216 protein-coding genes and 2 tRNA genes (1 of these 218 only partly in view) are annotated in these 223,296 nt (G+C 68.7%); 132 read left to right on the plus strand and 86 right to left on the minus strand.

Going from position 1 to position 223,296, the window contains the following annotated elements:
* Both ASF44_RS17185 and ASF44_RS17190 read right to left on the minus strand, forming a co-directional pair.
* The coding region (locus ASF44_RS17185; protein WP_056900460.1) for a hypothetical protein at positions 1-304 on the minus strand (304 nt) is incomplete at its 3' end.
* Positions 305-757: 453 nt separating this feature from the next.
* Entirely contained in the window at positions 758-1,126 is a 369-nt protein-coding gene (locus ASF44_RS17190) for a helix-turn-helix domain-containing protein (RefSeq protein ID WP_082524857.1), read from the minus strand.
* Between the two features lie 79 nt (positions 1,127-1,205).
* Here ASF44_RS17190 and ASF44_RS31180 point away from each other — a divergent pair, with 79 nt between their 5' ends.
* Positions 1,206-1,487, plus strand: coding sequence for a YdaS family helix-turn-helix protein (locus ASF44_RS31180; RefSeq protein WP_082524858.1), 282 nt, complete (start codon positions 1,206-1,208; stop codon positions 1,485-1,487).
* Positions 1,488-1,594: 107 nt separating this feature from the next.
* Here ASF44_RS31180 and ASF44_RS17195 read toward each other — a convergent pair whose 3' ends face one another.
* Complete coding sequence (locus ASF44_RS17195) at positions 1,595-1,864, minus strand: hypothetical protein (protein ID WP_082524859.1); 270 nt, start codon at positions 1,862-1,864, stop codon at positions 1,595-1,597.
* Positions 1,865-2,113: 249 nt separating this feature from the next.
* Between ASF44_RS17195 and ASF44_RS17200 the strand changes: the two genes are divergently transcribed.
* The 9 genes from ASF44_RS17200 to ASF44_RS17240 all read left to right on the plus strand — a co-directional run bounded on the left by ASF44_RS17200 (position 2,114) and on the right by ASF44_RS17240 (position 11,410).
* Entirely contained in the window at positions 2,114-2,599 is a 486-nt protein-coding gene (locus ASF44_RS17200) for a phage regulatory CII family protein (RefSeq protein ID WP_056900462.1), read from the plus strand.
* Positions 2,600-2,743: 144 nt separating this feature from the next.
* The gene (locus tag ASF44_RS17205; RefSeq protein WP_156374565.1) at positions 2,744-3,676 is read left to right on the plus strand and encodes a hypothetical protein; all 933 of its coding nucleotides are present in this window, start codon (positions 2,744-2,746) and stop codon (positions 3,674-3,676) included.
* Positions 3,673-4,461 carry a hypothetical protein gene (locus ASF44_RS17210; RefSeq protein ID WP_156374566.1) on the plus strand — a complete coding sequence of 263 codons (789 nt, stop codon included), beginning with the start codon at positions 3,673-3,675 and terminating at the stop codon, positions 4,459-4,461. The genes ASF44_RS17205 and ASF44_RS17210 overlap by 4 nt, the downstream gene beginning before the upstream one ends.
* 145 nt (positions 4,462-4,606) lie before the next feature.
* Positions 4,607-5,149 carry a hypothetical protein gene (locus ASF44_RS17215; protein ID WP_235579254.1) on the plus strand — a complete coding sequence of 181 codons (543 nt, stop codon included), beginning with the start codon at positions 4,607-4,609 and terminating at the stop codon, positions 5,147-5,149.
* Positions 5,106-7,172, plus strand: a complete 2,067-nt coding sequence (locus tag ASF44_RS17220; protein WP_235579255.1) for a phage terminase large subunit family protein — start codon at positions 5,106-5,108, stop codon at positions 7,170-7,172. The genes ASF44_RS17215 and ASF44_RS17220 overlap by 44 nt, the downstream gene beginning before the upstream one ends.
* Positions 7,173-7,250: 78 nt before the next feature.
* Entirely contained in the window at positions 7,251-7,511 is a 261-nt protein-coding gene (locus ASF44_RS17225; protein ID WP_056900466.1) for a hypothetical protein, read from the plus strand.
* A 79-nt stretch (positions 7,512-7,590) separates the two neighbouring features.
* Entirely contained in the window at positions 7,591-8,148 is a 558-nt protein-coding gene (locus ASF44_RS17230; protein WP_056900467.1) for a hypothetical protein, read from the plus strand.
* Between the two features lie 122 nt (positions 8,149-8,270).
* The gene (locus tag ASF44_RS17235) at positions 8,271-9,776 is read left to right on the plus strand and encodes a phage portal protein (RefSeq protein WP_082524893.1); all 1,506 of its coding nucleotides are present in this window, start codon (positions 8,271-8,273) and stop codon (positions 9,774-9,776) included.
* Complete coding sequence (locus tag ASF44_RS17240) at positions 9,773-11,410, plus strand: hypothetical protein (protein ID WP_156374568.1); 1,638 nt, start codon at positions 9,773-9,775, stop codon at positions 11,408-11,410. The genes ASF44_RS17235 and ASF44_RS17240 overlap by 4 nt, the downstream gene beginning before the upstream one ends.
* 79 nt (positions 11,411-11,489) lie before the next feature.
* Here the strand turns inward: ASF44_RS17240 and ASF44_RS31940 are convergent, their stop codons facing one another.
* The gene (locus ASF44_RS31940) at positions 11,490-11,681 is read right to left on the minus strand and encodes a hypothetical protein (protein ID WP_156374569.1); all 192 of its coding nucleotides are present in this window, start codon (positions 11,679-11,681) and stop codon (positions 11,490-11,492) included.
* A 111-nt stretch (positions 11,682-11,792) separates the two neighbouring features.
* Here ASF44_RS31940 and ASF44_RS17245 point away from each other — a divergent pair, with 111 nt between their 5' ends.
* The 16 genes from ASF44_RS17245 to ASF44_RS17320 all read left to right on the plus strand — a co-directional run bounded on the left by ASF44_RS17245 (position 11,793) and on the right by ASF44_RS17320 (position 26,790).
* On the plus strand, positions 11,793-13,010 hold the full coding sequence (locus ASF44_RS17245) for a tyrosine-type recombinase/integrase (RefSeq protein WP_082524860.1): 1,218 nt from the start codon (positions 11,793-11,795) through the stop codon (positions 13,008-13,010).
* Positions 13,011-13,080: 70 nt separating this feature from the next.
* Positions 13,081-14,991: a phage major capsid protein gene (locus ASF44_RS17250; protein ID WP_156374570.1), complete on the plus strand. Its 1,911-nt coding sequence runs from the start codon at positions 13,081-13,083 to the stop codon at positions 14,989-14,991.
* Between the two features lie 13 nt (positions 14,992-15,004).
* Entirely contained in the window at positions 15,005-15,379 is a 375-nt protein-coding gene (locus tag ASF44_RS17255; RefSeq protein ID WP_156374571.1) for a hypothetical protein, read from the plus strand.
* 8 nt (positions 15,380-15,387) lie between these two features.
* On the plus strand, positions 15,388-15,669 hold the full coding sequence (locus ASF44_RS17260) for a hypothetical protein (protein WP_056900472.1): 282 nt from the start codon (positions 15,388-15,390) through the stop codon (positions 15,667-15,669).
* 2 nt (positions 15,670-15,671) lie between these two features.
* Positions 15,672-16,133: a hypothetical protein gene (locus tag ASF44_RS17265; protein WP_056900473.1), complete on the plus strand. Its 462-nt coding sequence runs from the start codon at positions 15,672-15,674 to the stop codon at positions 16,131-16,133.
* A gap of 41 nt (positions 16,134-16,174) precedes the next feature.
* Complete coding sequence (locus ASF44_RS17270) at positions 16,175-16,828, plus strand: phage tail tube protein (RefSeq protein ID WP_056900474.1); 654 nt, start codon at positions 16,175-16,177, stop codon at positions 16,826-16,828.
* Between the two features lie 95 nt (positions 16,829-16,923).
* Positions 16,924-17,415, plus strand: coding sequence for a phage tail assembly chaperone (locus ASF44_RS17275; RefSeq protein WP_056900475.1), 492 nt, complete (start codon positions 16,924-16,926; stop codon positions 17,413-17,415).
* Between the two features lie 23 nt (positions 17,416-17,438).
* On the plus strand, positions 17,439-17,738 hold the full coding sequence (locus ASF44_RS32910) for a DUF1799 domain-containing protein (RefSeq protein ID WP_255358207.1): 300 nt from the start codon (positions 17,439-17,441) through the stop codon (positions 17,736-17,738).
* 3 nt (positions 17,739-17,741) lie between these two features.
* Positions 17,742-22,244, plus strand: a complete 4,503-nt coding sequence (locus ASF44_RS17285; RefSeq protein WP_056900477.1) for a hypothetical protein — start codon at positions 17,742-17,744, stop codon at positions 22,242-22,244.
* On the plus strand, positions 22,241-23,152 hold the full coding sequence (locus ASF44_RS17290; protein WP_056900478.1) for a hypothetical protein: 912 nt from the start codon (positions 22,241-22,243) through the stop codon (positions 23,150-23,152). The genes ASF44_RS17285 and ASF44_RS17290 overlap by 4 nt, the downstream gene beginning before the upstream one ends.
* The gene (locus ASF44_RS32915; RefSeq protein ID WP_056900479.1) at positions 23,149-24,483 is read left to right on the plus strand and encodes a phage tail protein; all 1,335 of its coding nucleotides are present in this window, start codon (positions 23,149-23,151) and stop codon (positions 24,481-24,483) included. The genes ASF44_RS17290 and ASF44_RS32915 overlap by 4 nt, the downstream gene beginning before the upstream one ends.
* 7 nt (positions 24,484-24,490) lie before the next feature.
* The gene (locus ASF44_RS17300; RefSeq protein WP_056900480.1) at positions 24,491-25,027 is read left to right on the plus strand and encodes a hypothetical protein; all 537 of its coding nucleotides are present in this window, start codon (positions 24,491-24,493) and stop codon (positions 25,025-25,027) included.
* Positions 25,027-25,446, plus strand: coding sequence for a phage holin family protein (locus tag ASF44_RS17305; RefSeq protein WP_056900800.1), 420 nt, complete (start codon positions 25,027-25,029; stop codon positions 25,444-25,446). Before ASF44_RS17300 ends, ASF44_RS17305 begins: the two co-directional genes overlap by 1 nt.
* Complete coding sequence (locus ASF44_RS17310; RefSeq protein WP_056900481.1) at positions 25,446-25,931, plus strand: glycoside hydrolase family 108 protein; 486 nt, start codon at positions 25,446-25,448, stop codon at positions 25,929-25,931. Before ASF44_RS17305 ends, ASF44_RS17310 begins: the two co-directional genes overlap by 1 nt.
* A 2-nt stretch (positions 25,932-25,933) precedes the next feature.
* Positions 25,934-26,497, plus strand: coding sequence for a hypothetical protein (locus tag ASF44_RS17315; RefSeq protein WP_056900482.1), 564 nt, complete (start codon positions 25,934-25,936; stop codon positions 26,495-26,497).
* A 5-nt stretch (positions 26,498-26,502) separates the two neighbouring features.
* Positions 26,503-26,790: a hypothetical protein gene (locus tag ASF44_RS17320; protein WP_156374572.1), complete on the plus strand. Its 288-nt coding sequence runs from the start codon at positions 26,503-26,505 to the stop codon at positions 26,788-26,790.
* 58 nt (positions 26,791-26,848) lie between these two features.
* Here the strand turns inward: ASF44_RS17320 and ASF44_RS17325 are convergent, their stop codons facing one another.
* From ASF44_RS17325 to ASF44_RS17350, 6 genes are all read right to left on the minus strand, one after another.
* Positions 26,849-27,205: a hypothetical protein gene (locus tag ASF44_RS17325; protein ID WP_056900484.1), complete on the minus strand. Its 357-nt coding sequence runs from the start codon at positions 27,203-27,205 to the stop codon at positions 26,849-26,851.
* Positions 27,206-27,209: 4 nt separating this feature from the next.
* On the minus strand, positions 27,210-27,716 hold the full coding sequence (locus ASF44_RS17330) for a Panacea domain-containing protein (RefSeq protein WP_056900801.1): 507 nt from the start codon (positions 27,714-27,716) through the stop codon (positions 27,210-27,212).
* A gap of 257 nt (positions 27,717-27,973) precedes the next feature.
* The gene (locus tag ASF44_RS17335) at positions 27,974-32,068 is read right to left on the minus strand and encodes a translocation/assembly module TamB domain-containing protein (RefSeq protein WP_056900485.1); all 4,095 of its coding nucleotides are present in this window, start codon (positions 32,066-32,068) and stop codon (positions 27,974-27,976) included.
* Positions 32,068-34,017, minus strand: coding sequence for an autotransporter assembly complex family protein (locus ASF44_RS17340; RefSeq protein WP_056900486.1), 1,950 nt, complete (start codon positions 34,015-34,017; stop codon positions 32,068-32,070). The genes ASF44_RS17335 and ASF44_RS17340 overlap by 1 nt, the downstream gene beginning before the upstream one ends.
* A gap of 4 nt (positions 34,018-34,021) precedes the next feature.
* A complete protein-coding gene (locus ASF44_RS17345; RefSeq protein ID WP_056900487.1) occupies positions 34,022-35,215 on the minus strand; it encodes a VWA domain-containing protein in 1,194 nt (397 codons plus the stop codon).
* A gap of 31 nt (positions 35,216-35,246) precedes the next feature.
* Positions 35,247-36,089, minus strand: a complete 843-nt coding sequence (locus tag ASF44_RS17350) for a MoxR family ATPase (RefSeq protein ID WP_056900488.1) — start codon at positions 36,087-36,089, stop codon at positions 35,247-35,249.
* 88 nt (positions 36,090-36,177) lie between these two features.
* Here ASF44_RS17350 and ASF44_RS17355 point away from each other — a divergent pair, with 88 nt between their 5' ends.
* Positions 36,178-36,864: a cytochrome c gene (locus tag ASF44_RS17355; protein WP_056900489.1), complete on the plus strand. Its 687-nt coding sequence runs from the start codon at positions 36,178-36,180 to the stop codon at positions 36,862-36,864.
* Positions 36,865-36,922: 58 nt separating this feature from the next.
* On the opposite strand, the gene ASF44_RS17360 is transcribed toward ASF44_RS17355, so the two are convergent.
* The gene (locus tag ASF44_RS17360; protein ID WP_056900490.1) at positions 36,923-37,357 is read right to left on the minus strand and encodes a DUF1841 family protein; all 435 of its coding nucleotides are present in this window, start codon (positions 37,355-37,357) and stop codon (positions 36,923-36,925) included.
* A gap of 81 nt (positions 37,358-37,438) precedes the next feature.
* Here ASF44_RS17360 and pcaF point away from each other — a divergent pair, with 81 nt between their 5' ends.
* Complete coding sequence (gene pcaF, locus ASF44_RS17365) at positions 37,439-38,644, plus strand: 3-oxoadipyl-CoA thiolase (RefSeq protein WP_056900491.1); 1,206 nt, start codon at positions 37,439-37,441, stop codon at positions 38,642-38,644.
* A gap of 22 nt (positions 38,645-38,666) precedes the next feature.
* Positions 38,667-39,992: an amidohydrolase gene (locus ASF44_RS17370; RefSeq protein WP_056900492.1), complete on the plus strand. Its 1,326-nt coding sequence runs from the start codon at positions 38,667-38,669 to the stop codon at positions 39,990-39,992.
* A gap of 39 nt (positions 39,993-40,031) precedes the next feature.
* On the opposite strand, the gene ASF44_RS17375 is transcribed toward ASF44_RS17370, so the two are convergent.
* Positions 40,032-40,604: a surface-adhesin E family protein gene (locus tag ASF44_RS17375; protein ID WP_056900493.1), complete on the minus strand. Its 573-nt coding sequence runs from the start codon at positions 40,602-40,604 to the stop codon at positions 40,032-40,034.
* Positions 40,605-40,642: 38 nt separating this feature from the next.
* A complete protein-coding gene (locus ASF44_RS17380; protein WP_056900494.1) occupies positions 40,643-41,932 on the minus strand; it encodes a hydroxymethylglutaryl-CoA reductase, degradative in 1,290 nt (429 codons plus the stop codon).
* Positions 41,933-42,022: 90 nt separating this feature from the next.
* Between ASF44_RS17380 and ASF44_RS17385 the strand changes: the two genes are divergently transcribed.
* Together ASF44_RS17385 and ASF44_RS17390 are read left to right on the plus strand one after the other, a co-directional pair.
* Positions 42,023-43,414, plus strand: a complete 1,392-nt coding sequence (locus tag ASF44_RS17385; RefSeq protein ID WP_056900495.1) for a PLP-dependent aminotransferase family protein — start codon at positions 42,023-42,025, stop codon at positions 43,412-43,414.
* The gene (locus ASF44_RS17390) at positions 43,404-44,192 is read left to right on the plus strand and encodes an IclR family transcriptional regulator (RefSeq protein ID WP_056900496.1); all 789 of its coding nucleotides are present in this window, start codon (positions 43,404-43,406) and stop codon (positions 44,190-44,192) included. Before ASF44_RS17385 ends, ASF44_RS17390 begins: the two co-directional genes overlap by 11 nt.
* Here ASF44_RS17390 and ASF44_RS17395 read toward each other — a convergent pair.
* From ASF44_RS17395 to ASF44_RS17435, 9 genes are all read right to left on the minus strand, one after another.
* Positions 44,177-44,788, minus strand: coding sequence for a 2-hydroxychromene-2-carboxylate isomerase (locus tag ASF44_RS17395; protein ID WP_056900497.1), 612 nt, complete (start codon positions 44,786-44,788; stop codon positions 44,177-44,179). The genes ASF44_RS17390 and ASF44_RS17395 overlap by 16 nt on opposite strands.
* The gene (locus ASF44_RS17400) at positions 44,789-45,517 is read right to left on the minus strand and encodes an SDR family oxidoreductase (protein WP_056900498.1); all 729 of its coding nucleotides are present in this window, start codon (positions 45,515-45,517) and stop codon (positions 44,789-44,791) included.
* 119 nt (positions 45,518-45,636) lie between these two features.
* Positions 45,637-47,271, minus strand: a complete 1,635-nt coding sequence (locus tag ASF44_RS17405) for an AMP-binding protein (protein WP_056900499.1) — start codon at positions 47,269-47,271, stop codon at positions 45,637-45,639.
* Entirely contained in the window at positions 47,268-48,893 is a 1,626-nt protein-coding gene (locus ASF44_RS17410; RefSeq protein ID WP_056900500.1) for a GMC family oxidoreductase, read from the minus strand. Before ASF44_RS17410 ends, ASF44_RS17405 begins: the two co-directional genes overlap by 4 nt.
* A gap of 317 nt (positions 48,894-49,210) precedes the next feature.
* A complete protein-coding gene (locus tag ASF44_RS17415; protein ID WP_056900501.1) occupies positions 49,211-49,933 on the minus strand; it encodes an ABC transporter ATP-binding protein in 723 nt (240 codons plus the stop codon).
* The gene (locus ASF44_RS17420; RefSeq protein WP_056900502.1) at positions 49,926-51,740 is read right to left on the minus strand and encodes an ATP-binding cassette domain-containing protein; all 1,815 of its coding nucleotides are present in this window, start codon (positions 51,738-51,740) and stop codon (positions 49,926-49,928) included. Before ASF44_RS17420 ends, ASF44_RS17415 begins: the two co-directional genes overlap by 8 nt.
* A complete protein-coding gene (locus ASF44_RS17425; protein ID WP_056900503.1) occupies positions 51,740-52,660 on the minus strand; it encodes a branched-chain amino acid ABC transporter permease in 921 nt (306 codons plus the stop codon). Before ASF44_RS17425 ends, ASF44_RS17420 begins: the two co-directional genes overlap by 1 nt.
* 71 nt (positions 52,661-52,731) lie before the next feature.
* Positions 52,732-53,934, minus strand: a complete 1,203-nt coding sequence (locus tag ASF44_RS17430) for an ABC transporter substrate-binding protein (protein WP_056900504.1) — start codon at positions 53,932-53,934, stop codon at positions 52,732-52,734.
* A gap of 152 nt (positions 53,935-54,086) precedes the next feature.
* Positions 54,087-55,700 (minus strand): GMC family oxidoreductase, encoded by a 1,614-nt coding sequence (locus tag ASF44_RS17435; RefSeq protein ID WP_056900505.1) that lies wholly within the window; start codon positions 55,698-55,700, stop codon positions 54,087-54,089.
* Between the two features lie 70 nt (positions 55,701-55,770).
* On the opposite strand from ASF44_RS17435, the gene ASF44_RS17440 reads away from it, so the two are divergent.
* Positions 55,771-56,526 carry a sulfite exporter TauE/SafE family protein gene (locus tag ASF44_RS17440; RefSeq protein WP_056900506.1) on the plus strand — a complete coding sequence of 252 codons (756 nt, stop codon included), beginning with the start codon at positions 55,771-55,773 and terminating at the stop codon, positions 56,524-56,526.
* A gap of 3 nt (positions 56,527-56,529) precedes the next feature.
* Here the strand turns inward: ASF44_RS17440 and ASF44_RS17445 are convergent, their stop codons facing one another.
* Positions 56,530-57,228, minus strand: coding sequence for a GntR family transcriptional regulator (locus ASF44_RS17445; RefSeq protein WP_082524862.1), 699 nt, complete (start codon positions 57,226-57,228; stop codon positions 56,530-56,532).
* Positions 57,229-57,408: 180 nt separating this feature from the next.
* Here ASF44_RS17445 and ASF44_RS17450 point away from each other — a divergent pair, with 180 nt between their 5' ends.
* Genes ASF44_RS17450 through ASF44_RS17475 form a run of 6 tightly spaced genes read left to right on the plus strand, consistent with a single transcriptional unit; the run spans position 57,409 to position 62,056 of the window.
* Positions 57,409-58,269, plus strand: coding sequence for a fumarylacetoacetate hydrolase family protein (locus ASF44_RS17450; RefSeq protein WP_056900507.1), 861 nt, complete (start codon positions 57,409-57,411; stop codon positions 58,267-58,269).
* 50 nt (positions 58,270-58,319) lie between these two features.
* Positions 58,320-59,288, plus strand: coding sequence for a tripartite tricarboxylate transporter substrate binding protein (locus ASF44_RS17455; RefSeq protein ID WP_056900508.1), 969 nt, complete (start codon positions 58,320-58,322; stop codon positions 59,286-59,288).
* A 19-nt stretch (positions 59,289-59,307) separates the two neighbouring features.
* Positions 59,308-59,886, plus strand: a complete 579-nt coding sequence (locus ASF44_RS17460) for an amino acid synthesis family protein (RefSeq protein WP_056900509.1) — start codon at positions 59,308-59,310, stop codon at positions 59,884-59,886.
* On the plus strand, positions 59,886-60,875 hold the full coding sequence (locus tag ASF44_RS17465; protein ID WP_056900510.1) for a zinc-dependent alcohol dehydrogenase family protein: 990 nt from the start codon (positions 59,886-59,888) through the stop codon (positions 60,873-60,875). The genes ASF44_RS17460 and ASF44_RS17465 overlap by 1 nt, the downstream gene beginning before the upstream one ends.
* A 17-nt stretch (positions 60,876-60,892) precedes the next feature.
* On the plus strand, positions 60,893-61,456 hold the full coding sequence (locus tag ASF44_RS17470; RefSeq protein WP_056900511.1) for a VOC family protein: 564 nt from the start codon (positions 60,893-60,895) through the stop codon (positions 61,454-61,456).
* 18 nt (positions 61,457-61,474) lie between these two features.
* Positions 61,475-62,056 carry a malonic semialdehyde reductase gene (locus tag ASF44_RS17475; protein ID WP_056900512.1) on the plus strand — a complete coding sequence of 194 codons (582 nt, stop codon included), beginning with the start codon at positions 61,475-61,477 and terminating at the stop codon, positions 62,054-62,056.
* A 1-nt stretch (position 62,057) separates the two neighbouring features.
* Here ASF44_RS17475 and kefC read toward each other — a convergent pair whose 3' ends face one another.
* Together kefC and ASF44_RS17485 are read right to left on the minus strand one after the other, a co-directional pair.
* Positions 62,058-63,875 carry a glutathione-regulated potassium-efflux system protein KefC gene (gene kefC, locus ASF44_RS17480; protein WP_056900513.1) on the minus strand — a complete coding sequence of 606 codons (1,818 nt, stop codon included), beginning with the start codon at positions 63,873-63,875 and terminating at the stop codon, positions 62,058-62,060.
* Positions 63,876-63,882: 7 nt separating this feature from the next.
* Entirely contained in the window at positions 63,883-64,485 is a 603-nt protein-coding gene (locus ASF44_RS17485) for an NAD(P)H-dependent oxidoreductase (RefSeq protein WP_056900514.1), read from the minus strand.
* A gap of 78 nt (positions 64,486-64,563) precedes the next feature.
* Between ASF44_RS17485 and ASF44_RS17490 the strand changes: the two genes are divergently transcribed.
* Complete coding sequence (locus ASF44_RS17490) at positions 64,564-65,184, plus strand: ParA family protein (protein WP_056900515.1); 621 nt, start codon at positions 64,564-64,566, stop codon at positions 65,182-65,184.
* A 29-nt stretch (positions 65,185-65,213) separates the two neighbouring features.
* Positions 65,214-65,669 carry a MaoC family dehydratase gene (locus tag ASF44_RS17495; protein WP_056900516.1) on the plus strand — a complete coding sequence of 152 codons (456 nt, stop codon included), beginning with the start codon at positions 65,214-65,216 and terminating at the stop codon, positions 65,667-65,669.
* Here ASF44_RS17495 and ASF44_RS17500 read toward each other — a convergent pair.
* Positions 65,660-66,139, minus strand: a complete 480-nt coding sequence (locus tag ASF44_RS17500; protein WP_056900517.1) for a tRNA (cytidine(34)-2'-O)-methyltransferase — start codon at positions 66,137-66,139, stop codon at positions 65,660-65,662. The two genes, ASF44_RS17495 and ASF44_RS17500, sit on opposite strands and share 10 nt — an antisense overlap.
* 16 nt (positions 66,140-66,155) lie before the next feature.
* Positions 66,156-66,860 (minus strand): ComF family protein, encoded by a 705-nt coding sequence (locus ASF44_RS17505; protein ID WP_056900518.1) that lies wholly within the window; start codon positions 66,858-66,860, stop codon positions 66,156-66,158.
* Between the two features lie 32 nt (positions 66,861-66,892).
* On the opposite strand from ASF44_RS17505, the gene ASF44_RS17510 reads away from it, so the two are divergent.
* The 7 genes from ASF44_RS17510 to ASF44_RS17535 all read left to right on the plus strand — a co-directional run bounded on the left by ASF44_RS17510 (position 66,893) and on the right by ASF44_RS17535 (position 72,935).
* Positions 66,893-67,798 carry a trans-aconitate 2-methyltransferase gene (locus ASF44_RS17510; protein ID WP_056900519.1) on the plus strand — a complete coding sequence of 302 codons (906 nt, stop codon included), beginning with the start codon at positions 66,893-66,895 and terminating at the stop codon, positions 67,796-67,798.
* Positions 67,799-67,958: 160 nt separating this feature from the next.
* Positions 67,959-68,435 carry a DUF2244 domain-containing protein gene (locus tag ASF44_RS17515; protein ID WP_056900520.1) on the plus strand — a complete coding sequence of 159 codons (477 nt, stop codon included), beginning with the start codon at positions 67,959-67,961 and terminating at the stop codon, positions 68,433-68,435.
* 37 nt (positions 68,436-68,472) lie between these two features.
* Positions 68,473-69,660: a cytochrome c oxidase subunit II gene (gene coxB / locus ASF44_RS17520; protein WP_056900521.1), complete on the plus strand. Its 1,188-nt coding sequence runs from the start codon at positions 68,473-68,475 to the stop codon at positions 69,658-69,660.
* A gap of 39 nt (positions 69,661-69,699) precedes the next feature.
* Positions 69,700-71,325 (plus strand): cytochrome c oxidase subunit I, encoded by a 1,626-nt coding sequence (ctaD, locus tag ASF44_RS17525; protein WP_056900522.1) that lies wholly within the window; start codon positions 69,700-69,702, stop codon positions 71,323-71,325.
* Between the two features lie 11 nt (positions 71,326-71,336).
* A complete protein-coding gene (locus ASF44_RS32920; RefSeq protein WP_235579257.1) occupies positions 71,337-71,450 on the plus strand; it encodes a cytochrome oxidase small assembly protein in 114 nt (37 codons plus the stop codon).
* On the plus strand, positions 71,447-72,052 hold the full coding sequence (locus ASF44_RS17530; protein ID WP_056900523.1) for a cytochrome c oxidase assembly protein: 606 nt from the start codon (positions 71,447-71,449) through the stop codon (positions 72,050-72,052). The genes ASF44_RS32920 and ASF44_RS17530 overlap by 4 nt, the downstream gene beginning before the upstream one ends.
* A gap of 1 nt (position 72,053) precedes the next feature.
* A complete protein-coding gene (locus tag ASF44_RS17535; protein ID WP_056900524.1) occupies positions 72,054-72,935 on the plus strand; it encodes a cytochrome c oxidase subunit 3 in 882 nt (293 codons plus the stop codon).
* A gap of 60 nt (positions 72,936-72,995) precedes the next feature.
* Here the strand turns inward: ASF44_RS17535 and ASF44_RS17540 are convergent, their stop codons facing one another.
* Complete coding sequence (locus tag ASF44_RS17540) at positions 72,996-73,223, minus strand: twin transmembrane helix small protein (protein ID WP_056900803.1); 228 nt, start codon at positions 73,221-73,223, stop codon at positions 72,996-72,998.
* Between ASF44_RS17540 and ASF44_RS17545 the strand changes: the two genes are divergently transcribed.
* The 6 genes from ASF44_RS17545 to ASF44_RS17570 are packed head-to-tail and all read left to right on the plus strand — an operon-like array spanning position 73,208 to position 78,746.
* Positions 73,208-73,972, plus strand: coding sequence for an SURF1 family protein (locus ASF44_RS17545; protein WP_082524863.1), 765 nt, complete (start codon positions 73,208-73,210; stop codon positions 73,970-73,972). The genes ASF44_RS17540 and ASF44_RS17545 overlap by 16 nt on opposite strands.
* Complete coding sequence (locus ASF44_RS32925; protein WP_056900525.1) at positions 73,965-74,642, plus strand: hypothetical protein; 678 nt, start codon at positions 73,965-73,967, stop codon at positions 74,640-74,642. The genes ASF44_RS17545 and ASF44_RS32925 overlap by 8 nt, the downstream gene beginning before the upstream one ends.
* Positions 74,639-75,808: a heme A synthase gene (locus tag ASF44_RS17555; RefSeq protein ID WP_056900526.1), complete on the plus strand. Its 1,170-nt coding sequence runs from the start codon at positions 74,639-74,641 to the stop codon at positions 75,806-75,808. Before ASF44_RS32925 ends, ASF44_RS17555 begins: the two co-directional genes overlap by 4 nt.
* Positions 75,805-76,716 carry a heme o synthase gene (gene cyoE, locus ASF44_RS17560; RefSeq protein ID WP_056900527.1) on the plus strand — a complete coding sequence of 304 codons (912 nt, stop codon included), beginning with the start codon at positions 75,805-75,807 and terminating at the stop codon, positions 76,714-76,716. The genes ASF44_RS17555 and cyoE overlap by 4 nt, the downstream gene beginning before the upstream one ends.
* 2 nt (positions 76,717-76,718) lie before the next feature.
* Positions 76,719-77,309, plus strand: coding sequence for an SCO family protein (locus tag ASF44_RS17565; protein ID WP_056900528.1), 591 nt, complete (start codon positions 76,719-76,721; stop codon positions 77,307-77,309).
* A 9-nt stretch (positions 77,310-77,318) separates the two neighbouring features.
* Positions 77,319-78,746 (plus strand): hypothetical protein, encoded by a 1,428-nt coding sequence (locus ASF44_RS17570; RefSeq protein ID WP_156374574.1) that lies wholly within the window; start codon positions 77,319-77,321, stop codon positions 78,744-78,746.
* Here the strand turns inward: ASF44_RS17570 and ASF44_RS17575 are convergent.
* From ASF44_RS17575 to ASF44_RS17585, 3 genes are all read right to left on the minus strand, one after another.
* Complete coding sequence (locus ASF44_RS17575) at positions 78,733-79,713, minus strand: tripartite tricarboxylate transporter substrate binding protein (protein ID WP_056900530.1); 981 nt, start codon at positions 79,711-79,713, stop codon at positions 78,733-78,735. The genes ASF44_RS17570 and ASF44_RS17575 overlap by 14 nt on opposite strands.
* A 91-nt stretch (positions 79,714-79,804) precedes the next feature.
* Entirely contained in the window at positions 79,805-80,740 is a 936-nt protein-coding gene (gene rpoH / locus ASF44_RS17580; RefSeq protein ID WP_056900531.1) for an RNA polymerase sigma factor RpoH, read from the minus strand.
* Between the two features lie 155 nt (positions 80,741-80,895).
* A complete protein-coding gene (locus tag ASF44_RS17585; protein ID WP_056900532.1) occupies positions 80,896-81,954 on the minus strand; it encodes an MBL fold metallo-hydrolase in 1,059 nt (352 codons plus the stop codon).
* Between the two features lie 107 nt (positions 81,955-82,061).
* Between ASF44_RS17585 and ASF44_RS17590 the strand changes: the two genes are divergently transcribed.
* The 10 genes from ASF44_RS17590 to ASF44_RS17635 all read left to right on the plus strand — a co-directional run bounded on the left by ASF44_RS17590 (position 82,062) and on the right by ASF44_RS17635 (position 89,595).
* Positions 82,062-82,496 carry a MerR family DNA-binding transcriptional regulator gene (locus tag ASF44_RS17590; protein WP_369820937.1) on the plus strand — a complete coding sequence of 145 codons (435 nt, stop codon included), beginning with the start codon at positions 82,062-82,064 and terminating at the stop codon, positions 82,494-82,496.
* A 60-nt stretch (positions 82,497-82,556) separates the two neighbouring features.
* Entirely contained in the window at positions 82,557-83,018 is a 462-nt protein-coding gene (locus ASF44_RS17595; RefSeq protein ID WP_056900534.1) for a PaaI family thioesterase, read from the plus strand.
* Positions 83,019-83,112: 94 nt separating this feature from the next.
* Positions 83,113-83,805, plus strand: a complete 693-nt coding sequence (gene can, locus ASF44_RS17600) for a carbonate dehydratase (RefSeq protein WP_056900535.1) — start codon at positions 83,113-83,115, stop codon at positions 83,803-83,805.
* Between the two features lie 46 nt (positions 83,806-83,851).
* On the plus strand, positions 83,852-85,045 hold the full coding sequence (locus ASF44_RS17605) for an acetyl-CoA C-acyltransferase (protein WP_056900536.1): 1,194 nt from the start codon (positions 83,852-83,854) through the stop codon (positions 85,043-85,045).
* Entirely contained in the window at positions 85,045-85,716 is a 672-nt protein-coding gene (locus ASF44_RS17610; protein ID WP_056900537.1) for an SDR family oxidoreductase, read from the plus strand. Before ASF44_RS17605 ends, ASF44_RS17610 begins: the two co-directional genes overlap by 1 nt.
* Positions 85,716-86,345 (plus strand): pyridoxamine 5'-phosphate oxidase family protein, encoded by a 630-nt coding sequence (locus ASF44_RS17615; protein ID WP_056900538.1) that lies wholly within the window; start codon positions 85,716-85,718, stop codon positions 86,343-86,345. The genes ASF44_RS17610 and ASF44_RS17615 overlap by 1 nt, the downstream gene beginning before the upstream one ends.
* A gap of 239 nt (positions 86,346-86,584) precedes the next feature.
* Positions 86,585-87,715, plus strand: coding sequence for an acyl-CoA dehydrogenase family protein (locus ASF44_RS17620; protein ID WP_056900539.1), 1,131 nt, complete (start codon positions 86,585-86,587; stop codon positions 87,713-87,715).
* Positions 87,712-88,110 (plus strand): YchJ family protein, encoded by a 399-nt coding sequence (locus ASF44_RS17625; RefSeq protein ID WP_056900540.1) that lies wholly within the window; start codon positions 87,712-87,714, stop codon positions 88,108-88,110. Before ASF44_RS17620 ends, ASF44_RS17625 begins: the two co-directional genes overlap by 4 nt.
* A gap of 17 nt (positions 88,111-88,127) precedes the next feature.
* A complete protein-coding gene (locus ASF44_RS17630; RefSeq protein ID WP_056900541.1) occupies positions 88,128-88,799 on the plus strand; it encodes an HAD family phosphatase in 672 nt (223 codons plus the stop codon).
* A gap of 37 nt (positions 88,800-88,836) precedes the next feature.
* Entirely contained in the window at positions 88,837-89,595 is a 759-nt protein-coding gene (locus ASF44_RS17635; RefSeq protein WP_056900805.1) for a YoaK family protein, read from the plus strand.
* Positions 89,596-89,609: 14 nt separating this feature from the next.
* Here the strand turns inward: ASF44_RS17635 and serA are convergent, their stop codons facing one another.
* Positions 89,610-90,842, minus strand: coding sequence for a phosphoglycerate dehydrogenase (serA, locus tag ASF44_RS17640; RefSeq protein ID WP_056900542.1), 1,233 nt, complete (start codon positions 90,840-90,842; stop codon positions 89,610-89,612).
* Between the two features lie 256 nt (positions 90,843-91,098).
* Here serA and ASF44_RS17645 point away from each other — a divergent pair, with 256 nt between their 5' ends.
* From ASF44_RS17645 to ASF44_RS17660, 4 genes are read left to right on the plus strand one after another with little or no spacing between them, the layout of a single operon-like run.
* Positions 91,099-91,545 carry an ABC transporter permease gene (locus tag ASF44_RS17645; protein ID WP_156374575.1) on the plus strand — a complete coding sequence of 149 codons (447 nt, stop codon included), beginning with the start codon at positions 91,099-91,101 and terminating at the stop codon, positions 91,543-91,545.
* The gene (locus tag ASF44_RS17650) at positions 91,545-92,189 is read left to right on the plus strand and encodes an energy-coupling factor ABC transporter permease (protein WP_056900544.1); all 645 of its coding nucleotides are present in this window, start codon (positions 91,545-91,547) and stop codon (positions 92,187-92,189) included. The genes ASF44_RS17645 and ASF44_RS17650 overlap by 1 nt, the downstream gene beginning before the upstream one ends.
* Positions 92,186-92,746: a hypothetical protein gene (locus tag ASF44_RS17655; protein ID WP_056900545.1), complete on the plus strand. Its 561-nt coding sequence runs from the start codon at positions 92,186-92,188 to the stop codon at positions 92,744-92,746. Before ASF44_RS17650 ends, ASF44_RS17655 begins: the two co-directional genes overlap by 4 nt.
* Complete coding sequence (locus tag ASF44_RS17660) at positions 92,739-93,449, plus strand: energy-coupling factor ABC transporter ATP-binding protein (protein ID WP_056900546.1); 711 nt, start codon at positions 92,739-92,741, stop codon at positions 93,447-93,449. The genes ASF44_RS17655 and ASF44_RS17660 overlap by 8 nt, the downstream gene beginning before the upstream one ends.
* On the opposite strand, the gene ASF44_RS17665 is transcribed toward ASF44_RS17660, so the two are convergent.
* A complete protein-coding gene (locus tag ASF44_RS17665) occupies positions 93,446-93,751 on the minus strand; it encodes a DciA family protein (RefSeq protein ID WP_056900547.1) in 306 nt (101 codons plus the stop codon). The two genes, ASF44_RS17660 and ASF44_RS17665, sit on opposite strands and share 4 nt — an antisense overlap.
* A 182-nt stretch (positions 93,752-93,933) precedes the next feature.
* Here ASF44_RS17665 and secA point away from each other — a divergent pair, with 182 nt between their 5' ends.
* Genes secA through ASF44_RS17685 form a run of 4 tightly spaced genes read left to right on the plus strand, consistent with a single transcriptional unit; the run spans position 93,934 to position 99,291 of the window.
* Positions 93,934-96,696, plus strand: coding sequence for a preprotein translocase subunit SecA (gene secA, locus ASF44_RS17670; RefSeq protein WP_056900548.1), 2,763 nt, complete (start codon positions 93,934-93,936; stop codon positions 96,694-96,696).
* 21 nt (positions 96,697-96,717) lie between these two features.
* Positions 96,718-97,947: a bifunctional glutamate N-acetyltransferase/amino-acid acetyltransferase ArgJ gene (argJ, locus tag ASF44_RS17675; RefSeq protein ID WP_056900549.1), complete on the plus strand. Its 1,230-nt coding sequence runs from the start codon at positions 96,718-96,720 to the stop codon at positions 97,945-97,947.
* 4 nt (positions 97,948-97,951) lie between these two features.
* The gene (locus ASF44_RS17680) at positions 97,952-98,827 is read left to right on the plus strand and encodes an ATP-binding protein (protein WP_056900550.1); all 876 of its coding nucleotides are present in this window, start codon (positions 97,952-97,954) and stop codon (positions 98,825-98,827) included.
* Complete coding sequence (locus tag ASF44_RS17685; RefSeq protein ID WP_056900551.1) at positions 98,824-99,291, plus strand: NUDIX domain-containing protein; 468 nt, start codon at positions 98,824-98,826, stop codon at positions 99,289-99,291. Before ASF44_RS17680 ends, ASF44_RS17685 begins: the two co-directional genes overlap by 4 nt.
* 2 nt (positions 99,292-99,293) lie before the next feature.
* Here ASF44_RS17685 and ASF44_RS17690 read toward each other — a convergent pair whose 3' ends face one another.
* Genes ASF44_RS17690 through pilB form a run of 6 tightly spaced genes read right to left on the minus strand, consistent with a single transcriptional unit; the run spans position 99,294 to position 104,821 of the window.
* Positions 99,294-99,497: a DNA gyrase inhibitor YacG gene (locus ASF44_RS17690; RefSeq protein WP_056900552.1), complete on the minus strand. Its 204-nt coding sequence runs from the start codon at positions 99,495-99,497 to the stop codon at positions 99,294-99,296.
* Between the two features lie 4 nt (positions 99,498-99,501).
* Positions 99,502-100,257, minus strand: coding sequence for a cell division protein ZapD (gene zapD, locus ASF44_RS17695; RefSeq protein WP_056900553.1), 756 nt, complete (start codon positions 100,255-100,257; stop codon positions 99,502-99,504).
* A gap of 25 nt (positions 100,258-100,282) precedes the next feature.
* Positions 100,283-100,882: a dephospho-CoA kinase gene (gene coaE, locus ASF44_RS17700; RefSeq protein ID WP_056900554.1), complete on the minus strand. Its 600-nt coding sequence runs from the start codon at positions 100,880-100,882 to the stop codon at positions 100,283-100,285.
* 1 nt (position 100,883) lies between these two features.
* Complete coding sequence (locus ASF44_RS17705; protein ID WP_056900555.1) at positions 100,884-101,846, minus strand: A24 family peptidase; 963 nt, start codon at positions 101,844-101,846, stop codon at positions 100,884-100,886.
* Positions 101,846-103,063 (minus strand): type II secretion system F family protein, encoded by a 1,218-nt coding sequence (locus ASF44_RS17710; RefSeq protein ID WP_056900556.1) that lies wholly within the window; start codon positions 103,061-103,063, stop codon positions 101,846-101,848. Before ASF44_RS17710 ends, ASF44_RS17705 begins: the two co-directional genes overlap by 1 nt.
* Before the next feature lie 24 nt (positions 103,064-103,087).
* Entirely contained in the window at positions 103,088-104,821 is a 1,734-nt protein-coding gene (gene pilB / locus ASF44_RS17715) for a type IV-A pilus assembly ATPase PilB (RefSeq protein ID WP_056900557.1), read from the minus strand.
* A gap of 195 nt (positions 104,822-105,016) precedes the next feature.
* Between pilB and ASF44_RS17720 the strand changes: the two genes are divergently transcribed.
* From ASF44_RS17720 to ASF44_RS17805, 18 genes are all read left to right on the plus strand, one after another.
* Positions 105,017-105,763, plus strand: coding sequence for a PEP-CTERM/exosortase system-associated acyltransferase (locus tag ASF44_RS17720; protein WP_056900558.1), 747 nt, complete (start codon positions 105,017-105,019; stop codon positions 105,761-105,763).
* Positions 105,760-106,767, plus strand: coding sequence for an NAD-dependent epimerase (locus ASF44_RS17725; RefSeq protein ID WP_056900559.1), 1,008 nt, complete (start codon positions 105,760-105,762; stop codon positions 106,765-106,767). Before ASF44_RS17720 ends, ASF44_RS17725 begins: the two co-directional genes overlap by 4 nt.
* Positions 106,768-107,015: 248 nt before the next feature.
* The gene (locus ASF44_RS17730; RefSeq protein WP_056900806.1) at positions 107,016-107,612 is read left to right on the plus strand and encodes an XrtA/PEP-CTERM system exopolysaccharide export protein; all 597 of its coding nucleotides are present in this window, start codon (positions 107,016-107,018) and stop codon (positions 107,610-107,612) included.
* Between the two features lie 3 nt (positions 107,613-107,615).
* The gene (locus ASF44_RS17735) at positions 107,616-109,181 is read left to right on the plus strand and encodes an XrtA system polysaccharide chain length determinant (RefSeq protein WP_056900560.1); all 1,566 of its coding nucleotides are present in this window, start codon (positions 107,616-107,618) and stop codon (positions 109,179-109,181) included.
* Between the two features lie 7 nt (positions 109,182-109,188).
* On the plus strand, positions 109,189-110,121 hold the full coding sequence (locus ASF44_RS17740; protein ID WP_056900561.1) for an XrtA-associated tyrosine autokinase: 933 nt from the start codon (positions 109,189-109,191) through the stop codon (positions 110,119-110,121).
* 10 nt (positions 110,122-110,131) lie between these two features.
* Complete coding sequence (locus ASF44_RS17745) at positions 110,132-111,763, plus strand: TIGR03016 family PEP-CTERM system-associated outer membrane protein (protein ID WP_162243833.1); 1,632 nt, start codon at positions 110,132-110,134, stop codon at positions 111,761-111,763.
* A gap of 3 nt (positions 111,764-111,766) precedes the next feature.
* Positions 111,767-112,846: an XrtA/PEP-CTERM system-associated ATPase gene (locus ASF44_RS17750; protein WP_056900563.1), complete on the plus strand. Its 1,080-nt coding sequence runs from the start codon at positions 111,767-111,769 to the stop codon at positions 112,844-112,846.
* The gene (locus ASF44_RS17755) at positions 112,843-113,700 is read left to right on the plus strand and encodes an XrtA system polysaccharide deacetylase (protein WP_056900564.1); all 858 of its coding nucleotides are present in this window, start codon (positions 112,843-112,845) and stop codon (positions 113,698-113,700) included. The genes ASF44_RS17750 and ASF44_RS17755 overlap by 4 nt, the downstream gene beginning before the upstream one ends.
* A gap of 7 nt (positions 113,701-113,707) precedes the next feature.
* Entirely contained in the window at positions 113,708-114,745 is a 1,038-nt protein-coding gene (locus tag ASF44_RS17760; RefSeq protein WP_056900565.1) for a FemAB family XrtA/PEP-CTERM system-associated protein, read from the plus strand.
* A gap of 6 nt (positions 114,746-114,751) precedes the next feature.
* Positions 114,752-115,969 (plus strand): TIGR03087 family PEP-CTERM/XrtA system glycosyltransferase, encoded by a 1,218-nt coding sequence (locus ASF44_RS17765; protein WP_056900566.1) that lies wholly within the window; start codon positions 114,752-114,754, stop codon positions 115,967-115,969.
* Complete coding sequence (xrtA, locus tag ASF44_RS17770) at positions 115,966-117,525, plus strand: exosortase A (protein WP_056900567.1); 1,560 nt, start codon at positions 115,966-115,968, stop codon at positions 117,523-117,525. The genes ASF44_RS17765 and xrtA overlap by 4 nt, the downstream gene beginning before the upstream one ends.
* A 15-nt stretch (positions 117,526-117,540) precedes the next feature.
* The gene (locus ASF44_RS17775; protein WP_056900568.1) at positions 117,541-119,469 is read left to right on the plus strand and encodes an XrtA/PEP-CTERM system amidotransferase; all 1,929 of its coding nucleotides are present in this window, start codon (positions 117,541-117,543) and stop codon (positions 119,467-119,469) included.
* Positions 119,466-120,632: a glycosyltransferase family 4 protein gene (locus tag ASF44_RS17780; RefSeq protein WP_056900569.1), complete on the plus strand. Its 1,167-nt coding sequence runs from the start codon at positions 119,466-119,468 to the stop codon at positions 120,630-120,632. The genes ASF44_RS17775 and ASF44_RS17780 overlap by 4 nt, the downstream gene beginning before the upstream one ends.
* 64 nt (positions 120,633-120,696) lie before the next feature.
* Positions 120,697-121,911, plus strand: a complete 1,215-nt coding sequence (locus ASF44_RS17785) for a glycosyltransferase family 4 protein (protein WP_056900570.1) — start codon at positions 120,697-120,699, stop codon at positions 121,909-121,911.
* Positions 121,904-123,043, plus strand: a complete 1,140-nt coding sequence (locus ASF44_RS17790) for a TIGR03088 family PEP-CTERM/XrtA system glycosyltransferase (RefSeq protein WP_056900571.1) — start codon at positions 121,904-121,906, stop codon at positions 123,041-123,043. The genes ASF44_RS17785 and ASF44_RS17790 overlap by 8 nt, the downstream gene beginning before the upstream one ends.
* A 24-nt stretch (positions 123,044-123,067) precedes the next feature.
* Entirely contained in the window at positions 123,068-123,247 is a 180-nt protein-coding gene (locus ASF44_RS17795; protein WP_056900572.1) for a hypothetical protein, read from the plus strand.
* Positions 123,240-124,556, plus strand: a complete 1,317-nt coding sequence (locus ASF44_RS17800) for a putative O-glycosylation ligase, exosortase A system-associated (protein ID WP_056900573.1) — start codon at positions 123,240-123,242, stop codon at positions 124,554-124,556. The genes ASF44_RS17795 and ASF44_RS17800 overlap by 8 nt, the downstream gene beginning before the upstream one ends.
* 31 nt (positions 124,557-124,587) lie before the next feature.
* Entirely contained in the window at positions 124,588-125,682 is a 1,095-nt protein-coding gene (locus ASF44_RS17805) for a GNAT family N-acetyltransferase (protein WP_235579259.1), read from the plus strand.
* Between the two features lie 15 nt (positions 125,683-125,697).
* Here ASF44_RS17805 and ASF44_RS17810 read toward each other — a convergent pair whose 3' ends face one another.
* Genes ASF44_RS17810 through ASF44_RS17820 form a run of 3 tightly spaced genes read right to left on the minus strand, consistent with a single transcriptional unit; the run spans position 125,698 to position 127,684 of the window.
* Positions 125,698-126,558: a hydrolase 1, exosortase A system-associated gene (locus ASF44_RS17810; RefSeq protein WP_056900574.1), complete on the minus strand. Its 861-nt coding sequence runs from the start codon at positions 126,556-126,558 to the stop codon at positions 125,698-125,700.
* Entirely contained in the window at positions 126,555-127,427 is an 873-nt protein-coding gene (locus ASF44_RS17815; RefSeq protein ID WP_235579260.1) for a hydrolase 2, exosortase A system-associated, read from the minus strand. Before ASF44_RS17815 ends, ASF44_RS17810 begins: the two co-directional genes overlap by 4 nt.
* Positions 127,427-127,684 carry an acyl carrier protein gene (locus ASF44_RS17820; RefSeq protein WP_056900576.1) on the minus strand — a complete coding sequence of 86 codons (258 nt, stop codon included), beginning with the start codon at positions 127,682-127,684 and terminating at the stop codon, positions 127,427-127,429. Before ASF44_RS17820 ends, ASF44_RS17815 begins: the two co-directional genes overlap by 1 nt.
* Positions 127,685-127,744: 60 nt before the next feature.
* Between ASF44_RS17820 and ASF44_RS17825 the strand changes: the two genes are divergently transcribed.
* The 5 genes from ASF44_RS17825 to ASF44_RS17845 all read left to right on the plus strand — a co-directional run bounded on the left by ASF44_RS17825 (position 127,745) and on the right by ASF44_RS17845 (position 134,359).
* A complete protein-coding gene (locus ASF44_RS17825) occupies positions 127,745-129,334 on the plus strand; it encodes an acyl-CoA ligase (AMP-forming), exosortase A system-associated (RefSeq protein ID WP_056900577.1) in 1,590 nt (529 codons plus the stop codon).
* Positions 129,324-130,586, plus strand: coding sequence for a pyridoxal-dependent decarboxylase, exosortase A system-associated (locus tag ASF44_RS17830; RefSeq protein ID WP_082524865.1), 1,263 nt, complete (start codon positions 129,324-129,326; stop codon positions 130,584-130,586). The genes ASF44_RS17825 and ASF44_RS17830 overlap by 11 nt, the downstream gene beginning before the upstream one ends.
* 171 nt (positions 130,587-130,757) lie before the next feature.
* Positions 130,758-132,215: an oligosaccharide flippase family protein gene (locus ASF44_RS17835; protein WP_056900578.1), complete on the plus strand. Its 1,458-nt coding sequence runs from the start codon at positions 130,758-130,760 to the stop codon at positions 132,213-132,215.
* 62 nt (positions 132,216-132,277) lie between these two features.
* On the plus strand, positions 132,278-133,393 hold the full coding sequence (locus tag ASF44_RS17840; protein ID WP_056900579.1) for a glycosyltransferase family 4 protein: 1,116 nt from the start codon (positions 132,278-132,280) through the stop codon (positions 133,391-133,393).
* 69 nt (positions 133,394-133,462) lie between these two features.
* A complete protein-coding gene (locus ASF44_RS17845) occupies positions 133,463-134,359 on the plus strand; it encodes an FkbM family methyltransferase (RefSeq protein WP_162243834.1) in 897 nt (298 codons plus the stop codon).
* A 63-nt stretch (positions 134,360-134,422) separates the two neighbouring features.
* Here ASF44_RS17845 and ASF44_RS17850 read toward each other — a convergent pair whose 3' ends face one another.
* The 9 genes from ASF44_RS17850 to ASF44_RS17890 are packed head-to-tail and all read right to left on the minus strand — an operon-like array spanning position 134,423 to position 144,089.
* Entirely contained in the window at positions 134,423-135,337 is a 915-nt protein-coding gene (locus tag ASF44_RS17850) for a hypothetical protein (protein ID WP_056900581.1), read from the minus strand.
* A gap of 30 nt (positions 135,338-135,367) precedes the next feature.
* The gene (locus ASF44_RS17855) at positions 135,368-136,312 is read right to left on the minus strand and encodes a glycosyltransferase family 2 protein (protein WP_056900582.1); all 945 of its coding nucleotides are present in this window, start codon (positions 136,310-136,312) and stop codon (positions 135,368-135,370) included.
* A gap of 7 nt (positions 136,313-136,319) precedes the next feature.
* A complete protein-coding gene (locus tag ASF44_RS17860; protein ID WP_056900583.1) occupies positions 136,320-137,195 on the minus strand; it encodes a glycosyltransferase family 2 protein in 876 nt (291 codons plus the stop codon).
* Positions 137,196-137,241: 46 nt separating this feature from the next.
* Positions 137,242-138,252, minus strand: coding sequence for a polysaccharide deacetylase family protein (locus tag ASF44_RS17865; protein ID WP_056900584.1), 1,011 nt, complete (start codon positions 138,250-138,252; stop codon positions 137,242-137,244).
* Positions 138,245-139,930: a hypothetical protein gene (locus tag ASF44_RS17870; RefSeq protein ID WP_156374577.1), complete on the minus strand. Its 1,686-nt coding sequence runs from the start codon at positions 139,928-139,930 to the stop codon at positions 138,245-138,247. The genes ASF44_RS17865 and ASF44_RS17870 overlap by 8 nt, the downstream gene beginning before the upstream one ends.
* Positions 139,927-141,078, minus strand: a complete 1,152-nt coding sequence (locus ASF44_RS31185; protein WP_162243835.1) for a glycosyltransferase family A protein — start codon at positions 141,076-141,078, stop codon at positions 139,927-139,929. Before ASF44_RS31185 ends, ASF44_RS17870 begins: the two co-directional genes overlap by 4 nt.
* The gene (locus ASF44_RS32380) at positions 140,978-142,513 is read right to left on the minus strand and encodes a hypothetical protein (protein WP_056900587.1); all 1,536 of its coding nucleotides are present in this window, start codon (positions 142,511-142,513) and stop codon (positions 140,978-140,980) included. The genes ASF44_RS31185 and ASF44_RS32380 overlap by 101 nt, the downstream gene beginning before the upstream one ends.
* A complete protein-coding gene (locus tag ASF44_RS17885) occupies positions 142,510-142,761 on the minus strand; it encodes a hypothetical protein (RefSeq protein WP_056900588.1) in 252 nt (83 codons plus the stop codon). Before ASF44_RS17885 ends, ASF44_RS32380 begins: the two co-directional genes overlap by 4 nt.
* 8 nt (positions 142,762-142,769) lie before the next feature.
* On the minus strand, positions 142,770-144,089 hold the full coding sequence (locus tag ASF44_RS17890) for a UDP-glucose/GDP-mannose dehydrogenase family protein (protein ID WP_056900589.1): 1,320 nt from the start codon (positions 144,087-144,089) through the stop codon (positions 142,770-142,772).
* 160 nt (positions 144,090-144,249) lie between these two features.
* On the opposite strand from ASF44_RS17890, the gene ASF44_RS17895 reads away from it, so the two are divergent.
* Positions 144,250-146,208, plus strand: a complete 1,959-nt coding sequence (locus ASF44_RS17895) for a hypothetical protein (RefSeq protein WP_156374578.1) — start codon at positions 144,250-144,252, stop codon at positions 146,206-146,208.
* A 41-nt stretch (positions 146,209-146,249) separates the two neighbouring features.
* On the opposite strand, the gene ASF44_RS17900 is transcribed toward ASF44_RS17895, so the two are convergent.
* The 10 genes from ASF44_RS17900 to ASF44_RS17945 form a co-directional block, all read right to left on the minus strand.
* Positions 146,250-149,795: a molybdopterin cofactor-binding domain-containing protein gene (locus ASF44_RS17900; protein ID WP_369820938.1), complete on the minus strand. Its 3,546-nt coding sequence runs from the start codon at positions 149,793-149,795 to the stop codon at positions 146,250-146,252.
* Positions 149,792-150,289, minus strand: a complete 498-nt coding sequence (locus tag ASF44_RS17905; protein ID WP_082524869.1) for a (2Fe-2S)-binding protein — start codon at positions 150,287-150,289, stop codon at positions 149,792-149,794. Before ASF44_RS17905 ends, ASF44_RS17900 begins: the two co-directional genes overlap by 4 nt.
* On the minus strand, positions 150,286-150,999 hold the full coding sequence (gene pncA, locus ASF44_RS17910) for a bifunctional nicotinamidase/pyrazinamidase (RefSeq protein WP_056900810.1): 714 nt from the start codon (positions 150,997-150,999) through the stop codon (positions 150,286-150,288). The genes ASF44_RS17905 and pncA overlap by 4 nt, the downstream gene beginning before the upstream one ends.
* Positions 151,000-151,030: 31 nt before the next feature.
* Positions 151,031-151,771: an ABC transporter ATP-binding protein gene (locus tag ASF44_RS17915; RefSeq protein WP_056900592.1), complete on the minus strand. Its 741-nt coding sequence runs from the start codon at positions 151,769-151,771 to the stop codon at positions 151,031-151,033.
* A complete protein-coding gene (locus ASF44_RS17920) occupies positions 151,768-152,538 on the minus strand; it encodes an ABC transporter ATP-binding protein (RefSeq protein WP_056900593.1) in 771 nt (256 codons plus the stop codon). Before ASF44_RS17920 ends, ASF44_RS17915 begins: the two co-directional genes overlap by 4 nt.
* Entirely contained in the window at positions 152,535-154,418 is a 1,884-nt protein-coding gene (locus ASF44_RS17925; protein WP_056900594.1) for an ABC transporter permease, read from the minus strand. The genes ASF44_RS17920 and ASF44_RS17925 overlap by 4 nt, the downstream gene beginning before the upstream one ends.
* A gap of 89 nt (positions 154,419-154,507) precedes the next feature.
* Positions 154,508-155,716 (minus strand): ABC transporter substrate-binding protein, encoded by a 1,209-nt coding sequence (locus ASF44_RS17930; protein WP_056900595.1) that lies wholly within the window; start codon positions 155,714-155,716, stop codon positions 154,508-154,510.
* 64 nt (positions 155,717-155,780) lie between these two features.
* Entirely contained in the window at positions 155,781-156,365 is a 585-nt protein-coding gene (locus ASF44_RS17935) for an amino acid synthesis family protein (RefSeq protein ID WP_056900596.1), read from the minus strand.
* Positions 156,366-156,444: 79 nt separating this feature from the next.
* Positions 156,445-157,317 (minus strand): UPF0280 family protein, encoded by an 873-nt coding sequence (locus tag ASF44_RS17940; RefSeq protein WP_056900811.1) that lies wholly within the window; start codon positions 157,315-157,317, stop codon positions 156,445-156,447.
* Positions 157,318-157,330: 13 nt separating this feature from the next.
* The gene (locus ASF44_RS17945; protein ID WP_056900812.1) at positions 157,331-158,917 is read right to left on the minus strand and encodes a hypothetical protein; all 1,587 of its coding nucleotides are present in this window, start codon (positions 158,915-158,917) and stop codon (positions 157,331-157,333) included.
* A gap of 220 nt (positions 158,918-159,137) precedes the next feature.
* Between ASF44_RS17945 and ASF44_RS17950 the strand changes: the two genes are divergently transcribed.
* From ASF44_RS17950 to greB, 7 genes are all read left to right on the plus strand, one after another.
* Positions 159,138-159,914 carry a ferredoxin--NADP reductase gene (locus ASF44_RS17950; protein WP_056900597.1) on the plus strand — a complete coding sequence of 259 codons (777 nt, stop codon included), beginning with the start codon at positions 159,138-159,140 and terminating at the stop codon, positions 159,912-159,914.
* Positions 159,915-159,929: 15 nt separating this feature from the next.
* Positions 159,930-160,700: a TetR/AcrR family transcriptional regulator gene (locus ASF44_RS17955; protein ID WP_056900598.1), complete on the plus strand. Its 771-nt coding sequence runs from the start codon at positions 159,930-159,932 to the stop codon at positions 160,698-160,700.
* Complete coding sequence (locus tag ASF44_RS17960; RefSeq protein WP_056900599.1) at positions 160,640-161,839, plus strand: amidohydrolase family protein; 1,200 nt, start codon at positions 160,640-160,642, stop codon at positions 161,837-161,839. Before ASF44_RS17955 ends, ASF44_RS17960 begins: the two co-directional genes overlap by 61 nt.
* Before the next feature lie 44 nt (positions 161,840-161,883).
* Positions 161,884-161,960 (plus strand) — tRNA-Arg (locus ASF44_RS17965).
* Positions 161,961-162,072: 112 nt separating this feature from the next.
* Positions 162,073-162,149: transfer RNA gene (locus ASF44_RS17970), tRNA-Arg, on the plus strand.
* 401 nt (positions 162,150-162,550) lie between these two features.
* The gene (locus ASF44_RS17980) at positions 162,551-162,898 is read left to right on the plus strand and encodes a hypothetical protein (protein WP_156374579.1); all 348 of its coding nucleotides are present in this window, start codon (positions 162,551-162,553) and stop codon (positions 162,896-162,898) included.
* 38 nt (positions 162,899-162,936) lie between these two features.
* A complete protein-coding gene (gene greB / locus ASF44_RS17985) occupies positions 162,937-163,500 on the plus strand; it encodes a transcription elongation factor GreB (RefSeq protein ID WP_056900602.1) in 564 nt (187 codons plus the stop codon).
* Here the strand turns inward: greB and ASF44_RS17990 are convergent.
* The 4 genes from ASF44_RS17990 to ASF44_RS18005 form a co-directional block, all read right to left on the minus strand.
* Positions 163,476-165,764: a bifunctional (p)ppGpp synthetase/guanosine-3',5'-bis(diphosphate) 3'-pyrophosphohydrolase gene (locus tag ASF44_RS17990; RefSeq protein ID WP_056900603.1), complete on the minus strand. Its 2,289-nt coding sequence runs from the start codon at positions 165,762-165,764 to the stop codon at positions 163,476-163,478. The two genes, greB and ASF44_RS17990, sit on opposite strands and share 25 nt — an antisense overlap.
* Before the next feature lie 91 nt (positions 165,765-165,855).
* Positions 165,856-166,059, minus strand: a complete 204-nt coding sequence (gene rpoZ, locus ASF44_RS17995; RefSeq protein ID WP_056900604.1) for a DNA-directed RNA polymerase subunit omega — start codon at positions 166,057-166,059, stop codon at positions 165,856-165,858.
* 17 nt (positions 166,060-166,076) lie between these two features.
* Complete coding sequence (gmk, locus tag ASF44_RS18000; protein WP_056900605.1) at positions 166,077-166,697, minus strand: guanylate kinase; 621 nt, start codon at positions 166,695-166,697, stop codon at positions 166,077-166,079.
* Between the two features lie 43 nt (positions 166,698-166,740).
* Complete coding sequence (locus ASF44_RS18005; protein WP_056900606.1) at positions 166,741-167,028, minus strand: 2Fe-2S iron-sulfur cluster-binding protein; 288 nt, start codon at positions 167,026-167,028, stop codon at positions 166,741-166,743.
* Between the two features lie 66 nt (positions 167,029-167,094).
* On the opposite strand from ASF44_RS18005, the gene ASF44_RS18010 reads away from it, so the two are divergent.
* Positions 167,095-167,613, plus strand: a complete 519-nt coding sequence (locus tag ASF44_RS18010; protein WP_056900607.1) for a GNAT family N-acetyltransferase — start codon at positions 167,095-167,097, stop codon at positions 167,611-167,613.
* 3 nt (positions 167,614-167,616) lie between these two features.
* Here ASF44_RS18010 and ASF44_RS18015 read toward each other — a convergent pair whose 3' ends face one another.
* Complete coding sequence (locus tag ASF44_RS18015; protein ID WP_056900608.1) at positions 167,617-169,524, minus strand: PhoX family phosphatase; 1,908 nt, start codon at positions 169,522-169,524, stop codon at positions 167,617-167,619.
* 73 nt (positions 169,525-169,597) lie between these two features.
* Between ASF44_RS18015 and ASF44_RS18020 the strand changes: the two genes are divergently transcribed.
* The 3 genes from ASF44_RS18020 to ASF44_RS18030 all read left to right on the plus strand — a co-directional run bounded on the left by ASF44_RS18020 (position 169,598) and on the right by ASF44_RS18030 (position 173,413).
* Complete coding sequence (locus tag ASF44_RS18020; protein WP_156374580.1) at positions 169,598-170,989, plus strand: DUF2868 domain-containing protein; 1,392 nt, start codon at positions 169,598-169,600, stop codon at positions 170,987-170,989.
* 8 nt (positions 170,990-170,997) lie between these two features.
* Complete coding sequence (locus ASF44_RS18025) at positions 170,998-172,425, plus strand: GTPase/DUF3482 domain-containing protein (protein WP_082524894.1); 1,428 nt, start codon at positions 170,998-171,000, stop codon at positions 172,423-172,425.
* A 73-nt stretch (positions 172,426-172,498) separates the two neighbouring features.
* Entirely contained in the window at positions 172,499-173,413 is a 915-nt protein-coding gene (locus ASF44_RS18030; RefSeq protein WP_056900610.1) for a DUF808 domain-containing protein, read from the plus strand.
* Here ASF44_RS18030 and ASF44_RS18035 read toward each other — a convergent pair.
* Entirely contained in the window at positions 173,385-174,839 is a 1,455-nt protein-coding gene (locus tag ASF44_RS18035) for a PLP-dependent aminotransferase family protein (protein ID WP_056900611.1), read from the minus strand. The two genes, ASF44_RS18030 and ASF44_RS18035, sit on opposite strands and share 29 nt — an antisense overlap.
* A 107-nt stretch (positions 174,840-174,946) precedes the next feature.
* Between ASF44_RS18035 and ASF44_RS18040 the strand changes: the two genes are divergently transcribed.
* The 3 genes from ASF44_RS18040 to ASF44_RS18050 all read left to right on the plus strand — a co-directional run bounded on the left by ASF44_RS18040 (position 174,947) and on the right by ASF44_RS18050 (position 176,256).
* Positions 174,947-175,294, plus strand: a complete 348-nt coding sequence (locus tag ASF44_RS18040) for a CidA/LrgA family protein (RefSeq protein ID WP_056900612.1) — start codon at positions 174,947-174,949, stop codon at positions 175,292-175,294.
* Positions 175,291-175,998: an LrgB family protein gene (locus ASF44_RS18045; RefSeq protein WP_156374581.1), complete on the plus strand. Its 708-nt coding sequence runs from the start codon at positions 175,291-175,293 to the stop codon at positions 175,996-175,998. The genes ASF44_RS18040 and ASF44_RS18045 overlap by 4 nt, the downstream gene beginning before the upstream one ends.
* A gap of 69 nt (positions 175,999-176,067) precedes the next feature.
* A complete protein-coding gene (locus ASF44_RS18050) occupies positions 176,068-176,256 on the plus strand; it encodes a DUF2970 domain-containing protein (protein WP_056900614.1) in 189 nt (62 codons plus the stop codon).
* A 4-nt stretch (positions 176,257-176,260) separates the two neighbouring features.
* Here the strand turns inward: ASF44_RS18050 and ASF44_RS18055 are convergent, their stop codons facing one another.
* Entirely contained in the window at positions 176,261-177,505 is a 1,245-nt protein-coding gene (locus ASF44_RS18055; protein ID WP_056900615.1) for a DUF2325 domain-containing protein, read from the minus strand.
* Positions 177,506-177,620: 115 nt separating this feature from the next.
* Here ASF44_RS18055 and ASF44_RS18060 point away from each other — a divergent pair, with 115 nt between their 5' ends.
* Entirely contained in the window at positions 177,621-177,941 is a 321-nt protein-coding gene (locus ASF44_RS18060; RefSeq protein ID WP_082524870.1) for a helix-turn-helix transcriptional regulator, read from the plus strand.
* A gap of 4 nt (positions 177,942-177,945) precedes the next feature.
* Here ASF44_RS18060 and ASF44_RS18065 read toward each other — a convergent pair whose 3' ends face one another.
* A complete protein-coding gene (locus ASF44_RS18065; RefSeq protein WP_056900616.1) occupies positions 177,946-178,920 on the minus strand; it encodes a molybdopterin-binding oxidoreductase in 975 nt (324 codons plus the stop codon).
* Between the two features lie 60 nt (positions 178,921-178,980).
* On the opposite strand from ASF44_RS18065, the gene ASF44_RS31945 reads away from it, so the two are divergent.
* Both ASF44_RS31945 and modA read left to right on the plus strand, forming a co-directional pair.
* Positions 178,981-179,130: a hypothetical protein gene (locus ASF44_RS31945; protein ID WP_156374582.1), complete on the plus strand. Its 150-nt coding sequence runs from the start codon at positions 178,981-178,983 to the stop codon at positions 179,128-179,130.
* 74 nt (positions 179,131-179,204) lie between these two features.
* Positions 179,205-179,954, plus strand: coding sequence for a molybdate ABC transporter substrate-binding protein (modA, locus tag ASF44_RS18070; protein ID WP_056900617.1), 750 nt, complete (start codon positions 179,205-179,207; stop codon positions 179,952-179,954).
* Positions 179,955-179,964: 10 nt separating this feature from the next.
* Here the strand turns inward: modA and ASF44_RS18075 are convergent, their stop codons facing one another.
* The 6 genes from ASF44_RS18075 to ASF44_RS18100 all read right to left on the minus strand — a co-directional run bounded on the left by ASF44_RS18075 (position 179,965) and on the right by ASF44_RS18100 (position 186,688).
* Complete coding sequence (locus ASF44_RS18075; RefSeq protein WP_056900618.1) at positions 179,965-181,062, minus strand: SMP-30/gluconolactonase/LRE family protein; 1,098 nt, start codon at positions 181,060-181,062, stop codon at positions 179,965-179,967.
* A gap of 29 nt (positions 181,063-181,091) precedes the next feature.
* A complete protein-coding gene (locus tag ASF44_RS18080) occupies positions 181,092-181,889 on the minus strand; it encodes an HpcH/HpaI aldolase/citrate lyase family protein (protein ID WP_056900619.1) in 798 nt (265 codons plus the stop codon).
* Positions 181,890-181,929: 40 nt separating this feature from the next.
* A complete protein-coding gene (locus ASF44_RS18085; protein ID WP_056900620.1) occupies positions 181,930-182,814 on the minus strand; it encodes a 2-hydroxy-3-oxopropionate reductase in 885 nt (294 codons plus the stop codon).
* A 19-nt stretch (positions 182,815-182,833) separates the two neighbouring features.
* Positions 182,834-184,414 carry a galactarate dehydratase gene (gene garD, locus ASF44_RS18090; RefSeq protein WP_056900621.1) on the minus strand — a complete coding sequence of 527 codons (1,581 nt, stop codon included), beginning with the start codon at positions 184,412-184,414 and terminating at the stop codon, positions 182,834-182,836.
* A gap of 26 nt (positions 184,415-184,440) precedes the next feature.
* The gene (locus tag ASF44_RS18095) at positions 184,441-185,571 is read right to left on the minus strand and encodes a mandelate racemase/muconate lactonizing enzyme family protein (protein ID WP_056900622.1); all 1,131 of its coding nucleotides are present in this window, start codon (positions 185,569-185,571) and stop codon (positions 184,441-184,443) included.
* A 160-nt stretch (positions 185,572-185,731) separates the two neighbouring features.
* The gene (locus ASF44_RS18100) at positions 185,732-186,688 is read right to left on the minus strand and encodes a tripartite tricarboxylate transporter substrate binding protein (protein WP_056900623.1); all 957 of its coding nucleotides are present in this window, start codon (positions 186,686-186,688) and stop codon (positions 185,732-185,734) included.
* 177 nt (positions 186,689-186,865) lie between these two features.
* Between ASF44_RS18100 and ASF44_RS18105 the strand changes: the two genes are divergently transcribed.
* The gene (locus ASF44_RS18105) at positions 186,866-187,867 is read left to right on the plus strand and encodes a LacI family DNA-binding transcriptional regulator (protein ID WP_056900624.1); all 1,002 of its coding nucleotides are present in this window, start codon (positions 186,866-186,868) and stop codon (positions 187,865-187,867) included.
* A gap of 19 nt (positions 187,868-187,886) precedes the next feature.
* On the opposite strand, the gene ASF44_RS18110 is transcribed toward ASF44_RS18105, so the two are convergent.
* Complete coding sequence (locus ASF44_RS18110) at positions 187,887-188,627, minus strand: GntR family transcriptional regulator (RefSeq protein WP_056900814.1); 741 nt, start codon at positions 188,625-188,627, stop codon at positions 187,887-187,889.
* A 107-nt stretch (positions 188,628-188,734) separates the two neighbouring features.
* On the opposite strand from ASF44_RS18110, the gene ASF44_RS18115 reads away from it, so the two are divergent.
* The 10 genes from ASF44_RS18115 to ASF44_RS18160 all read left to right on the plus strand — a co-directional run bounded on the left by ASF44_RS18115 (position 188,735) and on the right by ASF44_RS18160 (position 200,045).
* Positions 188,735-190,111: an adenylosuccinate lyase family protein gene (locus tag ASF44_RS18115; RefSeq protein WP_056900625.1), complete on the plus strand. Its 1,377-nt coding sequence runs from the start codon at positions 188,735-188,737 to the stop codon at positions 190,109-190,111.
* A 38-nt stretch (positions 190,112-190,149) separates the two neighbouring features.
* Positions 190,150-191,124, plus strand: coding sequence for a tripartite tricarboxylate transporter substrate-binding protein (locus ASF44_RS18120; RefSeq protein ID WP_056900626.1), 975 nt, complete (start codon positions 190,150-190,152; stop codon positions 191,122-191,124).
* Between the two features lie 131 nt (positions 191,125-191,255).
* A complete protein-coding gene (gene pgm, locus ASF44_RS18125) occupies positions 191,256-192,917 on the plus strand; it encodes a phosphoglucomutase (alpha-D-glucose-1,6-bisphosphate-dependent) (RefSeq protein ID WP_056900627.1) in 1,662 nt (553 codons plus the stop codon).
* A 96-nt stretch (positions 192,918-193,013) separates the two neighbouring features.
* A complete protein-coding gene (locus ASF44_RS18130; protein WP_056900628.1) occupies positions 193,014-193,523 on the plus strand; it encodes a pyridoxamine 5'-phosphate oxidase family protein in 510 nt (169 codons plus the stop codon).
* Positions 193,524-193,683: 160 nt separating this feature from the next.
* Positions 193,684-194,766 (plus strand): CaiB/BaiF CoA-transferase family protein, encoded by a 1,083-nt coding sequence (locus ASF44_RS18135; RefSeq protein ID WP_056900629.1) that lies wholly within the window; start codon positions 193,684-193,686, stop codon positions 194,764-194,766.
* 26 nt (positions 194,767-194,792) lie between these two features.
* On the plus strand, positions 194,793-196,349 hold the full coding sequence (locus ASF44_RS18140) for a long-chain-fatty-acid--CoA ligase (RefSeq protein ID WP_056900630.1): 1,557 nt from the start codon (positions 194,793-194,795) through the stop codon (positions 196,347-196,349).
* Positions 196,350-196,366: 17 nt separating this feature from the next.
* Positions 196,367-197,515 (plus strand): acyl-CoA dehydrogenase family protein, encoded by a 1,149-nt coding sequence (locus ASF44_RS18145; RefSeq protein WP_056900631.1) that lies wholly within the window; start codon positions 196,367-196,369, stop codon positions 197,513-197,515.
* A complete protein-coding gene (locus ASF44_RS18150) occupies positions 197,512-198,312 on the plus strand; it encodes an enoyl-CoA hydratase/isomerase family protein (protein ID WP_082524871.1) in 801 nt (266 codons plus the stop codon). The genes ASF44_RS18145 and ASF44_RS18150 overlap by 4 nt, the downstream gene beginning before the upstream one ends.
* A gap of 13 nt (positions 198,313-198,325) precedes the next feature.
* The gene (locus ASF44_RS18155) at positions 198,326-199,225 is read left to right on the plus strand and encodes an SDR family oxidoreductase (RefSeq protein ID WP_056900632.1); all 900 of its coding nucleotides are present in this window, start codon (positions 198,326-198,328) and stop codon (positions 199,223-199,225) included.
* Between the two features lie 7 nt (positions 199,226-199,232).
* Entirely contained in the window at positions 199,233-200,045 is an 813-nt protein-coding gene (locus tag ASF44_RS18160; RefSeq protein WP_235579274.1) for a crotonase/enoyl-CoA hydratase family protein, read from the plus strand.
* Here ASF44_RS18160 and ASF44_RS18165 read toward each other — a convergent pair whose 3' ends face one another.
* Positions 200,046-202,724, minus strand: coding sequence for a LuxR C-terminal-related transcriptional regulator (locus ASF44_RS18165; RefSeq protein ID WP_056900634.1), 2,679 nt, complete (start codon positions 202,722-202,724; stop codon positions 200,046-200,048).
* A 287-nt stretch (positions 202,725-203,011) separates the two neighbouring features.
* Between ASF44_RS18165 and ASF44_RS18170 the strand changes: the two genes are divergently transcribed.
* From ASF44_RS18170 to ASF44_RS18205, 8 genes are all read left to right on the plus strand, one after another.
* Positions 203,012-203,983, plus strand: a complete 972-nt coding sequence (locus ASF44_RS18170; protein ID WP_056900816.1) for a nitronate monooxygenase family protein — start codon at positions 203,012-203,014, stop codon at positions 203,981-203,983.
* A gap of 165 nt (positions 203,984-204,148) precedes the next feature.
* The gene (locus ASF44_RS18175; protein ID WP_056900635.1) at positions 204,149-204,979 is read left to right on the plus strand and encodes an acyl-CoA thioesterase II; all 831 of its coding nucleotides are present in this window, start codon (positions 204,149-204,151) and stop codon (positions 204,977-204,979) included.
* 103 nt (positions 204,980-205,082) lie between these two features.
* Positions 205,083-205,811, plus strand: a complete 729-nt coding sequence (locus ASF44_RS18180) for a TerC family protein (RefSeq protein ID WP_056900636.1) — start codon at positions 205,083-205,085, stop codon at positions 205,809-205,811.
* A gap of 266 nt (positions 205,812-206,077) precedes the next feature.
* Positions 206,078-207,043 carry a tripartite tricarboxylate transporter substrate binding protein gene (locus ASF44_RS18185; RefSeq protein ID WP_056900637.1) on the plus strand — a complete coding sequence of 322 codons (966 nt, stop codon included), beginning with the start codon at positions 206,078-206,080 and terminating at the stop codon, positions 207,041-207,043.
* Between the two features lie 116 nt (positions 207,044-207,159).
* A complete protein-coding gene (gene fadB, locus ASF44_RS18190) occupies positions 207,160-209,331 on the plus strand; it encodes a fatty acid oxidation complex subunit alpha FadB (RefSeq protein ID WP_056900638.1) in 2,172 nt (723 codons plus the stop codon).
* Positions 209,332-209,363: 32 nt separating this feature from the next.
* A complete protein-coding gene (locus ASF44_RS18195) occupies positions 209,364-210,158 on the plus strand; it encodes an SDR family NAD(P)-dependent oxidoreductase (RefSeq protein WP_056900639.1) in 795 nt (264 codons plus the stop codon).
* 101 nt (positions 210,159-210,259) lie between these two features.
* On the plus strand, positions 210,260-211,246 hold the full coding sequence (locus tag ASF44_RS18200; protein ID WP_082524872.1) for a tripartite tricarboxylate transporter substrate binding protein: 987 nt from the start codon (positions 210,260-210,262) through the stop codon (positions 211,244-211,246).
* A gap of 165 nt (positions 211,247-211,411) precedes the next feature.
* A complete protein-coding gene (locus ASF44_RS18205) occupies positions 211,412-212,605 on the plus strand; it encodes a diguanylate cyclase (RefSeq protein WP_056900640.1) in 1,194 nt (397 codons plus the stop codon).
* Here ASF44_RS18205 and ASF44_RS18210 read toward each other — a convergent pair.
* The 9 genes from ASF44_RS18210 to ASF44_RS18250 all read right to left on the minus strand — a co-directional run bounded on the left by ASF44_RS18210 (position 212,602) and on the right by ASF44_RS18250 (position 222,241).
* Positions 212,602-213,555 carry an alpha/beta hydrolase gene (locus ASF44_RS18210; RefSeq protein WP_056900641.1) on the minus strand — a complete coding sequence of 318 codons (954 nt, stop codon included), beginning with the start codon at positions 213,553-213,555 and terminating at the stop codon, positions 212,602-212,604. The two genes, ASF44_RS18205 and ASF44_RS18210, sit on opposite strands and share 4 nt — an antisense overlap.
* 19 nt (positions 213,556-213,574) lie before the next feature.
* On the minus strand, positions 213,575-215,065 hold the full coding sequence (locus ASF44_RS18215; RefSeq protein WP_056900642.1) for an NAD(P)/FAD-dependent oxidoreductase: 1,491 nt from the start codon (positions 215,063-215,065) through the stop codon (positions 213,575-213,577).
* 89 nt (positions 215,066-215,154) lie between these two features.
* On the minus strand, positions 215,155-216,699 hold the full coding sequence (locus tag ASF44_RS18220) for an AMP-binding protein (RefSeq protein ID WP_056900643.1): 1,545 nt from the start codon (positions 216,697-216,699) through the stop codon (positions 215,155-215,157).
* Positions 216,700-216,709: 10 nt separating this feature from the next.
* Complete coding sequence (locus ASF44_RS18225) at positions 216,710-217,924, minus strand: ABC transporter substrate-binding protein (protein ID WP_056900644.1); 1,215 nt, start codon at positions 217,922-217,924, stop codon at positions 216,710-216,712.
* Positions 217,925-217,999: 75 nt separating this feature from the next.
* Positions 218,000-219,238: an acetyl-CoA C-acetyltransferase gene (locus ASF44_RS18230; protein ID WP_056900645.1), complete on the minus strand. Its 1,239-nt coding sequence runs from the start codon at positions 219,236-219,238 to the stop codon at positions 218,000-218,002.
* An 85-nt stretch (positions 219,239-219,323) separates the two neighbouring features.
* A complete protein-coding gene (locus ASF44_RS18235) occupies positions 219,324-220,097 on the minus strand; it encodes an enoyl-CoA hydratase (RefSeq protein ID WP_056900646.1) in 774 nt (257 codons plus the stop codon).
* Positions 220,094-220,699: a 2-hydroxychromene-2-carboxylate isomerase gene (locus ASF44_RS18240; RefSeq protein WP_056900647.1), complete on the minus strand. Its 606-nt coding sequence runs from the start codon at positions 220,697-220,699 to the stop codon at positions 220,094-220,096. The genes ASF44_RS18235 and ASF44_RS18240 overlap by 4 nt, the downstream gene beginning before the upstream one ends.
* A gap of 5 nt (positions 220,700-220,704) precedes the next feature.
* Positions 220,705-221,421, minus strand: a complete 717-nt coding sequence (locus ASF44_RS18245; RefSeq protein ID WP_056900648.1) for a glutathione S-transferase N-terminal domain-containing protein — start codon at positions 221,419-221,421, stop codon at positions 220,705-220,707.
* 100 nt (positions 221,422-221,521) lie between these two features.
* Positions 221,522-222,241: a helix-turn-helix transcriptional regulator gene (locus ASF44_RS18250; RefSeq protein WP_056900818.1), complete on the minus strand. Its 720-nt coding sequence runs from the start codon at positions 222,239-222,241 to the stop codon at positions 221,522-221,524.
* A gap of 127 nt (positions 222,242-222,368) precedes the next feature.
* Between ASF44_RS18250 and ASF44_RS18255 the strand changes: the two genes are divergently transcribed.
* A protein-coding gene (locus ASF44_RS18255) for an MFS transporter (protein ID WP_235579261.1) crosses the window boundary here: on the plus strand, positions 222,369-223,296 show its 5' portion. It continues 482 nt past the right edge of the window; the window shows 928 of its 1,410 coding nt (coding positions 1-928); the start codon lies at positions 222,369-222,371; its stop codon lies off the right edge, out of view.

Below are 223,296 nucleotides of genomic sequence, written 5' to 3' on the forward strand. Positions count from 1 at the left end.
GGCGGCGGCACACGAGGTGGCCCTCGGGTGTGGTGAACATCACGGCATCGGTGCCGCGCGCGGCCCGGCAGGCGCGCTGCGCATCGCGCAAGGCCTCTTCGCGTTCGCGGTCGGCCTGTTGGGCCAACAGCATGGCGTGCTGCAGACGCGCGGCCGGCTCGGCGTCTGTGGTCGGGCGGGCCGGCGCTGCGTCGAGGCGGTAGACGCTGCCCAGGGCGATGCCGAAGATGGCCGCCAGGATGTAGCGCGCGACCTGGGCCAGCGCGCCGCGCCCACCAACTGGGAGGGTGGGGCTGCGCGTCATGCTGCGCCTCCTGCGCCGACCGCAATCGGCTGGCCGTAGGTGCGCAGGAAGCCCTGCGCCTAGATAGAAGTGCGCAAGCTGCTTGTCGAGGGTGCCGAGGGGCCGCGAAGCGCTGGCGGTCTTCGCTGGTTCACTGGCGCCTGCGGGCAGCGTGAGAGGGTGGGGTTCCGGCTTGACGCTAGCCGGTGCGGTAGTTGCTGACATTCGGCCCTCCGTTGTGGATGGACCGAAGTCTAAGAAACTTAGACTATCTCGTCAAATAATTTTAGACTGCACTTGTCTCAATGCCGGCCGGACGGCCATCCCGCAACCCATTCGCTGCGCAGCGCTATGCACCCATGTGGGCGTCTGCGGTGGGCCTACATGACTTCGGGCGCATGGAAAGCGGTCATATTCACGAGCTTGCAAATTGTTACGTTTGCCGCTTGAACTGGTAAATTTTGGCGCCTGAACCTACAGCGAGGCCTGTTTGCTCTGCATGTTCACAACATCCAGTTGGATGGTCGCGGCGGCTAGCAATATAGCCGTCTCCAAGCGCACCTTGTCGGCCTGATCCAGGCGCTGGATCTTCGCAAGGCTGACCCCAGCAAGTGGCCAATCTGACTCGCCGGTCACGACTTCATCCAGCGTCATGCCGTAGAGGCGTGCAAGCGTCTTGAGCTTGAAGATGTCGGGTGTCGCATGACCCGACTCCCAGTGGTAGAAGGCTTTCGGCTTCATGCCAACCGCCATCGCGGCTTCTGCGGGCGATATTCCAGCGCGGCTTCTTGCGGTCTTCAGCCGAATAGCGAGCTGGGCTTTCTCAAATGAAACTTCGGCCATGCGGCAAACCTACCCGAGCGATTCGAGGGTGGTCTAAGGATCTTTGACTGGGTAGTCTAAAAATATTAGACTCCGCCAGATGGATCACCATGCTGAGGCTCGGCGCCACGCCATCCACGAGGCTGCCACGTTGTTGGGCGGACAGGCCGGATTGGCGCGCGTCCTGCGATACAAGGACCGTCGGAACGTCCACCCTTGGATGTCGGGCGAGCGCCCGCTCCCGCCCGAGCACTGCGTGCGTGTTGAGCAGGAAACGGGTGGCGCGGTAGGCCGTAAGCGCCTGCGGCCCGATGACTGGTTTGACATCTGGCCCGAGCTGAAAGACGCCGCAGCCCCTGTGTCGGAGGGCGCTCATGTCTGAGTTCGACCCGCACTCGTTCCTTGGCATGCGCGCGGAAGTAGCGCGCTGCGAGGCGGTGGAGCTCGCTTTCCAGGCCGAGCGTTCCCGCCTTGTAGGGCGCCTGGACGTCAGCGCGCTGCTGTCGGCAAGGTCCAACCTTGCATTTCTTCGTGCAGCGCCAGCCGCAAGTCGTCCTCTGTCATCGAGCGGACGTCCCGCGGAAGCCAGTGGTGCTTGTTGATCAGATGAAGGTGCACCGCGTCCATGCCGTCGATGTCTTGCCACCCTGCACGCTTGGCAAGTTCGAAGCCGAACACCTCCAGAAGGTAGTTGAGGTTTCCACGTGTGGTGTGCAGCGCTTTGAGTCCAGCAAAACGTTGCTTCTCGTCCAGTTTCATGGGTGTTCCTTTCCGGGTTGGTGGTGACGTGGAAATCCCATTTTCCCCGGGCTGCGAACACCCGCCCATTCCACCTCCGCGCCGCAACTTGCGGTGCTGTCGTTCCTTCTCCTCCCCGTCTCCATCCGTCGAGCGCAGGCAAGCGCTCGGCCTTGGCGGCGCCGTGGTGCGGAGGTGCCTTTCTTTGCATGTGCGCAGTGTGCCGACCGGTCTCTTGCGCGTCTTTCATTTCGAAACAGGAGATCGGTGATGCCTCAGTGCGTCCTTGACGCCGCGTACAACGTGGTGTCCGACTACCCGGGCGGCGCGGCATCGCTTGCGCCACGTGTTGACAAAGCGCCTGCCACGCTGAGCCAGGAGGTCAACGGCACGACGCAAGCCAAGCTGGGCCTGGCCACTGCCGTCAAGATCACCCAGCGCACGGGAGACATGCGCATCCTGCTCGCGTTTGCGGGCGCTTGCGGTCAGATGCTGCTGCCGCTGCCAGAGGGGCTGGATGTCGATGGTGACGATTGCATGCGCGCCGCCACGGTGGCCGCGCAGGAGTTCGGCGAGCTGATGGGCGAGGTCATGGCTGCGCGTGCAGATGGCCGCACGACCGACAACGAGCTGGACCGGGTCACACGCAGCACAGGGGAGCTGATGCGTGCGCTGCACGCCCTGAATGCGGCATTCGTGGCCAGCAACATGGCGGCCAAGCCGGAAGCGCTGCGCCCCCTTCAGGGCGTGCGTTGAAATGGGCGCCGCGGAACTGGCTTCGCGCGGGCAATGCGCAGACCGCATTCCTCCCACCATCTCGCATATTGACGGGTCGCAAGTAAGCGATGGTGTAGGAATGTGTCTCGTCCGGGTGTCCGGCGGACGAAGGGAGGGTGGCGCATGAAACCGCGTCAACTCAGCTTCACGCTGGCGTGCTTGCCGGTGCCCATCGTCGGCGCGGCCAAGGCGGTGCTGATGGTCATGGCTTGCCGCGCGAACAACGACACAGGGCGATGCTGGTCGAGCGTGCCTGACCTGGTGCTGGGCTCGGGCTGGCGTCGGACCGCGGTGCTGGACGCCATCCAGGAGTTGGAGGGCCTGGGGCTCATTGCGGTCGTGCGCCGGCCCGGCCGGGCGTCCACCTACTTGCTGCGGCGCGCAGCCATCGAGGCGATGTGCCCGCCGTGCAGCCCCGACGACGACCTGGGGGACGACGATGGCGATGCGCCAGAGGCGGGGCCCGACCAGTCCGCCACACGGACCAGTCCGCCACACGGACCGGTCCGCCACACGGACGGGGGTAGTCCGCCCGGCGGACCGCACCAGTCCGCCGGGCGGACCCGAACTCTCTTGAACTTACAAGAACTTGATAAGACCCCCCTACCCCCGCAAGCGGGGGAGGGCGTGGTCGATGACTTTCAGCAATTCTGGGATGCCTACCCACGTCGCGAGGCCCGGGGTTCGGCAGAGAGGGCATGGCGAAGGCTCAACCCGTCGCCGGCGGCGGCTGCGAACATCCTCGCGGCGCTTGCGCTGCAACGGCAGAGCGCGGCATGGCAGCGCGAAGGGGGGCGGTTTGTGCCGATGCCTGCGAAGTGGCTGCGCAACCGCCGCTGGGCCGATGGGGCGCAGTCCGCCCAGCCGCGCGCGGCACTGCCTGAAGGGTGGCAGGACGATCCGGCCCAGGTGAAAGCCGTGGGCGCGAGCATCGGGCAGCCGTTCAGCTTGGCAGGGTTGGGCAACGGGTGGACCGACGACGAGCGCATCGGCCACTACCGGCGCTACCGTGCGCAGGTCATCGCTGCGGTGCAGGCCAGGGAGGCCACGGCATGAGGATCGGTGTGTCCCACAACATCGACGAGCAGATTGCCAGGCTGGGTGATCGGCTGTCCGATATCGCCGACGTGACGGCGCAGGCACTCAACGACACCGGCTTCGCTGTGCGTGCAGCCGAGCAGCAGTTGCTGGGCGAAGCGTTCGACCGGGTCACGCCGTACATCAGCAAGAGCGTGTTGGTCGAGCAGGCCACGCCGGACAGGCTGGAGGTTGGCGTCGCGGCGCAGTACCTCGGCGGCAAGGGCGGGGATCCCGACCGAATCCTGGCGCCGCACATAGACGGCGGCCGTCGAGGCGACAAGGCATCGGAGCGCGCGCTGCAACGTGCGGGCATCCTGCCCCAGGGCTACCAGATCGTGCCAGGCGCAGGGGCGCCGCTCGACCCCTACGGCAACGTGCAGCGTGGCTTCATCGTCAAGATCATGTCCTGGTTCCAGGCGTTCGGACAGCAGGGCTACAGCGCCAACATGACGCCTGCCACGCGCAAGCGCCGCGAGAAGCTGGGCCGCACGGCCAGCGGCTACCGCACCATCCAGGGTACTTCGTACTTCGTGGCGTATGGCAGCCTGCGTGGCAGCCCGCGCGACAGCCATCTGGCCCCTGGCATCTACAGCAAGACTGGCATCCACGGCGTGGACATCAAGCCGCTGCTGCTGTTCGTGCAGCGCGGTCAGTACAGCCGGACCCTGGACTGGGGCGGCGTCGCCCAGCGGACGGTGTCCGAGGCGTTCCCTCGCCGCTTCCGCTATCGGTACCGCACGAAGCTGGAGGCCCAGGCGTGATGGCGCTTCATCTCATGCCCCATGCGCCCGGGTGGGGCACCCCCCCGGGGTTCATGGGTCCTTCCGGCGAGCCCCCAAGCACGGGTAATTCGAACCGCGTTCGCGGACTGTTCAGTGGTCTTCCTAAGGGGGTTGTGTTGTGAGGATGGTTGACCTCGACGCAGCCGGAACGCAGCTCATGCTCGGCTCGATGGTCGGCGTTTCGCAGCAGGCCGTCAGTGCGCTCATGCGAGAGGGAAAGATTCCAGCCCAGGGCACTGTGGGCGATCTGCTTCTGGCCTACTGCGAGCGCATGCGCGCCGTGGCGGCGGCACGTGCGAGCGAGGAGGGCGGCGTCGACCTGGTGCAGGAGCGGGCGCTGCTGGCGCGCGAGCAGCGCATCGGCCAGGCGCACAAGAACGCGGTGGCCCGCGGGGAGTACGCACCCATCGGAGTGCTGGCCGATGTGCTGGCCGAGGCATCGTCGGCCGTGGTCGACCGCTTCGACCAGCTCGACGGCATGATCAGCAAGGCATGTCCGGACTTGCCCGATGAGGTGCGGACCCTGCTGCAGAAGCTCATCGCCAGCGCGCGCAACGAGTGGATCCGCGCCACGGACAAGAAGGTGCTGGACCGTGTCGACGCCATGGTCCAGGCCGGCGAAGATGACGCTGGCGACGAAGGCGACTTCGACGATGCTGCACCCTGAAACGGCGGCCGCGCTCAAGGCCGCCGTCCACGCTGGCATGGACGGCTTTCGGGCGGAGACGCCGCAGCGATTGGGCGACTGGGCCAAGGCCAACTTCATGCTGGCCGGCGAGAGCAGCCACCAGAAAGGGGGCTGGGAGGCCTGGTCCCTGCAGGTCGGTGTGCTTGACTTCATGTCCGACGACCGCATCAAGGACTTCGTCGTCAGGAAGTCCAAGCGGGTCGGCTACACCAAGATGTTGACCGCCTTCGTCGTCTACAACATCGCGCACCGGCGCCGCAAGCAGGCAATCTGGCAGCCAACCGACGACGACCGGGACAGCTACGTCAAGTCGGAGATCGATCCGGTGCTTGACCCTGAGACCGGGGTGAAGGCGGTCAACGCTGTGCGCAAGAAGGGCAAGGGCTCCGAGGACACGATGAAACTGAAGATGTTCCTCGGGTCCGCGCTGCACCTGCTCGGCGGCAAGGCGGCCCGCGCCTTTCGGCGCATCACGGTCGCCGTGTCCATTCTCGATGAGTGGTCCAAGTTCGACCAGTCCGTTGAGAAGGCTGGCGATCCGGGCGGCCTGGCCAAGGGGCGTCTGGAGGGAGCGCCGTACCCAAAGTTCGTCGGCGGCAGCACACCGCTGCTCAAGGGGCTGTGCCACGTCGAGCGCGCTTGCGAGAACACCGAAGGGATGGTGCGCTTTCACATCGACTGCCCGCGATGCGGCGTTGAGCACCCGCTGACCTGGGGCGGCAAGAAGTTCGCCCACGGTTTCAAGTGGGAGCGGGGCAAGCCTGAGACCGTGCGGCACGTCTGCCCGCACTGCCACGAGTCGATCACGCAGGCCGACTATCTGAGCGCGGGCGGCCTGCCGGCGCCTGGCGTCTGGGTGTGCGAGCGGACCGGCAAGCGATATGGCATGGACCGTGTCTGGCGCGACTCGGCCGGCATGCCATGTGCGCCGCCGCGCACGCTCGGCCTGCACGTGTGGGCGGCCTACAGCCCGCAGCGCGATTGGCCATCCATCGTCACGGAGTTCGAGGAGGCGCTGGTGGAGCTGGAGAAGGGCGAAGCAGGCCCGATGCAGCTATTCGTCAACGAGACGCTGGGCGAGACCTGGGAGTTGCAGGGCCAGCGGTCCGACGAGCACGCGCTGCAAGCGCGCGCCGAGCCTTACAAGCTCACCGTCGTGCCTAAGGGCGGCCTGGTTCTCACGGCCGGTGTCGACGTGCAGCGCAACCGTTGGGAGATCACGGTCTGGGCATGGGGCCGCGGCATGGAGTCTTGGGTCGTGGATGTGATCGTGCTCGAAGGCAACCCGGCGGTGGACGACGACTGGGAGCAGGTGACCGCGCACCTGCAGCGCCGCTACAAGCAGGAGTGGCACGGCGGATCCATGGGGTTGTCTGCCATCAGCATCGACTCGTCCGACCAGACGCAGGCCGTCTACAACTGGGTGCGCACCGCCCAGCACATCCTGCCGCGGCTGAGCGCGATCAAAGGCGATGGCGCTGAGACCGTCAACATCCTGGGCGCCAGCAGCCTGCAGGAAGTGAACTGGCGCGGGCAGAAGGTGCCCAAGGGCATCAAGCTCTGGCGCGTCGGTGTCGATGCGGCCAAGGACTTGCTGCTGGGCCAGTTGGAGATCGACAAGCCCGGCGCTGGCTGCGTCCACTTCAGTGACGAGTTGCCGCGCGAGTTCTATGAGCAGCTGACGGCCGAGCAGCGCGTGCTGTCGAAGGTCAATGGCCGCGACGCCTACAGGTGGATCAAGCGGCGCCCACGCAACGAGCAGCTCGACAACCGCAACTACGCGTTGCACGCGGCCTACCGGCTCGGCCTGCACAAGTTCACCGACAAGGATTGGGCCAAGGTCGAGGCTGCGGTGCAGCCGCCCGCGGACCTGTTCTCCAGCCCAGTGCCGGAGGCAGCGCCCGAGCCAGTGCCTGCGCCTGCGCCGGTCGCGGCGCCCCCGGCAGTGCGCCGCATGGCGCCGCTTTCCCGGGCTGGCGGGGGGTTCGCAAAGAGCTGGTGACACCTCTTGCAACTTGACAGGCAAAAAGCGACAATCAGCCTGTCGCGCTTGAAAATCACCTCTGCACAAGATCTCCAAATGGCTGACATCGTCGATGACTTCCTGACACGCCTGGTGCAGCATGTGCCCGAGTTGCCGACCGATACGCGTGTCCGGCTGGAGTCAGACCTGCGTGGGCAGTGGGGCGGCTCGAAGCCCTACGTCGCCAAGCAAATGAACCGCGTCACACGAACCACCCTGCTGGCGTGCGGGCTGCGCAGCCAGTTGCCCATGCGAGAGGTTTTCGCGCGTGCGGGCGTCAGCCCCCGGACCGGGTATCGGCTCCTGGGCGGGAAGTAGCGCCCAGCGCCAGGTCCGCTTGGCGCTGTGCCAAATTGGGCCTTAACTCTTCTCGGGCGGGCTCGCACCATGCGAGCCCATGAGCGCGACCCCTGAACCATCCTGCATCGTCGCGGGCGATACCGTTGCCTGGCGCAAGGTGCTGCCGGCCTACCCTGCAAGCGAAGGCTGGGTCCTTGCCTATGCGCTGATCAACGCTGCGCGCCGGATCGACATCACCAGCTCGGCGGCTGGCGCCGACCACCAAGTCAACCTGCAGCCCTCGACCACGGCCGGCTATGTGGCCGACGCCTACGAGTGGGTGGCGGTGGTCACGCGGGCTGGCGAGCGACATACCGTTGGTCGCGGCCAAATGCGCGTGCAGCCTGACCTGATGGCAGCCAGCGCCCACGATGGCCGCACCAGTGCGCGCAAGGCGTTGGACGCGGTCAATGCGGCGATGGAGACCTACGGCAACAAGGCGTACCTCCAGTCCTACCAGATCGCTGGCCGCAGCCAGTCATTCCGCTCGCCATCCGAGTTCATGGCGTTCCGCAGCCAGCTGATGGCGGAAGTGCGCCGCGAGGAGATGGCTGGCCGCCTGGCTGCCGGAATGGGTGGCGCCAACATGGTCGGCGTGCGGTTCAACACCCGATGAGTTCCGCCGCCGTCCCTTGGTACAACGAGCGCGCGGTGTCGCAGAAGCGCAGCGTGGTGCTCACAAAGTGGCTGCAGCAGCGCCCCGGCGCCATTGGGCGCAGTGGCATTGAGCCTGTGCGCATGCTGCAGGCGCCGGCCCGCCGCGCCTACGCTGCGGCGCAGGTCAACCGGCTCACCCAGGGCTGGAGCACGACCAGCGCCAGTGCCAACACCGACATCCATCGTGCGCTCGACGCGGTGCGCGCGCGCTCGCGCAGCCTCTCGCAGAACGACGAGTACGTGCGCAAGTGGCTGGCGCTGGTCGACACCAACGTCGTCGGCCCCGATGGCTTCCGGCTACAGGGGCGTGTCTACGGGGCCGACCGTCAGCCCGACCGCCTGGCGAACGATGCCATCGAGGCCGGAATCGCGCGGTGGTCCGAGGCGGGCGTGTGCGATGTCACTGGCCGCCATAGCCGCACGGACCTGGAGCACATCGGCATCAAGCAGGTCGCCCGCGATGGCGAGTACCTGTTCCGCTGGATCCGAGGGGCCGAGGCCGGCAATGCATTCGGCCTGGCGCTGCAGGCGCTGGACGTGGACCGGCTGGACACGAACCTGAACCGGCCTGCCGACCAGGGGCGCAATGCCATCCGCATGGGCGTCGAGCTCAACCGCTATGGCCGGCCCGTGGCGTACCACCTGCGCAGCGCTCACCCAGGCGACCTGTACCAGCAGGCGCAGGGTGGCCAGGTCGGCGTTGTTGAGCGCGTGCCAGCCGAAGACATCCTGCACGACTTCATTGCGGACCGCCCCGAGCAGGTCCGCGGCATGCCATGGGCTCACGCGGCCATGCCGCGGCTGAACAACATTGGCGGGTACGAGGAGGCTGCTGTCATCGCTGCGCGCGTTGGCGCCAGCAAGATGGGGTTCTTCACCACCCCCGAGGGTGACAACGCGCCGGTCGTGACCGGAACCGAGGTCGATGGGGCGGGCAATGCTGTTCCCGTCATGGACGCTGACCCGGGAACGTTCCAGACGCTGCCCCAAGGCGTGGAATTCACGCCGTTCAATCCCGACTATCCGGCGGCGATGTACGCCGACTTCGTGAAAGCGAACCTGCGCGGCGTGGCCAGTGGCCTGCTGGTGGCCTACCACTCCCTCGCCAACGACCTGGAGGGCGTGAGTTTTTCGAGCATCCGGTCGGGCACGCTGGAAGACCGTGACATGTGGATGCTGATCCAACGCTGGTTCTCCCAGTCGTTCCTGCGCCGCGTGCACGCCGAGGTGCTGCGCGTCGGCCTGGCCTTCGGCTTGTTCGTGATGCCCAACGGCAGTGCGCTTCCGCTGGCCAAGATCGACAAGTTCCGGCCGCACACGTGGCAGGGCCGGCGATGGGAGTGGGTCGACCCGCGCGCCGACATCGAGGCCGATGTCGCTGCCATCGACGCGGGCCTCAAGAGCCCGCAGAGCGTGGCCGCGAAGCTGGGCATGGACTACGAGGACCTGCTGCAAGAGATCAAGCAGGCCGAGGACATGCGCAAGGCCGCTGGCGTGGTGTTGCCCGACCGGCACGCCAAGGCCCAGCTGCAGCAGCCCGCGGCGCCGGCCGCCAAACCCAAATCGAAGTCTGAGGACGAAACATGACGATGCGAATCACGATGACCCAGGCACGCCTGGGCGAGGCTGGGGCGGTGCTGGCCCTTGGGCAGACCTACACGGTCTCCGACGCGTTCGGCGCGGAGATGGTCGGCAAGCGCTTTGCTTCCGACACCGACGGGGTGCTGCTGCCTCCGCAGACCGCCAACCCGGTGTCTTCCGACCCTCAGCGCGGGCTTGTTGTCGGAAGCGGTTCCTCGGTGTCAGGGGGTGGCGGCACGCCTATCGTCGTCACCGGCACGCCAGGCGTGGGCAACGTGCTCACGGCGAGCTTTCCGATGGGCACGGGTGCGGTCAAGTGGCAGCGGCTGATCGGTTCCACCTGGACGGACATCGCTGGCGAGACGGCGCTGACGTACACCCAGGTGGTCGCTGACGCGCCGGGCGTGCGGCCGGTGGCCACCGCCTACACGCCGTTCGGCGCTGCGACGACGTTCCCCGGCCCGTCCGTCTACCTCGGCAACTTTGCGGGCCAGGTGCTGACGATGACCGACCGTGCCGGCTCTGGATCCGGCACGCAGTCCATGAGCCGGTCGCGGCACCGCGCCCGTGCCGCCGTATCGTTCGTGCAGATCGCCATCCCGAATTGGGTCGTTTTGCACAGCAATTTCACCGAGACGGCGGGCAACGGACCGGCCACCGTGGAGGCGGCCATCGAGTACCCCATCGGGACGACGAGCACGCGCTTCAAGTGGTCGACAGCCAACTCCACGGTGATCCCGGCGGGAGAAACCTCCGCGCTCTCCGACAAGCTCGCCATCGCGCTGCCGAAAAACGCCGAATTCATGATTCGGATCTACTGGACGTGCCCGAACGGCCTGATCTGGCAGTCCAGCCCGTCCGGCGGCTTCTACCCACTGGTCAATGACACTGCCCGCGGAGAGGGCTACGTCTACGCCGTCAGCGGCCTGGCCAACACGGTCACGGGCGTTGGCGCGGTGTCGGGCGGCACCTCGGGCGGGGACGGCATCCGCTTTGGACCCTGCGCCATCGTTTCTGACATTGTGGAGCCAACGATCGGGATCATCGGGGACAGCCGCACCACCGGCGCATCTGACAGCTATGGGGATGCCACTGGCGACCTGGGTGTCGTGGCGCGGTCCATCGGCCCGAACTTTGGATACATCCACGTTGGCAAACACAGCGACGGCGCCGACAAATTCATTGCGTCCAGCACTCGACGCCGTGAGCTGATGCAGTACGTGTCGCACATCATCTGCGAGTACGGCATCAACGACGTTGTGGGCGCCGGGCGCACCTGGACTCAGCTCCAGGCATCGCTCAACACCATCCACGGTTACTTCCCGGACAAGCCCGTGTGGCAGACCACGCTGAACCCGTGGACGACCAGCAGCGATTCCTGGGCCACGACTGCGGGGCAGACCAAGGGCGCATGGGCCACGCGCTACGACGAGGTCAACGCCGGCATCCGTGCTGGCGGCGTGGGTGCTGGCCGGGTGTTCGACATCGCCAGCATCGCGGAGTCCGCAATCGGGAGTGGCTTGTGGCGCGTGAACGGGACTGCCAATTACGCCACCAACGATGGCGCCCACGAGACCTTTGCCATGAACATCCTGATCAAGAACAGCGGGATCATCCCGGCGTCTGCCTTCACGCGCTGATTCCCACCCTCTTGCCGGGCGGATCCATCCACTTGCTGGTGCAGACTTGACCATCTGAAGGCTCGCCATGCGAGCCTTGTCACTTCTTGACCGACTCGGCTGGCGGCTTCCAGTCCTTGGGCGGTGTGCCCTTTGCTACCCGCTCGCGCATCCAGTCGTAGCCGTAGAGGTCAACTCGCTCCCAGGCTGCAGCATTCATGCTGATGGTCCTTGGGATGAGCCGCTCGTCGTCGGAGAGGCGCGGCCTGCCTCCTTTGTTCTTGGTCGTCATGCGTGAATTCTGTCACGGTTTCGTTGGTTGATAAACGTAAGTTTACCTACTAGGTAAACAAGGGCTCTGCTACAGTTTTTCTAATAGAAAAACTCTTTGCAAAGGGCCGTCATGCTGCCACCGATATCTGCCAACATCACGCTCCAGGTCGATGCGAATGTTCTCGCAGAGCTGGTAATTTCACGGTTTCGCGAAGCGATTTATTCCGGGCTGGCGCCGGGTGTCGCTGCGATGCCTGTCCAGGCGGCTTCGGTTGATGGGGGTGTTCTAGCCTCTGCGGTGGCTGTTGTGCCACCGCATGCAGTTCCTCCGCACGTGCAGGTGCCGCCGGCGCCGGCGCCCGCTCCGCCGCCAGTGCCTGTCGTCGCGGCTTCGGTTGCCCAGTCCGAGCCGGAGCCCCAACTGCCATCGGTAGACGAGCCTGCGGGTCGGACGGTGCGTGAGTGGCTGGCGATCTACCGCGACATCGTTGCGCGCAAAAGCATCAAGGCCAACACGCGCACGAACACCGAGTCCAATCTCCGGCATATCGACCGCCTCTGGGGCGAGCTGCCGATCCGTAGCCTCAAGCCTCGCCTGATCAAGGCTGCGCTGCAGGACGGGTTGGAGAGCGACAGTCTGCGCGGCCGCGTGCTGGCGCTCATGAAGGACGTGCTGAAGGAGGCGGTGATGGATGAATGGGTGGAGGCCAATGCCGCCCTGCCCGTCGACCCGATCTCCGCCAAAGTGCAGCGCAAGCGCATGAGCCTGGAGACGCTGGCCGGCGTGCGCGATGCGGCGGCAGCGCATGCGCAGGCGTGGGTCACGCCGATGGTCTTGCTCGGGGTGGCCACCGGCCAGCGCCGCGCTGATCTTGCAAAGATGAAGTTCTCCGACGTGGTCGATGGGTGCCTGCAGGTGGTCCAGCAAAAGGAGGCCGGCAAGGGCTACGGCTCGCGGCTGGCCATCCCGCTGGATCTGCGGCTGGATGCAATCGGCATGTCGGTCGGCGAGGTGATCGAGTCCTGCCGCGAATACGCGCCACCTGGCGATTTCCTGATCCGGCAGAAGAGCGGCAAGCCGCTGGAAAAATCGAATCTCAGCGCGCGCTTCACCGAGATCATGCGCACTGCGTTCCCCGGCGCCTACGGTGAGGGCGAGTGGCCCTCGTTGCACGAGCTGCGATCTCTGTCTGAGCGCCTGTACCGCAAGCAGGGCATCGACACGCAGACGCTGCTCGGCCACGCCGACATCGCAATGACCAACCGCTACAACGACGACCGCGGTTTGACTGCCAAGGAGTTCAAGCGCGTCGGGTTCAAGAAGCCCGAGCCGCCCGCGGCCGAGTAGTTGCCTCGCGTGGCGGCTGTGCCAAATTGGGCCTTAACCGGGCAGCGTGTTCTGCGGACCATCGCTGCCCATGAGCCAAGCCCCTGCAGCCCCCGCGCCCGAAGCCGCACAGAAGCGCTCCGTCGCGCCTGGCACGCGCATGGAGCGTGCATTCGGCGTTGCGCGTAGCGCGGTCGACACCGAGGCCCGCACGGTGGAGCTGGCGCTGGCCAGCGAGACCGTGGTGGACCGTGGCTGGTTCCGAGAAATTCTGTCGTGCGACCCGGGCGCCATTCGCCTGGCGCGCATGCGCGATGGTGCGCCGCTCTTGTGCGGTCACGATCACGACGATCACGTAGGCGTAGTCGAGTCTGTCCAGATTGGCGCTGACCGGGTGGTCCGCGCCAAGGTGCGCTTTGGCCGAAGCGCAAGGGCCGAGGAAGTGTTCGCCGATGTGGTCGACGGCATCCGCCGTCATGTCAGCGTGGGCTATGTGATCCACCAAGCCGTTGCCACGGAAGTGCGCGACAGCGGGGTCGACACCTACACCGCCACCGATTGGGAGCCCTTGGAGGTCTCTCTGGTGAGCGTGCCCGCCGATGCCTCCGTCGGCGTGGGCCGCAGCGCACAGCTGCCCGTGCCCGTTGCCGCCGTTCCTCTTTCTGTCCCATCAAAGGAGTCCCGCGTGACCCCCGATACCACCACGGCCGCGCCTGCCGCTGCCCCCGCCCCCGTCGCCGCCCCGGCCATTGCTGCCGCACCCGCAGCGCCGGCGATCACCAGTGACGACGTGCGCCAGCATGTCGCCAACGAGCGTGCCCGTGTGCGCGAACTCGGCGCCATCGGCGAAACCTTCGCCCGCTTCGGTGGTGTGGCGCTCGCGCGCACCGCCGTCGAAAAGGGCGAGACCGTCGAGCAGCTGCGGGCGCACATCATGAACGCCATGACGGCATCGCAGGCCGCGCCCGTCACCATGCTCGACATGGAGCCGAAGCAGGCCAAGCGCTTCAGCGTCTTCAAGGCCATCCGCGCACTGACCGACAAGAGCTGGAAGGGCGCTGAGTTCGAGCTGGAGTGTCACACCGAGATCCTCAAGCGCACCGGTCTGCAGGAGGCGGTGCACGGCGGCTTTTACCTGCCGATGGACATCCAGAAGCGTGACCTGACGGTGGCTGCGCCCACGGGTGGTGGCAACCTGGTTGCCACGAACCTCGACGCGGCCAATTTCATCGACCTGCTGCGCGCCCGCAGCCGCCTGGTGGCACTTGGCGCCACGCTGTTGCCTGGCCTGGTCGGCAATGTGGCCGTGCCCAAGCAGACCGGCGCCGCCACCGCCTACTGGCTGGTGAATGAAGCCGCGCCGATCACCGAGAGCCAGCAGACCGTTGGCCAGTTGCCCTTGTCGCCCAAGACGCTGGGCGCGTACACCGAGCTGAGCCGCCTGCTCATGCTGCAAAGCACCCCGGCCGCCGAGTCCATGGTCATGGCTGACCTCGCGAAGGTGCTCAGCCTGGGCATCGACCTGGCTGGTTTCGAGGGCAGCGGCACGGGCGGGCAGCCCACCGGCATCGCCAACACCGCCGGCATCGGCTCCGTGGTCGGTACGGGGCTGGCCTACCCGGGCATCATCGAGTTCCAGACCGACCTGGCTTCCAGCAACGCGCTGGCCGATGGCTGCGCCTACGCCACCACCCCCGCCGTCGCTGGCCTGCTGATGCAGCGTCAGCGCTTCAGCGGCACGGACACGCCGCTGTGGACTGGCACGGTGCTGGATGGCCAGGTGGGCGGCTACCAGGCCACCACCACCACGCAGCTTACCGCCGGCAGCATGATCTTCGGCGACTACAGCCAGGTCGTGATTGGCGAGTGGGGCATGCTGGAGATCGCGCTCAACCCGTACGCCAACTTCACTGCTGCGATCACGGGTATCCGCGCCATCCAGAGCGTGGATGTGGGTGTTCGCCAAGTGGCCGCGTTCTCGCGCGCCACCAGCATCACCTGAGGTGCGGCGCAGCATGGCCCCCGCAGTCAAAGTAAGCCCTGCCGACCCGCAGCCGTACACCGTGCTGCGCGCCATCAGCATCGATGGCGGGCGGGTCGAGCCAGGTGCCACTGTGCACCTGACGCTCGTGCAGTACACCGAGCTGGCCACGGCCGGCAAGGTGGGGCCGCACGACCCTAAGGCCGAGGCCCGCGCGGCCAAGGCTGCCAAGGCTGCTGCAGCTGAGAGGGCAAAGGCCGAGGAGGCCGCTGCGGCAGCCGCGCGAGAGGCGCAGGCGAACGCACAGGCCGAAGCCGAGGCCGAAGCGCTGCAGAAGCAGCAGGACGAGCAGCGCGAGCAGGCGGGCCCGTCCGATCTGCTGGGTGACGCTGTCGAGTCGCAAGGCTGAGCGAGGCCATGTTCACCGAAGACCTGGGCGCCTTCTTCGACGTGGCCAGCGGCTTTGCCGTGGTGGCCACGGCGGGCGGAGCCTCGTTCCCGGTGATCTATGACGCGCACCCGGAGGCGGTGGGCGGCTTCGTCGAGACCGTGGGCCCGGAGTGCCGGGCGCGCAGCAGCGATGTGGCCGCGCTCGACCACGGCAGCCAGATCTCGGTGCAGGGCGAAGGCTTGTTTGCCGTCACCGGCAAGCAGCCGGATGGCACTGGCATCACCGTGCTGCAACTGCGCAGGGCCTGACCATGCACGTGAAGCGCCAGATCCTCCATGCGCTGCGCGTCGCGCTCGCCGAGGCGTTCGCGTCCGCGCTCGTCGACCTGGACCGGCTCGACCCGGTGCCGGCTGGCCGCTGCCCCGCCATCCTGCTGCGCGAAAGCGACAGCGGCGAAGGCATCACGAAGGTCACGGCCGAAGGCATCCAGCGGCGCGATCTGCCGGTCAGCGTGTCGATGTGCGTGGCCCGCGCCACGGGCTACGGCGACGAGGCTGATGCCTTGGGCCTGCAGGTCGAGCAGCTGCTGGCCGGCGGCTCTCAGCCCGACCTGACGACGGACCTGGAGGGGCTGTGCTGCTTCGGCATCGCCCTGCGCGGTTCGCGGCTGTTCATGAGCGGCGAGGGCGAGACCGCCATCGCAGTGCTCATGCACACCTGGATTTTTTCCTACGCGGTGGATCCGGCCCAGCCGGATGTCGCCATCACCTGATTCCATCGCCCGCGAGGGCAACACCTGAAGGGACCAACCCCATGCGCACTCCCACCGGCACCATCACTTCCGTGGCCACCGAGCTGGCCCCCGCCGTTGCCGTCACGGCGATCACCAACGCTGTCGAGGCGGTGCTCACCGCGGCCGGCCACGGTTGCTCGGTCGGTGACATCGTCGTCGCCTTCTCCGGCTGGGGCCGCATCAACTACAAGGCCTTCCAGGTCAAGACCGTTGCTGGCGACCTGATCACGCTGAAGAAATGCAACACCTTCGACCAGACGCTGTTCGCGCCCGGTGGCGGCGTGGGCACGGTTCGCCGCGTGGTGCCGGCGAAGTGGGTAGACCTGGACCGCACCATGGGCCACACGTCCACCGGTGGCGACGCCAAGACCATCAACGTGAAGTTCACCGAGTACGAGAACGAGTTCATCCTGAACGACGGGTTCACCGCGGTGAGTCGCAGCTTCGAGATGGATGCCGACCTGATCGGCACGCCGGGCTACGAGGCCATGGTGCAGTTGTCGCAGACGCAGCAGCCCACCGTGGTGCGGCGCCGCGCCAAGACGGGGGCTTTCACGCTCATCCCCGGCACCGTGTCCTTCAACGAGGAGGAGATCGAGGCCGAAGGTCAGATCGTCCGCGTGAAGGGGACGATCAACGGCCAGAACTCCAGCACGCGCTACGCCGCGGCCTGAAGGTCTGACCACACTGCGCACCGACCTGGCTCCGTTCGTCCTCTCGCAGGGACGGCGGAGCCGGGCACGGGCTCCACTCCCTGCGAAAGAAACCCATGTCGGACACCACCAAGCTCAAGTCCATCCCGGCCGCGCGGCTCAAGTCGCTCGGCACCCAGGCGCCGCAGTTCGATCTGCCGATCACGGTCACCAAGCTCGACGGCACTGTCGCCGAGTTGCTGCTGCGCTGCAATGCCATGCGCAAGACGGAGTGGTCCAAGCTGCGCGACGACCGCCACCGCGAGGCGGTGGAGGCCACGCTGAAGCCCGCGGAGGCCGAGGTCGTGCAGGTGCAGCGCATCGAAGATGCCGAGCCCACGCTCATCACCGGGCTGCTGGCCCGCGGCTACGAGACCATCGTGCGCGAGGGTCTGCGCCGCGATGCCGACACGGTGCTGCTCTTCGCCACCGGCTGGGACCTGGATGACGCGTTCACGGCCGATGCGCTCATGGCGCTGGAGGATGAGTTCGCTGGCAGCCTGATCGCCATCCTCAACGCCTACGACCTCGCGATCTACCAGGGCCGCTTGGGAAACTCCAGGCCATAGCCCGTGCGCTCCACGAGCCAGACATCACCGAGTACGAGGCGCGCTATGAAGGCTTCGAGCTCGAAGACTACGAGACCGAGGAAATCGAAGTCTGGCCCGACAACGAGCGCGCCCTGGCCTTGTTCCAGCGGGTGGGCACCCGCTGGGCATACCCCACGATGGGTGCCGTCCCCCTGGGCTTGCGCTGGGAGGCGATCTACCCCCTCATGGACCGACTCGGGCTGTGCAATGCCGAGTGGGACGACCTGCACAGCTGCCTGATGGCCATGGAGCAGTCGGCGCTGAAAACGATGCGCGATTTCGCACCCAAACCCAAACCGTGATCCATGGCTGACGACCTGCACACCCAGATCAAGATCTCCGCCAACGCCGACGGCGTGGAGACCGGGGTCACGCGCGCCAAGCGCAGCCTGTCGTCGCTGGGTCAGTCGGCGGAGCAAGTGGGCGAGCAGGCTGCGCGCGGCCTGGGCAAGTTGGGCGGCAGTGGTGAGGCGGTCACGCAGGGCATGGACCGCGTCACCAGGAACATCGAGGCCGGCATGCGGCGGCAGATTGCTGCATGGGAGGCTGGTGGCACAGCCAATCGCCAGTACCAGGAAGGCCTGGCCCGCATGCGTGGCGCCGACATGGCGGCGCTCAAGCCAACGCTCGATGCGTACGAGGCGGCCAAGAACCGCGCCGAGGCTGCGGCCCGTGCGCAAGGCACCCTGATCGACCGGCTCGGCGCGGTGGGGCCTGTGGCCTCCATCGCGGCCGGCCAGATCGCGGCCTTGGCAAGCAGCTTCACGCTGGGTGCGGTGGTCGCGTTCGTGAAGAACGTCAATGATGGCGTCGACGCGCTCAACGACATCAAGGACGCCACCGGCGCCACCATCGAGAGCATCAGCGCGCTGGAGGATGTGGCCCGCCGCTCCGGCGCGTCGCTCGATCTTGTCGGTTCGGTGCTTGTGAAGTTCAACGACCTTTTGAGCAAGGCCACGCCAGAGAGCAACACCGCCCGGCAGCTCAAAGCCATCGGGCTGAGCGTGGCAGAGCTGCGCAAGTTGGACCCTGCCGAGGCTGTGCGTGTGACCGCTGTGGCCCTGTCTGGCTACGCCGATGACATGAACAAGGGCCGGCTGATGACGGACCTGTTTGGCAAGTCTGTCAAGGAACTCGCGCCGTTCATGGCCAACGTTGCCGAGCAGGGGGCGCTGGTCGGCAAAGTCACCGCGCAGCAGGCCGAGGAGGCTGAGAAGCTCAACAAGGCGCTGTTCGGGCTTCAGGCTAACGCCAGCGACCTGAGCCGCGAATTTGCGCGGCGCATGGTGCCCGGGCTAACCCAAATTGCGGGGGCGATGGCGGCCGGCGCGAAGGAGGGCGGCGTCCTGCTCGGCGTCCTGCGAGGGCTGAAGGAATTCGGCGCTATGGCGCTGGGTGTTGATCCGCTGGGCCAGGCGACAAGCCGCGCAGAGCGTGCACAGGCGGAGATCAAGCGGCTGCAGGGCATGCTGCAGGGGCCTGAGCTGATCCAGGCGCGCGATCCCGCCAACGACACCAACAATCGCCGCATCGCGCAGCTGCGTGCCCAGATCGTGACCGTGCAAAAGGAGGCGCTGGCTGCCACTGATGCATTGAAGGCGATGGTCGGTGTGAACGCATCGGGCGCTGGCGAATCGAAGGATAGCGTCGGTGACCTGAGCGACAAAGGGGACGCGCAGGCCGCCGCCAAGGATGCGGTGGAGGCGCGGCTCGCGGAGATCCGCCGCGGCTTGGCGGTCGAGGCGTCGCTCACCAAGGCCACGCTTGATGAGATCGGCAGCATGCGTCGCATGCAGGCCCTGTCAGACCGCGAAGCGATTGACGTGGTGGCGGCGGCGGAAGTGGGTCAGCTCGAACGCCAGCGCGCCGCGCTGCAGGCCGAGTTGGCGATCCAGTCGCAACAGAAGAACGCGCTTAAGGAAGTGTCCAATCTCAAGGGCCAGATCGACCTGGTGGACACCGAGATCAGCGAGCGGCGTAAAAAGCAGCTGCGCGAGATCAATGAGCTCACGTTCCGCCAGGCCGCCGCGGCCAGCGCCGTGATCACGGCGCAGAAACAGCAGGATGGCGAGGACTGGGATGCCTACAACCGCCAGCGGCAGGACGCCTGGAATGCGGCGCTGACCGCGTCCTATGAGTACGGCCGCAACATCGACGAAGCCAACGAGGCGGTGCAGTTCGAGTTGGGGTTGATGGGGCAGGGCGAGCGCGCCCGCGCCATTGCCATCGCGCAGTACCAGGTGCAGGTGCGGCTGAAAGAGCGTCTCCGCGAGATTGAGGGGCGGCGTCTGGATGCCGAGCAGGAGCAGGCCCTCAGGGCTATCGAGGAAGCCACTGCTGCGCGGCAGATGGCCAACGTCGAGCAGCAGGTGATGCGCGACGAGTGGAACAAGACCACCGAGGAGGTGAACCGCAGCCTCACAGACGCGCTGCTGCGCGGCTTCGAGGAGGGCAAGACGGCTGCCGAGAACCTGCGCGACACCACCGTCAATATGTTCAAGACGATGGTGCTGCGGCCCACCATCAGCGCCATCCTGCAGCCGGTCAGCGGCGCGGTTTCCAGTGCGATTGGTGACGGCACTGCGTCGGGTGGCGGCGTGTTGGGCATGATCAAGGATGCCAAGTCGCTGTATGACTGGGGTAGCAAGGCGTACAGCTGGTTCACCGGCGCCAGCTCGGCCAGCGGGGTGACCAGCAGCCTGGGTGCGGCCTTCTATACCGCCCCGGCGCTGTACGCTGGCGCTTCGGCAATCGGCGGGGCGTCGGCTGCACTCGCTGGCGGCACGCTGGGGTCTGGCACCTTCCTGGGTACGGCGGGGGTGCTGGGATCGTCTGGCGGTGCGCTGGGGACGGGCACTGCGCTGTTGGGGGAGGCGGCCACCTCGTACGCAATTTCGGCTGGCACGGCCGCAGGCGCCACGGCCGGTGCGGCGGCCGGCACGGCGGCCGCTGCGGGCGGCGGCACCAGCGCCGCCGGCGCCGCGGCATCGCTGGGCCCATATGGCTGGATCGCCGCTGCGGCCATCCTGGCCATCATGGCCTTCGCGGGCAAAGGCGAGGAGCGCTACGGCGGGCACTACGGCATCAACTTCCAGGGCGACCAGGTGCTGGACTACCGCCGCGGCGGCTACATCGACAGCAAGCAGGGTGAGGTGACGTTCGTGGTCGGTCCCGGCGGCGGCGAGTTCGCCAAGGACTATGTGTCCGAGCTGATGACCGGTACCACCAAGGGCATCAACGCGCTGCTGGGTGACCTCGGTTCCAGCCTGGCGCTCACCAGCTTCCAGGCGGGCCTGGAAACGTCGGGCAAAGGCCGTGGCGGTGTCTTCTCCGGCGGCACGCTGACGGGTGGTGTCACCTTCGGCGAGTCGGGCCTGGGCAGTGGCCGGCCGTGGGAGTCCACTAGCAGCCGCAGCCCGAATGCGGAGGAGGCGGTCAAGAACTTCGCCACCGACATGCTGCAGGTGACCGTGCAGGCCCTGCAGGCCGCCACCGACCTGCCCAAGGTCATCACGGCGCAGCTCAAGGGCATCGATGCCGAGAAGCTCACGGACGAAGCCGCGGCCGAGCTGCTCAACAGCATCCAGGCGCAGATCGACTTCGTGCGCAGCTTCCGCGATGCCATCAACCAGCTGCCGTTCCAGAACCTGCGCAACCTGTCGTTCGATGCGGCCACCGGCCTCATTGCTGCGGCCGGCGGCCTGGAGGCGCTAAATCAGAACCTCACGGGCTACTTCGAGAACTACTTCACCGCCGAAGAGCAGCGTGCCGCCGCGATCCGCCGCACGCAGGATGCATTCGAGGGCCTGGGCCTGGTCATGCCGGATGTGGCCGGCAACGCGGCCGATGCGCGCGCTGCCTTCCGCGCCTTGGCGCAGAGCATCGACGTGGGCACCGAGAAGGGCCAGCAGCAGTACGCGGGCTTGATCGCGCTGCAGGGTGCCTTCGCCGACTTGACGCCCATCATCGACAACACCGCCGAAGCCGCGCGCGCAGCGCAGGCCTCGCTGCAGCAGCGCCAGCAGCTGGAGATGCAGCTGCTGCAGCTGCAGGGCGACACGGGCGAGATCCGCCGGCGCCAGATGGCCGAGTTGCTCACCGACGAGAACCGGGCCATCCAGCAGGCCATCTTCGACCTGCAGGACAAGCAGGCCGCGGACGCCACCGCCAAGGCGGCGCAGGACGCCGCCGACCGCGTCAAGGCCGCCTGGCAGTCTGTTGGCGACACACTGGTCGACGAGGTCAAGCGCATTCGCGGCGAAATCGCCGGGGCCGGCCTGGGCGGCTTCGCGTACACGCAGGGCCAGTTCGCGCTGGCCACCGCCCAGGCGCGTGCCGGAGATCAGGCGGCGGCTGCTTCGCTGCCAGAGCTGAGCCGTTCGGTGGTCGAGCTGGCACGCCAGAACGCGTCCAGCGCGGCCGATTTCAAGGCGTTCCAGGCGCAGATCGCGGCCAGCTTGCTGGAGACCACCCGCGCCATTGCTGCTGGCCAGGGCATCACGGTGCCGGCCTTCGCCAACGGCGGCGCCCATGCCGGTGGGTGGGCCATGGTCGGCGAGCGCGGCCCCGAGCTGGCCTATCTGCCGCCGGCGCAAGTGTTCACTGCGGGTGCAAGCGCAGGGGCGTTGGGCGACTTCGCGGCCATGCTGGCCGAGATGCGCGCGCAGCGTGAAGATGAGCGCAGCCGGGCGGCGACCCAGGTCAGCCTGCAGCTGCGCGCCACGCGCGCAGCGGAGGCAACCCAGCGCTTGTGGGAGGATGTCACCGAAGGCGGGTCGGCCATGCGTGCGCGGGAGGTGCAGTCATGACGCCAAGCACGATGCGTGTGGTGCGCCCGCTGTCGATCACGCCGGCGATGCTGGTCAGCACCAACATTTCCGAGGCTGACTACGCTGAATGGCTTGCTGGCGCAGGCTACGCCAAAGGTGCGCGCGTCATTGCGACGTCGCAGCACAAGGTCTACGAGAGCCTCGTCGACAGCAATGTGGGGCATGCGCCCGCGGGCTCGCCTGACCAATGGGTCGAGGTTGGGCCGACCAACCGCTGGAAGGCCTTCGACCAGAGCAACAGCACGCAAACGCGCGCGCAGAACTTCCTGACCTACACCCTGAAGCCGGGCAAGGCGGTGCACACCATTGCTGCGTTGAACCTGGTCGATGCCACGGCGATGCGGGTTCGTGTCACGGATCCATCGCTGGGCTTGATCTACGACAAGACGGTCAACCTCGCGGGGCAGCTGCTTGTCTCGACCTGGTGGGACTGGTTCCTTGGGCCGCGCACGTCGCCGAAGCAGTGCATCTACGCCGACCTGCCGAGCGCGCCTGCGGCCGACATCACCATCGACATCGCGGGCAACGTGGGGTTGGCCGTCGGCGTGATTCTGTTGGGCCAGATGCGCACCTTCTCCATGGGTGTGCAGATGGGCGCGCGCATCGGCATCACCGACTACTCGCGCAAAGAGCGCAACGAGTTCGGCGACACGATCCTGGTGGAGCGGCCATTCGCACGACGTGCCAATTGGTCGCCCGTGCTGCGCGCTGCGGAGGTCGACGCGTTTGTCGACTTCCTGGCCGATGTGCGGGCTCAGCCCTGCCTGTGGATCGGCTCCGGCCGATATGAGGCCATGACGGTCTACGGCATCTACAAAAGCTTCGAAGTGCTGATTGCCTACTTCGACTACTCCACCTGCGAACTTGAACTTGAGGGCCTGACGTGACCGACATCGTGATTCCTCCCACCATTGCGCTGATGCCGCCCGCGCCGCAACTGACGGACACGCAGGCGGACTTCAATACCAAGGCCTTCGCTACGGTGGGCGCATACCCCACGTTCATTGCGCAGACAAATGCTGCTGCTGCGGCGGCGCGTCAGAACGCTGTCGCTGCGGAGGAGCGGGCGACCGGGGCACAGAGCAGCGCAGCGGCAGCCGTGACAGCGCGTGACGTGGCACTCGCCGCGCGTGATCAGGCTGCGGCTGCCGCTACATCTGCCGCCAACGCACCTGGCACCAGCGGAAGCAGCGTGTCCACGGTGGCCATGGGTCTTGGGACCAAATCGTTGACAACCCAGACCGGCAAGGCTTGGACGGCCGGCCAGAGCATCGTCGTGGCGCTTTCCGGTGATCCGGTAGGCCGGCGGATGTTGGGGGTGATCGCCTCCTACGACATCAACACCGGCGCCATGTCGTTCATCGTAGGGGCCGGCGGCGTGGTCGGTTCGGGCACCTATGCGGGCTGGCTCATTTCCTTGACCGCAGCGCGCGACAACCTGGTGCTGATGGGGCAAGGGCCTGGCCAGGGAGCGCAGGTGCTGTCCATCGGATGGGGGGCCGGAGCCGAGGGAATCGTGCGCCCGCTGGTGTCTGTGGATGGCGGGCACTGGGGCGGACTGGCCGGCGACTGGGAAGTGCAGGAGGCGGCGCCGCCCGGCAAGCGCGGCGAGTTCTACATGAACGCGCCGCCGGCTGGATGGCTGAAGGCAAATGGGGCTGCGGTTTCGCGCACGACTTATGTGCGGCTATTCCAGCGGATTGGCACGCTCTACGGCGCCGGGGACGGGGTGACGACCTTCAACCTGCCGAATGACTATGGCTTGTTTGCGCGGTCATGGGACGAGAGCGGCGCCGTCGACCCGGGCCGCGCCTTCGCATCCGTCCAAGCGTCCGCAAACCTGATCCACGCCCACGGCGGATCCACCGTTTCTGCGGGCGGGCACACCCCGACGGGTTCGGCGAACTCCGGCGGCGGCTACACGCCTACGGGCTCGGTGGGCAACGGTGGGGGCCATACCAACACCGCGCCTCAAACCCGCGTCGCTGGCGGTGGTGGGGCTGCAGCTTCGTTCAAGTCAGAGGACACGGCGGGGGTTGCGATGACCACAAACACGGTTCCCAACCACGACCACCCACTGACCATGAATGCCGTCCCTCCTCACGTGCATGGCGTGACCATGGACGCTGTTCCGCCGCATGCGCACGTCATCGGAGCGGAAGGTGCGTCCGAGTCGCGTCCCGCCAACCGCGCTGTGATGGTCTGCATCAAGTACTGAGGTCCTCATGGAAGACATGCCCGTCATCGATCCCAAGATCGTCTTTGCTTTCCACCCCTTCACCCGCCGCTACGTGGGGCCGTTCGAACTTGCCTTCGAGCGCGGCGACATGGACCCGCTGGAGCCGGGCCGCTGGCTCATTCCGGGCAGTTGCCTGGAGGTCGAGCCGCCGGAGCCTGGCCCTGGCCAGTACGTGGCCGAAGAGGCGGGTGCCTGGGTGCTGCGCGACATACCAGTGGAGCCTGATCCGCCGCAGCCTGAGCCGCCAACCGTCGAGCAGCGCATTGCTTTGCTGCTGCGCCACGTGGATGCGCACCTCAACGCAGGGGCGGCGCTACGCCGGTACGACAGCATCATCACGGCGTCGCTGCGTGCGGGCTACCCCGGCCCATTCCACGACGAGGGCGTGGTGTATGCCACCTGGATGGATGCCACCTACGCGCGCTGCTACGAGATCCTGGCGCAGTGGGAGGCCGGCGAGATTGCGGAGCCCACCGCTGCCGAGTTGCTTGCCATGCTGCCGCCGCTGGAGCTGCCGGCATGATGCGCATCGTCATCGCCGTGGTGCTGGCGCTGCAGCTGCTCCAGCCGTCTCTGGCCATGGCCACCACGACGATCAAGTCGCCGCTGAGCTACAGCCTGCAGGAGTACGGCGTGGTGCTCGGCATCTCGATGATGGGCGGCTTGGTCCGCTTCATCATGGCCCTGCGTCGCGGGACGATGCTCAGCCTGTCGATGCTGATCGGCGAGCTGGCCACCAGTGCTTTCGTCGGCTTCCTGACCTTCTGGGCCTGCGAGGCGATGGAGATGAACCCGCTGCTCACGGCTTGCGCCGTCGGGATGATGGGGCACATCGGCGCCAAGACCCTGGCATGGGCGGAGGTCGCCGGGCGCCGCTTCATCGAGCACAAGTTCGGCATGAAGCTGGAAGACACGATGCCAGCACCGCTGGGAGACCGCTGATGGAATTCGATCAAGCATTCGGCCGGCTGCTCGGCCATGAAGGCGATTTCGTGGACCACCCTGCGGATCCGGGTGGCGCCACGCGATGGGGCATCACCCAGCGCGTGGCCCGCGAGTACGGCTACATGGGCGACATGCGCACCTTGCCGCAGGAGACAGCGAAAGCGATCGCGCGCAAGGCCTATTGGGATGCCGTCCAGGCGGACAGCCTGCCGCCGTCGCTGCGCTTCGATGTATTCGATGCGGCCTACAACTCCGGCGTGCGCCAGGCCATTCGATGGCTTCAGCGCGCGGTGTTCGTCACGGATGACGGCATCTTCGGCCCCAAGACCATGATGGCTGCGCAGGGCTACAACGGCAACGCGATTGCGGCCAGGTTCAACGGTCACCGGCTGAACATGCTGGCTGATCTCGTGACTTGGAAGGACTTCGGCAAGGGATGGGCGCGGCGCGTGGCGGCCAACCTCATCGCGGCGAAGGGGTGACCATGGCCGACTTCGACTGGCGCAAGTTCGTGAGCGGCGTGGCGCCCGCGTTGGGGACGGCCTTGGGTGGCCCGCTGGCTGGCGCTGCGATCAAGGTGCTGGCCGGCGCCGTGCTCGGCGACGAGAACGCGAGTGAGGCGGATGTGGCGGCGGCCATCTCCAGCGGCCAGTTGACCGGCGAGCAGATCGTGTCGATCAAGGCGGCCGAGCAGGCGTTTGCGGTGCGCATGCGGGAACTGGACATCGACGTGGAGAAGTTGAACCAGGCGGCGGACGAGGCGGTCATGCGTGATGTACAGGATGCACGCGCGCGGCAGACGGCCACCAAGGACTGGATGCCGCAAGTCATTTTCTTCATGCTGGCCGCGGCCTGGGCGGGTACGCTGGCCCTGTTCTACTTCGCGCCGCTGCCGGTGGACGAATTCCTGCGCGCGCTGATCGTGCGGGCCTATGCCACGGTGGAGACAGGCCTGACCGGCGCCATCGCCTACTTCATTGGCAGCAGCAGGGGCAGCAAGGCGAGCGGGGACGCCGTGCGCAAGATCGCCGAGCAGGCGGGGAGGTAGGGGCTATGTCCTGGCATCTTGAGGTCACGTCGATGACGGCCCGGCGCTACCTGCCGGGCGAGAGCTTCGAGCTTCGGAGCAAGTTCGCCAGCACGGTGCATGTGCAGATGCTGGACTGCGGCCAGCGCGCATTCTTGAGTGCGGCCACGAACAACGATGCGCGGGGCAAGATCACAAAGCGCGACTGGCTGGAACTGCGCGAGATGCTGCACGGCATCGGTGTGGAGCTGATCGAGTCGAGCCGGCACGGTGAAGCCAAGGACTACGACACCGGCCCGGCCCCGCTCAGCTGAACTTGTCCTCGTTGTTCGAGGGTGGGCGAGTTCGGCGGCCTGTGAGTGCCGCTCGGACTCACTTCGAATTCGAGCCGAAGATGTACGCGAGCGAGGTGCTGATGATGGTGAAAAGGCCGCTACGTAGCTGGCTCGCGTCCTGAACATCCACCCAGAAGGTGATCAGCAGCATGCCGGTCGCTGCGACCGCCACGGTTGCGGCGACGTGGACCGGCGTCTGTGGGTTCGCCCCGAAGAATCGGCCCAGATAGCCTAGGTTCAGGCGATTCGTCTCTCGGTCGTGCTCCAGCTTGGAGGCGTGAAAAAACGCCGACTCGTCCCGTGGGGTGACGGGTGCCGGCGCTTGAGAAATTGTTTCGGCGCTGGGATCGATGACGGCTTTTGCGATGCCGTTCTTCGCGTCTTGCTCCGCCATCGGCTCAGGCTGTTGCCCTGGCGGTAGACCGCCTTACGGCGTCCCCGAAATGCTCCTGGATCTCCGAGAAGGGGATGTCCACGCCGCGCATGCCGGGGTTGTTCTGCCAGGTGCGGGCCCATGGACTGTCCGCTGCGTGTGTCATCTCGGAGAGCTTCGTGGCAGTGAAGCCCTTGTAGCTATTCCAGACATTCGCCAGGAACGCGCGCACTGACCCGTCGGCGGGCGGTGGGACCACCGTGCTCTGCAGCGATGCGAAGTCAAGCTCGGTCGCCTTGCCATGAATGGGGCCAGAGCCGAATCGCTTGAACTCGTGGTACAGCGAGGGGATGACCGGGCCGAATTGCCAAGCCTCGACGGCCTCGTTGATCAATGGGGTGCCGGTATAGCCGGTGTACCACCCATGGGCGTAGTAAACGAGCTTCTGCAACTTCATGGGCGAAATCGCGGCCCGCTCTTCTGCTGCGCAGTCGAGGAAGAAGTTGGCGATCTGTTTGGCGCTGAAGGGCATGCAGTCCTCCTGCAGTAATGTATGGATGTACAGCCTATTGGGCAATTAAGCCATGCTTCCGCCTCCGCTGCATTGGCTTGCAGCGAAAGCCCGCTACTGTTTGGGGGCGGAGGCTACTACAAGTGGTGTCATTAAGCGATTTTCCCACATCCCTTGGCGACATGCTGTGAGTCGAAAGTGAGTCGCTGACGCCGGTCTCTCCTCCTGAAACTCCCATTGAACTACGAGGAGGCGCGGGCGCGCATTGTAGGGGGCCGCTAGTCGTAGCTCAGCGTGTAGATGAGGTCCACGCCGCTCTTGAGACCGGCCTGGCCGCGCAGCGCAAGGTTGCGCGTGAGGTCGTAGAAGATGTACAGCGTGCCCAGGCTGCCGGCCAGACTGGCTTCGTAGGTCACGTAGATCTGGTCGGTCAGGCGCTTGCCCAGCGTCAGTGCCGACTTGCTGGCGTCTTCGCCGGTGGTCGGGCCCTTGAAGCCGATCTCGTCCAGGCCGAAGCGGCTGGCGAAGTTGCCGCCGCCGCCCTTGGGGCCGAAGCCGCCCAGCAGCGCCAGCGCGGCCTGCTGCATGACCGCCGCCTCGGCGCCGCCACCGGCCGTGGAGCGGCCCAGCAGCATCCAGGACAGCGTCTCGGCATCGGTCAGTTGCGGCGATGAGTACAGCGCCACGCGCGGCGACTGCGCCGTGCCCGTGATCTGCACGCCCGCCTTCTGCTCCAGGTTCGGCCGGATCGCCAGGATGTCCAGCGAAGGGTTGTCGTAGGGGCCGTTGAAGCGCGCCACGCCCGATTCCACGTCCAGCTGCTGGCCATAGGCGCGGTAGCGGCCCTGCACCGTCTGGATCTCGCCCGTGACGCGCGGCTGTCCGCCGCTGTTGGCGTTGGCCGTGATGTCGATCCTTCCGCCCAGGCGGGTGGTCAGGCCGTGGCCCTGCACCGCGAAGTCGCGGCCCATGTCCAGGCTCACGGCGATGTCCGGCGGCTTCGCGGGCTGGGCCTTGGCCTGCTTGGCCGCGGCGGCGTCGGCGCTGGCCTTCTCGCGCAGCTGGCGCGCGCGCGCCTCGGCGTCGATCGCGGCCGAGCGGACCGTGATGTCGCTGCCCAGCGTGGGCGCGGTCTCGTCGGGCAGGATGATCACGCCACGGTCGGTCGTCAGCGCGCCGCGCACGCGGATCTGGCCCTGCTCCATGCCGGCCTGCAACTGACCGGAGACGGTGACCTGGCGGTCGCTGCGTACCAGCACGCGCAGGCTGCGCAGCTGGGCGTTCATGTCCATGGCGATGCCGGACTGGTCGGCGGCCGCGGCGTTCCATTGCACGTTGCCGGACAGCCGCAGCTCGCCGCCATCGCGCGCGGCCTCGCTGCTCACGGTGCTGAGGTTGCCGGCCGGCCCGGCGATGCGGGCGCGGCTGGCGCTGCCGCCCTTGAGCGTCAGTTCGTCCAGCGTCAGCCGGTTGCCCTGCAGCCGCGCGCGCATGCGCCCGTCCTTGAGTTCGATGCCTTCGACGGCCGCGCGCACGGCCAGGCCGTCGGCCGACAGCGTGCCGTTCCACTGGGGCGCGGTGCGCGTGCCGGCCAATGCCGCGTCGGCCGCCAGCGTGCCGTCGATGCGCCAGGCCGGCGGCGCAAACATGGACCACACGCCCACGTTGGGCACGCGGGCCGTGATCCGGCCCGACAGCGGCGCATCCGCCGGCCACGCGAAGCTGCCGCCCCCCGCATCGATGCGCGTGCGCACGTCGGCCTGGGCTTCGCCGGCGCGCGTGCTGTTCCAGGCCAGCTGCGCGCGCACGTCCTCGCCTTGCGCGTCGACCGTGAGCTCGGCCCGCTGGATGCCGGCCGGCGTGGCGGGTGCGTCGGCTGGCTTGCCGTTGTCGATGGTGGTCTCGCGCACCGTGCCCGTGCCTTCGGTGTGGATGCGCCGCACCAGCGCACCCTCGCCGGCGCGCACGAGCAGGTCGCCGCTGCGCCGCGCCAGCTTGGCCGAGGCGCGCAGCGGGCCGGTGGTGTCGATCGCCCAGTCGCCGTCGAACACCAGGTTGCCGCTGATGCCGCTTTGCGCCATCTGGGGCGCCAGTGCCTCGGCCCAGGCCATGGACAGGCCGAGCACGCGGCCGCTGCCGCGCACCTGCCAGGCCGGCGTGGGGCCGGCCGCCGTCTGCGCCAGCAGCAAGGGCTGCCACTGCAGCTGCAGCGCGTCCGGGCCCGGGCCCTGCAGGCTGGCACTGCCGGCCGAGGCATCGAGCTGCCAGAGCGGGGACTGGCCGCGGCGCAGCGTGGCCGACACCGGCTGCTGCAGCGCCAGCTGCCAGGGCTGTTTCTCGGTGCCGCCGACCGCGCCGCTGGCCAGGCCGCTGGCCACGGCCTGCAACTCGCCGATGGTCAGGCGCCACTGGTCGCTGCCCGCGATGCCGCCGCTGGCGCGCGTGCGCAGGCGGAATTGCTGCGCACCCATGGCGGCACGCCCGTCCACGGCCAGCTGCGCATCGGCCGGGTTGCCGGACAGCCGCGCGGTGATCTCGCGTAGGGCGATGGACTGGGGTGTGGCGGGGTCGGCGCCTGGCAGCTGCAGGTCCAGCCGCGGCGCGTTGAGGGCCAGCTCGACAGCCAGGCCGCGCTGCACGGTGGAGGGCTGCGCCAGTTGCTGCTGCAGCTGCGCCCAGCCGCCCTGCCAGCGCAGGTCCAGCTGCGCGCTGCCGGCCACCGACGTGCCGGCGAACGCCTTCTCCAGGCCGGGCAGGCTGGACAGCCAGCGTTGCAGGCTGGCCGCATCGCGCAGGTTCACACGGGCCTGGGCCTGGCCGCGTGCGGCGGCGATGTCGCCTTCCAGCTGCGCCTGCAGGCCGGGGGCCTGCAGGTCGAGCTTGCCCGCGCCGGCCCGGGTGTCGAGCTGTGCGCGCAGCTGGCCTGCGATGCGCGCCGGGCCGGCGTCGATGCGCAAGGCGTCCAGTTCCAGCTGCTGGGTGGCGGTGCGGTACAGGCCGCGCGCCTGCAGCAGGTCCAGCCGCGGCGCGGCAGGCAAACCGGCGCGCGCGGCCGCGGCCTGCAGGCCGGCGTCGAAGCGGATCACGGCGTCCTGCTGGTCGGCCTTGGCCGTGCCCGAGACCGGTGTGGCGTCCAGCGTGGAATACAGCAGCGCCGGCTGGATGCGCTCGATGCGCGCCTCGGCCTGCCAGCGCAGCGGCATGGGGCCGTAGCTGGCCTGCAGCGCGATGCGGCCGTTGCCGAGCTCGAGTTCGGCCTGCGGCACCGTCCAGTCCTGGCCGTCCAGGCGGGCCGTGGCCTGCACACCGGCCAGAGGCAGGCGTTGCTTGTCCCAGGGGCCGGGCAGCGCGTTGCGGGCCTGCAGTTCGGCCTGCCAGGCCGTGGCCGCGCCGGGTGTGGCCGGCGCCGCGGGGCCGGCGCGCAGCGTGCCCGACAGGTCGGTGCGCGGTGCGCCAGGCACGAAGCGCGCGGCATCGATGCGCTGGAAATCCGCCAGCGCGCGCAGCACCGGCTGGGTTTGCCAGGGCGCGATGTCGGCGTCCAGCGTGGCGCGCATGCCTTCGTCGCCGGTGGCGGGTGCGACCCGGCCCGTGATCTTGAGCTGGCCGTCCGGCTGCGCGAGCTGGCCGCGCACCATGGCTTCGGCCTGCACGGTCAGCGGTGCGCTGCCTTCGACCATGGGGGCGCGCACTTCGCCGCGCAACTGGGCATCCAGGGCCATGGGCGCGGCACCCTGCAGCGCCACCTGGCCCTGGTAGCGCCCGTCGGCCACCTCAACCCCGTCGAGCCGCAGCTGGTGACTGCCTTGCGCGTAGCGGTAGTGACCGGCCAGCGCCTGCACCGTGAGCGCGGGGGCGGCAGGGTCGGGTCCGTAGACGATCTCGCGCACATCGAACGGCAGTTCGACCTCGACCGGCAGCGTCAGCTGCTGCAGCGGCTCTGCGGGTGGCTGGTCCGGTTGCGGCGCGCCAGGCGTGAGCTGCAGCTTGCCGACCTGGAACTGGTCGATCTGCACGCGGCGCGACAGCAGTGGCCGCAGTTGCCAGCGCAACTGCAGGTCGGTCACTTCGACGGCCATGGCCGGGCTCTGCCAGCGCAGCCAGGCGATGGTGGCGCCATGGCGCAGCGCGCCCTGTGCGTCGCGCGTCTGCAGGCTCTGGCCCGCCGGCAGGTAGCGGCTGGCGAACGACAGCGCGGTCGGCAGCGACTGGGGCTGGCCGCTCCACCACCAGCCGTAGGCGCCCAGTGCGACCAGGGCCGTGCCCAGGCCGGCCGCGCTCCAGCCGATGGCGCGCAGCAGGCGCCGGCGTGGCCTGCGCGGGGCGGGCGTTGCGGACGGGGAGGGCGGGGTGGGGGGCGTGGAGGAATCCATCAGAACGTGAACCCCAGCCGCAGGTGGATGCTGATGCCGCCCTCGCCGAAGCCGTGGGCGATGTCGGCCTGCACCAGGCCGACGGGGCTGTACCAGCGCATGCCGCCGCCGGCACCCACCTTGTATTGGAAGTCGGCCGCGCGGTCGGCCACGGAACCCGTGTCGACGAAGGCCACGGCCTCGAAGTCCGTCAGCGCGCCATTCCACACAACGGGGTGCTGCAGCTCCATGCTGCCCACCGCCATGTAGCGGCCGGCCACGGTCGTGTCGTTCACGTAGCTCGCGCCGATCTTGCGGTAGCCGAAGCCGCGCACCGTGGTGTCGCCGCCGGTCAGGAACAGCTGGGTCGACGGGATCTGCGCCGCGTCGGGCGCGACCACCGCGCCGGCCTCGGCACGCAGCTGCAGGCGTGCCCGGCGCGCGCGCGTATCGGTGCCGGTGTCCGTGCCGCTGCTGGCGCGCACCTGGTACAGCGGCACGTAGCCGAGCCAGCGCGCCACCGTGCGCGTGTAGGGGTACTGGCCGCCCAGCAGCGTGGTGCCCACGCCGACTTCCAGCTGCAGGCCCTGGCCGCGCCGCGGCCGGCTGTTGTTGTCGAAGTAGCGGCCGGTCCAGCCCCAGTTCATGCTCACCGTGGAGGCGGGCGGCGGTGCATCGGCGCCCGAGCTGCGCGCGTAGTCGTACTGCGCAAACCAGCTGCGGTCGATGTGGTCGGTCGACTTGCTGCGGCCGTAGCGCAGGCTGCCGGAGAGCACATCGAAGCTGCCCGAGCGCTCGCGCTGCACCAGGCCGCTGCCGAACCAGCGCCACAGCCGCTCGTCCAGCAGGCCGAACAGCGAGGTGCCCAGCGACTTGTTCTCGTTGTCCAGCGACAAACGCGACACCGCGCGCCAGTCCAGCAGCGGGATCTTGTTGTGGATGTGGTCCACCGACAGGCGCGGGCCGGCGTCGGTGGTGTAGCCCACGCCGAACACGAGCTTTTGCAGCGGTGCCTCGCGCACCTGCGCGATCACGGGCACGTTCTGTGGATCGGTGCCCTCGGTGTCCAGCGTCAGGAACACCGATTCGTAGAAGCCGCTGGAGGCCAGCCGCTGCTGCGTGTCCAGCAGCTTCTGCTGGTCGTATTCCTGGCCCGTGGGCAGCTGGGCGATGCGCACGGCATTGAGCGGGCTGTAGCGCTCGCTGCCGCGGATCTGCAGGTCGCCGAAGCGGTAGGCGGGGCCCGAATCGAATTGCACGCCCAGGTCGGCGAGCTGCCGGTCGGCGTCGATCTGCGCGCGGCTGTCGGCGATGCGGCCCAGCGGGTAGCGCCGCGCTGTCAACTGGCGCTGGGCGGCGCTCTTGGCGCCGTCCCAGCCCGACTGGGTGAACTCGGCGCCGCTGCGCAGCGACCAGTTGCGCTCGAGGGCGTTGCGCCGGCGTTCGGCCTGTGGGTTCTCGGCCGCGATGGCGCCGCTGAAGCCCAGCTTCACCTCGCCCACGCGCGTGCGGGGACCGGGCTCCACGGTGACGACCACGGCATGGTCCGCGCGCTCGCCGCCCGGGGTGTCCAGCAGTTCCAGGGTCAGCGTCGGCGTGAAGTAGCCCAGCGTGCCCAGGAGCTGCCGCGCATTGGGCTCGGCCGCGGCCATCAGGCGCGAGATCTCGGCCACGGAGAGGTCGTCCAACCGGCGGTAGCGCTGCAGGTCCAGGTGCTGGTCCAGCAGTTCGCGCGCGGGGTCGGGGCCGCGCACCTCCACGGTGAAGGTGTCGCGCGTGCTGGCGGGCTTGCCTTCCTGCTTGGCGACGGCCTCGCTGGGCATCACCTGGGTGCCATCGGCACCGCTGGCATTGGCGGGTGCCGGCTCCTGGGCGGGGCGCAGCAACCCGCATCCCGGAAGGACAAGAGCCACCACCAACAAAAACGCCGGCCACGAGGCCGGCGCACGCTTCACAACCGTCGGGAACATCGATTCATTTTGACAGCAGGCGCATGGCGTCCTCGAGCCCTTTCAGCGTCAAGGGAAACATCCTGTTGCTCATGAGCTGCTGGATCAGGCCGATGCTCTGGCGGTACTGCCACACGCCTTGCGGTTCGGGGTTGATCCATGCGAACTTGGGAAAGGCGTGCGTGAGGCGCTGCAGCCACTCGGCGCCGGGCTCCTCGTTGTTGTATTCCACGCTGCCGCCAGGTTGCAAGATTTCGTAAGGGCTCATCGTCGCGTCGCCCACGAAGATCAGCTTGTAGTCCTTGTTGTACTTGCGCAGGATGTCCCAGGTGGCGAACTTCTCGGAGAAGCGCCGCCGGTTGTTCTTCCACATGAAGTCATAGACGCAGTTGTGGAAGTAGTAGAACTCCATGTGCTTGAACTCGGTCTTGGTGGCCGAGAACAGCTCCTCCACGCGGGCGATGTGCTCGTCCATGGTGCCGCCCACGTCCATCAGCAGCAGCACCTTCACGTTGTTGTGGCGCTCGGGCACCATCTTGATGTCCAGCCAGCCGGCGTTGGCGGCGGTGGAGCGGATGGTGTCGTCCAGGTCGAGCTCTTCCTCGTGGCCCTCGCGCGCGAACTTGCGCAGCCGGCGCAGCGCCACCTTGATGTTGCGCGTGCCCAGTTCCTGGCTGTCGTCGTAATCCTTGTACGCGCGCTGGTCCCAGACCTTCACGGCGCTCTTGTTGCGGCCCTTCTCCTGGCCGATGCGGATGCCCTGCGGGTTGAAGCCGTTGGCGCCGAAGGGCGAGGTGCCGCCCGTGCCGATCCACTTGCTGCCGCCTTCATGGCGTTCCTTCTGCTCCTCGAAGCGCTTCTTGAGCGTCTCCATGAGCTCGTCCCAGCCCATCTTCTCGATCTTGGCCTTCTCCTCGGGGCTGAGTTCCAGCTCGAGGTTCTTGCGCAGCCACTCGAGCGGGATGTCCTTGGTGAAGTCGGCCACCATCTCCACGCCCTTGAAGTAGGCGGCGAAGGCGCGGTCGAACTTGTCGTAGTGCTTCTCGTCCTTCACCAGCGCCGTGCGGGAGAGGTAGTAGAAGTCGTCGATCGCGTAGGCGCCGTCGGGGCTGGCCGGGCCCACCACGCCCTGCTTGACCGCGTCGAGCAGCATCAGGTATTCCTTGACCGACACCGGCAGCTTGGCCGAGCGCAGGGTGTAGAAGAAGTCGATCAGCATGCCTTGGCTCCTGGCGCGGGGTGGAGGGCGCTCAGCGGTTGTTCCGCTGCATGAACACCAGCTTCTCGAACAGCGTCACGTCCTGTTCGTTCTTGAGCAGCGCGCCGACCAGCGGCGGCACCGCCACCTTGTCGTCCTTGCTCTGCAGCGCCTCGGCCGGGATGTCTTCGGCCACCAGCAGCTTGAGCCAGTCCAGCAGTTCGGAGGTGGACGGCTTCTTCTTGAGGCCGGGCAGGTTGCGCACGTCGTAGAAGGTCTTCATCGCCGCCGTCAGCAGCTCCTTCTTGAGGCCCGGGAAATGCACGTCCACGATCTGCTGCATGGTCGCTGCATCGGGGAACTTGATGTAGTGGAAAAAGCAGCGGCGCAAAAACGCGTCGGGCAACTCCTTTTCGTTGTTCGATGTGATGAATACCAGCGGCCGGTGCTTGGCGCGGATCAGCTCGCGGGTTTCATAGCAATAGAACTCCATGCGGTCGAGTTCGCGCAGCAGGTCGTTCGGGAACTCGATGTCGGCCTTGTCGATTTCGTCGATCAGCAAAGCCACCGGTTCCTCGGCCGTGAAGGCCTGCCACAGCACGCCCTTGACGATGTAGTTGTGGATGTCCTTGACGCGCTCGTCGCCCAGCTGCGAATCGCGCAGCCGGCTCACCGCGTCGTACTCGTACAGGCCTTGCTGCGCCTTGGTCGTGGACTTGATGTGCCACTGCAGCAGCGGCAGGTCGAGCGCGCTGGCGACCTCTTCGGCCAGCATGGTCTTGCCCGTGCCGGGCTCGCCCTTGACCAGCAATGGCCGCTTGAGCGTGGCGGATGCGTTCACCGCCAGCATCAGATCTTGCGTGGCAACGTAATTGTTCGAGCCTTGGAATTTCATGGAGTCTGGAGGAGGGGAATTGAGAGGCGTGCCGGCTATACTCAAACGCTGCTTCCGGCCTGATTTCAATAGAGATTGTGCGCGCAAAATGAATAAATTAATGACCACGGTGTTTGCTTTGGCTGTCGCATCGGTGACGGCGTTGGCCGTTCCAGCAATGGCCCAGCAAATCAAGGGAGACCCCCAAGCCGGCCAGGGCAAGGCCGACATGTGCATCGGCTGCCACGGCATCGTCGGCTACCAGACCGCGTTTCCCGAGGTCTACAAGGTGCCGAAGATTTCGGGCCAGGGCGCGCCCTACATCGCGGCCGCGCTCAATGCCTACAAGACGGGCGACCGCCGGCACCCGTCGATGCGCGGCATCGCGGAGTCGCTGACCGACCAGGACATCGCCGACCTCGCGGCGTTCTACAGCACGCACGTCGACGGTGCGCCGACGCCGCCCGAACAGCTGGGCCGGCAGCCCGATGCGCAGGTCGCCGCGCTGCTGCAAAAGGGCGCCTGCGTGTCCTGCCACGGTGCGAACTTCGCCAAGCCGATCGACGCGAGCTACCCCAAGATCGCGGGCCAGCATGCCGACTACCTGTTCGTGGCGCTGAAGGCCTACAAGACCGGTGCCAACACGGGCCTGGTCGGCCGCTCCAATGGCGTGATGGCGCCACTCGCCAAGCAGTTCTCGAACGCCGAACTCAAGGCCATCGCCAACTACCTGGCCAGCCTGGAAGGCGGCCTGCAGGTCGTGCCGGAATCGCGTTTCCGGACCTCGCAGAAGTAAGGCCGTCGCCTGCTGCAACCGAGCCCGCCGCGTGCGGGCTTTTTCTTGCCTGCTTCTTTCAGTCCTGCGTGGCGCGGCGCTGCACGCAGTCGATGTAGGCCTGGCCATCGGGCGGTCGGCCGGCGCGCTGGCTCTCCCACATCATGCGGCCCAGGCATTCCATGACCTCATGGTGGGCGTCGTGCAGCGACTGGCGGCGGCGCTCCAGCAGCTCCACGGCCTGGCGGATGCCGCGTGGCTGGTCGATGGAGCATTGCTCGCTGATCGACAGGTGCATGGACAGGTGCAGGAACGGGTTCTGCTGGCCGTCCGCACCGTCGTAGACGCGGGCCACTGCGGCATCGGCATCGGCCATGTCGGCGTGGTACTCGGGGTGCTCGGCGATCCACTGGCTGGCCAGTGTTTCGATGGCCTCCATGGGTTGGCCCGCCAGGGCCTTGGCGTGTGCACCGCAGAAGAAGCGGCGCACGTCCGCCTGGGAAGGATTGAACATGATGGAGCGAGCCTAGCACGCTGATTCGGGGGCGTGGCCGCGTGCCTAGAATGCCCCGAGCCCCCCACCGAGGAGACACCCATGAGCCACCAGGCCTTCATCTGCGACGCGGTCCGCACACCCTTCGGCCGCTATGGCGGCGCGCTGGCCGGCGTGCGCACCGACGACCTCGGCGCGGTGCCGATCAAGGCGCTGATGGTGCGCAACCCCAAGGTCGATTGGCACGCGCTGGCCGACGTGCTGTATGGCTGCGCCAACCAGGCCGGCGAGGACAACCGCAACGTCGCGCGCATGTCGGCGCTGCTGGCCGGCCTGCCCATCGAGGTGCCCGGCGCGACCATCAACCGCTTGTGCGGCTCGGGCCTGGATGCGGTGGGCAGCGCGGCGCGCGCGATCCGCGCCGGCGAGGCCGGCCTGATGCTCGCCGGCGGCGTCGAGAGCATGAGCCGCGCGCCCTTCGTGATGCCGAAGGCAGAGACGGCCTTCGCGCGCGGCAACGCGGTCTACGACACCACCATCGGCTGGCGCTTCGTCAACAAGCGCATGAAGGAGTTGTATGGCGTCGACTCCATGCCCGAGACGGCAGAGAACGTGGCCGTGGAGCACAAGATCGCCCGCGAGGCGCAGGACCGCATGGCGCTGGCCAGCCAGCTGAAGGCCGTGGCCGCGCAGAAGTCGGGCTTCTTCGACGCCGAACTCACGCCCGTGCTGATCCCGCAGAAGAAGGGCGACGCCATCGTCGTCAACAAGGACGAGCACCCGCGCGAAACCAGCCTGGAGTCGCTGGCCAAGCTCAAGGGCGTGGTGCGGCCCGATGGGACGGTGACGGCCGGCAACGCCAGCGGCGTCAACGACGGTGCCTGCGCGCTGCTGCTGGCCGACGAGAAGAGCGCCGCCGCCCATGGCCTCACGCCCAGGGCCCGCGTGGTCGGCATGGCCACGGCGGGCGTGGCGCCACGCGTGATGGGGATCGGCCCCGCGCCGGCCACGCAGAAGGTGCTGGCGCTGACCGGCATCTCGCTCGCGCAGCTCGACGTGATCGAACTCAACGAAGCCTTCGCGGCCCAGGGCCTGGCGGTGCTGCGCGCGCTGGGCATCGCCGACGACGACCCGCGCGTGAACCCCAACGGCGGCGCCATCGCGCTGGGCCACCCCCTGGGTGCCAGCGGCGCCCGCCTGGCGACCACCGCAGTCAACCAGCTGCACAGGACCGGCGGCCGCTACGCGCTGTGCACCATGTGCATCGGCGTGGGCCAGGGCATCGCCATCGTGCTCGAACGTGTTTGACAACTGAAGAAGGAACAACAACATGCCCCAACCCTCCCTCCGTCTGAGCGTGCTGGCCAGCCTGCTGGGCCTGGCCGCCGCCTGCGCCACGGCGCAAACGCAGACGCAGACCCAGCAGCAGGTCGCCCCGCTCGTCAACGGCATGTACGGCGCGCTCGAGGCGCTCTACAAGGACCTGCATGCCCATCCCGAGCTGGCCTTCCAGGAAGTGCGCACGGCCGCCCGGATGGCCGAGGAGATGCGCAAGCTCGGCTTCGAGGTGACCGAGAAGGTCGGCGGCACCGGCGTGGTGGCGCTGCTGCGCAACGGTGCCGGCCCCACGGTGCTCGTGCGCACCGAGCTCGACGCGCTGCCCATGGAAGAGAAGACCGGCCTGCCGTACGCGAGCAAGGTGAAGGCGCAGTACGCCGGCCGCGAAACCTTCGTGGCCCACAGCTGCGCGCACGACCTGCACATGGCCAGCTGGGTCGGTGCGGCACGCACGCTGGTGGCGCTCAAGGGCCAGTGGAAGGGCACGCTGATGTTCGTCGCCCAGCCGGCCGAGGAGACCGTCTCGGGCGCCAAGGCCATGCTGGCCGACGGCCTGTTCACGCGCTTTCCCAAGCCCGATTTCGCGTTTGCGCTGCACAGCTCGCCCTCGCCCTACGGCTTCGTGGGCTACCGGGCCGGGCCCACCAGCTCGAACTCCGACGCGCTGGAGATCACCTTCAAGGGCCGCGGCGGCCATGGCTCGGCGCCCGACAAGACCATCGACCCGATCACGATCGCGGCGCGCTTCGTCACCGACGTGCAGACCGTGGTCAGCCGCGAGAAAGACCCGGCCGAGTTCGGCGTGGTGACCATCGGCGCCATCCAGGGCGGCACGGTGGGCAACATCATTCCCGACACCGTGGTGCTGCGCGGCACCATCCGCTCCTACCAGCCGCAGGTGCGCGAGAAGCTGCTGGCCGGCATCCGCCGCACGGCGATGGCGGCCGCGGCCATGGGCGGCGCGCCCGAGCCGCAGGTCGAACTGGTGCCCGGCGGTGCGGCCATCGTCAACGATGCGGCCGTGGTCGAGCGCACCACCGCCGCGCTCAAGGCCGCGCTGCCCGGCGCGCAGATCGCCCAGGTGCCGCCGATCACGGCCAGCGAGGACTTCTCGGAGTTCCTCAACGCGGGCGTGCCCGGCATGATGTTCTTCGTCGGCGTGTCCGCGCCCGAGGACGTTGCAGCGTCCATGAAGCCGGGCGGCAAGGCGCTGCCGTTCAACCACTCGCCGTTCTTCGCGCCCGTGCCCGAGCCCTCGATCAAGACCAGCGTGCAGGCCATGAGCGTGGCCGTGCTGACCGCACTGGGCGCGCAGTAGGAGCGTGGGCGGCAGAAGTCCGGCCCCGCTCCTAACCGCTCATCGCGTGGGCTGCATCGGGTCCAGCGGGGTGTAGATGGGCTGGGCCTGCGCGGCGGGCTCGGTTGCCGCAGCCGGGGCAGCTGGCGCAATAGGGGCAGGGGCGGGCGCCGCCATCGGTGCGGCCGCCACGGCCGCTGCCGCCTCTTCTTCCTTCTTGAGGTAGGCGCAGGCCGCCTGGTGCATGGCCTCTTCCGGGTCGCCGGGCACGATGGACACGAAGCTTGGCGACTCGCGCTCGCTGACGAGCAGCCGCCCCTGGCCCATCTGGCCTTCGTAGTACAGCCGCGCCATCACGCGCATGCTGAAGTTCTTGCAGTCGAACTCCAGCCACTGCTTGAACGAGCGAACCTCGTACAGCCGCCAGCGGTGCGGTACCGCATAGTCCACCAGGAACCACGACTGCCGCGGGTTGGGCAGGATGTAGCCGATGACCTTGTGGTGGCGCGAGCGCTCGGTGCCGGGCTCCTGGTAGACCGTCACGCCGCTGCTCGCGGGCAGCGGCAATTCGGTCCATTCGGCCGCGCCGGCGGAGGCGGCGGCCAGGAGCAGGGGAAGCAGCAGAAGGCGCATGGTCCCTGCGTTATCGGCGCGCGGCGCGCGTTCTTGAATCAGGCGCCGCCGCCCAGCTCCTTGAGCAGCGCCGCGGCGCGGTCCACGCGCACGTCGCCCTCGGCCACCATGCGCGCGGCAATGGTGTCCACCTGGGCGCGCGTGGCGCCGGCCACCAGCGCGATGTTGCGCGCGTGCAGCGCCATGTGGCCGCGCTGGATGCCTTCGGTGGCCAGCGCGCGCAGCGCACCCAGGTTCTGTGCCAGGCCGACGGCCACGGTGACCTCGGCCAGCTCCTGGGCCGACCGCACGCCCATGATCTTGAGCGCCAGCCGCGCCAGCGGGTGCGTCTTGGTGGCGCCGCCCACCAGGCCCAGCGGCATCGGCATCTCGATGCTGCCGACCAGGCGGCCGGCGGCGTCCTTCTCCCAGCAGGTCAGCGAGGTGTAGCGGCCGCTGCGGCTGGCGTAGGCATGGGCGCCGGCCTCCACCGCGCGCCAGTCGTTGCCGGTGGCCACGACCACCGGGTCGATGCCGTTCATGATGCCCTTGTTGTGCGTGGCCGCGCGGTAGGGGTCCACGGCCGCGAACACGTAGGCGTCCAGCACGCCCTCGACGATGTCCTCGCCGCGCCGCTCGGGCGTGGCCAGCGTCTCGGGCGTCAGCACCACGCGGGCGCGCGCCAGCCGCAGGTCGGCCAGGTTGGACAGGATGCGCAGCCGCACGCGCCCGCCCGTGATCTGTTCCACCAGCGGCGCCACCGCCTCGGCCATGGTGTTGACGGTGTTGGCGCCCATCGCGTCGCGCACGTCCACGACCAGGTGCAGCACCAGCATCGGGCCGCGCGGCGTCTCGGGGAACACCTGGACCTCGATGTTGCGGCAGCCGCCGCCCAGGCCGATCAACACCGCGTCGCGCGCGTTGGCGATGGCCAGGATCTCGCCCTGCCTTCGCAGCAGCGCCTGCCGCGCGCCCTGTGGATCGGACAGGCCCAGCACCTGCACCTGCGCGCGCATCAGCGGCAGGCTGCTGGAGGTCTCGAAACCGCCGCCCTCGCGCGCCAGCTTGGCCATGAACGAGGCCGCGGCCACCACGGAGGGCTCCTCGACCACCATCGGCACCAGCACGTCGCGGCCGTTGACCTGGAAGTTGCCGGCCACGGCCAGCGGCAGCTCGAAGCGGCCGATCACGTTCTCGATCATGCCGTCGGCCAGGTCGAGCCGGAGCGCGCCGGGCTGCTCCAGCAGCGCGCGCTCCGCGGCGTCCAGGCCCACGGCCTGGGCGATGTGGTCCAGCCGCTGCGCCGGGCTCAGTGCGCGGAAGTTCGGAAGGCGCGAATCGCTGGCCATGGGTCGTCTTTCGATGGTGTTGGGGTCGCGGCATTCTGGGGCGGCTGTACCTGCGCGCACAGGTACAGTTCGGCGGAACAGCAGACCGCCATGCCAGCCAGCGAACCCATCTTCGTCCAGCTCGCCGACACGCTGGAGCGCCAGATCCTGGAGGGCGCCTTCCGCGCCGGCGACAAGCTGCCCTCGCTGCGCGAGCTGGCCGGCCAGCGCAACTACGGCAAGAACACCGTGGTGGCCGCCTTCGAGCTGCTGGTCGCGCGCGGCCTGGTCGAGCCGCGCCGCGGCGCCGGCTTCTTCGTCAAGGCGCAGGCGCGCGCGGCCCCGGCGGACGACGATGCCGGCTCGCTCGGCCGCGCCATGGGCATCGTCTGGCTTATGCGCAACCAGCTGCGCGAGGAGCCAGGCCAGCTCAACGTGGGCGACGGCTTTCCGCCCGTCGAGTGGCTGGCCGGCGCGCGGCTGGACCGGCACCACCACAAGGTGGCGCGCGGCGGCCTGGGCACGTTGTTCCGCTATGGCAACCGCTTCGGCTACGAGCCGCTGCGCCAGCGCCTGGTGCGGCGGCTGGCGGACTTCGGCGTGCAGGCCGGCACGCGGCAGATCGTGCTGACGCACGGCGCGAACGAGGCCATGGACATCATCGTGCGCTACTTCGTGCCGCCCGGCGCCGTGGTGCTGGCCGACGACCCGGGCTACTACCCGCTGTTCGGCAAGCTGCACCTGGCCGGCGCGCGCACCGTGGGCGTGCCGCGCAGGGCCGACGGCCCCGATCCGCAGGCGCTGGAGCAACTGCTGCTGCGCCACCGGCCGCGCGTGTTCTTCACGCAGTCGCTGGCGCACAACCCCACCGGCTCGGACCTCGCACCCGCGGTGGCGCAGCGCGTGCTGGCGCTGGCGCGGCAGCACAACCTGCTCATCGTCGAGAACGATCCGCTGGCCGACTTCCGGCCACCGCAGTCCACGCGGCTCGCCGCCCTGGACGGGCTGGAACGCACGCTCTACGTGGGCAGCTTCTCCAAGTCGCTCTCGGCGGCGCTGCGCGTGGGTTTCATCGCGTGCAGCGCCGACCTGGCCAGCGACCTGGCGGACCTCAAGGCGCTGGTGCACGTCAGCAGTTCGGAGTATTGCGAGCGCACGGTCGAGACGCTGCTGGGCGAGCGCCAGTACCTGGCCCACCTGGCGCACCTGCGCCGGCGCGTGGGCGAGGCCACGGCGCGCGCGCAGGGGCTGCTGCAGGGCTTCGGCGCCGAACTGTTCGCGCAGACACCGGCCTCGCTCTTCCTGTGGGCGCGCCTTCCGGGCGTGCCGGACGCGCTGGCCCTGGCCGAAGCCCTGCGGGAACGCCAGGTCATGATGGCCCCGGGCCGCATCTTCAGCGTCGACCCCGAGGCGGTCTCGCCCTGGTCGCGCTTCAACGTCGGCGCCGTGCTCGACCCGCGCTTCGCGCCGGCCCTGCAGTCCGTGCTGCGCAGTGGAGACTGACATCGCCGCCAAGGACGACCGCCAGTTCGTCACCGCGCTCGCGCGCGGCCTGGAGCTGCTGCGCGCCTTCGCCTCCGGCGAGGAGCGGCTCAGCAACCAGGAATTGGCCGAGCGCTGCGGCCTGCCCAAGTCCACCGTCACGCGGCTGAGCTACACGCTGACCCGGCTCGGCTATCTCGTGCACGTGCCCGAGAGCGGCCGCTACCGCCTGGGCCTGCAGACGCTGGCGCTGGGCGGCACCACGCTGTCGCGGCTGGACGTGCGCGAGGCCAGCCACGCGCGGCTGCAGCAGCTGGCCGACGCCACGCAGACCATGGTCGCGCTCGCCATCCGCGACGACCTGGCCATGCTCTACATCGACAACTGCGTCAGCGAGCAGGCCATCCTCACGCTGCGGCTGAGCCTGGGCTCGCGCATGCCGCTGGCCACCTCGGCCGTGGGCCGGGGCTACCTGGCGGGCGCCACGCCCGAGGTCCGCCAGATGCTGGTGGCGCGGCTGCTGGCGCTGGACCCGCCCGGCGGCGATGCGCTGCAGGCCATGGTGGCGCAGGCCGTCGCCGACCTGGCGGAACTGGGCTGCGTGCGCTCCTTCGGCGCCTGGCGGCGCGAGGTCAACGCCATCGCCGTGCCCATGCGCCTGGGTGCCAGCCAGCCGCTCATGGTGGTGAACGCGGCGGCTGCAGCCTCCGCCGTGCCTGCCGAGGTCTTCCTGCGCGAGGTGAGGCCGCGCCTGGTCGACACCGTGCGCGCGATCGAGGCGCGCTACCGCGCCGCCTGAGCCGCGATCTCGTCCTCCACATCGCGCAGCTTGTCCTTGCCGAAGAACATCTGCGTGCCGACGAAGAAGGTCGGCGAGCCGAACGCGCCGCGGCCATGGGCCTCCTGCGTGTTGGCCAGCAGCTGCTGCTTGACCTCGGCATCCTGGCTCGCGGCGACCAGCGCCTGCGCATCCAGCCCGGCGGCGGACAGCTCGGCCGCGATCACGGCGGGGTCGGCCATGTTGCAGCCGCGCTCCCACATGCTGGCGTAGACCGTGTCGACGTAGCGTTCGAAGCAGCCCAGCCGTTGCGCCGCCACCGCGCCGCGCATGATGTGCAGCGTGTTGACCGGGAAATGCGGGTTCATGCGGAAGGCCGTGAGGCCGTGGCGCGCGATGAAGCGCTGCATCTCCATGCGCTCGTAGGCCAGCTTGAGCGGGATCTCGGCATAGGCCTCGACGGGCGAGCGGTTGTTGGCCAGCTTGAACAGGCCGCCCAGCAGCACGGGCTGGTAGGCGAAGCGCACACCGGTGCGCGCCTCGATCTGCGGAATGATCTTGTGCGAGAGATAGGCATTGGGGCTGCCGAAGTCGAACAGGAACTGTGCTTGCGTCATTTACCAGGTCTCCATCCAGGGTCGGATCTCGGTCTCGTGGGTCCAGGCGTCGCGCGGCTGTTGGTGCAACTGCCAGTACACCTCGGCGATGCTGTCGGGGCTCACGATACCGCCTTGCTCGCGCAGCGCGTAGCGCTCGGGAAAGTTGCTGCGGATGAACTCGGTGTCGATGGCGCCGTCCACGATGGGGTGGGCCACGTGGATGCCCTGGGGCCAGAGCTCGCGCGCCATGCTCTGCGCCAGCGCGCGCAGGCCGTGCTTGGCGCCGGCGAAGGCGGCGAAGCCCTCGCGCCCGCGCAGGCTGGCCGTGGCGCCGGTGAACAGGATGGTGCCGCGGCCGCGCGGCAGCATGGCCTTGGCGGCTTCGCGGCCCATCAGGAAGCCCGCGAAGCAGGCCATCTCCCAGACCTTGAAGTACACGCGCGCCGTGGTCTCGGTGATGGAAAAGCGCACGTTGGCGCCGATGTTGAACACCGCCACCTCGATCGGCGCGATCTCGGTCTCGATCCGTTGCACCAGCGCGGCCATCTCGTCCTCCTTGCGCGCGTCGCTGCCGAAGCCATGGGCCTGGCCGCCCTCGGCGCGGATCTGCTCGACGAGGGGCGCGAGCTTGTCGGCGCTGCGCCGCGTGACGCAGGCGATGTAGCCCTCGCGCGCGAAACGCCGGGCGATGGCGCCGCCGGTCGCGTCGCCGGCGCCGATGACGAGGATGGCCTTCTTGTCTTGCATGGTCTCGGTGGTGGTGGGGATGGGGCGGCCAGTCTAGGCCGCAACCCCCGTGCTGGCGCCCGTCGCAGGCACAGAAGAAAACCGCAGTGCAGAACGCCGCGGCCGCGACGGCGCGGGGTTCAGCGGCGCTTCTTCAGGCTGCGCAGGTCCAGCATGCCCGGCAGGGCCCGCGGATCGGTGCCGGCCGCGAACAGGCTGTGCTTCTGGATCTTCTGCGTGGCCGTGGTCGGGATCGCGTCGGCGAACCAGACCCAGCCGGGCGCCTTGTAGTAGGCCAGCTGGGCGTTGCAGTGCTCGAACAGCGCGCGCGCCGTGGCCTCGCACTTGCCCTCTGGCGCCGCGCCGGGCTGGAGCACCACGCAGGCCAGCACCTCTTCCTCGCGCACCTCGTCGGGCAGGGCCATCACGGCGGCCTGTTCGACCCAGGGGTGCGCCAGCAGCACGGCCTCGACCTCGGCCGCGGCGATGTTCTCGCCCGAGCGGCGCACGATGTTCTTGCGCCGGTCCACGAAGTGCAGCATGCCGGTGGCGTCGCGCCACACGATGTCGCCGGTGTGGAACCAGCCGCCGCGCCAGGCGGCTTCGGTGGCCTGCGGATCGTCCAGGTAGCCCGAGAAGAAATCCTGCCGCGGTGTCGCTTCGCTGTGGCGGATCACCATCTCGCCGGGCGCCTGGCCGGCCACGTCGCGGTCGGCGTCGTCGACCACGCGCACCTCGATGCCGGGCAGCGCGCGGCCGAAGGCGCGCGTGCCGACCTGGCGCGGCGCGTGGTTGTCGGTCAGGATGCGCACCATCTCGGTCATGCCCCAGAGCTCGATCAGCGGGAAGCCGAAACGCGCCTCGAAGGCCGCGTGCAGTGGCGGCTCGACACCGGCGCCGTACGCGAAGCGCACGGCATGGTCGCGGTCCTGCGGGCCCGGCGGCTGCGCCCACAGCATCTGCACGACCACGCCCAGGTAGTGCACGACGGTGGCGCGGCTCTCGCGCACCTCGGTCCACCAGCGCGTGGGCTGGAAGCGGTCGGCCTGCACCTGGCAGTTGCCCTTCAGCAGCGCGCCCGGGAACGAGACCACCGAGGCGTTGACATGGAACAGCGGCAGCGGGTTGTAGATGCGGTCCGTGCCTTCGCCGAAGGTGGCCAGGCCGCCGCGCGTGGCGTAGGCGTGGCCCGATGCCAGCTCGTAGCGGTGCGACAGGATGCAGCCCTTGGGCCGCCCGGTCGTGCCCGAGGTGTAGAGGATGCTGGCCGGCGTGTCGCCCTGCACCTGGCCGGGCAGCGGGTCGCGTGGCGCGCGCGGCAGCGTGGACGCGAAGCCGTCGAGCGTGGCGAAGGCCGGCTGGTGGGCGGACTCGGCCAGCGCGGCGCGCAGCGCATCGACACGGCAGTCCAGCACCACCACCAGGTCCACGCGCGCGTGCCCGATCAGGTAGGCCAGTTCGCGCGGGCGGTAGTCGGGGTTCACGGGAACGCAGCAGGCGCCCAGGCTGTTGAGCGCGAGCTTGTGCAGCAGGTGCGCGGGCCGGTTCTCCAGGAACAGCGCCACGCGGTGGCCATGGCCGTAGCCGGCGGCGGCGTAATGCGCGGCCAGTGCGGCGACGCCCTGGGCCATCTGCGCGTAGCTCAGTTCCAGGCCATCGGGCAGGTAGCCGCGCTGTGGGTTGGCCGGGATGGCCAGCAGGGTATGGGGGCCGTAGGCCTGGGCGGCGGCGTTCAGCGCCTGGTGCAGCGTGGGATGCTGTTCGATGTCGATCATGGCGTGGCAGGATGGGCGCGGACCAGGTCGGCCGCCTTCTCGCCGATCATCATCGACGCGGCGCAGGTGTTGGCCGAGGGAATCTCCGGCATGACCGAGGCGTCGGCCACGCGCAGGCCGGCCACGCCATGCACGCGCAGCTGCGCATCGACCACCGCCATCGCGTCGCTGGCCGGCCCCATGCGCGCCGTGCCGTTGAGGTGGTAGGACGAGACACCGTAGCGGCGCACGTAGTCCAGCAACTCGTCGTCGCGCTGCACGTCGGGGCCGGGCAGGGTCTCGGCCTGCACGTAGGGCGCCAGCGCGCGCGTCTGCAGCAGCTGGCGTGCCAGCCGCACGCCGTCCAGCAGCACGCGGCGGTCGTCTTCGTGGGCGAGGTAGTTGGGCTGCACGAGCGGGTCGGCGAACGGGTCGCCCGATGCCAGCCGCACCCAGCCGCTGCTCTGCGGCCGGTGCTGCCAGACGCCGCAGGTCATGCCGGGGTAGTCGTCGAGCATGCCGACGTAGCCCGCGCGGTAGCTGGCCGGCGCGAACACGCCTTGCAGGTCGGGCCGCGCGAGGCCGGGCCGCGACTGCCAGAAGAAGTGCGCGAGCGAGGGGCTCAGCGCGAGGATACTGGGTTGCCCGGCCAGCCAGCGCGCGGCCTGGCTCCACAGCCGGGGTGCACGCGCCAGCTCGTTGATGGTGACGGTGTTCTTGGCCCGCGCGACCAGGCGCACCGAGAAGTGGTCTTTCAGATGCTGGCCCACGCCGGGCAGCGCATGGCGCACGGGGATGCCCGCGCGTTGCAGCCACTCGGCCGGACCGATGCCGGAGAGCTGCAGCAGCTTCGGGCTGTTGACGGCGCCGGCGCAGACGATCACCTCGCGCCGCGCACGCACCGTTTGCGACGGGCCATTCGGGCCGCCGCGCCGGTAGCGCACGCCGGTGGCGCGCCGGCCGTCGAACACGATGCCGGTGGCGTGCGCGTTGCTGCGCAGCGCCACGTTGCCGCGCTTCAGGGCCGGCGTCAGGAACGTGGGCGCCGTGCCCTGGCGCAGCCCGTGGCGGATGGTGCGCTGGAAGTAGCCCACGCCAGCCTGCGTCGCGCCGTTGTAGTCGGGGTTGCGCGGCAGGCCCAGTTCCCCGGCACCGTCGAGGAAGGCCTCGCAGACCGGGTGCCGCCAGTCGATGTCGGTCACGGGCACAGGGCCGCGGCGCCCGCGCAGCGCGTCGTCGCCGGGGCCGATGCGCCGTTCGCTGCGCATGAAGTAAGGCAGCAGTTCCGCGTGGCTCCAGCCCGGGTTGCCCTGGGCGGCCCAACCGTCGTAGTCCTCGGCCTGGCCGCGGTTGTAGACCAGGCCGTTGATGGCGGTGGAGCCGCCGGCCGTGCGCCCCTGCGGCAGCGGCACGCGGCGCCCGCCCGTCCAGTCCGTCGGCTCGGAGCTGAACTGCCAGGTGAAGTCGGGGTTGAACAGCACCTTGATGAAGCCGGCCGGCAGGTGCAGGTACGGATGCCAGTCGCGCGGGCCGGCTTCCAGCACGCAGATGCTGAGGGTCGGGTCTTCGCCGAGCCGGGCCGCGAGGATGGCACCGGCTGCGCCGCTTCCGACGATCACGTAGTCGAAGGTGTCAGTGGACATGGCGGTTCGGTGCAGTTGCTGGCGGACATGGGCGTGGCGCGCGGGCCGAGGCCACCGGGTGGCCTCTTCCGTTCATGTCCCCCGCCTTCGGCTCCTCCTTTACTTCGCTGCAGAGGCCACCCGATGTCCTCGGCCCGGGACACGTCGCGTCGTGCCGGCGCGTGCGACGCGACGCGGATGGACCGCGACGATGGCGTGCTCCACGCAGCGAAATAAAGGAGGAGCCCTGGGCCGCCTGCGGCCCTGGGCGGGGGACATTCGCGGAGTGGGGTACGCCGTCGGCGTGGTCCTGGGCCAGACCGTGGTATCGCTTCATCTCAATGCTTCCCGAGGTACGCGGCCCGCACCTGCGGATCGCGCCGCAGCGCCCGGCCCCCGCCCTGCAGCGTGATGCGCCCGGTCTCCAGCACATAGCCGCGCTCGGCCACGGCCAGCGCCTGGTTGGCCATCTGCTCGACCAGCAGGATGGTGACGCCCTGGGTCTTGAGTCCGCGGATGATGCCGAAGATCTCCTTCACGATCAGCGGCGCCAGGCCCAGCGAGGGCTCGTCCAGCAACAGCAGCTTGGGCCGGGCCATCAGCGCGCGGGCGATGGCCAGCATCTGCTGCTCGCCGCCCGACATGGTGCCGGCCATCTGGTCCTGGCGTTCGCGCAGACGCGGGAAGGCGTCGAACTGGGCCTCGATGTCGGCCTCGATCTCGGCCGTCGACGCCTTGCGGTGGTAGGCGCCCAGCAGCAGGTTGTCGCGCACGCTCTGGTCGGAGAACACCTGCCGGCCCTCGGGCGACTGCGCAATGCCCAGTGCCACGCGCTGGTGGCCCGGCACGCGCGTGATGTCCTGGCCGGCGAAGCGGATGGTTCCGGCAAAAGCCGGCTCCAGGCCCGAGACCGCTTTCATGAGCGTGCTCTTGCCGGCGCCATTGCCGCCGATGATGGTCACCACCTCGCCGGCATGCACCTCGAGCGAGATGCCCTTGAGCGCCTCGATGGCGCCGTAGCGCACTTCGAGCGCGTGGATCTGGAGCAGTGGCTCAGCCATGGCGGGCCTCCAGTTCCAGGTCGTCTTCGTCGGGCTCGTCGGTGCCCAGGTAGGCGGCGATCACGCGCGGGTTGTTCTGCACCTCCAGGGGCTTGCCTTCGGCGATCTTCTCGCCGTAGTCGAGCACAATCACGTGGTCCGAGATGGCCATGACCAGGTCCATGTGGTGTTCGATCAGCAGCACGGTGATGCCGAGGTCGCGGACCCTGGCGATCACGCCGACCAGGTCCTGCGTCTCCTGCGGGTTCAGGCCCGCGGCCGGCTCGTCCAGCAGCAGCAGGCGCGGGTGGGTGGCCAGTGCGCGGGCCAGCTCCAGCCGGCGCTGCAGGCCGTAGGGCAGGCTGCCGGCGACTTCATCGGCCTTGTCCAGCAAGCCCAGGAAGTCGAGGATCTGCAGCGCTTCGTCGCGCGCTGCCAGTTCTTCGCGCTGGGCCGCTGGCAAACCCAGCAGGCAGCTCCAGAAGCCGGCGCGCATGTGGCGGTGCAGGCCCACCTTCACGTTGTCCAGCACCGACATGTCGGTGAACAGCTTGAGGTTCTGGAAGGTGCGGCCCAGGCCGATCGCGCAGATGCGGTTGGGCACCATGTGCACGATGCTCTGGCCCGCGAACTCGATGCTGCCGCGGTCGGGCGGATTGACGCCCGACAGGATGTTGAGCAGCGTGGTCTTGCCCGCGCCGTTCGGCCCGATCAGCGAATGGATGTGGCCGGTCTTGATGTCCATGTCGATGTTGTTGGTGGGCACCACCCCGCCGTAGGCCTTGTAGACGGCGCGGGTCTGCAACAGCGGCTTGTCGGCCGCCGTCCGCTCGGCGGCGCGCAGCTTCCAGCCGGCGGTCGGCGCGGGCAGCACGGGCTTGCGGGCCAGGGCTGGCACCAGCTTCTTCGCCAGCCGGCCGAGTGCACCCGACAGCCCGTCGGGCATGGCGTACAGCGCGAACAGCAGCAGCGCGCCATAGGTGAAGTGCTGGGCCGTGGGCCAGCGCGCGAGGAACGCGTCCAGCAGCGTCAGCACCACGGCGCCCACCAGCGGCCCATAGACCGAGCTGCCGCCGAACAGCACGATCAAGAGGAAGAAGATCGACAGGCTGAAGTTGATGAAGTCCGAGTTGATGTACTGGTTCTGCTGCGCGATCAGCGCGCCCGCCAGCCCGCAGGTCACGGCGCTGACCACGAAGGCCAGCACCTTGAACTTGTAGACCGACACGCCCACGCTCTCGGCCGCCACCTCGGCCGTGTTGACGGCCATGAAGGCGCGGCCGTACTTGCCGTGCAGCAGCGCGCGGATCGTCAGGTGCGCCACGATGGCCAGCACACCGACGAACCAGACCCACTGGCTGTCGTTGAGTGCGCTCCCGGCGATGGAGGGCGGCACCACGCCGTAAATGCCGGCCTGGCCGCCGAACACGTTCTGCCATTCCGAGACCACCTTCTCGACCACGATGCCGAAGCCGATGGTGACCATGGCCAGCGCCGGCCCGCGCACACGCAGCGCGGGCAGCGCGATCAGCACGCCGAACAGCCCGGCCATGGCGCCCGCGGCGACGAAGGCGAGCCAGGGGTTCCAGCCCAGCCGCGCCGTCAGCAGCGCGGCCGTGTAGGCGCCCACCGCGAACAGCCCCGCATGGCCCAGCGATTTCTGGCCGGTGTGGCCGACCAGCACGTTGAGCCCGGCCGCGGCCAGGTAGTTCACGCCGATCAGGAACAGCACCTTGAGGTAGAAGCCGTTGGTGATGAGCACCGGGGCCAGCGCGATGGCGGCGGCGGCCAGCGCCACGCCGATGGCATGTCCTTTGCCGAACTGCATCAGACCTTCTCCACCACGCGGCGGCCCAGCAGGCCTTCGGGCTTCAACACCAGCACCAGGATGATCAGCAGGAAGATGCTGATCTCGCGCAGCTCGGCCTGCCACAGCCCGACCAGGGCCTCGATCAGCCCGAGCAGGAAGCCGCCCAGCATGCAGCCGCGCGCGTTGTTGAGGCCGCCCACGATGGCGGCCGAGAAGGCCTTGAGCGCCAGCGTGAGGCCCATGAAGACGGAGGCCGTGGTGATGGGCGCGATCAGCAGCCCCGCCAGCCCGGCCAGCGCCGAGCTGATGACGAAGGCCAGCACCACGATGGCCGAGACGTTGATGCCCATCAGCGTGGCGGCCGGCCCGCTGTGCGCGACCGCGCGCACCGCCTTGCCGATCCTGGTCTTGCGCATCACGAAGTCCAGGCAGACCATGACCAGGATGCTGGAGACCAGCACCAGGATCTCTTGCGGCAGCACGCCGGCGCCGCCGATGCGGATCACCTCGTTGCCCAGCGGCGAAGGCATGACCAGCGGGGCCGGGCCCCAGATCGCGAGTGCCGTGTTCTGGATGATGATGCCGAAGCCGATGGTGCTCATGACCCAGGCCAGCCCGCCCTGGCCCACGAAGGGCTTGACGGCCGCGTGGTACAGCAGCACGCCGAGAGCGCCCAGCACCACGATGGAGATGGCCAGGGCCGCGAGGTAGCGGCCCGGCGTGACCTCGACGGCGCTGAGTGCGCCCGTGATGGGCTTGCCGGCCAGCAGCAGCACTGCGGAGACCGCCACATAGGCGCCGGCCACCAGGAACTCGCCCTGGCCGAAGTTGAACGTCCTGGTCGTGTTGTGGGTGATGTTGAAACCCAGCGCGACCAGCGCATAGATGCTGCCCAGCGCCAGGCCGCTGAAGACCGCCTGCAGGAGTGACGCGCCCATGTCTTCCCTTTGAAACCACGCGAGAAACGGGGCCCACGCCGCAGGGCGTGGGCATGGCCGGCAAGAAGGGCTTACTTCTTGAGGTCGGCCGGCGTCAGCGACTTGGTGAACTGGTCTTCATAGCGCACCGGTGCGCCGTTCTTCCAGCGCGCCAGGTAGAAGTCGGCCACCGACAGGCCCTCGTGCGCGGTCTTGGTGAAGGGCTTGTTGTAGGTCTTGATCACGCCTTCCACGCCGGTCACGTTCTCGAGCGCGGCGGCGACCTTCTCGCCGTCGGTGCTGTTGGCCAGCTTCATCGCGGCGGCCAGCAGCATGACCGAGTCGTACGCCTGGGCCGAGCATGGGAAGGTGGTCAGCGTCGGGAAGTTCTTGCGCACGCGCTCGCCCAGGGCCTTGGTCTTGGCGTTGGTGTCCTCGGTGGTGGACGCGGCCAGGATCAGGTGCTCGGACAGCTTCTCGCCGGCCATCTTGGGCAGCAGCGAGGACAGGTTGCCCCAGGTGCCCAGCGTCACCGGCATGTAGTTGATCTTCTCCATGCTGCGCAGCACCTGGGCCGTGCCGTCGGCGATGCCGTAGATGATCACGGTGTCGGCGCCGGCTGCCTTGATCTTGGACAGCTGCGAGGTGATGTCGGTGTCCTTGGGGCCGTACTTCTCGGTCGCCACCGGCGTCACGCCGTGCAGCGCCAGGATGTCGGTGGCGTCCTTGATGCCGCCCTGGCCGTAGCCGGTGGAATCGGCCAGGATGGCGATCTTCTTGTCCTTGGAAGCCTTGACGGCATAGGCGCCCAGCAGCGCCACCTGCTCGCGGTCGACCATGGACACACGGAACAGGTAGTTCTGCGGCTCCTTGGCATAGCGGTTGGTGATCTCGGTGGCGGTGCCGATGGGCACGACCACGGGGATCTTCTTCTGCTGCGGCAGGTGCAGCCAGGCCAGCGCATTGCCCGAGTTGGCCGGGCCGACCACGGCCTGCACCTTCTCGTTGTCGATCAGCTCGGTCATGTTCTGGATGGCCTTGGGCGGCGTGCCCTGGTCGTCGCGGATGACGCCGACCACCTTGCGGCCCATGATGCCGCCGGCCTTGTTGAGGTCCTCGATGGCGGCCTCGAAGCCCCAGCGGCCCGCGATGCCCAGTTCGGCCACGCCGCTGGCGGACTGGTCGGCGGTGTAGCCGATCTTGATGTCCTGGGCGTAGGCGGCGGCACCGGCCCACAGGGACCCGGCGATGGCGCCGGCGACGGCGAGCTTGGCGAAACGGTGGACCGATGGCATGGGTTTGTCTCCTTGGGATGAACGGGGGGATGGATGGCCCGGCGCTTCTGCTGGCCCGGTGCTGCGGCCCCACTGTAGGGGAACTGTATCCGTCGAAATAGGTACAGTTTGCCGGGACAGCGGTGGCTGGCGAGCGGGGGAACCCTGATGCTTCAGGCGTCTGCGCGCACCAGTTCGGCGGCCTTTTCGGCAATGGCCATGGTCGGCGCGCCGGTGTTGCCCGAGGGCATGGACGGCATGACCGAGGCATCGGCCACGCGCAGGCCTGCAAGCCCGTGCACGCGCAGCCGCGCATCGACCACGGCGCCGGGATCGCCGGCCGGCCCCATGCGGCAGGTGCCCATGAAGTGCCAGGCCGTGCCGCCGCGCTGGCGGGCATGCTCGAGCAGCGTCTCGTCGCTGGTGGCGTCCGCGGCGGGCGCCTCGTCGGCCTGCACGTAGGGCGCCAACTGGGGGCTGTGCAGCAGCCGGCGTGCCAGCCGCAGCGCATCCACCAGCACCTGGCGGTCGCGCGGGTCGTCCAGGTAGTTGGGCTGGATCTCGGGCGGCGCGAACGCATCGTTTGAGCGCGCATGCACGAAGCCGCGGCTGTGCGGGCGCAGCTGGTACACGCCCAGCGTCATGCCGGGGAAGCTGTCGAGCCGGCCAGCGATGCCGGAGGCGTAGCTGCCGGGCGAGAAGTGGAACTGCAGGTCTTCGCTCGCCACCCCGGGCCGCGAGCGCGCGAACGCATAGGCCACGGAGGGGCTGATGGCCAGCACGCTGGGCCGGCCCAGCGCCCAGCGCGCGATCTGGCCCAGCAAGGGCAGGCCGCGCGCCGTGCGGTTGATGGTGTCCACGCCCTGCACGCGCACGGTGGAGCGCACCATGAAGTGGTCCTGCAGGGCCTCGCCGACACCGGGCAGCGCATGCCGCAGCGGGATGCCCAGCGTCTGCAGCAGGGCCGGTGCGCCCACGCCCGAGAGTTCCAGCAGCTTGGGGCTGTTGAGCGCACCCGCGCACAGCAGCACCTCGCGCGTGGCGCGCACCGTCTGCTCGGGCGCGCCGGGGCCCGCGCGCCAGCGCACGCCCACGGCACGTTTGTTCTCGAACACGATGGATTGCGCGTGCGCGTCGGTGCGCACCGTGAGGTTGGGCCGCCCGCGCGCCGGCCGCAGGAAGGCCTTGGCCGCGCTCACGCGCCAGCCCTTGTGGATCCAGCGCTGGTAGTAGCCCGCGCCGCCCTGCTGGCCGCAGTTGTAGTCGTGCTGGCGCGGCACGTTCAGCAGGGCAGCCGCGCCGTCGATGAATGCATCGCACAGCGGGTGGCGCCAATCGCAGTCGGTGATGGGCAGCGGGCCGTCGCCACCGCGCCAGCGCGGATCGAAGTTGCCGATGCGGCGCTCGGTGCGCTTGAACAGCGGCAGCAGCGCGGCGTGGTCCCAACCCGGGTTGCCGGCCGCGGCCCAGGCGTCGTAGTCGGCCGGCACGCCGCGCGTGTAGTTGAAGCCGTTGATGGCGCTGGAGCCGCCCAGCGTGCGGCCGACCTGCACCGTGACTTCTCGCCCGGCCGTCCAGTGCGTGGGCGCCGTCTTGAAGGGCCAGGTGTAGCGCGGGTCGTAGCCCACCTTGATGAAGCCGGCCGGGATGTGGATGAAGGGGTTGCGGTCGGGCGGGCCGGCCTCCAGCAGGCAGACGCTGTGGCGGCCGTCCGCGCTCAGGCGGTTGGCCAGCAGGCAGCCGGCCGCGCCGGCGCCCACGATCACGTAGTCGTAGCTTTCTTGCATCTGCGCGGGTCTCCTGGCCGGCCTACACTGCGCCGGCTTTTTTTGTGTCCGAAGACCATACCACCGCGCGATGGACCTGCCTTTGATCACCGGCTGGGCGTTCTACGCCACGGCCATTCCGGCCGTGCTGCTGCTGGGCCTGTCCAAGAGCGGCTTTGGCGCCGGCCTGGGCTCGCTGGCGGTGCCGCTGATGGCGCTGGCCATCCCCGTGCCGCAGGCCGCAGCGCTGCTGATGCCCGTGCTGCTGCTGTGCGACATCCTGAGCGTGGCCGCCTTCCGGCGCGACCTCGACAAGGCCCTGCTGTGGCTGCTGATCCCGTTCGGCCTGCTCGGCACCGTGGTCGGCACGGCGCTGTTCCGCGTGCTTGACGGGCATACCGTGTCCACGCTGGTGGGCGCATTCACGCTGCTGTTCCTGGCGCAGCGCTGGCTCTTTCCGCCGCGCGCCGACAGCCCACCGCCGCCGCGCTGGGCCGGCCGGCTGCTGGCCACGGTGTCCGGTTTCACGAGCTTCGTCTCGCACACCGGCGGCCCGCCGATCAACGCCTACGTGATCCCGCTGCGGCTCGCGCCCGTGCAGTTCGCGGCCACGATGGCCGTGTTCTTCTTCTGCATCAACCTGTCCAAGTGGGTGCCGTACACCTGGCTCGGGCTGTTCGATGCGCGAAACATCGCCACCTCGCTGGTGCTGCTGCCGTTCGCGCCGGTCGGCGTCTGGGCGGGCGTGCGTTTTGCGCGGCGCGTGTCGCCGGCGCTGTTCTACCGGCTCATCAACATCGGCATGCTGCTGACGGGCCTCAAGCTGCTCTGGGACGGGCTGCGCTGAGGCTCAGGCGGTCGTACTGCGCCGCAGCGCGCTCTCCACGTTGCGCTGGGTGCTGCGGATGTGCTCGGCCAGCAGCGCGCAGGCGGTGTCGGCGTCGCGCTTGAGCGTGGCGTCCATCATGCGCCGGTGTTCGCTGGACTTGCGGCGCGCGCTCTGGCGGTTCCGGGCCGAGAAGCGGCGGTAGCGCTCGGCCTGGTCGAACAGGCTGGCGCTCCAGCGGCGCTGGCGCTCGGACGGGCAGGCCGCCAGCAGTGCCATGTGGAAGGCGCGGTGCACCTCGCTCCATTCCTCGTCCAGCACCTGCGGGCCGTCCGTCAGCCGCGACTCCACCTTCTCCAGCCGGTGGAAGGCCGAGACGATGGCCGCCTCCCAGGCGTCGTCGCCGGCCGCGATGGCGCCGCGCAGCGCCTCCACGTCCAGCATCAGCCGCATGTGCGTGATGTCGTCCAGGTCGGCCTCGGACAGCGCCGCCACGCGGAAGCCCCGGCGCTCGTCTGCGCGCACCAGGCCCTCCTGCGCCAGCCGGCTCAGCGCCTCGCGCAGCGGGCTGCTGGAGTAGCCGTAGTGGCGTTGCAGTTCATCGAGCTTGAGCTTGTTGCCCGGCGCAAAGGTGCCGGCCAGCACATCGTGGCGCAGGCTGCGGAAGGCCTGCTCGGTGAGCGGGGCACCGGCGTCTGGCGTGGAAATGGTGGCGGTGTTCACGCCGGAATTCTATGCACGTGCCTGCCGTTCCGTGCACGGAGCGCCAAAACTGCTGGATCAGGGTAAACGAGCACAAAACTACGACTATGCTTAAAAATAGTTTTGTGCATAAAATTTGACGCATGCCGATGGCGTACTGCCGACGGCATCTCCCTCATCCACACGTCCAAGGACCTTCCCATGAAACTCCTGTCCTACCACCTCGCCGGCCGCGACACCTGGGGCGTCGTGCTCGGCGGCGGCGTTGCCGAACTGGCGCAGCGCACCGGCCACGCCAGCCTGGCCGACTTCATCGCCAGCCCCGATTTCGCGCGGCGCGACACACTGGTCGCGGGCCTGAAGGCCGATGCGCAGCTGGGCGATATCCGCTTCCTGCCGGTCATTCCGAAGCCCGAGAAGATCGTCTGCGCGGTGCGCAACTACATGGACCACCACCAGGAGGTGCTGGCCGCCGGCATGCAGCGCGAGCTGTCGGAAGAGCCGCCGATCTTCCTGCGCGTGTGGCGCTCGCAGACGCCGCACAACGGCCCCATCGTGCGCCCGCGCGTGTCCGAGTCGCTGGACTGGGAGGGCGAGCTGGCCGTCGTCATCGGCCAGGGCGGCCGCGACATCGCCGAGGCCGATGCGTTCCAGCACGTGGCCGGCTACAGCGTCTACAACGACGCCAGCGTGCGCGAATGGCAGTTCCACGCCAAGCAGATCGCCTCGGGCAAGAACTTCGAGTCCACCGGTGGCTTTGGCCCCTGGATGGTGACGGCCGACGAGATCGAACCGGGCCGCGAACTGAAGCTCGTCACGCGGCTGAACGGCGAGACCGTGCAGTCCAGCCACACGGGCCACATGATCTTCAGCATCCCCAAGCTGATCGCCTACGCCTCGACCATCTTCACGCTGGTGCCGGGCGACGTGATCGCCACCGGCACGCCGGCCGGTGTGGGCTGGAGCCGCAAGCCGCAGTGGTTCATGAAGCCGGGCGACGTGGTCGAGGTGGAGATCGAGGCCATCGGCACGCTGCGCAACCCGGTCGTCGCGCAGGACTGAACCCTTCCACCACAGGACGGCCCGCACGACGGGACGCCGCGGAGACACGCATGCACCGACGCCACCTTCTCGCCCTGGGCGCCGCCTTAAGCGCCAGCGCAGCCCTGCCGGCCCTGGCCCAGGCCTGGCCCGAGCGGCCCATCAAGATCTACCAGGGCTTCGCCCCGGGCGGCAACGCCGATGCCATCGCCCGTGCCGTCGGCGTTGAGCTCGGCAAGACGCTGGGCCAGCCCGTCGTGGTGGAGTCGCAGGCCGGTGCCGGCGGCACCATCGCGGCCGGCAGCGTGGCGCGCGCCAAGCCCGACGGCTACACGCTGCTGCTGGCCACGGGCGGCCACGCGGTGGCGGGCGCGCTGTACCAGCACCTGCCCTACAGGACGGTGGCCGACTTCGAGGCCATCTGCACCGTCACCTTCTTCCCGTTCCTGGTGGTGGTGCGCGCCGACGCACGCTACCGCAGCTTCGGCGACGTGCTGGAGGCCGCGCGCGCCAGGCCGGACGCGGTGTCGTACGGCTCGGCCGGCATTGGCTCCACCCACCACCTGGCCGGCGAGCTGCTGACCAAGATGGCCAAGGTGCCCATGCTGCACGTGCCGTATCGCGGCGACGCGGCGGCCGTCACCGCGCTGCTGTCGGGCGACGTGCCCTTCATCATCGCGCCGCCCACGGCCGTGATGTCCAACATCCAGGCCGGCAAGCTGCGCGCGCTGGCCACCACCGGCCCGCAGCGCTGGCCCGGCCTGCCGAACGTACCCACCGTGGCCGAGCAGGGCGTGCCGGGCTACGACGTGCGTTCCTGGGCCGGCCTGCTGGCGCCGGCCGGCACGCCGCGCCCCATCGTCGACCGGCTGAACGCCGACACGCACAAGGCCCTGCAGGCCGCAGCCGTGCGCCAGCGGCTGGAAGACATGGGCGGCGAGGCACGCGGCAGCACGCCCGACGAGATGAAGACCATGGTGGCCCGCGAGCTCGAGAAGTGGACCATGGTGGTGGCCGAATCCCAAATCCCCAAGCAATGACGCAACCCAAGGTTTCCGCATGTCCCTGATCGCCATCCGCAAACGCAGCCTGACCGTCGAGACGGTGTTCCACGAGGGCGGCCCGCCGCCGGCCGTGCCCTTGAAGCTGGCCGCGGCTTGCGCCGTGATCCGCAACCCTTACGCGGGCCGGTACGAACCCGACCTGCTGCCCTTCATGGCCGAGCTGCGCAGCCTCGGCACGCTGCTCGCGCAGGAACTGGTCGACACGCTGGGCCGCGACCGGGTGGAGGTCTACAGCAAGGCCGCCATCGTCGGCGTCAACGGCGAGATGGAGCACGGTGCCGTCTGGCACGAGGCGGGCGGCTGGGCCATGCGCGCGGTGCTGGGCGAGCCCAAGGCCATGGTGCCGGCGGCCAAGGCCGTGGCGGCCACGGGCTACCGGCTCATGGTGCCGCTGCACCACATCCACGCGTCGTATGTGCGCAGCCACTACAACAGCATGGAGATCGGCATCCAGGACGCGCCGCGGCCCGACGAGATCCTGTTCGCGCTGGTCATGGGCACGGGCGGGCGCGTGCATGCGCGCCTCGGCGGCTTGTCGCAGGACAAGATCGCCGTGCACGACGGGCAACGCTGATGCGCGCGGTCCAACTGCAGGCCCCGGGCGGGCCCGAGGTGCTGGAACTGGTGACGCTGGCCTGGCCCGAGCCCGGCCCCGGCCAGGTGCGCGTGCGCGCGGCGGCCATCGGCGCGGGCGGCCCCGACGTGCTGATCCGCAACGGCACCTACAAGTGGATGCCAAGCATGCCGGCCATTCCCGGCAACGAGATGGCCGGCACGGTGGACGCTGTCGGCCCCGGCGTGGACGCTGCGCGCATCGGCCAGCGCGTGCTGGTGAGCGCGCGTGAGCTGCCGCAGCGCGGCGGCTGCTACGCCGAGGCCATCTGCGTGCCGGCCGAGGCCCCGTTCGACTTGCCCGACAGCATCGCCTTCGACGACGCGGTCAGCCTCGGAAACTTCCAGCTCGCCATCGCGCTGCTGGCCAGCAACGGCAATGCGCCGGCCCAGGCCGTGCTGGTGCCGGGTGCGGCCGGCGGTGTGGCCACGGCCCTGGTGCAGGTGGCGCGCGGGCGCGGCCTGCGCGTGATTGGCACGGCATCGACGCCCGAGAAGCAGGCCTTCGCGCTGGCCAACGGCGTGGACGTGCTGGTGGATGCCGACCCCGCGCGCATCGCCGGGCAGGTGATGGCGCAGACCGCCGGCCGTGGCGTGGACCTGGCCTTCGACCACCTGGGCGGCGCGTTGTTCACGGCCTGCCTGCATGCGCTGGCGCCGTCGGGCATGCTGGTCTCCTACAACATCGTGAACGGCCCGCCGAGTGCCGACGTGTTCGACACGCTGCGCCAGCTGCTGGGCCGCAGCCTGGCGGTGCGCACCTTCTCGATCCACGCGGTGGATGCCGACCGCGCATTGCGCCGCGGCCTCATGGAGCAGGCCATCGCGCTGATGGCCGCAGGCCGCGTGCGCGCACCGATGGCCAGCCGCTTCCCGCTGGCGCAGGCGCGCCAGGTGCACGAGCTGCTGGACCAGGGCGGCACGTTGGGCAAGATCGTGCTGCACCCCTGAACAACGCCGGAGACACCATGGACCCCAGCTACCAGCCCAACCTGTCGCACTGCGGCATCTTCTGCCGCGACATCGAGGCCATGACGCGCTTTTACTGCGGCGTGTTCGACATGCAGGAGACCGACCGCGGCGTGGGCTTCACCTTCCCGTTCACCATCGTGTTCCTGAGCGGGCGCAACGACCAGCACCACCAGCTGGCACTGGCCTCCAGCCGCGGGCTCGACAGCCCCAGCACGGTGATGCAGCTGTCGTTCAAGGTGCAGACCATCGACCACCTGCGCGAGGCGCGCCAGCGTGCGCTGGCCCTGGGCGCCACCAGGATGCGCGGCCTCAACCACGGCAACGCGCTGTCGATCTACTGCCTGGACCCGGAAGACAACACGGTGGAGGTCTACCTGGACACGCCCTGGTACGTGAGCCAGCCGCACGGCGACCCGCTGGACATCGACCTGGACGACGCGGCGATCTGGCGTGAGACCGAGCGCATCGTGCGCAGCGACCCGAGCTTCATGCCCGTGGAGGAATGGAGCCGCCGCTTCGCCGCGCGCAATACAGTCGCCCAGGCCGCGCTGCGCGGCTGAACCCTTCCATTGCCCGACATGACCACCCCGATTTCGCTCGAACAGATCTTCCTCGACGCCCGAACCGCCAACGGCTTCACCGACCAGCCCGTGCCGCCGGCCCTGCTGCAGCAGGTCTACGAACTGGCCCGCATGGGCCCGACCTCGATGAACACGCAGCCCACGCGCTACGTGTTCCTGACCACGCCGGCCGCGCGCGAGCGGCTGCGCCCGGCGCTGTCGGAGGGCAACCTCGACAAGACCATGTCGGCGCCCGTCACCGTGATCGTGGCCACCGACACGCGCTTCTACGAGTTCATGTCCGAGGTCTGGCACCGCGAGGGCGCACGCGAGATGTTCGCGGGCAACGCCGCGATGGCCCAGGCCACGGCCACGCGCAACGGCACGCTGGGCGGGGCCTACTTCATGGTCGCGGCGCGTGCGCTGGGGCTGGACTGCGGGCCCATGAGCGGCTTCGACATCGCCAAGGTCAATGCAGAGTTCTTCCCGGACGGCCGCTGGCAGGCCAACTTCCTGGTCAACCTGGGCTACGGCGACGACAGCCTGCTGTTCCCGCGCAACGCCCGCCTGTCGTTCGACCAGGCCTGCCAGGTGCTGTAGCTCAGTCGCGCCAGCCGGGCGGGCGGCGTTGCGCGCGTTCCTCGCGCTCGCGCGCCAGCTGCTCCTCCAGCTCGCGCCGGCCCTCTCGCGCCACCGCGATGCTGCGCGCGCGGTCCCGGTGGTGCGGGTGCATGCGCTCGAACAGCGCAAGGTTGTGGTCGCGGAAACGCAGCACATCGTGGCGCGCCTCGTGCGGCGGCGCACCCAGCACCTCCAGCACGCTGCGCGCGCTGCGCAGGCTGGACTCGAACAGCTCGCGCTCCACGCGCTGCACGCCCAGGTCGCGCAGCGCGTTCCAGTGCGGTACGTCGCGCGCCCGCGCCACGATCTCCAGCTGCGGGAAGTGCTCGCGCACGAGTTCTGCGATGCGCAGGCTCTGCGCCATGTCGTCCACCGCCAGCACCAGCACGCGGGCCTGCCCGGCGCCGGCCACGCGCAGCACGTCCAGCCGCGTGGCGTCGCCGTAGAACACGCGGAAGCCGAGCGGGCGGATGGCCTCGATCATGTCGGCGTCGTGCTCGAGCACCGTGCAGTGCAGGCCCTGGGCGAACAGCGCGCGGCCGACGATCTGGCCGTAGCGGCCGAAGCCCGCGATGATGATGGGCGCGGCCTGCGGCTCGGCGATGGTCTCGGCCTTGGCCGTGCTGCCGCGGTTGAAGCGCGGCAGCCAGTAGCGGTCGGCACCCACCAGCAGCAGCGGGCTCAGCAGCATGGACAGCGCCACGGCGCCGGTCAGCAGCGAGGCCGTGTCGGGCGCCAGCACACGCGCGCCCACGCCGGCCTGGAACACCACGAAGGCGAACTCGCCGCCCTGCGCCAGCAGCAGCGTGAACACGGGCCGCTCGGGCACGGGCAGGCGCATGGCGGCCGACAGGGCGTAGATCACGATCAGCTTGATGGACAGGAAGCCCAGCACGATCAGTGCCATGGTGCCGGGCGCGCGCCACAGCACGCCGAAATCGATGCTCATGCCCACGGCGATGAAGAACAGGCCCAGCAGCAGGCCCTTGAACGGCTCGATGTCGGCTTCGAGCTCGCGCCGGTACTCGCTCTCGGCCAGCAGCACGCCGGCCAGGAAGGCGCCCAGCGCCATCGACAGGCCCACGCTGTGCATCAGGTAGGCGATGCCGACCACCAGCAGCAGCGCCGCGGCGGTGAAGATCTCGGCCGTGCGGCTGCGCGCGATCCAGCGCAGCACGGGGCGCAGCAGCAGCCGGCCGCCGAGCACGATGCCGGCGATCACGGCCACGGTCTTGGCGGCCTGCAGGGCCGCGTGGCCGCTGTCGGCGTCGGCGGTGGCCGCGCCCAGCAGCGGCAGCAGGGCCAGGATGGGGATGGCGGCCACGTCCTGGAACAGCAGGATGGAAAACCCGGCCTGGCCACTGCGCGTGCCGAGCAGGTTGCGCTCGCCCAGCACCTGCAGCGCAATCGCCGTGGACGACAGCGCCAGGCCCAGCGCGGCGACGAGCGCGGTCTTCCAGGCGATGCCGCAGGCCAGGGCCACGCCGTAGATCGCCAGTGCGCAGACCAGCACCTGGGCCGTGCCGCCGCCGAAGATCGGCCGGCGCAGGCTCCAGAGCCGGCGCGGCTCCAGTTCCAGCCCGACCAGGAACAGCATCAGCACCACGCCGAACTCGGCGAAGTGCAGCACGTCCTGCACGTTGGGCACCAGGGCCAGGCCCCAGGGGCCGATGGCCATGCCGGCCGCCAGGTAGCCCAGGATGGCGCCCAGGCCGAGCGCGCGCGAGATCGGCACGGCCAGCACGGCCGCGGCGAGGTAGATGAAGCTGTTGGACAGCCAGGCGGGTGCGTGGTCCATGGCGGCCTCAGGCGGGCGTGTCGGCCCAGCGCGGGTAGTCGCGCAGGCGCTGGGCGAAGGTCTCGGCGTGGGCGTCGATGTCCTGCCGGCTCGCGCCGTGCGCGCCGTGCAGCACCAGCGGCGGCACGAAGCGCATGCCGCACAGCGCGGCGGTCTGGCGGTAGGGCGGCAGGTAGGTTTCGAACGGATGGCCGTTGTAGCTCTCGGCGCTGTACGACTCGGCGGGGCCGCCCGTGGTGGCGACGAGCCAGAAGTCCTTGCCGCGCAGTGCCGTGCCGGGCGTGCCGGCGGGGGCCTGCTCGTGCGAGCCGGCTTCGGCCGAGGCCGGCCCGAAAGCCCAGCCGTAGGTCAGCACCTCGTCGAACCACAGCTTCTGCAGCGCCGGCATGCTGTACCAGTGGATCGGGTGCAGCAGCACCAACAGCCGTGCGCGGTCCACGCGGGCCTGTTCGGCCGCGACATCGATGTGGTAGTCGGGGTAGCTGCCGTACAGGTCCTGGATGTCCAGCGGCAGTGCGCCGACCAGGGACTGTGCGGTCTCCAGCAGGCGGCTGTTCACGCGCGATTCGCGCCAGGCCGGGTGGGCGGCGATCAGGTAGATGCCTTGCATGTTGTGAAAGTCTTGCGCAAGTCGGGCCGCTAACATACCCGAGCGGAGACCCATCCGCGGACACAAGGAGGAGCGCGCATGCCGGTCGTGGTCGTTGCCAATCCCAAGGGCGGCGTCGGGAAGTCGACGCTGGCCACCAACATCGCAGGCTATTTCGCATCGCAGGGCCATGCCGTGATGCTGGGCGACGCCGACCGCCAGCAGTCCTCGCGCCTGTGGCTGGGCCTGCGGCCCGAGGCGGCACGGCCCATCGGCACCTGGGAGATGACGTCCGACATGATCGTGCGGCCGCCCAAGGGCACGACGCACGTGGTGCTGGACACGCCGGGCGGCCTGCATGGCTGGCGCTTCAGCGACGTGATGAAGATGGCCGACAAGCTGGTCGTGCCGTTGCAGCCCAGCGTGTTCGACATCTTCGCCACGCGCGATTTCCTGGACAAGGTGGCCGAGAACCGGCATGCCGGCAAGCTGGCCATCGGCCTCGTGGGCATGCGCGTGGACGCGCGCACGCTGGCGGCCGACAAGCTGCGCGCGTACATCGCCAGCCTCAACATGCCGGTGCTGGGCGAATTGCGCAACACGCAGAATTACGTGCACCTGGCAGCGCGCGGGCTCACCTTGTTCGACGTGGCGCCGCAGCGCGTCGAGAAGGACCTGGAGCAGTGGCAGGAACTGTGCCGCTGGCTGGACGCCCCCTGAATTTCAACCAAAGAGGAAGACAAGAGAGCATGAAGACCTTCAGCACCCTGGACGAACTGACCGCCCTGGTCGGGCAGGACATCGCCACCAGCGAGTGGACCACCGTCACGCAAAAGCAGATCGACCTGTTCGCCGAGGCCACGGGCGACCACCAGTGGATCCACGTCGATCCGGAGCGGGCCAAGTCCGGCCCGTTCGGCGCACCCATCGCACACGGCTACCTGACGCTGTCGCTGCTGCCGCTGTTGTTTGCGAGTGCCGTGAAGGTGGAGGGCACGCGCATGGGCGTGAACTACGGGCTCAACAAGGTGCGTTTCATCACGCCGGTGCCGGCGGGCAGCCGCGTGCGTGGGCACCTGAAACTGGTCAGCAGCGAGCCGGTCTCGGGCGGCGGCGTGCAGCAGGTCTGGGAGGTGACGGTGGAGCTCGAAGGCGCCAGCAAGCCGGCCTGCGTGGCCGAGTCCATCGTGCGCCGCTACGTCTGATCGGCGGCGCCGGCGAAGCCGCACTGGCGCCAGGCCTCGAACACCGTCACCGCCACGGCGTTCGACAGGTTGAGACTGCGCTGGCCGGCGCGCATCGGCAGGCGCAGGCGCTGCTCGGGCGGAAAGCCGTCGCGCAGCGCAGGCGGCAGGCCGCTGGTCTCCGAACCGAACACGAACCAGTCGCCGCTGCGGAACGCCAGCGTGTGGGCACTGCGCGAGCCGCGCGTGGTCATCGCGAACATGCGCTCAAGGGGCGGCTGCTCGCGCGCGAGCAGCGCGGCCCAGTCCGCGTGCACGCGCAGCTCGGCGTACTCGTGGTAGTCCAGCCCGGCGCGGCGCATGTGCTTGTCGTCCATCGAGAAGCCCAGCGGTTCCACCAGGTGCAGCGTGCATCCGGTGTTGGCCGCCAGCCGGATGACGTTGCCCGTGTTGGGCGGGATTTCGGGGGCGACCAGGACGATGTGGAACATGGGTGGATTGTCCCTGCTACGCAGGCGCGGGCGTGCGCGCCAGCACCAGGGCGCTGACGCGCGCCGCGCCGGCCGCGCGCAGCACCTCGGCCGCGGCGAACAGCGAGGCGCCGCTGGTCATCACGTCGTCCACGAGCACGGCATCGGTGCCGCGGATACGGTCTGCCCCCAGCGGCTCCAGCGCGAAAGCGCCGCGCACGTTGCGCCGGCGCTCGGCCGCGCTCAGCGCCACTTGCGGTGCCGTGTCGCGGATGCGCAGCAGCAGGCCGGCTTCGGTCTTGTGCGGGGCGAGCCGGCGCGCGAGCTCCAGCGCCTGGTTGAAGCCGCGCTGGCGCAACCGCGCGTTGGACAAGGGCATCGGCAGCACGACCGCGCAGCGCTCCAGCGCCGGTTCCACCCAGGGCGTGTGCCGCAGCAGGTCGGCCAGCGCCCCGGCCCAGCCCGGCTGCTGGCGGTATTTGAACTGGGCGATGCAGCCCGTCCACGGATAGACGTAGTCCACGGCGCAAAGGCAGGTGTCCAGCGGGGGCGGATGCTGCAGGCAGCTGCCGCACTGCGCAGCGCCGCCCGCCAAGGGCATGGCACAGGTGCGGCAGCGTGGCTGCGGCTGGGCGAAGCGCTGGATGCAGGACTCACACAGTGGCTGGTCCTGCCAGCTGCGGCACACCGCGCACTGGCTCGGCAGGCGTGCAAGCGTTGACACGAGCCAGCGGCGCAGCATGGTGCGGCTCAATATACTCGGCGCGCCTTCCCATGAGCCAGCACCGCCCCCCCACCATCGCCCCCGTGGCTGCCGCGCGTTGGGCGCAGCAGCCGGTCCAGGCCGCGCCCTGGCTGCACGACGAAGTGGCGCGCCGCATGGCGGAGCGGCTGCAGTGGATCAAGCGCAGCCCCACGTCCTGGGCCAACTGGCAGCCGCTGCGCGGCGGCATGGACGCCCATGCCGAACTGCGCAAGCGCTACCCCGGCGCCGAGACCTGGGTGGTGGAGTCGTCGCCTGCCCTGGAGCGGCAGGTGCTCGACGCCAGCACCGAGGCCTGGTGGAAGCCCGGCCGCTGGAGCGCCGCGGCCCAGCACGCCGGCATGCCGCCGCCTGGCGGCGTGCAGATGGTGTGGTCCAACATGCTGCTGCACCAGGTGGCCGACCCGCAGGCGCTAATCGCCGACTGGCACCGCGCGCTGGCCGTGGATGGCTTCCTGATGTTCTCGTGCCTGGGCCCCGACTCGTTGCTCGAGCTGCGCCGGGTCTACGCCGCGCTGGGCTGGCCGCCACCCGGCCATGCCTTCACCGACATGCACGACTGGGGCGACATGCTGGTGCAGGCCGGTTTCGCCGAACCCATCATGGACATGGAGCGCATCCGCCTGACCTATGCGACGCCCGACAAGCTGCTGGAAGACCTGCGTGGCCTGGGGCGCAACCTGCACCCCGAACGCTTCGGCGCGCTGCGAGGGCGGCGCTGGCATGCACAGTTGCGTGCCGAGCTGGCGCAGCGCCTGGCCGACGTGGCCGAGCAAGGACGCCTGACGCTGACCTTCGAGATCGTCTACGGCCATGCGTTCCGGCCCGCAGCGCGGGTGCCGGTGGCGCCGCAGAGCGCGGTCTCGCTGCAGGACATGCGTGGCCTGTTGCGCCATGGCAAAGGTGAGGGCCGGTGAAGGTTTTTGGGCTGTCCGACAACGGACATTCGTGCAATATTCACGGGCTACAATGAAGGGTTTTTAACGTATTTCGGGCTTCCCCACGAATGAACCAGGCGTTGTTCCGGCGGGTGTGAATCACCCGCGGCGCGCGCCGCATTGATGTTGAACGTTGTCTGTGTCGAAACTGGTCTATCGCTTCGCCACCGTCTCGGGCCAAGGCATCCATTGGCTGCTGAAGCGCAACTGTTCCATCACGCCGGGCCAGTTGGGCGGCCTGTATGCGTCGATCTGCGTGGTGTCGCTCGGAATCGGGACATTCTTCTGGTTGCAGGGTGCCAAGCTGGTCCTGCCGTTCGCATGGCTGGAGGTGGTTCTGGTGGGCGTGGCCTTCCTGGCGTACTCCCGCCACGCGACCGACGGTGAGCGCATCTCCCTGCAGGACGGCCGGCTGGTCGTCGAGCTCGAGAACGCGGGCCGCCTGGAGCGGGCCGAGTTCCGCAGGGAATGGGTCCGTGTCGAACCCAAGACCAGCGACCACTCGCTGATCGAGGTGTCGGGGCAGGGGCGGTGCGTCGAGGTGGGGCGTTACGTTCGCCCGGATTTGCGGCCTGTGCTGGCGCGCGAGATCCGGATGGCGTTGCGCGGGGCCTGAGCAGGGTGGTTCATACAAGGTTGAAGAAGTAGAGACGATGAAAATGATCTGGAACAAGCTGACTTCCCTGCTATCTCGCACCGCGCTCTTCTCGGGGGCATGGCTCGCGACAGCGGCCCACGCCGTCAACGACCTTCCAGGCGGCCCGGCCGTGCGCCAGCTCAACCTCGCTCCACCCGTCACCAAGATCGCCGAAGAGCAGCAATGGCTGCACTGGTTCATGCTGATCCTGTGCTCGGTGATCTTCATCGCCGTGTTCGCGGTGATGTTCTATTCCATCTGGAAGCACCGCAAGTCGGTGGGCCACAAGGCCGCCAACTTCCATGAATCGGTGGTGGTCGAGGTCATCTGGACCATCGTGCCCTTCGTCATCGTGATCCTGATGGCGCTGCCGGCGACCAAGGTGGTGGTCGCGCTCAAGGACACCAGCAACGCCGACCTCACCATCAAGACCACCGGCATGCAGTGGAAGTGGGGCTACGACTACATCAAGGGCGAGGGCGAGGGCATCTCCTTCGTCTCCACGCTGGACAGCTCGCACCGCGCCATGTCCAACGCCGGCGGCCCGCCCAAGGGCCAGGCGGTGGACGACTACCTGCTCAAGGTCGACAACCCGCTGGTGGTGCCGGTCAACAAGAAGGTCCGCATCATCACCACGGCCAACGACGTGATCCACGCCTTCATGGTGCCGGCCTTCGGCATCAAGCAGGACGCGATCCCCGGCTTCGTGCGCGACACCTGGTTCCGCGCCGAGAAGACCGGCGACTTCTACGGCCAGTGCGCCGAGCTGTGCGGCAAGGAACACGCCTACATGCCCATCCACGTGAAGGTGGTGACGGCCGAGCAGTACACGGCCTGGGTCGACGGCGAGCGCAAGAAGGCCGCCGCCAAGCTGGACGACCCGACCAAGGTCTGGACGCTGGAGGACATCGTCAAGCGCGGCGAGCGTGTCTATGCCGCCAATTGCGCGGCCTGCCACCAGGCCAACGGCAAGGGCGCCGGCCCGATCAAGCCGCTGGACGGCTCGGCCATCGTGCTCGACACCGACCACGCCAAGCAGCTGACCATCCTGCTCAACGGCGCTGGGAACGGGGCCATGCCCTCGTGGAAGCAATTGAGCGACACCGACCTCGCGGCGGTGGCCAGCTACACCAAGAACAACTGGTCCAACAAGACCGGGCAGATCGTCCAGCCCTCCGAAGTCGTCGCGCTGCGCGCGAAGTAAACCGAACACCGGCGCATTCCCGCACAGAAGGAAACAGAGATGAGCGCAGTACTGCATCCCCACGACGACCACGGCCACGCCCATGACGAACACCACCATGCCCCGCATGGCTGGCGCCGTTGGCTGTTCGCCACCAACCACAAGGACATCGGCACGCTGTACCTGCTGTTCAGCTTCACGATGCTGATGGTGGGCGGCGTGCTGGCGCTGCTGATCCGCGCCGAGCTGTTCCAGCCCGGCCTGCAACTGGTCAACCCCGAGCTGTTCAACTCGCTGACCACCATGCACGGGCTGATCATGGTGTTCGGCGCGATCATGCCGGGCTTCGTGGGCTTCGCGAACTGGATGATCCCGCTGCAGATCGGCGCGTCCGACATGGCGTTCGCGCGCATGAACAACTTCAGCTTCTGGCTGATGATCCCGGCCGCGCTGATGCTGGTCGGCTCGTTCTTCATGCCCGGTGGCGCGCCCGCCGCCGGCTGGACGCTGTACGCGCCGCTGACGCTGCAGATGGGCCCCTCCATGGACGCCGGCATCTTCGCGATGCACATCCTGGGCGCGTCGTCCATCATGGGCTCGATCAACATCATCGTGACCATCCTCAACATGCGCGCCCCCGGCATGACGCTCATGAAGATGCCGATGTTCTGCTGGACCTGGCTGATCACGGCCTACCTGCTGATCGCCGTGATGCCCGTGCTGGCCGGCGCCATCACGATGACGCTGACCGACCGCCATTTCGGCACCAGCTTCTTCAACCCGGCCGGCGGCGGCGACCCGGTGATGTACCAGCACATCTTCTGGTTCTTCGGCCACCCCGAGGTCTACATCATGATCTTGCCGGCCTTCGGCATCGTGAGCCAGATCGTGCCGGCGTTCGCGCGCAAGAAGCTGTTCGGCTATGCCTCCATGGTGTATGCCACCTCGTCGATCGCCATCCTGTCGTTCATCGTCTGGGCGCACCACATGTTCACGACCGGCATGCCGGTCACGGGCCAGCTGTTCTTCATGTACGCGACCATGCTGATCGCCGTGCCCACGGCCGTGAAGATCTTCAACTGGATCGCCACGATGTGGCAGGGCTCGATGACCTTCGAGACGCCCATGCTGTTCGCCGTCGGCTTCATCTTCGTGTTCACGATGGGGGGCTTCACCGGCCTGATCCTGGCCATGGCGCCGATCGACATCCAGCTGCAGGACACCTATTACGTGGTGGCCCACTTCCACTACGTGCTGGTCGCCGGTTCGCTGTACGCCATGTTCGCCGGCGTCTATTACTGGCTGCCCAAGTGGACGGGCGTCATGTACAACGAGACGCGCGGCAAGGTGCACTTCTGGTGGTCGCTGATCGCGTTCAACGTGACCTTCTTCCCGATGCACTTCCTGGGCCTGGCCGGCATGCCGCGCCGGTACGCCGACTACCCGATGCAGTTTGCCGACTTCAACGCGATCGCCACCGTGGGCGCGTTCTTCTTCGGCGTTGCCCAGGTCTACTTCTTCCTCGCCGTCGTGCTGCCCTGCATGCTGGGCAAGGGCGAGAAGGCTCCGCAGAAGCCATGGGAAGCGGCCGAAGGGTTGGAGTGGGAAGTGCCTTCGCCGGCGCCGTTCCACACCTTCGAGAACCCGCCCAAGCTCGACGCCACCGCCACCCGCGTGGTCGGCTGAGGATTGTGCCGATGACGCCCGACAAGAAGAAGCAGAACCTGCGGACCGGCCTGATCCTGCTGTCCGTGGCGCTGGCCTTCTTCGTCGGCTTCATGGTCAAGATGGTCTATCTGGGCCGGTCGTGAGCATCCGCCGCGCCAACATCCGCATGGTGGGCAAGCTGGCCGTGGTGGCGGCCGGCATGTTCGCGTTCGGCTATGCGCTGGTGCCGCTGTACAACGCCATCTGCGAGATGACGGGCATCAACATCCTGTCGGTGTCCGAGCGCCAGGTGCCCGGTGTGGTCTCCAAGGTCACGCCCGAGAACACGCAGGTCGACCGCAGCCGCACGATCACGGTGGAGTTCGATGCCAACTCGCGCGGCCCTTGGGAATTCAAGCCGGCGATGCGGTCGATGCAGGTGCATCCAGGCGAACTGGCCACCGTGGTGTACGAATTCCAGAACGTGCAGAACCGGCGCATGGCCGCCCAGGCCATCCCGAGCTATGCGCCGCGGCAGGCCGCCGCGCATTTCAACAAGCTGGAGTGCTTCTGCTTCACGCAGTACACGCTGGACGCAGGCGAGAAGAAGGAATGGCCGGTGGCCTTCATCATCGACCCCAAGCTGTCCAGGGATGTGACCACGATCACGCTGTCGTACACCTTCTTCGAGGTGGGCGGCAAGACGCCACCGGCACCCGCCAGTGCCGACGCGGCCGAGAAGACGAATAAAGACATCAGGAGCTGAGATGAGTGCAACCACCCACGGATCCACGCCGTACTACTTCGTGCCCGGGCCCTCGCGGCATCCGATCATGGCCGCCATCGGCCTGTTCTTCGTGATCCTGGGCGCCGGCCAGTGGATCAACGGGCACGATTGGGGCAAGTGGTCGCTGGCCTTCGGCCTGCTGTTCTGGTGGGTGGTGCTGTACCAGTGGTTCCGCGACGCCGTGGCCGAGAGCGAAGGAGGCCTGTACGGGCGCAAGATCGACCTCTCGTACCGCTGGAGCATGAGCTGGTTCATCTTCTCCGAGGTGATGTTCTTCGGCGCGTTCTTCACGGCCCTGTGGTGGATGCGCGCGCACTCGGTGCCGACCCTGGGCAGCCTGGACAACGCGCTGCTGTGGCCCGACTTCAAGGCCGTGTGGCCCAGCATGGCGGCCGGTGTGACGGGATCGCCCGCCAACATCGTCGAGCCGTTCCAGGCCATGACGCCGTTCTGGCTGCCGACCATCAACACCGCGCTGCTGCTGACCTCGGGCGTGACGCTGACCATCGCCCACCACGCGCTGCAGCATGGCGAGCGGGCGAAAACCATCCTGTGGATGTGGGCCACCGTGGTCCTGGGCATCGTGTTCCTGTTCGTGCAGGGCTACGAGTACGTGCACGCCTACCGCGACCTGAACCTCAAGCTCAACTCCGGCCCGTACGGCTCCACCTTCTTCATGCTGACCGGCTTCCACGGCTTCCATGTGCTGGTGGGCATGCTGATGCTGCTGTTCATCACGCTGCGCCTCATGAAGGGCCACTTCACCAAGGAGCGCCACTTCGGCTTCGAAGGTGCGGCGTGGTACTGGCACTTCGTGGACGTGGTCTGGCTGGGCCTGTACGTGCTGGTGTATTGGCTTTGAGGCGGCAAGGCCTCGTACCGAAAGGGCCGCGCAGCGGCCCTTTTCCTTTTTCTTCTTCTCTTACTTGCCGGCGGGAATGCCGGTCGGATGCAGATAGCCCAGCTTCCAGCCGATGAGGATGCACAGGAACAGCAGGATGGACAGTCCCACGCGCACGGCGAGCGCGCGCGCCATGTGGTTGGGCCGGGTTTTGCCCTCGGCATCCTGCCCGCCGCGCAGCATGAAGTACAGGGCTGCACCAAGGCTGCCGATGATGGCGATGAAGGCAACCAGTGCAAAGTAGCTCATGGGCTGATTATCCGGCGCGCCGCTTCGGTCTGCGCTTCTGGCTGGTGACGCTGGCGGCACTGGTGGGCATCGCGGTCACGGCTTCGCTGGGGCGTTGGCAGCTGTCGCGCGCGGCCGAGAAGGAATCCCTGCAGGCCGCCATCGACGCCCAGGGGCGCCTGCCTGCGCTCGATGCGCAGGCCCTGCTGGGCGCGGCCGACCCGGTCGCGCTGTTGCACCGGCCCGTGCATCTGCGCGGGCTGTGGCTGGCCGAGCGCACCGTGTTCCTGGACAACCGCCAGATGCGCGGCCAACCGGGCTTCTACGTGCTGACACCGCTGGCGCTGGAGAACAGCTCAACGGTGGTGATGGTGCAGCGCGGCTGGGTGCAGCGCAATTTCGTCGACCGCACGGCGCTGCCCAGGATCCCCACGCCGGCCGGCCTCGTGGACATCCAGGGCCTGGTCGTCCCTGCGCCGTCCAGGCTTTACGAGTTCGCGGGCGAGGACAAAGGCACGATCCGGCAGAATCTCGACCTCGGCGCGTTCGCCCAGGAAACCGGCCTGCCCCTGTGGCAGCAGTCGGTGCAGCAGACCGGCGACGACGGGGCAGGGCTGTTGCGCGAATGGCCGGTGCCCAAGACCGGCGTCGAGAAGCACTACGGTTATGCGTTCCAGTGGTTCGGGCTCTGCGCCTTGCTGACAGGTCTTTATGTCTGGTTCCAATTTGTCCGACGTCCCGCCGTTCGGCGCTTCCCGCGCCATGGCTGAGGCCGACCAGCCGCTGGGCCTGACGGTCCACTCACTGCCGTCGCCGGCCGAGGCCGCAAGCGGCGCGGTGCAGCGAACACGCAGTGGCCGCCTGAAGATGCTGCTGGTGGTGCTGATCTGCGCCGCGCCGGTGGTCGCCTCGTACTTCACCTACTACGTGCTCCGGCCCGAGGGCCGCAGCGTGTTCGGCGAACTGATCGATCCGCAGCGTCCGCTGCCGGACCTGGTGGCGCAGGGCCTGGACGGCCAGCCTGTCCGCCTGCCCAGCCTGAAGGGCCAGTGGCTGCTCGTCAGTGTGGCCGGCGGCGAGTGCGACGCAGCCTGCGAACGCAACCTGTACCTGCAGCGCCAGCTGCGCGAGAGCCTGGGCAAGGAGAAGGACCGCGTCGACTGGGTCTGGCTCGTCAACGACGGCGTGCCCGTGCGCGAGGCGCTGCGCCCGGCCCTGCAGAGCGCGGCCGTGCTGCGTGTCGATCCGGCCGGCCTGGCGCAATGGCTGGCCCCGGCTGCGGGCCAGCCGCTGTCGGCGCACCTGTACATCGTCGACCCCATGGGCAACTGGATGATGCGGCTGCCGCCTGCACTGGATGCGGCCGGCGCAGCCAAGGCCAAGCGCGACATCGAGCGCCTGTTGCGCGCTTCGAGCTCCTGGGACAACGCGGGCCGATGACGATGGATGTGGCTTCGTACGACTGGTCGCCGATCGCCCGCATGATGCTGATGGGCGTGGTGCTTGCGCTGGGGCCGCTGGCCTGGGTGGCCTTGCGCAACCGGGGCGCCTCGCCCGCCAGGCGCCGCCGGGCGCTGACCTTGCTCACCTTGTTCCTGACGTTCGACCTGGTGCTGTTCGGCGCGTTCACGCGCCTGACCGATTCCGGCCTGGGCTGCCCGGACTGGCCTGGCTGCTACGGCAAGGCCAGCCCCATCGGCGCGCATGCCGAGATCTCCGCGGCGCAGGCCGCGATGCCGACCGGCCCCGTGACCCACACCAAGGCCTGGATCGAGATGGTGCACCGCTACCTTGCCACTGCCGTCGGCGTGCTGATCCTGGCGCTGGCCGCCGTCAGCTGGGCGGCGTGGCGGCAGCGCCCGCGCGACCCCCATGCCATCCATCCGGGCTGGCCCACGCTGACCTTGGTCTGGGTCTGCCTGCAGGGCGCCTTCGGGGCGTGGACGGTCACGCTCAAGCTGTTCCCGGCCATCGTCGTGCTGCACCTGCTGGGCGGCCTTGCGCTGCTGGCGCTGCTGTGCGCGCAGGTCGTGCGCGACGCGCGCCGAACCGGCGCCCTGCAGCCGGTGGTCCTGTCCCCCGGGCTGCGCCGCCTGCTCTGGACCACGGCCGCGCTGGTGCTGCTGCAGATCGCATTGGGCGGCTGGGTCAGCACGAACTATGCGGTGCTGGCCTGCAGCGATTTCCCGACCTGCCAGGGCAGCTGGTGGCCGCCGATGAACTTTGAGCAGGCCTTCCAGGTCTGGCGGCCGCTGGGCCGGCTGGCCGACGGCAGCCACATCGCGTTCCCCGCCCTCACGGCCATCCACTACGTGCACCGCCTCGCGGCCTACGCCGTGCTCGCGGCGCTGGCCTGCCTGGCCTGGCGTATGTGGCGCATGCCGGGGCTGCATCGCCCGGCGCGCTGGCTGGCGGCGCTCGCCGCCTGGCAATTTGGGACCGGGCTGTCGAACGTGGTGCTGGACTGGCCTCTGGTGGCCGCCGTGTCGCACACCGGCGGTGCGGCAGGCCTGGTCGTGGCGCTGACCTGGCTGCTCTGCGCGACCGACCCGGCCCGGGCAACCGTGGCGTCGCCGCGGCGGGGCGGCCTGGAGGTGGCCCGATGAGCGCCCTCCATCCCCGCGCCGCCACGGCGGCCCCTGCCATGTCGCGCTTCCAGCAGTTCTACGTGCTGACCAAGCCGCGCGTGGTGCAACTCATCGTGTTTTGCGCGCTGATCGGCATGGTGCTGGCCGTACCAGGCCTGCCGTCCTGGGCCGAACTGCGCCAGATGCTGCTGGCCTGCCTGGGCATCTGGCTGGTGGCCGGCGCGGCCGCGGCCTTCAACTGCCTGGTCGAGAAGGGCATCGACGCGCGCATGAAACGCACCGCCTGGCGCCCCACCGCCAAGAACGAGCTGGGCGACGGCCAGACGCTGCTGTTCTCCGCGCTGCTGTGCATCGCCGGTTCGGTGCTGCTTTATCTGAGCGTCAACGCGCTGACCATGTGGCTCACGCTGGCCACCTTCGTCGGCTATGCGGTGGTCTACACCGTCATCCTCAAGCCGCTGACGCCGCAGAACATCGTGATCGGCGGCGCCTCGGGCGCCATGCCGCCGGTGCTGGGCTGGGCGGCGATGACGGGCGATGTCGGCCCCGAGGCCATGATCCTGTTCCTGATCATCTTCCTGTGGACACCGCCGCATTTCTGGGCCCTGGCGCTGTACCGCGTGGAGGACTACCGCAAGTCGGGCCTGCCCATGCTGCCCGTGACGCACGGCAACGAATTCACGCGCCTGCAGGTGTGGCTCTACACGCTGATCCTGTTCGCGGCCTGCCTGCTGCCCTTCGTCTACGGCATGAGCTCCTGGCTCTATCTGGCCGTGGCGGTGGTGCTCAGCATCGGCTTTTGCGCGTACGGCTTCCGGCTGTGGCGCTCCTACTCCGATGCGCTGGCGCGCAAGACTTTCCGCTTCTCGCTGATCCACCTGAGTGCCTTGTTCGCGGCGCTGCTGCTGGACCATTACCTGCTGTGAACATGCTCCAAAGACGCACCTTGATGGCCCTGGCCGCCGGCATCGCCCTGGCCGCCTGCACCGACACCAAGCCCAGCTTCACGGCGGTGGACATCACGGGCGCCGACTATGCCAAGGACTTTCGCCTGACCGACCACAACGGCAAGGAACGCAGCCTGCAGGACTTCCGCGGCAAGGTGGTCGTGGTGTTCTTCGGCTTCGCCCAGTGCCCCGACGTCTGCCCGACTTCCATGGCCGAGTTGGCGCAGGTCAAGCAGTCGCTGGGGGCGGACGGCGACAAGCTGCAGGGCCTGTTCGTGACGGTGGACCCGGAGCGCGACACGCCCGAGGTGCTCAAGGCCTACATGGAGAACTTCGACCCGAGCTTCCTGGCCCTGCGCACCTCTCCAGAAGGCCTGGCCGCGCTGGCCAAGGACTTCAAGGTGTACTACAAGAAGGTCGAAGGCAAGACACCCACCAGCTACACCATGGACCATTCGGCCGGCAGCTACGTGTACGACCCGCAGGGGCGCTTGCGCCTTTACGTGCGCTACGGCTCGGGCGCCGAGGCGCTGCTGGCCGATGTGCGGCTGCTGTTGAAGCAGGCTGGCTGAGTTCGCCCCATGCGTGCGCGGTCCGGCTCCAAACCCAGGGCGGCGCGGCGCGGCCGTCGCTGGTTGCGCGTGCTCGGCCTGCTGCTGCTGTTCGGTGCCGTCGCTGGGATGGCCGGCGCGTGGTGGGCGTACGACCGCATCGGCCGTACGCCGGGCGAACTCATGGATTACGCGCAGCGTCGCCTGTATGGCCACAACAAGCTTGAAGCCGTGGCCCTCCCGGTCATGGACTTGCTGCGTGACTGGCTGGATGCGCCGTCCATTGCTGAGCGCAGCCGCATCCCGTTCACCATCCCGCCGGCCCCTGAGGGCACGCCTGTCGCATCCAGTGCGGCCACGTCGTTGCCCATGGCCAAGGTGTGGCGCGTCGGCCCCCGGGAGTCGCTGCCCACGATCGCCGATGCGGCAAGGCTGGCGCAGAGCGGCGACATCGTGGAAGTGCAGGCCGGTACCTACCGCGGCGACGTCGCGGTGTGGCACCAGAAGACGCTCACGATCCGCAGCGTGGGGGGGCGGGCGCGGTTGATCGCCGATGGGCGCAGCGCGGAAGGCAAGGCGATCTGGGTCATCCGCAGCGGCGACTTCGACATCTCCGGGTTCGATTTCATCGGTGCGCGCGTCGATGACCGCAACGGTGCGGGCATCCGCTTCGAAGGGGGGCGGCTGCGGGTTGCGCACTGCCTGTTCTGGGGCAACGAAAACGGCATCCTGACGATTGGCGATGAGATGTCGTCCGAACTGGAGGTCGTCTCCAGTGAGTTCGGCTACAACGGCGCGGACGACGGGCGCAGCCACAACATCTACGTCGGCCAGATCGGCAAATTCAGCATCAGCGGCAGCTACCTCCACCATGCCGACACGGGCCATCTGCTCAAGAGCCGGGCGGCGGTGAACGAGGTCGCCTACAACCGGCTGACGGACGAAGAGGGGGGGCGCGCCAGTTACGAAATGGACTTCCCCAATGGCGGAGAAGTGCGGGTGGTCGGCAACGTGGTCCAGCAAGGCAGACGCACGGAGAACTCCGTCATGGTCAGCTATGGTGCCGAGGGCCTGAAGCACCAGCACAATACCCTGCAGTTCGCCAGCAACACCGTCGTGAACGACCATCCCCACGGGGGCACCTTTGTGCGCGTGGCGGCTGGCACCCAATCTGTGGTGCTGGCCAACAACTTGCTGGTTGGCCGCGGCGGACTGCAGATTCCGGTCGCACACACGGCCATCAACAATCCGCGTGTCGACTGGAGCGTCTTCGTGCAGCCGGCACGTTACGACTACCGGCTGAACGACCGAAGCGCATCGCTGCCCTACCAGGCGGCATTGGCGGACGTTGCCGTGCCGTCGAACCAGTATGTGCACCCACTGCAGGTGCTGCGCTTGAGTGGCCCCCCGATGGTCGCGGGCGCGCTCCAGCCGGAGTCGCTGCTCACTCGGCCTTGATGCCCTGCGCCTGGATCACGCCGCCGAGCAGCGCCGTGTCCAAGCGCATGCGGTTGGCCAGGCCTTCGGGCGCGGTGCCGGCCACCTGCCAGCCTTGTTGGAACAGGCGCTCGCGCATCTCCGGCGCGCGCACGATGTCGCTGACCAGCGCCGACAGCCGGGCCACGATGGGGCGCGGCATCGAGGCGGGGGCGGCCACGGCATTCCAGATCTCCAGCTGGAAACCGGGCACGCCGGCTTCGGCGAGGCTGGGCAGTTCGGGCACCAGCGGGCTGCGGCCGGTCGAGGTCACGCCGACAGCCTGCAGCTTGCCCGCGCGCACCTGGGCCATGGCCAGCGCCGGCGGCAGCAGCGCCATCTGCACCTGTCCGCTGATCATGGCCGTGATGACCTGGGGGTTGCCGGGGTAGGGCACGTGCACCGGTGCGATGCCGCTCCTGGACTTGAGCAGTTCGGTGCCGATGTGCGCGACGGTGCCCACGCCGGGCGTGCCGTAGTTCCACTGGCTGCCGCCGGCTCGCGCCGCAGTGAGAAATTCGGTGACGGAGCGGGCCGGCACATCCGGCGCGGCGGCCAGTACCAGCGGTGCCGTGCCCAACAGGCTGACCGGCGCCAGGTCGCGCGCGGGGTCGTACGGCGTCTTCGGATTCAGCAGCCTGGCAATGGTCAGGTTGCCGTTGATCATGAGGCCGATGGTGTGTTCGTCCGTGGCCTTGGCCACGAGGTCGGCCGCGATGTTGCCGCCTGCGCCTGCGCGGTTGTCGACGATGACCGGCTGACCCAGTGCCCGCGACAGCGGCTCCGCCAGCGCACGCGCGGTCAGGTCGGGCGATGAGCCACCCGGAAAGCCCACCAGGATGCGCACGGGCCTGGTTGGCCAGGTGTTGCCCTGGGCGCTGGCCCAGATCGGCGTCAGGCTGGCCACCGCGCTGGCGAGCACGGTGCGGCGGGGCAGGCGGTGGGGCATGTCGTCCTCTTCACGTCGTCTTCTTCACGGTTGCCCCGCACAGCAAAACGCCAGCGCGTGCGCTGGCGTTTTGCGGGAGAAGGGCGGGGGGTCAGGCGTAGTATGCCAGCGCCTTCTTCATCTTCTTCATGGCGGACGATTCGATCTGGCGGATGCGCTCGGCGCTCACCCCGTAGTCGGCCGCCAGCTCATGCAGCGTCATGCCGCCCGAACCGTCGTCGTTGACCTTGAGCCAACGCTCCTCGACGATGCGCCGGCTGCGCGGGTCCAGTTCGGCCAAGGCCGTGCTGATGCCGTCGCTGGCCAGCCGGTCGCGCTGGCGCGACTCGATCAGGGCCGTCGGCTCCTGCTTGGCGTCGGCCAGGTAGGCGATCGGGCCGTAGCTGTCCTCGCCGTCGTCGGACGGGCCAGGATCGAGCATCACGTCACCGCCAGACAGGCGGGCCTCCATCTCGATCACTTCCTCGCGCTTCACGTTGAGCTGCTCGGCCATGGACGAAATCTCGCCCTCGCTGAGCGTGTCGCGGTGGGTGGAGCCGTCGGCCGCGTCGGCCTTGAAGCCCTGCTTCATCGAGCGCAGGTTGAAGAACAGCTTGCGCTGGGCCTTGGTGGTCGCCACCTTGACCATGCGCCAGTTCTTCAGGATGTACTCGTGCATCTCGGCCTTGATCCAGTGCAGCGCGTAGCTGACCAGGCGCACACCCTGGTCGGGGTCGAAGCGCTTGACGGCCTTCATGAGTCCCACGTTGCCTTCCTGGATCAGGTCGCCATGCGGCAGGCCATAGCCCAGGTACTGGCGGGCCACGGACACCACCAGGCGCAGATGCGACAGCACCAGCTTTCCTGCGGCTTCCAAATCGTTGTCATTCTTGAGCTTGCGCGCGTACTCCTGCTCCTGCTCGACCGTGAGCATGGGCATGCGGTTGACCGCGGAGATGTACGCGTCCAGGTTGCCCAGCGGGGGGACCAGCGACCATGGGTTCGCCGTGGCAAGCGCAACGGACGTGGTTCCAGTTTGAAAACTCATACCAGATTCCTTTCCTTCGGGGAAATATTAGCACTCTCCGGTGGTGAGTGCTAAAGGGCGCCTTCTGCGCCCTTGGTGGGGGTGTGGATACCCCGTTTCACATCCCATTGGATGCATGCAGGGGCCCCAAGGTTCCCGCTGGGCTGCAGGGGCGACTAAGCCGGCGCGAACCGGTAGACGCCGTCGTCTCCGCGCTGGCGCTGCAGCTTTCCGTCGAACCACAGCTTGTGCAGATGCGCCACGGCCTCGCCCATCGCGAACGTCGTCTGGTGCAGGTCCAGCTTGCGCGTGAACAAAACGGGCAGGAGGTCGGCGCCGGTGCGCGGGCCCAGCGTGCTGCAGGCTTCCATGACGCGCTCCAGGTGCTGGCGGTGGTGTCCGTGCAACTGCTCGATGCGGGTGTGCAGGCCCCGGAACGGCTTGCCGTGCGCCGGCAGCGTCAAGGTGTCCGGCGCCAGCGCCCGGAACTTGTCGATGGAGTCCAGGAACAGCTGCAGCGCGTTGGCCTCGGGCTCGTTGTCGTAGACGCTGACGTTGGTCGAGATGCGCGGCAGCATCATGTCGCCGCCGACCAGCACGGCGGCCTGCTCGCAGTACAGCGCGATGTGTTCCGGTGCGTGGCCATACCCGCTGATGCAGCGCCATTCGCGCCCGCCGATGCGCAGCCGCATGCCGTCCAGCAGGCGGATGTACTGGCGCGGCACGTCGGGCACCATGCTGGCGTAGTAGTTCGTGCGGCCGCGCACCTGTTGCAGCGCTTCCGGGTCGGCCAGGCCATGGCTGCGGAAGAAGTCAGCGGCCGCTTCGCCTCCGTTGCCGCTGGTGCCTTGGGTGTTGAGCCGGGCCACGTGGTAGTCGGTGGCGCTGATCCACAGCGGGGCGTTCCAGCGCGTGCAGAGCCAGTGCGCCAAGCCAATGTGGTCCGGGTGCATGTGCGTGACGACCACGCGCAGGATCGGCAGGCCTTCCAGCTGCGTGGCAAAAACCTCTTCCCACTGGGCCTTGGCCTCGTCGCGCGCGATGCAGCAATCCACCACCGTCCAGCCGGCACGGCCGTCGATCTCGTCGCGCAGCAGCCACAGGTTGATGTGGTCCAGCGCGAACGGCAAAGCCATGCGGATCCAGCGGATGCCGGGCGCCACCTCCAGCGTCCCGCCCGGCTCCGGCATCTGGTCGCCGAACGGGTAGTGCAGCTGGCTTTCGAGTGCGTTCATGGGGTGTCTGCCGGTTGGGTTGACGTTGACGTAAACGTCATCTGTAATCCGGCGGCATTCTAGGAATGCGCCCGCCATTTCGCCTGTCACCTCCGTATTGCCTGCCGATGACCACCGCTGCCCCTTGCTCCCCGCCGTCCGACGAGATGGCCGCCGACGCCGGCACCTACAGCATCGGCGATCTCGCGCGCGAGTTCGACCTGACGACCCGTGCCATCCGTTTCTACGAAGACATGGGACTGCTGCAGCCGCAGCGCAGCGGACCGGGCGGCCGCGTCCGGGTTTACGGCGCGCGCGACCGCACCCGCCTGAAGCTGACCCTGCGCGCCAAACGCCTGGGCCTGTCGCTCAACGAGGCCCGCGAGATCCTGGACATGTACGACAGCCCGCGCGACACCGGCCCCCAGTTGCGCAAGTTCCTCGACGTGCTGGCCGCGCACCGCCAGGCCCTCGAAGCCCAGTTGACCGAACTGCACGCCAACCTCGAAGAGGTCAAGGCGCATGAGCGCGAAGCGCGCGCGCTGCTGGCACGCAGCCGCTGACCTGGCTATGATTGACGTTTACGTAAACGTCAATCGAAAAAACCTGTCTGGAGCGCCGCGATGAGCACCCCCGTCTTCGAACCCCAGGTGGCCGACTGGTCTGCGCGCGTGCACGACAGCTTTGCCCGCCAGGGCGCGATGCAGACGCTCGGTGCGCGGCTGGTGCAGGTCGAGCCAGGCTTGGTGGCCATCGAGCTCGACTGGGCGCAGGCGCTGACGCAGCAGCACGGCTTCTTGCACGCCGGCATGGTCGCCACGGCCCTGGATTCCGCTTGCGGCTATGCCGGCTTCACGCTGATGGCGGCGGACGCGGCGGTGCTGACGATCGAATTCAAGATCAACCTGCTGGCACCCGCCAAGGGCCAGCGGTTCCGCATGGTGGGCCAGGTGCTCAAGCCCGGGCGCACCATCAGCGTGGTCGAGGGACGGGCGCTGGCCTTCGACGAGGACCGCGAAAAACTCTTCGCGACCATGCAATGCACGCTGATGGCCGTGGTCGGCCGGGAGGGCATTCGCCACTGACCGCCGGGGCGCGCGCGAACCGCGGAAAATGCGCGGGTTTGCTGCGGCGCAGCAGATGCATTCCAGATTCCAAGCATTGCAAGGGAACGACCAGATGAGCACCTCTCTCGAACACCTCCTCGCCAACAACCGCGCCTGGGCCGCCCGGGTCGAAAAGGAGCGTCCCGGCTTCTTCACCGATCTCATGGCGCAACAAAAGCCGCGCTACATGTGGATCGGCTGCGCCGACAGCCGCGTGCCGGCCAACGAGATCACGGGCCTGGATCCGGGCGAGGTGTTCGTCCACCGCAACGTGGCCAACGTGGTCGTGCATTCGGACCTCAATGCGCTGTCGACCATCCAATTCGCCGTGGACCACCTGCGCGTGGAGCACATCATGGTCACCGGCCACTACGGCTGTGCCGGCGTGCGCGCCGCATTGCTCGGCCAGCGCGTGGGCCTGGCCGACAACTGGCTGGCCCACATCGCCGACCTGCGCCTGCGCCACCGCAAGCGCATCGACCACCTGCCGACCGAGCAGCAGCGGCACGATGTGCTGTGCGAGATCAACGTGATCGAGCAGGTCGGCAACGTGGCCCTGTCCACCGTCGTGCAGGACGCCTGGGCGCGCGGCCAGCCGCTGACCATCCATGGCTGGTGCTACGGGCTGAAGGACGGCCTGGTCAACGACCTCAAGGTCAGCATCAGCCACCCCGACACGGTGCTCGACACCTTCCGTGCGGCGATCAAGCGCTATCCCCGGCACGACGGCGGCCAGCCGCTGCAGCCCGAGGAAGACGACGAGTAAGCCGCTTCCATTCCCTAGACCCCAACCCCCTTTGCAGGAGACACACATGCCCGACGCACAAGAAGATCCCATCGTCATCCTCGGCGCCGCGCGCACGCCCATGGGCGGCTTCCAGGGCGACTTCGTGTCGCTGGCGGCCCACGACCTGGGCGGCGTGGCCATCCAGGCCGCTGTCGAGCGCGCCGGCATCTCGCCCGACGTGGTCGGCGAGGTGCTGTTCGGCAACTGCCTGATGGCCGGCCAGGGCCAGGCCCCGGCCCGCCAGGCCGCGTTCAAGGGCGGCCTGCCCAAGAGCGCGGGGGCCGTGACGCTGTCCAAGATGTGCGGCTCGGGCATGAAGGCCGCCATGATGGCCCACGACATGCTGCTGGCCGGCACGCACGAGGTCATGGTCGCCGGCGGCATGGAGAGCATGACCAACGCCCCGCACCTGCTGCCCAAGGGCCGCAGCGGCATCCGCATCGGCCACGACCGCGTGATGGACCACATGATGCTCGACGGACTGGAAGACGCCTACGAGGCGGGCCGCTCCATGGGCACCTTCGGCGAGGACTGCGCCGCCAAGTACGGGTTCACACGCGAGGAGCAGGACCGGTTCGCCGTCGCCAGCGTGCGGCGGGCGCAGGAGGCCACCGCCAGCGGCGCGTTCCAGGCCGAGATCGCGCCCGTCACGGTCAAGAGCCGCGCCGGTGAGACGGTCGTGGCCGTGGACGAAGGCCCGGGCAAGATCAAGCTCGACAAGATCCCCACGCTCAAGCCTGCATTCAAGAAGGACGGCACCATCACCGCCGCCTCCAGCTCGTCCATCAACGACGGCGCTGCCGCGCTGGTGCTCGCACGCGCCTCCACCGCGCAACGCCTGGGCGCCAAACCCATCGCGCGCATCGTGGCCCACACCACGCACGCGCAGGAACCCAACTGGTTTGCCACGGCGCCCGTGGGCGCCACGCAGAAGCTGCTGGCCAAGACCGGCTGGAGCGTGGCCGACGTCGACCTGTGGGAGATCAACGAGGCCTTCGCCGTCGTGCCCATGGCGCTGATGACCGAGCTCTCCTTGTCGCACGACATCGTCAACGTCAACGGCGGCGCCTGCGCGCTGGGCCACCCCATTGGCGCCAGCGGCGCGCGCATCATGGTGACGCTGATCCATGCGCTGCAGGCGCGTGGCAAGAAGCGTGGCGTGGCCACGCTGTGCATCGGCGGCGGCGAGGCCACGGCCCTGGCGCTCGAACTGCTCTGATGCCCACGGTCCTCGTGATCGGCGCCTCGCGCGGCATCGGCCTGGAGTTCGTGCGCCAATACCGCGAGGCGGGCGACCGCGTCATTGCCACCGCGCGCGACGACGCGGGCCTGGCCCGCCTGAAGGACTTGGGTGCCACGCCCTTGCGCGTGGACGTGGCGAACCCGGCCAGCGTGAGCGGCCTGGCCTGGCAGCTCGACGGCGAGAAGATCGACACCGCGCTCTACGTGGCCGGCGCCTGGGTCACGGCCGATGCGCGCACGCCGCCCACGCGCGAGGACTTCGACCGGCTCATGCACACCAATGTGCTGGGTGCCATGCAGGCCATCCCGCAGGTGTCGCCGCTCGTCGAGGCCGCGCCGCGCGGGTGCTTCGCCTTCATCACGAGCGCGATGGCGCGCATCCAGGGCGTGGACTCCAGCCATGCCTGGATCTACCGCGCCAGCAAGGCCGCGCTGAACATGGCCGTCGCTTCGGCCCAGCACGACTATCCGAAGGCCATCCTGGTCGCACTGTCGCCCGGCTGGGTGCAGACCGACATGGGTGGCGCGGCCGCCCCGCTGACGGTGGGCCAGAGCGTGGCCGGCATGCGTGCCGCGCTGCACGCGCTCACGCCGCAGCACCGGGGTGCGTTCCTCGACCACGACGGCAGACCTTTCGAAGGGTGGTGATGATTCAGAACTTGGCACAACTGCGCGGCCTGTACGCCGCCCCCGGCGAACGCGCGCTGCGCAAGCAGCTGGACCACATCGATTCGCACGCGGCGCGCTTCATCGCGCTGGCGCCGTTCTGCGTGGTGGCCACCGGCGGCGTGCACGGCAGCCTGCTCGACGCCTCGCCGCGCGGGGGCGCGCCCGGCTTCGCCAAGCTGGCCGGCGCGCGCACGCTGCTGCTGCCCGACTCGGGCGGCAACAACCGGCTGGACACGCTGGAGAACCTGCTGGCCGACCCGCGCCTGGCGCTGCTTTTTCTGATCCCCAACGTGGACGAGACCCTGCGCGTGAACGGCCGCGCGCGGCTGCGCGACGAAGCCGAATTCACGGGGCGCTTTGCCGAGGAGCGCCAGCGCCCCAAGCTCGTGATCGAGGTGCAGGTCGAGGAGGTCTACCTGCACTGCGCCAAGGCGTTCATGCGCTCGCAGCTCTGGAAGCCCGAGACCTGGCCCGAGCGGGCCGCGCTGCCCAGCATGAACCAGATGATCCACGACCAGATCGGCGCCGGCGCGCCGACCGAGACCCAGGAGCAGATGCTGGCGCGCTACCGCGACCAGCTCGCCCAGGAAACCCAAACCTCCGCTTGAGAGCTTGCGAAGAAATCGCTTGAACTCACGCAAGACCCCGATGGACCTCGTTTCAGTATCCAGTGGCCGTTTGCGGGGTCTTGCCCTGCGGGCCGGGGCGCCCGCAGGCGCCGGGCGGCATTGCGCCGCTGGTCCGTATCTCGATACGGACTGCGCGACGCGCCTTGCCCGGCACCTGTGGACGCCCCGTCGTGAGTCCAACTAATTCCTTCACAAGCTCTGAGACAACGGAACCGACCATGCTGCTGACCCCCGACCAGGAAGCCATCCGCGACGCCGTGCGCGCCTTTGCCCAAGCCGAGCTGTGGCCCCACGCTGCGCAATGGGACCGCGAGCACCATTTCCCCAAGGTAGCCCACCAGGGCCTGGCCGCGCTCGGCGCCTACGGCATCTGCGTGCCCGAGGAGCACGGCGGCGCGGGCCTGGACTACCTCACGCTGGCCCTCGTGCTGGAAGAGATCGCCGCCGGCGACGGCGGCACCAGCACGGCCATCAGCGTGACCAACTGCCCCGTCAACGCCATCCTGATGCGCTATGGCAACGCGGCGCAGAAGAAGCGCTGGCTCGAACCCCTGGCCCAGGGCCGGATGCTGGGCGCCTTCTGCCTGACCGAGCCGCACGTGGGCAGCGATGCATCCGCGCTGCGCACCACGGCACGGCGCGATGGCGACGGCTACGTGATCGACGGCGTCAAGCAGTTCATCACCAGCGGCAAGAACGGGCATGTGGCCATCGTCATCGCCGTGACCGACAAGGGCGCGGGCAAGAAAGGCATGAGTGCGTTCCTCGTGCCCACCGACACGCCCGGCTACCAGGTGGCGCGGCTCGAGGACAAGCTGGGCCAGCACAGCAGCGACACCGCGCAGATCAACTTCGAGGGCTGCCGCATCCCGGCCGACCACCTGATCGGCGCCGAGGGCGAGGGCTACAAGATCGCGCTGGGCGCGCTCGAAGGCGGGCGCATCGGCATCGCCGCGCAGAGCGTGGGCATGGCGCGCAGCGCCTTCGAGGCCGCGCTGGCCTATGCCAAGGAGCGCGAGAGCTTCGGCGTCCCGATCCTGCAGCACCAGGCCGTGGGCTTCCGGCTGGCCGACTGTGCGACGCAGATCGAGGCCGCACGCCAGCTGATCTGGCACGCCGCCAGTTTGCGCGACGCTGGCCGGCCCTGCCTCAAGGAAGCCGCCATGGCCAAGCTGTTCGCCAGCGAGATGGCCGAGCGCGTGTGCAGCGCCGCGATCCAGACGCTGGGCGGCTACGGCATCGTCAACGACTTCCCGGTCGAGCGCATCTACCGCGACGTGCGCGTGTGCCAGATCTACGAAGGCACGAGTGACGTGCAGAAGATCCTCATCACCCGCGCATTGGCATGACCGCATGCCCGTGCGGCCGGCTGGACGCGCGCCAGCGCGCTCTGGCCTATGCCGACTGCTGCGGCCGCTACCTCGACAACTTCGACGCCACGCCCGCGCCCGATGCCGAGTCGCTCATGCGTTCGCGCTACACGGCCTTCGTGCGCGAGCGCGCCGACTACCTGCTGGCCACCTGGCACGCCGGCCGCCGGCCCGCGCGACTGGACTTCGACACCGGCACGCGCTGGCTGGGCCTGGAGGTGAAGGACCGCCGGCTGCGCGATGCCGACCATGCCGAGGTCGAGTTCGTCGCCCGCCAGCGCGATGCCGCGGGCCGCGCCCACCGGCTGCACGAGCGCAGCCACTTCGTGCGCGAGGACGGGCGCTGGTACTACGTGGAAGGCACGCTCCGCTGACGTGCTCCAATCGGGCCATGCGATTCGATGCCATCCTTTTCGACTGCGACGGCGTGCTCGTCGATTCCGAGCCCATCACCCACCGTGTGCTGGTCCAGGTGCTGGGCGAGCGCGGCTGGCACATCACGCAGCAGGAGTGCATGCGCCTGTTCGTCGGCAAGGCCGTCAAGGACGAGGCCGCACTGATCGAGCAGCGCACGGGCCAGCCCGTCACGCAGGAGTGGCTGCAAGCCTTCTGGGCCCGGCGCAACGCGGCGCTGGAAAGCGACCTCGAGGTCATCGCCGGCGCCGAGACGGCCGTGCCGGCATTGCACGCGGCAACCGGCGGGCGCATCGCCTGCGCCTCGGGCGCCGACCGCGCCAAGGTCGAGCTGCAGCTGCGCAAGGTCGGCCTGTACGCATGCTTCGAGGGCCGCATCTTCAGCGGCCACGAGATGCCGAAGTCCAAGCCCGCGCCGGACGTCTACCTGGCCGCAGCCGCTGCCTTGGGCGCCGACCCGCGGCGCTGCGCCGTGGTGGAGGACACCGTCACGGGGGTCACGTCCGGCGTCGCCGCCGGCGCCACGGTCTTCGGCTACAGCCCGGGCGGGCCGGGCCACAGCCCGGCCGAAAGCCTGCGCGCGGCCGGCGCCGTCCACGTGTTCACCGACATGGTGGCGCTGCCAGGCCTGCTGGCCGACTGGGCCTGAGGCAGGGCTGGCGCGGGGCTTGCATCCGGTGGTCGCCATGCGCCGCTTCCTCGTCCTGACCAGCCGGCACCGCGCGCCCTCGACCAACCGGGCGCTGGGCCTGCTGCTGGCCTTCAACGCTGGCGCCATCAACGCCGGCGGCTTCCTCGTGCTGCACCAGTACACCTCGCACATGACGGGCTTCACCTCGCAGCTGGCCGACGGCCTGGCGCTGGGCCAGGTCGGGCTGGTGCTCACGGCGCTCGGCGCGCTGCTGGCCTTCATCGCGGGCGCGGCGGCCACCGCCGTGCTGGTCAACTGGGGCCGCCAGCACCGGCTGGACAGCATCTACGCGCTGCCGCTGCTGTGCGAGGCGCTGCTGATGTTCCCGTTCGGCCTGATGGGCGCCATCACGCTGGGCTGGGAGACGCCGTTCACCGTGCCGCTCACGGTGCTGCTGCTGTCCTTCATCATGGGCCTGCAGAACGCCGTCAGCTCCAAGGCCTCGGGCGGCCGCGTGCGCACCACGCACATGACGGGCAATGTGACCGACCTGGGCATGGAGCTGGGCAAGATGCTGTATGTCAACCGTGCGCCGTCCGCGCACCGCCCGGTGCGCCACGACCGTGCCAAGCTGCGGCTCACGGGGGGCCTGCTGGCCGGCTTCGTGCTTGGCGGCATGGCCGGCGCGCTGGGCTTCACGCACCTGGGCTTCGTCTGCGTGGTGCCGCTGGCCGCGCTGCTGCTCACGATCTCGCTGCCGCCGCTGTGGCGCGACCTGCACAAGCTGCGGCCGCTGCTCATGCGGCCGCGCTGAAGCGCAGCGACGCTTCAGAACAGCAGGCGCGAGCGGATCGTGCCCGGCACCTGGGCCAGCTTCTCGAGCGCGCGTTCGGACGAGCCGGCATCCAGGTCGATCACCACATAGCCGATCTTCTCGTTGGTCTGCAGGTACTGCGCCGAGATGTTGATCTGGTTGTCGGAAAAGATGCGGTTGATGTCCGACAGGACGCCCGGCCGGTTCTGGTGCACGTGCAGCAGCCGGTGCTTGCCCGGGTGCGAAGGCAGCGAAACCTCGGGGAAGTTCACCGACGACGTGGTGGCGCCCGTGTCGCTGTAGCGCACCAGCTTCTCCGCCACCTCGATGCCGATGTTGGCCTGGGCCTCCATGGTCGAGCCGCCGATGTGCGGCGTCAGGATCACGTTGTCCAGCCCGCGCAGCGGCGACAGGAACTCGTCCTTGTTGCCGCGCGGCTCCACCGGGAACACGTCGATGGCCGCGCCCAGCAGCTTGCCGGCCTTCACGGCCTCGGCCAGCGGCTCGATCTCCACCACAGTGCCGCGCGATGCGTTGATCAGGATGGCGCCCGGCTTCATGGCCGCGATCTGGGCCGCGCCCATCATCCACTGCGTGGACGCCGTCTCGGGCACGTGCAGGCTGACGATGTCGCTGGTCGCCAGCAGCTCGCTCAGGCCCACCTGGCGCGCATTGCCCAGCGGCAGCTTGGCCACGATGTCGTGGAACACGACGTGCATGCCCAGGCCCTCGGCCAGCACCGACAGCTGCGTGCCGATGGCGCCGTAGCCCACCACGCCCAGCGTCTTGCTGCGGATCTCGTAGGAGTTCTCGGCCGTCTTGAGCCAGCCGCCGCGGTGTGCGGACGCGTTCTTGGCCGGCACGCCGCGCAGCAGCAGGATGGCCTCGGCGATCACGAGCTCGGCCACCGAGCGCGTGTTGGAGTAGGGCGCGTTGAACACCGCGATGCCACGCTCGCGCGCGGCCGCCAGGTCGACCTGGTTGGTGCCGATGCAAAAGCACCCCACGGCGGCGAGCTTGTGGGCGTGCTGGAGCACCGCTTCGGTCAGCTGCGTGCGCGAGCGGATGCCCAGGAAATGCACGTCGGCGATCTTGCGCTGGAGTTCCTCGTCCGGCAGTGCCGAGGGCAGCGCTTCGATCTGGCTGTAGCCGGCGGCGCGCAGCAGTTCGATGGCGGAGGGGTGGATGCCCTCCAGCAGCAGGAACTTGATCTTGGCTTTGTCCAGGGAGGTCGTCGGAAGCGTCATGGATTGCAGGTGCGCCGGGCGGCTGGGACGGGAAAAAAGGAGCGCGATCCTACTATGGGGTCCTGCGCAGGCCGGCCGCATGGCGGGCTTTGGCATTGCTGCCGACGCGGGCAAGCCGGGGCAGGGAATTTGCGCAGCCGCCCTGGCATGCGGCCCGGTTTCTGAAAAAATAAGCCAGATGAGAAATTCTTCTTACGCCCGCTTTGGCGGTAGGGCAGGGGCCTGCGGCGCTGCAGTGCCCGGGGCGCGCTGACCCATGCACGGCTGGCGAGCCTGCATCCTTGCCCTGGCGGTCTGGGCGCTGGCGGGCGGGGCATCTGCGCATGCGTTGCGGCACGAGGTCCGCGTGGGCGAGGCGGTGGTGGTGTCGCTGCATTTCACCGATGGCGAGCCGTTCGCATTCGAGCGCTACGAGTTGTTCCGCGGCAAGGGCACCGAGCCCGTGCAGTCCGGCCTCACCGATGCGCAGGGCCGTCTGGTGCTCCTGCCGGGTGCCGCGGGCGCCGCCGAGGGCTGGCGGCTGCGGGCGTTCTCGGTCGACGGCCACGGCATCGACACGGCGCTCGCGTTCGCGCTGCACGACAACGCGGCGCCTGCCCCGCCACCGGCCGAGCCGGGCTGGGCGCGCGTGGCGCTCGGTGCGGGCCTGATCCTCGGGCTGGGCGCGCTGGCGAAGCGGCTGCTGCGCAGCAGGCGGGCCTGATGCACATTCCCGACGGCTTCCTGTCGCCGCAAACCTACCTGCCGGCCTATGCCGTTGCGGCCGTGGCCTGGTGGGCCGCCGGCCGCGGCCTGCGCGAGCGGCTGGACGAGGCACTGGTGCCCCGCCTGGCTGCCGTCACCGCGCTGGTCTACGCCATGGGCCTGGTGATGCTGCCACTGCCTGGCGGCACCTCGGTCCATGCCGTGGGCGTGGCCCTGCTGGCGCTGCTGTTCGGCGCGCGGCTGGCCTTCCTGGCCTACAGCCTGGTGCTGCTGCTGCAGTCGCTGCTGTTCGGTGCCGGCGGCATCACGGCGCTGCCCGTCAATGCGTTGGCCATCGGCGGTGCCGGTGCGCTGGTGGCGCTGGCCGTGTTCCGCGCGCTGCGCGGCTGGCACGAGGATGCGGCCGTGCTGCTGGCGGCCTGGTGCGCAGTCATGGTTTCGGCGGCCCTGGTGGCCCTGGTGCTGGGCCTGCAGCCCTGGCTGGCCCGGCGCGCCGACGGCACGCCGCTGTTCTTTCCGTTCGGCCCGTCGGTGGTGCTGCCGGCCGTGCTGGTGCCGCACGCGCTGCTGGGCCTGGCCGAGGCTGCGCTGACGCTGCTGGTCTGGCGTGCCGCCAAGGCGCGGCGCTGGCGCTTCGCATGACGTCGGCGCGCTGGCTCGGTGCCTACCTGCTGGCGGTGCTGGGCGTGGGCCTGGTGCACGACGCGCGCGCACTGGCCATCGGCCTGGTGCTGGCGCTAGGGCTGGCCGGCCCGCAGCGCTGGCGGCTGTTGCGCCGCTGCGTTGTGGCGGTGCTGGCCTTCAACCTGGCCGTCAGCGGCGGCTGGCTGTTGCAGGTGTGGCTGCAGGGGCGGCCGCTGGCGCCACTGGCCGAACCGCTGCTGGTGATGAACCTGCGCGTGCTGCTGCTGGTGCTGCTGGGCCTGGGGCTGGTGGCGCGCGTCAACGTGCTGCAGGCCTTGGCCTTTGCGCCCACGCTGCAGTTCCTGGCCACGCTGGCGGCCGGGCAGGCCCTGGTGTTCGCGCGCCTGGTGCGTGCGCACGGCCTGGCCTTTCGCAGCCGCACGGCCGGCGCCGGCGGCCTGCGTGCGCGTGCGCGGCATGGTGCGGCCACGGCCAGCCACCTGCTGGACCACGCCGTGGCCGGTGCCCAGGCTTCGGCCATGGCCGTGCGGGCGCGCGGCGGCTTCGATGATTGAGCTGGAGCGGGCGGCGTTCGGCTGGCCGGATGCCGCACCGGTCTGGGCCGGCCTCTCGCTGTGCGTGCAGCCCGGCGAGAAGCTGGTGCTGCTGGGTGCCAACGGCGGCGGCAAGTCCACGCTGCTGCAGCTGCTCGACGCACTGGTGTATGCCACGGCGGGCCAGTACCGCTACGACGGCGACGTGGTGACGGCCGCGCGGGCCCGGCGCACCGACTGGGCACGGCGCTTTCGGCGCGAGGTGGGCCTCTTGTTCCAGCATCCCGAGACCATGCTGTTCAACCCCACCGTGCGCGACGAGATCGGCTACGGCCCGCGCCGCCTGGGCCTGCCTGACGCCGAGGCCCGCATCGCCGACTGGGCGGCGCGCCTGCGCATCGCCCATCTGCTGGACCGGCCGCCCTTCCTGCTCTCGGGCGGCGAGAAGCAGCGGCTGGCGCTGGCCTGCGTGCTGGTCATGGAGCCGAAACTGCTGTTGCTGGACGAGCCGCTGGCCCATCTGGACCCACGCACCGCGCGCTGGCTGCTGGACTGGCTGGCGCAGAGCCCGGCCACGGTCATCACCAGCACCCACCAACTGGCCAGCGCGCCGCAACTGGGCGCGCGGGCGCTGGTGCTGGCCGATGGGAGCCTGGCCTACGACGGACCGCTGGGCCAGGCGCTGGCCGACGCCGATCTGCTGGCCCGCGCCGACCTGGCCTAAAGACGCTTCTGGATCTTCACGCGGATCGCCACCACGTCCCAGCCGCGGGTGCGCAGCGCGGACTGCAGAAGCGGCGCCAGGTGCCGCAGCTTGGCCGCCGCGGCGCTGTTGTCCACCAGCAGGCACCAGCCGTTCTCGTCGATGGGGCCGGGGCGGATGGCGGCGCGCATGGGCGCCGGGATCAGTTGCTGCACGGCTGCCAGGCGGTCGGCCGACTCGCGCACCAGGGCCGACAGCCGCGCCAGCGGCTGTGAATCGGCAACGGCTTGCTGCAAGGTGAACGAACGGCGTGGGGCATGCATGGCCGGGAGATTATCGGGGTCACCAGCGCCGCAGGACGCCCGGCATAAAATCGCCGGTTTGGCACGCGCCAGGCCCCGGGCCAACCGCGCCCTGCCGCCATTTCCGGATTCCACCGATTTCAAGGGATTTCGGTCGCCATGCCACCGCGCCAAGCTGGGCGGAGGCGGGCGATCTCGTATTCATGACCATCAATTTCCTGACCAAGATTTTCGGTAGCCGCAACGAACGGCTGCTGAAGCAATACCGCAAGTCGGTGCAGGCGATCAATGCGCTGGAATCCCAGTTGGAGAAGCTCTCCGACGACGAGCTGCGCGCCAAGACCCAGGAGTTCAAGGACCGCGTGGCCGGCGGCGCCACGCTGGATTCGCTGCTGGTGGAGGCCTTCGCGGTGGTGCGCGAGGGCTCCAAGCGCATCATGAAGATGCGCCACTTCGACGTGCAGCTGCTGGGCGGCATGGCCCTGCACATGGGCAAGATCTCCGAGATGCGCACGGGCGAGGGCAAGACGCTGACGGCCACGCTGCCGGTCTACCTCAATGCGCTGTCGGGCAAGGGTGTGCACGTGGTCACGGTCAACGACTACCTGGCCAACCGCGACGCGCAATGGATGGGCCGCCTGTACAACTTCCTGGGCCTGACGGTCGGCATCAACCTGCCGCAGATGCCGCGTGAGGAGAAGCAGGCCGCCTACGCCGCCGACATCACCTACGGCACGAACAACGAGTACGGCTTCGACTACCTGCGCGACAACATGGTCTACGAGGTGCGCGACCGCGTGCAGCGCGGCCTGAACTACGCCATCGTCGACGAGGTGGACTCCATCCTGATCGACGAGGCGCGCACCCCGCTGATCATCAGCGGCCAGGCCGAAGACCACACCCAGCTGTACCTGGCCATCCACAAGGCCGTGCCGACGCTGACGCGCCAGGAGGGCGAGGCCGACCCGCGCACCGGCGAAGGCGTGACCAAGCCCGGCGACTTCACCGTGGACGAGAAGTCGCACCAGGTGTTCCTGACCGAGCAGGGCCACGAGAACGCCGAGCGCATCCTGTCCAGCCTGGGCCTGATCCCCGAGGGCGCCTCGCTGTACGACCCGGCCAACATCACGCTGATGCACCACCTGAACGCGGCGCTCAGGGCCCAGCACATCTACCACCGCGACCAGCACTACGTGGTGCAGGACGGCGAGGTCGTGATCGTGGACGAGTTCACGGGCCGCCTGATGAGCGGGCGGCGCTGGAGCGACGGCCTGCACCAGGCCGTGGAAGCCAAGGAAGGCGTGGCGATCCAGCCCGAGAACCAGACCATGGCCTCGATCACCTTCCAGAACTACTTCCGGCTGTACGCCAAGCTGGCCGGCATGACCGGCACGGCCGATACGGAAGCCTTCGAGTTCCAGTCGATCTACGGCCTGGAGACCACGCTGATCCCGCCGAACCGCGTGAACCGGCGCGAGGACCAGCTCGACCGCGTCTACAAGACCACCAAGGAAAAGTACGACGCGGCCATCGCCGACATCCGCGAATGCTACGAGCGCGGCCAGCCCGTGCTGGTGGGCACGACCTCGATCGAGAACTCCGAGATCATCGACCAGCTGCTGATCCAGGCCAAGTTGCCGCACCAGGTGCTCAACGCCAAGCAGCATGCGCGCGAGGCCGACATCGTGGCCCAGGCCGGCCGGGCCAAGATGATTACCATCGCCACCAACATGGCAGGCCGCGGCACCGACATCGTGCTGGGCGGCAACCTGGAAAAGGCCATCGAGGCCGTGCACGCCGCCAATCCGGGCAAGGACGCAGCCGCGCTGCAGGCCGAGGAAGCGAAGGCACGCGCGCAGTGGGAGCAGGACCATGAACAGGTCAAGGCGCTGGGCGGGCTGCGCATCATCGCCACCGAACGCCACGAGTCGCGCCGCATCGACAACCAGCTGCGCGGCCGCTCGGGCCGCCAGGGCGATCCGGGCTCCTCGCGCTTCTACCTGAGCCTGGACGACCCGCTGATGCGCATCTTCGCGGGCGACCGCGTCAAGGCCATCATGGACCGGCTCAAGATGCCCGAGGGCGAGGCCATCGAGGCGGGCATCGTCACGCGCAGCATCGAGAGCGCGCAGCGCAAGGTCGAGGCGCGCAACTTCGACATGCGCAAGCAGCTGCTGGAGTACGACGACGTCGCCAACGACCAGCGCAAGGTCATCTACACCCAGCGCAACGAAATCCTGGACGCGGCCGACCTGACCGAGCAGATCAGGGGCCTGCGCCACGGTTGCTTCACCGACCTGGTGCGCCAGTTCGTGCCGGCCGAGTCGGTCGAGGAGCAGTGGGACCTGCCGGGCCTGGAAAAGACGCTGGCCGATGACTGGCAGCTGCAGGTGCCGCTGCAGGCCGCCGTCGAGGCGGCCAACGACATCACCGACGACGACATCGTCGAGAAGGTCGTCGCCGCGGCCGACGAGGCCTTCGCCGCCAAGGTGGCGCTGGTTGGCGGCGAGCAGTTCACGCAGTTCGAGCGCATGGTGCTGCTGCAGAGCATGGACCAGCACTGGCGCGAGCACCTCTCGTCGCTGGACTACCTGCGCCAGGGCATCCACCTGCGCGGCTATGCGCAGAAGCAGCCCAAGCAGGAGTACAAGCGCGAGGCCTTCGAGCTGTTCGGCCAGATGCTGGACGCCGTCAAGAACAACGTCACCAAGCTGCTCATGACGGTGCGCATCCAGTCCAGCGAAGAGGCCGGCCAGGCCGCGCAGGACCTGGAGCAGCGCAGCGAGCAGGTGGCCAACGTGACCTACACCGCGCCCACCGAGACCGGCGAGGTCGAGGTGCGCGCCGAAGCCCAGGCTGCCGGCGGCAACGCGCTCGCGTTCGACGGCCAGCGCGTGGGCCGCAACGACCCTTGCCCCTGCGGCAGCGGCAAGAAGTTCAAGCAGTGTCACGGGAAGCTGGCATAAGACGCCGATAGAAGGAATTCCATGCCCGTCCATCTCTCCCCCCCGAACCCCGCAGACCTGCACGCCGTCGCCGGCGTGCGCATCGGCGTCGCCGAAGCCGGCGTGCGCAAGGCCCACCGCAAGGACCTGACGGTCGTGCTGCTCGACGAAGGCGCGGCCGTGGCCGGCGTGTTCACGCAGAACCGCTTCTGCGCCGCGCCGGTGCAGATCTGCCGCAAGCACCTCGCGGCCGGCCATGGCATCCGCGCGATCCTGGTCAACACCGGCAACGCCAATGCCGGCACCGGCGACGACGGCCTGGCGCGCGCCCAGGCCACCTGCGTGGCGCTGGCCCAGGAGCTGGAGGTGGCGCCCGAGCAGATCCTGCCCTTCTCCACCGGCGTGATCATGGAGCCGCTGCCCAGCGAGCGCATCATCGCGGGCCTGCCCGCTGCGCTGGCCGATGCGAAGGCCGACCACTGGGCGCGCGCCGCCGAAGGCATCATGACCACGGACACCGTGCCCAAGGCCTTCAGCACGCAGGTGACACTCTCGGGCGTCCAGGTGGCCATCACCGGCATCAGCAAGGGCGCGGGCATGATCCGCCCCAACATGGCGACCATGCTGGGCTACCTGGCGACCGACGCGAAGATCGCGCCGGCGCTGATGCAGGCACTGGCCAAGGACCTGGCCGATGCGTCGTTCAACCGCGTCACCATCGACGGCGACACCTCCACCAACGATTCCTTCGTCGTGATCGCGACGCAGAAGGCCGCGCATCCGGTCATCGAGTCCTGGGACACGCCGGACGGACGCGCATTGCGCGCAGGCCTGCTGGACGTGGCGCAGAAGCTCGCCCAGGCCATCGTGCGCGACGGCGAGGGCGCGACCAAGTTCATCACCATCCGTGTCGAAGGCGGCAAGACGGCCGAGGAGTGCCGCCTCGCCGCATATGCCATCGCGCATTCGCCGCTGGTCAAGACGGCCTTCTTCGCGAGCGACCCGAACCTGGGCCGCATCCTGGCGGCGGTGGGCTACGCCGGCATCCATGACCTGGACCAGACGCTGATCGAGCTGCACCTGGACGACGTGCACGTGGTCACGCGCGGCGGCCGCCGGGCCGAATACCGCGAGGAGGACGGCCAGCGCGTGATGAAGCAGAGCGAGATCACGATCCGCGTCGGCCTGGGCCGCGGCGAGGCCGTCGACACGGTCTGGACCTGCGACCTGAGCCACGACTACGTGAGCATCAACGCCGACTACCGTTCCTGACCGCATGAACGAACAGTTCGAACGCATGCTCGCGCGGGCCGAGCAGCTCATGGCCCGCATCGAGCGGGTGCTGCCGGCGCCGCTGTCCGAGCCCGACTGGTCTGCCTCCATCGCCTACCGCTACCGCAAGCGCAGCTCCGGCCATGCGCTGCTGGAGCCGGTGCGCCACATCGGCCGCATGGCGTTGGCGGACCTGCAGGAGATCGACGGGCAGAAGGAAAAGATCCAGCGCAACACGCTGCAGTTCGTCGAGGGCAAGCCCGCCAACAACGTGCTGCTGACCGGTGCGCGGGGAACGGGCAAGTCCTCGCTGATCCGTGCCTGCCTCAACGAGTACGCGCCGCGCGGCCTGCGCCTGATCGAGGTCGACAAGGCCGACCTCGTGGACCTGCCCGACATCGTCGAGGTCGTGGCCCAGCGGCCCGAGAAGTTCATCATCTTCTGCGACGACCTGTCCTTCGAGGACGGCGAGCCGGGCTACAAGGCGCTGAAGTCCATCCTGGACGGTTCGGTGGCCGCGTCCACGCCCAACGTGCTGATCTATTCCACCAGCAACCGCCGCCACCTGCTGCCCGAGTACATGAAGGAAAACCTCACGTACAAGCACACGGACGACGGCGAGCTGCATCCGGGCGAGGTGGTCGAGGAAAAGATCTCGCTGTCCGAACGCTTCGGCCTGTGGGTCAGCTTCTATCCTTTCACGCAGGACGAGTACCTCGTCATCGTTGCGCAGTGGTTGCGCTCGTTCGGCCTGTCGGATGCGGCGGTCGAGGCGGCGCGGCCCGAGGCCCTGGTCTGGGCGCTCGAACGCGCTTCGCGCAGCGGCCGCGTGGCCTACCAGTTCGCGCGCGACTACGCGGGCCGGCGCGCCACGGCATGAGCAGGACCTTGGTGGCGGACGGCGACCGGCCGCGCGAGGGCGGGCCTGACCGCAAGGCCGTCGACGTGGCCGTGGGCGTGCTGCTCGATGCGCAGGGCCGCTTCCTGCTGACCTCGCGCCCCGAGGGCAAGGTCTATGCCGGCTACTGGGAGTTTCCAGGCGGCAAGCTGGAGGCCGGCGAGACCGTGGAGCAGGCGTTGCGGCGCGAACTGCAGGAAGAGATCGGCATCGTGACCGGCGCGGCCGAGCCCTGGCGCGTGGAGCTCGTGGACTATCCGCACGCGCTGGTGCGCCTGAACTTCTGCAAGGTGCGTGAATGGGGCGGGCAGTTGGACATGCGCGAGGGCCAGCGCTTCGCCTGGGCCGATCTGCCGGTGCGCGTGACCCCCGTGCTGCCAGGCGCCCTGCCGGTGCTCGACTGGCTTGCGGCAGAACGCGGTTTCAACGGCGCAACCTGCGCCTAGGCTCACTGCAGCCGCGGATCGCCGAAGGGCTGGTCGTCCGGCGGCGTGGGGTCGGGTACCGCGAAGCTCTCGCTGGCCCAGGCGCCGAAGTCCAGGTTCTTGCAGCGCTCGCTGCAGAACGGCCGGAATGCATTGCTGGGCGCGTACAGGCTCTTGCCCTTGCAGGTCGGGCAGGTCACCCAGCGTGCCGATGCTTCTGCCGCCATGGTGTCAGGCGCACAGAGCGACTTCGAAGGCCGCATCGTCGCTGACTTGGTGCAGCTTGGAGTCTTCACCCTGGCGCATCAGCCGCACCGAGACCATGAGCCGGTTGCCGCTGATCTCGGGCACCAGGTCCAGGGCCGGATCGATGCGCAGGCGCATCAGGTTGTAGGTGCGGCCCTGGGGCAGGTTCTGCTGGAACTGGCCCGCCAGCGCCATGACCTTCTGCGGCGCACCGGAGTCGCGCAGCATCTTGAGCAGGTGCTGGATGGACTCGGCCAGCGGCGCCAGCGTGGTGCTCCATTCGCCGATGGCCTGGCGGCGCACGTTGGCATCCTTGTGCTGCCAGGCGTAGTAGGCCGGCAGGTCGAAGCCGCAGGTGCCCCCGGGGATGCTCACGCGGCTGCGCAGGCTCATGAGCCAGTCGTTCTCGGTCAGCGGCTGGCCTGCCTTGCCGGGCTGCTCGTGCAGGGCGGTGAAGCATTGCTCCAGTTGCCCGATCACGTCTTCCAGCACGCGCTGGTCGATGGCGGGGTTCTCGCGGTAGCCGGCCAACTGGCTCTTGTGGCGCTCCAGGTCCTTGAGCACATCGGACTTGAGGTCGGCGCGGGCCGCCACGTCCATGATCTCGAACAGCGTGACGAGCGCGAAATGGTGGTCGACCGGGTGTTCGCGCGGCATCAGTTCGACCAGCCGGCGAAACAGATGCTCCAGGCGCAGATACGTGCGGACGCGTTCGTTGAAGGGGTACTCGTAAAGGATCACGCTCTGGACTTCCGTTCGCGGCCGATCATAGCCCGAAGGCCAGCGCGAACCGATGGACGGCAATCCGCAGCGCGTCCAGGGAAATGCCGTCGTTGTAAATGACCGTGTCCGCCGCGGCCAGCCGCAGCACGCGCGGCGCCTGCGCGGCGATGATGGCGCGCACGGCCTCCTCGGTCAGGCCGCTGCGGGCCATCACCCGTGCGACTTGCGTCTCGGGCCGGCAATCGACCACGAGCACCGCATCGAGCAGGGCGCGCCAGCGGCCGGATTCGACCAGCAGCGGAATGTCGTACACCACGCAGCCGTGGCCGGCACGGCGGGCCACCTCCAGCTGCTGGCGGCCCAGCTCGCCCACGAGGGGATGGACGATGGCCTCGAGCCGGCGTTTGGCCGCCGGATCGCGGAACGCGAGTTCGCGCATGCGGGCGCGGTCGAGCGCACCATCGGGTGCGATCAGTGCGTCGCCGAACTGTGCGCGGATGGCTTCGATCGCCGCTCCGCCGGGCGCCGTGACGCTGCGGGCATTGGCATCGGCATCGATCAGCGCGGCCCCGCGTTCGACCAGCATGGCGGAGACCGTGCTCTTGCCACTGCCGATGCCGCCGGTCAGCCCCAGGGTCTTCATGTCATCCCCAGGGAAAGGCGAACGGCGCGAGGTGCCGCACCTGGTCCGGCCCCAGCACCAGGCACAGCAGGCCGGCGCCGGCCAGGAAGGGGCCGAACGCGATGGGCACGTCCTTGTGCGCCAGCCGCCCGCGCAACAGCAGCGCCCCGCCCAGCAGTGCGCCGACGATGGACGACAGCAGCAGAATGGCCAGCAGGTGGTCGGCGCCCAGCCACGCGCCCAGTGCGGCGAGCAGCTTGAAGTCGCCATAGCCCATCCCTTCCTTGCCCGTGAGCAGGCGATAGGCATGGAAGAAGCCCCAAAGCACCAAGTAGCCGGCGGCCGCGCCCCAGACCGCGGCCGACAGCGGGATGGTCCAGCCCAGGACGCTGGCCAGCAGGCCGGCCCACAGCAGCATGTAGTTGAGGGAATCGGGCAGCAGCTGCGTGTCCAGGTCGATCAGGAACTGGCACAGCAGCAGGGCGGCGAAGAGGGCCCAGGCCGCGGCCACCGGGCCCAGCCCCCAGCGCCAGGCGCACAGCGCGAAGAGGGCACCGGTCGCCAGCTCGACCAGCGGATAGCGCCACCCGATGCGCGTGCCGCAGCTGGAGCAGGCGCCGCGCAAGGCGAGCCAGCTCAGCACGGGCAGGTTTTCGTACCAGCGCACGGCATGGCCGCAGGCACGGCAGCGCGAGCGCGGGCGCACCAGGTCCAGCGGCGCCAGTTGGTCGAGCGCCTTGCCGGCCGCCTCGGCGCTGGCGTACAGGTGTGCGGGCGGCGCGGCCTTGCCGCCGAACACCAGGTCCCACAGCGAGGTGGGCACGCCCATCGTGGGGTCGGCCGCCATCAGGTTGTCGGCCGACTCGCGCAGCCAGCCGCGGTACATCATGGCCGGCACCCGGTAGACCACGACATTCAGGAAGCTGCCGATGAGCAATCCCAGGACGCCGCCGACCGCGGCGTCCAGCCAGGCGAGACCCGGCATCAGACGACTTGGCCGAGCTTGAAGATCGGCAAATACATCGCGATCACGATGCCGCCGATCAGCCCGCCCAGGAACACGATGATGATGGGCTCCATGAGGCTGGACAGGCCGGCCACCATGTCGTCCACCTCTTCTTCGTAGAAGTCGGCGGCCTTGCCGAGCATGTGGTCGATGGAGCCCGATTCCTCGCCGATGGCGCACATCTGCAGCACCATGCTGGGGAACACCTTGGCGTTGGTCATGGCCGCGGTCAGGCTGGTGCCGACCGAGACTTCCTGCTGGATCTTCTCGGTGGCCACGGCGTAGACCGAGTTGCCCGAGGCGCCGCCGACGGAATCCAGTGCCTCCACCAGCGGCACGCCGGCCGCGAACATCGTGGCCAGCGTGCGCGTCCAGCGCGCGATGCACGATTTCTCGATCAGCACGCCGAAGACGGGCGCCTTCAGCAGCAGCCGGTCCATGACCTGCTGCACGCGCTCGTTGCGCCTCCAGGCCTGCATGAAGAAGTACAGGCCACCGCCGATGCCGCCGAAGATCAGCCACCAGTACGAGACGAAGAACTCGCTGATGGCGATCACCAGCAGCGTGGGCGCCGGCAGGTCGGCGCCGAAGGAGCTGAACACCTCCTTGAACGCCGGGATCACGAAGATCATGATGACGGAGACGACGATGAAGGCGACCACCACCACCGAGATCGGGTACATCAACGCCGACTTGATCTTCGACTTGATCGCCTCGGTCTTCTCCATGTAGGTCGCCAGCCGGTCCAGCAGCGCCTCCAGGATGCCGGCGGCCTCACCGGCTTCCACGAGGTTGCAGTACAGGCTGTCGAAGTACAGCGGGAACTTGCGGAACGCCCCGCTGAGCGAACTGCCGGTTTCCACGTCCATGCGCACGTCGTTCAGCAGCTTGGTCACGTTGGCGTTGGCGTTGCCGCGGCCGACGATGTCAAAAGCCTGCAGCAGCGGTACGCCGGCCTTCATCATGGTGGCGAGCTGGCGGGTGAAGATCGCGATGTCCTTGGGCTTGATGGACTTGCCGCCGCGCATGCGGCGCTTCTTGATCTTGGTAGGGAACACGCCCTGGCGGCGCAGCGAGGCCTGCACCTGGTTCTCGCCGGCAGCGCGGGTCTCGCCGCGAACCTGCTTGCCATTGCGGTCCTTGCCTTCCCACTCGAAGACAAACTCCTTGACGTCCCTGGAAGCAGCGGTGGCCATAGATCCTCTCGGCGGTGGACGTGCTTATTCGTTGCTCACGGCGAGCACTTCCTCGAGCGAGGTGATGCCTTGCCTGACCTTGTGCAGGCCCGATTGCCGCAACGAACGCACGCCCTCGCGCTTGGCCTGCCGGTCGATGTCCAGCGCACTGCCGTCGGACAGGATGATCTGCTGGATCTCCTCGCTGATCGGCATGACCTGGTAGATGCCGACGCGACCCTTGTAGCCGTTGTTGCACTGGCTGCAGCCCACCGGGTGGTAGGGCTTCCAGCTGCCGTCCAGGTCCTTTTCCTCGAAGCCCGACTGCAGCAGCGTCTCGCGCGGGATGTCGATGGGCTGCCTGCAGTTGTTGCACAGGCGGCGTGCCAGCCGCTGGGCGGTGATCAGGATCACGCTGGAGGCGATGTTGAACGGTGCGATGCCCATGTTGCGCATGCGCGTGAGCGTGGTGGGCGCATCGTTGGTGTGCAGCGTGGACAGCACCAGATGGCCGGTCTGCGCGGCCTTGATCGCGATGTCGGCCGTTTCCAGGTCGCGGATTTCGCCGACCATGATGATGTCGGGGTCCTGCCGCAGAAAGGACTTCAGCGCAGCCGCGAAGGTGAGCCCGGCTTTCTCGTTGACGTTGACCTGGTTGACGCCCGGAAGGTTGATTTCCGACGGGTCTTCCGCCGTGGCGATGTTGACGCCGGGCTTGTTCAGCAGGTTCAGGCAGGTGTACAGCGACACGGTCTTGCCCGAGCCCGTGGGGCCGGTGACCAGGATCATGCCGTAGGGGCGGCCGATGGCATGCATCAGCCGCGCCTTCTCCTCCGGGTCGTAGCCCAGTGCATCGATGCCCAGCTTGGCGCTGCTGGGGTCCAGGATCCGGATGACGATCTTCTCGCCGAACAGCGTGGGCAGCGTGCTCACGCGGAAATCGATCACGCGGTCCGGCCCGATCTTGAGCTTCATGCGGCCGTCCTGCGGCACGCGCTTCTCGGAGATGTCCAGCCGCGAGATGACCTTGATGCGCGAGGCCAGCTTGTCCTTGATGGCCACCGGCGGCGAGGCGATCTCGCGCAGTTCGCCGTCGATGCGAAAGCGCACGCGGTAGTTGTGCTCGTAGGGTTCGAAATGCAGGTCGGATGCGCGCATGCCGAACGCGTCGAGCAGCATCTTGTGCAGGAACTTGACGACCGGGGCGTCCTCGACCTCGGACTGCGGCGCGGTGTCGGTGGTCTCGGTGGCGGCCGCAACGCTGGCTTCGTCGAACTCGAAGTCGCTGCCGATCAGGTTCTGCATCGTCGTGTCGACGCGGCCCACGCCGGACTCCAGCATGCGCGAGAGCTTGTCGTACTCGGCGATCACCCAATCGACCACCAGCTGGGTGGCGAACTTGATCTTCTCGGCCGCCTCCTGGTCGGACGGATCGGCCGTGGCCACGGCCAGGCGGTTGCCGCGCTTGGACAGCGGCACCACCCGGTAGGCGTGGCAGATCTTCGCGTCCACCAGATCCTTGGGCAGGCGCTGCTGGTCCAGCGCGTCGAGGTCGAGCACCGGTGCGCCGAATGCCGACGACATCGTGTGGGCCAGGTCGAACGGCGACACGGCACCCGAGCCGGTCAGCTCGGCAATGAAGCTGGTCCGGCTGCTCTGCGCCTTGCGGTAGATGTCCTCGGCCGCTTTCTGGCCCAGCTTTCCCGCGGCGATCAGCGCCCTGCCAAGTCCGGGCAGGGCCACAGTGGGAGGGTTCTTTGCCGAGTCGACTGCAGCCATAGCCTCAAAATGTAGCAAATGCCCGAAGGGCAGGACCATCATCGCCGATCGAATTGGTGCTGTAAACGAGCACTGTTGTCGTTGAACCTCATCATTTTGCGAGCGAGTTGGTCGTTTTGGCCGTGGCCACGGTGCGCGTGCACGGGGCGGTCGGTATGCTCGGCGTCTGCCGCCGCCAGCACCACGGAGCCTCCGATGTCCAGACTCAACCTTGCCGACAACTTCAACCGCTTCTTCTCCGTTGCGCCAGCGCTGAAGGAGAAAGAAAAGAACGACGTCTTCTTCATCCGCCATGACGTCTATGCGCGCGAACTGGGGTTCGAGCCGGTGCGGCCGGACCAGCGCGAAACCGATGCCTATGACGTCCGGTCGATGCACTGCCTGATGCGCACGGCGGAGGCTTCGCCGCGCCTGGTGGGCTGCGCGCGCGTCATCCTGACCGACCCGAATGCGTCCGACTCCTTGCTGCCGTTCGAGAAATCGTGCAGCCAATCCCTGTTCCGGGACCAGATCGACCCTTCGCGCCTGCCGCGGGACCGGATCGCCGAGGTGTCGCGGCTGGCGGTGCTGTCGGACTTCCGGCGCCGGCGCGGCGAGGAGCACAGGGAGGTGGCCCTGGATGTGAGCGACTTCGGCGATGCGCAGCAGCCCCGCTTTCCTTACATCCCGGTCGGCCTGTACATGGCGTCGGTGCTGATTGCCCAGCGCCACAACATCGAATACCTCTTCACGCTGACGGAGCCACGGCTGGCCGAACACTTTGCCAAGCTGGGCGTGAAGATCGTGCCGATCGGCGCTCCGATCGAGCACCGGGGGATGCGGGTTCCATCCGTGATCCACGCTGCTTCCGTGGAATCAGGGCTGCGCCTGATGATCCGGCCCCTGTGGAAGGCCATCGAGGCGCAGTTGGAAAGCGCCTACGCGCTGGAGGGCAAGGAGTGAAGATTCTGGTGACAGGGGCGGCGGGCTTCATCGGCATGAGCGTGGCGCAACGCCTGCTGGGGCGCGGCGACGAGGTGGTCGGGTTGGACAACCTCAACGATTACTACGATGTGTCGCTCAAGGAAAGTCGCCTGGGGCTGCTGGAGGGGCAGGCCGGGTTCCAGTTCGTGCGCATGGATGTGGCCGACCGCGACGGCATCGCGGCTCTGTTCGCGCAGCACGGTTTTGAGGGTGTCGTGCATCTGGCGGCGCAGGCCGGCGTGCGTTACTCGCTGCGCAACCCGCACGCCTACGTGGACAGCAACCTTGTCGGCTTCGTCAACGTGCTGGAAGGCTGCCGCCACCACAAGGTGCGGCATCTGGTCTATGCGTCGAGCTCCAGCGTCTACGGCGGCAACACCAAGATGCCGTTTGCCGAGACCGATGCGGTGGACCATCCCGTGAGCCTGTACGCTGCCACCAAGAAGGCCAACGAGTTGATGGCCCACACCTACAGCCACCTCTATGGGCTGCCCACCACCGGCCTGCGGTTCTTCACCGTCTACGGGCCTTGGGGCCGGCCCGACATGGCGTTGTTCCTGTTCACCAAAGCCATCCTGGAGCAACGACCCATCGAGGTCTACAACTTTGGCCAGATGCAGCGCGACTTCACCTACGTCGACGACGTGGCGGATGGCGTGGTGCGGGTGCTCGACCGTCCGGCCAGTCCAGATGCCGCATTCGACGCAGCGGATCCCAACCCAGCCACCAGCCATGCGCCCTACCGCGTGTTCAACATCGGCAACCGCAATCCGGTGCCTCTGCTGGACTTCATCGGTTGCATCGAGCAGGCACTGGGCCGCAAGGCCGAGAAGCGGCTGCTCCCGCTGCAGGATGGTGATGTGTTGGCCACCTATGCCGACGTGCAGGCGTTGGGCGACTGGGTGGGGGTTGTTCCAGCCACTCCGCTCGCGCAGGGCGTCTCCCAGTTCGTGGACTGGTACCGCGGGTACTACCGCGTTTGAGCCTGTGCATCGTTGCGCAACCGAAACGGGCGCAACATGCAGGCCACTTTATGTGCATTTGTCGCGCGAATCGCCCGCGTTGTGGGTAGAGAATCGACGACTTTGCCGCTGGTCATGGCCCTCGGGCCGCTGGCCGGAACGTCGCAATCGTGCTGGGGGAAGTGCGCTATAGTGCCCCGCTCGATGAACTGTTGCCGAATACTAGGGGATTTGCCTTGAAAATTCATCATTCTGCGATTCGAGGCTTGATCAGCAAGCTTGGATTTTTTCTTGCGGCGATCGTTTTGGCAGGCTGTGCCTCCAACAAATATCCCCCGGCTCCAGTATTGGCGGCATCGGGCGACTATAACTACATCATCGGCCCCGGTGATTCGCTCAATATCATCGTCTGGCGAAACCCTGAATTGTCTCTGACTGTTCCGGTGCGGCCCGATGGCAAGGTTTCCACGCCATTGGTGGATGAATTGGTCGCCCAAGGTAAAAATTCGACGGAGGTCGCGCGCGAAATCGAGCAATTGCTGGGCAAGTTCGTGCGCGATCCGGTAGTCACCGTGATCGTGACGGCATTTGTCGGGCCTTACAGCGAGCAGATTCGCGTGGTCGGCGAAGCCGCACGCCCACAGTTCCTGCCATACAAGCAGAAAATGACTTTGCTGGACGTCATGATCGCCGTCGGTGGCCTCACGGATTTTGCCGATGGCAATGGCGCTTCGATTTTGCGCACAGCTGAAGGCGGCAAGCAGTATTCGGTGCGCTTGCGTGATCTGATCAAGCGTGGCGACATCTCGCACAACGTCGAAATGAAGCCAGGCGATATTCTTGTCATTCCACAAAGCTGGTTCTGATCAATGAACGAGTTGATCAATCAGCTCTCCACGTTTGCCAAGGGGGCTTGGAAGCATCGTTGGTGGGGGCTATTGGCGGCATGGATCGTTGCCATCATCGGCGCCGCCGTGGTGCTGCGAATCCCCGACCGATACGAAGCATCCGCGCGGATTTTCGTCGACACGCAGTCGATTCTCAAACCCTTGATGTCGGGTCTTGCAATCCAACCGAACGTCAACCAGCAGGTCACGATGCTGAGCCGCACGCTCATCAACCGCCCCAATGTGGAAAAGCTGGTTCGGATGGCGGACCTTGATCTCAATATCGAATCGCCGGCCGCCCGCGAGCGCCTGATCGATACGCTCATGCGCACGTTGGAGATCCAAAGCGTAGGCCGCGACAACCTATACACCATCACGTACCAGGATCCTGTGCCGGCCCGTGCGCAAAAGGTGGTCCAGTCGCTGGTTTCGATTTTTGTGGAGTCCAGCCTGGGTGATTCCCGCAAGGACACGGCCGCGGCGCAGAAGTTCATTGCGGAACAGATCCGCATGTACGAGGGCCGTCTCGAAGAAGCCGAAGCGCGGCTCAAGGATTTTCGCCTGCGCAACATTGAAATGCAGTCGTCGGCAGGGCCGGATGTTGCTTCACGCATTGGCGAACTCGGATCGCAGTACAACCAGGCCAAGCTCGATCTGGTCGAGGCCGAACGGGCGCGCGATTCGGCCAAGCGTCAACTTGAAAGCGAGCGTGCCGCCATGGTCAAGACGGCGAAGATCGGGGATGCCGATCGTCTGTTCCCGACGCCTGAGATCGATTCCAGGCTGACAGAGCAGAAGCGCAACCTGGACACACTTCTGCAGCGCTTCACGGAGCAGCACCCCGACGTCGCTGCAACACGCCGCGCGATCAAGGAACTGGAAGACCAGAAACGCAAGGATGTCGAGGAACTGCGGAAGGTGGCCATGACCGACCCCGTTGGTGGTTCGGCCAGCAATCCCGTGGTCCAGGAACTGGGACGCTTGCTCGCTGCAGCCGAGGTCAAGGTGGCTTCTTTGAGTGCCCGTGTCGCCGAGTTCTCCGCGCGCTACGAGCGGGCCCAGGCCCAGGCCAAGACGGCGCCCCAGATCGAAGCGGAGTTTGCGCAGCTGAATCGCGACTACGCGATCAACAAGAAGAACTACGAGGATCTGGTCGCACGGCGTGAATCGGCATCCATGACTGGAAACCTGGACTCCGTGGCAGGCGTGGCTGATTTCCGATTGATCGATCCGCCGCGGGTGTCGCAGCGGCCAGTCGCGCCGAACCGGTCGCTGTTGCTGATCGGTGCGTTGGTTGCGGCTTTGGGCGCGGGTGTGGCAACGGCCTTGGGCCTGAGCCAGTTGCGGCCCGTGTTCCACAACGCGCATGCGTTGCGCAACGAAGTGGCCTTGCCATTGCTGGGGGTGGTCACCCTGGTCATCAGCGACGAGGCCAAGCGCAAGGAGCGTCGGGATCTTTTCAAGTTTGCAGCAGCGTCTGCCGGTTTGATCGCGTGTTTCGCATTGGGCGTCGGCCTGATGGTCGTCGTGGCCGGCAGGGCTGCTTGAGGTTGGCATGAGCAGTCTGATTGAACAAGCATCGCGACGGCTGGAACAGTTGCGGCAAGCAGGGGTGGCGGTGCCTGATGTTGTGTCGCCGAATCCTGCGTCTGCGTCTGCGTCTGCGTCTGCGCCTGCGCAGGTCGCCGCAGCCTCAGTTCCCACATCACCTGCGCCGCCGGCGCGGCCTGCCGTGGTGTCGCGGCAAGTCCATCTCGATCTGGACGCGCTCTCGGCGGCTGGCTTCGTGAGCCCCAACGCTCCCCGGTCCCAGATTGCCGACCAGTACCGCGTCATCAAACGCCCGCTCATTGCCAATGCGATGGGCAAGGGTGCTGTGGCTGTGACAAACGGCAACCTCATCATGGTGACGAGCGCGGTCGCAGGAGAGGGGAAGAGTTTCAATGCCTTGAACTTGGCGATGAGCATTGCCACCGAGTTGAACAACACTGTCATGCTGGTCGATGCCGACGTGGCCCGGCCATCGATCCTGCGGATGCTCGGGCTGCCTGCAAGCCGCGGGTTGCTCGATCTGCTCGTGGATGACCAGGCTGATCTTTCTCAGGTCATGCTGAAGACGAACATCGACAAACTGACGTTGCTGCCGAGTGGAACGCCCCATCCGCGGGCAACGGAACTGTTGGCGAGCGACGCCATGACAAGGCTGATCGGCGACATCGCCAGGCGGTATTCGGACCGTGTGATCATTTTTGATTCCCCGCCGTTGCTGTTGACGACGGAGTCGCGTGTTCTCGCGACGCACATGGGCCAGATCGTCATCGTGGTTCATGCAGAGAAGACGCTGAGAAACGACGTGCAACAAGCACTCGCGACCATCGAGTCGTGTCCGGTGAAGATGATGGTCCTCAACCAGGCCAAGGCTGGCGCTGGTGAAGGCTACGGCTACGGTGGCTATGGCCAGGGCTATGGCTATGGCTACGGCAGCTAGGGTCGACCGCATGCTGCTGTGGATGCGGTCTCTTGTCGTGGATGGCGTGCAGACGCGCCGGCCGGTGGGCGCGCTGTTCTTTGCAGGTCTGTGCAGTGCAGCGGCGGCGCAGGGGCAGAGCAATCCCGATGAACTGACATCGGCACCGTCGCAGTCGCAGATGGCGGGCGAATCGACGTCGGCGCAGGGCGTCCAAGGCAACCGGCGATTGATGTCCTTTGTTCCCAGTCTCGCGCTCGAAAGTACGTGGACCGACAACGTCCAGGCGGGGGGCGGGACTGGCAGGGCCTCGGATATCGTGACGACGGTGCGGCCTGGCCTGCGTTTCACGGCCGAGGGAGACCGCCTGAAGGCGAATGTCGACTATTCGTTGACACGTCTTGTGTACGCCCGCAATTCCTCGCTCGACCAAAACCAGAATGCCCTGCAGGCCACGGGCAGTTTGGAGATGGCGGAGAACTTCGCCTTTCTCGACTTCAACGGGAACATCTCGCAGCAGACGATTTCGGCATTCGGCACCCGTTCCGGCAGTGATCTCACCGACAACGCGAACCGCACCGAAGCCGCCATGTACCGGCTCTCGCCTTATGTCCGTGGGCAATTGGGAGACTGGGCGCAGTACCAGGCGCGCTACGCGCGGAGCATCTTTCGCGCGAAGTCTTCCGTGGTCGCGGCCGACTACGACATGGACGATGTGTCGGTGCAGTTGACGGGCTCCAACCAGCAGCGTGTGATTGCCTGGAGCCTTGACGTCAACCACCAGCGCCAGGACTATGCCTCCGGTCGTTCCTACGCGTCCGACCGGGTGCGGGCCTTTCTGACCCATCCGTTCACCCCGCAACTGTCCTTCTCCTTGATTCCCGGGTGGGAGTCGAACAACTACGTCTCGCAGGAAAAGGAAGGGCACACCACGTTCGGTGGACAAGTCCAGTGGGCGATTTCCGATCGCACGAATCTGTCGGCATTGCTGGAGAGGCGATTCTTCGGCCAGGCCCATTCCGTCAGTTTCGAGCACCGCACGCCGCGGACGGCCTGGCGGTTCTCGGACTCGCGCGACACCACAACGATGAATCAGAACGGTACGGTGGGCCTTGGCTCGCTGTATGACCTGTATTTCTTTCAGTTCGCCTCGATCGAGCCCGATGCAACGCGACGGGCGCAGCTGGTCAATGCCTTCCTCTTGGCCAATGGCCTGAACGGCAGCACGCGCGTCGATCTCGGTTTCCTGACTTCGGCCGTGTCCCTGTCCCGGCGCCAGGATGCCTCCTTCACGTTGATCGGAGTGCGCGATACGCTGAGTTTTCTGGCATCGCAATCGGAAACGAGTGGGTTGTCGCAGATCAATACGGGCAACGACGACCTGAGCAGTTCCAGCTACGTGCGCCAGCACGGATTCAGCATCACGTACTCGCGTCGGCTCACGCCCCTGTCCACGCTCAACATCCTCGCATCGACGACGCGTGCGCGCGGGCAGAACGCCACGGCACAAAGCAGCGAACTCCGCTCGCTTGGTATCAACATGTCGACCCGCCTGGGGCAATACACCACGGGCTCGGTGGGCGTGCGTCGCTCGGTGTCGAGCAACTCTGCGTTCTCTTACTCCGAATCCGCGCTGCACGGCGGGCTCAGCTTCCAGTTCTAACTGATGTATGAAGCCTATTACGGCTTGAGCGGCAAACCATTCCAGCTCAATCCCGATCCCAGTTTTTACTTCGCCAGCAAGCAGCACCGGCGTGCCAAGGCCTACTTGGACTACGGTGTGCTGCGCAACGAGGGGTTCATCGTCATCACCGGCGAGATCGGCGCCGGGAAAACCACCATCGTGCGTGGCCTGCTGGACAGTCTCGACCCGGGCAAGGTCGTCGCCGGCAACGTGGTCAGCACCCAGCTGGAGGCCGAAGACACCTTGCGCATGGTGGCCGCTGCATTCGGCGTGCGCACCAAGGACGCGACCAAGGCCGACCTGCTGATGGCCCTCGAGGCCTTCCTGGTCGGTCAGACGGTGCAGGGCAAGCGCTGCCTGTTGATCGTGGACGAGGCGCAGAACCTGACGCAGTCGGCGGTGGAGGAGCTGCGCATGCTGTCGAACTTCCAGTTCGGCAACCAAGCGCTGCTGCAGAGCTTCCTGGTCGGCCAGCCGGAGTTCCGCGACATCCTGCAGCATCCGCAGATGCAGCAACTGCGCCAGCGCGTGATTGCCGCCTGCCACATCGGGCCGCTCGACCAGGAAGAAACGCAGGGCTACATCGAGCACCGGCTCAAGTGCGCGGGTGGCACGGGGCGGCCACAGTTCGAGTCCGAGGCCTTCGTCGAGATCTTCGGCGCCAGCGGCGGGATCCCCCGGCGCATCAACGCGATCTGCGACCGGCTGCTGCTGTTGGGCTTCTTGAATGAAAAGGACACACTGACCGCCGAAGATGTGAGCGCTGTCGCGCAGGAGATCCGCGAGGAATCGGGGCTGACCCGGGTGGTCGTGGCGCCATCGGAAGGCGCTTGGTCGACAGCGCCAACCGGCGACGACCTGGGGAGCCTGCAGTTCGACCCGGAAGCGCTGGATGGAATGGAGGCGCAGATCTCCCACTTGGACCGGGAGCAGCATGGCGACCGCCTGCAGCGCCTGGAACGCAGCTTGCTCCGGTTGGAGCGCATCAACCTGGAGGTGCTTGCGATGCTGAAGAAACTTGCCGCGGCCGCGCGCCGCGGGGGAGAGGACAAGACGCCATGACCACTGCTGCGCCCATCACCAATGCGCTGACCATCGACGTCGAGGACTACTTCCAGGTTTCGGCGTTCGCGCCGTACATCCGCCGAGACGAGTGGGAGACGCGCGAATGCCGCGTCGAACGCAATGTGCACCGCATCCTGGACATGCTGTCCGCCCACGGCGCGAAGGCGACGTTCTTCACGCTGGGCTGGATCGCCGAGCGCTATCCGCAGCTGGTGCACCGCATCGTGGCCGAAGGCCACGAGCTGGCCAGCCATGGCTACGGCCACGAGCGCGCCAGCGACCAGAGCGAGCAGGTGTTCCTGGCCGACATCCGGCGCGCCAAGCAACTGCTGGAAGACCTGGGTGGCGTGGCGGTGCAGGGCTACCGTGCGCCCAGCTTCTCGATCGGCACGCGCAACCTTTGGGCGTTCGACTGCCTGCAGACTGCCGGCTACCAGTACAGCTCAAGCATCTACCCGATCCAGCACGACCACTACGGCATGCCGGATGCACCGCGCTTTGCGCATTCGGTGCGCGAAGGCCTGCTGGAGATTCCGGTGACCACGCTGCGCATGCTGCAGCGCAACCTGCCGTCCAGCGGTGGCGGCTACTTCCGCCTGCTCCCCTACGGGCTGTCGCGCTGGATGCTGCGCCGTGTGAACGCGCAGGACCGCGAGGCTGCGATCTTCTACTTCCACCCCTGGGAGATCGACACGGAGCAGCCGCGCGTGGAGGGCATCGATGCCAAGGCGCGGTTCCGCCACTACGTGAACATCGACCGGATGGAGGCGCGGCTGGATCGCCTGATGGGCGACTTCAAGTGGGGGCGCATGGACGAGATCTTCCTCCGTCCCGCGGCCACGCCCGCCTGAGTCGCCGATGCTGACCATCAAGCGACTGCTGCCCGGTGATGCGGAGGGCGCCCGGCATTGGGATGCCTTCGTGCACCAATGCCCAGAGGCCAGCTTCTTCCACCGTGCCGGTTGGCAGACCCTGCTGCGCGACATCTTCCGGCACGACAGCCATTTCCTTTACGCCGAGGACAACGGTGCCATCCAGGGCGTGCTGCCGCTGGGCCACGTCAAGAGCCGCTTGTTCGGCAATGCGCTGGTGAGCCTGCCCTTCGGTGTCTACGGTGGCGTGGCGGCCAGCCAGCCCATGGCGGCGCAACTGCTGGAGCAGGAGGCGCAGAGCCTGGCGCGCCGGCTGGATGTCGACCACCTCGAGCTGCGCAACGTGCAGCGCCGGCATGCCGATTGGCCCTTGCAGGACCTGTACGTCACGTTCCGCAAGAGCATCGTCGCCGACGACGAGGCCAACATGCTCGCCATCCCGCGCAAGCAGCGCGCCATGGTGCGCAAGGGCATCAAGAACGGGTTGCTGAGCACGGTCGATCCCAACGTCGACCGCTTCTTCGCGCTCTACGCCGACAATGTGCACCGCCATGGCACGCCGGCCATGTCCAGGCGCTACTTCCAGGCGTTGCTGACGACCTTCGGCAAGGACTGCGAGGTGCTGACCGTCACCTCGCCGGAAGGCCGCCCGCTCAGCAGCGTGCTGAGCTTCTACTTCCGCGACGAGGTGCTGCCTTACTATGCCGGCGACGACGAGGCCGCGCGCGACCTGGCCGCCAACGACTTCAAGTACTGGGAACTGATGCGCCATGCGGCGGCCCGCGGCGCGCGCGTGTTCGACTACGGGCGCAGCAAGCAGGGCACGGGCTCCTTCGCGTTCAAGAAGAACTGGGGATTCGAGCCGCAGCCGCTGCACTACGAGTACCAGTTGTACAAGCGCGATGCGGTGCCGCAGAACAATCCATCGAACGCCAAGTACCAGTTCGTCATCCGCACCTGGCGGCGCCTGCCGCGTGCGTTGGTCAACTTCGTCGGCCCGCACATCGTGCGCAACCTGGGCTGACACTGCATGGCCACGCTGCTGTACCTGGTGCACCGCATGCCTTACCCGCCCAACAAGGGCGACAAGGTGCGGTCGTACCACCTGCTGCGGCACCTGCAGCGCTCGCACCGCGTGCTGCTGGCCACTTTCATCGACGATCCGCAGGACGCAGTGCACCTGCCGGCGCTGCGCGCGATCTGCCCCGATCTGCATGTGGCGCCGCTGCATCCGCGCCGTGCCAGGTTGCGCAGCCTTTCCGGGCTGCTGCGCGGCGAGGCTTTGACGCTGGCGTACTACCGCGACGCTGGCCTTGCGCGCTGGGTGCGCGAGACGCTGGCCGCCGAGACCGTCGATGCCTCCGTCGTGTTCTCCTCGGCCATGGCGCAGTACGCACCGCCCGATCTGCCGATGCTGGTGGACTTCGTGGATCTGGATTCGGCCAAGTGGACCCAGTACGCCGCAGCGCGGCCATGGCCGATGTCGTGGCTCTACCGGCGCGAGGGTGAGCGTCTGCTGGCGTTCGAGCGCGCCGTCGCGCGGCGTGCACGGCGTTCGTTCTTCGTCACGCCGCAGGAGACGGAACTGTTCCGGGCCCAGGCACAGGACAGTGCGGCGAACGTCGAGCCTCTGTGCAACGGCGTGGACGCGCAGTTCTTCGCGGCCGACCCGCAGCGCGCCTCGCCGTACGCGCCGGACGAATTGGTGCTGGCGTTCACCGGAGCCATGGACTACTGGCCCAACATCGATGCCGTCAGCTGGTTCTGCGCCGACATGTTGCCGGCGCTGCGCCAGCGCTGGCCGCGCCTGCGCTTCTACATCGTCGGGCGCAATCCGGTGCCTGCCGTGGCTGCGCTGGCGTCCGAGGCCGTGACCGTGACCGGCACCGTGGACGACGTGCGCCCCTACCTGCAGCATGCGGCGCTGGTCGTTGCGCCCTTGCGTGTGGCGCGCGGCATCCAGAACAAGATCCTCGAAGCCATGGCCATGGCCAAGGCCGTGGTGGCGACCACCGAGTGCGCCCACGCCATCGGTGCCCGCGATGGCATCGAGATGTTCCCCGCCGCCGACGCCGCCGCCTTCATCGCGCAGGTGCAGGCGCTGCTGGACGATGCGCCGCTTGCGGCTGCCGCGGGCACCGCGGCACGCGCCAAGGTTCTTGCCAGCTTCAGCTGGGACGCCCACCTGTCCGGCATCGACCGACATCTCCCCTTGGCACCGGCCGCGCCGGCGCTCGCCCCGACATGACCGCCAGCATCGCTCCATCCCCATCCACGTCGGGCCTGCCCGTCCATTGGCGCCGGCCCCTCGCGCTGCTGGTCGTGACGCTGGCGGCCGTGCTGCTGCTGTACCGTGACACGGCCCAGGCCATGGTCTCGATCTGGCTGCGCTCGGACACCTACGCCCACGGCCTGCTCGTGCCCCCCATCGTGCTGTGGCTGGTGTGGCGGCAGCGGCACCGGCTGGCCGAACTCGTGCCGGAGCCCAGCTTCGTGGCCGTCGTGCTGATGTGCGGTGCTGCGCTGCTGTGGTTGCTGGGCGATCTGGTGGCTGTCAACGCCGCCACGCAACTGGCCTTGACCATGCTGCTGGTGCTGGCCGTGCCGGCGGTGCTGGGTTGGCAGGTGGCCTGGACGCTGCTGTTTCCGCTGAGCTTCATGTTCTTCGCCGTGCCCATCGGCGACTTCATGATGCCGCGCCTGATGGAGTGGACGGCCGATTTCACGGTCCTGGCGGTGCGCCTGACCGGCATTCCGGTGTACCGCGAAGGCCAGCAGTTCGTCATTCCCTCGGGCCATTGGTCGGTGGTGGAGGCCTGCAGCGGCATCCGCTACCTGATCGCCTCGGTCACCGTCGGTGCGCTGTTCGCCTACCTGAACTACCAATCGGCACGCCGGCGCGCGCTGTTCGTGCTGGTGTCCATCCTCGTCCCGGTCATTGCCAACTGGCTGCGCGCCTACATCATCGTGATGCTGGGCCACTACTCCGGCAACACCATCGCCACCGGCGTCGACCACCTCATTTATGGCTGGTTGTTCTTCGGCATCGTCATCATGCTGATGTTCGCCATCGGCGCCCGCTGGTCCGAACCGACCCCCGATCTGCAGGCCTCGCCGGTTGCCGTGGGCGGCGCGGTGGCCCGCGTCCGTCCGGTCGTGCTGGTGGCGCTGGCGTTGGTGGCTTGGGCGCCCCACGGGGTCGTGTGGGCGCTCGAACGCGCGCAGAACCACACCATGCCGCAGCTGGCCCTGGCCACCGGCCTACAGGACGGCTGGCAGGCCACGGAGCGGCCCTCGCCGGGGTGGAAACCTGCATTCCAGAACCCCTCCGCCGAACTGTTCCAGGGCGCAACCAAGGACGCCCAGCCGGTCGGGCTGTACATCGGCTACTACCGCAGCCAGAACGCCGAGCGCAAGCTGGTGTCTTCGACAAACCTGCTGGTGCCGTACTCCGACAAGGACTGGGCCGAAGTCGGCGCAGGCACGGCCAGTGCGCCCTGGCCCGGTGGCGCCGTGCCGGTGCGGCAGGCCGAGCTGCGGGCCTCGCTCGTCGGCAGCGCGGACGCGGTGCGCCTGCTGGCCTGGCAGGTGTACTGGGTCAATGACCGCCTGATCGCCAGCGATGCGCTGGCCAAGGTGCATGGCGCGCTGTCGCGCCTGCTGGGGCGGGGCGACGATTCGGCCGTGGTCGTGGTGTACACGCCGATCCGGGCTGGCGCCAACGCGCAGGAGACGCTGGCGTCTTTCGTCCAGGCCAATGGCCGGACCATCGAGGCCGGCCTGCAGCAGGCGCGGCAGCGCTGAGCAAGGAGCGGCAGCATGTGTGGCATCTCCGGCCTGTTCGACCTGCGCGGCAGGCGCGCGTACTCCCCAGCGCTGATGTCGGCCATCAACGACATCCAGGCCCATCGCGGGCCCGACGAGGCCGACCTGCATCTGGAGCCGGGCCTGGCCATGGGCCACCGTCGCCTGTCGGTGATCGACCTGGCCACGGGCATCCAGCCGCAGTTCAACGAAGACGGTTCGGTCGTCATCGTCTTCAATGGCGAGATCTACAACTACCGCGAGCTGACGGTCGAACTCAAGGCGCTGGGCCACGTGTTCAAGACGCGCAGCGACACCGAGGTCATCGTCCATGCCTGGGAGGCCTGGGGCGAGGACTGCCTGCACCGCCTGCGCGGCATGTTCGCGTTCGCGATCTGGGACCGCAACCAGCAGGTGCTGTTCCTGGCGCGCGACCGCATGGGCGTCAAGCCCATGCACTACGCGCTGCTGCCCGACGGCAGCTTCGTGTTCGGCTCCGAGCTCAAGGTCATCACCGCCCATCCCGCGTTCGCGCGGCAGATCGATCCGCTCGCGGTCGAAGAGTATTTCGCGCTGGGCTATGTGGCCGATCCGCGTTGCATCTACCGGGGCGCGTTCAAGCTGCCCCCCGGCCACAAATTGCTGGTGCGCCGTGGCATGGAGCGCCTGCCCGAGCCCCAGCCCTACTGGGATGTGCGCTTCACGCTGGACAACCCGATCAGCCTGCGCGACGCGCAGGCCGAACTGCTGCAGCGCGTCGACGAGTCGGTGCGTTTGCGGCTGGTGGCGGACGTGCCGCTGGGCGCGTTCCTGTCGGGCGGTGTGGATTCCAGCGCCGTGGTGGCGTCCATGGCGCAGGTGGATGGCAGCCGCATCAAGACCTGCGCCATCGGCTTCGACGATCCGCGCTTCAACGAATCGCAGTTCGCGCAGATGGTGGCCGACCGCTACCGGACCGACCACAGCCTGGACATCGTCGGCAGCAACGACTTCGACCTCATCGACACGCTGGCCTGGCTCTACGACGAACCCTTCGCCGACAGTTCGGCCGTGCCGACCTACCGCGTCTGCCAGATGGCGCGCAAGCATGTGACGGTCGCGCTGTCGGGCGACGGCGGCGATGAGAGCTTCGGGGGCTACCGGCGCTACCGCCTGCACCTGGCCGAAGAGCGGGCGCGTCGCGCCTTGCCGCTGGGCCTGCGCCGGCCCCTGTTCGGCGCGCTGGGCCAGCTCTACCCGAAGGCCGACTGGGCGCCGCGCGTGTTGCGGGCCAAGACCACGTTCCAGGCGCTGGCCTTTGATTCGGCCCAGGCCTACCTGCACAGCGTGTCGGTGCTGCGTGCGGACGAGCGCGAACGCCTGTATTCGGCCGGGTTCAAGCGCCAGCTTGGCGGCTACAGCGCGCTGGACATGTTCCGCACGCATGCCGAGCGGGCCGGCACCGACGACCCGCTGGCCCTGGTGCAGTACCTTGACTACAAAACCTGGCTGGTCGGCGACATCAACACCAAGGTCGACCGTGCCGGCATGGCGCACTCGCTGGAAGTGCGCGAGCCCCTGATGGATCACCAATTGATCGAATGGCTGGCGACCTTGCCAAGCGCGCTCAAGATACAGGGCCAGGAGGGCAAGTATCTGCTCAAGAAGGCATTCGAGCCGCGGCTGCCGAGCGACGTGCTGTACCGCCCGAAGATGGGGTTTTCGGTGCCGCTGGCCAGCTGGCTGCGCGGCCCCCTGGCCGAGCGCACCCGCGAGGCGCTGTTGGGCCCCCGCATGGCCGATGCCGGCTACTTCGACCCCGATACGCTGCGCAGCATGGTGCGACAGCACCAGAGCGGCCAGCGTGACTTTTCGGCGCCGCTGTGGACGTTGTTGATGTTCGAGGCGTTCTTGCGGCAGACCGAGTCCCCCTGCGTGGCCCCGGCGGCTACGCTCGCTGCATGAAGATCCTGTACCACCACCGCACGGCGTCCAAGGATGGCCAGGCTGTCCACATCGAAGAGCTGATTGCAGCGCTGCGGGCCCAAGGCCACGAGGTGCATGTCGTGGCACCCGGCGAGGTTGGCGAGGACGCCGGGACCATGGGGCAGGACATGGACTGGGTGCACCGCCTGAAGGCGCGGCTGCCAAAGGCAGCCTACGAGCTGATGGAGCTTTCCTACTCCTGGCTCGCCTACCGCAAGCTGATGGCCGCGGCACGCATCTTTCAACCCGACGTCATCTACGAGCGCTACAACTTGTTCCTGCTGGCCGGTTTGATGGCCAGTCGGCGGCTGAAGGTGCCGCTGCTGCTGGAAGTCAATGCGCCGCTCGTGCAAGAGCGTTCGAAGCACAGCGGGGGCTTGGCGCTGCAGTCTCTGGCGCGCTGGGCCGAGGGGCATGCCTGGCGCGGGGCTTCCTGGGTGCTGCCTGTTACCCAGGTGCTGGCCGACCACGTGCGCGCATACGGGGTGCCTGATGCCCGCATCGCCGTCATCCCCAACGGGATCAATGAAGCGCATTTCCAGGCTGCACCCGCGTCTGACGAGGCAAAGGCCCGCCTTGGTCTGCAGGGACGGTTGGTGCTGGGTTTCACGGGCTTTGTGCGCGACTGGCATGGCGTGGACCGCGTCATCGCCTGGATGGCCGGCACCACGGCGCCGCGCAACAGCCACCTGCTGGTCGTGGGAGACGGACCGGTGCGCGAGGAACTGCAGGACCAGGCCCGCCAACTCGGCATCGCCGACCGCGTGACTTTCACCGGCGTGGTGCACCGCGACCAGGTGCCCGCCCATGTCAGTGCATTCGATGTGGCTTTGCAACCTGCTGTCGTCGCGTACGCCTCGCCGCTCAAGCTCATGGAATACCTCGTTCTGGGCAAGGCGATCGTGGCGCCGCGAGTGCCCAACCTGCTGGAGGTGCTGACCGAAGGACAGAACGCCCATCTGTTCGAGCAGGACGTGCCTGGCGCCTTCGAAGCTGCCTTGGCCTGCGTTTGTGGCGACGCGGCGCTGCGCCTGCGACTGGAGCGGGGGGCCCGCGACACCATCGGCCGCCTGCGCCTGACCTGGGATGGCAACGCGCAGCGCGTCGTGTCCCTGGCCCAGGAGGCCGTGCGCAGCCTGTGAGTGGTGCTGCATCTGCGTATTAAGACCGCAGATCGGCCAGGGCACACGCTCATAATTCAGACCTATGCCGTCTCCACTCCGTTTGCTGCTGTTCTCCAGCCTGTATCCGAGCAGCCAGCGGCCCATCCATGGCATCTTCGTCGAGACCCGTCTGCGGGAACTGATCAAGACCGGCCAGGTTCAGGCACAGGTCGTGGCGCCGGTGCCTTGGTTCCCGTTCACCGGCGAGCGTTGGGGCGAGTACGGCCAGTTCGCCGCCACGCCGCGCCGCGAAGTGCGCAATGGTCTGCCTGTGCACCATCCGCGCTACCTGCTGGTGCCCAAGGTCGGCATGAATCTCGCGCCCTACGCAATGGCCGTGGGCGCGTTGCGAACGGTGCGCCGGCTGCAGCGCGAGGGCTTCGACTTCGACCTGATCGATGCCCACTACTACTACCCGGACGGCGTGGCCGCTTCGCTGCTGGCGCGCTGGCTTGGAAAGCCTTTCGTCGTGACCGCCCGCGGCACAGACTTGAACCTGATTCCGCGGTACCCGTTCCCGCGCAAGCTGATCCTGGAGACGGCACGCCGCGCAGACGCCTCGATCGGCGTGTGCCAGGCCTTGATGGACAGCCTGCGCGATCTGGGTGCCGATGCGGCCAAGCTGCACACCTTGCGCAACGGCGTGGACTTGGAGCGCTTCGTTCCGGAGCCGCGCGATCAGGCGCGCCGCAGGCTGGGGCTGCCCGACGAGGCTCCGATCCTGTTGTCCGTGGGGCATTTGATTGAGCGCAAGGGACACCACATCGCCATCGAAGCACTGCCGCAGCTGGCACCCGACACACTGTTGGTCATCGCTGGTGGCGGCTCGGAGCGCGCGGCCCTGGAGCGGCGTGCAGCCGATTTGGGCGTGGCCGGGCGCGTGCGCTTCGCTGGCGTGGTGCCGCAGTCCGACCTGAAGTGGTGGTACAGCGCGGCCGACGTGCTGGCGCTGTGCTCCAGCCGCGAGGGCTGGGCCAATGTCTTGCTGGAAGCGATGGCATGTGGCACGCCTGTGCTGGCGACCGACATCTGGGGTACGCCGGAAGTGGTCAGCACGCCGGCTGCCGGCGTGCTGATGCCTGAGCGCTCGGCAGCTGGCTTCGTGCAGGCCTTGCAGCGCTTGCTGAGCAGCCTGCCCGAGCGTGCGGCGACGCGTCGGCATGCCGAAACCTTCTCATGGGACGCCACCACGCAAGGGCAACTGCACCTGTTTCGCCGTGTCCTTGCGCGCAAGCTAGTCGAGCAGTCTGGTGACTGAAGCCCGGCCGCTGCACATCGTCCATTTCGTCTACCGGTTTTCGATTGGCGGGCTGGAGAACGTGATCGTCCAGTTGATCAACCGCCTGCCTGTGGAGCGCTACCGGCACACCGTGGTGTCGTTGACCACCGTCGACGATTTCCGCCACCGGGTGACGCGGCGCGACGTTGAATTCATCGCCCTCGACAAACCCGAAGGCCATGCCGTGCCGCTGTACGGGCGCATCTACGCCCTGCTCAGGCGTCTGCGTCCGGATGTTCTGCACAGCTGCAACCTGGCGGCACTGGAAGTGACTCCACTGGGTTGGCTGGCACGGGTGCCCCGCCGGATCCACGCCGAGCACGGCTGGGATACGCACGACCTCGGCGGGCACAACCCGCGGTACCGCGCGCTGCGCAAGCTGTACCGCCCCTTCGTTTCGCACTATGTCGGCGTATCGAAGGACATCGACGACTACCTGGGCCAGGCCATCGGCGTGCCGTCGACGCGCCGCTCGCTGATCGCCAATGGGGTGGACACGGAATGGTTCGCGCCCGCCGGCGAACCGCGCAGCGCCGTGCCCGGTTGTCCGTTCAGGCCTGGCGAGCACTGGTTGATCGGCACGGTCGGGCGCCTGCAAAGCGTGAAGAACCAGCCCGCGTTGGCACGGGCCTTCGTCGAACTGCTGCGCCTGCACCCTCGCGCCGCCGAGCGCGCGCGCCTGGTGTTCGTGGGCGAAGGACCGCTGGCCATCGAGATCGATGAAATCCTGCGCCAGGCCGGGCTGCGCGATCTGGCCTGGCTGGCCGGTGCGCGCAGCGACGTGCCCGACGTGCTGCGCATGCTTGACTGCTTCGTGCTGCCTTCGTTGATCGAAGGCACATCCTGCACACTGCAGGAGGCCATGGCGTGCGGCTTGCCCATCGTGGCCACTGCGGTCGGCGGAACACCGGAAGTCATCAGGGACGGCACGAACGGCATGCTGGTGCCCGCGCAGGACGATGCCGCCATGGCCAAGGCACTGGCCGCCTACTTCGACGATGAGATGCTGGCGCGGCACCATGGGTCGGCGGCCCGGGCCGAGGCCGAACAGCACCATGCGCTGTCGGCGATGGTGCGCCGTTACGATGCGCTCTTCGCACAGCCTTCCTGAAGCTGAACCTCGAGAACAACGGACATGGAAGCTGCACTGTTCACATTGGATGTGGTCCTTCTGCTTGTGTTGATCGTGGCCATCCGCACGTCGGACCGGCGGCCGCGCGAGGAGCGCGATCTGGGATTTCTCTCGTTCCTCAACGCCAAGACGGACCCGGTGCAAAAGAGCCTGAGGGCCGCAGAGGGACGGCACGATGCGTGACCTGATGATGTTGGGGATGATGTTGCTCATCGTCCCGGTAACCCTGTCGAACGCGTTTGCTGCCTACATCGTGTGGGGATGGACCGCGGTGATCGCCGTGCCGTCCTACATGTACGGGTTCATGGGCTCGCTGCGCTACAACTTCTTCTTCGCGCTCGTCACACTGGTGCTGGTGGCGATGGGCCGCGCCACCGACAAGAGCGGGTTCAAGCTCAACCGCACAAGCGCACTCATCCTGCTGTTCGTCGCGCACACCACCGTCAGTGCGGTGCTGGCAGAGCCCAGTGCCACCCGCAATGTGGAGATCTATACCGACTTGCTGAAGTCGGTGACCTACTGCCTGGTGATGTTCCTGTTCGTCAATTCCCGGCTGCGGCTGCACGCAATGTTCATTGCCATCGCGCTGGGCCTGGGGTTCCATGGATTGGTCGAAGGCATGAAGACGCTCGCGAGTGCGGGCGGGCACAAGATCGTCGGGCTGCCGGGCACCAAGATGTCCGACAACAACCACTTTGGCGTTGCACTGGTCATGGTCCTGCCCGTGCTGCTGTATCTCTACCAGTATTCCAAGATCCGGCTCGTTCGCTGGGGGTTTCTGGGGGTGCTGCTCATGACGGTCATGGCCATCATCGGCTCCCAATCGCGCGGCGCCTTCCTGGCCATGGCGTTGATGGCCATGGCGCTGCTGATGACGACCCGACGCAAGGTGCTGGCATCGTTCATGGTCGTTGTCGGCGCTGTACTGGTGCTCGCGCTCAGTCCTGCAGAGTGGTTCGAGCGCGTCGAATCGATCGGGAGTGCGGGAGAGGACTCGTCCTTCATGGGCCGTGTGGAGGCCTGGAATGTGGCCACTGCGCTGGCGTTGCAGAACCCTGTCTTCGGCACCGGTTTCCATGCCATGCAATCGCCGGAGGTCTGGTTCCGCATCCGGCCGCGGGATGGCCTGCTGTCCGGCGCTCTGTCCGGCAATGTCGTACTGGCCGACTTTGCCAAGGCCGCGCACAGCATCTATTTCGAGGTGCTGGGCGACCACGGCTTCGTTGGGCTGCTGATCTTTCTGGCTCTGCTGGTGAACGTCTTCTTCACAGTCGGGCAGATCCGCAGGATGACGGCCAAACGCCAGGACCTGCTATGGGCGCGGGACATGGCCGACGCGCTCGGCCTTGCGTGCTTCGGCTTCGCAGTGGGCGGGGCGGGGGTCAGCCTCGCGTACTTTGAAGTGTTCTATGTCGTCGCGTGCCTGACCGAGGCGCTGCGGCAATATCTGTTGCGCCAGCCGGCGATCGGTCCACCGGCCAGGGCGGGCTGAGGCGCGCAGCGGCCCGAGCACCATGCCGCCGATGGTTTCCGATACCGCTTCGACCACTCCATCCGATGACGTGGCGATGCGCCTTGCCGGCCTGCAGGCACATCTGCAGCAGTACGGCGTGGGGGATTGGAGCCGGTCTGCCGATCTGTTCCTGACGCCGGCATGGTGCACGCAGCTTGCCGCCCATGGTTTCGTGGAGCGGCCGCGGCCGTGGCTGCCGATGCTGGTCGACGAGGCGGCGCGCGCGGCCTTGATGCTGCCGCTTGCGGAAACCGGAGATGGCCTGCGCAGCCTCAGCAACTACTACTGCAGCCTGTACGGTGCGGTTGGCCACGGCATGCCGGGGCCGGACTGCTGGGTGGCGCTGGCGCGCCAGTTGTGGCGGCATCCGCACGGCGCCATCCTGGATTTGCAGCCGCTGGCGGACGATGCGGGCTGGCGTCTGGCGCTGGAGCGGGCTTTGCGGCAGGCCGGGTACTGGGTCGATGGGTACTTCTGCTTCGGGAACTGGTACCTGCCGGTGGCCGGGGTCGGTTTCGATGCCTACCTGGCTGCACGGCCGTCGGCTTTGCGGCACAGCATCGAGCGCGGCCGGCGTCGGTTGCAACGCCATGGCGGCGACAGGCTGACGATCCACACCGCAGCCGGGGCGCCACTGGATGCCGCGATGGCGGCATTCGACGACGTCTATGGGCGCAGCTGGAAGGAGCCTGAGCCCAGTCCGCGGTTCATGCCGGAACTGATGCTGCTGGCCGCTCGCGAGGGCTGGCTGCGGCTGGGCGTTCTGGAACTGGATGGGCGGCCGATCGCTGCGCAGGTCTGGTTGGTACAGGCCGGCAAAGCCAACATCTACAAGCTGGCCTACGTGCAGGGCTTCGAGCGCTTCTCGCCAGGGTCGGTTCTGACCGCGGCGCTGATGGCCCACGTGATGGACGTGGACCGCGTGCGCGAGGTCGACTACCTCACGGGAGACGATGCCTACAAGCGCGACTGGATGACCCATCGCCGTGAGCGCACCGGGTTGATCGCCTTCCATCCCTTGCGGCTGCGCGGCCTGCTCGCGGCGGCGCGCCACTACGGTGGAAAGCTCCGGCGTCGCCACCGGGAAGGTGTGGCGCCGCCCTAGCACGGGCAGGCTCAATCAGGGCAGGCGCTGGAGCCAGGCCAAGGTCGCTTCCTCGGCGGTCTGGCGCGCCGCAGGCGAGGCCAGTGTGTGGTCTGCGCCTGTCAGACGGTGCCATTGGACTCCCGGTCGGTTTCGGGCGGCGGTCCAGTCGCGGTCCTGGCGGAATTGCTCCTCGAACTCCCGGGCGGTCCAATCTTCGGTGCTCAGCAGCACCAGCAGGTGGCCGCGCACCGCGCACCATCCGGCAGCCATGCGCTGCTGGAAGCTGGCCGCGCTCGTGCTCCGATGGCGCCGCGCCAGCCGCAGCAAATTGCCCAACAGATCGCGCATGGCATGCATGCCGACTTCGCCGCGCAGCAGCTTGAGCCAGAAGCTGGACTGCACCAGCCTGGCACGGTAGTAATGTTTGACATGGGTCTGCGCAAGGCTTTGCTCCGAGCGGACCCAGGGATTGAGCAGGGCGACACCTGCCACGCGGTCGTCGCCCGTGGCATCCATGTACAGCAGGCTGGCGGAGGCGCCATCACACAGGCCCCAGAGCACAGCCTTTTCGACGCCCGGGGTGCGCAGCAGTGCGCTGATGCCGGCGTCAATGTCCTGCTGCAGACTCTCGAAGCCGCGGGGCGCGCCACTGCTGTCGCCCATGCCACGTACGTCGAAACGCAGCACGGCATGGCCAGCCGCGGCCAGCCGCCGCGCCAGCGCGACGAACTGACGATGGCTGCCCGCACGGATCTGGGGCCCGCCGACGACCACCACCAAGCCCACGGCCCGGCATGGCTCGCCGACCGGGGGCGTGGCAAGCACCCCCTGCAGGAGCTCGCCCGCGCAGTCGATGCCCAAGGCCGTTTCGTCGTAGCGGTTTGCTGGGGTCATGCCGGCATTGTTTCTGCTGACGGCTGTGCGAGCGCCGCCACTGTGGCTTCGAGCAGCGCGGGCGCTTCCTTGATCTCGGCCGATTGCCAGAAGGCCGGCCCCTGCGCGACGAGTCCTTCCACTTGCCACCCGGCCTGCTGCCACAGCGACAGCGTGCGCTTTCCAAAGGGGCTCAACGCAGCCTGGGCCGCAGACCCCACTTCCATCCAAACCAGTTGCCGGGCCGTGCCGCCGGCAGGCGGGGGCACGAGCCGGCTCGCCTGCAGTCCGGCCGCCAGGTCGGGATGCAGTGCATAGCCGGCGACCTGCAATGTTTCTCCGGCAGCCAGTTGCCGGCGCAATGCATCCATGGCGCCCCTGGCACGCCCTGCGTCGTCGGGAGCGGCCAGCATGTCTGCAGCCAGCCGCAGCCTCAGGAATTGCTGCAGCTGCATCGTTCCGTCCGCGAACGAAGGCTGCCAGAACAGAAGGTGGCAGGGTTGGTCCAGCGCGCGCGCTGCATCGGCAGCCAGCAGGCATCCGGCGCGGATTCCCCAGATCCACAGCGGCAACGCGCCATGTGCTGCCAGGGTGCCGGCCAGCCACCGGTGGGCGAGCAGCAAGTCCTGGATCCACAGCGGCCAGCGCGCGTCCCCGAAGTCGCCGGAGCTGTCGCCACAGCCGAGCAGATCGATCTGCAGCACCGCATGGCCGGCCGCTGCAAGGGCGCGGGCCTGCAGCGCGGCCATCCGGCGCGTCTTGTTGAGCTCTTCGGCAAAGGGGGCTGCCTGCAGCACCATGCCGCGCGTCACGCCCTGCGCTGCGTGGTAGATGCAGTAACGCTGGCCATCGGCCGCAGGCAGGAAGAAGGCCCGCGGGCCGTCGGCCATCATTGGGTCCGGTGCAGGACGTCGTCCAGGAAGTCCGCCAGCGATCCGGCGGTGGCGAACACGCGGCCATCCAGTTCGTCATCCGGCAGCATGACACCGAAGTGCTGCTCCAATGCAGAGATCAGGGAAACGATGGCCATGGAGTCGAGCTCGGGCAAGGCATCCAGCAGCGGCGTGTCGGCATCGAAGCCGGCGCTGCGCCCGCCGAGACCCAGCGTCTCGTCCAGAACATGCAGCACGTCGGGCAATACGGACATCGGGCGGCGCGGTTGAGCTTCGGGAGCGCCATTCTAGGGGGCGCATGCGATACTTTTCCGATGCCTTCGCCCTCGCTGCTCCAGGATCTCGTGGCACACGCCGCAGAGCGTGGGCCGCAGACCGTGGCTTTGCGCGCCGATGGGGTATCGACGACGTACGCCGCATTGCAGCTTGCTGTGTCGGATCGGGCATCGGCATTGGTGGCGCTCGGGGTCGGGCGGTCCGAGCGGGTTGGGGTCTGGCTCGACAAGTCCGTGGAGATGGTGGTTGCCTGCTTTGGCGCCGCAGCGGCTGGCGGGGTCTTCGTGCCCATCAACCCGGTGCTCAAGCCTGCCCAGGTCGTGCATGTGCTGGCCGATAGCGGCGCTTGCGTGCTCGTGACGTCCGCACATCGTTTGGCCATGCTGGCGCCGCTGCTGGCCGGCTGTAGCGCACTGCGCCATGTCATCGTGGCCGATGCGCGCGGAGACGCGCCCGTGCTGCCTGCGACCGTCGCCTGCCATGCGCGGGGCGATCTCGCCGGCCTGCCGCGTCGGCCAGCGCATGGGGTGATCGACCACGACATGGCCGCCATCCTCTACACCTCGGGCAGTACGGGCCTGCCCAAAGGGGTGGTGCTGTCGCACCGCAATCTCGTGGCTGGAGCCGCCAGCGTGGCTTCTTATCTCGACAACCATGCGGACGACACCCTGCTGGCCGCCTTGCCGCTGTCGTTCGATGCGGGGTTCAGCCAGCTCACCACGGCGTTCCACAGCGGTGCACGGGTGGTGCTGCTGAATTACCTGCTGCCCCGCGACGTGCTGCGCGCCCTGGTGGACGAGCGTGTCACGGGGCTGACCGCCGTGCCGGCGCTCTACATGCAGCTGGCTGCGCTCGAATGGCCCGAGGCGATCGGGACGCACCTGCGCTACTTCGCCAACACGGGAGGCCACATGCCGCGCGACACGCTGGCGGCCTTGCGTCGGCGTGTGCCGCAGGCGCGTCCGTTTCTGATGTATGGGCTGACCGAGGCATTCCGCTCCACCTATCTGCCACCCGAAGAGGTAGAGCGCCGTCCTGATTCCATCGGCAAGGCGATTCCCAATGCCGAAATCCTGGTGTTGCGCGAAGACGGGTCGGCCTGCGAACCCAACGAGCCCGGGGAGCTGGTGCACCGTGGCGCCTTGGTCGGCCTGGGCTACTGGAACGACCCCGAGCGGACAGCCGAGCGCTACCGCCCATTGCCCCGGCGCGACGCTGGCTTGCCGATGCCCGAGTACGCCGTGTTTTCCGGCGATACCGTGCGCATGGACCAGGACGGTTTTCTCTATTTCATCGGACGCCGCGACGAAATGATCAAGTCGTCCGGCTACCGCATCAGCCCGACCGAGGTGGAAGAAGTGTTGTACGGCACCGGCCTGGTCGCCGAATGCGCGGCCTTCGGTGTCGCGCACCCAGTGCTTGGTCAGTGCGTGCAGGCCGTTGCCATGCCGGCCGCCGGCGTCGTGCTGGATGCTGCGCAGCTGTTGAGCGCCTGTCGCACCGCCATGCCAGCCTACATGGTGCCCACGGATGTGCGGATCGTGCCGGGCCCCTTGCCGCGCACCCCGAATGGCAAGATCGACCGCAGGCGCCTGGCAGCCGATGTGGAGCAACTGCATGGTGCCTGACGAGCGCGCTGCGCCGGCTCCTCGGGCCAGGCTCCAGCATGCCGACATCGTGCACTTCCCCGTGCGCGACGGCGAACTCGTGGTGGGAGGGGTGCCGTTGCGGCGCCTGGCCGCCCGCGTGGGCCAGACGCCGTTCTATGCATACGACCGCGGTGTGCTGCGTGCCCGCGTCGAGGCGCTGCGTGCCGTGTTGCCGCAGGCCGTGCGGCTGCACTACGCGATGAAGGCCAACCCGATGCCCGCCCTGGTTGCGTACATGGTGGGCCTGGTCGATGGCATCGACGTGGCCTCAGCGGGCGAGTTGAAGGTGGCACTGGACGGGGGCGCCGATCCGCGCGAGGTCAGTTTCGCCGGCCCCGGGAAGCGCGATACAGAACTATGGCAGGCGGTGGCATCCGGCGTCCTGGTCAACCTGGAGTCGGCGCGCGAGATTGCCCCGCTGGCCGAAGCGGCGCAGGCGCTGGGCGTGCAGGCACGCGTGGCCATCCGGGTCAATCCGGACTTCGAGCTCAAGGGTTCGGGCATGAAGATGGGTGGCGGCGCCAAGCCGTTCGGCGTGGATGCCGCGCAGGTGCCGGGCCTGTTGCGTGAGGTGGCCGGTGCGGGCCTGGCGTTCGAGGGGTTTCACCTGTTTGCTGGCTCGCAGAACCTCAGCGCAGGTGCCATCTGCGAGGCGCAGCGCCAATCCTTCGACTTGGCGGTGCACTTGGCCTCCCACGCGCCAGCGCCCGTTCGCTTGCTCAACCTGGGCGGTGGATTCGGCATCCCTTATTTCCCGGGTGAGCAGCGGCTGGCGTTGGCGCCCATCGCCGACAACCTGTCGGCACTGTGCGACAGGGCAAGCCGGGAGCTGCCGGGCGCGCAACTGGCCCTCGAATTGGGCCGTTACCTGGTGGGCGAAGCGGGCATCTACGTCTGCAGGGTGATGGATCGCAAGACCTCCCATGGCCAGACCTTTTTGGTGACGGACGGAGGACTGCACCATCACCTGGCCGCTTCCGGCAATTTCGGCCAAGTGGTTCGCCGCAACTATCCCGTCGCGATCGGTACGCGCGCCGCGGAGCCGCAGACGCAGGTCGCCAGTGTCGTCGGGCCGCTCTGCACGCCGCTGGACGTGCTGGCGGACCGCATGCTCCTGCCGCCGGCAGGCATTGGCGACCTTGTCGTGGTGTTCCAATCCGGCGCATACGGCGCCTCTGCGAGCCCGCACGCTTTCCTTGGCCATCCCGCGCCGATCGAGGTGCTCGTGTAGCGCCTTCGCTGGGTTCCCTGCATCCTGCGCGGCCCACGTGCCGCCTGCAGGGTGCCATCGCCGAAAGCATGCAGTGGCACGTGCCACGGATCCGATCCACATGGTTGTTGTACCCAGACCTCCAAGCGCGAGCACTCCAAATGCCGAGCACGCGAAAACAAGAGAAGAAGCATGGCTAGTTTTCGCAAAGCGATATTGATCAACTTCGCGTCGTCGTCCGGGGCGACGGTTGTCCAATTCGTCGTGTCGGTCCTGCTCGCGCGTCTGCTCACGCCACGGGAAATCGGCATTTACTCCATCACGATCGTCCTGGTGAACATTGCACATGTGTTCCGGGAGTTTGGCGTCAGCTCCTATCTGCAGCGCGAACATGATCTGACGAACGAGAAGATCCGAGCCGCAATGGGGGTTGCGTACGCATCCACCTGGTCCATTGCTGTGCTGATTTACGCTTGCAGTGGGGCCGTTGCCGCGTATTTCGGGTACGCAGAAGTCAAGCCTGTATTGGAAGTGCTGGCTTTGGGTTTCCTCTTCATCCCGTTCAGTTCTGTCATGTTGTCGTTGTTGATCCGCGACTACGATGCTGTGAAGATCGCGTGGGCCAGCGTGAGTGGCACATTGGCCTATGCCGTGACGTGCTTGAGCCTGGCCTACGCGGGCTTTGGCACGATGAGTCTGGCATGGGCCAATCTTGCCAACATCGTGGCAACAGGCCTGGCCTACATTCCCATGCGGCCCCGTGGATTGCCCTGGATGCCGACGCTGCGCAGAACGGCCGGCATCTTCAAGTTTGGCGGTGGCGCCTTGCTGTCCAATCTTCTTCAGAACGTCAACAACGCATTGCCCGATCTGATTCTCGGAAAGATCGGCACGGCAAACCAAGTGGGCTTGATCAGCCGCGCCAATTCCACGGTCAACATGTTCATGAACTTGGCTGGCTCTGCAATCAACTTTGGATCCCAGACCTATCTTGCCAAGGCTTTCCACGCAGGGCAGTCGCTTGAGCCGCTCTTGAACCGTTCAGTCGCATTGGTCACTGGAATCGGCTGGCCTGTGTTGGCGGTCACGGCCATGGTGGGCAAGGAGATCATCCTCGTCCTGTATGGAAAAGGTTGGGTCGATGCCGTGCCGGCAGTCGCGCCACTTGCCTTGGCTGCGGCGGTCAGCCTCATGTTTCACTACAACGCGGTCGCATTCAACGCAATCAACCGGCCGTACCTTTCGGCGGTTCCGTTGGTGTTCACCGCGGTCTTTCGGATCGCTCTGGCATCGTTGCTCTTCTCGGGTAGCGTTGAATCGTTTGCGTGGGTTTTGATGTGGGCGACGATTTGCCCCATGCCGATTCTGCTTGTCCTGCAAAAGCGATACTTTGGCTGCCGAATCGGCGTTTTCTTGCGGTCCCTGTTGCCAAGCTTTCTGGTGACGCTGGCTTGCAGCACTGCGTGCGTGTTGAGCTTGGTCGCGATGGATCGACTGGGGCTCGAAGTTCCGCTTTGGCGACTGCTGTGGTTGGGCGTGCTTGTTGGTGTCGTCTGGCTGCTCGCCCTCAAGGTTTTTTCTCACCCGTTGATGGATGAGTTGAACGTACTTTTGAAAAAGCTGAGGGCGTGGGTGCCCGCATACAAATGACCGTACCAATTTCCTCGTCGAGTCATGGTTCCCAAGGGAGGAAACCTGGCATCGTTTTTTGCATGCGCTATCCCGACGACCAAGGTTTCGTGTGGAAAACGATCGGACACACGCGGGATTTGGTCGCCGGGCATCTCTTGCAATTCAAGTGCTATGTTGCTTTCCCCAAGCTCACCGGAAACTCCGCGCATCGTTTTGACTTTCTGGAGCCCGTCGAGTTGGACTGTTACGACATGGCGGATGGCGCCAAGGCAAAACTGCGCGATTTCGTCGTTGGGCATGACGTGGTGGCGATTGTCTACATGAGCGCGCTTCCCAGCACTTTGGATATGGATTTTCTGAGGCGCTCGGGGTTGAGAAGCATCAACACCGAGAACGACAGCTTCGACCATGCGCGCCGCGACCCATGGGCCACCAAGTTCGCCAAATTCCTTGTCAGGCGCGTATTGCGCAGGCAGTTGCACGACTTGCACATTGCCAACGCTGTGTCGCAGGGCGAGTGGTTGCGCGCCTATGCGCAGATTCCGGCAGACCGCCTTGTCGTGATTCCGGACGGCGTGGACTGCACGCATTTCGTGCCGCGGTCTGCCAGCACGCCATCCGTTCTGGATCCCCGTTACCGTTGGGTGGTTTGCGCTGGGCAGGCACGCTCTGAAAAGCGCATCGAATGGGTGATCAGGGCCGCATCCAGGATCATCGAGAGCGGCGCGTTTCCTGATGTTGCGTTCGTCTACGTGGGCAGCGGGGGAATGCTGCCCGCCTGGAAGGAACTGGCCGCGACGTCAGGATTGGCCGACCGCTTCCATTTTGCAGGTCACCATGCCGATCTTCGTCCTTACTACCAGTCGGCGGTTCTCATGGTGCATGCCTCAGAGCTGGAGAGTTTCGGCTTGGTCATCGTCGAGGCGATGGCCTGCGGTCTGCCTGTCATTGCCTGCCGCGCCGCTGGACCCAGCGAAACGGTCGTCGACGGGGTGACCGGCTGTTTGGTTGATGTCGACGACGAGCAGGGCTTCAACGATGCCATCGACCGCTATCTCGCGCGTCCCGATTTGGCGCAGGAGCACGGATCGGCGGGGCGGGCCAGGGCCATGCAGAAGTACTCCATCTTCCGACAGGCCGCCGACATCGCTGCGGCGATCGAGGATACCTTGTCGAAACGGCGTGCGACTTCTTGAAGAATGAAGTTTTCAACCGCGGTGCATGATTGACTTGTCGATTGAGTAATTGAATGGTGAGGAAGAATGATGTTCGAAGAATTTTTCGAGGGAAGAAATCGTTCCATCGCTTGGCACTACCTGGAAAAGAAGCGCAGGCAGAACCTCGCGAAGTACCCTCAGATGTGCTGCTATTCTTTTGAGCACATCGCCCAATACATCAATTTCGATGGAAGATACGAGAAGGACGAGCTGGATTACGTTGGCCGTAAACTGGAGCGATGGATTGCGGGCAAGGTCGTTCTGGATATTGGGGCGAATATCGGAAACCACACCGTCTTCTTTGCCGAGAAGGCGGCGCATGTTTTTTCCTTCGAACCCCATCCGCGCACGTTCCAGCTTCTGAAGCTCAATTCTGAGAATTTTCGTAACGTGACCGCGTACAATCTTGGGGCCTCTGACTGCGAAAAGCAGTTGATGGCGGTCAGCCCGCTTCTGAATGTCGGTGCGACCGCGATCGTCGCAGATTCAGACCAGGCCGGCCGGGTTTCAGAAAATGAAAGAAAGATACTTTTCAATCTTGTTGCCATCGACGACGTTGCCGAACTGGCCGGTGCAGACATCGGTTTTGTGAAGATCGATGTGGAAGGGCACGAGTTGCAGGCACTGCATGGCTTGAGCCGGATATTGAGCCAGCAAAAGCCGGTCGTCATGTTCGAGCAGCACGGCAAAGAGATAGAGGGCGGCACTTCGCCTGCGCTCGACTTCTTGAGAGAGCGTGGATACCAATACCTTTACGAAGTGGTCAAGCCCGCCAGCTGGAGAACTCCGGACAGCCTGCCAGGCTTCATCCGCATGCCGTTGAAGTTCCTGGAAAAGCTGTTCCTCGGGAAACCGGACGACAGCATGGCCACGAAGCCGCTCAGCACCCTGGAGCAACGAAGCTATTTTGTTCTGATCGCGTCTGCTGTCGAATTGCAGAATTGACGGCTCATTTTTTCCCAGCCCTGTAGGCAGCCGGTCATGGGCAGGCTGGCGCCCTTTGGTGGTTCAGGCCAGCGTGCGCAGCACCTGGCGGGCGGCGCGGGCGTACTTGCCGTTGATGAAACGCATATAGCCGATGAAATGCACGAATACGGGCGCTGCCGCAGACTGGTCTGGCGTGCTGTATTTCGGCCAGGGAAGCAGCCGCGTGCCATGTGCATTGGCGACCAGGTAATTGGAAGTCACCTGTTCCGTGCCCCATTCGTTCCAGCGTCCCTGCGTGTGGTCGCGCATCTTGCGGGCAAAGTCCAGCAGTTCGTCGCGCATGCGCGGATCTGGCGCAAAGCCCGTGAAGCCGGAGCAGCCGCGCACATACAGCGGCATGCGCAGTCCGGCGACCACCATGGTGACTTCGGAAAGCGCCTGGATATTGACATAGGAGAGGCTTTGCCATGGGCGGGCATAGGCCTCAGCTTCGGCCAGTGTGACGATCTTCTGGTCGGCTTTCTCGCCGATCACGAAGCCATTGCAGCTGCGCACGGCGTCCAGCACTTCCGGTATGGGAGCCAGGGTCAGTGTGTCGGCGTCGAGCTGCACCACATAGTCGGTCTGCGCGTACTCTGAAATGGCGTAGAGGCGTTCCCAGGTGCCTCCGCGTGGAATGTCGGGGTGCACGAACTCGTCGGCGCGGCGAAATTCGATGTGCGGAATCTGCTGGCGCATGACCGCCTTGTCCTCTTCCGACAGGCTCGGATCGCAGACGACGACGATGCGGCGCGGATCGGCGTAATGGGCGAAAGATCTGGCGGCCAGCAGATAGGCATGGACGTCGCGGTGCTGCACCATGGACAGTACCGTGAAGGGCTGGGTGCCGCGTTGCAATGGACGTGCCCTGTCGATCTGGCGTGCAACCGCGTTGAAGCGGTTGGAGTGGTAGTCGCGGATCAGGCGGTTCTTGATGCGTGCAGGCAGGGAGAGCAAGTCGGGCCTCCTCGTAAGATGGGGTGGGATTCAGCGTGCCGCGTTGCGGAACATGGCCTGCAGAGCGCGCGGCGCACGACGGCCGGGCGTGTAGATGCCTGTGCGTTGGGCCAGGCCGTCCCAGAAGCCGAGCATGCAGGCCTGCCGATGTTCAGGTTGGTCCTGCAGGCGTGCCAGCACGCGCACCGTGCGCCGGTAGTTCCAGAAGGCCACGCGCAGGTAGGTGGCCAAGGACACATGCCTGCGCCACATGAGCAGGTCGTTGCGGGTGGTGTAGTAGTAGTAGTAGGGCTTGCGCACGCCGTTGTTCCAGCTATGCCAGACGCGCGCGCGGTCGACCATGCATTTGCGCAGGCCGGCCAGCCCGCAGCGGATGGAGTAATCGGTGTCTTCCGAGTAGGCGAACAGGCGCGCGTCGAGCAGGCCGACGCGCTCCAGCGTAGCGCGGGGAATGAGCAGCGCAGTGCCCCACAGGACCAGCTGCTCCGGGGTTTCGTTCTGCCAACGCCTGGCCGTGGATAGGTCCGCGGTTTCTTCAATGGTGGGCGGGTCCAGGTGGTAGCGCGAGCCCCCGTGCTGGATGCTGTCGCTGCCGCGGTGGTACAGCACCGGACTGAGCAGGCCGATGCGGTGGTCCGCCTGGGCTGCGCGCACCAGTTCGCTGAGGCAGTCGGATGCAACCTGGGTGTCGTTGTTGAGCAGCCAGACATAGTCGGCCTCGTACCGTGCCGCTGCCTGCAGCCCAAGATTGCAGCCGCCCGTGAAGCCCAGGTTCTCGGGATTGGCGAGCAGATCGATGCCCTCTTCCCGCGAAAGTACGGCAAGGGAGTCATCGGTCGAGCCGTTGTCGATGACCAGGATGTGCTGGTTCCGGTAGTCGCTGGCGCGCAGCGACTGCAGGCAGGCAAGCGTGTCGGCCGGGGCGTTCCAGTTGAGGATGACGACCAGGACCCGCGGTGCGTTCGGTGTGGGCATGGGCGTCCTACAGGAAGCGGCGCAGGATGCGCTTGAGTCGCGATGCGTCCAGGCAGTCCAGTTGCGCCGGCGTCAAGTAACGGTGCTTGCGCATCCACCGCATCGTGCTGGCGGTGTAGGCATCGTTGTTCGGGACCTTGTAGAGATCGATGTGCGCCGGCAGTCCGTGCTTGAACTGGCCGTCGTAGGTGTGCAGCAGGGCTGCATCGACCAGGTACTCGTTCCAGTGGTTCTTCTGCACATGCCCCCAATTGCCGGAGCTGCGGTTGTTGGCGATCCGAATGTCGATGCGGCGTTGGACCTGGGTCGCCGACCGGTATTGGAAATGGTTGATGAGCAGCGTTTCGGGCGCCGGCCGCAGGGGCGCCAGCCGCTGCTTGACCATGGCTTCGGTGAGCGGCACTTCAGGCTGGTGTTTGAACAGGCGCGGCTCGCCGTAATTGATGAGGTAGTGGCAGCGCTGCTCGATGGCGGGCGTCTGCGGGTCGAAGTCGGTGCTGGCGTCGCTGGGCGTCATGTAGAACTGGGCGGATCGGCTCTCGATGCAGTTGGCGCCCGTGGATTCGGCCTGTTCGATCCGGCCGAGAGGGGGCTCCGCGTACAGCTCGTCCGCGTCCAGGATGGCCATCCAGTCGCCGGTCTTGAATTCCCGCGCATGCGCGTTCAGGAGCTGGTACTTCAACTGGTCGGAAAAAGGCGTCGTCAGCAATTCGGCGCTGGCCACGATGTCGGTGAACTTCTTGGCCACCGCAAGCGTGCCGTCGCTGGAGCCGTTGTCGTAGAAGAAGATCTTCGTGAAGCCGCCCTGCTGGCGCAGCGACAGCAAGGTGTGCTCGATGATGTCCGCCTCGTCTCGGGCGATCAGGACGCCGTAGAGGTTCATGGATGCATGCCCGCCCGCAGGCGCAATGCCGACCTTCGCACGGTGCTCATGGCCTTGCCGACAGACGCTCGTGCAGAGCCGACAGGCTCATGAAGGTGCCGCCGAGCCGTTCGGCGAAATGCCGGCAGACCTGCTCCACCGTGGTGAGGAAGCGCTCCAGTGCAGCGGCATCGCGCACATAGGGTGTGTGTCCGACCGCGAGTGACGGGCTGTGGTAGGTGAGGCTGAATACCTGGCAGCCCGCGCCGTGCAGGGTGTCCATGAGGCGGACCAGGTCAGCCGGATCGCAGCCCTCGGGCGTCAGGCGAATACGTTCGAGCAGTCCGGTGCGGGCGGCGATGCCACCAAGGCGCAGCGATCGGGCCAGGCTGCCTTGCAATGCCGGGAACAATGCCGGGCCGGCGGCACGGGCCAGCCCGCAATAAGCGGTGGTGACGGGCAGCTCCAGCAGCCGGGCATCCCCCACTGGGAACCAGAAGGGCTGTTCGTCGCTGGCGGTGAAGTCCGGGCCACCGTCGGCCTTGAAGGCGGTGCGCGGGACCACGCTGGCATCGATGCGGTAGCCCAGGCGCGCGATGCTGGCTGCTGTCTGTGGACCCACACCATAGCGCCCCGCCTTGAAGGTGATGGGCGCGCGGCCGAAGTTCTTGGTGATGGCCCGCGTCATGTTTTCCAGCTTGCGGTACTCGAGGTCGGGCGGCAGATTGCCGGCATACGAGTTGAAGGTGTTGACCTCTTCCTCGTGCGGCGGGCAGACCCAGGGGTGCAGGTGGGTGCCGATCTCGCATCGTCCAGCCTCCATCAGTTGCCGCAGCGTGGCGACCGAGGCGGGCGTGGTGGCCACCGGCCAGTCGACGCAGTAGGTCGGAACGATGCCGTAGCGGTCGAAGATCCGTTCGTGGATGTGTGGCTGGGCGGCGATGCTGGACGTCTCCGTGCTGCTGCGGTCGAAGGGCCGGCTCCAGTCGAACTCCTCCTCCGTGTCGACGACAACCAGCAGCACGGGCGGATGGCCGGCCGGCAGGCGGGCGGGCGTGTGGCGGGCGCGCTCAAGCATGGACGACCTTTCCAGGAGCCAACTCGGCAACCAATGTCTGCATGCAGGTATCGATGTGCTGGTAGGTCGTGGTGAACACGGAAATGTCCTTGCCATCCGGATCGGCGATCTCGGCACTGCCGTCCAGCAGCCGGGTCTTTGCCATCGCGTCCGGGTGGCGCTTGTGCAGGCTGTCCACGTTGATGCGGTCGAAGACCAGGATGAGATCGGCACCCTCGACCATGGCATCGGTGGCGACCTGCGAGCGGTGCGGCAGCAAATCGAGGCCGCGCGATGCGGCGGCACTGATGGCCTGCGGCGGCGAGGGCCGCCGGTTGCGCGGCAGCATGCCGGCGGATTGCACGTGGATGCCGCTGTCGGGACCCAGCAGTGCGTGCAGGCGGTGTTCGGCGTACGGACTGCGGCAGATGTTGCCCTGGCAGACGAACAGCACGCGGCGCACCCGGCCCGGCGTGATGGCAATGGACGAGGGCCGCGGGCCGAGCAGCCTCGAGCGCAGGCCATCCAGGCGGTCGCGCAGGAAGTCGCGTAGCTCGCGCCATGCAGGTGCTGTGTCGTCGCGCACCCACAGGTCGTTGCGTTCATGGCCGATCAGAATGCGCCTGAAGCTCCACGCCCACGCAGCCATGGCCCGCAAGGCTGCGGCCGAGGCCAGGCTCTGCCGTGCCAGGCTTTTCCGAAGCTGCCAGAAGTCGTTGAGCAGGTTGCGGCAGTAGCGGTCGGGCACATAGCCGCGGTCGACGGGCGCTTCCCCCAAGACCTGGAGGCGGTACAGGGCCATCGGGAAGTCCACGCCCAGCGACACCGGCAGCGGCATCGATCCCCAGGGGCGCGCGTTGACCTCCAGCAGTATCCAGTTGCCGTCCGTCCGGTTCTCCTTGAACTCGAACATCGCCAGGCCCGTGTACCGGCTGACGGCTGCCATGGACTGCAAGGCGGCAAGGCGCGCGGGATGCAGCGGGACACTGCGGCGATAGAAGCTGCTGCCGAATTCCTCGTGCACGCGCTCGTGCTCGAAAGCCAGCACCACCGTGCCGGCGGCACAGAGCACGGACACTCCGAGGCCATGGCCGGGAAACACCTGCTCGGCCAGATACTGCTCCAGCGCATCGCGGTGTTGGTCGAGCCAGGCATCCAGCGCGGCGTGGCTGTCCAGCAAGCGGGCCGAGGTGCGCACGTACAGCTCGGGCCAGTCGTATGAGTGGCGCGGCTTGACGATCAACGGCAGGCCAAGTTCCGTGGCCAGCGCGGACGCTGTCGTGGCGCGGTCCAGCACGCGTCCGGCGGCAACTGGAACATTGCACTGCTGCGCCAGGGCGCGTGTGCGCTCCTTGTCGAAGAAGTTGGCAATTCCGGCGGTGTCGGGAATGGCCAGCCGCGCCAGCGGTTCGAGCACGTCGCGGTGGAGGTGCAGCGGCAGCAGGCTGCGCTCCTCGCAGGGAATCACCAGATCGAACTGCTCTGCGCCCAACAATGCCTGCATGGCGGCAAGCCAGTCGGCTCCGCCGTCCAGATAGTAGGGCAAGCGATGGACCCTGCGGATATACCTTGAACGCAGGGCGGGGGAAGCAAAGTCGTAGGGCGCGGCGTGTACTTCAAGGCCTGCGCGGCCGAGTGAACGCACGGTTGCCAGGAAACTGCGCGTGTCGTCGCCAATGACCAGGACTCTGTTGTTCACTTCGGGCCGGATGCGTGCTTGAGGGAGAGGGTGGCGATGTAGAGCAGATACAACAGCCACTTCCAGGAGAAGCGTGCAGCCAATGCTGCGCGGGCGAAAGGCAATGCTGTCCTGGACTTGCCCTGGGCAATGAAGTGCCGGCTGAGGTGGCGCAGAATATCACCTTCATAGTGACGGGTCATGCGCGAGATGGCAGGCGATGCCACCTCGCTGGCGATGTGTTGCGAGACCAATGCAGAGAGCAGCCAGCGCTCGACCTGGGAGTGGCTTGTGCTGGCGTTCTGCTGGCGGTTGCGGTCGGGAATGTTGTGCTGCCCAATCACCGCAGGGTTGAAGACGACGGTGCGACAACGGTCGATGGTGCGCCAGTAGAAGTCACGGTCTTCTTCGTAGCCCGTGCGTTCCCAGAAGCCGCCGGAGGCCAGCGCGATGCTCTTGCGCAACGCGTAGATGTTGAGGTGCGCGAAGCCGCCGGCCTGGGTCAACTGCGCCAATCCAACCGCAGTGGGGCCTGGGCCGGATTGCGCGCGCAGGCCCGGCAGCCAGGCGCGCGAGGCCACTTCGCCGCTGGCCAGGACGGCCTGCTGGTTCGAGATGTAGGCGTCGGCGGGCGGCTCGGCCTGGAAGGCCGCCAGCATGTTGCGCAGGTGATCGGGCGCCAGCCACACGTCGTCGTCGTCCAGGAACGCCACGATCCCGGCACGCGACCGGGCCAGCCCGAAGTTGCGCGTGTAAGAAGGGCCGCTGCCGCGTTGGCCGGCGCTGCCGATCAGGTGCAATTGAAAGCGTGCGTCGTCGAACTCTGCAAGACCTGCGTAGGCGCCGCGGTGCTCGGCGTCGGAGCCGTCGTCAACCACATGCACTTCGAAGTCCGCCATCTGCTGCGCGGCGATCGAGGCCAGCGCACGCTGCAGCAGGGCCGGGCGGTTGCGCGTCGGGACGATGATGGAGATGGCGGGCGTTGCGACAGACATCAGGTGGGGCTTGCGGGAGTGGCGGGCACTGCGGGAGGCGTGCTGGATCGCGTCACGGTCGAACCGGAGGCGCTCATGGCGCTGTTGGGTTCTCGTAAGTGGTGCCGCCGGCCGGACTGGCCCGCAACTCGCTGAGGGACAACTCGTCGCCGGACCACGAAACCGAGACGGCATGCATGGGCTGTGGCAGCCGGACTTGTTCCTTGTAGTTGGCCCGGTGCACGACCCAGACCCGAGGGGCTGTTTCGACCAGTGTGTCGCCGATGACGAAGCGCACGCCACGGTGGTCGATGTGGTCGGTGCGCGGCGCAAGTCCCAGCCGCTCCACCCACACAGGACCCAGCTTGTCCTTGAGCCGGGTCCAGGACGCGTTGCTCTGCAGCGGCATGACCTCCAGCGGCGCCCCCCAACGTGGCCCGACGGCATAGCGCATGACGCCCCAGAACACGCTGAGGTTGGGAACGACGACGACCTCGCCCGCCTGTGCTTTCGCGGCGACCTGCTCGGCAATGGGCTTGTAGTTCTCCGCATATTGGGGCGCCGGCCACGCCCACAGCAGCACGGCGAGTCCGGCGACTGCGGCAATCGCGCCATGGCGCAGCAAGCCATCTCGCATGGCAGCCAGGCCTGCACCCGCTTCCAGCGCGAGGAACGGCACGAGGCAGGCCACGAAGACCGGCGGCTTGAACATGGGTTTGCCCAGGCTGCTGATCAGCATACAGGCCAACAGCGCGCCGCAGGGCACGGCGAGCAGCGTGACCCGACCGTTGCGTCGCCAAGCGCCCAGGGCCAGCAGGAAGGCGAACACGACCCCGCCGAGCAGCAGGCTCTGCCGTTGGGCGATCGGCCACCAGGCCAGCAGTTGAGCGGGGTACAGCACCAGGCTGTCCACCGATGGCGCCGACAGAGGTTCCGTACCCCGGATCAACGCACTGAACGCCAGGGGCAAGACCGTGAGGACTGAAAAGGCCTGGACGGCGACCCAGATCTTCAGCCTGTGCAGGCGCGGATGTTCCATGGTCGGCCACTGCTGCCACAAGGCGGCAAGACCGAAAAATGGCAGGAAGAAGAAGCCGATCGCGTGCGTGTAGGCCAACATGGCCTGTACCAGCAAGATGGCTGCCATGGCGCGCAGATCGCCGGTTCGAAGAAATTCGCGGTTCGCGAACCAGCAACCCAACGCCAGTGCCGGCACGAGGCCGTACATCCGCAGATTGCCGGCGATCATCGCGAAGCTCGGCAACACGCAGAACAGTGCGGCGGCCCACGCAGCCGCGCGCCTTCCATGGACTTGGGTCGTTATCGCGTACAAAACCGCTGTGCTGAAAAGCGCCATGGCGAGGGAGCTGAACAGTACCCAGGAGTCCGAACCGATGTTCACGCCCGCCCAGGCTTTGAGAACCAGGAAGTAGAAGAAGGGGTGGATGTCGTTGCGAACCACCTCCATGAAGAAGCCTGGCAGGGGTTGCAAGCCATGCGTGAGGGCGATCAGTTCGTCTTCCCAGAGGGAGCCTCGGTTCCACCACGCGAAGAAGCCGCTCGCGACTCCTGCCGCAAGCACGAGCCACGGCAACAAGCGTTCGCCCCAGTGGTCTGTGTCGGTCGTCATGGCCTCCCCAAATCCCTGGAAACCAGCAGTCGATCAGCTTGAAAGCTCGGCACCGCCTGCCGGGCCGTCACGGCGGCCACCGCCAGTGCGGAGCGCGGGCCGTGGCGCACATCGAAGAGAAAATTCAGCAGTGCGATGCCTGTCGCCGGGACGGTCGTGGGCAGGCGCGGCGCCGCGCCGGTGTCCAGGCACATGAGCGGCAATGGCACAGCGAGCACGACGCGCCGCGCAGCCCTGACCGTGCGCATGCCGCGCCTCAGCGCCCGATCGGCAGGTACGTCAGCCCCATCGCCCGCACGAACTTCGGGTCGTACAGATTGCGCCCGTCGAAGATCACCGGGGTCTTCAGCGCGGCCTTGATGGCATCGAAGTCCGGGCTGCGGAACTCCTTCCATTCGGTCACGATGACCAGCGCATCCGCATCCACCAGGCAGGCGGCCGGGCTGTTGCCGTAGCGCAAGCCTTCGGTGCTGCCGAAGACGCGTTGTGCCTCGTGCACCGCCACCGGGTCGTAGGCGGTCACGGTGGCGCCGGCGGCCAGCAGATCGGCGATCAGCGTGCGGCTGGGCGCGTCGCGCATGTCGTCGGTGTTGGGCTTGAACGCCAGGCCCCACAGCGCGAAGTGCTTGCCGCGCAGGTCGCCGAAATGCGCCTTGATCTTGCCGCTCAGGACGTGCTTTTGGAGGTCGTTGGCTTCTTCGACGGCCGTCAGCACCTTGAGCTCGATGTCGGCCTTGTCGGCGGCGGTCTTGATCAGCGCCTTGACGTCCTTGGGGAAGCACGAACCGCCGTAGCCGCAACCCGGGTACAGGAAGTGGTAGCCGATGCGCGGGTCCGAGCCGATGCCCTGGCGCACCATCTCGATGTCGGCGCCCAGCTTTTCGGCCAGGTTGGCCAGCTCGTTCATGAAGCTGATGCGTGTGGCCAGCATGGCGTTGGCGGCGTACTTGGTCAGTTCGGCGCTCTTCACGTCGGTGACGATCAGGCGCTCATGGTTGCGCTGGAACGGCGCGTACAGGGCCTTCATCAGCAGGATGGCTTGCTCGTCCTCGGCGCCGACGACGATGCGGTCCGGGCGCATGAAGTCTTCGACGGCTGCGCCTTCCTTGAGGAACTCGGGGTTGGAGACCACGCTGAAGGGCACGTCGACGCCGCGCTTCTCCAGCTCCTGCGCGACCGTGGCGCGCACGAGGTCGGCCGTGCCCACGGGCACGGTGCTCTTGTCGACGACGACCTTGTAGTCGGTCATCAGCCGGCCGATGTTGCGCGCCGCAGCCAGCACGTATTGCATGTCGGCGGAGCCGTCCTCGTCCGGCGGCGTGCCGACAGCGATGAACTGGATGGTGCCGTGGGCCACCGCCCTCTCGATGCTGGTGGTGAAATGCAGCCGGCCGGCCGCGACGTTGCGCCGCACCATGTCCTGCAGGCCGGGCTCGTAGATGGGAATGCCGCCTTCGTCCAGGATGCGGATCTTTTCCGGGTCGACGTCCAGGCACAGCACGTCGTTGCCGACTTCGGCCAGGCAGGTTCCACTCACGAGGCCGACATAGCCAGTTCCAACGACGGTGATTTTCATGGTGTGCAGAGGTGGGACGCGGACAATGTCGCCGCCCATGGCGGCAAAGTCGCTATGTTAGCCAGCAGTTGCGACAGTGCTGCGTTGCAACAACCACTCTTCTCACCCTGAGTCCACTTTGTCGGGAAAGTCCGAAGTTATTCCAGTCACATCGCAAGCAATGCCGCGTCCGCAGCTCGATCGGCTCGCGCAGCGTGGCGCGAGCGCGTTGGCCGGGGCCGCATGCGGCGTGCTGGGGCTGTGGCTGGCCAGCCGGCATCCGTTGGCGCCCGCCTGGGTCGGCGCCGCCTGGCTGCTATGGCTGGGCGTGGCATGGCGCTGGCCGCGGCTGTGGCTCTTCATGGTGCCCGCGGCGCTGCCCTGGCTGAGCCTTGCGCCGTGGAGCGGCTGGATCGCGGTGGACGAAACGGACCTGTTGATCCTTGCTGCGCTCGCCGCGGGCCACGCACGGCTGGCCGTGCCGCCGGTTCGGCCGGCGCCCGCCGCACCGCTGGCGCATGCGTGGCTGCCCGGGGTCTTGTGGCATGCGCTGGGGCTGTCGTTGCTGGCGGGCCTTTGGCTGGCCTGGGCCGATGTGCATCGCCCCCCGGCGCACGTGTCCGGCGTGTACACCTCGTTCGACAACAGCCTGCGGGTCGGCAAGTCCCTGGCGTACGCACTGCTGGCCGCGCCCTTGCTGCGCGAGGCTGTCCGCCATTCAGCGCGGGCCGCCCAGCGGCTGCTCGGGGCGGGCATGGTGGCGGGCCTGGTGGCCTTCGCGCTCGGAGCCCTGTGGGAACGCGAGGCCATGCCGGGGCTCCTCAATTTCGCGTCGGACTACCGCATCACCGGCCTGTTCTGGGAGATGCACGTCGGCGGTGCCGCCATCGATGCCTACCTGGCGATGGCCGTGCCGTTCGCGGTCTGGGCCGTGGTGTCGGCGCGCAGCCCCGGCGCCTGGCTGGCGGCGGCGCTGCTGGCGCAGGTGCTGGCGTACCTCTGCCTGACCACTTTTGCGCGCGGCGTGTATGGCGCGGTGCTCGGCGGCCTGGTGGTGGCGGGACTGTTGCTGCGCGGGCAGCCGCGCGCGCCGCTCGCGGTGCCCGTTGCGCCCTGGCGCAGGCGTGCCAACGCGGTCCTGCGCGTTCTGCTGGTGGTGCAGGTGCTGTTGATGGCGTTTGCCAGCAGCTTCATGGTGGACAGGCTCAGGGCATCCAACAACGACTTCGGCAGCCGCATGGCGCACTGGGCGCGCGGCGTGTCGATCCTGCAGACGCCGCGCGAATGGCTCACCGGCATCGGCCTGGGGCGCCTGCCCGAGCGCTATGCCGACCTGGGCCGCGCGGGTGAGTTCCCTGGCGCCGCCGTGGTGACGGCCGACGACGGGGCGGCGGACCAGCACCATCTGCGCCTGTACGGGCCGCCGACGCGCTGGCAGCTGGCGGGCCGGTACGCGCTGACGCAGCAGGTCGCGCTCGTCCCCGGAGAGCACTACCGCCTCGCGCTGGACCTGCGGACGGCGCAGACCGTGCGCTTGCGCGTGATGGTGTGCGAGCGCCATCTGCTGTACGAGCGCGATTGCCAGGTGCGGCATCTCCTGCACCGCGGATCGACCGGCGGGGCCTGGCGCCGGACCGAGATGGACCTGCTCGGCCCGGCCCTGGAGCCCGGCGAGCCCTGGGCGCCACGCCGGGTGAGCCTGGAGCTGGCGATCGCCCATCCCGGCGGCGTCGTCGACCTGGACAACCTCGAACTCACCGCGGGTTCCCGTGCGCAACTGCTGCGCAATGCCGGCTTCGAACAAGGGCTGGCGCACTGGTTCCCGGTGGTGGATGCCTACTTCCTGCCCTGGCACATCGACAACCTGTACCTGGAGTGGTTGATCGAGCGTGGCGTGCTGGCGCTGCTGGCCTTCGCCGGCCTGGCGGGGCTGGCGCTGTGGCGCGTGTCGTTCGGCGCGGCGCGCGGGCAGCCGATGGCGCCGTTCCTGGCGGCGTCGCTGGCGGGCGGGTGCGCGCTGGGGTTGGTGAGCAGCATCATGGACATGCCGCGCGTGGCGTTCCTGTTCCTACTGCTGATGTTGCTGGCATTGCAGTTGCCGCGCGCGGCGCCAGCGGACCTGGGTGCGCCAACTCCCTAGCGAACGGGAACTGGCTTGCCGGCCGGGCGGCCGGGCGGCCGTCAGTGCCCGCCGCGCAGCGCCGCCGTGCGTTCGGCCAGGCCCTGCCAGGCCGGCTTGTCCGGCGCATGCCGCTGCCGCAGGTACGCTGCCAGCGTGGCGATCTGGTCGTCCGAGAGGTTGTCGGCAAACCCCGGCATGAATCCGACCTCAGGCCCCGCGGCCTCGCGCACGCCCTGCAGGATCACGCGCAGCAGGTTGTCCGGCCGGTCGCTGTGCAGCTTGGTCGACAACGCCAGTGGCAGGTTCAGGCCCAGCAGCCTGGGGCCGTCGCCGTCGTGGTGGCAGGCGCCGCAGGCGTTCTCGAACAGGCGCTGCGCCGGGCCGGGCAGGGCATCCGTGCGCGTGGGCACGGGGCGCGTCTGCGCGGCTGGCGCCTGGAACGAGGCGAGGTAGCCCGCCATCGCGCGGATGTCGGCATCGGGCAGCGCGGCCAGTTCACGCACCACGGGCGCCATCGGCCCGGTGGCCGCCCCGTGCTCGCGGCTGTGGCCATGGCGCAGGTAGGCGTAGAAGCCGTCCGCGGTCCAGGGCACGGGCGCCCTCGACAGGCCCGTCAGCGCCGGCGCCTCCCAGCCGTCGATCAGCGCGCCGGACAAAAAGGCCGTGCCGCCGCGCTCGGCCCCGAGCGCATCGCGTGGCGTGTGGCAGGCGCCGCAGTGGCCCACGCCGTTGACGAGGTAGGCGCCGCGGTTCCATTCCAGTGTCTGTGTCGGATCGGGCTTCCAGGCGCCCGCATCCAGGTTCAGCGCATTCCAGCCCGCCAGCAGCGGCCGCAGCCCGAACGGGAAGGGCAGCTGCGTGCCGGGCGGCTGGTGGGCCACGGCCGGCTGGACCATCAGGTAGGCGTACACGGCCGTCAGGTCTTCGTCCGTCATCTTCGTGAAGGCGGTGTACGGGAAGGCCGGGTACAGGTGGCGCCCATCGCGCGAGATGCCTTCGCGCATGGCGCGCTGGAACGCGGCCAGCGACCAGTTGCCGATGCCGGTGGCCGGATCGGGCGTGAGGTTGGTGGTGTAGACGGTGCCGAAGGGCGTGTCCATCGCGCGCCCGCCGGTGTTGGGCTGGCCGCCCGGTGCGGTGTGGCAGACCACGCAATCGCCGGCCGCGGCCAGCAGGCGTCCACGTTCGATGGTGGCGGCGCTGTAGGTGTCGGGCGCCGGGCGCGGCACCGGCGCGATGGCGCTGCGCCAGCCAGCCAGACCCGCGGCAGTGGCGACGCCGCCGACCACGAAGGCCAGGGCCATGGCCCAGCGCGGCTTGCGGCGTGGTGGCCGGGCACCGGGCGGCAGGCTGGAGGGCGCGCGCAGGGCTTCCTCGGCCTGCGGCACGGGGTCGGGCGCCGGTGGCGGCAGCTGGCCCTGCTGCAGCGCCGCGCGCACGACTTCGGGCGTGAACGGCGGCTCGCGCAGCCGCACGCCGGTGGCATCGAAGATCGCGTTGGCGATGGCGGCCGTGCCCGGCACCGAGGCCGACTCGCCCGCGCCCAGCGGCGCCTCGCCGGGGCGAGGCATCAGCATCACCTCCACCACCGGCACCTCGCGGAACGACAGCAGCGGGTAGCTGCCCCATTCGCGGTTCAGCGTGACGCCGGTCGCGGGCTCGACCTGCACGCGCTCCTTCAGCGCGCGGCTGGTGGTCTGCAGCACGTTGCCGTGCACCTGGTGCTGCACGCCGGCCGGGTTGACCATGAGGCCGGCGTCGTGGCCCACGACGACGCGGCGCACGTGCACCTCGCCCGTGCGCCGGTTGACCTCCACGTCGGCCACCCAGGCGGCCCAGGCGGCGCCGAAGCCCGGAAACTTGCTGTGGATGTAGCGCGCGTACGCGAAGCCCTGGCCCTTGAGGATCTCGCCGTTCGCCGGGTCGGCAGGCTGCGACTGCGGCGCCGTGTGCGGCTTCCAGCCCGCCTTGGCAGCGGTGGCGCGTACCAGCTCGGCCGCGCGCGCATCGGGCAGGTGGCGCAGCCGGTAATCCACCGGGTCGACGCCCGCGGCCGTGGCCAGCTCGTCGATGTAGGACTCGTGCGCGAAGGAATTGGGCAGCGCGGACACGCCACGCAGCCAGGAGGCGCGCAGCATGGGTGCCATGTCGTTGGCGGCCACCCGCAGGTTGGCGTAGGCGTAGGGCGGCACGGCCGTGCGGTCGCCCATCTCGAAGGCCTTGGCCACAGGCTCGACCGTGCGCGTGAGCAGCAAGGCGAGCGTGGGCGCGCCGTTGCTGGGGTAGGAGGTCTGGAAGTCGTAGGCGGCAGGCGTGCCGTCGGCGTTGAGACCGCCGTCGACCTGCATGAGCTGCGCCGCGCCCTTGGGCTCCCAGGCACTTTCCTGCGCGCGCGTGAGCTGCACGCGCACAGGCCGGCCGACCGCGCGCGACAGCAGCAGCGCATCGGCCGCCACGTCGTCGGCGCCGTTGCGGCCATAGCAGCCGGCCGCCTCCATGCGCACGAGGTCGATGCGCGCATCGGCCACGCCGGCCAGCAGCGCCAGGTCGGCGCGCAGCACATGCGGGTTCTGCGTGCCGGCCCAGACGGTGGCGACCGGGCCGCCTGCGGCCTCGCCATGCCAGTGCGCGAGCGCACAGGACGGGCCGATGGACGCGTGCAGCTGGTAGGGCCAGACGTAGCTGCGCGGCATGTGCGCGGCAGCGCCCGCGATGGCCTGGTCGACCTGGCCCTGCTCCAGCAGCAGCCGGCGCGTGGATGGGTTGGCGCGCAGCGCCTGCTCGGCCTGGTCCACGCCGGCCATGCCGGGCCAGGGCTTCCAGCGCACGGCGAGTGCGGCCATTGCGGCTTCGGCCATCTCCTCGCGTTCGGCCACGATGCCGACGAAGTCGCGCTGTACCACCACGGCGACCACGCCAGGGATGTGGGCGATGGAGTGTTCGTCCACGCCCTCGAGCGTGTTGCCGACGAACTCGCCCGCGTCCAGCCCCGCATAGGGCGGGCGCACGACGCGGCCGTGCAGCATGCCGGGCACGCGCATGTCGTGCACGAACACCAGCTCGCCATGCACCTTGGCCGGGATGTCCACGCGCGGCAGAGACTGGCCGACCAGCCGGTAGTTCTCCACCGGCTTGGTCTGTGCGCCAGCGTCCAGCAGCAGTTCGATGCGCCGGCCCGCCAGCGCCGCGGCCCCGCCGTTCGCGCGCAGCCAGGCCTGCGCCTGCGCCGCGGCCTGGCGCAGTGGCTGGGCGTGGATCTGGATCGAGGCACTCGCGATGGTCGCGCCCTGGTTGGGCGCGCTGGCTGTGCTGCCCATGGCCATGGTCACCTGCGCCGGCGCCAGGTCCAGCTCTTCGGCCACGATCTGCGTGAGGGCGGTGCGCAGGCCGGTGCCCAGGTCCACATGGCCCGCGAAGCCGGTGGCGCTGCCGTCGTCCCAGCAGGCCAGCAGCACTTCGGGGCCTTCGGCCGGGTTGCCGGCCACGGCCGGCGGCTGGCCGGGGGCGGGCGGCGGTGGCGGCGGCACCTCGCGCAGCACCAGCAGCACGCCCTCGGCCAGGCGCACCGCCGCACGCGACAGGCCTGCCTGCGCGGCACGCATCAATGGCGGCCCTCTGCGCCAGCCGTGCACAGCCGGGCCGCGCGCTGCACGGCGTCCAGGATCTCCAGGTGCGTGCCGCAGCGGCACAGGTTGTGCGAAAGCTCGGCGCGCACCTGCGCGTCCGTGGGGTGCGGCACGCGCGCGAGCAGCGCCACGGTGGCCATGACCATGCCGTTCAGGCAGTAGCCGCACTGCGCGGCCTGGGCGTCGATGAAGGCCTGCTGCACCGGGTGCGGCGCCTCGCGCGTGCCCAGGCCTTCCAGCGTGGTGATGTGGCGGCCCGCCACGCCGTGCGCCGGCACCACGCAGCTGCGTGCGGCCACGCCGTCGACCAGCACCGTGCAGCTGCCGCACTGGCCCAGGCCGCAGCCGTACTTGGGGCCGTTCAAGCCGCAGTCGTTGCGCAGCAGGTGCAGCAGCGAGGTCTCGCGCGGCGTGTCGAACTGCCGCGTGCTGCCGTTGATGTGCAGCGCGAAGGTGCCGTGGCCTGCCGTCACGCGCCTTCCACGTCGGCCGACTGGATGCGCTTGACGCCCTTGGCCGCCATCTGCTTCCAGGCCGCAGCCAGCGAGCCGTTGAGGTCGATGGCGCGCGTGGCGTCTTCGACCACGTAGGCTTCGAAACCGGCGGCGCGCGCGTCCAGCGCCGTCCAGGCCACGCAGAAATCGGTCGCCAGGCCCGTGATGTAGACGGTCTTGATGCCGCGCGCCTTCAGGTAGCCGGCCAGGCCCGTCAAGGTCTTGCGGTCGGCTTCCTGGAAGGCGGAGTAGCTGTCCACGCCCTTGTTGTAGCCCTTGCGGATGATCAGCTGCGTGGTGGGCAGTTTCAGGTCCTTGTGCAGCGCGGCGTCGTCGGTGCCCTGCACGCAGTGGTCGGGCCACAGCACCTGGTTGCCGTAGTTGAGCTTGATGCTGTCGAAGGGCTTCTTGCCGCCGTGCGCGCTCGCGAACGAGGCATGGCCCTGGGTGTGCCAGTCCTGCGTGACCACGATGTTCTGGAAGGCCAGCGAGAGCTTGTTGATGACCGGCACCACCTCGGCCCCGCCCTTGACGGGCAGCGTGCCGCCGTCGATGAAGCAGTTCTGCACGTCCACCACGATCAGCGCCGCATTGGCGCCGGGCTTGCGCTTGGCCGCGGCGAACAGCGGCGGCGCCAGGGCCACCAGGCCCAGGGCGGCGGCAGAGTGGAGAAGCGTTCGGCGTTGCATGGTCATGGCAGGCTCCTGTCGTTGAAGGAAATCACACGCTGAGGTAGGCGCGCCGCACGTCCTCGCTGGCGGCCAGCGCGGCCATCGTGCCCTCGAAGCGGATCTGGCCCTTCTCCAGCACGTAGGCGCGGTCGCTCACGAGTTCGGCGAAATGCATGTTCTGCTCGGACAGCAGGATGGACACGCCCTGGCTCTTGAGCTGCAGGATCATGTGCGCCATCTGCTCGACGATGACGGGCGCCACGCCTTCGGAGGGCTCGTCCAGCAGCACCAGGTAGGGGTTGCCCATCAGGGTGCGCGCCACCGTCAGCATCTGCTGCTCGCCGCCGCTCATGCGGCCGCCCGGGCGGTTGGGCATCTCGCCCAGGTTGGGGAACAGCTTGAACAGCTTCTCGGGCGTCCACAGTGGCGCGTCGGCGCCATCGGCAGCACCGGGGACGGGAGGGCGCGCCGGCTGCCGGCCGACTTCCAGGTTCTCCATCACCGTGAGGTCGGTGAACACGCGCCGGTCTTCCGGCACGAAGCCCAGGCCCAGGCGCGCCGCATGGTGCGGTTCGGTGCGCGAGATGTCGTGGTCCAGGAAGCGGATGCTGCCCGCGCGCTTGGCCAGCATGCCCATGATGGCCTTGAGCGTGGTGGACTTGCCGGCGCCGTTGCGGCCCATCAGCGCCACCACTTCGCCGCGGCGCACGCTGAGGTCGACGTCGTACAGGATCTGGGCGGCGCCGTACCAGGCGCGCAGGGCCTTGGTCTCGAGCAGGGTGGTCGTCATGCGTGGGCTTTCTCGAAGGTCTTGCCGCTGCCGAAGTAGACCTCCTGCACCTTGGGATGGTCGCGGATCTCCAGCGGCTTGCCCTGGGCGATCAGCCGGCCTCTGGCCAGCACGATCATGCGGTCGGCATAGGCGAACACCACGTCCATGCTGTGCTCGGTGAACAGCACGGCCATGCCGCGGTCGATCACGAGCTGCTTGGTCAGCGCCATCAGGTCGTTGCGCTCCTTGGGCGCCATGCCGGCCGTGGGCTCGTCCATCAGCAAGAGCTTGGGGTCGTTGGCCATGGCGATGGCCAGCTCCACGCGCTTGACGTCGCCGTAGGCCAGCTCGCTGCACGGCCGGTCGGCCTGGGCGCGCATGCCGACCTGCTCCAGCAGCGCCAGCGCGTCCGCACGCCGGTGGTCGGCAGCGCGGCGCCACATCGCGAACAGCTTGCCGTCGTGCGAGAGCAGCGCCATCTGCACGTTCTCCACCACGGTCAGCGAGGCGAAGGTCTCGGCGATCTGGAACGTGCGGCCCACGCCCAGGCGCCAGATGGCGCGCGGCTTCATGCCCACGAGTTCATAGCCGCCCAGGCGGATCGAACCCTGGTCGGCACGCAACTGGCCATTGACCATGTTGAAGGTGGTGGTCTTGCCGGCGCCATTCGGGCCGATCAGGGCCAGCAACTCGCCCGTGTGCAGCGTGAAGTCGATACCGTCCACGGCCTTGACGCCGCCGAAGGATTTGCCCAGGCCCTGGACCTGGAGAAGCGCCTCGCTCATGGTGTGGTCTTGCGGTCGAAAAGCTGTTTGGCGAAGCCGGCGATGCCCTGCGGGAACAGCAGCACCAGCAGCAAGATGGTGCCGCCCAGCACGGCACGCCAGTAGTCGGTGTTGCGCGCCACGGTGTCGTGCAGCCAGGTGAAGGTGACGGCACCCACCACGGGCCCGGCCAGCGTCTGGATGCCGCCCAGCAGCACCATGACGAGGCCGTCGATCGACTTCGTCACGTTGAGCGACTCGGGCGAGATGCTGCCCTTGGAGAACGCGAACAGCGCGCCGGCCAGGCCGCCGACCGCACCGGCCACGATGAAGGCCACCCACTGCATGCGCTTGACGTCGATGCCGATGGCGTCGGCCCGCAGCATGGAGTCGCGGCCCGCGCGCAGCGCGTAGCCGAACGGCGAGAACAGCACGCGGCGCAGCCACCAGATCCCCAGCCCCACCAGGGCGAGCGTGAGCCAGTAGTACATGCGCTTGTCGGCGAACAGGGCCGAGGGCCACACGCCCGTCAGCCCGTTGCTGCCGCCCGTGAAGCTGTCCCACTGGTAGGTGATGGCCCAGGTGATCTGCGCGAAGGCCAGCGTCAGCATGGCCAGGTAGACACCGGACAGTCGCACCGCGAACCAGCCGTACACGAAGGCACCGACGGCGGCCACTAGCGGTGCCACCAGCAACGCCAGCTCCATCGGCATGCCCACGCTGCGCACCAGCAGCGCGGCGCCGTAGGCCCCCAGGCCGAAGTAGGCCGCATGGCCGAACGAGTGCATGCCCGCCGGCCCCATGATGAAGTGCAGGCTGGTGGCGAACAGCGCGGCGATCAGCAGGTCGATCAGCAGCACCGTGGTGTAGGACGATGCTTCGGTCAGCAGCGGCACCGCCACCAGCACCAGGCCCAGCAGGGCCGCCACGGCGATGGCCGTGCGGCCGGGCTGGCGCAGCGGTGCCTCGGGCGTGCCCACGTAGCGGCTCGGCGCCTGCGGCTTGCCCAGCAGTCCCCAGGGCCGCCAGACCAGCACCGCGGCCATGACCAGGAAATCGACCATCAACGTGAGCTTGGAGAACGAGACGCTGATGCCGAACACATCCACCACGCCCAGCCAGATGCAGATGGCCTTGAGTTCGGCCACCAGCAGCGCGGCCAGGTAGGCGCCCGGCAGCGACCCCATGCCGCCGACCACCACGATCACGAAGGCCGCGCCGATGGTGTGCAGGTCCAGCTCCAGCGTGGCCGGCTCGCGCGGCAGTTGCAGCGCGCCGCCCAGGCCGGCCAGCAGCGCACCGAGTGCGAACACCGCCGTGAACAGCCAGGCCTGGTTCACGCCCAGCGCGCTGACCATCTCGCGGTCCTGCGTGGCGGCGCGCACCAGCGTGCCGAAGCGCGTGCGCGTGAGCAGCAGCCAGACCAGGCCCAGCACCACGGGCCCCACGGCGATCAGGAACAGGTCGTAGGAGGGAAACTGACGGCCCAGGATCTCGACCGAGCCGCGCAGGCCGCGCGCGCGCGGGCCCAGCAGTTCGTCGGGGCCCCAGAGCCACAGCACGGCGTCCTTGATCACCAGCACCAGCGCAAAGGTGGCCAGCAGCTGGAACAGTTCGGGCGCCTTGTAGATGCGCCGCAGCAGCAGCACCTCGACGATGGCGCCCAGCACGCCCACCGCGATGGCGGCCAGCACCAGCGCGGGCCAGAACCCCAGGCTGCCGCCCAGCCGGTCGACCAGCGTGTAGGCGATGTAGATGCCCACCATGAAGAACGAGCCATGCGCGAAGTTGACGATGCGCGTGACGCCGAAGATCAGCGACAGCCCTGCCGCGACCAGGAACAACGAGGACGCCGCAGCGAGCCCGTTGAGGAGTTGGACGATGAGTCCCGAGAAGCTCATGGGGAATTCTCTGGAAGCTGCCGCCGCGGCGAGGCGGCGGCGTCAGGCAGGGGCACCGCGCAGCCGGTGCCCGGCGCGTATGTTGGCGATCAGTCCTGCGCGCGCGACTTCTTGACGTCCGCCGCAGCGGGCTGGAAGCGTGCGTCGGCGCCGTCCAGGTAGACGTAGTCCACCATCACGCCCTTGCCGCCGTCGTTCTTGGTCTTGCCGACGAAGGCGCCCATGGTGGACTGGTGGTCTTCGGCGCGGTAGGTGATCTTGCCGAAGGGGCTGTCCACCTGCAGGCCCTTGAACGCGGCGACCAGCTTGTCGGACTCGGTGCTGCCGGCCTTGGCGATGCCGGCGGCGGCCGACTTGATCATGCTGTAGCCTACGACCGAGCCCAGGCGCGGGTAGTCCTTGAACTTGGCCTGGTAGGCCTTCTCGAAGGCGGCGTGCTCGGGCGTCTTGATCGAGTACCAGGGGTAGCCCGTCACGATCCAGCCGTCGGGCGCCTCGTCCTTGAGCGGGTCCAGGTACTCGGGCTCGCCTGTCAGCACGCTGACCACGGTGCGGTCCTTGAACAGGCCGCGCGTGTTGCCTTCGCGCACGAACTTGGTCAGGTCGGCGCCGAACAGCACGTTGAAGATCGCGTCGGGCTTGGCATCGGCCAGTGCCTGCGCCACGCTGCCGGCATCGACCTTGCCCAGCGGCGTGGCCTGCTCGGCGACGAATTCCACGTCCGGTTGCGCGGCCTTGAGCAACTGCTTGAACGCGGCTGTGGCCGACTGGCCGTACTCGTAGTTGGGGTAGACGATGGCCCAGCGCTTCTTCTTGAGCTTGGCGGCCTCGGGCACCAGCATGGCGGCCTGCATGTAGGTGCCGGGGCGCAGCCGGAAGGTGTACTGGTTGCCGCCCTGCCAGGTCATCTTGTCGGTGAGCGGCTCGCCGGCCAGGTAGAAGAACTTCTTCTGCTTGGCGAAGTCGGCGAGCGCCAGTCCGGTGTTCGACAGGAAGGCCCCGGCCAGCAGGTCGACCTTCTCGCGCGAGACCAGCTCCTCGGCCATGCGCACGGTGTCGCCCGGGCTGCCGTTGTCGTCGCGCGTGATGAGCTCGATCTTCTTGCCGTTGACGCCGCCCTTGGCATTGATCTCCTCCACCGCCAGGTCCATGCCCTTCTTGTAGGGCTCCAGGAAGGCGGGCTGCGCCTTGTAGCTGTTGATCTCGCCGATCTTGATCACGCCCTGCGCGTGTGCGGGGACCAACGTGGCAAGCGCGAGGACCGAGGCGGCGCTGAACAGGTGACGCATGGATTTCATCGAAAAGACTCCTGAGGGGGACGATGGAAGCATTCTGGCGTGGGCAGTGGACGGTGGCGGGCGCTCAGCGCAGGCCGTCCTTGCCCTCGATCTCGCTGGCCTGCAGGCCGCCGACGCGCGGCAACGGCCGGCCGCCGGACGTGACCGACACGGCCACGACGATCTCATGGGCGCGTGGCGCATCGGGCACGCGCGCCTCGATGGCGTCGAAGTGGCTGCGCACGAAGGCGGCGTCCTTGTGGCCCAGCGGCACGTCGATGGCGCAGCCCATGCCGCCGACCTTCTTGGCCGATGGCACCAGGGCCGCACCCTTCTCGACGGCACGGCGCAGCGGTGCGCCGAGCTTGGGGTGCAGGATGGCGGCCGCGTGTTCCAGTTCGCCGGCTTCGCCGACGATGGCGGCCTTGCCGTAACCCTCGGCCTCGGCGGGTGCGATGCCCAGCGCCGCCACGCACTTCTCGCCGAGCAGCCCGCCGAGCTCCTCGCCGATGGCGATCAGCGCGTCGAGGTTTTCTTCGTACCGGCCGGCGAACGGATTGGTGATGACGGCCATCGCGAGTGCGCGGCGCACCGGCGGCGTGACGGGGCGCCCCATTTCGAGGCGGGTTTCATCGACTTGAACGATCAGTTTGCGGATCTCTGCGGGCATGGCTGCGGTTCAGGTGGCAAAGAGGAGGGCATTGTGCGATCGGCGGCTGGGCTTGCGCTTAGGTACTTTCATTAAGCAATTACTGCACCAACTGCAGATCGAGGGCCTCGCCGGTGCTGCGCCAACGGTCCTGGCAAACCAGCGCAGCATGCCAGATCAGGCCTTGCGCGCGCAAAGCCTGTGCGCGTGCCAGCCCGGCCTGCAGCGCCCGGTCGACCAGCATTGCGGGCAGGGGCGGCACATCGACCGTGACGAGGCGGTTGCCGAGGTCGCTGTCGTCCTTGACCTGGTCGGCAGGGCGGCGTGCGATGCGCGGGTCTTGCACGTCCACGGCATTGGCGATCACGGTGGCGGCGGCGTCGGCCGCAGCCGCATCGCGCGCCAGCACGGTCACGCTGTCGGCGATGCCCATCGAGAAGCTGCGCCCGCGCCAGCCGCTGGTGGCGACGCCGCGCACGGGCCGGTCGGCCGTGATGGCGAACTGCGCGTCGGTGGTCAGCTTGTGGGCGCTGGCGCCCGGGCGGAAGCGGGCGAGGTCGGCCCACAGGCCCACGCGCACCTGCTGCCCCGCCGTCAGATGGATGGCGATGTCGCCGCCGTTGTTGACCCAGGCGCGCGCGATGCCTGCGCCGGTGTAGTGCGCAAGGATCTCCTGGGCCACGGCTCCGGCGACGGCGGCCATCGGCGTGATGAAGCCGCTGCGGTAGGGTGCGCAGGCCTGCCACATGCGGCATGCCACAGGGCCTTGCACAGGGCAGCCGGCGCCGACCGGTGCACGCAGCAGCGGCAGCTCGGCCACGAGTTCGGCAAGCACCTTCGCGAAACGCAGCCAGGCCGCGTCGTGCGCCGCCTGCACGGCATCGGCGTCGCCTTCGGCGGCGATCACGAGGTCGATCGGCCCGTGCTGGAAGTGCTGTCGGCCGCTGGGCAGCGTGCTGCGGCTCGGGCCCATGGCGCGGCGGGTGTCAGCCCAGCAGCGGTGGCTGCCCGACGGGCCAGCCGTTGCCGGCGGCAGGCGGCAGCATGCGGCGTGCGCGCGGCGCACCGTCGTTGTGCCAGGCGCCGTGGCGCAGGGTGTCGGCCAGCGAGCGCACCTGTTCCATGTGGCCGCCCAGGCGTTCGTAGTCGGACAGCCGCATCGTGAACTCCAGCGGCGCCACGATGGCCGGCGTCGGCACGGTGCCGAAGCTGTTGTCGGGCATGCGCATGACATCGACCATCACGGTGATGCCGCCGCCCGGCCAGACGTAGCCCGGCGCGCCACCCAGCGTCACGTTGACGGCGGACTTCTTGATGGCCTGCGTGAGCAGCACCGGGTTCTCGCTGACACCCGCGCGCAGGCTGCCGCCGGCGCCGCCCAGGAACAGCACCGTCGTGAGCGAGGGTTCGCAGTTCTCGCCGATGCGCGCGACGACATGCGCGACCTCCTGTGGCATGGAGGCGGGCTGCGGCACGAGTTGGTCGTCCAGCACGTACCAGGCCGCGTGCTCGCCTGTGGTGGAGACCATCAGCAGGCGCAGGCCGGGCCAGGCCGCATCGGGCTCGCATGCCTCGATGATGGACAGCGGGTCGGCGATGTCGGTGCCGCCCCAGCCCGTGCCGGGGTTGGCCACCTGGAAGTAGCGGCCCGGCGTGGACTTGCGGCCGCGCACCTTGATGCCGGCCGCGCGCATGCCGAGGCAGCGGCCGGCCTGGTGTTCGGTCAGCACGCCGGTGATGTGGTCGTCGACGACGATGACCTCGTCGGCCACGCCGTGGAATTGCCGCGCGAAGATGCCCACCGTGGCCGATCCGCAGCCCACGCGCATGCGCTGCTCCAGCACGCCGTTGACGATGGGCGCCTGGCCGGCCTGCACCGTGAGCTGGGCGCCGCCGTCGATGGTCAGCTCCACCGGCTTCTTGTTGCCCAGCAGCTGCATCGCGTCCAGCGTGACGCGACCCTCCTTCTTGCTGCCGCCGGTCAGGTGGTGCACGCCGCCCAGCGACAGCATCTGCGAGCCATATTCGGCGGTGGTCACGTGGCCGATGACCTCGCCCTTGCAGCGCACGTTGGCCTGCTCCGGGCCGAGCCAGCGGTCGGTGTCGATCTTGAGCTTGAGGCTGCAGTAGCTGAAGATGCCCTCGGTGACCACGGTGACCATGTCCACGCCATCGGCCTCGGAGGCGACGATGAAGGGCGCGGGCTTGTAATCGGGGTAGGTGGTGGAGGCGCCGATGCCGGTGACGAAGACCTGGGGGGCTGGGGCCAGCGGGGCGGTTTCGTCGGTGCCGTTCGCATCGCGTGCCGTGAAGGGGACCAGCGGCTGCTCGGCGTCCACCGTTCTTTGCAGCAGCACCACGGGGTCCACGCGCACCAGCACGCCCTCGTCGTTGGCGTAGCGGTCGCAGGCCCCGCTGCGGCCGCGGCCGATCTGGCACAGCACCGGGCAGGCATTGCACTCGACCTTGTCGCTGGCCATGCGCTCGTTGCGCGGCCGGGCGCGCTCCAGGCCCTGGGGCGACAGCACGTCCGGCACATCGGGCAGGCCGTCGGTCTTGGTGTGCTCGTTCAGCATCGTGGGGCTCCGTTGCGGTGCCGCGCCTTGCCGCGGCCACGCGTTTCATGTAGCATTCACTTAACGTGAGTGCGGCTGATGCTACTCAGAATCGCCCGGGGCCGCAAGCATCCGAACAGGCAATAGCCATGCCGTTCGCATGCCGCAGACGCCAGCGGCCGCCGCGGCATGTGAAAAAATCAGCCGTTTCACCTTTGCTACCCCATAGTCGAACGTCATGAGCGCATTCAACGAAGAGAAGGTCTTGAGCGTCCACCATTGGACCGACCGCTTGTTCAGCTTCACCACGACGCGCGACCCGTCGTTGCGCTTCTCGAACGGGCACTTCACCATGATCGGGTTGCGTGGCGACAACGGCAAGCCGCTGCTGCGCGCCTACAGCATCGCCAGCGCCAACTACGAAGACCATCTGGAGTTCCTGTCGATCAAGGTGGCGGATGGCCCGCTGACCTCCAAGCTGCAGCACATCCAGGTCGGCGACTCGATCATCGTCGGCCGCAAGCCCACCGGCACGCTGGTGACGGACTACCTGTTGCCCGGCAAGCGCCTGTACCTGTTCGGCACGGGCACCGGCCTCGCACCATTCCTGAGCATCGTGCGCGACCCCGACACCTACGACCGCTACGAGCAGGTCATCGTGGTGCACGGCGTGCGCCAGGTCGACGAGCTGGCCTACCACGACATGCTGACCGAGCACCTGCCGGCGCACGAGGTGCTGGGCGAACTGGTCAGCAGCAAGCTGCGCTACTACCCGACCGTCACGCGCGAGTCGTACCGCAACATGGGCCGCATCACCGACCTGATCGAGAACGGCAAGCTCTGCAACGACCTGGACCTCCCGCAGATCAATGCCGCCGAAGACCGTGTGATGCTGTGCGGCAGCCCGGCCATGCTGCGCGACCTCAAGGTGCTGCTGGAGCACCGCGGCTTCAAGGAAGGCAACACCACGACGCCGGGCGACTTCGTCGTCGAGCGCGCCTTCGTCGAACAATAAGACCGGCGCCCGCCCATGCCCCGGCCCGCGAAGACTGCAGACGGCCAGCGCAAGCCGGGGGTGCGGGAGCAGGCGGTCATCGCCTCGCGCGCCAACCTGCTGCGCGCGGCCACACGCATCTTCGCCAAGCATGGTTTCGCTGGCGGGCGCGTGGGCCAGATCTCCAAGGCGGCCAAGTCCTACGACCGCATGATCTACTACTACTTCGGTAGCAAGGAAGGTCTGTACATCGCTGTCATCGAGGACATCTACCGGCGCATGAACGAGGCCGAGGAAGCCCTGGCGCTCGACGAGCACCAGCCGGTGGAATCGCTCAAGACCGTGGTGCGCTTCGTTTGCGGCTATTACCGCCGGCATCCCGAGTTCGTCACCCTGCTCAACAACGAAAACCTGCTGCAGGGGCGCCACATCGCCAAGATGCAGTCGGCGCAGCAGTATTCGTCGCCCGCCATTTCGGTGCTGCAGTTGCTGCTGGCCGCAGGTGCCGCGCAGGGCGTGTTCCGTGACGACCTGGCCGTGCACGACGTCTACATGATGATTGCCGCGTTGGGCTACTTCCCGCAGTCCAACCGCTTCACGCTGTCCGAGTTCCTGGGCCAGCGCATCGACGACGCCGCGGCCTCCGCGCGCTGGGAGGCCTTCGTCGTCGATGCCGTGCTGCGCACCGTGATGCGCGAGCCCGTGCCGCACAACGATTCCCCCAGCCCCCACGGAGAAAACCCCACATGGCAGAAGCCGCCGCCACCGCCGCGTCCGGAAAAGTCGTCATCCGCAACATCGGCCTGATGCTGTCGGGCGACATCGACCAGCCCATCCTCGAAGCCGACACCATCGTTGTCCACGACGGTCTCATCACTGCCGTCGGCAAGCTCAAGGACTGCGATGTCGAAGGTGCCACCACGGTGATCGACGCCAGGCAGACCTGTGTCGCGCCCGGTCTCATCGACAGCCATGTGCATCCGGTGTTCGGCGACTGGACGCCGCGCCAGAACCAGCTCGGCTGGATCGAGTCCATGCTCAACGGCGGCGTGACCACCATGGTTTCCGCTGGCGAGGTGCACCTGCCGGGCCGGCCCAAGGACATCGTCGGCCTGAAGGCCCTGGCGATCACCGCGCAGCGCGCCTTCGACAACTTCCGCCCTGGCGGGGTGAAGGTGCTGGCCGGTGCGCCCGTGATCGAGAAGGGCATGGTCGAGAGCGATTTCAAGGAACTGGCCGCTGCCGGCGTCGGCCTGCTCGGTGAGATCGGCCTGGGCTCGGTCAAGGGCGGCACCGAGGCGGCCACCATGGTCAAGTGGGCGCGGGCGGCCGGCATCCAGAGCACCATCCACACGGGCGGCCCGTCGATCCCGGGCTCGGGCCTGATCGACAAGGACGTGGTGCTGGAGGCCGACGCCGACGTGATCGGCCACATCAACGGCGGCCACACCTCGCTGTCCGAGGCCCATGTCTGCGAACTCTGCGAGAAGTCCAGCCGCGCCATCGAGATCGTGCACAACGGCAACGAGCGGGTGGCCATCGCCGCCGCGCAGGCCGCGCTGCAGCTCAAGTGCCCGCACCGTGTGATCCTGGGCACGGACGGGCCGGCCGGCTCGGGGGTGCAGCCGCTGGGCATCCTGCGCATGGTGGCCATGCTGTCCAGCCTGGCGAACATCCCGGCCGAATTGGTGTTCTGTTTCGCGACCGGCAACACGGCCAAGATCCGCAAGCTCAACTGCGGGCTCATCGAAGTCGGGCGTGCGGCCGACTTCGTGTTCATGGACCGGGCCCAGCACACCGCCGGTCGCACGCTGCTGGAAAGCGTGCAGCTGGGCGACCTGCCAGGTGTCGGCATGGTCATGATCGATGGGCTCGTGCGCTGCGGGCGCAGCCGCAACACGCCGCCCGCGACCGAGGTTCCGGTGGTCGTCTCCAGCGCGCACTGAAAGTTCGCCCGAGCCGTTCAACATGCCCTATAATCGCTGGCTTCGCGGCTGTAGCTCAGTTGGATAGAGTACTTGGCTACGAACCAAGGGGTCGTGGGTTCAATTCCTGCCAGCCGCACCAAACCGAATGGGCCGGTCCTCTCAAGGGGCCGGCCCATTTTCTTTTCCGTTTCGGACGAATTCGGACTCGACGCGCCAATTCGGCGATTTGCCGGTATATACTCTTAGGCTTCGCGGCTGTAGCTCAGTTGGATAGAGTACTTGGCTACGAACCAAGGGGTCGTGGGTTCAATTCCTGCCAGCCGCACCAAACCGATGGGCCGGTCCTCACAAGGGACCGGCCCATTTTCTTTTGGCTCTTTTTTGGCTTGCCCTGTCGGCCATCGACTACAGCGGCACGCGCCATCCGACGATGCAGCTTGGCCGCCGATCCCATGAAGATGCGGGCTCGTTTGGATTGGATACGCATGCTCGACACCCTTTCCCCGCCGCTGCGCCAGCCACTTCGCTTGCGGCGCCTGGCCTCCGTGCCGACGCCGCACCCGGTGCCCCCCGTGCCGCCGCCGGTCGGCCCATTCGACGACGAGGAACCTGGCAACCCCGAGCCGGGCACCCCCGTGCAGGAACCACCCGACGAAGGTGATGTCCCCACGCGCCTGCCCGGGCACCCCGGCAAGCCCGTGCATGTGCAACGCCGCCATACATCGCGCCATGAGCACCCTGGCGCCTGAGGGCCCTGCCCACGTCGTGACGGGTGTCGAGCTGGACGCCCAAGGCGAAGTGCGGCGCGTGCGCTGGTATCTGGCCGACCAACGCGAACTGGCGCGCGCGGCGGGCGCCGTGCCGCGGCCGTTGTCGCGGGAAAGCGTCGTCGACACCCTCGAGGTGGTGGACAAGCTGCTGGAGGCCGAGGCCGTCGTGCCCCTGTTTCCAGGCTACGTCGGCACGTCGCCGATGGACCAGGTGGTCAAGGTCCATGTCCAGCCCGATGGCACCGAACTGATCGAGGTCGATCCCTCGCTGCCCGGACGCACGCTGCGCGACCTGCCCCGGCTCTAGCCAGGTTGGCACCCGGCCTTTTGCCGGAAACTAGCGCCATGAGCAAAGCCTTCACGAAAGAAAGCGACAGCGGCGAGGACGAGGACGAACTGGCCTTGCCCGCGTTGCCCGCGGGCGGCAAGAACTACATCACCCCGCAGGGCTACGCGCGCCTGCGCACCGAACTGCTGGACCTGATCGACAACGAGCGGCCCAAGGTGGTCGAGGTGGTCCACTGGGCCGCCAGCAACGGCGACCGTTCCGAGAACGGCGACTACCTCTACGGCAAGAAGCGGCTGCGCGAAATCGATCGCCGTATCCGGTTCCTTACCCGGCGGCTGGAGATTGCGGAGGTGACCGACCCCAGCGTGCACCATGGCAGCGACCAGGTGTTCTTCGGCGCCACGGTGACCTATGCCGACGCACAGGGCGAGGAGCAGACCATCACCATCCGCGGCATCGACGAAGCCAACAGCGCGGCTGGCGAGGTGAGCTGGGTGGCACCGATCGCGCGGGCGCTGTTGCGCGCACGCGTGGGCGACGAGGTGCGGCTGCCCACGCCCTCCGGCGTGCGCGACCTGGAGGTGCTGGAGGTGTGCTACCCGGCGCCGGCCGCAGCCTGATAGGGCGCGGGCGTCGCGCGCACGGCGCGCAGCACCGCAGGCATGCGCTTGAGGTTGCGCAGCGCAATTTCCAGGTGGGCGCGGTCGCGCACGGCCACCACGAAGCGCAGATCCGATGCGTCCTGGGCCTCTTCCTGGCCCATGTCCATGTGGGTGATGTCGACTTCCGAGGCGGCCAGCGCAGCCGCGACGCGCGCCAGCACGCCCTTGCCGTTGTTGACGGTGACGACGATGCCGGTCTCGAAGGTGCGCACCGGCTCGTCGGACCAGGCCACGGCGATGAAGCGCTCGCTGTCCTTGTACTGCAGCCGCTTGGCGGTGGCGCAGTCGGCCGTGTGCACGAACAGGCCTTCGCCGCGGCCCAGGTAGCCCACGATCTCGTCGCCGGGCACCGGCCTGCAGCAGCGTGCGAACTGCACCGAGGCGTTCTCGCTGCCGTCGATCAGCACACCGCCTTGCGACACGGTCTCGTGCGCGGTGTAGCGCTCGCGCGTCATCAGCAGCGGATCGGTCTTCACCCCGCCGCCTTCGGTCATCAGCACCTTGAGCCGCTTGGCGACGATGCTGGCGATGCGCTTGCCCAGCCCGATGTCGGTCATGAGTTCGGCGCGCGTGCGGTTGCCCGAGAAGCGCAGCAGCTTGTCCCAGATCGGCTGGCCATCGGTTCCGTGGTCGGGCAGGGCTTCGATGCCTTCTGCGCGCACCGCCTGCGTCAACAGCTTCTCGCCCAGGTCTTCCGACTCAGTGATGGCGCGGCTCTTGAGGTGGTGGCGGATCTTGGAGCGCGCGCGCCCTGTGCGCACAAAGCCCAGCCAGGCCGGATTCGGTGCGGAGACGGGGGCCGTGATGACCTCGATCACATCGCCGTTGTGCAGTTCGGTGCGCAGCGGCGCCTGGTCGCCATTGATGCGCGCGGCAACCGTGCGGTCGCCCACGTTGCTGTGGATCGCGTAGGCAAAGTCGACCACCGTGGCGCCGCGCGGCAACGCCATGATCTGGCCCTTGGGCGTGAACACATAGACCGCATCGGGGAACAGGTCGACCTTGACGTGGTCCCAGAACTCGGATGCATCGCGCGTCTCCTGCTGGATGTCCAGCAGCGACTGCAGCCATTGCGTGCCCATGCGGTCGGTGGTGGCGCTGTCCGGGTGGTTGGCCTTGTAGAGCCAGTGTGCGGCGACGCCCGATTCGGCCACCACATGCATCGCATCGGTGCGCATCTGGAACTCGATGTTGATGTTGGACGGCCCGACCAGCGTGGTGTGCAGCGACTGGTAGCCGTTGGCCTTGGCGATGGCGATGTGGTCCTTGAAACGGCCTGGCACCGGCTTGTAGAGCTGGTGCAGCACGCCCAGTGCGGTATAGCAGTCGGTCACGCCGGGCACGATCACGCGGAAGCCGTAGATGTCGTTGACCTGGGCGAACGACAGGTGCTTGTCGTCCATCTTGCGGAAGATGGAGTAGAGCGTCTTCTCGCGGCCCGCGATGCGCACCTTCATGCCGGCATTGGCGAAAGCCGCCTCGACTTCCTGCTGCACCTTCTGCACCAGGTCGCGGCGCCGGCTGCGGGCCTTGGCCACGGCCTTGGCCAGCACGCCATGGCGCCACGGCATCAGGTGCTGGAAGGCCAGTTCCTGCAGCTCGCGGTAGGTCACGTTCAAGCCCAGCCGGTGGGCGATGGGCGCGTAGATGTCCAGCGTTTCCTTGGAAATGCGGGCCCACTTGCTGCGCGGCATGTCGCCCATGGTGCGCATGTTGTGGCTGCGGTCGGCCAGCTTGATCAGGATCACGCGCACGTCGCGCGCCATCGCCAGCAGCATCTTGCGGAAGGACTCGGCCTGGCTCTCCTCGCGCGTGTTGAACTGCAGCTTGTCCAGCTTGGTCAGCCCGTCCACCAGTTCGGCCACCGGGGCGCCGAAGCGCTCGATGAGCTCGGGCTTGGTCACGCCGCAGTCTTCCATCGCGTCGTGCAGCAGTGCGGCCATCAGCGCCTGGGCGTCCAGCTTCCAGGCGGCACACTGCGTGGCCACGGCGATGGGGTGGGTGATGTAGGGCTCGCCGCTGGAGCGCAGCTGGCCCAGGTGGGCCTCGTCGGCGAAACGGTAGGCCTGGCGCACCTGCTCGATGCCCTGGGCATCCAGGTAGTCCAGGCTGGCGGTCAGGGCGGCAAAGCTGGCTGCGGCGGCATTGGCCGCGGCGGGGGAGGCGGGCGCGCGAGAGGGGGGCGGTGTCCTGTCTGCAGTGGTGGGCAACGCGGCATTCATGCGCTTACTGTAGCGTGCGAGCCCGCAAGGGCGCGGCGCCAAACAAAAAGGCACCGCATGGCGGTGCCTTTTCAGACGAGGCGAGTGGCGCTCAGGTCGGCACTTTCTTGAGCATCTCCAGGCCGACCTTGCCGGCGGCGATCTCGCGCAGTGCGGTCACGCCGGGCTTGTTCTTGCTCTCGATCTTGGGTGCATGGCCCTGGCTCAGCATGCGGGCGCGGTAGGTCGCGGCCAGCACCAGCTGGAAGCGGTTGGGGATCTGCTCGAGGCAGTCTTCGACGGTGATGCGGGCCATGGTGGACTCCAGTCCTCTCAGAGGATGTGCAGGGATTTGAAGGTGTCGACCCTGGCGCGCACCTGCGCCAGGTATTTGAGTCGCTGGGCATGCACGATGGTTTTCAAGTCGAAAACGGCCCGGTCGAACAACTCGTTGATTATAACGAAGTCGAAGTTTTCGGCCTGCGCCATCTCCACGGCGGCATTCTTGAGCCGCAGCTCGATGACCTCGGGCGCATCCTCGCCGCGGCGTTCCAGGCGCGAGCGCAACTCTTCCCAGCTGGGCGGCAGGATGAAGATCAACACCGCGTTGGCGAAGGTCTTCTTGATCTGCATGGCGCCCTGGAAGTCGATCTCCAGGATCACGTCGGAGCCCTGGGCGATGCGGTCCTCGATGGCCTTCTTGGAGGTGCCGTAGCGCCGGCCATGGACATGCGCCCATTCGACGAACCCGTCGGAGGCGACCATGGTGTCGAAATCGGCGTCGGGCACGAAGAAGTATTCGCGGCCATGCTTTTCCTGGCCGCGCGGCGCGCGCGTGGTGTGCGAGACCGAGGGCTGGATGCGCGAATCGATTTCCAGCAGCGCCTTGACCAGGCTGGACTTGCCGGCCCCGCTGGGGGCTGCGACGACGATCAGGTTGCCGGGATAGTCCATGGCGAACGGAAGCTGAAAGGGCGGCCGAGTTTAGCAGCGTGTCCTACAGCGGCAGCGCCAGCGCAAGATCGCCCGTGGCGTAGGCCACGCACGGCAGGATCCAGCCCTCGTGCTTCTCGTCGGCCGACAGGCCGGGCCAGGCGATGCGGTAGGCCACGCTGCCGGCCTCCATCAGGCAGATGCAGCTGCGGCAGGTGCCGTTGCGGCACGAGCTCTCCATGGCCAGCCCGGCGCGTTCGGCCGCCAGCAGCACCGGCAGGTCGCCGGGCGCCTCGAATTGCGCAGGGTCCGCGCCGGGCCGCTGCAGCCGCACGGTGAAGGTGGCAGACATGGGCGGCGAGTGTAGGGCGCGGCTTGCGGCGACAATGGAGGGCTTTTTTCAGCCTCCCGCACCCACATGTCGTTCTACGAAGTCCGTCCCGCCGAGAAGCGCGACGCCCAAGCCATTGTCGATGTCCACGCCGCCGCCACGCTGGCCGCCTATACCGGCATCGTGCCGCAGGAGCACCTGAACGCCCAGCCCGTGGCCAAGCGCCTGCAGCACTGGCGCGAGGCCATCGAGTTCGGAGATCCGCAGGTGTACGTGGCCCGTGCGGACGGCCAGGTGGTGGGTTTCGTCGCCTTCGACCGTTCGCGCGACAAGGGCAGCAAGCCCACCGTGGGCGAGGTCTGGGCCATCCACGTGGTTCCGGAGCACTGGGGCAAGGGCGCAGGCCTGGCGCTGTGGGATGCCGCGCGCGAAGGCCTGGGCGACGAAGGCTGCACCAGCGTGACGGTCTGGATTCCGCTGCGCAACGAGCGCGCACTGCGCTTCTTCGACCTGGCCGGCTTCAAGCGCGAACTGAACACGGCGCGCACCACGCCGTTCGGCGACATCCGGATCGAGGAGATGCGGCTCAAGCGCGCCGTCGACTGAGCTTCAGGTGCCGACCAGCCCGCCGTCCTCGCGGCGGATGGCGAGTACGGCCGAGCGCGGCCGGCCGCCGTAGGGCCAGGTCGAGTACTTCATGGTTTCGTCCGGCGCACTGCGGTCCGAAGGCGGCTCGCCCGGGTGCTGGATGTTCACGAACAGCGTGCGCCCGTCCGGCGCCATGGTGGCGCCGGTGATCTCGCAGTTCACGGGCCCGGTCAGGAAGCGCCGCACCTCGCCCGTGGCTGGATCGCAGGCCAGCATCTGGTTGTTGCCCATGGCCTGCATCTCGCCACGGCGCATCTCGTCGGCCGCCGCGTCGGTCTGGATCCACAGCAGGCCGCGCGCGTCCAGCAGCAGGCCGTCGGGGCAGGCGAACAGGTCGCCGCGGATGTTGCCGCGCGCATCGCGCCGCGCATTGGCCGGGTCGCCGGCCAGCAACAGGTGGTCCCAGCGCATGCGCAAGCCGTCGAAATCGCCCTCTTCCTGCCAGCGGATGACCTGGCCCATGACGTTGTTGGCGCGCGGATTGGCCGCGTCCACGCCAGGCTGGCCCGGCGCGCCGCGCGCGCTGTTGTTGGTCAGCGTGCAATAGACCACGCCGCGGGCCTGGTCGATGGCCAGCCATTCGGGCCGGTCCATGCGGGTGGCGCCCAGCAGATCGGCCGCCTGCCGCGTCCTGACCAGCACCGCGCCCTGGTCGACAAAGCCGGCGGCCGCCGTGAGCGGGCCTTCGCCGTGGACCAGCGGCAGCCAGTGGCCGGTGCCGTCGGCGTCGAAGCGGGCCACGTACAGCATGCCATGGTCCAGCAGCGCGCGGTTGGCCTGGGCGGCGCTCTGGCCTGGTGAGGCCTGTGCGATGCGGCCCGTGCTCACGAACTTGTAGATGTACTCGAAGCGCGCGTCTTCGCCCGAATAGACGACGGCGCGCCCGTCCTGCGTGGTGGCCACCCAGGCGCCCTCGTGCGCGCCGCGGCCCAGGGCGGTGCGCTTGACGGGCGCGGCATCCGGGTCCATCGGATCGACCTCGACGATCCAGCCGAAACGGTGGAACTCGTTGGGATGCTGGCGCGCATCGAAGCGCACGTCGTGCGCGGGCCAGCGGAAGAAGGCCTGCTCGGTCATGCCCCAGCGGCGCTGGTCGGCGTCGCGGTCGCGGCCGCCCGCGAAGTAGAAGCGGAAGTTCTCCTCGCCGGCCAGGTAGGTGCCCCAGGGTGTGGCGCTGCCCGCGCAGTTGTTCAGCGTGCCCCGCACGCTGCGGCCGGCCGGGTCGTCGGCCGTGCGCAGCAGCGCGTGGCCGGCCGCCGGGCCCGCCACCGCGCAGGGCGTGTTCGCCGTGATGCGGCGTGCGAAGCGGCTGGGCCGCTGCAGTCGCCACAGTCCGCCGTCGAGTGCCACCTCGACCACCGACAGGCCGTGCGCCGCCTGCGACTTGCGCACCTTCTCCACCGTCCAGGGCCGCATGCCACCCGGGTGCAGCATGCCGTCGTCGGTGTATTCGTGGTTGATGACCAGCAGGCCGCGCCGGCCGCCGTCCAGTGCGAAGAAGCCCATGCCGTCGTGGTGCATGCCCAGCTGCAGGGCCTGCTCCTCGGCGCTGTTCGAGAGGTCGTCGCGGAAGGCCGGCATGTGGCCTTCCACCCCCACCGGCTCGCCCCACGGCGCCAGCACCTGGGCCCGGTAGCCGCGCGGCACCACGACGCGGTCGGCAGCGCTGGCCGGGATGCCCTCGAAGCCCATGCGTGCACCGGCACCGCCGGCCGGCACCGCGCAGCCCGCCAGCGGCGCCAGCATCGCGGCCGTGGCCGCGCCCAGGCCTCCCAGCAGCCACAGCCGCCGCGCCGGGTCGGAGACCTGGGCCAGGCTGGGGTTGCCCGAGCGGTTGCTGTGTTCCATGCGGCTGAAGTCCTTGGCCATCGTGTTCCTGGTGGTTCCTGCCCCTGTGGCATGCTGCGCGTCCGATTGTCACGCGCCCCTGTCGTCCCGCCCGATGTCACCGCCCCATCCCGCCCCTGGACGCAGCCCTCTGGCCCAGGCCGCCATCGTGCGCGCCGTCCAACTGGTCGAAGAGGACGGCCGGCTCGAGGACGGGCAGGCCATGCGCCAGGCCTTCAGCGCCCGGCCCGATGGCGCCGGCCGCGTGCTGGAGCGTGCCTGGCTGCTGGGCGAGCGGCTGGGCCTGCAGCGCGAATGGCGGCGCTGGCGCCAGCTGGGCGGCGCCGTGCTGTTGCTGCTGGTGCTCGGCGTGGTCGGCAGCGCTTGGGCGCTGGCGCGCGCGGTGCTCGGCGATGCGCGCGAGATCAACGTGGTGGCCGCCTTCGTCTCCATGCTGGGCCTGCACACGGTGACGCTGCTGCTGTGGCTGGCCAGCCTGCTGCTGCCCTGGCGCTCGGCCGCCGGCGGCGCACTGGGCCGCTGGGCGCTGCAACTCACCGCCCGGTTGCCTCTGGACCGCGGGCCGCACGCCGTGCAGCTGGCACGCGCCACCACCGACGTGCTGGCCCGCGCGCGGCTGGCGCCCTGGGCCTTCGGAGGCATCAGCCATGCCATCTGGACGCTGGCCTTCGTGCTGCTGCTGGCTGCGTTGGCGCTGGGCCTGTCGCTGCGCGCCTACCGCCTGACCTGGGAGACCACGCTGCTGACACCCGGGTTCTTCGTGCATTTCGTGCAGGCCACGGGCTGGCTGCCGCAACAGCTGGGTTTCGCCATGCCCGAGGCCGACACGCTGCTGCAGCCCGCGCTGGCCGGCGCCGACGAGCAACGCGCCTGGGCCTGGTGGCTGCTGGGCTGCGTGGCCGTCTATGGCCTGCTGGTGCGCCTGCTGTGCGCGCTCGTCTGCTGGGTCGCCTGGCGGCGCGGCCAGGGGCGGCTGGCGCTCGACCTGGCCGACCCCGGCGTGCGCGCGCTGCTGTCGCGCTTCGAGGCCATGGAACCGGCTCAGGTGGTCGATGCAGAACAGCCCGGCGCGGCGCCGGCCGCTGCGCGCACCGCGCCCGTGGCCGATGCCGGCACGCGGCTGCTGTTGGGTTTCGAGCTGCCGCCCGAGGCGCCCTGGCCGCCGTTCGCGCCGCCCACGGCCGTGCACGTGCAGCGCATCGACGGCAGCCAGGGCGAGCGCGCTGGCCTGTTGCAGCGCCTGGGGGCTGCGCCGGCGCACCGCCTGCTCGTGGCCTGCCACGCCGCGTCCAGCCCCGACCGCGGCACCGAACGCTTCCTGCGCGAGGCCTGTGGCCTGAGCGCCGCCTGCGCGGTGCTGCTGGGCGGTGCGCGGCAGGAGGCCGACACGGCGCGCTGGCGCGACTGGCTGCAGCGCAGCAAGCTGCCGCAGCTGGACGTGCTGACCGCGCCCGAGGCCGCGCTTGCCTGGCTGGAGGCGCCGTGAAGCCGCCCGTGTCCGCTGCCGGAGCCGCTGACGGCGTTCTGGCCATCGCCGTGGTCGGCCACACCAATGCCGGCAAGACGTCGCTGCTGCGCACGCTGACGCGCAAGCGCCGCTTCGGCGAGGTGTCCGACCGCCCGGGCACGACGCGCCATGTGGAGGTGGTGGAGCTGCGCATCGATGGCGCACCCGCGCTGCGCTTCTTCGACACGCCTGGCCTGGAGGACTCTGTGGCGCTGTGGGACTACCTGCAGGGCAGCGCCGCCGATGCGGCCATGGACCGCCCCGCGCGCGTGCGCACCTTCCTGCAGGGCCCCGAGGCGCGCGGCAGCTTCGAGCAAGAGGCCAAGGTGCTGCGCAAGATGCTGGAGGTGGATGCCGCGTTGTACGTGGTCGACAGCCGCGAGCCCGTGCTGCCCAAGCACCGTGCCGAGATCGAGATCCTGAACTCCTGCGCGCGCCCGGTCATGCCGGTGCTCAACTTCGTGCGCGACCCGGCCAGCCGCCTGGCCGACTGGCAGGCCGTGCTGGCCGGCGGCGGCCTGCACGCGCAGGTGCGTTTCGACGCCGTGGCGCCCTTCGTCGGCGCCGAGCAGCACCTCTACCAGGACCTCTCCACGCTGCTGCCGGGCCAGCGCGCGCGGCTGCAGCAGGTGGCAAGGCACCTGCTGCAGGAGGCCGCCGCGCGCCGCAACGCTGCGGGCCGCACGGTGGCCGACGTGCTGCTGCGCCTGGCCGCCCTGCGCCGCGCGATCGGCGAACCGGTGTACGCCGACGCCGGCGCCCGGGCGCGCGCCGAGCAGGACTTCCAGCAGACCGCGCTGGTGCTGGTGAACGGCGCGGCCGACCAGTTGCTGGAGGTCTACGGCTTCGAGAGGGACGACGCGCGGCTCGCGGCGCTGCCCTGGCAGGACGGCCGCTGGGACAGCGACCTGTTCCACCCCGAGGCGCTGCGCCAGGCCGGGCGCAGGCTCGGCATGGGCGCGGCCGTGGGGGCATCGGTCGGCGTGATCGCCGACCTGGCCGTCGGCGGCCTGTCGCTGGGGGCCGGTGCGGCACTGGGCGGCGCGCTGGGCAGCATCGTCTCGCAAGGCTGGCGCCAGATCGGCGGCAAGCTGCTGAACCAGATCGGCGGCGTGCGCGAGCTGACGCTGGACAACGCTTTCCTGTTCCTCGTGGCACTGCAGCTGGTGGGCCTGGCGCGTGCGCTCGACCAACGCGGCCATGCGGCGCTGGACCCGCTGCAGCAGCCCGCGGCGGCGCCCGACACGGCGCCGGATCTCGCGTCGGACGGGACACTGCGGCGCACGGTGCAGGCCGTGCAGCCGGCGCGCAGCCGGCCGGAGTGGGAGAAGCCCGGCGGCACCTCGGAGCGGCGCCAGCACGTGCGCGACGAGGCCGCGGCGCTGCTGCGTCCGCTGCTCGAGCCGACGCCCTGACGCGGCCCCCGCTGGCGCCGCGCGCGGCGCCAGCTCTTGCACAATCCCGCCGTCTTCCACCCAACCAACCACCATGGCCACCAGCCTGCTCGCACTGCTCGACGACATCGCCTCCGTTCTTGACGATGTGTCGGTCCTCACCAAGGTGGCCGCCAAGAAGACCGCCGGCGTGCTGGGCGATGACCTGGCACTCAACGCCCAGCAGGTGACGGGCGTGCGCGCCGACCGCGAACTGCCCGTGGTCTGGGCCGTGGCCAAGGGGTCGATGCTCAACAAGGCCATCCTGGTGCCGGCTGCGCTGGCCATCAGCGCGTTCGCGCCCTGGGCCGTGACACCGCTCTTGATGCTGGGCGGCGCCTTCCTGTGCTATGAGGGCTTCGAGAAGCTCGCGCACAAGTTCCTGCACAGCAAGCACGAAGAGGGCGCGGGCAAGGTCACGCTGCAGCAGGCGGCCGCCGACCCGGCCATCGACCTGGTGGCCGTGGAGAAGGACAAGATCAAGGGCGCCGTGCGCACCGACTTCATCCTGTCGGCGGAGATCATCGCCATCACGCTGGGCACCGTGCAGCAGAGTCCGTTCGGCACCCAGGTGGCGGTGATGGTCGGCATCGCCGCGCTGATGACTGTGGGTGTCTACGGTCTGGTGGCCGGCATCGTCAAGCTGGACGATGCGGGCCTGTACCTCAGCAAGCGTGGCGGGGCGCAGGCCGCGCTGGGGCGCGGCATCCTGGCTGCGGCGCCGTGGCTCATGAAGGGCCTGTCGGTGGCCGGCACGGCGGCCATGTTCCTGGTCGGCGGCGGCATCCTCACGCACGGCGTGGCGGTGCTGCACCATGGCATCGAGGAGATGGCGCACGCCACGGCCATCTGGCCGGGCGGGCCCTTCTGGGAGGCCATCACGCCGGCGCTGGCCAACGCGGCGGTGGGCGTCGTGGCCGGCGCCGTGGTGCTGGCGGCGGTCACGCTGGTGAAGAAGCTGCGCTCGTAGCCGGTACCGCCGAGGCGGCCTCGCGCACCAGCTGGCCCAGCGTGGCCAGCGCGGCTTCGCTGCGTGCATTCCAGGCATGGCCGTAGTTCAGCCGGATGCAGTGGGCAAAGGCCCGGCTGGGCGAGAAGATCGGCCCCGGCGCCAGGCTGATGCCCTGGGCCAGCGCCCGGCGGTGCAGCGCCAGTGCGTCGACCTGCGGCGGCAGCTCCACCCACAGGAAGTAGCCGCCGGCCGGCCGGGTGGCACGTGTGCCGGCCGGGAAATGCCGGCCGAGCGATTGCATGAACTGCGCCTGCTGCGTGGCCAGCGTCTGGCGCAGCTTGCGCAAATGCTTGTCGAAGCCGCCGCGCTCCAGGTAGCGCGCCAGCGCCATCTGCGTGGGCACGGCCGTGGCCAGCGTGGACATCAGCTTGGCCCGCGCCACGGCCTGGGCGTAGCGCCCCGGCGCGGCCCAGCCGATGCGCCAGCCCGGCGCCAGCGATTTGGAAAACGACGAGCAGTGCAGCACCAGGCCCTGGCTGTCGAAAGCCTTGGCCGGTGGCGGGCGCTTGTCGCCGAAGTACAGCTCGGCGTAGACATCGTCCTCGATCAGCGGCAACTGGTGGCGCGCCAGCAGGTCCACGAGCGCGCGCTTGCGAGGCTCGGGCATCAGGCTGCCCAGCGGGTTCTGGAAGTTGCTCATGAGCCAGCAGGCCTTGGGCCGGTGGCGCGCGATGGCTAGCTCCAGCGCCACGAGGTCCATGCCGTCGCGCGGGTGCGTGGGCACCTCGACGGCCGACAGGCCCTGGCGCTCGAGCGCCTGCAGGGCGCCGTAGAAGGCCGGCGATTCCACCAGCACCGTGTCGCCCGGCCGCGTGACGACCGACAGGCACAGGTTCAGCGCCTCCAGCGCACCGTTGGTCACGACGATGTCGTCCACCGACATGGGCATGCCGGCCGCCAGGTAGCGCAGCGCGATCTGCCGGCGCAGCGCGGCGTTGCCGGGCGTCAGGTCGTCCACCGTGCTCCAGGGGTCCAGCGCCTGCGCGCTGGCCGCCAGCGACTGGCCCAGGCGCGCCAGCGGGAACAGCAGCGGGCTCGGGAATGCCGAGCCGAAGGGCACGACCTCGCGCGTCATGCTGGCGTCCAGGATCTCGAACACCAGCGCGCTGACGTCCACCGCCACCGAGCCTTCCTGCGGTTGAGAGGCGGCCTCCGGTTCGGGCGGCACCTGCTGGGCGTGCGGGGCCACGTAGTAGCCCGAGCGCTCGCGTGCCTGCACCAGGCCGCGCGCCTCCAGCAGGTAATAGGCCTGGAACACCGTGGACGGGCTCACGCCGCGGCTGGCGCTGGTGTGGCGCACCGAGGCCAGCCGGTCGCCCGGGCGCAGCACGCCGGCGCGGATCGAGTCCGCGATGTCGTGGGCCAGGGCTTCGTAGCGCTTCATGGGTGGGCAGCGGGCAGGGCGGCGGCATTGTCATGCATCTGATCCGGTGCCCAGCCGCGCAACTGGTGGTGTTCGGCGGCCACCGCATGCACTAGCATCGCCGCCCCATGCTCTACGCCATCGCCACCCTGTTCCTGTTGCAAGCGCTGGGCGATGCCGTGGTGCGCCTGGCCGGCTGGCCGTTGCCGGGCTCGGTGGTCGGCATGCTGGCGCTGTTCGCGGGCCTGCTGGTGCTGCGGCGCGTGCCGGCCGGGCTGGACCAAGGCGCCAAGGCCTTGCTGCCGCACATGATGCTGCTGTTCATCCCTTCGGTGACCGGCGTGATGCTGCACTTCGAACGCGTGGCGCGCGAGTGGCGGCCGTTCCTGCTGGCCTGCGTGTTCGGCGCGGTGGTCACGCTGGTCGTGACGGCCCTCGTGCTCAAGTGGCTGCTGCGCCGGCAGGCGGCCGCATGACGGCGGCCTGGAGCGCGCTGGCGGCCTCGCCGGTCTGGTGGCTGGCCCTGACGGTGCTGGTCTACGCGGCAACGTTGGCGCTGTACCGGCGCAGCGGCGCGCACCCGGCGCTGATCCCCGTGCTGACCTCGGTGCTGGTGCTCGTCGGCCTGCTGCTGGCCGGTGGCACGCCGTATGCCGACTACGCGCGCGGCACCCAGCCGCTGACGCTGCTGATCGGCCCGGCCACCGTGCTGCTGGCCGTGCCGCTGTTCCACCAGTGGCCGCGCGTGCGCACGATCTGGCGGCCACTGGCCATCGCGCTGCTGGTGGGCTCCACCACGGCCATCGTCTCGGCCGTGGGCATCGCCTGGGCACTGGGCGGCTCGTGGGAAACGCTGGCCTCGCTCGCGCCCAAGTCGGCCACCATGCCGATCGCCATGCCGGTGGCCGAGCGCATGGGCGGCCTGACGGCGCTGGCCGCCGTGGCCGTGGCGATCACAGGCATCGCCGGCACCATGGTGTCGCAGCCGCTGCTGCGCTGGCTGGGTGTGGACCAGGACCCGGTCGTGCGCGGCGTGGCGCTGGGCCTCACGGCGCATGCCATCGGCATGGCGCGCGAACTGCAGCTGAATCCGGTGGCGGGTGCGTTCGCGGCCCTGGCCATGGGCCTGAACGGCATCCTGACCAGCCTGCTCGTGCCGCTGTTGCTGGCGTTCCGCTGATCCCTGCTCCGGTTGCAGGGCACGCAACTGCTGCTGTCCTCTGAGGCCGGACTGCGGCATATTCAGGCCATGAACAAGTTGCTGCGCACCGTGCGCGCCGTGCTCTGGAGCTTCGTCGGCCTGGGCGGCCGCCAATCCGAGGCTGAAAAGCGCACCGAGCAGGTGGGCTTTCTGCCGCTTGTGCTCGTGGCTTTCGTGATCGTGCTGCTGCTGGTCGTGGGCCTGGTGGTGCTGGCCCGCTTCGCGGCCGGCCCATAACCCCTCAGCCGTGGCGCAGGCAGCGGCGCGGTCCGGGATGCTGCGCGTCCGCCAGGCGTGCCAGCAGGGCCGCGAAGCTCGCGGCGCTGGCGCTGCGCACCGGGTAGAACGGGATCTGGTGGCGTTCGCAGAGCCGTTTGACGGTGGCCATGGAGTCATGGTCCACACAGTCCACCGGAAACACCGCGAAATCGGCCCGCGGTAGGGCGGCGGCCAGCAGGCCCTTGCGGTCCTCGATGCCGCCGTCGTGCAGCACCAGTTCGCCGCCGGCCGCCTGCACCATGGCGCGGATGCTGCGGTTCGAACCGGGGCGCCCGCCGACATAGACGATGCGGCAGTCCTGCAAGCGCAGGGCGGGTGCCACGGGCTCCAGCTGCGCGGCCAGTTGTTCCTCCAGGGCCTGCAGCTCCGCCTGCAAGGCGTCGACCAGTTCCAGTGCCGTGCCGACACGTTGCTGCAGCGCTTCGCGCGCCTGGCGTTCGGCCAGCATCTGCGACTCGGCCGCTTCGCGCCGGCCGGTCTGGTGCGCCAGCGCCTGGTCGCGCGCCGCCAGGTCGGCCTGCAGGGCGGCGACGTCGGGCGCAGGCGCGCTGCACCGGGCCGGCGCCAGTTCCTGGGTTTCCAGGCGCTCGGCCAGTGCCTGCCGTTCCTGTGCCAGGTCCTGCAGCCGCAGCTGCTGCCGTTCGACCTGCTCGCCCAGGTCGGCGTTGCGCTGCGTGAGCGCCTGCAGCCGCCGGATGTCGGCGCGGTTCGCTGCGCCCACCAGGTGCGACAGCATGTGCACATCGCCGAAGGCGCGCTTGCGCAGCGCGGGCGTGGTCTGGGCGTGGGTCAGCAGCGCCCAGTAAGCGCCGGGCACTTCGCCGAGGGCCAGGGCTTGTTGCCAGGCCTGCGCCAAAGCCGCGCCGTCCAGCGCCGCGAAGCGCCTGATCGCCACGGCATGGGCTTCGTCGAGCGCCTTGTGCAGAGCCTTGGCGCCCGCGCCGCCGGCCGTGGCCAGGTGCACGGCTTCGTGGTGGATGTCGACATCCGGTGCCTGGGCGAGCTCTGGCAGGCAGCGCACCACGAGCTTGCGCAGGCTGGCCGTGCCCAGGCAGGTGCCGAGGATGGAGCAGTGGTAGTGGGGATCGAGGTCGGCCAGCCGCGCTCGGCGCTGCACCGGCGCGATCTGCTGTGGGTGCGGGTTGCCGGGTGCGCAGCACAGCGCTGCCGCGGCACTGCTGGCCAGCTGAAAGGGCGGAGAGACCATGGGGTGGCTGCGGCGTCAGAAGGAAGATCTGCTGCGCAATATACAGAAAAGCATAGCGATAGGCGATACTTAGGGGCCTAGGATCGGCTGTCCCCCGATCCGTACCAGCCGTGCCATGAACAACTGCGAATCCTTAGCCGGTGTCGATGCCGGCCTTCCAGGCCCCGACGAAGGCGTGATCACGGTGCTGGGTGCCATGGCCGCCCCGGCCCGCTTGCGCATCCTGCAGGCCCTGTGCGAGGGTGAACAGACCGTCAGCGCCCTGCTGGCACGCCAGCCCATCAGCCAGCCCAACCTGTCCCAGCACCTGGCCAACCTGTACCGCAGCGGCATCGTCGACAAACGCCGCGCCGGCACCTCCATCTACTACCGCTTTGCAGCCAGCGAGCAGGGGCGGCTCACGCAACGCATCTGCGGGCTGCTGCCGCGGCCCTGAGTCCTCAGGGCGCTGCCGGCGCCGCGAAGACCTCGATGGCGACGAGGTTGGAGACATGCCGGCTCGCACGCGCATCGCCGGGCACGACCAGGCGCGCCATGCCGTTGCGGTCCAGCAGCGCGCCGTCCACCGCATAGGCCACGAGGGCATCGCGGTTGCCGAAGCTCGGATGGATCTCGCCCACCGAGACCATGGCCTTGTAGCCGTCGCTGCCCGTGGCCACGGCGTACATGCTCAGCAGCGGGTTCTTGATGCTGGCATCGGTCTTCAGGCCGACCTGCGTGTTCAGCAGGTTCCACAGGCTCACGCCGGTGTAGGCGCTGTTGCCCACCGTCACGGTGCTGGCGGGCAAGGCCTGCAGCGCCGTGAGGTCGAAGGCCATCGGCGTGGCGACCGCGCCTGCGACCGTGACGCTGGGCGACACGCCGCCACCGGTGCCGGCCGCCGTGGAGCCGGACGGGCGCACGTCCAGCCTCACCAGCTGCGACACATAGCGCCCACCGCGCACGTCGCCAGGCGCCGTGACGCGGAACGGGCCGTCTTCCGCGCCGATGGCCGCGGTCGTGCCGTCGCTGTTCTTCTCCAGATAGGCGAGCATGCTGCCCTTGTTGCCCAGCGTGGGGCTCAGCTCGCCGAGCGCGAACACGGTGCGGTAGCCGTCGGCGCCCGTGGCCAGCAGGTAGCGGTTGAGCTGGTCGTTGCGTGCGCCCGGCGTGGTCTGGATGCCCCTGTCCGACAGCAGCGACCACAGGTCCGCGCCGACGTAGCTGCGCTGCTGCGTGCCATTGCCGCTCGTGAACGCCACGTTCTGCGCGATGGCCGGCCGCTCGCCCAGCGCAGCGGCGCCCAGGCTGGCCGGGCGGTCCAGCGCGCCGTCGATGCGCACGGTGGCGGCGTCCTCGCCACCACCGCAGGCGGCCAGCGCCAGGCCGGCCGCGAGCGAGAAAAGGACACCGCGGGAAAAGATGCGCACGGACACGGAAGGCTCCTCGGGGTTGATATTCGTTGTATTCAGTATGGCATAGCGAAGGAGTTTGATATGGATCAGAAGGACGCCGGAATCGTCTGCCGCCTCGTCGGTGTGGTGCGCAGCCGTTTCGCCACACCAGAGGGCATACCCATCCAGACGGCCAGCGCGCCACGCATCGCCGGCGCGGACGCCATGCGGGCCGACGGCCGCATGGCCTGAGTTTCTCGCTGTTATATTTGCGAGAACACAGCGAACCTGCTGTCCGACCACGATCCCCTTTCAGGAGTCCTTGCATGCGGTCCTTTGCCGTCGCTTCTCTGGTTCTCGCCCTGGCCTTGCCCGCCGCGTCCTGGGCCCAGCAGATCACCGTGTCCGCCGCCGCGAGCCTGACCGACGCGTTCAAGGAACTGGCCCCCAAGTTCGAAGCCAGCAAGCCCGGATCGACGGTGCGTTTCAACTTCGCGGCGTCCGGCGTGCTGCTGCAGCAGATCAGCCAGGGTGCGCCGGTGGACGTGTTCGCCAGCGCCGACCAGGAAACCATGAACCGGGCCGATGCGCAAAAGCTCGTCGACGCCACCTCGCGCAAGAACTTCGTGACCAACAGCCTGGTGCTGATCGAGCCGGCCCAGGGCGGCGTGGGCGTCAAGAGCCTGCAGGACCTGGGCGGTGCAGCCATTAAGAAGATCGCCGTGGGCAAGACAGCCACCGTGCCGGTCGGCCGCTACACCAAGGAAGTGCTGGACGCCGCGAACCTGTGGACCCCGCTCGAACCCAAGTTCGTGCAGGCCGACAGCGTGCGCCAGGTGCTGGACTATGTGAGCCGCGGCGAGGTGGAGGCCGGCTTCGTCTACCGCACCGACGCCGCCATCGCCGGCGACAAGGTCAAGGTCGTCGCTTCGCCGCAGGGTGCCACGCCGGTGTCCTACCCCATCGCCGTGGTGGCCGACAGCAAGAACAAGGCCGCGGCAAACGATTTCATTGCGTTCGTGAACTCCGAGGCCGGCCAGCAGGTGCTGGCGCGCTACGGCTTCGGTAAGCCGTAGCGCAGGAGCCTCACACCGCGCCGTGCGCCTCGACGTACAGCGCGTACAGCGAGTGGCTGCTCGCCATGTAGAGCCGGTTGCGCTTGGGGCCGCCGAATTCCAGGTTGGCGCAGCGCTCGGGCAGGCGGATGAAGCCGATGGGCTTGCCGTCTTTGTTGAAGACCTTCACGCCGTCCATTTCGTCGGACTTGCCCACGGGCAGGTGCGCCTTCATGCCGCCGCCGATGTCGCTGGCTTCTGGCGCGAAGGCGCCGGTGAAGCCCCAGCCGCACCACAGGTTGCCGTCGCGGTCCACGCGGAAGCCGTCGAAGGCGCCGGGGCCGCCCGCGTCGATCAGCTTGGTCTTGTTCGACAGGCTGGTGCCGTCGGCCGAGACGTCGTAGCTCCACACGCTGCGGTTCGGCGTGCCCTTCCACTCGACCACGTAGAGCTTCTTCTCGTCCGGCGAGAAGGCCAGGCCGTTGGGGTTCACGAGTTCGGTGATGACGGCGCTGATCTTGCCGTCCTTGCCGATACGGTAGACGTTGGTGGTGGCCTGCTCGGGCGTGGCGCGCGCGCCTTCCCATTCGCCGTTGATGCCGAACAGCGGGTCGGTGAACCAGATGCTGTCGTCGGACTTGACGACGATGTCGTTGGGCGCGTTCAGCCGCTTGCCCTCGAAGTTGTCGGCCAGCACGGTGGTGCTGCCGTCCTTCTCGGTGCGCACGATGCGGCGCGTGACCGAGTGCTCGCAGCTGACCAGCCGGCCCTGGCGGTCGCGCGTGTTGCCGTTGGCGTAGTTGACGTTCTCCTTGTGCACCGAGAACTTGCCGGTCTTCTCTTCGTACTTCATGAGCCGGTTGTTCGGGATGTCCGACAGGATCAGCGTGCCGGTCTCGGGGAAGTAGGCCGGGCCCTCGGCCCAGCGCATGCCGCTGCCCAACTGCTCGATGGTGCTGCTGTAGATGCGGTACTTGGCGAAGCTCGGGTCGAGGATGAAGACGTTGGGGTCGGGGTAGCGCTGTGCCGGCTTGAAGTCGAACGATTGGGCGCCGGCCAGGCTGGCGGCCGTGGTCAGCGCGCCGCTGGCGGCGGTTTTCAGAAAGCGTCTGCGGCTGTCTTGGTGCATGGGAAAGGTCTCCTCCTTGGTTGTGAAAATCAGTAGCCGCTGCCGGGCTTGGCGGGCGTGGCCGAGGTCTGTGCGCGCATGGCCGCCACCACCTGCTGCGCCCCGGCCGCCATCAGCCGTGCATCCGAGCTGACGGTCATGAACTGGAAACCCTGGGCGATGCGCGCGAGCGCGCCTTGCGGGTTGCCGTTGTGGATCCCGGCCACGACGCCGTGCGCCTTGGCGCGCGCCAGGATGTGGTCGATGGCCTGCTGCGCCTTGGGGTCGACATCGTCGAACACCGGCCGGCAGCCCAGCGACAGCGACAGGTCGGACGGGCCGATGTAGACCGCATCCAGCCCTTCGACGGAGAGGATGTCGTCCAGGTTGTCCAACGCTTGCGCGGTCTCGATCATGGCAAAGCGCACGATGTGGTCGTTGGCCTGCTCCGGGTAGTCGGCGCCGTGGATCAGCAGCGCGCGGATGGGGCCGAAGCTGCGGGTGCCGCGGGGCGCATAGCTGGTCCAGGCCACGAGCTTCTGCGCGTCCTCACGCGTGTTGACCATGGGGCAGATCACGGCGGACGCTCCGGCGTCCAGCGTCTTCATGAGGATGCCGGGCTCCAGCCAGGGCACGCGCACCACGGGCACGGTGTCGGTGGTGGCGATGGCCTGCAGCATGGGCAGCATGGCCTGGTAGTCGACCACGCCGTGCTGCAGGTCGATGGTCAGCGAATCCCAGCCCTGGTGGGCCATGGTCTCGGCCGAGAAGCTGTTGGGGATGGCCAGCCAGCCGTTGACGGCGGCGCCGCCGGACTGCCAGAGGGTGCGCAAGCGGTTGGTTTTCATGGGTGTCTCCGTTGTGTGTTGCGCGAGCGTGGGCCGGGGCTCAGTCCGGCGCCACCGGGTGGTTGGCCATGAGCTCCAGCGACTTGACCAGCGCCGAGTGGTCGAGCTGGTCCCAGCCCTGCGCCGCGCAGGTCTGCATCAGCTGCGCCGCGCCCGCCGTCTGCGGCAGCGCCACGCCCATGGACTTGGCGCCGGCCAGTGCCAGGCCCAGGTCCTTCTGGTGCAGGCCGATGCGGAAACCCGGGTTGAAGGTGCGCTTGATCATGCGTTCGCCGTGCACTTCCAGGATGCGGCTGGCCGCGAAGCCGCCCATCAGCGCCTGGCGCACCTTGGCCGGGTCGGCGCCGGCCTTGCTGGCGAACAGCAGGGCCTCGCCCACGGCGGCGATGTTCAGCGCCACGATGATCTGGTTGGCCACCTTGGTGGTCTGGCCGTCACCCACGCCGCCCACGTGCGTGATGTTCTTGCCCATCTTCTCGAACAGGGGCTTGGCCTTGGCGAAGGCTTCCTCGGTGCCGCCGACCATGATGGTCAGGCTGGCGGCCTTGGCGCCGACCTCGCCGCCGCTGACCGGCGCGTCCAGGTAGTCGCAGCCCAGCGCGGCGATCTTCTCGGCGAAGGCCTTGGTCTCGATGGGCGAGATCGAGCTCATGTCGATCACGGTCTTGCCTTTGCTGAGGCCCTCCGCCACGCCGTTCTCGCCGAACAGCACCGCCAGCACATCGGGCGTGTCGGGCAGCATCAGGATGACGACATCGGCCGCCTGCGCGACCTCCTTGGCGGTGGCGACGCCCTTGGCGCTGCTCGCCGCGATCTCCGCATTGACTTTGCTGCGCTTGACGTAGGTGAGCTCGTGCCCAGCGTTGACGAGGTGCAGGGCCATGGGCGCGCCCATGATGCCCAGGCCGATGAATCCGATCTTCATGCTGTCTCTCCTTGAGGTTTCAGGTCACGGGTGCGGGGTTGAACAACACCAGCGCGTTGTGCAGCTTCCATTGTTCCGCCCAGGTCTTCTTGCGGCCGCTGGCGACATCCAGCATGAGCTGGAACATCTCCCAGCCCACGTCGGCAATCGTCTTCTCGCCGGTGGCAATCGTGCCAGCGTTGATGTCCATCAGGTCGTGCCAGCGGCGCGCCAGGTCGTCGCGCGTGGCTACCTTGATCACGGGCACCTCGGCCAGGCCGTAGGGCGTGCCGCGGCCGGTGGTGAACACGTGCAGGTTCATGCCGGCGGCCAGCTGCAGCGTGCCGCAGATGAAGTCGCTGGCCGGCGTGGCCGCGTAGATCAGGCCCTTCTGCTTGAGCTTCTCGCCGGGCGAGATCACACCCGAGATGGCCGACGAGCCGCTCTTGACGATGGAGCCCATGGCCTTCTCGACGATGTTCGACAGCCCGCCCTTCTTGTTGCCGGGCGTGGTGTTGGCGCTGCGGTCCACGCGGCCCTTGTCGAGGTAGGCGTCGTACCAGGCCATCTCGCGGATCATGGCCTCGGCCACCTCGGGCGTGCTGGCGCGCGAGGTGAGCTGGTCGATGCCGTCGCGCACCTCGGTCACCTCGCTGAACATCACGCTGGCGCCAGCGCGCACCAGCAAGTCGGTGCAGTAGCCCACGGCCGGATTCGCGGTCACGCCGCTGAAGGCATCGCTGCCGCCGCACTGCACGCCGACCACGAGCTCGCTGGCCGGCACGGTCTCGCGCCGGCGCGCGTTCAGGCGCTCCAGGTGCTCCTCGGCCTGGCGCATGATGGAATCGACCATCGACATGAAGCCCACGTGGGCATCGTCCTGCAGGCAGACCACGTCGAGCTTGGCCTCTGCCGTGTCGCCCACTTCGGCCACGTTGCGCTCGTCCACGATGGGGATGGAGCCGGGCGGCAGCAGGCGCTCGGGCTGCAGCTTCTCGCAGCCCAGGCTCACGACCATCACCTCGCCGCCGAAGTTGGGGTTCAGGCTGATGTTGCGCAGCGTGCGGATCGGAATCTCGGCGCCGGGCGCGTCGATGGCCACGCCGCAGCCGTAGGTGTGCTCCAGCGCCACCACGTCGTCCACGTTTGGGTACTTGGGCAGCAGCTCGGCCTTGATGCGCTGCACGGCGAAGTCGGTCACGCCGGCCACGCACTGCACGGTCTGCGTGATGGCCAGGATGTTGCGCGTGCCGACCGAGCCGTCCAGGTTGCGGTAGCCCTCGAAGGTGTAGCCCTCCAGCGGCGTCTGCGCGGGCGGCTTGACGGTGGCGATGGGCAGGCCGACCAGCTCGCGTGCCTCGGGCATCTGCAGCAGGCGCTCGTGCACCCAGGTGCCACGTGGCAGGTCTTTCAGCGCGTAGCCGATGGTCACGTTGTAGCGGCGCACGGCCCCGCCCGCGGGGATGTCGACCAGCGACACCTTGTGCGCCTGCGGCACCTTGTCGACCAGCGTCAGGCCGTCGGGGAACACGGTGCCGGCCGGCAGGCCGCCGTCGTTGGCCACGATGGCCACGTTGTCGGCCTCGTGCATGGTGATGTAGAGGGGGGCTTGCGTGCTCATCGTGGTCTCTTCTTCGTGGGCGTCGATCAGGCGCGTTGGCCGATCTCCGCGGTCTCGCGCGTCCAGCCGCGCGCCTGCTCGGACAGCGACAGGCCCAGGCCCGGCCGCGTCGGCACGATCATGCGGCCATTCTTGGTCTCCAGCCGCTCGTTGAACAGCGGCTCCAGCCAGTCGAAATGCTCGACCCAGGGCTCGGTGGCGTAGCAGGCGCCCAGGTGCACATGCAGCTCCATCGCGAAATGCGGGCCCAGCGCGATGCCGGCGTGCTCGGCCAGCGCGGCGATTTTGAGGAAGGGCGTGATGCCGCCCACGCGCGGCGCGTCGGGCATCAGGTAGTCGGCCGCGCGGTGGCGGATCAGGTCGTAGTGCTCCGACAGGCTGGTCAGCATCTCGCCCGTGGCGATGGGCGTGTCAAAGGTGGCGGCCAGCGCGGCATGGCCTTCGTGGTCGTAGGCGTCCAGCGGCTCCTCGATCCAGACCAGGTTGAACTGCTCGAAGATGCGGCACATGCGCTGGGCCGTGGGGCGGTCCCATTGCTGGTTGGCGTCGACCATCAGCGGCACGTGGTCGCCCAGGTGCTTGCGCACGGCCTCCACGCGCTGGATGTCGATCTTTCCGTCGGGCTGGCCGACCTTGAGCTTGATGCCGCCGATGCCGCGTTCGATGGAGGCGGCAGCGTTCACCGACAGCTGGTCGATGGGCGTGTGCAGGAAGCCGCCCGAGGTGTTGTAGCAGCGCACCGAGTCGCGCTGCGAACCCAGCAGCTTGGACAGCGACAGCCCGGCGCGCCGCGCCTTCAGGTCGTACAGCGCCACGTCGAACGCGCCATAGGCCTGCACCGCCAGGCCGCTGCGGCCGACCGAGGCGCCGGCCCAGCACAGCTTGGTCCAGAGCTTGGCGATGTCGCTGGGGTCTTCGCCGATCAGCGCGGGCGCCACTTCCTTGGCGTGCGCGAACTGGCCGGGGCCGCCGGCGCGCTTGGAGTACGAGAAGCCCAGGCCCTTGTGGCCGTCCTTGGTCTCGATCTCGGCGAACAGCATCGCGATCTCGGTCATGGGCTTTTGCCGGCCCGTCAGCACCTTGGCGTCGCTGATCGGGTTGGCCAGCGGCAGGTAGCAGGAGGAGAGGCGGATGTGGGCGATGCTGTCGTGTGTCATGTCAGTCTTCAAGTTTCGGCGGCGGTGGCCAGCAGCCATTCGAGTGGCCGCGGAGCAGGCCATCCCAGGGCACCCGCGGAACTGGCTCTGCCAGGCCGCTGGGTGCGCCCCCTTAGGGGGTATCGGACGGCTACACGCAGTGCGCCGGCCAAACGGGGGGTTACTCAATAGTGATCTTGCCGGTCTCGATGACCGTCTTCCACTTCGCGTATTCCTTCTGCTGGAAGGCTGCGAACTCGGCCGGCGTGTTGGCCACCATCTCGAAGCCGATGCTCGTGAACTGCTCCTTGACCTTGGGGTTGTTGAGCGCCTCGACGAAGGCGTCGTGCGCCTTCTGCCGCACGTCGGCCGGCAGGCCCTTGGGTGCCACGATGGCCTGCCACGACGTGACTTCCACATTGGCCACGCCGGCTTCGGCCATGGTGGGCACGTCGGGCAGCACGGGCGACCGCTTGGCACTGGTCACGGCCAGCGCGCGCATCTTGCCGCCCTTGATGTACTGCAGCACCGAGTTGACGTTCTGGAACGACGCATCGACCTGGCCGCCCATGAGGTCGGTATGGGCCGGCGCGCCGCCCTTGTACGGCACGTGGATGCCCTTGGTGCCCACCTGCTGCCAGAACAGCTCGGCCGTCAGGTGGTCGCTGGAGCCGTTGCCGGCCGAGGCGAAGGTCATCTTGCCCGGGTTGGCCTTGTTGAAGGCCACCACGTCGGCCAGGCTCTTGTGCGGCGAGTTCGCGGGCACCACCAGCACGTTGGGCGACTGCACGGCAACGGTGATCGTGTCGAAGTCCTTCTGCGGGTCGAACTGCATGCCCTTGAGCAGGTGCGGCACGATGACCAGCGGGCCCAGCGAGGTGACCAGGAAGGTGTAGCCGTCGGCCGGTGCGCGCTTGACGAAGGTGGCGCCGATGGTGCCCGTGGCGCCGGCCTTGTTGTCCACGAGGAAGGACTGCTTGAGCTTGTCCGTCAGCAGCGGGCCGACGGCGCGGGCCACCTGATCGGTCGAGCCGCCGGGCGGGAAGGGCACGACCATGGTGACGGCCTTGCTGGGCCAGGTGTCGGCGGCGGCGGCGAAGGCCAGCGTGGCCAGGGCGGCGGCGAGAAGTTTTTTCATGGAGTCTCCAAATCGGTCACGGGAGGATGACAACGATGTCATTTGCGTTGATGTCGGACGTCTGCACGCGATCTTGGTGTTTTTCTGCATGGTTGTATGACGACCTGGACGGATGCGGATGATATCGTTGTCATTTCTGCCGTCAAGCGGGATGTTTCCCTGCCTGTGTCTGCCGCCATGCACCTGCCACCGCCCGCATCCAAGCCCGCCACGCTGCACGACGTCGCCCGTGCGGCCGGCGTGTCGCTGATCACGGCCTCGCGCGCCCTGGGCAACCCGGGCGTGGTGTCGGCCAAGACGATTGCGCGCGTGCAGCAGGCGGTGCAGGCCACGGGCTACATCCCCAACCTGCTGGCGGGCGGGCTCAAGTCCAAGCGCAGCCGCATGGTGGCCGGCATCGTCCCGGCGCTGGCCGTGGCGCAGTTCCTGCCCTCGGTGCAGACGCTGACCGAGACCCTGGCGGCCGAGGGCTACCAGGTGCTGCTGGGCCAGACCGGCTACGACCTCGCGCGCGAGGAGGTGGTGCTCAACACCATGATCAGCCGCCAGCCCGACGGCATCGTGTTCACCGGCCTGGTGCAGGATCCGGCCGTGCGCGAGCGCTTGCGCCGCACCGGCATTCCCATCGTCGAGACCTGGGATCTGTCGGACGCGCCCGTGGACATGCTGGTCGGCTTCTCGCAGGACAGCGTGGGCCGTGCCGTGGGCAGCTTCTTCCGCGCCAAGGGCTGGCAGCGCGTGGGCATCGCCACGGCCGGCGACCCGCGCGCGCTGCTGCGCAAGGGCGGCTTCCAGGCCGCCTACGGCCGCGCCGTGCCCACGGCCACCGTGGCCGCGCCCAGCAACCTCGAGCGTGGCCGCCAGGCCCTGGCCGAGCTGCTGGCGCAGGAGCCCGGCCTGCAGGCCGTGGCCTGCAGCTCCGACCAGCTGGCCCAGGGCGTGCTGGTCGAGGCCCAGGCGCGCGGCCTGCGCGTGCCGCAGGACCTGGCCGTCTGCGGCTTCGGCAACGCCGACTTCGCGGCCCACCTGTGGCCGTCGCTCAGCACCGTGCTCATCGACGGGCCCGCCATCGGCCGCCTCGCCGCGCAGTTGGTGCTAGCGCGCTGCCGCGGCGAGACCGTGGCGCAGCCGGTGGTGGACGTGGGCTTTCGGATCGTGGAGCGGGCGTCGACAGGCTGAGCGGGCTGGTCGGGCGCGCTCAGCGCCGCATGCGCATCGAGACCGCGAAGCGGTCGGCCGGGTGCACCGTCACCGTGGCCTCGAACAGCGCGCCGTCGTCGTCCAGGTAACGCCGCACGATGTTCAGCCCCGGCGTGCCCGGCGCCACCTGCAGCGCGCGGGCCAGGGCCGCGTCGTCGATCGCGAAGGCGCGGATGTCCTGGTGGATCTCGGCGATCTGCCGGCCGTAGCGCTCCTCGATGAGCGTGCTCGCCAGCGTGTCGGGCTCGGTGCGCATCTGCTCGGCGATGTCGGCATACGCGGGGTCGATGTAGACATCCGTCCAGCCGATCGGCGGCGCATCGGTACCGCCCACCCGCCGCAGGCTGGAGACGCAGAGCCACGGCGTGCCCTCGGCGCAGCCCAGCTCCGCGGCCAGGCTGGCCGAGGCCTCGACCCGCGCCACGCGCTGCACCTGGCGCAGGTGCTCCGCGCCGAACTGCACCAGGTCGTCGACCGAACCCAGCGTGGGCTTGAAGCTGCTGCGCGGCCGGGCCGACAGCACGCGCGTGCCCACGTTCTTCTTGCGCAGCACCAGCCCCGCCTGCTCCAGTTCGGCCAACGCCGCGCGCACCGTGTGCCGGCTGGTGCCGTAGTGCTTGCACAGCTCCAGCTCGGTGGGCAGCAGCGCGCCCACGGCGAAGTGGCCGCTGGTGATGGCCTCCGTCAGGTGCCGCGCGATGTTCGTGAAGTTCGGCTTGGGTGCCGTTGCGTCGTTCATGGCCATGCGTTGCCCAGGGAAAACCCTGGGTGTGGATATGTTCGAACATATTAAAGTCCATATGTCCGAACATATTGTTCGTTGTTCTCCATCCGATCCGAGGTCCCATGCCGTTTTCCGCAGCAAGCCCATCCAGCACGGTGGTCGATTCCATCCTGTTCCGCGACGCCTTCGGCACCCAGAAGATGCGCGGCATTTTCTCCGACCACGCCCTGGTGCAGCGCTACATCGATGCCGAGGTCGCGCTGGCCAAGGCTGAGGCGCGCGTCGGCGTGATCCCCGAGGAAGCGGCCGCCGTCATCGCCCGCGAATCCAGGCTCGAGCGCATCGACTTCGACCACATGCGCGAGGAGACCGACATCGTCGGCTACCCCATCCTGCCGCTGGTCCACCAGCTGGTGGCCATGTGCGGCGATGCCGGCCGCTACGTGCACTGGGGCGCCACCACGCAAGACATCATGGACACGGCCGTGGCCCTGCAGGTGCGCGATGCACTCGACAGCATCGGCGAGGACATTGCCGCGCTGCGCCGCATCCTGGCCGACCTGGCGAAGAAGCACCGCGACACGCCCATGGCCGGCCGCACCCATCTGCAGCAGGCGCTGCCGGTGACCTTCGGCTACAAGGTGGCGATCTGGCTGGCCATGTTCGACCGCCACCAGCAGCGCCTGTCCGAGCTGCGCCCACGTGTGGCCGTGGTGCAGTTCGCCGGCGCCGCCGGCACGCTGGCCTCGCTGGGCGACAAGGGTCTGGCGGTGCAGAAGGCGATGGCACAGGAGCTGGGCCTGGGCGTGCCCGCCACCACTTGGCACGTGGCGCGCGACGGCTTCGCCGAAGCCGTGAACCTGCTGGCGCTGGTGACGGGCTCGCTCGGCAAGATCGCGCTGGACATCATGATCATGGCGTCCACCGAGTTCGCCGAGGTGTACGAGCCCTTCGTCAAGGGCCGCGGTGCCAGCAGCACCATGCCGCAAAAACGGAACCCGATCTCCAGCGAACTCATGCTGGCCGCCTCCAAGGCCGTGCGCCAGCATGCCGGCCTCATGGTCGACGCCATGGTGCAGGACTTCGAGCGCGCCACCGGCCCCTGGCATGCGGAGTGGATCGCCATTCCCGAGAGCTTCATCCTGAGCGCGGGCGCGCTGCACCAGGCCAAGTTCGCGCTGGGCGGCCTCATCGTCGACGAGGCGCGCATGGCGCAGAACCTGGGCATCACCAAGGGCCTGATCGTGGCCGAGGCCGTGATGATGGGCATGGCGCCGCACATCGGCCGCCAACAGGCGCACGACGTGGTCTACGACGCGTGCCGCACCGTCAACGAGAAGGGCGGCACGCTGGCCGAGGCCCTGGCGGCGCTGCCCGAGGTCACGCGCCACTTCGACCGCGCCACCATCGACCGCCTGACCGACCCGGCCAACTACCTGGGCCTGGCGCCGCAGATGGTGGACCAGGCGCTGGCGCTGTCGGCCAGCGTCCGGGCCTGAGCGGCCGCACCCATTCCCATCACTTGCACGGAGACCCCATGAACACCAAGCGCATGCTGGGCGCGGTCGCGCTCGCCCTGTTCGCCTGCCAGGCACTGGCCCAGGCCTACCCGGCCAAGCCGGTCACCTGGATCGTGCCGTTTGCCGCCGGCGGCCCCACCGACGCACTGGCGCGCAGCATCGCCGAGCGGGTGGGGCGCGAGATCGGCCAGCCCATCATCATCGAGAACGCGCCCGGCGCCGGCGGCACCGTGGGGGCGGCCAAGGCCGCGCGCGCCACGCCCGATGGCTACACCATGCTGGTCGGCCACATGGGCTACATGGGCGCGGCGCCCGCGCTGTACAAGAAGCTGGCCTACGACCCGGTGGCCGACTTCGCGCCGGTGTTCCGGTTTCCCGACACGCCGCTGGTGCTGATGGTGCGCAACGAACACCCGGCCAAGGACATCCAGGCGCTGGTGGCGTTCGGCAAGGCCAACCCCGACAAGCTGTTCATCAGCAACGCCGGCATGGGTTCCAGTTCGCACCTGATCGCCGCGTTGATGGCCACGGCCGTGGGCATGAAGGTCACGCTGGTGCCCTACAAGGGCGCCGGCCCGGCGCTGGTGGACGTGATCGGCGGGCAGGTCGACGGCATGCTCGACCAGACCAACACCGCGTTGCCGCAGATCAAGGAAAGCAAGGTGCGCGCGCTGGCCGTCACCTCAAGGGTGCGGCTGCCGCAGCTCAAGGACGTGCCCACGCTGGCCGAGACGGTGCTGCCGAACTTCGAGGCCTCCACCTGGTACGGCATCTACGCGCCCAAGGGCACGCCGCCCGCGGTGCTGGCCCGGGTCGAGGTGGCCTACCTCAAGGTGATGGAAGACCGCGACTACACCGGCAAGATGGCGGCCCAGGCGATCCAGCTGCTGGCCACCGAGCAGTACAAGGGCGTGGCGCTGGGGCAGCACACGGCCGCCGAGGTGGCGCGCTGGAAGGATGTGGCGGCGAAGGCCAGGATCACCCTGGACTGAGCGGGCGCCGGCATGCGGGCCTTCATGGCCCCATGGCCCCGGGGCCGAATGGGCCATTGGGCGCGCCGCAGGGCGCCGCTATGCTGTGGCATGGCCCTTGCACTGGGGCCTGCAAAGCCCAAAAGGACACCATGAGCGCCCATCTGCACCCCCTCGCCGGCCAACCCGCACCAGCCGAGAGCCTGATCGACCTGGCCGCCCTGCGCGCCGCCTACGCGGACGACCAACCCGATCCGGGCGTGCCGGCCCAGCGCGTGGCGTTCGGCACCTCGGGCCACCGCGGCTCGTCGCTGGACCGTTCGTTCAACGACTGGCATGTGCTGGCCATCACGCAGGCCATCTGCGACCACCGGCGCGCCCAGGGCATCACCGGCCCGCTGTTCCTGGGCGCCGACACGCATGCGCTGTCCGCACCCGCGGTGGCCAGCGCCATGCAGGTGCTGGCCGCCAACGGCGTGACGGTGCTGCTGTCCGCGAACGACGAGCCCACGCCCACGCCCGCCGTCTCGCACGCCATCCTGGTCCACAACAAGGGCCGCCAGGCCGGCGATGCGGGCCTGGCCGACGGCATCCTGGTCACGCCCTCGCACAACCCGCCGCGCGATGGCGGCTTCAAGTACAACCCGCCCAACGGCGGCCCGGCCGGCGGCGAGATCACCGGCCCCATCGAGGCCGCGGCCAACAGGTACCTGGAGGCCCGCCTGGCCGGCGTGCGCACCATGCCGCTGCGCGCCGCGCTGGACGCGCAGACCACGCAGCGGCACGACTTCCTGAACACCTACGTGGCCGACCTGGCCAGCGTGATCGACCTGGACCTGATCCGCGGCTCCGGCCTGCGCCTGGGCGTGGACCCGCTGGGCGGCGCCGGCGTGCACTACTGGCGCGCGATCGCCGAGCGCTACGGCATCGACCTCACCGTGGTCAGCGAGACGGTGGACCCGCGCTTCGCGTTCATGACGCTGGACTGGGACGGCCAGATCCGCATGGACCCCTCGTCGCCGAACGCCATGCAGTCGCTGCTGGCCATGAAGGACAGGTTCGACGTGGCCTTCGCCTGCGACACCGACCACGACCGCCACGGCATCGTGACGCCCGGCACCGGCCTGCTGCCGCCCAACCACTACCTGGCGGTGTGCATCGACTACCTGTTCCGCAACCGGCCGCAGTGGAGCGCGCAGGCGGCCGTCGGCAAGACGGTCGTGTCCACCAGCGTGATCGACGGCGTGGCCGCGCGGCTGGGCCGCCGCCTGCACGAGGTGCCGGTGGGCTTCAAGTGGTTCGCCGACGGCCTGTTCGACGGGTCGCTGGGCTTCGGTGGCGAGGAGAGCGCGGGTGCCAGCTTCCTGCGCCGCGACGGCACGGTCTGGACCACCGACAAGGACGGCATCACCGCTGCGCTGCTGGCGGCGGAGATCACGGCGCGCAGCGGGCGCGATCCGGGTGCGCTCTACGCCGGGCTCGCGGCCGACTTCGGCAACCCGGTGTTCAGCCGCAAGGACGCACCGGCCACGCCCGCGCAGAAGAAGCTGCTGGGCAAGCTCACGCCCGAGCAGATCACCTCGTCGGAGCTGGCTGGCGAGGCCATCACCAGCGTGCAGAGCAAGGCGCCCGGCAATGGCGCGGCCATCGGCGGCATCAAGGTCAGCACGGCGGGCGGCTGGTTCGCGGCGCGGCCTTCGGGCACCGAGAACGTCTACAAGATCTACGCCGAGAGCCTCCGCGGCGAGGACCACCTGCAGCGCATCTTCGCCGAGGCCCAGGCCGTGGTGGACGGGGCCATCGCTGACGCATAGCCGCTCCCTGCGCCGATGGGGTGGGGCCGCCAGGCCGCCTTCAATGGAGACGAGCCGCGTCCTTCGACGCGGGAGCACACCAACGAAGGAGATCGCATGAGCACACCCGAAGACCGCCAGCAGCTGTGGGAACTGATCAAGGACATCAAGTTCGCCATGTTCACCACGCGCCACCCGGACAACGGCCACCTGCACTCGCGGCCGATGACCACCCAGAACAAGCGCCTGGACGAAGACGACAGGCTCTGGTTCTTCATGTCGCGCCGTGGCGATTCGGTCGAAGACCTGGGGCGCGAGTCCACTGTCAACGTGAGCTATGCCGACCCCGGCAAGGACAGTTATGTCTCGGTGAGCGGCAACGCCGTTGTCAGCGAGGACAAGGCCAAGGCGCGCGAGCTGTGGAACAAGGCCACCGAGGCCTGGTTCCCGGGCGGGGTGGACGACCCTGATGTGGCCCTGGTCGAGGTGCGGATCACCCATGCGCACTACTGGGACGTCAAGGAGAACAAGCTCACGCAGTTCTTCAAGATCGCCAAGGCCGCCGCCACCGGCAAGCCCCCCAGCGGCATGGGCGAGAGCCGCGAAGTGCGCATGAACGCTTCCTGAGGCGACGGGAAAACAGCCCCTGCGCCGGCCGCAACCGGCCGTCGCCGGGGCCTGCCGCCGAAAACTTCGTCCGTTCCGACGATGCCGCGCCACGATGCCGGCGCCAAGATGCCCTCCATCAAAGATGGCCGGCCCATGCCGGTCCGAGGAGGCATACGAGATGGCAGGACCTTTGCAGGGACTTCGGGTGGTGGAGATGGCGGGCATCGGCCCGGGGCCGTTTTGCGCGATGCTGTTCGCCGACATGGGCGCCGAGGTGCTGCGGGTCGAGCGCCCCGGCACCAGGCGCAACCCGCATGACATCCTGGCGCGCGGCCGCACCGTGCTGCCGCTGGACCTGCGGGCCGAGGGCGCGGCCGAGCAACTGCTGCAGACCATCGCGCAGGCCGATGTGCTCATCGAGGGTTTCCGCCCGGGCGTGATGGAACGCCTGGGCCTGGGCCCGGATGCCTGCCACGGGCGCAACCCGCGCCTGGTCTACGGCCGCATGACCGGCTGGGGCCAGCACGGCCCCCTGGCCCAGGCGGCGGGGCACGACATCAACTACATCGCGATCAGCGGCGCGCTGCACGCCATCGGCCGCTCCGGCGAGACGCCGGTGCCGCCGCTCAACTACGTGGGCGATTTCGGCGGCGGCGCCATGCTGCTGGCCTTCGGCATCCTCGCGGCGCTGCACGAGGCCAAGGGCTCGGGCCAGGGCCAGGTGATCGACGCCGCCATGACCGATGGCGCGGCGCTGCTCTCGGCCATGATGTACGGCATGAAGGCCGCCGGCCAGTGGAACAACCAGCGCGGCGAGAACCTGCTCGACGGCGCCGCGCACTTCTACGACACCTACGCCTGCGCCGACGGCAAGTTCGTGGCCATCGGCGCCATCGAGCCGCAGTTCTACGCGCTGCTGCGCGAGCGCTGCGGCATCGCCGACGACCCCGCCTTCGATGCGCAGATGGACATGGCGCGCTGGCCCATGCTCAAGCTGCGTGTGGCCGACCTGTTCCGCACGCGCACACGCGACGAATGGTGCGCACTGCTCGAAGGAACCGACGCCTGCTTCGCGCCCGTGCTCGACTGGGACGAGGCGCCGGCCCATGCGCACAACCGCGCGCGCGGCACCTTCGCCGAAGCCGGCGGCCTGGTGCAGCCCGCGCCCGCGCCGCGCTTCAGCCGCACGCCTGCCGAGTTGCCGCCGGCCGTGTCGCCACACGACGCGCAAGCGCTGCTGGCGCGCTGGGCGGCGCGCTGAGCCATTCGAAGAATAAGGAGACAAGCATGCAACTGACCCAGGCCCTGCACAAGGCGCTGCGCGAGAAGCCACAGGCCCCAGCCGTCGTGTTCGGCCAGCGCCGCAGCACCTATGCGCGCTTTTGCGACCGCGTGGCGCGCATGGCCGGCGCGCTGCGCCAGCTCGGCATGGGGCCGGGCGACCGCGTGGCCATGCTGGCCATGAACTCGGACCATTACGTCGAGTACCTGTTCGGCACCTGGTGGGGCGGCGGCGCCATCAACCCCGTCAACGTGCGCTGGAGCGCGCAGGAGATCGCCTATTCGCTGGACGATTGCGACACGCGCATCCTGCTGGTCGACAAGTTCTTCGCGCAGCAGGTGGCGTCGCTGCGCGACCTGTCCAAGTCGGTCAGGACGCTCATCTACGTCGGCGATGGGCCCGTGCCCGAAGGCATGCTGGGTTTCGAGACCCTGCTGGACGCGGCCGAGCCCGTGCAGGACCTGCGCCGCCAGGGCGATGACCTGGCCGCCGTGATGTACACGGGCGGCACCACGGGGCGGCCCAAGGGCGTGATGCTCTCGCATGCCAACCTGTACCTCAACGCGCTGAGTTCGGTGGCGGCCGTGCCGCGCGCCTGGCCGGTGCTGGGCCTGGTCACCGCGCCCTTCTTCCATGTGGCCGGTTGCGGCCTGTCGCTGCAGCTGATCCAGCGCATGGCCACGCAGGTCATCGTGCCGTACTACGAAGAGGTGGCCGTGCTGGACGCCATCGCGCGCGAGCAGGTCAACGAGACCTTCCTCGTGCCGACCATGGTCAAGCGGCTGATCGAACACCCGCGCTTCACCGAGTTCGACCTCAAGAGCCTGCGCATGGTGCTGTACGGTGCCGCGCCCATCGACGCCACGCTGCTGGGCCAGGCCATGGACGCGTTGCCAGGCGTGCAGTTCTGCCAGGCCTATGGCATGACCGAACTGGCGCCCACTGTCGCCGTGCTGCAGCCCGAGGACCACCTGCCCGGCCCGCACCAGGCCAAGCGCCTGCGTTCGGCCGGCAAGTCGGTGCCGATCGCCGAGATCAGCATCCGCGACCCCGAGAACAACGAACTGCCGCCGGGCCAGGTCGGCGAGATCTGCGCGCGCGGGCCGATGGTGATGCAGGGCTACTGGAACAAGCCGGCCGAGACCGAGGCGGCGCTGCGCGGCGGCTGGATGCACACCGGCGACGGCGGCATGATGGACGAGGAGGGCTACCTCTACGTGGTCGACCGCATCAAGGACATGATCGTCAGCGGCGGCGAGAACGTGTATTCGGCCGAGGTCGAGAACGCGCTGGCGCAACTGGACGGCGTGTCCATGTCGGCCGTGATCGGCGTGCCCGACGACCAATGGGGCGAGCGCGTGCACGCCGTCGTCGTGCTGCGCCCCGGCGCGGACGTGGACGAGGCCGCCGTGATCGCCCATTGCAAGACGCTGATCGCCGGCTACAAGTGCCCGCGCAGCGTGGAGTTTCGCGAGCAGCTGCCTGTGTCGCCCGCCGGCAAGCTGCAGAAATTCGTGCTGCGCGAGCCGTACTGGAAAGACCGCGCCCGCAAGGTGAACTGAAAAAGAGAGAGACAAGCATGACCATCGATTTCCGCCGCTCCTGGATGGACGAAGACCTGGAGCTGTTCCGCGACAACGTGGTGCGCTTCATCGAGACCGAGGTGCAGCCGCACGACGAGGCCGCGCGCAAGAACGGCCATGTGGGCCACGCGCTGTGGCGCAAGGCCGGCGAGCTCGGCCTCTTGTGCGTGGACATCCCCGAGGAATACGGCGGCGGTGGCGGCGACTTCCGCCACGAGGCCGTCATCCACGAGGAGATGTCGCGCCGCGCGCTGTCCGGCATGAGCGTGGGCGTGCACTCCATCGTGGCGCACTACTTCCTGAACCACGGCACCGACGCACAGAAGCGCCACTACCTGCCGCTGCTCGCGCGCGGCGAGCTCGTCGGCGCCATCGCGATGACGGAGCCCGGCGCGGGCTCCGACCTGCAGGGCGTGCGCACGCGGGCCGACAGGGTGGAGGGCGGCTACGCGTTGCACGGCTCCAAGACCTTCATCTCCAACGGCTTCCTGGCCGGCGTGGTGCTGGTGGTGGCCAAGACCGATCCGAACCAGGGCGCCAAGGGCACCTCGATCGTCGTCGTCGATACGGCCGACTGCCAGGGCTTCCGCGTCGGCCGCGTGCTCGACAAGATCGGCCTGAAGGCGCAGGACACCTCCGAGCTGTTCTTCGACGACGTGCGCGTGCCCGCCAGCGCACTGCTGGGCGGCAAGGAGGGGCAGGGCTTCTTCCAGCTGATGGGCGACCTGCCGTACGAGCGGCTCATCATCGGCGTGGCGGCCCTGGCCGCGATGGAAGGGGCCTACCTGGCCACGCTGGACTACGTGCGCGAGCGCAAGGCCTTCGGCAAACCCGTGGCCGAGTTCCAGAACACCAAGTTCAAGCTGGCCGAGATCGCCACGCAGATCAAGGTCGGCCGCGCCTTCATCGACCGCTGCGTCGAAGACCTGGTGGCCGGCAAGCTCGACACCGCCACCGCCTCCATGGCCAAGCTCTGGGGCTCGGAGGCGCAGGGCCGCGTGGTCGACGAATGCCTGCAGCTGTTCGGCGGCTACGGCTACATGAACGAATACCTGGTGGCACGCATGTACACCGACGCCCGCATCCAGCGGATCTTTGGCGGAACGAACGAGATCATGAAAGAAGTGATCTCGCGCGCACTGTGAGCACGGACGTGCTGCAGGTCGAGGAGCGCGGCGGCGTCGCCTGGCTCACGATGAACCGGCCCGAGCGCCTGAACGCGCTCGACCCGGCGCTGACCGACGCGCTGCGCCACTACTTCGAGGGCCTGAGCGCACGCAGCAGCGCCCGCGTGGTCGTGCTGCAGGGGGCGGGCCGCGCCTTTTGCGCGGGGCTGGACATCAAGGACACCACCGCGCAGGGCGGCGGCACGCGCGGCGTGGAGGAGATGCTGGACAAGCAGAAGAGCATCCGCGACATCATGCTGGCCATGCGGCGCTGCCCGCAGCCCGTCATCAGCGTGGTGCAGGGCGCGGCCAGCGGCGGCGGCTTCGCGCTGGCGCTGGCGTCCGACATCCGCCTGGCCACGCCCGACGCGCGCATGAACGCAGCCTTCATCCGCATCGGCCTGTCGGCCTGCGACGTGGGCGTGAGCTACTTCCTGCCGCGCATGGTCGGCAGTTCGGTCGCGGCCGAATACCTGCTCACCGGCCGCTTCATGGAGGCGCAGCGCGCCTACGCGCTGGGCCTGGTCAGCCGCGTCGCGCCGCTGGCCGACCTGCAGGCCGACGCCCAGTCGCTGGCCGAGGACATGCTGCGCGCCACCCCTGTGGCGCTGCGCCTGACCAAGGACGCACTGGGCCTGGCCATCGACGCGCCCAGCATGGAGGCGGTGATCGCGCTGGAAGACCGCAACCAGGTGCTCTGCACGCAGACCGGCGACTTCCGCGAAGGCATGCAGGCCTTCCTCGAAAAACGCGCGCCCCGCTACACCGGGCGCTGAAGGAGACACCCCGATGACCCTGGACGACCTCATGTACAAGCCCGGCCTGCTGGCCGGCAAGCGCTACCTGGTGACGGGCGGCGGCAGCGGCCTGGGCCGCGTGATGAGCGAGGCCCTGGTGCTGCTCGGCGCCACGGTCTACATCTGCGGCCGGCGCGAGAGCGTGCTGGAAGACACCGCGCGCGAACTGACCGGCGCCGCCGGCCCGCAGGGCGGCCGGGCCGTGGCCGTGGCCTGCGACATCCGCAAGGAAGAGCAGATCACCGCCATGCTCGACCGCGTCTGGGCCGACGGCGGCGCCATCGACGGCCTGGTCAACAACGCGGCCGGCAACTTCGTGAGCCGCACCGAAGACCTGTCGCCGCGCGGCTTCGACGCGATCGCCAACATCGTCTTCCGTGGCAGCTTCATGATGACGCTGGACTGCGGCAAGCGCTGGCTGGCCGAGGGCAAGAGCGCGGCCGTGGTCTCCATCCTGACCACCTGGGTCTGGAACGGCTCGGCCTTCACCGTGCCCTCGGCCATGTCCAAGGCCGGCCTGCACGCGATGACGCAGTCGCTGGCCGTGGAATGGGCCGGCCGTGGCATCCGCTTCAACGCCATCGCACCGGGCCTGTTCCCGACCGAGGGCATGAGCGCGCGCCTGAATCCCGGCGGCGGCGAGCACAAGACCGAGGGCAATCCCATGGACCGCAACGGCCGCATGCCCGAGCTGGCCAACCTGGCGGTGCTGCTACTCGGCCCGGGTGCCGACTACATCAATGGCCAGACCATCGCCATCGACGGCGGCCAGTACCAGGCCACGGGTGGCAACTTCTCGCGCATGCGCGCGTGGAGCGGCGAGGACTGGCAGCGCGCCCGCGAGAACATCGCCGGTCAGGATGCCAAGGACCGGAGGGCGCGCCTTGCTTGAGGAACGGCTGCTGCACGGGCGCGTGGCCGTGCGCGTCGACGCCGACGGCGTCGCGCAGGTGCGGCTCGCGCGGCCGGACAAGATGAACGCGCTGGACATGGACATGTTCGACGGCCTGGTGGCCGCCACCGAGCTGCTGCAGGGCCAGCGCGGTGTGCGCGCCGTGGTGCTGCACGCCGAGGGCCGCGCCTTCTGCGCCGGGCTGGACATGTCGCGCTTCGGCAAGATGCGCGAGGGCGCCTCGCTCGAAGGCCTGTCGGCGCTGCAGGCGCGCACGCACGGCCCCGCCAACCGCCCGCAGCAGGTGGCCTGGGGCTGGCGTGCATTGGCCGTGCCCGTGATCGCCGCCGTGCAGGGCGTCGCCTTCGGCGGGGGCCTGCAAGTGGCGTTGGGTGCGGATGTGCGGCTGCTGGCCGCCGACGCGCGCCTGTCGGTCATGGAGATGCGCTGGGGCCTGGTACCCGACATGGCCGGCATCGCGCTGCTGCGCGAGCTCGTGCGCGCCGACATCGCGCGCGAGCTGGTCTTCAGCGCACGCATCGTCGAGGCCGAGGAGGCCTGCCGCATCGGCCTTGCGACGCGCATGGCGGCCGACCCGCTGGCCGAAGCCCTGGCGATGGCACGCGAGATCGCCGGCCGCAACCCCGACGCCGTGCGCGCGGCCAAGCGGCTCATGAACCAGACCGCCGACGGCGACCACGCCCAGCTGTTGCTGGCCGAGTCGGTGGAGCAGCAACGGCTGATCGGCAGCGCGAACCAGCGCGAGGCGGTGGCGGCGGCGATGGAAAAGCGCGCACCGCGCTTCACCGATCCGGACTGATCAGCGGATCACGCCCAGCTTGCGCGCGATCGCCACCGCTTGGGTGCGGCTCTTGGCATCGAGCTTCATGTTGATGTTGCGCAGGTGCGTGCGCACCGTGCTGTCCGAGACGAACAGCTTCTCGGCCATCGCGCTGTTGGAGTAGCCCTCGGCCAGCAGCTGCAGCACGCGGATCTCCTTGCGCGTGAGCGGCTCCTCGCTGCCGCCGCCGGCCAGGGCGGGGGCTTCGGGTTCGGGCGCGGCCAGCGGGCCGATGGCGTGCAGCAGGCGCTGCAGGTGCTCGGCCTGGATCGGGTCGCCCGCGTCGGGCGCGGCCGCGGCATAGCGCTGCAGCAGCCGCCCCACGGCCGGGCCTTCGTCCAGGATCAGGCGCATGAAGCCTTCCTGGCTGGCCGTCTGCAGCACCGTGCCGATCTCGGCCACGGCGGCGGCCTGGTCGCCGGCGCGCTGCTGCGCCAGCGCCCGCAGCACCTGGAGCTTGAGCACGCGCCGGGTGCGCGCGGCCGTGGTGGCGGCGTGGATCTCGGCGTCCAGCAGCAACAGCGCTGCGCGCGCGTCGCCGAAGGCGATCTCCCAGCGCGCCTTGGCCAGGGCCAGGTAATCGAGGTCGTGCGCGGGCAGGCGCATGCGGCGCTCGCGCTCCCAGATGGCGGGGTCGTCGGCGCGCTGCAGCTCGTCGTGCGCGGCCGGGCCATTGCCCTGCAGCAGCAGCATGCGCGAGCGTTCCAGCTTGGCGCCGGCCACCACGCGCGGCAGCTGGCGCGCATGGCCCAGGTATTCCAGTTCGGTCAGCGCCTGCAGCGCGGCTTCCACATCGCCGCTGTGGAACGCGATGCGCGAGCGCATCACGTGCGACAGGATCATGTGGTCCGGCAGCCCCACGTCGCGCGCCAGCGGCAGGTAGACGTTGAGCAGGTGCTCGGCCTTGGGCAGCTGGTTGGCCTCGTAGACCACGCCGGCATAGAGCACGCCGGCCCAGGCGTTGCCGTGGCTGTGGTTGTAGGTCACGGCATGGGTGGAGTCCACCGCGATGCGAAAGCGCGCCGTGGCCTGGCGCAGCCGGCCGGCCTGCAGGTCCAGCATGCCTTCGGAGGCCTCGGTGTACATGCGGTGGAAGTTGGCGTCGCTCTTGGCCTGGCCCTGCTTGCTGCGCGCGGTATCCAGCAGGCGCTGGGAGGCGTGCTGGTCGCCCATGACCGACAGGATGTGGGCCATGGCATTGAGCAGCGCGCTGTCGGCGAAGGCCAGGCCCGTGGGCAGGCGGTTCATGCAGGCGCGGCCGGCCTCGTAGGCTTCGTCGTAGCGGTCCTGCATGGCCCACAGCAGCGGGTACAGCGTCTGGGCGCAGGCACGGACCTCGGGCAGCGGGCTCTGTGCGCAGTCCGAGGCTTCCAGCCGGGCCATCGCATCCCAGGGGCCGTGCGTGAAGCACTCGGCCCACAGCGCGATGAGCTGCAGCAAGGGGTGCTGGCGCAGCTGGTGCTCGGGGATCGCCGCGAACCAGCGCGCCAGCAGCCGCATGCGGCCCTGTTCGAGGAACTGCTGTGCCCAGGTGTCCAGCAGCGTCAGCGCATGCGGGTGGTCGCCGCCTTCGATGGCATGGTCGATGGCTGGCACGGGGCGCCCTTGCGATTCGTACCAGCCCGAGGCGGCCAGGTGCAGGCGGGCCAGCTCGTCCGGTTGCTCGCGCACCAGCTGCGCGCGCAGGAAGTCCGAGAACAGGCTGTGGTAGCGCCAGGCCCGGGGTTCGTCGCCGGCCTCGCTGCTGATGGGCGTGAGGAACAGGTCGGCCGCGGCCAGCTGCTCCAGGATGGCGGCGCTGTTGCCGCGCGGGATCAGGGCCTGGCAGACCGAGGGGTCGAGCTGGCGCAGGATGCTGGTGCGCAGCAGGAAGTCGCGGATGGCGCCGGGCTGGTGCGCTAGCACGTCTTCGGCCAGGTATTCGGCCACGGCCCGGTTGGAGCCCGAGAAGCGCTCGACGAAGTCGGGCGCGACGCCGGGACGCTCCAGCGCCATCGAGGCCAGCCAGATCGCCGCCACCCAGCCCTCGGTCTTGCGGTGCAGCTGGTCGAGCCGCTCGGCCGACAGCGCCGGCATGGCGCGCTGGCCAAGGAAGGCACCGGTCTCCTCCAGGCTGAAGCGCAGCCGGTCGGTGTCGATCTCCAGCAGCTGGCCGCGCGCGCGCAGCCTGCCGAGGCCCAGGTCGGGTAGGCTGCGCGAGCCGATCACGATGCGGCCGCCGCGCGGCATGTGCTCGACGATCTCGCGCACCAGGCCCAACACGGCCGGTTCGTGCACCACCTCGAATTCGTCGAGGAACAGCGCGAACGGCGCGTCGTGCGAGGCCAGCACGGCCACGGCGTCGAAGGGCGCGTTGCCGCGCGGGCCTTCCATGCCCAGGCGCAGTACCACCTCGCCCAGGCAGCTGACGAAGCGCGACATGTCGTTGTCGGCCCGGTCCAGCGTGAGCCAGGCGGTGGCGATGCCCTGCTCGTCCAGGCGCTGGCGGGCCTGCGCCATGGTGGTGGTCTTGCCGAACCCGGCCGGCGCGCGCACCAGCACCAGGCGGGCGACGGTGCCGGCGATCTCGTCGCTGATGGCCGTGCGCAGCACCTGGGTGGGCGCGGCCGAGGGCGGGTTGAGCTTGGCTTCGAGGATGCGGGGTTGGGAGAGCGGCATCGCGGGCAGAAGAGGAGGGTGCGGCAGGCGAGCAGGCAGTGTCGGCGGCAACGGACGGACGGCTTGTCTCCTAGGGCGCAGCTGGCGTGGGGGGGCATCGGCGTTCCGTCGCTTCCGACGATGCCGAAGCGGATTCTGCTGCCTAAACTGCGCCGCCGATGCCCTGGGCCGCGCTGCCGCCTACGCGACAGGGCTGCGCGCCCTGGCCTGGTGCGTGCGGCGATCATCGAACCATGCCGGCGCGCCGCTGTCCGCGCCCGTTTTCCGAAGGAGTCTCCATGGACCGCATGCACACCCGCGTCACCGAACAACTGGGCATCCGCTACCCCATCATCCAGGGCGGCATGCAGTGGGTCGGCCTGGCGGAACTGGCCTCGGCCGTCTCCAATGCCGGCGGCCTGGGCCTGCTGACCGCGCTGACCCAGCCCACGCCCGACGACCTGCGCCATGAGATCGCGCGCTGCCGCGCCATGACCGACCAGCCGTTCGGCGTGAACCTGACCATCCTGCCGGCCATCAAGCCGCCGCCGTACGCCGAGTACGTGCGCTTGATCATCGACAGCGGCATCAAGATCGTCGAGACCGCCGGCAACAGCCCCAAGGAGTTCATCGCCCAGTTCAAGCAGGCCGGCGTGACCCTCGTGCACAAGTGCACCACGGTGCGGCATGCGCTGTCGGCCGAGCGCAATGGCGTGGACATCGTCTCCATCGACGGCCTGGAATGCGCGGGCCATCCGGGCGAGGACGACGTCGGTGGCCTGGTGCTGATCCCGGCGGCGGCGCGTGCGCTCAAGATTCCCGTCATCGCCTCGGGCGGCATCGCCGACGGGCGCGGCATGGCGGCGGCGCTGGCGCTGGGTGCCGAGGGCATCAACATGGGCACGCGCTTCTGCGTCACGCAGGAGGCGCCGATCCACGCCAACATCAAGCAGGCCCTGGTGCAGGCCAGCGAGCGCGACACGGCGCTGCTGTACCGCACGCTCAAGAACACCGCGCGCGTGTTCCGCAACGCCATCGCCCAGGAGGTCGTGGGCATGGAGCGGCGCCCGGGCGGCTGCACCTTCGAGGAGATCCGCCCGCTGGTGGCCGGCGTGCGCGGGCGCGCGGCGCTGCAGTCGGGCGAGGTCGACAACGGCATCGTCTCGGCCGGTCAGTGCATCGGCCTGATCGACGACGTGCCCAGCTGCGAGGCGCTGATCGCGCGCATGGTGGCCGACTGCCGCCGCGAGCTCGACCGTGCGCGGGGCTTCTTTGGGTGAAGTGAAACCACCCCGTTTGGATGGCGCACTTCGTGTGGCCATTCCATCCCCCTCAAGGGGCGCCGCCAGCGCCCGGGCAGAGCCCGTTGCGCGGCGTCTGCTGGCATGGCCTGCTCCGCGGCCTCTCGACCACCGGCTTGCGGGCCAGTGCAATGGACAACCGACATGAACCGCGAAGAACTGCGTAAAGAGGCCCTGCGTGCCCTGGTCGAGCAGCTGAGCCTGGAGCAGCTCGAGAAGAACCTCTTCCGCGGCACCAGCAGCGACCTGGGCGCCCCGGCGGTGTTCGGCGGCCAGGTGCTGGGCCAGGCACTGATGGCGGCGGCCCGCACCGTGGACAACGGCCACGCGGCGCATTCGCTGCACGGCTACTTCCTGCGGCCCGGCGACAAGACGGCGCCCATCGTCTACGACGTGGACCGCATCCGCGACGGCGGCAGCTTCACCACGCGGCGGGTGGTGGCCATCCAGCACGGCGAAGCCATCTTCCACATGTCGGCCTCGTTCCACCGGCGCGAGAACGGCGTCGAGCACCAGCGCGCCATGGTGCCGGTGCCGGCGCCGGAATCCCTGCCCGAGCAGCAGCGCAACGCGCTGGCGCTGCCCATCGAGTTCCGTTTCGCAGATGGCCGGCCGCCGCTGGGCGAGGGCCGTTGGGGGCCGAGCGGGCAGACCTGGCTGCGCACCGTCGACGCGCTGCCGGACAACCCGCTGCTGCACCAGGCCATGCTGGCCTACGCCTCCGACTACAGCCTGCTGGGCGTGGCGATGCAGCCCCATGGCCTGGACTTCCGCAAGCCCGGCGTGCAGGGCGTCAGCCTGGACCACGCCATGTGGTTCCACCGCGACTTCCGCTGCGACGACTGGCTGCTGTACGAGGCCGATTCGCCCTCCGCGCATGGCGCCAGGGGTTTTTGCCGTGGTAGCCTTTACAGCCGCGACGGGCGCCTGGTGGCCTCCGTGGCGCAGGAGGGGCTCGTGCGCGTGCGGACCTGATTCCAAGGGGCCTTGTCCTGTGGGGGAATAGGGGCAGTCAGGTATTCCTCAGCTTACAGTGCGCGCCGCCGCTGGTCCGGCCCACAAAATACAACGAGGAATCATGGACTTTCTGACATCTCCCGCCTTCTGGGTCGCCCTGGGGCAGATCATCATCATCGACATCCTCCTGGGGGGGGACAACGCGGTCGTGATCGCGCTGGCCTGCCGCAAGCTGCCGCCGGCGCAGCGCACCAAGGGCATCATCTGGGGCACCGCCGGTGCCATCATCCTGCGCGTGGTCCTCATCGCGTTCGCGATGACGCTGCTGAACGTGCCGTTCCTCAAGCTCGTCGGTGCCATCCTGCTGGTGTGGATCGGTGTCAAGCTGCTGGCGCCCGACGACGACGCCCATGGCGACGTGCAAGGCAGCGACAAGCTGTTCGCCGCCATCAAGACCATCATCGTGGCCGACCTGGTCATGAGCGTGGACAACGTGATCGCCATCGCAGGTGCCGCGCAGAACGCCGGCGAGCATTCCATGCTGCTGGTGGTGCTGGGCCTGCTGATCTCCATCCCCATCATCGTCTGGGGCAGCCAACTGGTCATCAAGCTCATGGAACGCTACCCGATGATCATCACGGCCGGCGGCATGCTGCTGGGCTGGATCGCCGGCGGCATGCTGGTCTCCGACCCGGCCCTGGCCAACCCCGACAAGTGGCAATGGATGCTGAAGGTGCCGCAGAACAGCACCGTCCACTATGGCGCGGCCGTCGCCGGTGCGCTGCTGGTGCTGGTGATCGGCAAGGCCATCGCCGGCCGCAAGAAGACCGCGGGCGGCAGCCACGCCTGACGGCCCGCGCGCTGGCGGGGCGACCCGCCGGTGCGTCTGTCATCCTGCCTGGCAACAGCCTGGCCACGAAGCCCTGCGGCACCTGCCGGCAGGGCTTTTTGCTGCGCGCAAGGCGCCGCGGCGTGCCGGGTCGAAAGAGGGGAAGTAGGGGGAGAAAGGGGGCGGTCGCGGCCGGTTTCGCAGGGCGAACTCGTCCGATCGGACGATGGTGCGGCACGGCGCCGCGCCCCTAGCATGCGCCCGCCCCCACGCCCAGGAGACCTCCCATGCCGCTGTCACGCCGCCACTTCGCCGCATTGTCCCTGGCCGCTTGCCTGCCGCTGGCCGGGCGTGCCAGCAGCTACCCCGACAAGCCCGTGCGCCTCGTCATGCCCTTCCCCGCCGGCGGCATGGGCGACATCCTCGCGCGCCACCTCGCCACCGACCTGGCGAAGCTCTGGGGCCAGCCCGTGGTGGTCGACAACCGCGCCGGCGCCTCCGGCATGATCGGCAACGAATACGTGGCGCGCGCGGCGCCCGACGGCACGACGCTGCTGCTGGGCATCAGCCAGCTGGCGCTGGCACCCGCGCTCTACCCCAGGATGGCCTACGACGTGGAGAAGGACTTCGTGCCGCTGGCGCGCGTGGCCGACGCCGTCTCGGTCTTCGTCACCAACGATGCGCGCATCGGCTCGGTCAAGGACTACGTGGCGCTGGCCAAAGCCATGCCCGACAAGCTCAGCTACGGCACCTACGGCGCGGGCACCTCGGCCCACATCTTTGCAGAGATCTTCAACCGCGCCAACGGCATCCGCACCGTGCACGTGCCCTACAAGGGCGCGGCGCCGCTCATCAACGACCTGCTGGCCGGCCACGTGACGCTGTCGTTCACCGACCTGGCCTCGCCGCTGCCGCACATCCTGTCCGGCCGGCTCAAGGCCTATGCGGTCACCGGCACGCGCCGCGCGCCGCTGCTGCCCGATGTGCCCACCTTCGCGGAACTGGGCCATGCGGGCCTGGACGTGCCGGGTTGGTATGCGCTGTTCGCGCCCGCGAAGACGCCGCCCGAGACCGTGCGCCGCATCCGCGAGGGCGTGGCCCAGGTGCTGCAGGCGCCCGAGATGCAGGCGCGGCTCACACAGCTGGGCCTGCTGCCCGTGGTCGAACAGCCGGCCACCTTCGAGCAGCGTTTGCGCGACGACATGGCGTACTGGAAGAAGGCCATCACCGACAACAACATACGGCTGGATTGACCTGATTCGTCCGTTGGCTGGATTGACCTGATTCGTCCGTTCGGACGATGGCCCGACACCACCCCTCTCCCTAGACTTTCCCGGCACGCGGGCAGGGGCCCGCAGGGAGAGAGTTCTTGTTCCAAGGCCAAAGCATCCAGGTCCTGCCCATCGCCGAAGCGGGCGCGCAAGGTCTGGTCGAACTGCGCTTCGACCGCCAGGGCGACGCGATCAACAAGCTCGACGCGCGCACCACCGACGAATTCCGGCAGGCCATCGACGCGATCGCCGCCGCGCCCGGCGTGCGCGGTGTGCTCGTGACGAGCGCGAAGGACGTGTTCATCGTCGGCGCCGACATCACCGAGTTCGGCACCAGGTTCCAGCAGAGCCCGCAGCAGATCGCGGCCGACGTGCACGAGAGCAATGCCATGGCCAACCGCTTCGAGGACCTGGGCATCCCCAGCGTCGTCGCCATCAACGGCTTCGCGCTCGGCGGTGGTCTCGAGGTGGCCCTGCTCGGCGCGCTGCGCGTGATGTCCGAGACCGCCCAGGTCGGCGTGCCCGAGGTCAAGCTGGGCCTGTTCCCGGGCCTGGCCGGTACCGTGCGGCTGGTGCGCGTGGCCGGCCTGGCCACGGCCTTCGAATGGGTGGCCGGCGGCAGGCCGGCCAAGGCCGCGCAGGCGCTGGCCGCCGGCGTGGTCGACGAGGTGGTCGCCCCCGGTGCGCTGCGCGACCGCGCGCTCGCGCTGCTGCAGTCGGCCGTGCGCGGCGAGGTCGACTGGGCCGCGCGCCAGCGCAAGAAGCGCGAGGCGCTGCCGCTTTCGCCCGCCGCCGTGGCCGACGCGCTGGCGACGGCGCTGGCGACAGTGGTGGCAGATGCGCGCCGCGGCGCGCCCCACCAGCCGGCGGCGCAGATCGCGCTGGAAATGATGGCCGAGGGCGCGAGCCTGCCGCGCGACCGCGCCATCGACCTCGAATCGGCCGCATTCGGCCGCGTTGCGAAGACCCAGGCCGCGGCCTCGCTGGTGCGCGCCTTCCTGAACGACCAGGCCGTCAAGAAGCTGCACCGGCGCCATGCGCGCGAAGGCCGGCCGGTGGCGCAGGCCGCCGTGCTGGGCGCCGGCACCATGGGCGGCGGCATCGCGTTCACGAGCGCGCTGCGCGGCGTGCCCGTGCGCATGAAGGACATCGCGCAGCCCGCGCTCGACCAGGGCCTGGCCGAGGCCGACAAGCAGCTGGCCCGCCAGGTCAAGAACGGCCGCTTGAAGCCCGAGAAGGCGCAGGCCGTGCGCGCGTCCATCACCGCCCAGCTGGACGAGGCCGGCTTCGACCAGCTCGACTGCGTGATCGAGGCCATCGTCGAAAACCTGGAGGTCAAGCGCCGCGTGCTGGCCGCGCTGGAAGGCAGCACGCGGCCCGACACCGTGATCGCCTCCAACACCTCCAGCCTGCGCATCGACGACATCGCCCAGCCGCTCGCGCGGCCCGAGAACTTCGTCGGCATGCACTTCTTCAACCCGGTGCCCGTGATGCCGCTGGTCGAGGTGATCCGCGGTTCGCGCACCAGCCCGCAGGCCGTGTCCACCGCGGTGGCCTACGCGGCGGCCATGGGCAAGGTGCCCATCGTCGTGCAGGACGGCCCGGGCTTCCTGGTCAACCGCGTCCTCACGCCCTATGTGAACGCCTTCGTGCAGCTGGTGGCCGACGGCGCCGACTTCGAGCAGGTCGACCGCGCGATGGAGGCCTTCGGCTGGCCCATGGGCCCGGCCTACCTGCAGGACGTGGTCGGCATGGACGTGGGCGCGCATGTGTTCGACGTGATCGCGGCCGGCTACCCCGAGCGCATCCGCCCCATCGAGCGCAATGCCATCCGCACGCTCGTGGCCGCGGGCCGCTTCGGCCAGAAGACCGGCGGCGGCTTCTACGACTACCAGTCCGATCCGGCCGGCAAGCCGCGCAAGGCGTCCTCGCCCGCGGCGCGCGCGCTGGTGGCCACGCTGCAGGCCGGCGGCGCGCGCGATGTCAGCGATGCCGAGATCGTCGAACGCATGATGCTGCCGATGCTGGTGGAAGCCGCGCACGCGCTCGAGGAGGGCGTGGTGGCCACGCCCGCCGAGCTCGACACCGCCATGCTGCTGGGCATCGGCTTTCCGGCCTACGCCGGCGGCCCGCTGCAGTACGCCGACTGGCTGGGCCTGCCCCAGGTGGTGGCGCTGTGCGAGAAGTACGCCGCCTTCGGCCCGCAATACCAGCCCACGGCGCGCATGCGCGCCATGGCGGCGCAAGGCAGCCGTTACCACAGCCTCTGAACAACGCACCCAACCAACCCAGGAGAGATCCCATGCAACTCAATTCCAGCATTGCCGCCGTCGTCACCGGTGGCGCATCCGGCCTGGGCGCGGCCACCGCGCGCCGCCTGGCCAAGTCCGGCGTCAAGGTCGCGCTGTTCGACTTCAACGAAGAGAAGGGCGAAGCCGTGGCCAAGGAGATCGGCGGCGTGTTCTGCAAGGTCGACGTGACCAGCGAGGAGCAGGTCGACGCGGCCTTCGCCAAGGCCCGCGCCGCGCACGGCCAGGAGCGCATCCTCGTGAACTGCGCCGGCACCGGTGGCGCGGTCAAGACCGCCAGCCGCGACAAGGCCACGGGCGAGATCCGCCACTTCCCGCTGGCCAACTTCGACCGCGTGATCCAGATCAACCTGGTCGGCACCTTCCGCTGCATCGCCAAGAGCGCGGCCGGCATGCTGACGCTGGAGCCATTGCAGGATGCCGACAACTCTGGCGAGCGTGGCGCCATCGTCAACACCGCATCGGTCGCGGCCGTGGATGGGCAGATGGGCCAGGCCAGCTACTCGGCCAGCAAGGGCGGCATCGTGGGCATGACGCTGCCCATCGCGCGCGACCTGATGGGCGAGGGCATCCGCGTGAACACCATCCTGCCGGGCATCTTCAACACCCCGCTGCTGCAGGGCGCGCCCGAGAACGTGAAGGCCGGGCTGGCCGCGTCCGTGCCCTTCCCCAAGCGCCTGGGCAACCCCGACGAGTACGCCCAGCTGGCCGAGACCATGATCACCAACGGCTACTTCAACGGCGAGTGCGTGCGCCTGGATGGCGCGATCCGCATGGCGCCACGCTGAACCTGGCGCCGCGCGGCCCACGGCACCCACCGCGCGCATGACAGCCGATTGACAGCCCTCTCCGATAGAGTGGTCACCACCACAACTCGGAGACGTTCGCCATGTACCCATCCCCCCTGGGCCGCCGGCTGTTCCTGCAGGGTGCCGTCGGCACCCTGGCCTTTCCCGCGCTCGTGTCGGCGCAGGACAAATACCCCAGCAAGCCCATCGTCTGGATCTGCCCGTACGCGGCCGGCGGCAATGCCGACCAGCGTTCGCGCCAGGTGGCCCGGGTGATGAGCACGCTGATGGGCCAGCCCATCATCATCGACAACAAGTCGGGCGCTGGCGGCAACATCGGCACCGAGGCCATCGCGCGCGCCAAGGCCGACGGCTACACGCTGGGCATGGGCAACTTCGCGCCGCTGTCGGTCAACCAGTCGCTGTTCAAGAAGCTCGGCTTCGACCCGTTCAAGGACCTGGTGCCGATCTTCCTGATCGAGCGCGGCCCGCTCATGCTGACCGTGCGCGCCGACGCGCCCTACAAGACCGTCAAGGACCTCGTGGCGGCGGCCAAGGCCGCGCCCGGCAAGCTGGCCTACGCCTCGGGCGGCATCGGCGGCACCCACCACCTGAGCGGCGCGCTGTTCGAGCACACCGCCGGCGTCGACCTGATCCACGCGCCCTACAAGAGCGGCTCGGCCGCCGCCACCGACCTGCTGGGCGGCCAGGTCGCGATGATGTTCGAACAGATGTACGTGGCCATGCCCTCCATCAAGGCCGGCAAGACGCGCGCGCTGGCCATCACCAGCAAGACCCGCTCCGCGCTGATGCCCGACGTGCCGACGATGGCGGAGGCCGGCTTTCCGGCGGTCGAGGTGATGAACTGGCAAGGCCTGATCGGCCCCAAGGGCCTGCCGCCCGAGCTCGTCAAGCAGCTCAACGCCATCGGCAACAAGGCGCTGCAGGACCCGGCGCTGCGCGAGCAGATCACGAGCCAGGGCAACGAGGTGATGGGCGGCACGCCCGAGGAGTTCGCGGCCCTGATCCGCGCCGAGGCCCCGCGGTGGGCCAAGGTGGTCAAGGACGCCCGCATCGAACCCGAGTGAAGCGCGGGGGCCGGCACACGCTCAGGGCGCGGCCGCGGCCCTGACCCTGCCGGACGCCGGGCGGGCGCGAGGCGATTGTTCACAATGGGGGCCACAACGCCCCGCGCCGCCCTGCGCTTTCGACGCCATGGATGCTGCCGGTGCGCTGCCACCAGCGAAGCTTCCATGGATCCAGCCACCGTCGTCACCTTGCTGGCGTTCAACCTCATCGGCATCGGCAGCGTGCTGCTGCTGATCGGGCGCCACACCACCGATGCCGCCGGCCTGCAGGGTTTCGGCACGGGCGCGCTGGCATTCGGCGCGGGCTACCTGCTGCGCCTGGTGTTGGGCTTCAGTTCGGGCGACCTGCGGGGCGTGGGCGCCGACGTCTGCATGGTCTACGCCACGCTGTGCTTTGCCACCGGCCTGCGCCAGTTCTCGGGCGGCGCGCCGCTCGGGCGCCGCCGCGTGCTCACCGTCACCGGGGGCTACGTGCTGCTGGCCGTGTCGGCGACCCTGCTCTGGCAGGGCGTGGGGCGGCATGCGCTGCTGAACCTGTTCCTGGGCGCGGCCTACCTGTTGCTGGCCTATCTGGCCGTGGTGGGCGCGCGGCGCGAAAAGCCGGCGCTGCGCCTGCCGATGCGCGTGTTGGCCGGCACGCTGGTGTTGATCGGCCTGGCCACCGTCGCGCGCGGCGTGCTGGTGCCGTGGGTCGGCCTGGCGCCGCTGTTCACCGGCCCGGCGGCGCAGGCCTACTACACCTATTCGGTGGTGTTCAGCACGGTGCTGGGCCCCAGCCTGCTGTGGATGGTGTTCCTGCGCCTGAGCGGCCGGCTGCAGGAGCTTGCCACGCACGATGCGCTGACGGGCGTGCTCAACCGCAACGGCCTGCAGGAAGCCATGCGGCGCCACTTCGGCGGCCGGCCGGCTGCGCCCGTGGCGCTGATGGCGGTGGACGTGGACCACTTCAAGCGCATCAACGACGGCCATGGCCACGGCGTGGGCGACATGGTGCTGCGCGGCGTGGCGCAGGCGCTGCAGGCCGGCTTGCGCGGCGGCGACACCGTGGCGCGCTGGGGCGGCGAGGAATTCATGGTCTGCTGCCATGGCGCCGACGGTGCCCTGGCGTTGGCCGAACGCCTGCGCCAGGGCATCGAAGCCGTGCGCCACCCGTTGCCCGGCGGCGGCAGCCTGGGCTGCACGGTGAGCATCGGCGTGTCGCTGCCGTTCGACCGGGCCACGGACTGGGAGTCGGCGGCGCGCGGCGCCGACCAGGCCCTGTACGAGGCCAAGCGCCTGGGCCGCAACCGGGTACAGGCCGCGCAGCCGCCCCAGCACCAGCCGGCCGCGGCGGCGCGCCTGGTCGAGGAACGCGGCTAGCCGCCCGCCGGCCGACCGCGCAGCACCTCGCCGAAACGCCCGATGCTGCGCTGGACGATGGCCTGCGCGCCGGGCGACCAGCGTCCCATGTCGAAGAAGCCGTGCACCATGCCGGGCCCGGGGATCTCGTCGACCTGGCCGCCCGCGTCCCGCAGTGCCTGGGCATAGGCCGCGCCGCTGTCGCGCAGCGGGTCGAACTCGGCGGTCACCACCACGGCCGGCGGCAGCCGCGCGAGGTCTGGGCTCTGCAGCGGCGCCAGGCGCGGGTCCAGCGGGTCGGCGATGGCGCCCGCGTAGTGGTCGTAGAACCAGGCCATGGTGGCCGTTTCCAGGAAGTAGCCCTTGGCGTTCTGCGCCAGGCTGGGGTACTCGGCCCGGGCGTGGTCCACCGCCGGGTAGATCAGGAACTGCGCGGCCAGCGCCGTGCCCGCATCGCGCAGCTGCTGGGCCACCACGGCGGCGAAGTTGCCGCCCGCGCTGTCGCCGGCCACGCCCACCGTGGCATTGCCGCCAAGCGCGTGCGCATGGGCGACCACCCATTTCGCTGCAGCGATGGCGTCCTCGATGCCGGCGGGGAAAGGATGCTCGGGCGCCAGCCGGTAGTCCACCGCCACCACCACGGCCTGCGCGCCACGGCAGATGTCGCGGCACATGTTGTCGTGCGTGTCCAGGTCGCCGATGACCCAGCCGCCGCCGTGGAAGTAGGCCACCGTGGGAAAGGGGCCGTCGCCCCCGGGGCGGTAGATGCGGGCCCGCAAGGGGCCGGCGGCGCCATCGACCGTGGTGTCCTGCACGCTGGCCACGGGCACGACGTCTTCGGGCTTGCGCGTGCCGACGGTCAGTGCCAGGTAGCCGGCGCGGCCCTCGGCCGGCGTGCCTTCGGCGGTGGGCTTGCGGCCTGCGGCAGCCATCATCTGCAGGACGCCGGCGAGGTGGGGATTGAGGGGCATGGTGTGCGGTTCCTTGGGGTCAGCGGTAGGCGAGGGCGTTCTCGTCGGGGCGCACGGCGGGCAGCGCGCTGCGCTCTTCCTGGTATTCCAGGTTGTGCCGCCAGGGGTCGCGGTCGCCCTGGCGGAACATGCGGTGCTGCGCGCGCAGGATGTAGCCCGCGTTGAAGTTCTGCGGGTCCATCCAGGGCAGGCGCGGCATGCCGGCGTCCTCGCCGCGCAGCGTGGGCACCACCACCGCATGGCCCTGGTCCTGCATGTGCTGCAGCACGCGGCACACCAGGTCGCAGACCAGGTCCAGCCGCAGCGTCCAGCTCGAGCGGAAATAGCCCATCACGTAGGCCAGGTTGGGCAGGCCTTCGAGCATCACGCCGCGCCAGGTCACGCGCTGCGTGAAGTCCACGGGCACACCGTCGACGCCGAACGGCACGCCGCCCAGCACCTGCAGGTCGAAGCCCGTGGCCGTGACGACCACGTCGGCCGGCAGGTGCGCGCCGCTGGACAGCCGGATGCCGGTGGCGTCGAAGCATTCGATGCCATCGGTCACCACCGAGGCCTTGCCGCTGCGGATGGCGGCGAACAGGTCGCCGTCGGGCACCACGGCCACACGCTGCTGCCAGGGGCGGTAGCGTGGGTTGAAGTGCTTGTCCACGTCGAAGCCCTCGGGCAGCTGGGCGCGTGCCTGCTCCATGAGGTTGGCGCGCAGGTCTTCCGGCCGCTCGAAGGACATGCGCACCACCTCGCCGTTGCGCGCGATGTGGGCGCGGCGCAGGATCTCGTGCGTCCAGTCGGCCGGCAGGTCCAGCGCGCGCAGCGGGGCTTCGAGCGGATGGGCCCGTGGCAGTGCCGAGAAGAAGGTCGGCGAGCGCTGCAGCATGGTCACGTGCGCCACCTGCTCGGCCAGCGCCGGGATCAGCGTGGCGGCCGTGGCGCCCGAGCCGATGACCACCACGCGCCGGCCCGTGCAATCGAGATCCTGCGGCCAGTGCTGCGGGTGGACCACGCGGCCCTGGAAGCTGTCCATGCCGGGCCAGGTGGGCGTGTAGGGCTGGCCGTGGTCGTAATAGCCGGCGCACATCCAGAGAAAGCCCGTGGTCAGCGTGAGCACCGCGTCGCTGTCCTTGCGCGCGATGCGCAGCGTCCAGCGGCTGTCCTGCGACGACCAGTCGGCCGACAGCACGCGGTGGCCGTAGCGGATGTGCGGCGCCAGGCCGTTCTCTTCGATGGTCTCGGCCAGGTAGCGGCGGATCTCGTCGGCCGTGGCGATCGCGCTGCCCATCCAGGGCTTGAAGGCGTAGCCGTAGGTGTGCAGGTCGCTGTCGGAGCGTGCGCCGGGGTAGCGGTGCGTCCACCAGGTGCCGCCGAAGCCGTCCATGGCCTCCAGCACGGCAAGGCTGCGGTCAGGCCAGCGCTGGCGCAGGTGGTGCGCGGCGCCGATGCCGGAGATGCCGGCGCCGATCACGAGGAAGTCGAAGTGCGCGCCGTCTTCCGTCTGGCTCTGGGCGGTGGCCATGCTTGTCTCCTTCGCAGTGCACAGGGTGCCTGTGTGGCCATCTTAGGCCGCATGCCGTGCGCGCCGCGTCGTCCGAGGGACAGCCGGCGTCAACCCACCTTGCGCGCCTGCCCGTCCCAGAACGGCGCGCGCAGCACCTTCTTGTCGATCTTGCCGAGCGCCGTGAGCGGCAGCGCGTCCACGAAGTCGATGCGCTTGGGCGCCTGCTGCGCGCCCTTGTGCTGCTTGACCAGCGCCATCAGCGCCTGCGCCTCCACCTGCATGCCGGGCCGGCACACGACCATGGCCGCCACGGCCTCGCCCCAGGTCGCGTCGGGCACGCCGATCACGGCGGCCATGGCCACGGCCGGGTGCGTGGTCAGCACGTCTTCCACCTCGCGCGGGTAGACGTTGAAAGCGCCCGAGACCACCATGTCCTTCTTGCGGTCGACGATGTAGAGGTAGCCCTCGTCGTCCTGGCGCGCGATGTCGCTGGTGTGCAGCCAGCCGCCGGCCAGCGCCTCGGCCGTGAGCTCGGGGCGGTTCCAGTACAGCGCCATGGCACTGTCGGCGCGCACGCAGATCTCGCCGGGCTCGCCAGTGGCGACTTCTTCGCCGTCGTCGCCCAGCAGGCGCACGTCGCAGCCAGCCAGCGGCATGCCGCAGGAGGCGAAGCGCTCGGGCCGGCGCGGGTCGTGGTCGGCCTTGCGCAAGAGGCTGATCGGGTAGCACTCGGTCTGGCCGTAGAGCTGCGAGAACACCGGGCCGATGCGCTCCATGCCTTCGAGCAGCCGGGTGGGCGACATCGGCGATGCGCCGTACAGCAGCAGCTCCAGCGCGCTCGTGTCGGTCCTGTCCAGGCCGGGGTGGTCCAGCAGCTTGTAGACCATGGTGGGCACGAGCAGCGTCATGTTGATGCGCTCGGCCTGCAGCGTGGCCAGAAGCTTGTCGGGGTCGAAGCCGCGCTGCAGGTGCACCGTGCCGCCGCGCAGCAGCGTGGGCAGCACCTTGGTGCCGGCCACATGGCTGATCGGCGCGGCCGCCAGGTAGCGCGGCGTGGCCGGCAGCTCGAAGTCCGCAAGGATGGCGCGCGTGATCGCGGCCTGCTGGTGCTGGTGGCGCAGCGCGGCCTTGGAGCGGCCCGTGGTGCCCCCCGTGTAGCCCAGGCTGGCCACCGTCGATGCCTGCGAGAGATCGCGCGGGCTGTGCTCGCCGGCCGCCGCCATGGCCGCGAGCAGGTCGTGCCCGTAGCCGGCCGGGCCCAGTGTCCAGACCTTGCGCAGCTGCGGGCAACCGGCGGCCAGCGCGCCGCCGCGCTCGGCGTAGGCCTCCGCGTCCACCACCAGCAGCTCGGCCTGCGCATCCTCGATCTGGAACTGCTGCTCGGGCAGCGCCGCGAGCGGGTGCAGCCAGGTCGTGCTGCCGCCCAGGGCCTGCACCGCGATCTCGGCCGCCCAGGCCTCGGCGCGGTTGGCGCTCAGCAGCGCCACGCGCGGGGCCGCAGCGCCGCCGGCCGCCAGCACGGCCTGGAGGCGGCCGATCAGCGCCAGCGTGCCCGCGTACGAGAGCTGGCGCGCGTCCTCGACGAAGGCGATGCGTTCCGGGTGGCGGCGCAGCGCGCGCAGCGCCAGGGCGGGAGCGGTGGGGCCGTGCATGGCGCGCCGTTCAGAACAGGCTGCCCACCGGCTCGTAGCGCGTGCCGTTGAAGCGGATCAGCTGCATCTTCTCGATCGGGAAGAAGTCGTCCGGCCCGGTCTTGACCTCGATGCCGGGGTACAGCATGGGCAGCGTCATCGACAGGTTCAGCGCCTGCTTCATCACGTTCTCGCGCGTGAGGTTGTCGCCGGCCTGCTTGAGCGTCTGCACCAGGGTCTGCGCGGCCGAGTAGCCGATCAGGTTCAGCGAGTCGTACGGGTCGCCCTGCGGGTAGTGCTGCTGCATGAAGGCCAGGTACTGCTTGACCTCGGGCGTGTCCTTCTGGCCCGGGTCGGACGGGTCGCGGAAGTAGGTGGCGCTGATCACGCCCTCGGCGTTCTGCAGGCCGGCGGGCTTGAGCACCGAGCCGACCGACTGCGCCACGCTGGCCACGTAGCGCTGCGCGTTCCAGCCCATCTCGGCCGTCTTGCGGATGGCCATGGCGGCGAACTTGGGCGTGGCCAGGATGATCAGCACGTCGGCACCGGCCGCGCGGGCCGAGACGATCTGGCTGTCTACCGTGGGGTCGGTCACCTCGAAGGTCTGGGTGGAGACGATGTGCGCCTTGGCCTTGTCGCCCAGGCCGTCGAGCAGGCCCTTCTGGAAGTCCTTGCCGAAGTCGTCGTTCTGCATCAGCACGGCGATCTTGGCCTTGGGGTTGCTGGCCAGCGCGTGCGTGCCGAACACCCGGCCCTCGGTGTGGTAGGTCGGCTGCCAGCCCAGCGTCCACGGGAACTTGGTGATGTCGCCCCAGCGCGTGGCGCCCGATCCCACGAACAGCTGCGGCACCTTCTTGGCGTTCATGTAGCGCTGGATGGCCTGGTTGTGCGCCGTGCCCACGGGCAGGAACAGCGCCAGCACCTCTTCCTGCTCGACCAGCTTGCGTGCCTGCTCCACGGTCTTGGACGGCGTGTAGGCATCGTCCAGCGACAGGTAGTCGATCTTGCGGCCGTTGATGCCGCCTTCGGCATTGACCTTGGCGAAGTAGGCGCCGGCCGATTTGCCGATGGTGCCGTAGGCCGACACGGGGCCCGAGTAGGCCACCAGGTTGCCGATCTTGATCGTGGTGTCGCTGGCGCCGGGGTCGTACTTCTTCTGGGCCAGCACGGAGCCGGTGGCCAGGGCCGCGGCGAGTCCGGCGCTCAGTGCGATCAGGGTGGTTCTGCGGGAGGCGAAGGTGGTCATGGGCGATGAGAAGGCAACAGCAGGGCCGGCCCATGGCGCGCGGCCATGGGCAGGACAGAAGGAAAGAGGAGGGGCTTAGACCCGCTCGATGATGATGGCCGGGGCCATGCCGCCGGCGGCGCACATGGTGACCAGGCCGCGCTTGAGGTCGCGCCGCTCCAGCTCGTCCAGCAGCGTGCCGATCAGGAGCGAGCCCGTGGCGCCGATGGGGTGGCCCAGCGCCATGGCGCCGCCGTTCACGTTGACCTTGGCGCGGTCGAGCTTCAGGTCGCGGATGAACTTCTCGGCCACCACGGCGAAGGCCTCGTTGATCTCCCACAGGTCGATGTCATCGACCGTGAGGCCGGCCTTGGCCAGCACCTTGCGCGCGGCCGGCACCGGTGCGTTCAGCATCAGCGTGGCGCTGTCGCCCACGTTGGCCATGGCGACGATGCGCGCGCGCGGCTTGAGGCCACGCTTCTTGGCATAGGCACCGGAGGCCAGCAGCAGCGCGCCGGCGCCGTCGACCACGCCCGAGCTGTTGCCGGCGTGGTGCACGTAGTTGATCTTGAGCTCGGGGAAGACCTGGCGGATCAGGCCGGCGTAGGTGTTGCCTTGCTCGTCGATGGGGCGCTCGGCCATCACCTCGAAGGCGGGCTTGAGCGAGGCCAGGCCCTCCAGCGTGGTCTGCGGGCGCGGGAACTCCTCGCGGTCCAGCGCCAGGCTGCCGTCTTCGCGGTACACCGGCACCAGGCTGCGCTTGAAGTGGCCGCCCTCGATGGCGGCGGCGGCGCGCTGCTGGCTCAGCAGGGCCAGTTCGTCGAGCGCGCTGCGCGGGATGCCTTCCAGCGTGGCGATGGCGTCGGCGCACACGCCCTGGTGCGATTGCGGCACGTTGCGGCGCAGCCGCAGGTTGCCGGCGTCCATCATGCTGGGGTTGGCGGGGTCGGCCAGCGATGCGGTGTAGCTCATCATCTCGCAGCCGCCGGCGATCACCAGGTCTTCGAAGCCTGCGGCCACCGTGGCGGCGGCCAGGTTCACCGAGGTGATGCCCGAGCCGCAGAAGCGGTCCAGCGTCACTCCGCTGGCCAGGTGGCTGTAGCCCGCGTCCAGCAGGGCCATGCGGGCCATGTCGTTGCCCTGCTTGCCGCGCTGGGTCGAGGTGCCCCAGATCACGTCGTCCACCTCGGCGGTGTCGAGCTGGTTGCGCTCGGCCAGCGCCTTGAGCACGGTGGCGGCCAGGTGCTGGGGATGCTGGTCGGCAAGGGCGCCCTTGCCGATCTTGCCGATGCCGCGCGGCGTGCGGCAGGTGTCGATGATGTATGCGTCGGACATGTGGGTGGGTGGTCAGTGCGTTGCGAGAACCGCAGACTAGCGGCGACTGGCGCCGCCGTCATCGTCCGAAGCGACGAACCGGGGTTTACCCGGCTTGGGAGCGCCCCCGGGCCTGCACCTCTTCGCGCCGGGCGCGCAGCGCGGCGGTGTCCAGCGATTCGGCCCAGCGGCGCGACGCGGCTTTTTCCTCCACCAGCCCGTCGGCCAGCGCGCCGGCATAGCCGCCATCGATCAGCTGCTTGTAGATCTGCACCACGTCTGGCAGCGCGCTGGCCATGTCGGCGGCCAGCGCGAAGGCCTGCGGCAGCAGTTCCTCGGGCGCCACCACGCGGTTGACCAGGCCCCAGCGCTCGGCCTGCTCGGCGCCGACGAAGTTGCCGCTGAACGACATCTCCTTGGCCCGGCCGATGCCGATGAGCCGTGGCAGCTTCTGCGACAGGCCCCAGCCCGGCACCACGCCCACGCGCGCATGGGTGTCGGCAAAGCGCGCCTGGGTCGAGGCGATCAGCAGGTCGCAGGCCAGCGCGAGTTCCAGCCCGCCCGTGACGGCCGCGCCGTTGATGGCGCCGATGATGGGCCGCGGAAAGCGCCCCAGCGCGAGCACCGGGTCGGCCTTGGCGTTGCCCAGCGCGTTGCCGTCGATCTCGCGCAGGTCCAGCCCGGCGCAGAACGCGCGGCCGGCGCCGGTCAGCACCAGCACGCGCACCGCGGGGTCGGCGGCCAGGCGGTCGACCGTGTCGGCGATGGCCTGGCGCAGCGCGAGCGACAGCGCGTTCATGGCCTGCGGACGGTTCAGCGTGAGGCAGGCGACGCCGGGCGAAGGCGTGGACAGCTGCAGCAGTCCGGTATCGGTGCTCATCGCGCGCGCTCCAGTGCGGCCCGCACGAGCGGAAGGTGGTCGTTGCCAAAGTACATGTCGTCTCCCAGGAAGATGGTGGGCGAGCCGAAGCCGCCGCGTGCGATCAGCGCCTCGGTGTTGTCGCGCAGCGCGTCCTTGACGGGCTGCTGCGCGATGGCCAGCAGCAGTGCGTCGGCGTCCACGCCCGCGCGGGCGCAGACCTCGCGCACGACCTCGTCTTGCGCGATGTCCAGGTCGTCGCGCCAGTAGGCCTCGAAGGCGGCGCGCGCGAAGGCCGGCAGCTTGCCCTCGCCGTCCAGCACCAGGCAGCCGCGCATCACCTTCACGCTGTTGACCGGGAACACCTTGGGCGGGAAGTTGACCTGCACGCCGGTCCAGCGCGCCCAGTCCGCCAGGCTCTTGCCCAGGTAGGCCTGCTTGGCCGGCACCGGCGTGCGGCGCGATTCGTAGACCGTGGGGTTCACCGTGTTGAACACGCCGCCCACCATGAAGGGGCGCCAGATGACCTTGGCGCCGAACTCGTCGGCCAGCGGCTGGATGTTGTGGAACGCCAGGTAGGTCCAGGGGCTGGAGATGTCGAAGAAGAATTCGATGTCGGGCATGGGGTTCACTCCTTGGTCGCTGCAGTGGTGGCGGCATTCGTGCCACGGAACAGGTTGCGGCGGGCCTCGTCGCTCACGGATGTGCTCGGCCGGCCCAGTTCGCGGCCCACGGCCAGGCCGGCCTGCACCTGGGGCCGTGCGCGCACCTGCGCATACCAGCGCTTGACGTGCGGGAAGTCGTCCAGCACCAGCTGTTGCGCCTTGTGCGTCATGGCCCACGGGAAGGTGGCGATGTCGGCGATGGAGTAGTCGCCCGCGATGTACGCGCCCGTCGACGCGAGCTGGCGGTCGAGCACCCCGTACAGCCGGCGCACCTCGGCGCCGTAGCGGTCGATGGCGTAGGGGATCTTCTCGGCCGCGTAGAGCAGGAAGTGGCCGTTCTGCCCGGCCATGGGGCCGAGCCCGCCGACCTGCCAGGCCACCCACTGCAGCACACGCCAGCGCTCGGCCGGCACCGTGGGCAGCAACTGGCCGGCCTTCTCGGCCAGGTACTGCAGGATGGCGCCGCTCTCGAACAAGGCCAGCGGTGCGCCGCCACCCAACGGTTCGTGGTCGACGATGGCCGGGATGCGGTTGTTCGGGCTGATGGCCAGGAACTCGGGCGTGAACTGCGCGCCGGCGGCGATGTCCACCGGCAGCACGCGGTAGGGCAGGCCGCATTCCTCCAGCAGGATGCTGATCTTCCAGCCGTTGGGCGTCGGCCAGTAGTACAGGTCGATCATGAAAGGCTTGTCTCCTCGCGCCGCTGTGCGCGCCGGCCTTTGTAGCGGCAATCGCGCCGCCGTGCTGTCCCGCAGGTGCCGCGCCGGCCGCCGGCACCGGTCAGGCAGGGCCCGTGACGCGGTCCCACGCCTGCAGGCCCAGCAGGTCGCGCAATCGCGCCGCGCCGGCGCCGGAGATCGTCAGCGCACGGGTGTCCGGCTTCCTGACCAGCCAGCCCTGGGCCAGGCAATGCGCGCAGATCATCGCGCCCAGCCTGCCGGCCACATGGCTGCGGCGTTCGCTCCAGTCCAGGCAGGGCCGGCAGTACGGCCGGCCGCGGCCCGGTGCCTGCGCCTGCAGATCCAGCGGCAGGCCCCAGCGCTGCAGCACGGGGCCGGCACGGTCCGTGACATGGCCGCTGTCGCCGTCGAACGCGATCGCCCGCTCGGCCAGCAGGCCGTCGGCAATGGCCAGGCCCAGCCGTCCGGCGATGTGGTCGTAGCACAGGCGCGCCGCGCGCAGCCTGGCGTCGCGCGGGCCGACCACGACACGGCGCCGCTCCGGCGCCTGGCCCGCCAGCTGCATGATGCTTTCGAGCAGCCGGGCCACCTCGCCGGACGCCAGCCGGTGGTAGCGGTGCCGCCCGCGCGGCTCCATGTGCAGCAGGCCGGCCTCGACCAGCTGGGCCAGGTGGCGGCTGGCGGTGGGGGCCGACACGTTGGCGGCACGGGCCAGTTCATGGGCGGTCAGCGCGCGGCCGTCCATCAGTTCGAGCAGCATCGCGGCGCGGGCCGGTTCTCCGACCAGGGCGGCGATGCGGGCAATGCGGTTGGTGTTCATGGGGGGCCTGGGCGCCAGCTTACGGCACGCGGCCAGGCCGATGCTTCGCTGCGCAGCGAAGCGTTCGGCCGCTGGCGTGGCCACCATCGCTGCACCGCGGCGCAGGCCGCTTGCAGCGAGTGCTTCCATGCCTTCTTCTTGCATTGCCCCTCCCGCCGCGTGCGACGGCCACGGTGTCGTGCGCGCTGCCTTCGTGCTGGCCCTGTTCGGCTGGGGCGTGGGTTTCTACGGGCCGCCGGTGTTCCTGCATGCGGTGGTGGCGCGCACCGGCTGGCCGCTGCCGCTGGTGTCGGCGGCGGTGAGCCTGCACTTCCTGTTCGGCGCCGGTGTCGTCGCCTGCCTGCCCAGGCTGCACCGCCGCTTCGGCGTGCCGGCCACGACGCTGGGCGGCGCGCTGGCGCTGGCATTCGGCGTGCTGGGCTGGGCGGCAGCGGCCAAACCCTGGCAGCTGTTCCTGGCGGCGCTGTGCACGGGCGCGGGCTGGGTGCCGCTGGGCGCCGCCGGCATCCACGCCATCGTGTCGCCCTGGTTCACCGTGCAGCAGCCGATGGCGCTGGCGAAGGCCTACAACGGCGCCAGCGTGGGTGGCATGGTCTTCGTGCCGCTGTGGGCGGCCTTGATCGACAGGGTGGGCTTTCCGGCCGCGGCGATGCTGGTCGGTCTGGCGATGGTCGTGGCCGTGCTGTCGATCGCCTCGCGCGAGCTGGCGTGCAGGCCCGTGGACCGTGAAGCTGCTCCTGGCCCTGGCCCTGGCCCTGGCGCTGGCGCTGGCGCTGCGCCGGTGCCCGCCACGCCCTGGTGCAGCCGTGCCTTCGTGACGCTCGCGGCCGCGATGGCCCTGGGCCTGTTCGCCCAGATCGGGCTGATCGCCCAGTTGTTCTCTTTGTTGGTGCCCGGCATGGGCCCGCAGATGGCCGGCTGGACCATGGCCCTGGCCACCGCTTGCGGCATGGGCGGCCGCGTGCTCGTGGCCCGGGGGCTGGGCACGCAGCGGGACCGGCGCCGGGTCGCCGCTGCCAGCTATGCGGTGCAGGCCGCCGGCACGCTGCTGCTGT

The sequence above is a fragment of the Pseudorhodoferax sp. Leaf274 genome, assembly GCF_001422445.1.
GTDB lineage: Bacteria > Pseudomonadota > Gammaproteobacteria > Burkholderiales > Burkholderiaceae_C > Pseudorhodoferax.

Bases quoted from the DNA above. Each gene is read 5' to 3' on its own strand.
- ASF44_RS17190 (WP_082524857.1), bottom strand. From the start codon at position 1,126: ATGGCCGAAGTTTCATTTGAGAAAGCCCAGCTCGCTATTCGGCTGAAG.
- ASF44_RS31180 (WP_082524858.1), top strand. From the start codon at position 1,206: ATGGATCACCATGCTGAGGCTCGGCGCCACGCCATCCACGAGGCTGCC.
- ASF44_RS17195 (WP_082524859.1), bottom strand. From the start codon at position 1,864: ATGAAACTGGACGAGAAGCAACGTTTTGCTGGACTCAAAGCGCTGCAC.
- ASF44_RS17200 (WP_056900462.1), top strand. From the start codon at position 2,114: ATGCCTCAGTGCGTCCTTGACGCCGCGTACAACGTGGTGTCCGACTAC.
- ASF44_RS17205 (WP_156374565.1), top strand. From the start codon at position 2,744: ATGAAACCGCGTCAACTCAGCTTCACGCTGGCGTGCTTGCCGGTGCCC.
- ASF44_RS17210 (WP_156374566.1), top strand. From the start codon at position 3,673: ATGAGGATCGGTGTGTCCCACAACATCGACGAGCAGATTGCCAGGCTG.
- ASF44_RS17215 (WP_235579254.1), top strand. From the start codon at position 4,607: ATGGTTGACCTCGACGCAGCCGGAACGCAGCTCATGCTCGGCTCGATG.
- ASF44_RS17220 (WP_235579255.1), top strand. From the start codon at position 5,106: ATGACGCTGGCGACGAAGGCGACTTCGACGATGCTGCACCCTGAAACG.
- ASF44_RS17225 (WP_056900466.1), top strand. From the start codon at position 7,251: ATGGCTGACATCGTCGATGACTTCCTGACACGCCTGGTGCAGCATGTG.
- ASF44_RS17230 (WP_056900467.1), top strand. From the start codon at position 7,591: ATGAGCGCGACCCCTGAACCATCCTGCATCGTCGCGGGCGATACCGTT.
- ASF44_RS17235 (WP_082524893.1), top strand. From the start codon at position 8,271: ATGCTGCAGGCGCCGGCCCGCCGCGCCTACGCTGCGGCGCAGGTCAAC.
- ASF44_RS17240 (WP_156374568.1), top strand. From the start codon at position 9,773: ATGACGATGCGAATCACGATGACCCAGGCACGCCTGGGCGAGGCTGGG.
- ASF44_RS31940 (WP_156374569.1), bottom strand. From the start codon at position 11,681: ATGACGACCAAGAACAAAGGAGGCAGGCCGCGCCTCTCCGACGACGAG.
- ASF44_RS17245 (WP_082524860.1), top strand. From the start codon at position 11,793: ATGCTGCCACCGATATCTGCCAACATCACGCTCCAGGTCGATGCGAAT.
- ASF44_RS17250 (WP_156374570.1), top strand. From the start codon at position 13,081: ATGAGCCAAGCCCCTGCAGCCCCCGCGCCCGAAGCCGCACAGAAGCGC.
- ASF44_RS17255 (WP_156374571.1), top strand. From the start codon at position 15,005: ATGGCCCCCGCAGTCAAAGTAAGCCCTGCCGACCCGCAGCCGTACACC.
- ASF44_RS17260 (WP_056900472.1), top strand. From the start codon at position 15,388: ATGTTCACCGAAGACCTGGGCGCCTTCTTCGACGTGGCCAGCGGCTTT.
- ASF44_RS17265 (WP_056900473.1), top strand. From the start codon at position 15,672: ATGCACGTGAAGCGCCAGATCCTCCATGCGCTGCGCGTCGCGCTCGCC.
- ASF44_RS17270 (WP_056900474.1), top strand. From the start codon at position 16,175: ATGCGCACTCCCACCGGCACCATCACTTCCGTGGCCACCGAGCTGGCC.
- ASF44_RS17275 (WP_056900475.1), top strand. From the start codon at position 16,924: ATGTCGGACACCACCAAGCTCAAGTCCATCCCGGCCGCGCGGCTCAAG.
- ASF44_RS17285 (WP_056900477.1), top strand. From the start codon at position 17,742: ATGGCTGACGACCTGCACACCCAGATCAAGATCTCCGCCAACGCCGAC.
- ASF44_RS17290 (WP_056900478.1), top strand. From the start codon at position 22,241: ATGACGCCAAGCACGATGCGTGTGGTGCGCCCGCTGTCGATCACGCCG.
- ASF44_RS17300 (WP_056900480.1), top strand. From the start codon at position 24,491: ATGGAAGACATGCCCGTCATCGATCCCAAGATCGTCTTTGCTTTCCAC.
- ASF44_RS17305 (WP_056900800.1), top strand. From the start codon at position 25,027: ATGCGCATCGTCATCGCCGTGGTGCTGGCGCTGCAGCTGCTCCAGCCG.
- ASF44_RS17310 (WP_056900481.1), top strand. From the start codon at position 25,446: ATGGAATTCGATCAAGCATTCGGCCGGCTGCTCGGCCATGAAGGCGAT.
- ASF44_RS17315 (WP_056900482.1), top strand. From the start codon at position 25,934: ATGGCCGACTTCGACTGGCGCAAGTTCGTGAGCGGCGTGGCGCCCGCG.
- ASF44_RS17320 (WP_156374572.1), top strand. From the start codon at position 26,503: ATGTCCTGGCATCTTGAGGTCACGTCGATGACGGCCCGGCGCTACCTG.
- ASF44_RS17325 (WP_056900484.1), bottom strand. From the start codon at position 27,205: ATGGCGGAGCAAGACGCGAAGAACGGCATCGCAAAAGCCGTCATCGAT.
- ASF44_RS17330 (WP_056900801.1), bottom strand. From the start codon at position 27,716: ATGCCCTTCAGCGCCAAACAGATCGCCAACTTCTTCCTCGACTGCGCA.
- ASF44_RS17335 (WP_056900485.1), bottom strand. From the start codon at position 32,068: ATGGATTCCTCCACGCCCCCCACCCCGCCCTCCCCGTCCGCAACGCCC.
- ASF44_RS17340 (WP_056900486.1), bottom strand. From the start codon at position 34,017: ATGTTCCCGACGGTTGTGAAGCGTGCGCCGGCCTCGTGGCCGGCGTTT.
- ASF44_RS17345 (WP_056900487.1), bottom strand. From the start codon at position 35,215: ATGCTGATCGACTTCTTCTACACCCTGCGCTCGGCCAAGCTGCCGGTG.
- ASF44_RS17350 (WP_056900488.1), bottom strand. From the start codon at position 36,089: ATGAAATTCCAAGGCTCGAACAATTACGTTGCCACGCAAGATCTGATG.
- ASF44_RS17355 (WP_056900489.1), top strand. From the start codon at position 36,178: ATGAATAAATTAATGACCACGGTGTTTGCTTTGGCTGTCGCATCGGTG.
- ASF44_RS17360 (WP_056900490.1), bottom strand. From the start codon at position 37,357: ATGTTCAATCCTTCCCAGGCGGACGTGCGCCGCTTCTTCTGCGGTGCA.
- pcaF (WP_056900491.1), top strand. From the start codon at position 37,439: ATGAGCCACCAGGCCTTCATCTGCGACGCGGTCCGCACACCCTTCGGC.
- ASF44_RS17370 (WP_056900492.1), top strand. From the start codon at position 38,667: ATGCCCCAACCCTCCCTCCGTCTGAGCGTGCTGGCCAGCCTGCTGGGC.
- ASF44_RS17375 (WP_056900493.1), bottom strand. From the start codon at position 40,604: ATGCGCCTTCTGCTGCTTCCCCTGCTCCTGGCCGCCGCCTCCGCCGGC.
- ASF44_RS17380 (WP_056900494.1), bottom strand. From the start codon at position 41,932: ATGGCCAGCGATTCGCGCCTTCCGAACTTCCGCGCACTGAGCCCGGCG.
- ASF44_RS17385 (WP_056900495.1), top strand. From the start codon at position 42,023: ATGCCAGCCAGCGAACCCATCTTCGTCCAGCTCGCCGACACGCTGGAG.
- ASF44_RS17395 (WP_056900497.1), bottom strand. From the start codon at position 44,788: ATGACGCAAGCACAGTTCCTGTTCGACTTCGGCAGCCCCAATGCCTAT.
- ASF44_RS17400 (WP_056900498.1), bottom strand. From the start codon at position 45,517: ATGCAAGACAAGAAGGCCATCCTCGTCATCGGCGCCGGCGACGCGACC.
- ASF44_RS17405 (WP_056900499.1), bottom strand. From the start codon at position 47,271: ATGATCGACATCGAACAGCATCCCACGCTGCACCAGGCGCTGAACGCC.
- ASF44_RS17410 (WP_056900500.1), bottom strand. From the start codon at position 48,893: ATGTCCACTGACACCTTCGACTACGTGATCGTCGGAAGCGGCGCAGCC.
- ASF44_RS17415 (WP_056900501.1), bottom strand. From the start codon at position 49,933: ATGGCTGAGCCACTGCTCCAGATCCACGCGCTCGAAGTGCGCTACGGC.
- ASF44_RS17420 (WP_056900502.1), bottom strand. From the start codon at position 51,740: ATGCAGTTCGGCAAAGGACATGCCATCGGCGTGGCGCTGGCCGCCGCC.
- ASF44_RS17425 (WP_056900503.1), bottom strand. From the start codon at position 52,660: ATGGGCGCGTCACTCCTGCAGGCGGTCTTCAGCGGCCTGGCGCTGGGC.
- ASF44_RS17430 (WP_056900504.1), bottom strand. From the start codon at position 53,934: ATGCCATCGGTCCACCGTTTCGCCAAGCTCGCCGTCGCCGGCGCCATC.
- ASF44_RS17435 (WP_056900505.1), bottom strand. From the start codon at position 55,700: ATGCAAGAAAGCTACGACTACGTGATCGTGGGCGCCGGCGCGGCCGGC.
- ASF44_RS17440 (WP_056900506.1), top strand. From the start codon at position 55,771: ATGGACCTGCCTTTGATCACCGGCTGGGCGTTCTACGCCACGGCCATT.
- ASF44_RS17450 (WP_056900507.1), top strand. From the start codon at position 57,409: ATGAAACTCCTGTCCTACCACCTCGCCGGCCGCGACACCTGGGGCGTC.
- ASF44_RS17455 (WP_056900508.1), top strand. From the start codon at position 58,320: ATGCACCGACGCCACCTTCTCGCCCTGGGCGCCGCCTTAAGCGCCAGC.
- ASF44_RS17460 (WP_056900509.1), top strand. From the start codon at position 59,308: ATGTCCCTGATCGCCATCCGCAAACGCAGCCTGACCGTCGAGACGGTG.
- ASF44_RS17465 (WP_056900510.1), top strand. From the start codon at position 59,886: ATGCGCGCGGTCCAACTGCAGGCCCCGGGCGGGCCCGAGGTGCTGGAA.
- ASF44_RS17470 (WP_056900511.1), top strand. From the start codon at position 60,893: ATGGACCCCAGCTACCAGCCCAACCTGTCGCACTGCGGCATCTTCTGC.
- ASF44_RS17475 (WP_056900512.1), top strand. From the start codon at position 61,475: ATGACCACCCCGATTTCGCTCGAACAGATCTTCCTCGACGCCCGAACC.
- kefC (WP_056900513.1), bottom strand. From the start codon at position 63,875: ATGGACCACGCACCCGCCTGGCTGTCCAACAGCTTCATCTACCTCGCC.
- ASF44_RS17485 (WP_056900514.1), bottom strand. From the start codon at position 64,485: ATGCAAGGCATCTACCTGATCGCCGCCCACCCGGCCTGGCGCGAATCG.
- ASF44_RS17490 (WP_056900515.1), top strand. From the start codon at position 64,564: ATGCCGGTCGTGGTCGTTGCCAATCCCAAGGGCGGCGTCGGGAAGTCG.
- ASF44_RS17495 (WP_056900516.1), top strand. From the start codon at position 65,214: ATGAAGACCTTCAGCACCCTGGACGAACTGACCGCCCTGGTCGGGCAG.
- ASF44_RS17500 (WP_056900517.1), bottom strand. From the start codon at position 66,139: ATGTTCCACATCGTCCTGGTCGCCCCCGAAATCCCGCCCAACACGGGC.
- ASF44_RS17505 (WP_056900518.1), bottom strand. From the start codon at position 66,860: ATGCTGCGCCGCTGGCTCGTGTCAACGCTTGCACGCCTGCCGAGCCAG.
- ASF44_RS17510 (WP_056900519.1), top strand. From the start codon at position 66,893: ATGAGCCAGCACCGCCCCCCCACCATCGCCCCCGTGGCTGCCGCGCGT.
- coxB (WP_056900521.1), top strand. From the start codon at position 68,473: ATGAAAATGATCTGGAACAAGCTGACTTCCCTGCTATCTCGCACCGCG.
- ctaD (WP_056900522.1), top strand. From the start codon at position 69,700: ATGAGCGCAGTACTGCATCCCCACGACGACCACGGCCACGCCCATGAC.
- ASF44_RS32920 (WP_235579257.1), top strand. From the start codon at position 71,337: ATGACGCCCGACAAGAAGAAGCAGAACCTGCGGACCGGCCTGATCCTG.
- ASF44_RS17535 (WP_056900524.1), top strand. From the start codon at position 72,054: ATGAGTGCAACCACCCACGGATCCACGCCGTACTACTTCGTGCCCGGG.
- ASF44_RS17540 (WP_056900803.1), bottom strand. From the start codon at position 73,223: ATGAGCTACTTTGCACTGGTTGCCTTCATCGCCATCATCGGCAGCCTT.
- ASF44_RS32925 (WP_056900525.1), top strand. From the start codon at position 73,965: ATGGCTGAGGCCGACCAGCCGCTGGGCCTGACGGTCCACTCACTGCCG.
- ASF44_RS17555 (WP_056900526.1), top strand. From the start codon at position 74,639: ATGACGATGGATGTGGCTTCGTACGACTGGTCGCCGATCGCCCGCATG.
- cyoE (WP_056900527.1), top strand. From the start codon at position 75,805: ATGAGCGCCCTCCATCCCCGCGCCGCCACGGCGGCCCCTGCCATGTCG.
- ASF44_RS17565 (WP_056900528.1), top strand. From the start codon at position 76,719: ATGCTCCAAAGACGCACCTTGATGGCCCTGGCCGCCGGCATCGCCCTG.
- ASF44_RS17570 (WP_156374574.1), top strand. From the start codon at position 77,319: ATGCGTGCGCGGTCCGGCTCCAAACCCAGGGCGGCGCGGCGCGGCCGT.
- ASF44_RS17575 (WP_056900530.1), bottom strand. From the start codon at position 79,713: ATGCCCCACCGCCTGCCCCGCCGCACCGTGCTCGCCAGCGCGGTGGCC.
- rpoH (WP_056900531.1), bottom strand. From the start codon at position 80,740: ATGAGTTTTCAAACTGGAACCACGTCCGTTGCGCTTGCCACGGCGAAC.
- ASF44_RS17585 (WP_056900532.1), bottom strand. From the start codon at position 81,954: ATGAACGCACTCGAAAGCCAGCTGCACTACCCGTTCGGCGACCAGATG.
- ASF44_RS17590 (WP_369820937.1), top strand. From the start codon at position 82,062: ATGACCACCGCTGCCCCTTGCTCCCCGCCGTCCGACGAGATGGCCGCC.
- ASF44_RS17595 (WP_056900534.1), top strand. From the start codon at position 82,557: ATGAGCACCCCCGTCTTCGAACCCCAGGTGGCCGACTGGTCTGCGCGC.
- can (WP_056900535.1), top strand. From the start codon at position 83,113: ATGAGCACCTCTCTCGAACACCTCCTCGCCAACAACCGCGCCTGGGCC.
- ASF44_RS17605 (WP_056900536.1), top strand. From the start codon at position 83,852: ATGCCCGACGCACAAGAAGATCCCATCGTCATCCTCGGCGCCGCGCGC.
- ASF44_RS17610 (WP_056900537.1), top strand. From the start codon at position 85,045: ATGCCCACGGTCCTCGTGATCGGCGCCTCGCGCGGCATCGGCCTGGAG.
- ASF44_RS17615 (WP_056900538.1), top strand. From the start codon at position 85,716: ATGATTCAGAACTTGGCACAACTGCGCGGCCTGTACGCCGCCCCCGGC.
- ASF44_RS17620 (WP_056900539.1), top strand. From the start codon at position 86,585: ATGCTGCTGACCCCCGACCAGGAAGCCATCCGCGACGCCGTGCGCGCC.
- ASF44_RS17625 (WP_056900540.1), top strand. From the start codon at position 87,712: ATGACCGCATGCCCGTGCGGCCGGCTGGACGCGCGCCAGCGCGCTCTG.
- ASF44_RS17630 (WP_056900541.1), top strand. From the start codon at position 88,128: ATGCGATTCGATGCCATCCTTTTCGACTGCGACGGCGTGCTCGTCGAT.
- ASF44_RS17635 (WP_056900805.1), top strand. From the start codon at position 88,837: ATGCGCCGCTTCCTCGTCCTGACCAGCCGGCACCGCGCGCCCTCGACC.
- serA (WP_056900542.1), bottom strand. From the start codon at position 90,842: ATGACGCTTCCGACGACCTCCCTGGACAAAGCCAAGATCAAGTTCCTG.
- ASF44_RS17645 (WP_156374575.1), top strand. From the start codon at position 91,099: ATGCACGGCTGGCGAGCCTGCATCCTTGCCCTGGCGGTCTGGGCGCTG.
- ASF44_RS17650 (WP_056900544.1), top strand. From the start codon at position 91,545: ATGCACATTCCCGACGGCTTCCTGTCGCCGCAAACCTACCTGCCGGCC.
- ASF44_RS17655 (WP_056900545.1), top strand. From the start codon at position 92,186: ATGACGTCGGCGCGCTGGCTCGGTGCCTACCTGCTGGCGGTGCTGGGC.
- ASF44_RS17660 (WP_056900546.1), top strand. From the start codon at position 92,739: ATGATTGAGCTGGAGCGGGCGGCGTTCGGCTGGCCGGATGCCGCACCG.
- ASF44_RS17665 (WP_056900547.1), bottom strand. From the start codon at position 93,751: ATGCATGCCCCACGCCGTTCGTTCACCTTGCAGCAAGCCGTTGCCGAT.
- secA (WP_056900548.1), top strand. From the start codon at position 93,934: ATGACCATCAATTTCCTGACCAAGATTTTCGGTAGCCGCAACGAACGG.
- argJ (WP_056900549.1), top strand. From the start codon at position 96,718: ATGCCCGTCCATCTCTCCCCCCCGAACCCCGCAGACCTGCACGCCGTC.
- ASF44_RS17680 (WP_056900550.1), top strand. From the start codon at position 97,952: ATGAACGAACAGTTCGAACGCATGCTCGCGCGGGCCGAGCAGCTCATG.
- ASF44_RS17685 (WP_056900551.1), top strand. From the start codon at position 98,824: ATGAGCAGGACCTTGGTGGCGGACGGCGACCGGCCGCGCGAGGGCGGG.
- ASF44_RS17690 (WP_056900552.1), bottom strand. From the start codon at position 99,497: ATGGCGGCAGAAGCATCGGCACGCTGGGTGACCTGCCCGACCTGCAAG.
- coaE (WP_056900554.1), bottom strand. From the start codon at position 100,882: ATGAAGACCCTGGGGCTGACCGGCGGCATCGGCAGTGGCAAGAGCACG.
- ASF44_RS17705 (WP_056900555.1), bottom strand. From the start codon at position 101,846: ATGCCGGGTCTCGCCTGGCTGGACGCCGCGGTCGGCGGCGTCCTGGGA.
- ASF44_RS17710 (WP_056900556.1), bottom strand. From the start codon at position 103,063: ATGGCCACCGCTGCTTCCAGGGACGTCAAGGAGTTTGTCTTCGAGTGG.
- pilB (WP_056900557.1), bottom strand. From the start codon at position 104,821: ATGGCTGCAGTCGACTCGGCAAAGAACCCTCCCACTGTGGCCCTGCCC.
- ASF44_RS17720 (WP_056900558.1), top strand. From the start codon at position 105,017: ATGTCCAGACTCAACCTTGCCGACAACTTCAACCGCTTCTTCTCCGTT.
- ASF44_RS17735 (WP_056900560.1), top strand. From the start codon at position 107,616: ATGAACGAGTTGATCAATCAGCTCTCCACGTTTGCCAAGGGGGCTTGG.
- ASF44_RS17740 (WP_056900561.1), top strand. From the start codon at position 109,189: ATGAGCAGTCTGATTGAACAAGCATCGCGACGGCTGGAACAGTTGCGG.
- ASF44_RS17745 (WP_162243833.1), top strand. From the start codon at position 110,132: ATGCTGCTGTGGATGCGGTCTCTTGTCGTGGATGGCGTGCAGACGCGC.
- ASF44_RS17750 (WP_056900563.1), top strand. From the start codon at position 111,767: ATGTATGAAGCCTATTACGGCTTGAGCGGCAAACCATTCCAGCTCAAT.
- ASF44_RS17755 (WP_056900564.1), top strand. From the start codon at position 112,843: ATGACCACTGCTGCGCCCATCACCAATGCGCTGACCATCGACGTCGAG.
- ASF44_RS17760 (WP_056900565.1), top strand. From the start codon at position 113,708: ATGCTGACCATCAAGCGACTGCTGCCCGGTGATGCGGAGGGCGCCCGG.
- ASF44_RS17765 (WP_056900566.1), top strand. From the start codon at position 114,752: ATGGCCACGCTGCTGTACCTGGTGCACCGCATGCCTTACCCGCCCAAC.
- xrtA (WP_056900567.1), top strand. From the start codon at position 115,966: ATGACCGCCAGCATCGCTCCATCCCCATCCACGTCGGGCCTGCCCGTC.
- ASF44_RS17775 (WP_056900568.1), top strand. From the start codon at position 117,541: ATGTGTGGCATCTCCGGCCTGTTCGACCTGCGCGGCAGGCGCGCGTAC.
- ASF44_RS17780 (WP_056900569.1), top strand. From the start codon at position 119,466: ATGAAGATCCTGTACCACCACCGCACGGCGTCCAAGGATGGCCAGGCT.
- ASF44_RS17785 (WP_056900570.1), top strand. From the start codon at position 120,697: ATGCCGTCTCCACTCCGTTTGCTGCTGTTCTCCAGCCTGTATCCGAGC.
- ASF44_RS17795 (WP_056900572.1), top strand. From the start codon at position 123,068: ATGGAAGCTGCACTGTTCACATTGGATGTGGTCCTTCTGCTTGTGTTG.
- ASF44_RS17800 (WP_056900573.1), top strand. From the start codon at position 123,240: ATGCGTGACCTGATGATGTTGGGGATGATGTTGCTCATCGTCCCGGTA.
- ASF44_RS17805 (WP_235579259.1), top strand. From the start codon at position 124,588: ATGGTTTCCGATACCGCTTCGACCACTCCATCCGATGACGTGGCGATG.
- ASF44_RS17810 (WP_056900574.1), bottom strand. From the start codon at position 126,558: ATGACCCCAGCAAACCGCTACGACGAAACGGCCTTGGGCATCGACTGC.
- ASF44_RS17815 (WP_235579260.1), bottom strand. From the start codon at position 127,427: ATGGCCGACGGCCCGCGGGCCTTCTTCCTGCCTGCGGCCGATGGCCAG.
- ASF44_RS17820 (WP_056900576.1), bottom strand. From the start codon at position 127,684: ATGTCCGTATTGCCCGACGTGCTGCATGTTCTGGACGAGACGCTGGGT.
- ASF44_RS17825 (WP_056900577.1), top strand. From the start codon at position 127,745: ATGCCTTCGCCCTCGCTGCTCCAGGATCTCGTGGCACACGCCGCAGAG.
- ASF44_RS17830 (WP_082524865.1), top strand. From the start codon at position 129,324: ATGGTGCCTGACGAGCGCGCTGCGCCGGCTCCTCGGGCCAGGCTCCAG.
- ASF44_RS17835 (WP_056900578.1), top strand. From the start codon at position 130,758: ATGGCTAGTTTTCGCAAAGCGATATTGATCAACTTCGCGTCGTCGTCC.
- ASF44_RS17840 (WP_056900579.1), top strand. From the start codon at position 132,278: ATGCGCTATCCCGACGACCAAGGTTTCGTGTGGAAAACGATCGGACAC.
- ASF44_RS17845 (WP_162243834.1), top strand. From the start codon at position 133,463: ATGTTCGAAGAATTTTTCGAGGGAAGAAATCGTTCCATCGCTTGGCAC.
- ASF44_RS17855 (WP_056900582.1), bottom strand. From the start codon at position 136,312: ATGCCCACACCGAACGCACCGCGGGTCCTGGTCGTCATCCTCAACTGG.
- ASF44_RS17860 (WP_056900583.1), bottom strand. From the start codon at position 137,195: ATGAACCTCTACGGCGTCCTGATCGCCCGAGACGAGGCGGACATCATC.
- ASF44_RS17865 (WP_056900584.1), bottom strand. From the start codon at position 138,252: ATGCTTGAGCGCGCCCGCCACACGCCCGCCCGCCTGCCGGCCGGCCAT.
- ASF44_RS31185 (WP_162243835.1), bottom strand. From the start codon at position 141,078: ATGCCGTCTCGGTTTCGTGGTCCGGCGACGAGTTGTCCCTCAGCGAGT.
- ASF44_RS32380 (WP_056900587.1), bottom strand. From the start codon at position 142,513: ATGACGACCGACACAGACCACTGGGGCGAACGCTTGTTGCCGTGGCTC.
- ASF44_RS17885 (WP_056900588.1), bottom strand. From the start codon at position 142,761: ATGCGCACGGTCAGGGCTGCGCGGCGCGTCGTGCTCGCTGTGCCATTG.
- ASF44_RS17890 (WP_056900589.1), bottom strand. From the start codon at position 144,089: ATGAAAATCACCGTCGTTGGAACTGGCTATGTCGGCCTCGTGAGTGGA.
- ASF44_RS17895 (WP_156374578.1), top strand. From the start codon at position 144,250: ATGCCGCGTCCGCAGCTCGATCGGCTCGCGCAGCGTGGCGCGAGCGCG.
- pncA (WP_056900810.1), bottom strand. From the start codon at position 150,999: ATGCAACGCCGAACGCTTCTCCACTCTGCCGCCGCCCTGGGCCTGGTG.
- ASF44_RS17915 (WP_056900592.1), bottom strand. From the start codon at position 151,771: ATGACGACCACCCTGCTCGAGACCAAGGCCCTGCGCGCCTGGTACGGC.
- ASF44_RS17920 (WP_056900593.1), bottom strand. From the start codon at position 152,538: ATGAGCGAGGCGCTTCTCCAGGTCCAGGGCCTGGGCAAATCCTTCGGC.
- ASF44_RS17925 (WP_056900594.1), bottom strand. From the start codon at position 154,418: ATGAGCTTCTCGGGACTCATCGTCCAACTCCTCAACGGGCTCGCTGCG.
- ASF44_RS17930 (WP_056900595.1), bottom strand. From the start codon at position 155,716: ATGAAATCCATGCGTCACCTGTTCAGCGCCGCCTCGGTCCTCGCGCTT.
- ASF44_RS17935 (WP_056900596.1), bottom strand. From the start codon at position 156,365: ATGCCCGCAGAGATCCGCAAACTGATCGTTCAAGTCGATGAAACCCGC.
- ASF44_RS17940 (WP_056900811.1), bottom strand. From the start codon at position 157,317: ATGGGCCCGAGCCGCAGCACGCTGCCCAGCGGCCGACAGCACTTCCAG.
- ASF44_RS17950 (WP_056900597.1), top strand. From the start codon at position 159,138: ATGAGCGCATTCAACGAAGAGAAGGTCTTGAGCGTCCACCATTGGACC.
- ASF44_RS17955 (WP_056900598.1), top strand. From the start codon at position 159,930: ATGCCCCGGCCCGCGAAGACTGCAGACGGCCAGCGCAAGCCGGGGGTG.
- ASF44_RS17960 (WP_056900599.1), top strand. From the start codon at position 160,640: ATGGCAGAAGCCGCCGCCACCGCCGCGTCCGGAAAAGTCGTCATCCGC.
- ASF44_RS17980 (WP_156374579.1), top strand. From the start codon at position 162,551: ATGAGCACCCTGGCGCCTGAGGGCCCTGCCCACGTCGTGACGGGTGTC.
- greB (WP_056900602.1), top strand. From the start codon at position 162,937: ATGAGCAAAGCCTTCACGAAAGAAAGCGACAGCGGCGAGGACGAGGAC.
- ASF44_RS17990 (WP_056900603.1), bottom strand. From the start codon at position 165,764: ATGAATGCCGCGTTGCCCACCACTGCAGACAGGACACCGCCCCCCTCT.
- rpoZ (WP_056900604.1), bottom strand. From the start codon at position 166,059: ATGGCCCGCATCACCGTCGAAGACTGCCTCGAGCAGATCCCCAACCGC.
- gmk (WP_056900605.1), bottom strand. From the start codon at position 166,697: ATGGACTATCCCGGCAACCTGATCGTCGTCGCAGCCCCCAGCGGGGCC.
- ASF44_RS18005 (WP_056900606.1), bottom strand. From the start codon at position 167,028: ATGTCTGCCACCTTCACCGTGCGGCTGCAGCGGCCCGGCGCGGACCCT.
- ASF44_RS18010 (WP_056900607.1), top strand. From the start codon at position 167,095: ATGTCGTTCTACGAAGTCCGTCCCGCCGAGAAGCGCGACGCCCAAGCC.
- ASF44_RS18015 (WP_056900608.1), bottom strand. From the start codon at position 169,524: ATGGCCAAGGACTTCAGCCGCATGGAACACAGCAACCGCTCGGGCAAC.
- ASF44_RS18020 (WP_156374580.1), top strand. From the start codon at position 169,598: ATGTCACCGCCCCATCCCGCCCCTGGACGCAGCCCTCTGGCCCAGGCC.
- ASF44_RS18030 (WP_056900610.1), top strand. From the start codon at position 172,499: ATGGCCACCAGCCTGCTCGCACTGCTCGACGACATCGCCTCCGTTCTT.
- ASF44_RS18035 (WP_056900611.1), bottom strand. From the start codon at position 174,839: ATGAAGCGCTACGAAGCCCTGGCCCACGACATCGCGGACTCGATCCGC.
- ASF44_RS18040 (WP_056900612.1), top strand. From the start codon at position 174,947: ATGCTCTACGCCATCGCCACCCTGTTCCTGTTGCAAGCGCTGGGCGAT.
- ASF44_RS18045 (WP_156374581.1), top strand. From the start codon at position 175,291: ATGACGGCGGCCTGGAGCGCGCTGGCGGCCTCGCCGGTCTGGTGGCTG.
- ASF44_RS18050 (WP_056900614.1), top strand. From the start codon at position 176,068: ATGAACAAGTTGCTGCGCACCGTGCGCGCCGTGCTCTGGAGCTTCGTC.
- ASF44_RS18055 (WP_056900615.1), bottom strand. From the start codon at position 177,505: ATGGTCTCTCCGCCCTTTCAGCTGGCCAGCAGTGCCGCGGCAGCGCTG.
- ASF44_RS18060 (WP_082524870.1), top strand. From the start codon at position 177,621: ATGAACAACTGCGAATCCTTAGCCGGTGTCGATGCCGGCCTTCCAGGC.
- ASF44_RS31945 (WP_156374582.1), top strand. From the start codon at position 178,981: ATGGATCAGAAGGACGCCGGAATCGTCTGCCGCCTCGTCGGTGTGGTG.
- modA (WP_056900617.1), top strand. From the start codon at position 179,205: ATGCGGTCCTTTGCCGTCGCTTCTCTGGTTCTCGCCCTGGCCTTGCCC.
- ASF44_RS18075 (WP_056900618.1), bottom strand. From the start codon at position 181,062: ATGCACCAAGACAGCCGCAGACGCTTTCTGAAAACCGCCGCCAGCGGC.
- ASF44_RS18080 (WP_056900619.1), bottom strand. From the start codon at position 181,889: ATGAAAACCAACCGCTTGCGCACCCTCTGGCAGTCCGGCGGCGCCGCC.
- ASF44_RS18085 (WP_056900620.1), bottom strand. From the start codon at position 182,814: ATGAAGATCGGATTCATCGGCCTGGGCATCATGGGCGCGCCCATGGCC.
- garD (WP_056900621.1), bottom strand. From the start codon at position 184,414: ATGAGCACGCAAGCCCCCCTCTACATCACCATGCACGAGGCCGACAAC.
- ASF44_RS18095 (WP_056900622.1), bottom strand. From the start codon at position 185,571: ATGACACACGACAGCATCGCCCACATCCGCCTCTCCTCCTGCTACCTG.
- ASF44_RS18100 (WP_056900623.1), bottom strand. From the start codon at position 186,688: ATGAAAAAACTTCTCGCCGCCGCCCTGGCCACGCTGGCCTTCGCCGCC.
- ASF44_RS18105 (WP_056900624.1), top strand. From the start codon at position 186,866: ATGCACCTGCCACCGCCCGCATCCAAGCCCGCCACGCTGCACGACGTC.
- ASF44_RS18110 (WP_056900814.1), bottom strand. From the start codon at position 188,627: ATGAACGACGCAACGGCACCCAAGCCGAACTTCACGAACATCGCGCGG.
- ASF44_RS18115 (WP_056900625.1), top strand. From the start codon at position 188,735: ATGCCGTTTTCCGCAGCAAGCCCATCCAGCACGGTGGTCGATTCCATC.
- ASF44_RS18120 (WP_056900626.1), top strand. From the start codon at position 190,150: ATGAACACCAAGCGCATGCTGGGCGCGGTCGCGCTCGCCCTGTTCGCC.
- pgm (WP_056900627.1), top strand. From the start codon at position 191,256: ATGAGCGCCCATCTGCACCCCCTCGCCGGCCAACCCGCACCAGCCGAG.
- ASF44_RS18130 (WP_056900628.1), top strand. From the start codon at position 193,014: ATGAGCACACCCGAAGACCGCCAGCAGCTGTGGGAACTGATCAAGGAC.
- ASF44_RS18135 (WP_056900629.1), top strand. From the start codon at position 193,684: ATGGCAGGACCTTTGCAGGGACTTCGGGTGGTGGAGATGGCGGGCATC.
- ASF44_RS18140 (WP_056900630.1), top strand. From the start codon at position 194,793: ATGCAACTGACCCAGGCCCTGCACAAGGCGCTGCGCGAGAAGCCACAG.
- ASF44_RS18145 (WP_056900631.1), top strand. From the start codon at position 196,367: ATGACCATCGATTTCCGCCGCTCCTGGATGGACGAAGACCTGGAGCTG.
- ASF44_RS18155 (WP_056900632.1), top strand. From the start codon at position 198,326: ATGACCCTGGACGACCTCATGTACAAGCCCGGCCTGCTGGCCGGCAAG.
- ASF44_RS18165 (WP_056900634.1), bottom strand. From the start codon at position 202,724: ATGCCGCTCTCCCAACCCCGCATCCTCGAAGCCAAGCTCAACCCGCCC.
- ASF44_RS18170 (WP_056900816.1), top strand. From the start codon at position 203,012: ATGCACACCCGCGTCACCGAACAACTGGGCATCCGCTACCCCATCATC.
- ASF44_RS18175 (WP_056900635.1), top strand. From the start codon at position 204,149: ATGAACCGCGAAGAACTGCGTAAAGAGGCCCTGCGTGCCCTGGTCGAG.
- ASF44_RS18180 (WP_056900636.1), top strand. From the start codon at position 205,083: ATGGACTTTCTGACATCTCCCGCCTTCTGGGTCGCCCTGGGGCAGATC.
- ASF44_RS18185 (WP_056900637.1), top strand. From the start codon at position 206,078: ATGCCGCTGTCACGCCGCCACTTCGCCGCATTGTCCCTGGCCGCTTGC.
- ASF44_RS18195 (WP_056900639.1), top strand. From the start codon at position 209,364: ATGCAACTCAATTCCAGCATTGCCGCCGTCGTCACCGGTGGCGCATCC.
- ASF44_RS18200 (WP_082524872.1), top strand. From the start codon at position 210,260: ATGTACCCATCCCCCCTGGGCCGCCGGCTGTTCCTGCAGGGTGCCGTC.
- ASF44_RS18205 (WP_056900640.1), top strand. From the start codon at position 211,412: ATGGATCCAGCCACCGTCGTCACCTTGCTGGCGTTCAACCTCATCGGC.
- ASF44_RS18210 (WP_056900641.1), bottom strand. From the start codon at position 213,555: ATGCCCCTCAATCCCCACCTCGCCGGCGTCCTGCAGATGATGGCTGCC.
- ASF44_RS18215 (WP_056900642.1), bottom strand. From the start codon at position 215,065: ATGGCCACCGCCCAGAGCCAGACGGAAGACGGCGCGCACTTCGACTTC.
- ASF44_RS18220 (WP_056900643.1), bottom strand. From the start codon at position 216,699: ATGCACGGCCCCACCGCTCCCGCCCTGGCGCTGCGCGCGCTGCGCCGC.
- ASF44_RS18225 (WP_056900644.1), bottom strand. From the start codon at position 217,924: ATGACCACCTTCGCCTCCCGCAGAACCACCCTGATCGCACTGAGCGCC.
- ASF44_RS18230 (WP_056900645.1), bottom strand. From the start codon at position 219,238: ATGTCCGACGCATACATCATCGACACCTGCCGCACGCCGCGCGGCATC.
- ASF44_RS18235 (WP_056900646.1), bottom strand. From the start codon at position 220,097: ATGAGCACCGATACCGGACTGCTGCAGCTGTCCACGCCTTCGCCCGGC.
- ASF44_RS18240 (WP_056900647.1), bottom strand. From the start codon at position 220,699: ATGCCCGACATCGAATTCTTCTTCGACATCTCCAGCCCCTGGACCTAC.
- ASF44_RS18245 (WP_056900648.1), bottom strand. From the start codon at position 221,421: ATGATCGACCTGTACTACTGGCCGACGCCCAACGGCTGGAAGATCAGC.
- ASF44_RS18250 (WP_056900818.1), bottom strand. From the start codon at position 222,241: ATGAACACCAACCGCATTGCCCGCATCGCCGCCCTGGTCGGAGAACCG.